Raw genomic sequence first — 230,686 nt, forward strand, 5'->3', positions numbered from 1 at the left:
CAGTTATGAATACCTCGACGTTCCGAAAACATTATATATAAAGCTGATCAACTCTGATACGCCGGGCAGGTTCTGCCGCAGGCATATTTACCACGAATTTGTATACCGTAAAGTGAGCAAGGCGGTTGAAGCATAGCATACCTGTTAGTATGCTTTGTTTTAAAGAATAAACTATATTTGCGCCATGCGTTCATGGATCACAAAGATATCGTTGATGCTGGCAGTAATGGTTATTACTGCGCACAACGTTATGTTTCATGACCATCAGCATATCATTTCATCGTCCGGACACTTCGTCCACGATGATGATGATGATGACCACGATCATGATATGCAGCATTCGCTGGCGCTGAACCTGATTGATCACAGCTTCACTTCTCCCTCTTCCAGCCACCTGCAACACGAAGTGCCCGTTTTAACGCTGGCGCCTGCACCTGACCTGGTTTCTCTTCCGGAGGTTATCTGCTTTCTGATATCGAAAACCAGCTATCAGCAAAAGCAGGAATTTCCACCTCCGCTGCAAAGCCTTTCATTTTCGGCATTAAGAGCACCCCCTATTTTCCTTGCATAACTTCACCGGAATTTTGTTTATAAGACGGTTGTATTAATGCTATTGCGTTTAATGCATTCAATCTGATAAATCTGTCTACTGGGAATACCGGCACCGGTGGCTGCTTTCCAACCTTCCCTGCATTTTATTTTTAGTACTTATGCCCGCTCAACGGGGCGGAATGAGTATGCCAATTATTCGATATGCTGAATAAGATCATTGAATTTTCAATCCGGAACAAATTGATTGTAGGCTTATTTATACTCGGTCTTATCGGCTATGGTATTTATGAAGTCACCAGGCTGCCTATAGATGCGGTACCTGATATTACAGACAACCAGGTACAGGTAATAACCGTAACACCTTCATTAGGTGCGCCGGACGTTGAGCGGCTGATATCGTTTCCTATAGAACAGGCAAACCGCAGTATACCCGGACTGGCAAAGATCAGGAGCTTTTCCAGGTTTGGGTTATCTGTAGTGACCCTTGTTTTTAATGAGGGCGTGGATGTTTACTGGGCAAGACAACAGGTTACCGAGCGGCTCCAGGAAGTGCAAAGCCAGATACCCGGCGGAATAGGTGTTCCCAAGCTGGCGCCGGTTACAACTGGTTTAGGAGAGATTTACCAGTATACGATACGGCCTAAAAAGGGCTATGAAGACCGGTATACGGCAATGGAGCTCCGCACTATCCAGGACTGGATTGTTCGCCGGCAACTGTTGGGCGTTACCGGCGTTGCGGATGTGAGCAGCTTTGGCGGCTACCTGAAACAATACGAAATAGCGGTAGAACCGGCCAAACTGAAGTCTTACGGACTTTCCATCAATGATGTATTCAAAGCACTCGAAACAAATAACCAGAACACCGGTGGAGCCTACATTGAAAAAGAGCCAACGGTACTTTTTATTCGCAGTGAGGGCCTGGTCGGCTCAGAAGACGATATCAGGAAAATTGTCGTTAAAAATACCGGTAACGGCACGCCGTTGCTGGTAAGGGATATTGGTGAAGTGCGGTTAGGCTATGCCACCCGGTACGGCGCTTTGACCTATAATGGCGAACGTGAGGTATCAGGTGCGGTAGTAATGATGCTGAAAGGAGCCAACAGTAATGAGGTGATCAAAAAGATCAAAGCGCGTGTAGACCAGATCCAGAAAACACTTCCGGAAGGAGTGATGATCGACCCCTTCCTGGATAGAACAAAAATGGTCAATAACGCCATTGGCACTGTTGAGAAAAATCTCATGGAAGGCGCATTGATCGTGGTATTTGTACTGGTGTTGTTCCTGGGTAACTTCAGGGCCGGCTTACTTGTAGCTTCTGTTATTCCGCTGGCGATGCTGATAGCGGTAATTATGATGAACACCTTTGGCGTAAGCGGTAACCTGATGAGCCTCGGTGCGCTGGATTTCGGGTTGATTGTAGATGGCACCCTGATTATAGTAGAAGCCTGTATGTTCAGACTGCATCATTACAACAAACCCTTTATCACGCAAACGGAAATGGACGACCTGGTGTTGGAAACATCAGGCAGGATGCGAAATGCAGCGGTTTTCGGAGAGCTGATTATCCTGATCGTATATCTTCCCATATTTGCCCTCGCCGGTGTGGAGGGTAAAATGTTTAAGCCCATGGCGCAGACAGTAGCCTTCGCGCTATTTGGCGCTTTCCTGCTTTCCCTGACCTATGTACCCATGATGAGCGCACTGGTTTTAAGTAAAAAAATTCCCGCTAAACTTTCCTGGTCCGACAGGATGATGGAAAAACTGGAAGTCCGCTACCAGCGCCTGTTAAACAAGGTACTGAACATACCCAAAACAGTAATTGGAACGGCGGCAGGTTTATTAGCTATTGCTTTATTTGTTCTTTCGCAGCTGGGAGGCGAATTTATACCCCGGTTGGAAGAGGGGGATTTTGCGGTAGAAACCCGCGTACTTACCGGCAGTAGCCTGAAAACCTCTACTACTGCGGTGTCGCAGGGTGCGAAAATTTTGCTGGCGAAGTTTCCAGAAGTGGAGAAGGTGGTGGGGAAAACCGGTAGCAGCGAGATTCCTACTGACCCTATGCCGATTGATGCCAGCGACCTGATGGTAATTTTGAAAGATAAAAAGGAATGGACTTCTGCAAAAACCTTTGATGAATTAACAGAGAAAATGTCAAAGGAACTGGAAGCCATACCCGGCGTTACTTTCGGATTCCAATACCCTGTACAGATGCGCTTTAATGAATTAATGACAGGCGCCCGTCAGGATGTTGTCTGTAAAATTTATGGCGAGGACCTGGACAGCCTGGCTCAATATGCCACCCGCCTCGGGGCAGTGGTCAATACCGTGAAAGGTGCTACCGATCTGTATGTGGAAGCCATCACCGGGATGCCGCAGATTGTTATTAAATATAACAGGGACGCTATTGCGCAATATGGCCTTAACATCAATGATATAAACAGAATAGTAAATACCGCCTTCGCGGGGCAAAGCAGCGGGCTTGTTTATGAAGGAGAAAAACGTTTCGACCTGGTAGTAAGGCTGAGTGGTCAGCAGCGGCAAAACCTTACTGATGTGCAGCATTTACTAATTCCTACCCAACAGGGTTCACAGATACCCTTATACCTGGTAGCAAAAGTAGCTATAGAGGAAGGGCCCAATCAGATACAGCGCGAAGATGCCCAGCGCCGGATCATTGTAGGATTCAATGTGCGTGGCCGTGATGTGCAGACTGTAGTAGAAGAACTGCAGCAAAAGGTATCCGGTAAAATAAAATTACCACCGGGTTACTACGTTACCTATGGTGGCGCATTTGAAAACCTGGAAGCTGCGAAAAAGCGTTTAGGCATTGCCGTACCCGTTTCCCTGCTGCTTATCCTGCTGATGTTATATTTTGCTTTCAACAGTATCAGGCAAGGGTTGCTGATTTATTCTGCTATTCCTTTATCTGCAATAGGAGGCATTTTTGCCCTTGCATTGCGGGGAATGCCGTTCAGTATTTCAGCCGGCATTGGTTTCATTGCATTATTTGGTGTGGCCGTATTGAATGGTATTGTGCTCATTGCAGAATTTAACCGGTTACATAAAGAAGGACTGAACGATGTCCGGGAAATTGTGTTAAAAGGAACGAGGGTACGTTTACGGCCGGTATTGATGACGGCATCCGTGGCATCTTTGGGCTTCCTGCCGATGGCACTGAGCAATGGCGCCGGCGCCGAGGTGCAACGGCCATTGGCTACTGTGGTTATCGGGGGACTGATCCTGGCAACGTTCCTGACCCTGTTTGTACTTCCAATTCTTTACATCATTTTTGAAAAGAAGCATCTGATGAAGCAACCCAAGCATTTACCGGGCGCTGCACTCTTATTATTACCATTCCTTTTGCTGGCAGCACCTAACGCACGGGCACAACAACCGATCTCCCTTAATGCAGCGCTGGATACCGCTATGAAGAATAACCTGTCTGTCCGGAACCAACAGCTGAATGCAGACTATCTGAAAAAATTAAAAGGAGCGGGATGGGATGCCAACCAGGCGGTTGTTACCGGTGAATATGGTAAAATCAACAGCGCTTACAATGATAACCGGTTTACCATTTCACAGACCATCAAATTCCCAACCATATACAGCAGGCAAAAACTGTTGCTGAATGAAGAATGGAAAGAAGGACTGCTGAATGTTTCCGTTAAACAATCTGAATTAAAAAAGCAGGTCACTTCGGTGTACTACCAGCTCCTGTTCCTGCGCAATAAAAAAGAACTGCTTCAGTATACGGATAGTATCTATGCGCTTTTCCTGGAAAAGGCGGCAATACGTTTTAAAACGGGAGAAAGTAACATACTCGAAAAAACGACCGCCGAAACCCAGCGTGGACAAATCGCTTTGCAGGCGGGCCAGTTACAGCAGGACTATGCCATCCTGCAAGCGCGGCTGAAAGTGCTGCTCAACACGACTACTGATGTAGAACCTGATGATACACCGCTTAAAATGCCGCTTCCCGGTGGTATTGATAGCACGGAGCTTAAAAAGCATCCCTACCTCCAACTGCTGGAGCAACAGGAGCAAACAAGTTTTTCCAGGTACAAACTGGAAAAATCCAGGCTGTTACCCGACTTACTGCTGGGATACAATAACATGACCATGCGTGGTATGGGAGCGGATGATAAAGAATATTCGGGAGACACCCGGTTCCAGTCCGCCCAGATAGGCGTTGGTATTCCGCTATTCTTTGGTGCGCAGAAAGCAAAAATCGGCGCTCAGAAAATAAACCAGGAACTGGCAAAAAGCACTTACCAGGCAGGATTACAGGAATTGCAATTAAGATATACCGAAGCTGAAAAGCAATATAGTAAAATGATGCAGGCGGTTTCCTACTATGAACAAAGTGGGCTAAAGAATGCGGATACCATCATTGCTACCGCAAATCTGCAATTCGTAAACGGGGAAATCAATTACCTGGAATGGGTGATGCTGAACAACCAGGCTTTCAGTCTCCGGAATGAATACCTCGATGCTGTAAATAACCTTAACCAGTCTATCATTGAATCCAATTCTTTATTGAACAGGTAAATATAAAATTCATGAAACAATACATCATCATATTAGCTACATCCTGTTTACTGGCAGCCTGTAACAACAAACCGAAAGAGGAGGAAAAAGCACCGGCCGGCGATAAAGGAAATCTCATTGAACTGACGGATGCCCAGCAAAAAAATGCGGGCATCGAAACCGGGCACCTGGAGAAAAGGCGTATTGCTGCTGCAATCCGGGTAAACGGGCAGATTGACGTACCTCCGCAGAATATGGTTAGCATCAGTTTCCCGTTAGGAGGCTTTTTAAAATCCACCACCTTGCTTCCCGGTATGCATGTTACCAAAGGAGAAGTAATCGGCGTTATGGAGGATCAACAATTTATTCAGCTGCAGCAGGATTATCTCACTTCAAAAGCGAAATTGGCGTACCTGGAAAAAGAGTATGCCCGTCAGCGTGAACTTAACCAGAGCAAAGCTACCAGCGATAAATTATTTGAGCAAACCGAAGCGGAGTATAAAAGCCAGCGTGTACTGAACAGATCTGTTGCAGAAAAATTGCAACTGATTGGTATTAATGCCTCCAGGCTTGATGAGAACGGCATTTCCAGAAGTGTTAATCTTCATTCTCCCATCAATGGTTTTGTGTCAAAGGTAAATGTGAACATAGGCAAGTATGTAAATCCTTCAGATGTTTTATTTGAAATAGTAAATCCGGCGGATATTCACCTTGCGTTGACCGTTTTTGAGAAAGACATCAATAAACTGGCTATCGGTCAAACGGTGGTGGCTTTTACCAACAGCAATCCCGAAAAAAAGTACGATTGTAAGATCATACTGATAGGCCAGGATCTTACGGCAGACAGGAGTGTGCAGGTACATTGCCACTTTGAGCAATACGACAAATCACTGATCCCGGGAACTTTTATGAATGCTGATATAGAGTCAGCCAATGATAGTACCTGGTCGCTGCCGGCGGATGCAGTGGTACGTTTTGAAAACAAAGAGTATGTTTTTTGCCGGAAGGATAAAAATGTATTTGAGATGATACCTGTAAAAACAGGCAACAGCGAGAATGGATATGTGGAAATAATATTGAATGGCAATACACCCGCAGTCAACAGTGAATATGTGATAAAAGGCGCTTATTCTCTTTTAATGAAAATGAAGAATACGGCAGATGAATAAGTTGCTGAAGATTGATGGTGTTTACTTCTTCAATAAATTTTTTTTATAGACAGAAGGGCTTTTGCCTGTATGTACTTTAAAAACCCGCGTGAAATGGCTCTGGTCTGAAAACCCGGTAAGATATGCTATTTCGGTAAGTGAATGCGACGTGGTGGAAAGCAGCTGTATCGCTTTGTCTATCCGGAGTTTTCTGATATAATCACCAAAGGAAAGGTCATCAAAATATTTTGAAAATTCCCGTGATAAATAGGCGGGATGTACCTGTAAAGTTTCTGAAATTCCCTTCAGACTCAGATTCAGGTTGGTATCTATCTGGTCCTGGATGATCTCTTTCAGCTCCTTTGCCCAGTGAGGTACCTTTTTACTGTCTTTTTCATGTTGCAGGAAATTTTTAAAGATGTCCAGCAGCTGACTTTCAAATGGTTGCTGCGTGTGCTTTACATGTTGCAGGTATTTTGCCCAGCTGTATAGCGAATCGTATAACAACATTCCTTTTTCCAGCAGTTGATAGTCGTCTGGTTCATCATGCGCCATACCAGCGGAGATAGCCCATAAACCGGCAGCTTGCGGCGCCAGGTTATGGCGGTCGGTATCAGCACCGCGAACAATTGGCGCCAGCGCGTGAATGGCCGGATCTTCAAGGTGGTGTTTTTTTATGATGTAGTCAAATGTGCATAAGTCGTCATAGTGTGTGTATTCCACACCGGCTATATCAAAAGGAATGGCGTTCAGCTCAGCGGCCTTTGACAATACTTCATTGAACGGCACGTATATAAATTCAGCCGCCTGGTCTACAAATCTTTTTATAAGCCAGGGACAAGCCAGTCTGTCTATTTTCGGGCGCTCGCGGGTGATCCATTTCATACCTGATAATTAATTATGATAGTTACGTGTAGAACAATTTAGTTCCCCGTAGGCCGGAAGCTGGGGGTGCTTACATTACTTTCTATAAATGCCTTACGGTATTCCCTGGGAGATTTTCCCTGGTAAATTTTAAACTGCCTGTTAAAGTAAGAGATATTATCAAACCCACAGGCATAGCATATTTCAGATATGCCATTTCCGGTGCCTATCAGCAGTTTTGTAGCATGACTGATCCTTATCTCGTTTACAAACTGTGAGAATGTTTTCGTGGTTCTTTTTTTAAAGTAGCGGCAAAATGCAGCTTCATTCATACAGGCAAGAGAGGCAGCAGATTTGCTATCTACATGATCAGCATAATTTTCCAGTACATACTTAAATATTGGTTCCAGTTTTTTCGAATCTGCATCCTTATAACGTGTCTTTCCCTGATCATCTGTCAGTAGTTGAACACTTTCCCTGCCTTGCAGTGATAATTCATCCAGGATCTGTAAAAGGATGATCAGGTTTTTCATCTGCTGATTTGCCTGAAACTGGAAAAACAGGGTATTCACAACAGGCGATATCTTATTAAATTTTATACCGTATTCAGATAACTGCATCAGTTCCTTTATCTTTCTCAATTCCAGTTTTTCAAAAAAATCCTTTCCTATAAAATCTTCTGTAAACTGCACTATAATAGCGTGCGCTATTTCGTCGGCACCAACAGGTGAGCTATTATTGCAAAAGCAATGGACCAAACCCGGACCGAACATATAAATTTCTCCTTCATTGTAATTCATCACCTTGTTTCCCGCATACATTCTGCCTGCACTTTTTACAATCAGGATCAGCTCGTGCCCATGATGAAAATGAAATGTATTGGTGAACCGGGGCTGACAGAATTCTTTTATTACAAAACTGGCATCTTCCGGGGTAGATATGTGTCGGTAAGAAACTTTCATAATGTCTTTATCTTTAGTACACTATTTATTTTCTAAAGCAAAAAAATCAGAAATATGGTAAATATAGTATTGATATCTTGCAAATGAAGTACTTTTATTTCAATGGAAGTCTGAATAAGTTTGTGAAACAATGAATTCTTAAAAAACGTTCCGGTTATGAAACCAACAGGCTTATGCCTTACAGATGCCACATGATTCGACGTAGCTATTATCTGCAGCATACATTAATCCACTTTTATATATCAATGCGTTATGGAACTAGGGATACACAACTGGATGCGGTCTGAAACGATAGAAACTACCATCAGGAGAGTTTCTGCGCTGCGATATACCAGGCTTGAAATTGCCGGCACCCCCGAACATTATGATACGAAAAGTTTAAGAGAACTGATGAAGACGCATGGTTTGTCTTGCTGGGGAGCTGTAACGCTGATGCTGGGTGACCGCAACCTGCTTGCCAGGGATGAGGCGCAACGTGCAAAATCAGTACAGTATGTAAAGGATGTAATCACCATGGTAAAGGAACTGGATGGTCACATGGTGGCTGTTGTACCTTGCACCGTTGGAAAAATTGTACCGGACGGAAGGCCCGATGAAGAGTGGAATTGGGCTGTTGGTGCGTTGAAGGAAATTTACGCCTATAGCGAGGCTGCAGGCATCCGGATAGGCATTGAGCCTATCAACAGGTTTGAAACCTATTTCATCAACAGGGCTGATCAGGCATTGGCTTTAGCAGCCGCCGTAGGGCCTAATTGCGGTGTTTGCCTGGATACCTTCCACATGAATATCGAAGAATCGGATTTGTTTGAGGCCATCAGAAGGGCTAAGGGGAAACTGGTTGGTTTTCATGTGGCAGACAACAACAGGATGGCGCCGGGAATGGGGCATCTCAATTGGCAAAAGATTGTAGATACGTTGAGGGAAATAAATTATGATGAGGTGCTTTCCGTGGAATTTTGCGCTTCGCTGGATCGCACGCCAGCCAATCCTTACCCGGATTCGATTGACGAAAACCCTGAAAACTTATCTGCTGAGCAGGCGAAGTTCCTGGTGGACCACGGCAGTGCTTCTGTTACAGAAGCGTTTTATACCATGCTGACTACCCAATCATTTAATACTTTATCAAAACTTATTTAAAGAAGTCAACTGCTAACAGATGAAAATAGCTAATGTAGAGGCATTTTGGTTGCGCTGTCCTGTTCCTAAAGAAAAACAACATACTTCAGACTATGGATTACTGGCCAATTTTGACATGACGCTTGTTGTGATAACTACAGAGGACGGTCTTCAGGGATTTGGAGAAGCCAAAGCAGCGGTTGGATCTTCAGGCGTGTGTGCTTCCATCGTGAATTGCATTGAAAATGAGTTGAAGCCAGCTTTACTGGGTAAGGATGTTAAAGACATTTCCAGGTTATGGGAGGAGATGTATAATGGCACACGGGATCATTATGCCTTGCTGAGAGGCCGGAAATTCCCTATCCTGGGGAGAAGGGGCCTTACTATATCTGCCATGAGCGGCATTGATACCGCCTTGTGGGATTTGAAAGGCAAAATGCTCAATGTTCCGGTGATGGATTTGCTCGGTGGCGCCTGCAGGGATCAGATGCCGGCATATGCAAGTGGTGGCTGGGCAGATGCAGACAATATTGGCACACAATTGAAAGGATACATAGATAAAGGCTTTAAGAGTGTTAAGATGCGTGTTGGCGTGATGGATCAGACCGTACAAAACAGCATTGAAAGGGTAAAAGCTGCGAGAGCCGCTATCGGTCCTGATATTAAACTGATGGCCGACGCACACGGCACCTTCAGTGTTCCGGAGGCGAAACAGTTTTGCCGGGGAGTAGCAGATTGTAACTTGTACTGGTTTGAAGAACCTATCAGTCCTGATAACAAAAGGGGGACTGCAGAAGTAAGGGCTTCCACGCATATTCCTATCGCAGCAGGTGAAAGTGAATATACCAGTTTTGACATACAGGCACTTTTGGAAATAAGGGCCATTGATGTAATACAGCCGGATGCGGCCATCATTGGCGGCATTTCGGAAGCGGTGCGGGTTTCGCACCTCGCCAGTGTGCATCAACTGGAGCTGGCGCCGCATTGCTGGGGTTCTGCCTTTTCTTTTATGGCAGGGCTGAATGTAGCATTTGCATCGCCTTCCGCAACCATCATTGAGTTCTCCGTTGGAGGAAACCCGATGATGTATGACCTGGTGAAGGAACAGATTACCGTTACAAATGGCTCCATCCAGGCGCCCACCGCACCTGGATTAGGGGTAACGCCGGACTGGGATTTTGTACGGCAGTATAAACAAAAAGTTTAGAAGTGGTATTTGTAAATATTTATTTATGGCCAAAGCACTTAAAATTAATCACGTAACACTGATTGTGGACAACCTGGAAAAAGCAGGTCAATTCTATCAGCATGAATTGGGCCTGGAGCCGCTTGCCGCCTTCCGGTTTGATTACCCTGTTATGTTTTTCAAGTTCAATGATGAGCAGCAATTGCATATCTCCGAATGGGAAGACAAAACCTCTTTTCGCGGACATGTATGTGTGCAGGTAGATGATTTCAGCAGTCTTTTTTTCCGCATGAAAGCACTGAATATAATTGATATTCATCCGTGGGGAAAGGTAAGAAAGCTGCCTGACGGGGCTATGCAGATGTTTGTGCGCGATCCTGCCGGCAACCTGGTGGAAATATCTTCCATACCAGGAGTTGAAGTGGACTCGCGAATATTCACTGATGAACTTTATGAAGAAGGGTTGTATGTTTCAAACAGAAATGACTTCAGAGGATACCGGTCTGATGATGCCACCTTATATCACAACAAATGAGAAAAAACGTACTGTTGCTTGAAACCATTGCAGAGGAAGCGTTAGCCGTTCTTCAGAAAAATGTGAATGTATTCACAGGATACGACGAACCTAGCTTACAGGAGGTTTTGAACAAAGAGGACATTCATGCCATCATTACAAGAGGGAAAGGCCTGATCACTCAACCACTCATGGATGCCTTCCCGCATTTACAGGTAGTGGCCAGGTGTGGCGTTGGGTTGGATAATGTAGATGTAGCTGCAGCAACAGTAAAAAAGATCAAGGTAATTAATGCACCGGGCAGTAATGCCGCCACTATTGCGGAACATACCCTGAGCCTGATGCTGATGCTGATGCGTAATATGTATGAATCGGTTTCCCAGGTGAAACAAAACAACTGGAGCTGGCGCAATTCATATGCAGGAGATGAGTTGAACGGCAAAACCCTGGGTGTGCTGGGAATGGGGAACATAGGAAAACGTGTTGCCCGGCTTGGAGAAGCTTTCGGGATGGAGGTCGTGTACTGGAGTAAATCTGTTCAGGATCTGCCTTATAAATACCTGGTCATGGAAGATGTATTACGGCAGTCAGATGTTGTTAGCCTTCATCTTCCACTCAATAACGAAACAGGTAAGATCATAGGAGAAGAACAACTGCGTTTAATGAAACGGGGTTCTTTACTGATCAACACTGCAAGAGGCGCGCTTATCGACCATCCGGCGTTATTGCAGGCATTAAATTCCGGGGTGATTTCGGGTTTTGCTGCGGATGTATTACCGGATGAGCCACCAGTTGAGAGCGTTGATATAGTGCGTCACCCGCGGGCCATCATCACGCCGCATACCGGCAGTCTTACCTCGGCCACCTACCGGCAGATATGCCTGCTTACCATCAATAATGTAGTAGCCGTGCTTACCGGTGGGGAGCCGGAGCCAGACAGCATATATAACCGCAAGGCGTTGTTTTGAAATATATCGTATTCAAACGGTCATCATAATCTCTGTTCAAATGAAAAAATTTTGCGTTTGTTTATTGTTCATGGTAAGCACCGGTATAACATCTGCCGGCTTGCTCTTTGCACAATCTTCCAAAGAGATAAAAAAGCCGCTGGTTGTTTTCGTGACCGGTGATCATGAGTACAGCAGCGAAGAAACCATGCCTTTAGTCGCCGCCGCGCTGGAGAAAGATTACGGCATGAAAACGATCGTTCTCAAAGCATCTCCCGATTATAACAGTGAAGAAAATATTCCGGGCCTCGAGGCATTGAAACATGCAGACCTGGCCGTTTTCTTTTTGCGCTGGCGCAGGCTTCCGCCTGAGCAACTTGCCTATATCGACGCTTACCTGAAATCCGGCAAGCCTGTTATGGGTTTCCGTACCACCACGCATGCATTCCATTTTCCGGAGGGACATGCCAGTGAGAAATGGAACGCCTTTGGAGAATTTGCATTAAATGCACCTCCCGGATGGGGCGGCGCCGCCAAACATACCCATTATGGACATGAGAGCAGCACGGATGTACGCATCATTCCTGAGCAGGCCGGCAATCCTATCCTGACAGGCGTTGCAAAGAATTTTCATGTGCGTTCATGGCTGTACCGTGTTTTACCCGATTATCCTGTGAAAGGGTCTACCTGGTTACTGATGGGAAAGGCCGTAAATCCTGATAAAGAAGCGATTCAAAACCCGGTTGCCTGGACCGGCACCAACGCTTTTGGCGGACGTGTTTTTATGACAACCTTAGGTCACCCTGAAGATTTCAGCCAGGAACCCTTTCAGCGCCTGGTGATCAACGCCATTCACTATGAGCTGGGCCTTAAAATTCCACGAAAATGGAAAGGTAAAATGAATATCCAGGTGCCCTACCGTGAGGCGAAATAGTATTTCACGTTTCCTGATGCTGCTAAACTTTTTAAAGATGTCCAAACTATTAAAAATTGGCATTTACGCGCCTTTTATTCCCATAGTATTGGCGATAATGATACTGCATGCCTGTAAATCGCAGGCGCCTGCTCCGCTCACTATTTCCGATACCTCCCATATATCCCTGATTGGTAACAACCTGGGATCCAGGATGATTAATTATGATAATTTTGAAACGGAACTGTATCTCCGTTACCCGGAATATAAACTGCACGTCCGCAACATGTGCGATGGTGGGGAAACACCCGGATTCCGGCCACATGCCGGCAGAAATTCTCCATGGGCATTTCCCGGTGCAGAGAAATTCCATCCGGAGCTCGCCGGCCAGGTTCAAACAATAGAAGGCCCGAGCGAAGGACGCTTTGAAACACCCGATCAATGGCTCACCAGGCACAAAACAGATGTGATCATTGCCTTCTTCGGTTACAATGAATCATTTGAGGGGAAAGAAGGGCTGGACAGTAATAAAGCAGAGCTGGATGCATTTATAAAGTGGACGTTGAAGCAGAAATACAATGGCGCCTCAGCGCCGCAACTGGCCATTGTTTCACCCATTGCTTTCGAAAATCTTTCCGGCAAATATGACTTACCGGATGGCCGGAAGGAAAATGAAAACCTTGCCTTGTATACCCAGGCCATGAAGGAAGTGGCTGCCCGCAATAACGTATTATTTGTTGACGCATTCACACCTTCCCAAAAATGGTATAAGGATGCGAAAGAGCCTTTGACCATCGACGGTTCTCAACTGAATGAAGAAGGTTATAAAAAGCTGGGACTTTTGCTGGCAGACCAGATTTTTGGAAAGGTAGCCCCAGCCGCAACAGCTAACAGGCAGCTGGTGCACGATGCCGTGATGGAAAAAAACTGGATGTGGCTAAATGATTACAAAATCCCCAACGGCGTACATGTGTATGGTCGCCGGTATGATCCTTACGGGCCGGATAATTACCCTGCAGAAATAGAAAAGATCCGCGAGATGACAGCGATCAGGGACACCGCGGTTTGGCTGGCTGCTGCTAAAGGAACGAAAATGGATATTGCAGCTGCAGATAAAAACACCAAAGTATTGCCCGCCGTTAAAACCAACTATAACCCCGCTAAAAATGGCAGTCTCCGGTATCTCAGCGGAGAGGAAGCGGTAGCAAAGCTGAAAGTGCCGCCAGGATATAAGATTGAGCTATTTGCCTCAGAAGAGCAGTTTAAAGACCTTGCCAAGCCAATGCAGATGTCATTTGACAATAAGGGCAGGCTGTGGGTAGCCGTGATGCCGAGCTATCCCCACTATAAGCCGGGCGATGCCAAACCCAATGATAAAATTATTATCCTTGAAGATACCAACAACGACGGCAAAGCCGATAAAGAAACGGTATTTGCAGACAGCCTGCACCTGCCCATCGGTTTTGAGATAGCAGCAGAAGGCGTGTATGTTGCCCAGGGAACTAACCTTAAATTGCTGACAGATACAGACGGCGACGATAAAGCGGATAAAACAGAAATCCTGCTCAGTGGTTTTGATGATCACGATACACATCACAGCAGTCATGCGTTTACTGCCGATCCTTCAGGAGCGATCTATTCGGGAGAAGGCGTGTTTCTTCATACACATATAGAAACTTCCTACGGAACTATTCGTGCGTCTAACGGCGGCTTTTACAGGTATGACCCGCGTCGCAGGAAACTGGAACGTACTGCACAACTTTCCATTCCAAACCCCTGGGGTATTGCGTTCGACGACTGGGGACAGCCCTTCTTTGCAGAAACCTCCAGTCCGGATGTACGCTGGATGCTGCCAGGCACCGTACTGCCCAGGTACGGCCAGGCTACACATAAATCGATCCAGCTGATAGAAGATAAACATAAAGTACGGCCCACATCAGGACTTGAATTTGTGTCCAGCCGCCACTTTCCCGATGAAGTGCAGGGCGACTTCCTGATCAATAATACCATAGGATTTCTCGGAACAAAAGAACATACGCTGCAGGATGATGGAACAGGCTACAAAAGCCGTCATCGCACCGACCTGCTCGTGAGCGGGGATCCCAATTTCCGGCCGGTAGACCTGGAGTTTGCGCCCGACGGATCATTGTACGTGATCGACTGGCATAACATCCTGATCGGGCACATGCAGCATAATGCACGGGATCCTTTGAGGGATCATTCCCATGGGAGAGTGTACCGCATTACTTATCCCTCGAGGCCCCTGGTGAAACCGGCAAATATAGCGGGAGCCTCCATAGAAGAATTGCTGGACAACCTTAAACTACCGGAATACAGGACCCGCTACAGAACCCGCCGCGAACTGAGAGGACGGGATGTTTCCGCCGTACTGTCCAAACTGCAAACCTGGGTTTCCCAGCTGAATAAAAACGATCCGCGATATGAGCATCATTTGCTCGAAGGACTTTGGGTGAGCTGGGGTATGGATAAAGTAGACCAGCCGCTTTTAAAACAGGTACTAAAAGCCCGCGATTATCATGCAAGAGCCGCAGCCGTGCAGGTACTGCGTTATACAGGACACCAGGTTCCTGACCAGGCAGATTTGCTGATGCAGGCCGCCAGCGACGAAAATAGCCGTGTACGCCTGATGGCAATTGTGGCCGCCTCATGGATCGGTAAAGAAAAGGGGCTTCCCATTTTGGCAGCAGCCAAGAAAATGCCACTGGATGAATGGATGATCCATGCGTATGAAACCGCCGTAGCCCACTTAAACGGGGAGAATGTGAAAAAGGGAAAAGAGAAAGATGATAATACCAACCTGAAAGGCGCTGAGCTGGCCCTGTTTAACCAGGGAAAGAAAATTTATTCCATAGAAGGATATTGTAAAACATGTCACCAGGCGGACGGCAAAGGCCTTCCTGATTCTGGCTTCCCTCCTCTTGCCGGTTCCAGGTGGGTAACGGGAAGTGATGAACGGCTCATCAAGCTGGTGATGAAAGGACTCTTAGGTCCGATAGAAGTAAATAATAAAACGTATTCCGGCCAGGTTCCTATGACGCCTTTCGGCGGGTTACTGAAAGATGATGAGGTTGCTGCCGTGCTAACCTACGTCAGGAATTCGTTCGGTAACAAAGGATCAGCTGTTTCTCCCGAAAAAGTAAAACAGGTAAGGAAGCGCATAGAAAGTAAAAAGGATTTTTATTCTTCAGAACAACTGCTCAAAGAACATCCAATGGAAAAGAGATAATAAAACACCCGTCCGTTTACCCTGTTTCAGCGTTTAGGCACTGTTGTTAATTTACTATGTCACTTAGTGAAAATATCACAAGGAAGTATCATTTCGTATACTTAATATTGTTAGGATTACTATCAATCTAATTTGTCAACCGATTTAAAAAACCAGTTACTCTATTTTCTTTTTAACAGTGAAAGATACCTGATATGAGCTGTAGCTCCCACTGGTATTAACTGTTAGCTTTTTCACGGATATGAAAAACCATTCAGCATAGAACGATCATCGACAAGCCATACTCATTTGCCTGAAAAAAACTTATAAGATCATTCAACCAAAACACAACGCATTTTCTGCGAAAGCTTTACGCTGCCCTTAAATTCTGCTACTTAAAAAAATGTATCCGGAACAACGGATACGATCAAATTAACCTGATAACTTTTTAATTATGAAACAGTTTTCCACGGTGACTTTCAACATGCCGGCGTTACGCCAGAAAATCATTTATGCCGCCTTTGTTTTATTCATGGGAGTAGTCACGCAGCTCCATGCGAAAGATCCGGTAACAGGTAATTATTCACCTGCATTCCTCATGGATGTGCGTGGTAAGGTTTTGGAAGAGAATGGCGTTGGCGTGCCGGGAGTAAGTATTAAAGTAAAGAATGTTAATAAGGCCACGACTACCGACGGCGACGGGAACTTCAGCATTAAAGGCGTTAATGAAGATGCAGTGCTGATTGTTTCTTATATCGGCTATGTTACCCAGGAAGTGAAGGTTACTGCGGACATGGTGATTAAGCTTGTTCCGCAGGTTAAAAAGATAGATGAGGTAGTGGTGGTAGGTTATGGAACGACCAAAAAATCAGATCTGACCGGGGCGGTTGGTACTGTTAAAGCCGAAACGTTACAGGAACGTCCGGCCTCCTCGTTAAACCAAAGCCTATCCGGCCGTGTATCGGGGGTGAATGTTTCTTCCAACTCCGGTAGACCTGGTGGGAGAACCAACGTTCGCATCCGCGGATCAAGCTCTCTGAGCGTTTCCAATAACCCATTGTATGTAATAGATGGTGTGATACTGAACCCGGTGGGTTTGAGGAATGGCAGTACGCCGATTGACTATATCAATCCTAACGATATTGCTTCTATTGAAGTACTGAAGGATGCTTCTTCCACCGCGATCTATGGGGCCAGGGGAGCCAATGGCGTTATCCTTGTTACCACGAAAAGAGGCACTTCCGCCGGTGGAAGAATCACGTATGATCCGGATTTCAGTATTGGTGTGCTGCCTAAAAAACTGGAACTGCTCAATGCAAAAGAGTTCCTGGCGGTGGAGGATCTGGCTTATGCCAACGCGCAAAAATATGATCCCGTTGGATGGGCAACGGGAACAAAATACACCGATCCCAAAACCAAACGCACGAATCCCAAATTATTTGATTCACAGGGAAACCCGCTGTACGACACCGACTGGCAGGACGAAGCATTTCAAAAAGCTTTTACGCAGAACCATCAACTTGGATTTACCGATGGTGATGAAAAAAGAAGCATAGGCGCTTTCCTGAACTATCGCAGCCAGGATGGATTGGCGCGGGGTTCCTGGCAGGATCGGTATGCCGGCCGTGTGGTATACGACAGCCAGATAAAAGACTGGTTAAAGATCGGTGGTACCATGAGCTATACGGATCAGCGGGAAAAACAGGTGGATCAACTCGATGGAGGCGGTATTACCATGATGCGCCAGGTATTGGAAGCGCTGCCTATTATCCCGGTAAAATATGCAGACGGGTCGTGGGCGAGCAACAGGGACTATCCGGGCATGGAGGGCGGCGATAATCCTTTAAGGGTATCCGCCGACAGGATCTCCATACTGCATACCCAAACGCTTCTTGGCAATATGTATACAAACATTCACCTGGCGGAAGGGCTGGAATTGAAATCGACGATTGGTGTCAACATCATTAACCAACGGGAAGATTATTTCGCCGCCAAGGGAATGCAATACATTTCAGACAACGGAAATGCTTTTATTAATAACAACAGGTACAACTCCTGGCAGTTTGAGAACTACCTTACCTACAACAGGCAGTTTGCAAAAGTACATGCTTTAAATGCGATGGCAGGGGTGTCCTGGCAGCATATCGACCGTTTCGAAAACCAGGCAAGTACAGAGGGCTTCACCGATTCGTACTACAAATATTACAATCTTGGTGCAGGATCCAGCCCCCAGCCTCCTTCTTCCGTGGGAACTGCCAATGGCTTGAATTCTTATTTTGGCCGTGTAAATTATGGTTTCCGCAATAAGTATTTAGTCACTTTCACCGGCCGTTTGGATGGATCTTCCAAATTCGGAAGTGATAACCAGTTTGCATTCTTTCCTTCTGCCGCTCTCGCCTGGAGGGTAACAGAAGAAGATTTCATGAAGAGTATTGCTGCTATATCCAATTTAAAAGTGCGTGCCAGTTACGGAGCTACCGGCAACTCTGAAATCCCTGCCTACAGGGCGCTCGCGGGCATGGGAAATTACAGTGTGATTTTCAACGGGGCACGTAATTCCGGCGTTGGTATTGACCGTATCGCCAATCCTGGTTTGCAGTGGGAAAAAACAAAGCAGGTCGACTTCGGTCTTGAACTCGGTTTATTTTCCAACAGGCTGAATCTCGAACTGGACTTATACCGCAGAAAAGTAGATGGTATGTTGCTGGATGCGCCGTTACCATATACCAGCGGGCGTGATAAAATTTTCTCCAATGTTGGCAGTATGGAAAACAAGGGTGTTGAGTTTGCCATCAATTCTATTAATATTCAAAACGATAATTTTTCCTGGAATACCACCTTCAACATTTCTGTCAATAAAAACAGGGTACTTGCTTTGGCCAATGGTGATATATCTTCCGGCAACGGGATCATCAGGGTGGGTGAACCGGTTGGTTCTTTCTTTGGAAGAATGCATCTCGGCACCTGGGGCAGCAAGGAAGCTGACGAAGCAAAGAAATATAATATGCTGCCCGGCGACGTAAAATATAAGGATATCAATAATGATGGTATCATCAATGATTTAGACAGGACCATCATCGGTAAAGGCATACCCGACGGATATGGTACCTTCCTGAACACCTTTCAGTATAAATCATGGTCGCTGACTGTAGACCTGCAGTTTATGTATGGCAACGATGTATTAGACAGGAGCATACATTCTGCTGAAGATAGACAAGGCATTGCCAATAGTTATAAAACCGTGCTTAATGCATGGACGGAAACCAATCAAAATACGCCTATTGCACAGATACGCCCTATTAACGCCTATTACACCACCAATAACGACAGCCATAAGGTTACCGACGGATCGTTTATCCGTGGCCGTAATTTGTTACTGGCTTATGTATTTCCGGCAAACACCGTTTCTGCTTTAAAGCTTAGCCGCCTGAGAGTATATGCATCCGTACAGAATTTTTTCCTGGTCACAAAATATAAAGGATACGATCCTGAAGTTTCCAACTCCAGCTCTCCTTTCGATCAGGGTTTGAACTTGTACGATTATCCGAAGCCACGGGTATTTATGCTGGGTCTTAATGTGGGATTATAATACAGAATAAACTTTAAACGAAAAATTATGAAAGCAACAATAATAAGATACGGACTGCTGGTATTAACAACCGGTACACTATGGATAAGCGGTTGCCGGAAATTTTTAGATGAAACGGATCCCAGCAACTATACAGAAGATACTTATTTTACAAAGCCCGAACACGCAAGAAGTTCTGTAAACGCCATTTACGCCAGTTTACGGGAACCGATGTCCGGTGAGTTTGGCGGCGGCCCCTGGACCATGACAGAATTTGCCACCGGGCAGGCCGGTACTGATCTTGGGCAGGCTGTTAACAGCTACTTTGTAAAAGACCTCCACAATACCGCCGATAATGCTTATGGAGAGAATTACTGGAGAAACTATTACAAAGGCATCAGCAATGCTAATTTATCTATCGCCAAAATACCAGGTATTTCTATGGATGCAGCAGAAGCCAAAAGCCTGCTGGGCGAAGCTCACTTTTTACGGGCCTGGTATTATTTCAACCTGGTGCAAATGTTTGGCAATATTCCTTTAATTACGGAGCCCGTTGATTTGAAATCCGATCAGTTAAGACCCATGCAGGCCGCTCCGGAAGATGTTTATAAATTAATTGTAGATGATTTGACAACAGCGGAAAATGCCGGGTTACCCTGGAAGGACGCCAGCGGAAAAGTATCGCTGGGAGCTGTAAAATCATTGCTGGCAAAGGTGTATCTGACAATGGCCGGCTACCCTTTACAAAAAGGAGCTACCTACTTTGACCTGGCAGCAAAAAAAGCAGCAGAAGTATTGGATTCAAAACAATTTAAACTATTTGACACCTATGGTGATTTGCATAATCCTGCAAAGAAAAACATAGAGGAAAATATTTTTATGATCCAGTATAAAACACAGGTCATTCCCGGGTCCTGGCAACCGCTCATTATTCCTTACAACAAAAATATTTCTGCCTATTCTGCTGAAACAGGCGGTATTTATGCAACGGCCGACTTTGTAAGATCCTATGATGCCGCTGATCTGCGCGCCAAGGAAGGTCAGTTCTTTTTTACCGAATTCACCAACCAGGACAACCGGAACCTGAAGGTAGACCTTGGCGGATATTTTATCTACAAGCTTTTTGACGTGACGGCGCAAACAACTACCGCCAACAGCGATCTTAACTGGTCGTTGATCCGCTATGCCGATATCCTGCTCGTGTATGCTGAAGCTGCTAACGAAGTAAGCGGTCCGGGTGCAAAAGTGTACGATGCGGTTAACCAGGTAAGGGCGAGGGCTACATTACAGGCGTTGGCGGGATTGTCTAAGGACCAATTACGGGAAGCCATCTGGCGGGAACGCTGGTACGAGTTGTGCTTTGAAAACATTACCTGGTTTGATATGGTACGCCTCCGCAAAGCATTCAACCTCACTACTAAAGGCTTTGATAATTATGTAGGACATAAATTCTCTTATGGACCGGTTTTAACGGAAAGAGAATTGTTATTCCCAATACCAAGTACGGAGTTAAGAAATAACCCCAACCTGGTACCTACCAAAGGATATTAATATCGGATAGTTGATTACACCGGTAAGGCACTGAAGAGGTATGCCCTCTCTAGTGCCTTACCGGTTTTAGTATCAATCCTCTTTGTTATCTTTATTAAAAATTCATGAGACATGATACTGCAATATTTAACACAGGAATTCGAACATGAAGTAAATAACACACGTAAATTATTACAAGCCATTCCAGAAGATGACCTCGGTTACAAACCCTCTGAAACTTCCTGGACGATGGGTGAGCTGGCACAGCACATTGCCACCATTTACCACTGGTACTCCGGCACATTCACGCAGGACGTGTATGATTTGGCTAAGGATCGCCCGGAACGGGGCGACACGAACGATATCAAAGCTACCCTGGCGTTTTTTGAAAGTAATGTTGAGAAAGCCAGGACTGCAATAAAATCGCTTACCGAAGAAAAATTGCAGGACAACTGGACCATGAAAGCAGGAGAACGGGTAATTCTGGGTCCGGTGCCGAGGGGAATCGTAGCACGGGGATTTCTTTTTAATCATATCTATCATCATCGTGGAGAAATGATTGTTTACCTGCGTGCCACAGGAAACAAGGTACCGGGTTTATACGGCCCTACTTATGAAGAAAGCAAAAAAAGCTGAACCATATCAAAGGAGGCTTGAAAATCATGGATGTTCAAGCCTCCTTTGATGTAGTGTTAATTTGTTTACTCCTTTTCTATTGCTGATCTCCAGCGTATAAACGCCCTTAGTCAGGTGACTGTTACTTAGCTACATTATCATCCCTTGATTTAACAATAAAATCTTACAAAATCCAGCAATAAAATTCTAACTTAAATACTCATTTGAAAACCTAATATTAAATTTTAACCCATGAGAAAAGCCATCTTTCTTAGCTTTCTGTCCGCACTTTTTTTATTACAGAGCAATGCAACTCCCACGTCCGGCAGAAATGATGACATCAGCAGCGCCCATTGTATTGTTCCCGGAAAATCCAGCAAAATCCTGACGGAATTTAGTGTCCGAATAACACTGGTAGACATTTATGGCGCGCCGGTTACAGGCGGCACCGGGTTACGCGGTTACTGGGCAAAAAATGTAGCCACTGGTGTGTACTATTATCCCGGCGGCCAGGAAGACGAGGATAAATTTGAAAACCTGCCGGCCGGCACGTATACCTTTGGTGCGTACCCGGGCAACTGGGAAGGGGCTGTATCCTCTACTGTTACACTCAGCAGCGATGCTGTTGGACCCGATGGCTATATTGTTGTACCGTTAACCTACTGGGTGGAATAATTTAACCAGCTCATTATAAAGAAGGGTTGTAAATCTTTCGATCTGCAACCCTTTTTTATAAGCGCCTGTTTCAGGCTATCGTATATTTCCATAACCTGACAATTTAATCAGTTGCTTCACATCTTTAATACAGATATTTTTCCCCTGCGTCGTTAAAATACCGGTGGCTTTAAATTCGGATAAAAACCTGGTGATGTTTTCGTTGCCGGTACCTACCATGTTGGCCAGGTCACTACGGGAAAGATTGATCAGGATATCGTTTCCGGAAGGAGTTTCTTCTTTGAATTTCTCCCGTAAAATGATTAATACTATAGCCAGTCGTTCTTTAACAGACCGCTGTGCAAATACGGAAACGCTGTTTGCCAGTACAGTATATTCATGACTGAGCGTTTTCAGTAACCTGCGTGGCAATACATCCGACCGGTTTAAGGTAGCCATAAAATCTTCTTTGGGAATAAAAGAAAGGAGGCATTCTTCCAGGGCAGCCGCAGCATCAGGGTAACGCTCTCCTGCTAAAATTGCATGGTATCCGATTAATTCTCCTTTATTGGCGACGTATATTATCTGTTCTTTTCCTTTATGGTCTACGTGATACTTTTTAATCTTTCCCTTTTTTATAAAGAAAATACCTGACGCCACTGTTCCTTCCCTGAATATTACATCCCCTTTACGGTATCGCTGTTCCTCCATGTGGGAACAGAGTTCCGCGTACTCATCTTCCGGGAGATCAGTTAAAATGGATTGAGATTTGAAATTCCATTTATCAATAGGAAACAGGCCAGCTAGACTCATAAAAACGACCTTTGATTTATCCGTGATAAGCAAATATCATCAAAGGTACCCTTACGGTATGAAAATGTCAACTAATTCCCGTCCACGGGGCATTGTTCTTATGCGACGCACCCATTTAAACAAGCGGATCCGGAAAACGTCGTAAAATACAGCAATAGCGAGGATGGCAGCCGGTAAATAAAAGGTGAAATACTGGTATCTGAGGAACACGTATCCTCCTGCTATTCCACCAGCCAGGAAAAAGGCGATGATGACAAGCCGCAGTGTGACCTTCTTTTTTACATGATCCACATTTTTACCATGAGCAGCTGCCAGCGTATACAGGTCGATTCCCAGGTCGGTGAACATGCCTGTAAGATGTGTAGTTCTGACAACATAACCGGAGATGGTGGATACCAAAGCATTCTGCATTCCCATTGCGAAAAGCAAACTGCCGGCGAAGAGTTCTGTTTTGATAATAGACTGATCAAATGAGCTTCCGAAGCTTCCCACCTGCAGGAGAATAATGATCTCAATCACGATACACGCCACGTTACCCCATCGTTTGTTTTTACCGGCTTTCCCGGTTAAGAAGCTTGAGAAAAAAGCCCCGGCAAGAAAAAGGATCAGCCATAAGCCTACCATCCTTGCGGCGCGCAGATCGCCGGTTGCCAGTTTGTGAGCCAGCAATGCGGCATGCCCGGTAACATTAGTGGTTAGCACAGCGAAGGCAAAAAAACCGGCCGCATTTACGATACCTGCTGTAAAACATAGCAACACTGCCAATTGCAGGTTGTGCTTATAATTTCTCTTTCTTCCAATATGGCGTAGCATTTATTATCTCCGTAATTTTTCAGGAAGACACCATGGTTCTTCCCCTGCAACCAACAAAGTTACTGGCAGGTGGATTCCGTTTAACTGATATTTTTCAAGATAATGATTGCAAAAAGTCACTTTTACCCGGAACATTACCCCCACCCCATTTGTTAATCCGGGTACTGAATTGCTCATCTTCAATCATTCACCCATGCAAAATGCCAATTCCAAACAGGATCAATGGCCTGTGCTGACCTATAACGACTGGAAAGATACCTTAGCGACAGTACACCTGTGGACGCAGATCGTGGGAAAAATCCGCCTCCGGAAAATGCCGTGGTTAAACCACTCGTGGCATGTGACCTTGTATGTAAGTCCGGATGGACTCAGCACCGGAAGCGTGCCGTACCAACATGGCATATTCCAGATCGACTTTAACTTCATGCAGCACCAGCTGGTCATCATCACCAGTACCGGCAAAAAAGAAATAGTGGAACTGCGGCCCAGAACGGTGGCCGACTTTTACCATGCGTTATTTGAAAAACTGAAGGAGCTGGATATTGATGTGACTATTTACACAGTTCCCAGTGAAATAGCGGAGGCGATTCCGTTTGAGAAAGATGAGGTTCACCAGTCGTACGACCGCCAAAAAATGGAGGACTTCTGGCAGGCCCTGGTGAAAATCCACAACATCTTCACCCGATTCAGGACACGTTTCACCGGCAAATGCAGCCCCGTCCACTTCTTCTGGGGCGCATTCGACCTGGCGGTAACCCGGTTCTCGGGAAGGGATGCGCCGCCTCACCAGGGTGAAGCCCCCAATATGCCGGCAGCGGTAATGCGGGAGGCTTACTCCAAAGAGGTAAGCTCCTGTGGATTCTGGCCTGGCAGTGAACAGTATCCGCATGCTGTTTTTTACGCTTACTGTTACCCGGTTCCCCCTGCTTTCAGCGAACAACCTGTTCAACCTGCCGGCGCTTTTTACAGCCAGGAGATGGGGGAATTTATGTTGCCTTATGAAGTAGTACAACAGGCAACAGATCCGGAGGAAACGTTGCTCGCGTTCATGCAGTCGACCTATGAGGCAGCGGCTAACACAGGGCATTGGGACCGCGCAGCACTGGAATGCGATCTTTCCCGTTTGGAGGTTGCCTATGGGTGTTACAAATAGACTCCACTATTTTTTTGCAAAAATATTTGGTAAAAAGTTTTAGCTGCTTATCTTTGCAACCCCTGACACAATATCAGTTGCCCAGATGGCGAAATTGGTAGACGCACTGTGTTCAGGTCGCAGCGCCTGCAAGGGTGTGCTGGTTCGAATCCAGTTCTGGGCACGAAAGTGGACAAATCAAGATTACTCCTGGTTTGTCCATTTTTATTTTTAGGAAGACCCGTGTCCAGCGCGTATATTAGCTTTACTGCTTCATTCAGTCGGGCGGTTCGATAATGGCTTCCATCAAAAACGAGTTTTTAGAGGGAAATCGAACCACACTTCCTTTTACAATTGAATTATTCTCCTGTCGCATTAACTTCCAATTAACGCTTATAATTCTTTCGTTATCTAGTTTTCAGGTTATTCATCTAACGTGAGAATCTGGCATTCCTCAATACTGGATTGCTAATAAATTAAGCACAATGGCAAAAGGAAGAAGCGTAACGTCAATCGAAGAGTCCTTATTCAAAGAGCTTTCGCAGCTTATTGAGCAAAGTCAACGACAAGTATTTTCACATGCTAACAGTACTCTTACAATACTTTTCTGGCAGATTGGCCAGCGCATCAACAATGAAATCCTTAAAAATAAACGGGCGGCGTATGCCAAACAGATTGTGTCGACGCTGTCGACACAATTGAGGAGTCAATACGGGAGAAACTTTGAGACTTACAACCCTATTTTATTTGTATCAATGTCGAATTTCCTCAAGCGAAAAAATAAGAAGGGACATAAACTTATCCCACTGCTTTATTCAGTGCAATGATCGCCGCTTTGAAATGTTCCCGGGTAATCACGAACTGGAAATTAACCTTTCTCAATGCTACTCCAACGCTTAATATATTGATATCTGCGTTGGCCAGTGCAGCAGTAGCTTTGGCTAACAATCCCGGCTGATCCATATTAGAACCCAGCAAACATACCATTGCTATAGGTTCCAAAGTCACATGTTCATATTTTTCCTTCAGTTCCTTCAGCAGCTGCTGTTTCAAATCACTTTCCCAAATAACGATACTAATGCTGTTGGCGCTGGTAGCCTTAAAAGTATAGCTGACACCGTAACGGGCAAATACCTGCATGATGTCGAGATCGCTTCCTACGGCGCCTACCATTAGCGGATCATAGATGTCGATGAGCAATTGCTGGTCTGAGCCGGTGATGACCTCTACCCTCTTATGTTCAGAAATATAATTTTTAGTGATCAGCGTGCCCGGATGTTCAGGTTCAAAGGTGTTTTTGATGCGCAGGTTAATACGCGATATTTCCAGTGGCTTTGCAGCTTTAGGATGAATAGCCTCCATCCCTACATCGGCCAGTTGATCTGCAATATCGTAATTGGTATAGCCAACCGGTTTCACGTTTTCTATGCCTACCAATCCGGGATCTGCGGTTGACAGGTGGTATTCTTTGTGGATAATAGCTTCCTCAGGCCGGAGTAGTTCTGCTATTCTGCTGAAAGTTACTTCGGAATAACCGCGGTCAAATTCTCTCATGATCCCTTCTGTCCCTTTCACGTACCCTGTTGCAATACACAGGCAGCTTTTAAGATCGAGACGCTCAAATTCTTCCCTGATACGTTCATCAATGGTTAGTGAACGTCCATCCCCCAGGCCGCTCAGGTCTGCCAGCGCTACGTTAAGCCCTTTGTTCCGCAGGATATTTGTCAGCATAAAAGCCGAGTGACTTTCTCCTACGGAAGCCAGGATCTCACGAACAGCCAGCAGGATGCCTTCATTAAGGTACCCCGAGGCCAACATAGTGTTTGCGCTGTCCAGATATGTCAGCACCCGGTTAATAATGCCGTCCGTCACTTCGTTGGCTTGTGCTATGTTCAGCCCAAGCGGTTGGTAATAGGCATTCAACTCTTTAAGGTGAAGCCTTACAGATTCAAGTGCCTGATGGTAATCATTTCCAGTGGCGAATTGATGATAGGCTCCAGGGGCTTTTGTTTTTTTATTCTCCAGCAGCAGGTTTGTCACGCCGGAAAAAGCAGAAACAATAAAGACACGATTGTATAACCTATCGCCGGTACGGCCATAATAAATGATATTGTCGATTACATCTTTCAGGGCACTCATTGACGTGCCACCGATTTTTTCCACAGTTAACATGCTGCGAAGCTATATAATTTATTAATGGAATAAAAGCTATCAAAAACTTCATAAGGGTAAGCTACCCGGAGGAAACGGGTATTATTCCGGCAAAGGCGTATTTGAAAATTCATCGTTGAAATGTTTAGGTACTCCCTACGTTCCTCACAACCAGAAATTTAGTACCTTAACAGATGTCAACGGTAATGCCACTGTAAACCGGCACGTTATGAAGCGATTGTCTCTGGTCTGTTTCCTGCTGATCTGTATATTCACCTGTGCACCAGCTGTTTTTGCGGGTGACACAGCGTCTTACTATACCCAACAACTCGATAACCGCAACGGTCTTTCCAACAGCGCAGTTAATTCCCTGTTCCTGGATTCCGATAAGCTGCTGTGGGCCGCCACCTGGGACGGGCTGAATATGTATGATGGCACCGCTTTCCATGTATTTAATTACAGCAAAGACAACCCGCTGCACAGCATCGGCAATAACGTGGTGCTGCAGGTAACGGAAGACGGCCAGCGGCGCATCTGGCTCAGCACCATCGAAGGGGTATCGCGATACGATAAACAAACCGGGAAATTTTATAATTACTTTTACGGCCGCCAACAACGCAGCCGCATCAGCGAGCAGGAATACCGGCTGATCGCCGATACCGCCGGACAGCTTTACTGCCTGAGCCGGCAGGAAGGACTTACCCGCTACAATGCCGCCACCGATTCTTTTGTGGTATGCCCCCTCCCGGCTGGCAATAACCGTATCAGCAAAGCCGTATTCGACAGCGCTAACCACCTGTGGGTACTCCGCGGCGATGGCAGCCTGGAGATATATGCCGACTGGCAGGCACAATGGCCCTTATTACAGCGCTATACCAATGTGCAGGCCTTGTTCTCCGTTAACGGCAGGATCTTTTTCACCACCGCCGCGCACGAGCTGATGGCAGTATCGGGCGGTACCCACCAGGCACAACTGCAGGCGCTGCTTCCGCATGCCGTAAACGCCATGACTATCTACAACCAGCATTACCTGCTGGCATGGGTAACACAAGGCTTTGGAGAGTATGATGCCCAGTTCCGGCCCACGCATCTTTTGCCCGAAGCCACGCGGCAGCTGCAGGACATGAAAATCATATCCTGGGCCAGCGGCAATAACGAACAGGTGTTATGGTGCGGAACAGATGGCAATGGCATCATCAAAATATACCCGCAAACAAAATACTTCGGCACCGTAAACAAAATTACCGGCGGCGCCGCTTTTAATAAACCGATACGCGCCTTCTGTGCCAATGGCAACGATCTTTGGGTGGGCACCAAAGGCAGTGGCATCATCTGTTTGTCCAACTTCACCCGGCAACCCGCCGCTACGCACCAACAGCTATTTTCGGCAGAACTGGAAGATAATTCCGTTTTTGCGCTTTGCCGTGGCATGGATAGTATCATCTTTATTGGCACCGATGGCAAAGGTCTTGCTATTTATGACCAGTTGCATAAACGCTTCATCAACTGGCAACAGGTACGCGGCAGCAATAAATTGCCGTTGTTTGGCTCTGTATATGCCATACTGCCGGATGCCGATAGCTCCCTATGGCTGGGCACCAGCGGGTACGGGCTGGTACATCTGCGTATTCAGCGGCAGGGTGGCGATATCGCCGTAACGGCATTTCAACAATATACTTTTAATGGCAGCAACAGCGGCCCTGCCAATGATATCATTTATTCACTGGCTCCCGGCCCTGCTAACTCGCTATGGATAGGCTGCCGCTACGGCGGACTTAACCTGTTCAATAAAAAGCTTCAACAATTCCAGGTATTTAAGGCCTTTAGTTACGAAGGCAGCTTATCACATAACGATGTGCTGGCGCTTTACCGCGATACCAAACAGCGGTTATGGATAGGTACCAGCTATGGGTTGAACTGTATTGCAGAAGCAGATATCAGTAAACCGCGACCGGCATTTACCCGCTATAATACCGGCAACGGCCTGCCTAATAATACCATTCATGCTATTACACAGGACAACGACGGCCTGATCTGGGTAAGTACCAATAAAGGGCTGGCGCGCATCAATCCCGCTACTGCGGAAATATCTCATTTCCAGGAGGCCGATGGATTACAAAGCAACGAGTTTAGTGATGGGGCCGTTTGGAAAGATCCAGCGGGACGGCTGTACTTCGGTGGCGTATATGGCTTCAATTATTTTATACCGGCTAATATACAGGAACGCCGTGTATATCCTAACCTGCTGGTATCAGGATTGCAACTGGCCGGCAAAACAAATGAAACCGGCCTGGAGGTATTGCAACCCGGGGAATATAATACCGCCGCCTATACGCTGGCAAGGCGGGATAACTTTTTTGAATTGCAGGGAAAAGCCGTCAGTTTTCTTCATGCAGAAAAATGTGAATACGCCTGGCTGTTGGAAGGCTACGATAAAACCTGGCAGTACACCGGTGGCAATGGCAGGATCGCTTACAGCAATGTACCTCCCGGCCGGTATGTGCTGAAAGTAAAATGGAGTAACGGGGAAGGCGTATGGACGCCGCCCAGCGTACTGTTCACCCTTACCATTCAACAATATTTCTGGCTTACGTGGCCTGCGTTCCTATTGTACCTGGTACTGCTGGGCAGCGCGGGTACTGCTTTCTGGCTGTACCGGAAAAATAAACTGGCCATGAAGCATCAGCTGGAAATGGAACACCTGCTGCGTAAAAAAGAAGAAGAAGTACACGAAGAACAACTCCGCTTTTTTACCAACATTGCCCACGAACTGCAAACACCGCTCACGCTGATCGTTGGTGCGGCAGAACGCAGCCGGGAACAACCCGGCGACACGTATCACCAGGCGCTTGTACATCAGCATGCCTCCAGGCTTACCTACCTGGTGCAACAGTTGCTCGAATTCCGCAGGGCCGAAGCCGGTTTTCTGAAAAACTATTATTCCGCGCTTAATATTTCCGCGCTGCTGGAAAATATTGCGGCCTTGTTTAAACCTATGTGCCAGCAAAAAGCCCTGCGTTTTGACACTCATATTGCACCGGCTATGATTGCTGCGATGGATAAAGACAAATTGGAAAAAATCCTGTTTAACCTGCTGAGCAATGCCTGTAAATATACCAACCGGGAAGAATCCATCCTGCTTCGCGCCCAACAAACGAACGACTGCCTGCACCTCTATGTGTATAATTCCGGTAGTCACATCTCCAACGAACAACTGGATAACTTGTTTACCCGTTTTTTCAGTACCGCTACTGCCACACATGGCACATTCGGAACGGGCATCGGGCTGGCTTTTACCCAGCAAATGGTACACCTGCTCAATGGCAGCATCCGTGCGGCAAATGAAAATAACGGCGTGGCCTTTTATGTACAGCTCCCGCTTTCAGAAACGGGCAACACTTACCTGCAGCAACAGGAGGCGCCTGCCAATCCTGTTCCCTCCTACCTGTTGCAATCCATTACTGCCGACCTGTTACCCCAGGCGGCGCCGGTGATTGATCCCAACAAACTGTCCCGCATCCGAAGCGTACAGGAGGCGGGTAAAAAAAGTATTTTGTTAGTGGAAGATGAATACGCCATCCGGCAGCTATTAAAAGACCTGCTTGCCGGTCAGTATATTATATATGAAGCCGGTAATGGGAATGAAGCACTGGAGCTGATCCGGCAAACCCTGCCCGACCTGATCATCAGCGATATCATGATGCCCGATATGAACGGCCTGGAACTCTGCGACAAAGTAAAGAATACCGCCAGTACCTGTCATATTCCTTTTATTATCCTGTCGGCCCGCAGCGCCATCGACCAGCAAACAGAAGGCTACGAAGCAGGTGCAGATGCCTATCTTCCCAAACCCTTCTATGCTGATCACTTACAGGTGAGGGTACGTAAGCTGCTGGAATACCGCCAACGCCTGCACGAAATCTTCCGGAGGGATCATCCGTTCGGCCAACTGGAAGAAACCGATATGCCGGATACCGACAAACAGTTCCTGCAGGAACTGGTACAGGTAATAGAAAACCGGATGGATGAAGAAGGATTAAATGCCGAAGCATTGGAAAAGCATTTGCTCCTCAGCAAAATGCAATTATACCGGAAGCTGAAAACACTTACCAATATGACACCGGCAGAATTCATCCGTTACATCCGGTTAAAACAAGCTGCCCAACTCCTGGTAAAAACCCGTTTTACCGTGGCCGAAATATTCTATAAAACAGGTTTTAATAACCAGTCTTATTTCTTCCGTGAGTTTAAAAAGATGTACCACTGTTCCCCTAATGAATACCGCGAACAACAAACCATGGTATAGTTTGGCCCACAAGACAAGTAAGCAACCAACCACTTGATTATCAATATATACCAATTATAAATTCTCCCAATTGTACAGTTATTTGTAACTATAGTACAGTCGCTTCCCGCTCCTTACACCTATCTTTAGCTCATCCAAATCAATCAAAAATATTCCGGCGTATGAAAAAACAGGTGATGCACGGCCTGTAAATTCCATTCAAATCCAACGTTAAATACATTTCTCAAACCGGTTCTTCCAGGGGGACGGAACCATTAAATTCTTACGAATGAAAAACTGGACACAATTAATGTCAGCTATGATACTGCTGCTGCTTGGCGGGGCAACTTATGCCCAGGTGAAAGTAAGCGGCCGTGTTAGCGACGAGCAGGGTGGCGCCCTCCCCGGCGTCACCGTAGTACAGCCCAATACCAAAAACGGCGCTGTTTCAGGGGTGGATGGCAGCTATACCATTACCATCAGCGGCGGCGGTCCTGCTACGCTGCAGTTTTCCTTTATGGGATTTCTGACCAAAACAATCCCGTACTCCGGCAGCGGCGCCCTCGATGTAACCCTGCAAAAAGACGAAGTGGCCTTGAAAGATGTGGTGGTAATCGGTTATGGTACGCAACGGCGAAGCCAGGTGACCGGCGCCATCTCCTCCATAGATGGAAAAAGCCTTGCTAAAACGCAGGCGGTCGACCTCAGCACAGCGTTGCAGGGACAGGCCTCCGGTGTTTCCGTTACCTCGCCTACCGGCGCACCCGGCACCGAAGCCGTCGTACGCATCAGGGGTATTGGCTCCCTCAGCCAGAGCAGCAACCCGCTTTATATTATTGACGGAGTGCCTATGAACAGCGGGCTGAACACCATTTCACCCAACGACATTGCCTCCATTGAAGTGCTGAAAGATGCGGCAGCGGCAGCCATTTATGGTTCGCGCGCAGCCAATGGTGTGATACTCGTGACCACTAAAACAGGACAAGCCGGTAAAAACGAAATCAATATCGACATCGCCTATGGCATTGCCAATGCCAGCGGGTTACCCGATATGCTGAGTACCAGCCAGTTTATAGAATTACAAAACGAGGCTTTTGCCAACGATGGCTCTTCCACCCGCAACCAGGACGATGCCGCCAAATTGCCCAATACCAACTGGCTGAACGCCATTTTCCGGCAGGCGCTCACCCAGCGTTATAACCTGGCTTTCTCCGGCGGCTCGGATAAAACCCGCTATTACCTGGCCGGCAACGTAGTAAACCAGGATGGTACTATCGTAAACTCCAATTTCAAACGGTACGGGCTCCGCTCCAATGTAAGCAGCGAAGTAAAAAGCTGGCTGCGGGTAGGTGAAAACCTGAACCTTACCTACGACCGTACCCAGGAAATAGGCGCTTCCGGCGATGGCGCCCGCCCAGGCAGCTTACCAGGCGTAGTACGCTATGCGCTTATCAGGCCCAATGCGCTTCCACTCTATGATGATAAGACCGGTTTTTATACCGACCTGCCGCCGGCGGATCTCTATAAAAATCCTTTGCTCTATGGTGATGGAAAAAATCCACTGGCCATTGCTGATTACCGTACCCGCACCATGAGCAAATACCGCCTGTTGGGTAACGTGTTTGCAGAAGCCCGCTTTCTGAATGATTTTAAACTCCGCAGTGATCTGGGTACCGATTTTTATGTGGCGGAACAACAGCAGTACAGCGGGCAAATACCCGGCGATCGTACGCTGATGCAGGATAAAGACAAAGGGCTCGATAAATTCCGTAACCGCTATACTACGTATAACTGGACCAATGTACTCAGCTACAATCACCTGTTCAATGAAAAACACAATGTGGGCGTAACACTGGGTTCCGAATATATTTCTTCCAAGGTAGACTACCTCGCAGCATCCCGTAATGGCTACGACAATCGCGCCGATGCTTCCGCCAGCCTGCGTTACCTCGACTACGGTTCCGGGCAGCAATTTAACAGCGGCAACCTGGAAGAATGGGCGCTGATGTCTTACTTCGGCAGGGTTACCTACGCATATGATAACAAATACATGCTGAATGTGAACATGCGGACGGATGCTTCCTCCCGGTTTGGCGCCGACAACCGCTGGGGTTACTTTCCCTCTTTCTCTGCCGGCTGGAACATTGCCCATGAAAGTTTCATGAAAGATGTGACCTGGCTGAATGACCTTAAAATCCGCGGAGGATGGGGACAGCTGGGCAACCAGGATATCGGCCTTTATCCATTTGCCACCATTTACTCCACCAGCAATAATATTTTACAGGTAATCAGCCGTGGTAACCCCGATGTGAAATGGGAAACCACTACCCAATCCAACATCGGTGTGGACGCAGGTTTCCTGAAAGGCGCACTGACCCTCAGCGTGGATTATTTCAACAAACAATCTTCAGACATTCTCATACAGCTGCCCTCTTCCTACACCAATGGCGATGCTACGCCACCCTATGTAAACGGCGCTAAAATGAGCAACAAAGGACTGGAAATTACCGCCGTCTATAAACAGTCGTTGCAGAAAGATCTCTCTCTTAATATAGCCGCCAACGTTACCACCCTGCGCAACAAGGTAGTGTCGTTGTACAAAGGCCGTGAACAGATCTTTTCCGCCGGCTCCGGTCGCGTAATCCTGCGGGAAGGCCAGCCTATCAGCTCTTTCTATGGTTACAAAACAAATGGTTTATTCCAGAACGATCAGGACGTAGCGCAGTATACAAACAGCAAAGGCGAACTGTATCAGCCCAATGCCAAACCCGGTGATATCCGTTTTGTTGATTACAATAACGACGGAAAAATTGATGATGCAGACCGCACTATTATCGGCAATCCTAATCCCAAGCTGCTGTACAGCCTGAATGCCGGTATCAATTACAAACAGTTTGACCTCACCCTGTTCTTTAACGGGGTACAGGGCAACCAGATCTATAATGAAGTAGATAACATCATCAACAGTTTCGACGGACGGGGATTTAATAACAAGGAAGATTTCTACAATGATCGCTGGCATGGAGAAGGCACCAGCAACAAAACACCCAGGGCCACCTTCCTTGACCCAAATAACAACCGCCGCACCTCCGACCGCTATGTGGAAAATGGCAGCTACCTGCGGCTTAAAAACGCGATGCTGGGTTATACCTTGTCGCCTTCCCTGTTGCAACGCATCGGTTTTACCAATGCACGCATCTATGTAAGCGCTCAAAACCTGTTTACCATTACCAAGTATGGCGGCATGGATCCGGAGTTGTATACCAACGAGAACCTCGCCAACTATGCTGATATGGCGGTGGGTATTGACATGGGTACTTATCCGCCTTCCCGCACCTACACTTTTGGTTTGCAATTCGGTTTCTAGGAATGCCATTTTATTAAAATCAACACACCATGAAAAAATTAGTTGTTATTATATCAATTGCCGTTAGTATAGTAAGCTGCACCAAGCAGCTGGAAAAATTCCCGCAGGGAAAGCTCACAGGCGGCAATGTTTTTACAGAGGCCAATGATTTTGTAATGGCTACTGATGCTGCATATCTGCCCATTACCAACCGTTTCCGCGGCGACTGGGGCTGGGATGATGGTAGCAGCATACCGCGCGATTGGGTAATAGGCGATCTGATGAGTGATGATGCGGTGAAAGGCGGCGGTAGTTTGGGCGACCAGGAAGACATGCGGCGGATGCAGACCTTTGGCATCTTCCCGGAAAATAATAATGTGCTGGGCATCTGGCGTTTTAACTATAAAGGGGTGGACGCCTGTAACACGCTGCTGGCGCAGGACGGCGCCGGCGTTCCCGGCCTGGATCCGGCGTTGCTGAAACGGATGAAAGGCGAAGCCTATTTTCTGCGCGCTTTTTATTACTTCCGGCTGGTGGTCAACTTTGGCGATATCCCTTTGCTGGTGCCTGAAAAAAATATGACCGATAATACCGTGCGCACACCCGTGGCACAGGTGTATGAACAGATAGAAAGTGATCTGGCACAAGCCTTCGGTATGTTACCCGCCACCTATGATGCTGATAACTACCAACGGGCTACTACCGGCGCCGCGCACGCCCTGCTGGCCAAAACTTACCTGTACCGGCAGCGCTGGCAGGATTGCTTAAACCAGATTGCGGAAGTGGAAAAAGGTAATTACCAGTTGCTGGATCATTATGAAGATAATTTTAACGGTGTTGGAGAAAAGGCAGGTGAGATCATCTTTGCTGCCCGTCATGATGCCGGCAAAACACCTTCCCAGGGATCTGTACTAAATGCTGTATTCGCACCACAGGGCAAAGGCTGGGGCTTTGAAATTCCTACCAAAGACCTTGTAAATGCTTTTGAAACCGGTGATCCCCGCAGGGCCGCCACCCTTTTCCAGGCAGGCGATAAATACCTCGATGGCAGCAACTACGATCCGGCCTGGTCGCCGGTAACGGGTTTCAATGTGCGCAAGTTTATGAGCAATGTAAACCCCATCGATGATGGCGGAGTAGACTTTGCGTATATCCGTTTGGGTGATGTAATACTGTGGAAAGCCGAATGTCATGCTAACCTCGGTGCATTCCCCGATGCACGCGCCGACCTGGAAAGAATAAGGGCCCGGGCACGCAAGTATGCAGCCAACCCGGCTACTGCCCTGCCGCCTGTTACCGCCAATGATAAAACAGCGCTCCTTTCCGCCATCCAACATGAAAGACGCGTGGAACTTGCCATGGAAGGCCATCGTTATTATGACCTGGTAAGATGGAACCTGGCGCAGACCATACTGGCCAAAGCCCCGGATGCCGATCCCCTGAAAGGATACAAGGACTATGGCAATGGCTGGCAATCTTTTAATAAGCTGTTGCCTATCCCGCAAAGAGAAGCAGACCTGCTGAAACTTAATCAAAACACCGGCTACTAATATGAACCAGGTTACCGCTAACCGCTTTATCGAAAATCCATTGCTGAAACCGTCGGATGTACGGCCCAGCAGGCCAGGCCTGGAAGTAGCCTGTTTGCTGAACCCGGGCGTTTTTGAGTACGACAATAAAATATGGCTGATCATCCGCGTAGCAGAAAGGCCGCAACAACAGCATGATATCATTTCATTTCCTGTACTGCTCAATGGCGGAATAGAAATCAGGGAAATCTTTAAAAATGATCCGCACCTGGATGCTACCGACCCGCGGATACTCCGTTATAAAGGCGACGACTACCTCACCACGCTTTCCCATTTGCGGCTGTTTTGCAGCGAAGACGGCATTCACTTCCACGAGCCTGAAGGTTATCCTCAGCTGCATGGAGAAGGACCGCTGGAAGCATTTGGTGTGGAAGACTGCAGGGTAACAAAAATAGAAGACACCTATTATCTCACCTTCACCGCAGTATCATCAAATGGTGTGGGAGTAGGCATGCGCACTACCCGCGATTGGAAAACATTTTCAGATCAATGCATGATCATACCTCCGCATAATAAGGACTGTGCATTATTTGATGAAAAAATAAACGGCAGGTACTATGCCCTGCACCGGCCCAGCAGCGTGGATCTTGGCGGCAACTACATCTGGCTGGCACAATCGCCGGATGGGGTGCATTGGGGAAAGCACCAATGCTTAATAAGGACCCGCCCGGGTTACTGGGACAGTGCAAGGGTAGGCGCCGGTGCGTCTCCCATTAAAACAACAGACGGATGGCTGGAAATTTATCACGGCGCCAATGAAAAGCACCAGTACGGGCTGGGCGCCGTTTTGCTGGACCTTAACGATCCATCCAAAGTGCTGGCACGCAGCGATGATCCTATTATGATACCCGAAGCCCCTTACGAGCTTACCGGCTTTTTCGGGCAGGTGGTTTTTACAAACGGGCATATTGTGAAAGGCAATGAAGTCACCATCTATTACGGCGCTGCCGACGAAGTAGTATGCGCTGCAAGGTTTTCTATCGGGGAAATACTTTCATCCTTAAAAAGATAACAACTTATGCTCAAAAACCTTTCTGCAGAAATAAAACATTTCAACCAGCAGCCGCAAAACTTCCGTATACTGGTGCTCACCAATATGATTTATGCACTCGTACTGCCGGTGATCGACATATTTGTGGCGGCTTATGTGATGCGTAACTCTAACGACCCTACGAAAGTGGTGATCTATCAGCTCACCATTTACACCGGTATCCCACTTACTTTCTTATTAAATGGTTTTTTGCTGAGCCGTTTCAACATTAAAACATTGTATTCGGCCGGTATGCTGCTGAGCGGCGTATCCATGATCGTGATGATGTCGCTCAAAACGCTGGACCTCACCGGTATTGGAATTGCGGGTATTATTATGGGCATGTCGTTTGGCTTCTATTGGGCCAATCGCGACTACCTGGCGTTATCCATCACCAATGATCAAAACCGCAATTATTACTATGGTCTTGAAACGTTCTTTTATACTATCATCGCCGTAGTAGTGCCTATCTGTATCGGCTGGTTTATAGAGTCCGGCGGTGAAATCAATGTCAACAATGCCTACCGCATTATTACCGGGCTGGTATTTATCATCACCATCCTTGCTTCGGTAGTATGCTTCAGGGGGCAGTTCCACAACCCGGACGAAAAAACGTTCCTGTACCTGCGCTTCCACCCCTACTGGCGCAAACTGCTGATGCTGGCATCTTTGAAGGGGTTAGCACAGGGTTACCTGGTAACGGCGCCGGCTATGCTGATCATGTTGCTGTTGGGAAAAGAAGGGGCATTAGGCACCGCCCAATCGGTGGGCGCCATCATTGCCGCGGTGCTGATGTATATTATTGGCAGGGCGGCGAAACCGGAACACCGGATCACCATTTTTGCAGGAGGACTCATATGTTTTGCGCTGGCGGCTATTTTCAACGGCGCCTTTTATAACGCCACGGGCGTGGTAATCTTCATGCTATTCCTTTTGCTGGCAAAACCGCTGCTCGACATGGCCTATTTCCCTATTCAATTCAACGTGATTGATATTCTTTCCAAAAAAGAAAAACGTAACGTATACGCCTATATCCTTAATCATGAAGTAGGCCTGTATGCCGGTCGCTTCCTGGGCGCCGGTACCTTTATTTTCCTGGCTTACTACTTCTCCACCGAAGTGGCGCTGCGGTATGCCATCATTATCATTGCCATACTGCAACTACTTTCCATTGCGGTAGGCAAAAGTATTATCAAAGAAGGAAAAGCGCTGATCAAAGAAACTACTGAAAAAACCACTGTAGTCGTATAAATTTTATAAGCATGGTAAAATTAACAACAACGGGGTTCGTACTCTGCCTGCTATGGATGGCCTGTAAAACAACTACGCCGTCGCCGGTAGTGCAGCAACACCTGCCCCGCCTGGACTCCATGGCCGATATGCCGCAGCCCCTACAGATCATAGACTGGTATGCCCTGGCCCGGCAGTTCGACAGCACCGCTTACAACTTTAACACCACGGGTCCACATTGGCCACTGGTGTGGTGGGATAGCAGCCGGCACAATTTTGATCAGCCGGTAGTAGGGCTTTATACTGCGATGGACGATCAGCGCCAGGGTCCCCTGCATCACAAGGGAATCTTCCATGAAGCGCTGGCTACCATGGGCGCCACGCTGGGTGCTACATTGGTGGGTGTTGACAAAAGCCGGCAACAGGGTATTAACTATGTGGCGATGCTAAAAAATTATTTCAACCGTGAAACAGGCTGGGATATTATGATGAATAATACCTGCCCGGAAGTAGCCTTACTCGGCGGTGGTTATGGGCGCGATTGGTGGTATGATGTATATCCCAACGTTCTTTTTTATGGCATCTATGATCATTATCCCAACATGCCGGGATTTGATACGCTGGCGCATCGCATTGCGGAAAAGTTCTGCGCGGCAGATTCGGTACTGAACGGCAACTATGATCATTCCTTTTTCGACTATGCACAAATGCAGCCAAAAGATAACCAGATCTGTAAACAACAGGACGCCGCTGCCGGTCATGCTTACGTATTATATGCCGCCTACAAAAAGTTTGGCGACCCACGCTACCTGCAGCACGCCATAAAGGCCCTGCAAACGCTGGAACAGCAGCCACACAATACCAACTATGAAGTGCTGATGCCTTTTGGCGCTTATATGGCAGCAAGACTAAATGCAGAACAGGGCCAACACTTCAATGTGCAAAAATTTATGGAATGGACATTTAACGGCGACCCTCAATGCCGCCAGGGATGGGGCGTGCTGACAGGCAACTGGAATGGCATTGACATATCAGGTATTGTGGGCAGCACAACAGACAGGGGCGGTTACGGCTTTCTCATGAATACTTTTGATGCCGCGTGGCCACTCGTAGCCATGGTACGCTATGATCCTTCCTATGCCGCCGCCGTAGGCAAATGGATGCTGAATGCCAGCAATGCCGCCCGCTTCTTCTATACCCAGTACATGCCCGATGAGCATGAAACTATCCCGGAAAAAGCTGCTATCACAAAAGGTGTGATTGGCTATGAAGGCATTATCCATACTTCCTCTTACCCTGAATATGCACACCTCAAAGCGCCGGTAGCACAGGGCGATGGCCCGCAATGGGCCAAAGGAAATCCCGATGTATCGCAATTCAGCGTATACGGCAGCGGGCATGCAGGAATCTTCGGCAGTATTATCCGTACCACCACGGTACCAGGTATATTACAACTGAATTTGCTGGCCACAGATTTTTTCAGGGAGAAAGCTTACCCGTCCTATCTTTACTATAATCCCTACGCGGAAGAAAAAACAGTCACCATAAATGTGGGTGATCAGCCGGTGGATATTTATAATACGATTACCCGGCAGTTTATTGCCCGCAAAGTGAAACAGGCTTACAACCTGGTGTTACCGGGGCGCAGCCCGGCAGTACTGGTATTTACGCCGCCCGGCGGGAAAGTAAGTAAAGTGGGAAACCGGTTGCTGGTAAACGAAGTAACGGTCAGCTTTTAATTAAAATACACTGGCCAAACAGTTTAAACACTGTCTGGCCGGTTTTCTTCCAATAACCTGCTATTTTCCGCTATAGCTTTGCGCCCAGCTGTTCATATAATCTTCGAGCACATTCAACGGCATATCTCCGTATCCGAGCAGGGCATCATGGAATTCTTTCAGGCTGAATTTACCGCCCAGCTTTGCTGCAAATTTATCTCTCAGCGCTTTGATCTTTAGTTCCCCGGTCTTGTAAGACAGTGCCTGTCCCGGCATAGCCATATAGCGTTCCACTTCGGCGGTGGCAACCGGTTCACTGATAGATTCATGCTGCATCATATAGACGATAGCTTCCTCGCGGGTCATTTTACCGGTATGAATAGCCACATCTGTTACCAGTCTCACCGCCCGGTGAATTTCCATATTCAATGCGCCCATCTTCTGGTAAAGATCTGTGTAGCAACCCAATTGTTCTCCGAGTGATTCACAGTATAATGCCCATCCCTCAAAGTAGGCATAGAAAGCCGGTTGCCTGCGGAATGCCGGTATATCACTATTTTCCTGCTGGGATGATATCTGAAAATGATGACCGGGTACTGCCTCATGGATAAAGGTGGCTTCCATGCCCTGGAAGGTAACGTTGATTTTTGTTGCATCGGGAACCGGCACATAAAAGACAGCTGGTATATTTTCCTGCAGGTTCCCCTTGATATAAAAGGGGCCGCCCTGTGAGGCTTCGCGGTAAGCTTCCACCCTTTTGATCACAAAAGGAGTTTTAGGCTGGTGACCAAATAATGCAGTCAACCCTGGCTGCACTTTTTCATCGATATGACGGTATGCTTCCAGCACCTGTTCCGGCGTTTTGAAAGGCATGAAGCGCGCATCCGTTCTCAGGTAATGAAAAAAATCAGCTAAAGAACCTTTAAATCCCACCTTTGTTTTTATGACTTCCATTTCCCCGGTAATACGCGCTACTTCTGTTAATCCGGTCTGGTACACCTTTTCCGGGGTAAGACCTGGAGAGGTGGTATACATGCGCAGATAATACCGGTATATCCTGTTTCCACCTGGAAGAAAAGACAAGCCTGCATGATCCTGTGCGGCGGGTAGATAGGTATCTTTCAGGTAGGTGGCCAGTTTCCGGTAAGCGGGGATCATGCTGGCGGTAATCACCTGGTGATATAATGTAGTGATCCGTTGTTGTTCCGCCGCTGTAAATGAGGCCGGAAACTGCGACAGGGGTTTATAAAAGATATTTTTAGCGGTGTCCCTTTCCGCCAGTTCTTCCATCTGCGGGATCATTTTTACTACCAGCGCTTTAGGGAGTACGATACCTGCACGGATACCTTTATTAAAGTTTGCGATGGCGGTGTCTGTCCAGGCCATGAACGCCGTCATGCGTTTTGACCAGTTCTCATAATCCTTTACCGTGTTAAAAGGTTGTGCGCCACCTCCCGATCCGAATTGTGCCAGTTCCAGTGGTGTAGATATAAACTGGTTCATCGGCATATATTCCAGGTGCAGTTGCAATGATTCCTGGCCGGTGTTGAGGATATATTTCAGGATGTCATAGGAGATCCTGTCCGGCGTATTTAATGCGGTGCGGTTAACCTGTTTCAATGCCTCGAGGTATTTCCCGTAGAACTTTCCGGCAACAGCCACCTTGGGACCGGCGCCATATTCCGGCAGGAGGTCGTCGTAACGGTGATCACCTGCTGATGTAGCTTCTGTGGGGAACAGTTGCTGGCGTTCATTATAGTAGTTATCAAATAGCTGGTGCAGCTTTTCATTGCGCTGTTGGGCTCCGGCGACGGTAACATTTAATATGCTCACTATTACCAGGATGAACCACCTTACTTTTCTTTTTTCAGACATGACTGCTTTGTTTACCGGGCAAAGCTAGTAGGCATGGGGAGTAAAAAATTGTATAAAATTAGCCTGTTGTCAGATGCTCCTGTATTGCTTAGGAAGCAAACCCGTTACATGCCGGAACGTTTTGGTAAAATGCGCCTGGTCTGTAAAACCACACTCATAGGCAATTTCCGTAAGCGAATAGTTGCCCTTTTTTATTAAAGGAAATGCCCGTTCTATTTTAATGCGCCGCAGGTATTCACCTGCTGAGCAGCCGAAATACCTGGGGAAATATTTTGAAATGGTCACAGGATGAAGTTCCAGGTGGGTTGCCAGCAGGGAAAGCGACAGTGGCTGATTCCAATAATCATTCATGACTGTTTTTATCTTCTTCGTCCATTCGGGGAAATATGCCTCTCCTTCTTTACCGGGATGCACCAGGTTAATGCATAGCTGGTCTATCGCCATCGGCGAGTCTGCATCATCCAGGTAATGTTCTTTCATAATCCTGATAAGCCCGGTGGTATTAAGCTGGTTGCTATCTTCAAACATCAGGGATGCCGATGGAAGTGATAATCCGAAGGTGTTGAAAAATGCGGCATCCAGTTCAAGATTAAATATGCGTGTGCCGGGGCGGTAGTCAACATTCTGGTGTACGATGCCAGGATAATAATACAGTCCCTTACCGGCGTATTGTATATCGGAATTACCGTTCCGGATCTCTTTGCTTCCACCTGCCAGTATATGAGAAAAATGCGGATTAGCGTGATAGTGATAGGCGGAACTCATATCAGGCACAAAAGCGGTTTCACTGGTAATAATAGCACCGAATGTCCGTTCCTTTATTTTTGCGCCAACGTACATCCCTTTTTCATACTGAACTGGCTTATGCATAATTACATTATTTTAAATTTACGCAGTATCAACCTGAAATCTTGGCTGATATTGTCCTTCCGTCAAAGCTACGGTTTCCATCCATAGCGCTTTTAACAGATCGGTGCTTGCCATTAACTCCTGTGCCCCTGTACCAGCATGCCCCAATATTTTACTGAGTGTTTCTTCTACATTAAAAGGCGACCGGTTAAAAGCTGTTATTAGCCGCATGGCTCTTTTGTCGCCCAGCGGATACGTTTCATTTATTGCGAACAAGGCGTGGGTAAGATAATTGGCAATTCTTGTAAAACAACCAACGGTATTATAAGTATCCGCTGCAGCCGCAAAAGCATAACATTGTATTAATGTAAACTCCGCCAGCCAGAGACAGTCGGATAGAATGGTTTGTTTCAGCTTAGCGGGATAAGTAGTAACCTGATCTTTAAGCTTCCTGATAATGTTTTCTGGATCAAATAAAGGCTTACAAACCTGTGTTTCACCTAAGTAAATCACTGATCTGAATCCGTAAGGCGGTTGCTGATCAAAGTTATGATGCCAGATACCATTGGCGGCATCCGTAATGGTTTGTTGTACCTGGTCGATATTGCGATAGAGCAGATCTACCTTTCCGGCAGCTGTTGTGATCCATGCCCCGCCATTCACCCAGGGCCCCCATTCATAAAAACCGGTAACCAGTGGCAAACCCTGTATGGAAAAACTATTGGCGATTCTTCTGATACTTTCTGTATCAAAAGGATGTTTCTCAAAGTAGTACAGCCCGATATCCAGGTCTGATTTTTCATGGGCTTGTCCTGCCGCCTGTGAGCCTCCCAGCACAATAGCCACTATGCCCGGAACATCTTTAAATGCTGAAGTTATTGCATCCAGTATTATCCTTTTTTCATCCGGATCAGATTTCATCTCCTTTACATTTTTCTTCGATAAAATATATCCTCTGCAGCAGTTCGGATCTTCTGATAGCCGAATGTAAATAAAACTATTATAAGTTATAGCCGTAACTGACATTTAACTGATCTCTTCCTTTTTCAGTGGCCTCAATATTAACCGGAGCGACTGATCTTTTGTAAAGTAAGCGATCAGCCAGTTATAAAGTGTTTTGACACGGTTGCCGTAACTGATCAGAAAGGTGAGGTGAATGAAAAGCCAGATAAACCAGGCAATAAAACCTTTGAAGTGGAGTTTGGGTTTGGGGATGTCTGCCACGGCCTTATTCCGGCCGATGATAGCCATATTACCTTTATCGTAATAACGGAACGGCTTACGGTTCTCCTGCTTTGCGAGCGCCAGGAAATTCTCTGCGAGGTGGCTACCCTGCTGTATAGCCACCTGCGCCAGCTGCGGATGCCCGTTGGGAAAAGCAGGGTCGGTGGTTTGTATACACATATCGCCTATTGCAAAAATATCCTTCATGCCCTTTATCTCATTGAACTCGTCTACGATCAGTCTTTTTCCGCGACCATAACATTCCGCCGGGATGCCTTCCGTTACAGTTGCCGTTACTCCTGCCGCCCATACTACCGTTTTGGTGGCAATGGTTTCTCCGTTGGAAAAGATCACGGTATCATCCACATAATCTTTTACCTGCATACCCAGTTTTATTTCCACACCCATTTTAACGAGGGCATCGTAGGCGTCCCGCTGCGACTGGTCACTCATGGCGGCCAGTACTTTGGAGATGCCGTCTACCAGGTAAATATGCGATTCAAATCCTTTCCCCGCTATTTCGGGATAGTCTTTCGGCACCACTTCCTTTTTCAATTCCGCCAGCAGGCCGGATACTTCCACTCCGGTAGGGCCGCCCCCTACTACAACGATGGTGAGCAGCCTGGTTCTTTCTTCCGGATCGGTGGTAAGCGCTGCCTTTTCCATTACCTGCAGGAAATGGTTGCGCAGTTCGAGGGCATCGTTCACTGTTTTCACCGGCTTCGCATGCCGCTGTACGCTTTCCATGCCAAAATAATTGGTAGACGTGCCAAAAGCCAGTACCAGGTAATCGTATTTCAATTCAGTGGTAGAGAGTATTACTTTTTTTTCTTCCGGTATTACTTTCTGAAATTCACCGATCACAAAACGTGCGTTTTTGTTTTTGCGCAACAGTTTCCTGAACGGATAACTAATATCAGTAGGATCTAAAAAGCCCATTGACACCTGGTAAACCAGCGGGGGAAAATAGTTATAGTTGTTACGGTCTACCAGTGTAACGGTATATTCCTCTTTGCGGGCCAGTTTCCTGACCAGGTTAACGCCTGCAAATCCACCACCAATGATAACGATATGTTTCATAATATGACCTTTTATCTGTGTTGTTAAAACAGCCAAAAGGCCATTTTGTTGCTGTATGGTCCGCAACAACAACCAGGCCACCGGAAGAAATGCCATAAAAATCGTCCGTTCATTTACCGGAGCAGACACACCTGTCGACACAACTCCCCATCCTTTGGATAAATTTCACGTTATAATAAGCTGCGAGATGGACAAGAATAGGAACTGAGCCATGAACCGTTTCCCTTCTCCACAAAATATATTTTTTATTTTATACCAAATGGTATATTTTTGCTTTGTCAAAAGAAAGAGGGATATGAACAAGGCAGAGAAAACAAAACAGTTTATTGTGGAGATGACGGCCCCTGTTTTTAATGAGAAGGGCTACACCGGCACTTCTTTGAATGATATGACGAATGCTACAGGGCTGACAAAAGGAAGTATTTACGGCAATTTCGCTAACAAAGATGAAGTGGCCCTGGCATGCTTCGACTACAACCTGAAGAAAGTAAACACCATTATCCGGCAGGAAATGGACAAAAAAACAACCAGCAGGGATAAGCTGATGGTGTATGTGCATATATATGAGAACTTCCTGAAACACCCGTTCCCTGCCGGCGGATGCCCTATTCTCAATACAGCAGTGGAAGCAGACGACACGCATCCTTTATTGAAACAAAAAGCCGCAGATGCCATCCTTTCCTGGAAGGGCGTTATTACAGGGCTGATCGAAAAAGGAAAAGCCGAAGGGGAGTTCAGTGAAGACGTAAATGCCGAACAAACTGCACTCACCATGATCGCTACCATTGAGGGTTGCATTATGATTGCCAAATTAACCGGTAAGATAAACTACCGTAATACTATTATGCAGTCGGTTGGAAAAATGATAGACACACTATAACACTTTTTTTTCTTTATAAATATACCGATTGGTATAAAAAACAAACACATGAAAACAACAGGAAATACTGTACTTATTACCGGCGGCAGCGCAGGTATCGGACTGGAAATAGCCAGGCAATTATCACAACAGGGCAACCAGGTAATCATCACCGGCAGGGACGCCGCCCGCCTGGAAAAGGCCACGCAACAACTGCCGGGCGTGAAAGGCATCGTGAGCGATGTAACCAGCGATGAAGCAGTGACCCAGCTGGCAGCCACCCTGCACAAGGAATATCCGTCTTTAAATATCCTGGTCAACAATGCAGGCCGTGCATTTGCCTATGAGTTGTCGGACAACGCGGATGCCGCCGGAAAAGCAGCGGAAGAAATGGATACTAATTTCTTTTCGGTGATCCGCCTCACCGAAAAATTGCTGCCATTACTCAGTCGGCAGCCGGAAGCCGCCATTGTAAATGTAACCTCCATTGTTGCCTTTGCACCGGGCGTACGGGTACCCACTTATTCCGCTACCAAAGCTGCGCTCCGGTCCTACACCCAATCCATGCGGGTCACCTTTCCTAAGCTGCACATCTTTGAACTGATGCCTCCCCTGGTAAATACCGATTTTTCACAGGAGATAGGCGGCATTAACGGGATCCCTCCTTCACAGGTGGCTGCTGATCTTGTAACTGCACTCGGAAAAAATGAATATGAAATCCGTGTGGGCAATACCGAATTGATCTACCAGTTATCACTCAGCAATCCTGCAGCCGCACTAGCCGCTGTAAACGGCGGTGGCGAATAAAAAAATTTATATAATAATATACCAACCGGTATATTAAATAGCAGCAATGAAACGGACAGTACTGATCCTGGTGGTGATTACAGCGGCCATCATGGAGTTGATAGACACCTCTATCGTAAACGTAGCCTTATCGCATATGAGTGGCAACCTCGGCGCCACGCTGGAAGACACTTCCTGGGTCATTACTGCCTACGCCATTGCCAACGTGATCATCATTCCCATCACGGGCTTTCTCGCCGCGAAACTGGGCCGGCGTAATTATTATATCGGCTCCATCGTCGCCTTCACCTTCTTTTCACTGATGTGCGGGCAGGCCACCAACATCTGGATGCTGGTAGTATTCCGTTTCCTGCAGGGCATCGGCGGCGGCGCGCTGCTATCCGTATCGCAGGTGATCATCTTTGAACTGTTTCCCAAAGAAAAACAAAATGTAGCCAGCGCACTTTTTGGCGTAGGCGTGTTTATTGGTCCCACGATAGGCCCCACCCTCGGCGGTTATATCACCGAATTTTATTCCTGGCCCTGGATCTTTTATATCAACGTACCCATAGGTATTACAGTGGCAACACTCTGCTATATACTCCTCAAAGAACCCGCTAATGTGCCTGCGGCCAAGCGGATCGACTGGACCGGTATCCTCCTGCTGGCCGTTGGCGTGAGCGCATTGCAAACCGTACTGGAAAGAGGGGAAACCGACGACTGGTTTGAAGCGCCCTATATCACCTGGCTTTCCGTGATCGCCACTTTCGCCATCCTGGTATTTGTGTGGTGGGAACTGCGGATCAAAGACCCGGTGGTAAACCTGCGGGTGCTGAAAAGCAGGAACCTGAGCATTGCCGCGATATTGACATTTGTTTCCGGCATGGGCATTTTCAGCTCTGTTTTTCTTACGCCGGTATTTGCACAGCGACTGCTTAATTTCACACCGCTGCAAACAGGTATGCTCCTGCTGCCCGGCGCCTGCTTAGCCATAGGTGGGCTCATTATTTCTGCGAGGCTGCTACAGCGCGGTGTTTCGCCGGTGTTTCTTATTGTAGCGGGAATGGGATTATTTATTCTATTCAGCTGGCAGATGTCGGCATTGAACCAGGACGCCGGCGCCGCCACTATTACTACTTCTCTCATCTGGCGGGGCGTAGGACTGGCACTGGTAACGGTTCCCCTTACCACCCTGGCCGTATCCTCACTGACGCCGGCAGATATTCCGCAGGGCGCCGCTTTAAATAATATGATGCGGCAACTGGGCGGCTCCTTCGGCATCGCCATGGTGAACACCTACCTCGCCAACCGGAACGCCCAGCACCGGTCGGATCTAGTGAGCAACCTCACTACCGATAACCCTGAGGTGACCAACCGGTTAAGCAGCTACGCGCACTTCTTTCTCAGCAAAGGCGCTACCGCAACAGATGCCCATCATAAAGCATTGAAACTCCTGGATAGCTCCGTGATAAAACAAAGCACCCTGCTAAGTTTCAGCGACGCCTTTTTACTGGTAGGCATTATATTCCTGGCAGCGCTTCCTTTGCTGTTAATGGCTTCCACTAAAAAGAAAACAGCCCATGTAATTGTGATGGATCATTAACACAGGCCAATTAATTTGATAAAACTGACCGAAAAATCCAAAAAAAATAAAATCAGAAAAATAAGCTTAATCAACCTAATCCTGCTCCAGACAATTTCCGCGCCGAAGGCGCGCCCGGCAGGGTACCACGATTTTTTTGTACTTTGCGATATCGGTCACACCACTTGATTCGTCTGTTTAACGGCGATAGGGTGATATTTACTTTTAAGGGGAACTGGATCTAACGGATGAATAATGACACTGTACATGAAACTGCACTTTTCCACCAAATTGCCGGGGGGGATGAATCTGCATTTGAAGCATTATTCCACCTCTATGTGCCGAAGATCAGGCCGGTAATTGCCCGTATTATACAGGTAGAAGGGCCGGAGAAAGACATCATACAGGAAATATTCCTGGGCATATGGCTGAGCCGGGAGAAGCTGACAGAGGTAGTGGTTCCCCATAACTGGATCTTCAAAATGGTGTATCACCGCTGCTACAGCTGGTTGCAGAAGCAGGGCGTACGGAATAAGGCCAGCCAGATCATTACCCGCGAAAGCACTGACCACTCCAATCTTACCGAAGAAAATATTGCTTTTTCTGAAACCGCGCTGCTGGTAAAGCAGGCTATCCTGCAATTGCCGCCGCAGGCGCAAAAGATCTACCTACTCAGCCGGGAGAAGGATCTTAAAGTCGCCGAAATTGCCAGTGAATTACAGCTCTCCCCCCAAACCATTAAAAATTCCCTGGTCCGTTCCCTCAAATCTATCCGGGAATACCTGACCAGCCAGGGCATCACCCTCCCGCTATTCCTGCTTGGGTGGGGTGTTTTATATTTTTCTTAACTTTTTTTTGAAAGACATAGGTACTCTTTGGCTGCTGACGGTACGTATATGCAGGGGGCTTTCTGTAATTGGGTAGTCCCCGTATATGTCAACTGAATTCCGAATGCTTTAAAACGAGGCCGTTGTCCACATCAGAAAGACTAACATACTTATTGGAACAGGTACGGCTGCGTCGTGCCACCACCGGGGAGTACAGGGAACTGTTACAACTGATCAGTGAAGATGAGTCGGGGGAAATAATCCGCCAGCTGGATGCGTTTCATGCGAACTGGCCAATGGAAGCTGCTGCCCATGCGGATCACGACCGCGACTACTGGCAGCAGGCCGTCAAAGAAATACTGGCCGCCGATAAGCTTGCGCAGCAGCCGGAAATGCTGCCCTCAACCCCGAACCGGGTCTATTTCCTGCAACGCTACTGGTGGGCTGCTGCCTGTATCGTTGTGCTGGCAACGGGCGCTTATTATCTTTCAAAGCAAGCCCCTCCCACGGCTGTAGTGGCTACTTCCCCCGTAAAGGATATTGCACCGGGCGGCAACAGGGCGGTACTTACGCTTTCAGATGGTACCCAAATCCCCCTCGACAGTGCAGGCAATGGCGTATTGGCGCAACAGGGCAATACCCGGATCACCAAGCTGAATAACGGGCAACTGGCTTACAATGGCTCCGGCAGTTCGGAGGATAAAGTATTATATAATACCATGAGTACCCCTTTGGGTGGACAATACCAGCTTATTTTGCCCGATGGTACCGGCGTATGGCTGAATGCCGCCTCTTCCATCAGTTATCCCACTGCCTTTACCGGCAACGAAAGAAGTGTAACCGTTACCGGTGAAGTGTACTTTGAAGTGGTGAAAAATGAAAAGATGCCTTTCCGCGTAAAGGCAGGCAATACGACCATCGACGTACTGGGTACGCATTTTAATATTAACGCATATAAAGACGAAGCCAGCATCAATACTACCTTAGTACAGGGATCTGTGCGGGTAAGTGTACAACAGCAACAGCAAATGCTGAAACCCGGGCAGCAGGCCAGGGTGGCGGCAAAGGGGGAGTCTATCCAGGTGCTGGACCATGCGGATCTATCCGAGGTGCTGGCCTGGAAAGCCGGATTTTTCTCCTTTAATGATGCGGATCTTCCGGCTGTAATGCGGCAGCTGTCGCGCTGGTACAATGTAGAAGTAACATATGAAGGCAAGATTCCTCAGCGTGTATTCACCGGGGAAATAGGCCGGAACCTCACCTTATCGCAGGTGTTAAAAGGACTTACAAAAACAAGAATTAAATATAGAATTGAGAATGGTAACCGGATCGTTATCCAACCATAGTTATGAACAATGAACAATGAAAATTGGGAACAATGAAAAACACCAGGCTATCGCCATTGGCATTCCATGCGCATTGAATAAAAACCGGGGCTGAGATTGGCGTCCTACCCCGGCCGTCGTTCAATTTAATCAACAAACAAGTCGGTAAACATTATTTATTAATTCAACCAAACATTGCAAAAGTATGCAACTTAAGGCTATTTGTAATTCCGGTACCCGCAGATATTGGAAATTTGCGGGGCTCTCAACCAAAACACTGTTAGTTATGAAGCTAACTTCTTTTATGCTGCTCCTTGCTGCCTTGCAGGTAAGCGCTAAGGGCAGCGCCCAAACGGTGACTTATTCCGCCAAGGCGGTGAGTCTCCAGAAAGTGCTGAACGTTATTAAAGCACAAACGGGGTATGTTTTCTTTTACGATAAAGAGGATCTGAAAAACAGTAATCCTGTTTCGGTAGACATAAAAAACGCATCGCCGCAAGCCGCGATGGAAGCAGTATTGCGCCAGCAGCCGTTGAGCTTTGAAATCCAGGGCAATACCATCTTCATTACAAAAAATGAAAAACCGGCAGCAACACCGGTAACGGCCCCACCTGCCGCCAACATCACAGGAAAGGTGACAGATGAAACCGGGGCAGGGCTTCCGGGTGTATCCATCGTTATCAAGGGCACCCAGAAAGGCGTTGTTTCCGGACCGGATGGCACCTTCCAGCTGGCCAACGTACCGGACAACGCGGTACTGGTGGTAACCAGCATCGGGTACATCACCCAGGAAATCAAGGTAGCCGGAAAAACACAGATCAATATTTCAATGGCGCCGGATGTAAGTGCGCTGAAACAATTTGTGGTAGTAGGTTATGGCACGCAGAAAAAGGCGAACCTCACCGGGGCCGTTACTTCTATCACCACAGAGCAACTGACTAACAGGCCGGTAACAAGCCTGGGTAACGCATTGCAGGGTACGATGCCAGGTATCACCGTCACAGCCGCCAAGAGCGGACAACCGGGCAGTGATGCAGGACAAATCCGTATCCGGGGTATTGGTACGCTAAACAATGCCGACCCGGTAATTGTGGTAGACGGAGTAGTTACCAACCTGAGTAGTCTTAATAATATTAACCCCGACGATATTGCCACCTTATCGGTACTGAAAGATGCGGCATCTGCCGCTATCTATGGTTCCCGTGCAGCCAACGGCGTTATTCTCATTACCACCAAACAAGGCAGGAAAGGTCCCCCACAGGTTACCTATACCGGGTATGTGGGTAAACAACAAGCCACCGGCTTACCGGACTTTTTACCTTCCTGGCAAGCTGCCACTTTATATAACCAGGCACTGAGCAATGAAGGAAAAGCAGCACGCTGGACCGATGCAGAAATCCAGAAATTCAAAGATGGCTCTGATCCTTTTAACTATCCTAACACCGACTGGCTCGACCTGTTTTACCAGGGCAGCGGTTTACAACAGAACCACTATGTAGGTGTTTCCGGCGGCAGCGACCATACACAATATGCTTTCTCTTTAGGTGTATTTGATCAGAATGGCCTCATGGAAAAAACAAATGCCAAACGTTACACCAGCAGATTGAATATTACATCTGAGATCAACGATAAAATAAAAGTAATCGGCAATATCGCCTTTACTTCTTCCGGCAGAAATGAGCCCAGCAATCCTTACACCGGCGATTTTACGCAGCTGGTAAGACAGATCAACCGCATCTCCCCTACCATTCCTTATAAATATGAAAATGGCCACTACGGCTATATTTCAGATGGCAGCCCGATGGCGTGGCTGGAAGGGAACAGCCTGAATAAATACAATAATTATGACCTGATAGGTAATGTAGGCGTAGACTGGGAAATTGTGAAAGGACTGCATTTTAAACCCTCCCTTGCTTATGTGATGAAGATCGCTCATAACAAGAAGTTCATTGCTGACCAGCAATATTATGATGCTGCCGGTAATGAAACTTTTTACCAGGGGCCCAGCTACGTAACCGACGAAAACACCTTCGGCAATACGGTTACACAGCAGGCATTGCTGGACTACACCAAATCTTTCAGTAAACATAACTTCAAAATACTGGGTGGCTATTCCCAGGAGCTCACCAAGTTCAGCTTTGATGACGGCTACCGGAAAGGCTTCCTGAATAACCAGTTAACCGATATTAATCTTGGTTCTACCGACGGACAGAAAGCCACCGGTTACTCTTATGAACTGGCGCTTCAGTCTTATTTTGGCAGGTTAAACTACGACTACGACGGTAAGTACCTGTTTGAAGCGAATCTGCGGTATGATGGTTCTTCCCGCTTTTCTCCCGCCAACAGGTGGGGTTTATTTCCCTCCTTTTCCGCTGGCTGGAATTTAGACAGGGAAGACTTCTTCACACCACTGAAGAAATATGTTTCCAATCTTAAAATAAGAGGTTCATGGGGACAGCTGGGTAACCAGTACATTACCGGTAAAGATGATGTCAATTACCCAAGCTATCCGTACTACCCGTATATTGCCACTATCAACGGAAGCCAGAACTATACTTTTGGTGGTACCGCGGCTGCTATTGCCGCTGGTGTAGCGCCGGTTAATGGTGCCAACGAAAACATCAAATGGGAAAGCACCACCGCCACAGGCGTGGGTATTGATGCGGGATTCCTGGACGGGAAACTGAATTTCACTGCCGACTATTTTCATAAACGCACTTCCGACATCCTGTTATCAGTACCGGTTGGCGCCGTATACGGCCTGAATGCGCCGGTTCAAAACGCAGGTTCTGTCATCAACAAAGGTTGGGAGTTTGCACTGAGCTATGCCAGCAACGCAGGTGATTTCAAGTACAATGCTGCCGTAAACGCGGCCTTTATCAACAACGAAGTAACCGATCTTCACGGAACAGGGCCGATTATCGACGGCTATACCTTTAAACAGGTGGGTTATCCGATCAACTCCCTGTATGGATATGAAGCAGATGGCATTTTCCAATCGGCCGATGAAGTGACCAAAGCGCCTTATCAATCCAACAGAACGGCTGCCGGTGATCTGAGATACAAAGACAAGGACGGCAATGATACTATTAACAGCGCCGATAAAGTATACCTCGGCAACTACTTCCCGAAAGTAACCTTTGGCCTGAACCTGGGCGGTACCTGGAAAAATATAGACCTGAATATCTTCCTGCAGGGCGCTGCTGGCGTAAAAACATACATCGACGCCGGTAAACTGGGCAGTGTAAGTTCTTCTGCTGGTAAACCTACTTCCGCTTTACTGGATACCTGGACACCGGAAAACACTTCAGCCGCGCTACCACGCATCTGGAATGGCTATACGCAGAATGATCCCGGCGGCACGCCGTCTTCCTTCTGGGTGAAAGACGGATCTTACCTGCGCCTTAAAAACCTGCAGGTAGGTTATACACTGCCGGAAAGAATAGTAAAACGGATAGGCATCAACAAAGTACGTTTCTACTACAGCGGGCAAAACATCCTCACCTTCGACGGCCTGTATAACTGGATAGATCCGGAAGCATCTATTACGAGCAGTATCTATTACTACCCGCAGGTGAAAGTGCACACGTTTGGCGTAAATGTTAGTTTTTAACGAAAAGCAATCAACATCATGAAAAGGAACATTCTCTATATAATATTTTTCTCTGCTGCACTGCTATCTGCGTGCAATAAAGATTTCCTCGACAGGCAGCCACTGGATGCCTATAACAACGACGTTCTCTGGAAAACGCAGAACGATGCAACCGCTGCACTCAATGGCTGTTATAAAGAATGGGAAATTGACTATACCATCCTTTATATGGACGCTGTGAGCGATAATATGTACAGCCAGTATTACTGGGAAGGCTATACGGATTATGGCAATGGCAACATTACGCCTGCCAATACCAGTGCCTCCAAGCGCTGGAGTTATACCACCATTCAGAAATGCAACTGGTTCCTGGAAAACATCGACAAAACACCGATCGACGAAACCTTAAAAACGCAGTTTAAAAGTGAAGCCCGTTTTCTGAGAGCTTATCAGTACTTCACGCTGTCACAGCTTTATGGTGATGTACCGCTGGTCAAAAACACTATTACCAGTGAAGAAGCTAATACCATTTCCCGCACAGCCGCTACCGAAGTACGCAAATTTGTACTGGACGAATTGGAAGCGATTGCGCCTACCCTCCCGGCAAGCTACAGTGGTAGCGACGTTGGACGTATTACTCAGGGCGCGGCTATTTCCCTGAAGGCCAGGCTGGAATTGTATGATAAAAACTACGCCGCCTGTATCGTTGATTGTAAAAAGATCATGGCCCTGGGTTATGAACTCTTTCCAAACTATCAGAACCTGTTTCGTATACAGAACGAAAACAATAAAGAAGTGATCCTCGATGTGCAGTATAAAGAGAATGACTATTCCAATGCCGACATCGGCGTAATGCCTTCTTCCTCCTTTGGTGGCTGGGGCTCGCTGGATCCCACTCAGGCGCTGGTAGACGCTTACGAAATGAAAAACGGCAAACTTATTACTGATCCAACATCCGGCTATTCCGAAAATGATCCGTACAATAACAGGGATCCACGCTTAACAGCTACAATCGTATGTCCCGGCCAGTTGTATGAAGGTAAATACTACAACTCTATTCAAAATACCTCCGGTGATTATTATAATGGGGATAACAATTCTAAAACAGCTTACATCCCGAAAAAATTCACGTCTAACCTGTCCGACTATACGGATATGTGGAACACCGGGCTGAATATGATCGTAATCCGCTACGCAGAAATACTGCTCACTTATGCCGAAGCACAAATTGAATCAGGCATTATTGACAATACCGTGTATGATGCAATAGATGCCATCAGAAAGCGCGCTGGCATGCCAGTGGTAGACAGAACCGTGTATAACACCGTTGATAAAATGCGTACGCTCGTAAGACGCGAACGCAGGGTGGAACTGGCACTGGAAGGCTTACGCTGGTACGATATTCAACGCTGGAAGATAGGCACTGCCGTTAGATCCGGCACCGTATACGGCGCACGACTGGGTACTGTAGATCCTGCCAACGGCAAGCTTACCCTCAGCGGAGATCACGTCACCGTTGAGCAGCGCACCTTTGTGGAAAACAGGGATTACCTCTGGCCGGTACCGCAAACAGAAAGAGATATCAACAAAAACCTGACACAAAACCCAGGCTACTAATACAACTGTAACAATCAAAAAAAATCCCGCGAGTTGAAAGATGAGCGGGATTTTTTTATGCTTAAAAAGTATTCACATGTATCGTTTCATTACCGGCCTGCTGGTTTATTTTATTTGTCCTTTTACCTTATGCGCCCAGCAAAGCAGAACCGTTCTTAACTTCAATACCCACTGGGCCTTTCAAAGAGGCGATATCACCGGGGCGGAGCAGGCAACATTTAATGACAAGAATTGGGCGGGCATCAGCATTCCGCACGTAATGCGTATTGAAAAAAAGCACAACGGCGGCAATGCCGTGTACCAGGGCATCGGCTGGTACAGGAGATATTTTAAAGTACCTCCCTCTTTCCGCAATAAAAGGATCACTGTTTGTTTTGAAGGCGTGCAAACCACTGCGGATGTGTATCTCAATGGTAAAAAAATAGCGACCCATACAGGTGGTTACATGGGCTTTGTAGTGGACATCAGCGCGTATGTGGATTTTGAAAAAAACAATGTGCTGGCAGTGAGGGTATCCAATAAAGATAACCCGCAGATCCCCCCCGGAAAGCCGCAGTCGAAGCTCGACTTCAATTACTTTGGCGGCATCTATAGAAATGTGTCACTGACGGTTACCGGCAAAGTATTTATCTCCCATCCACTGGAAGCTAACAAGGTAGCCGGTGGCGGCATATTTATCACCTATCCTTCCGTTGGCAAAAACGCTGCAGCTGTTGCGGTAAAAACCAATATCGTGAATGCTTCCGGTAAACCGGTACATACCACGCTGAAAACGACATTGATTGATACCAGTGGCATGCCGGTAGCAACAGCAGCCATTGAACAGCCCATTCCTGCACAGGCAGATACAGATATCCGGCAATCGCTGACGGTGACCGCTCCTCATTTATGGCATCCGGATCATCCTTACCTGTATCGCCTGGTATCTGTTGTTTATGAAGACAATGCACCAGTGGATAGCCTGATCACCTATACGGGTATACGAAACATCGCTTTCGCTGCCGACGGTTTTTATATCAATGGAACGAAATTATACCTGCGCGGCGCCAACAGGCACCAGGCGTACGAATACACCGGTGATGCCGCCACAGACAACCTGCAATACCGGGATGCCCTTCAACTGAAAAAGGGCGGGTTCAATGCCGTGCGGGCCGCCCATTATCCCGCATCGCCCGCATTCCTGGATGCATGCGACAAAACAGGTTTACTGGTGATTGAGTGTGAGCCAGGATGGCAATTTTTTTCCAAAGATTCCCTCTTCGTTGAAAACACTTACCACGACATCCGGGAGATGATCCGCCGCGACCGCAACCACCCATCTGTTTTCCTGTGGGAAACTTCCCTGAATGAATCACCCACCAGCGAAGCATGGATGGAAAAAGCCGTACAAACCGCACGGGCTGAAATGCCTGGCAACCAACTGTTTGTAGCCGATGATTTTAACGCACGCAGCAAAGACCATTACAACGTTTCCTACAAAGTGGTAAATGAAGATGGCACCGACCCTATGCCATCACGCCCGTTTATTACCCGTGAGTGGGGAGATAGCTGGATGGCCGATGCTGAAAAAGAAAACAGCCTGCGCGCCAGCAGGATGTACACAGAGAAAGGATTGATCAACCAATGTATTTTACGGCAAAATGCGTTGAATGGTGAAACATCCGAAGCGTTGGGCGGCTATTGGGATCATGGCGGACTGGATGCCAATCCAAGAATTGGTGGCTACTTTGTATGGAGCTACAATGATTACACCCGTGGCTCCGATCCCATCACCGCTTTCAGCGGCGTTACCGATCTTGACCGCTATGAAAAGTTCAGTTACTACCAGCTACAGGCAATGCAGGATGCCCGCAATCCTGCATATGGCCCAATGGTATACATTGGCAGCTATAATAACCAGCCAGCACTGGATAGTTCCATCATGATATTCTCTAACTGTGATGCCGTACAACTTTACCGGAACAACAAATTCTGCGGCGAAATAACAAGGACGCAAAATGCCCGTACCGCTCCTTTTGTAGCGGCCAAAGGCGGTAGCCCTTACTTTGTTTTCCACACCGGGAAATACGAGCATGGAGAGTTGAAAGCCATCGGTATCCTGAATGAAAAAGCCATCTGCACGCATATTGTAAAAACACCCGGCGCGCCTCATCACCTGGAAATTGAAATTCCTGCCGGCGCTGCCACTTCCACCGCCGACGGCTTTTCTATGACGCCGTTTTATGTGAAGGTATGCGACCGGAACGGCACACTTGTATCTAATCAAACCGCCGGGCAATCCTATACTGTTCAGATCAGTGTATCAGGACAAGGCACCCTCATAGGCGGAAATATTCCGGCTGCGGGTATTGCCTTGCAGAAAACGGAAGGCGGCATTGCCTATGGCGTTATCCGCCACACTGCTACAGCAGGAAACATATATATCAACGTAAAGAGCGCCGGCATGGCTTCAGGCAGTAAGGTGATTAAAACCACCGCAACACCCTATGAATATGTAAAAGACGGTATCCACCGGCCATGGATACACGAAGATAAAAAAACAATGACTGCCTATTATACGGATACTATTGCCGCCAAACAGCTCCGGGAAATTAAACTCGCCGGCAAGGCCAGTTTTGTTCAGCCTGCGGATGAAAGTCTTAACGCGGTTATTGACGGCAACACCGCCACAGGATGGATATCCGGCGCAGGAAGTGTTCCTGTCAGCATTACCCTGGATCTGAAAAATGAATACCAGCTGAGCGGCAGCCGCGTAGTATGGGGGAAAGACAGCGACTGGTACACTTACAGTATCGCGGTATCTGCCAATGGCAGCGACTGGATAAGTGTAAAGAGCACGGAACGGGTATCCGGGCAAAATTATCAGCCGGTGCTTTTCCATCGCACAGCGGTAAGATATGTCCGTTATCTTATTACCGGTATCCAGCCAGAAAGCAGCAGGATAGCGGTAAAAGAAATACAGCTGTACGGGACGATGTAACCGCTCATCCGCCTTCCGCTACCCGTTTGCGTCTTGCCAGCTCCGCTTCGCTGGGGTTATCCCCTACAAACGAGCCCGGTTTGATTTCTCCTCCCGGTTCATAGCTGGCAATGATCACTCCTTTCGGGGAGCTTTTTACGTCCATTAATTTCCAGTCCACCGGTTGGGTCCCTTCCCGGAATAACCGTTTGCCTTCACCGATGGTTAACGGGAGGGTCCATACGGTGAGTGTGTCCACCAAACCATTCGCCAGTAAAGTTTGTACCAGTTTGCTGCTGCCGTGCACCAGCAGGTCGGGACCTTCCTGTTGTTTGAGCTGCCTGAGCCCGGCCACTACATCGCCGGTGATCAGCGTGGAGTTTTCCCAGCTCAGATCCATTGGTTTGCCGGACACTGCATACTTATGGATACTATTAAACTTGTCGGCGATACTATGATCCTGTATAAAAGGCCAGTAAGCCGCAAATATCTCATATGTTCGTCTTCCTAACAACAGATCAAAAGACTGAGACATGAGTGCGTTCATGATCCCATTTGTGAAGTCGTCGGAATAAGGCGTCATCCAGCCGCCCCATCTGAAGCCATTACTGCGGTCCTCTTCGGGGGCTCCGGGCGCCTGCATAACGCCGTCCATAGACATAAAAGTGATGACGATAATCTTTCTCATAGTAATCTTTGTTATTTGATTCAAAGATACTTTCAGTAAGAATGGCCGGGGCTGTGTAAATACGACTTTATGAAGGGTGAATTGCGACAATCTGCCGGAATCATCACTATTTACAACATCAATAAATGTTTAAGATAAAGCCTCAGGTGTTGCAGCGCGTGGGTGATCTGGTTTTCCACGCTTCTTTTGGAGATATTTAACCGTTCTGCGATTTCCTGGTTGCTGAGCTGTTCTTCCCTGCTTAACAGGAATATTTCTTTACTGCGTTTTGGTAAATTGCTGAGGGACGCGTGCAGTTGCTGGCGGAAAGACTGTTCCTGGATTTTTTCTTCTGCGGTATTCCCGATAGCCGCCATATGTTCTTCTGCTTCCACTACCTGGAACGCTTTCCGTGTTTTCAGCACCCGGTATACATGATAGCGGGTGGCGGAAATAATATAGTTACGGAAATGAACGATATGCAGTTCTTCTCTTTTAAGCCATAAGGTGAGAAATATATCATGCACAATTGTTTCGCTCGCTTCCGGATCGTTTAACAGGTTATTGGCGGTTTGATACATCTTTCCCCAATAGCGGTTAAATAACAGGTTATAGGCTGTTTTTTCACCGTCTCTGACTGCAAGCCATAAATCAGCATCTGCTGTGTTAGCATCCCACCTAATCATGTCACAAAAATTGACAAAATAAAATTACCTGCATGTTAAATTAAGATGAACTATATAGGAATTGATCCTGGTTGATTGTCTGTGTAACACCCGTTGGCGCTTCCTTCCCCGACAAAATACTCTTTTTTTTAAAAAGTAGGTGTGTAAGGGAAAATAATTGTCTCTATAGAATAAATGAATCGCCTGTGCTGACAAAAGAAGAATACCTTGATCTGTACGAAAGGTCCCTGAACGGGGATTGCAGCCCTGAAGAGCTGATCCGGCTGCAGCAGTATGAGGATGACTTTTGTTTTTCCGATGACGCTGATTCCGACGAAGTATTAAAAGAAAAGATATACAACAGGCTCTCTGCAAGTATTTCGCGGGAAGAGAACGTAAAGCGGCTATTCCCCTGGAAAGCAGTAGCAGCGGCAGCAGCAGTATTGCTGATGGTAGCGTCGGGCTTCCTGTATTTTAACGGCCGCCTGCAGCAGCGGAATAAGCCATTGGCAGTGATAGCTGAAAAAACACCTGTAATAAAACGAGATATTACACCTGCTACCAATAAGGCTGTGCTTATTCTAAGCGATGGCACGGAGGTAGAGCTGAACAAGGCCACAGAAGGGCAAATAGCAGCGCAAGGCAATACCACGGTGAATAAATCCGGTAACGGGCAACTGGTTTACCAGCTGACCGATAAACCGCCAACAACTTCCCTGGCGGTATTTAATACCCTGGCCATCCCACGTGGCGGGCAATACAACCTGACATTGCCGGATGGCAGCAAAATATGGCTGAATGCCGCCAGTAAACTGCGCTTCCCTACCCAGTTTACAGGAAAGGAAAGAATGGTGGAGCTGGAGGGAGAAGCCTATTTTGAAGTAGCGCATAACCAGCAGCAACCCTTTGTGGTGAAAGTTAAAGGCATGCAGGTAGAAGTATTGGGTACTCATTTTAACGTAATGGCATATGCAGATGAAGCCAGTATAAACACTACGTTACTGGAAGGAAAAGTAAGGTTACGCAACGAAGGAACAGCGGCGGTCATACTGAATCCCGGCCAGGAAGGGGTATTTACCGGGAGCAAAGGTTTTAAGGTGAACAAAGCAGATATAGAACAGGTAATGTCGTGGAAGAATGGCTATTTTATTTTTAATGATGAAGACCTGACATCCATCATGCGTAAAATTTCACGTTGGTACAACGTGGATATTGAATATAGCAGTGGCACAAAAAAATTATCTTTTGCGGGTAGTATCTCGCGCTTTAAAAATGTTACAGAAGTATTAAATATGCTGGCATTAACAGGAACAGTACAATTTAAAATAGAAGCAGGAAAAATCACTGTCATTAATTAACCTATCGTCCACAACTATCGGCCAGGTCAATAATTCGTAAACTAAACTTTATTTATGAAGCGTAATGCTCATGCCTTGAAAAAGGCAGGTCTACTGTCATGGGAGACACTCAGGTTAGTCAAGCTCTCCTTCTCTCTTGTCATTTTCCTTTCGCTGCAGGTAAGCGCTGTTACCTATGCACAAAGGGTGAATCTTTCTGAGAAACAAACCCCGTTAAGGGAAGTGTTTAAAGAAATAAAAAAACAAACCGGTTATAATTTCCTGCTCAATACGGAAATGCTGGCAGACGCCCGGCCGGTAACCCTTACCCTGGTGAATGCTACGCTGGAAGAAGCATTGAACAAGTGCTTCGAAGGGCAGCCTTTCACCTACACCATTAACAACAACACCATTGTGGTAAAAAGAAAGGCCATGCCGGTTGTGGCGGCCCAGGAAATAACCGGTACTGTTACCGATGAAAAAGGTGTTCCGGTTCCCGGCGCCAGGATACTGAATCAATCCACCAATAAAGGCGCTATCACCAACGATAAGGGGGAGTTCAGGATCGCGGTGAATCCTGGTGAAAAGCTATCCATAAAAATGCTGGGATATGAAGAAATTATTATTACGGCAGATAGTAAACAAGACTACCACATCCGCCTGAAGCCATCTACGGTGGGCCTGGATGCGGTAGTGGTGGTAGGCTATGGCACACAGAAAAAAGCCAACCTTACCGGTGCGGTGAGTATGGTGAGCAGCGACGACTTCAAAGGCCGGCCGGCTACCTCCGCTGTTTCAGCGCTGCAAGGTCAAATGACGGGTGTTACCGTGATCAATGCCACGGCTATTCCCGGCGGCTCCGATGAAAATACGATCCGTATCCGTGGTATAGGCACGCTCAATGATGCCGGCCCGCTGGTGGTGGTAGACGGTATTCCCGGCGGCAACCTTAATATCCTGAACCCCGACGATATAGAAACGGTGTCTGTGCTTAAAGATGCAGCCTCCTCTTCTATTTACGGGGTACGTGGCGCCAACGGCGTTATTCTTGTGACCACAAAAAAAGGTAAAAGCGGCAAGCCGTCTTTAACGTATGCCAATTACTTTGGCGTACAAACGCCTACTGCGTTACCTACTTTCCTGGGTTCTGCGGATTATATGACGCTGCTAAATGAAGCCAAGGTAAACGCCGGCAACAATCCTACTTATACACAGGAACAGATTGACATCGCCAAAAACGGCAGCGACCTGAATTATTACGCCAATACCAACTGGCTGAAAGAAATGTACAAGTCCGGCGCACCACAGCAAAATCATATGCTGAACCTTTCCGGCGGCGCTAATAATATTAACTACTACCTGTCTTACGGCTTCCTGAAACAGGGCGGCCTTATCACCGGCGATAACTACAACGCCAAAAGACATAATGTGCGTTTAAGACTTAATACCACGTTGTTCGACATTCTTCAACTGGATGCCAACATTGGGTATATCGACCGGAACCAGACCGGTTCCAGTGCTGATGTAAGCGGTTCAGGCGGGCCTATTCAATCTGCCCACCAGATCTCTCCGCTGGTACCGGTAAGATTTACCACCGGCGGATGGGGATATCTCGGCGGATCCGTGAATCCCGTTGCACTTGTAACCGATGGCGGTACCAATGACTTCTCCTCACAGGAAATTACCGGTAACATCCAGGCGACGCTGAATATTACAAAAGACTTTCGTTTAAGGGGACAGTATGGCCTGGTGAAAAGTAATTCTTTCAGACAGATCTTTACAAAAACCATTAACTACTACAGTCCGGAAGATAATTCACTGATTTACCAGACCAATAATCCCAACAAGATTGACAACCGCGATTATACTTCTTTGTACCAGACCGTGATCGGGATGGCAGAATATGAAAAGACCTTTGCAGGAAAGCATTACGTGAAAGCGCTTGCTGCGGCTTCTTCTGAAGAAACGGTGAGCCGTAATTTCACAGCCAGCAGAACCAACCTGCCTACGCAGGATCTCGGCAGCATCAACCTCGGCACACTCAATCCGCTTAACGGTTCAGATGGCAGCCAGAATGCATTGCAATCTATCTTTGGCCGCGTGAACTACGCTTACAGCGACAAATACCTGCTGGAAGGTAACTTCCGTTACGATGGGTCTACCCGGTTTGCCGCAGACCTCCGCTGGAACTGGTTCTTCTCCGGATCTGCAGGATGGGTGTTTTCAAAAGAGTCCTTCTTCAAATCACTGGAAGGCATTATCAATTTTGGTAAGATCAGGGCCTCCTATGGTACGCAGGGTAATGACAAAGTGCAGGATGATTTCGGATATCTTTCTTCCATCAGTTCTGTCGCGACGATGCCAATCGGCAATGTGCTGACCCTTGGTTACAGGCAAACCGGTATTCCCAACCCGTTGCTCACCTGGGAGTCCATGACCAAACAGGATATCGGCCTGGATCTCACCTTCCTGAACAACCGGTTAAGCCTCACGGCGGACTACTACATCAACAACACCAACGATATTTTGCTGAGAGTACCGTTGCCGGATGTACTTGGCATGAATGGAAGCTATCCGTACCAGAATGCCGGTAAAGTGCGCAATAAAGGATGGGAGCTGATGGTAGGCTGGCAGGACAGGATCGGTGATGTGAGCTATGGTGTGAGCGGCAACTTGTCTGATGTAAAAAATGAAGTAATGAGTTTAGGTAATGCGCCGGCCACTATCGCCGACCAGATCAGAACAGTAGGTCAGCCGATTGATGCCTTCTATGGTTTTGTGGCCGACCGTATTTCGCAGATCTCCGATTACTCTTATGATGCCGCTACCAACAAATACACGCCGCTGTTCCCTTATGATGCCAGTTATCCTATGATGCCCGGCGATATCATCTACAAAGATTTAAACAACGATAAAAAGATCACCGCCGCAGACGACCGCCAGGTGATAGGCAGCGCTATCCCCAGGTATACGTATGGCTTTAAAGGAAATGTTGCTTATAAAGGTGTTGATTTCAGCTTCTTTTTACAGGGAGTAGGTAAAGCAGATGGATGGATTACCAGTGCTGCCCGTCATGCTTTTATTAACGATGGTTCCAATCCGCAACCGATTCACCTGGACCGGTGGACGCCTCAGAATCCCGGCGCCAGCTACCCACGGCTTGCCTATGGTTACTCGTATAACCAGCGCTTATCAACTTTCTGGCTCGAAAATGCTTCCTATCTCCGGTTAAAAAATATCCAGGTAGGATATACGCTTCCGGCGCACATTACCGAGAAGCTGCGGATAGACCGCTTCCGGCTTTATTTCTCTGCCGACAACCTGTTTACTGCTTCCGACTTCTTTTATGGATATGATCCGGAAACACCAGTGAGCAGTGGTGGTTTTTATCCCCAGGTGAAAACATTTGTATTTGGTTTAAACATCAACTTTAAATAATTATGAAAAAGATATTGCTATATACCTGCGTGTTATTAGCGGTAACATCTACGGGTTGCCGGAAAGGATTCCTTGACCGGACTCCGTTGGATGCCATATCTGATGAAACGTACTGGACAACAGAAGAGCAGCTGACATTAGCGTTGAACGGGCTTTATGCCAATGTGAAAAATAATAACACGGTGGCGATGGACCAGATGGGAGACAACAGTATTAATTCTTCCACCGGAGATACCTACCGTATTTTTGGCAGCGGCAACTTCGGTCCTGACCTGTCGGCGGTAGATGCAGAATGGCGCAGTCAGTACACCGGTATCCGCCAGTGTAATGTATTCCTTGCCAATTATGAGCGCGCCACCAGCGTATCACAGGAAATAAAAAACCAGATGGCCGGCGAAGCCAAAACTATCCGGGCATACATGTACATGAACCTGGTATCTTACTTCGGCGATCTTCCGCTGGTGACCAAACCGCTGAATATTGATGAACTGTATGGTCCGCGTAATAAACGTAAAGAGATCATCGACTTTATATTATCTGAACTTGAAGAAGCTGCCGGCCTGATGAAAAAAGAGCGGCAGGTTGGTCCCACACTGGGACGCTTCAGCAAAGGTACCGCGCTGGCCTTCAAAGCCCGCATGGCCCTGTACGACAGCCGCTGGGATGTAGCAGAAAAAGCCGCCAAAGATGTAATGGATCTCAACGTATATTCCCTTTACAGCACGGGTAAGCCTGCACAGGACTATTACGACCTGTTCACCTACAAAGGTAAGCTCAGCGCCGGCGTGAATAAAGAAACCATTGCCGCCCGCCTCAATCTCACGGATGTAAGCATGCATAACATCAGCCGTGAATCGCAGGTGCCTGACCAGGCCTCCCGGTACAATCCCACCAAAGCATTGGTGGATGCGTATCTTTGCAGTGATGGCTTAACCATCGATAAATCGCCGCTGTACAAGGAAGATACTTATGCTAACATTTTTGAGAATCGCGATCCGCGCATGAAGCAAACCATTCTTGCACCGGGTGCTACCTGGGGTGGTAGAAAAGATGGCAACCCCGCCAATACCAATCCCGCTATTTTTACGGCGCCGAAATTTGTGTCTGATAAACTGGGATGCGTTACCATCACTGGTTATTATTATACCAAATACGTGGAAGTAAGCACCGTATCGCAGGTAAGCAAAGACCAGAACGATATACACGTGATGCGCCTGGCGGAGGTGCTGTTAACCTATGCAGAGGCGAAGATGGAACAGGGTACCCTTACACAGGGCGATATAGATCTGACCATTAATAAACTCCGCGACCGGGTGGGCATGAAAAGGATGCTCCTCACAGAGCTGGCCGCCAACGGGCAGGACCTGCGCACGGAAATCCGGAGGGAACGCAGGATTGAACTGGCGCGCGAAGGACAACGCTGGTATGATATTATCCGCTGGAAACAGGGCAGCCTGCTGGGTGCTGATGTGAAGGGTATGAAGAAATCACTGGCAGCAGTGCCATCACAGGTAAGCAACATCGCAGCAGATGCCAACGGTTATATTATTGTAATGACCGGCAGGCAGTTTGTAGATCCGAAACACTACCTCTTCCCTGTTCCGCTGACGCAGATACAACGTAACCCTGCACTCGGTCCACAAAATCCCGGTTGGGAATAATGCTAAATAAGATAAACATGATGAAAATATCTCTGAAAATATTATCTGCGCTCCTGCTATGCGCCTGTTTCTATAAAGCATCAGCAAGCGATACCCTGCGTGTGATGACTTACAATATTCATCACTGCAATCCTCCGACAAAAAGTAAAACAGGGGAAATTGAAGTAGATGCCATTGCCCATGTTATCAACAGCCGGCACCCCGACCTGGTGGCGCTACAGGAAGTGGATGTAAACACAAAACGTTCCGGCGGTATTGACCAGGCTGCACAACTGGCTGCCAAAACCGGTATGCAGGTGTACTTTGCCAAAGCCATTGATCATGATGGCGGCGAATATGGCGTGGCTATTTTATCTAAACTTCCTTTAACCGGTACACAAACCATTCACCTGCCGGAAACCGCGAATCCTGCCAGTGAAGACCGTGTAGTGGCATTGGCCGGTATTACTTTACGCAGCGGCAAAAAGTTTATTTTCGCCTGCACGCATATGGATGTGAGCAATGCAGCGGTAAGAGATGAACAGGCAGGTGAGATCAATAAAATTGCTACCGCCAAAGCCATTCCTTTCCTGCTTGCCGGCGATCTTAACTGCGTACCGGAAAGTGCATCTTACCAGCTACTGCTGAAAAAATTTACCCCTTCCTGTACCGGTTGCGGGTTCACCATCCCGGTGAACAACCCCAACAGGGTGATTGACCACATTATGTGGACAAACGCCCCGGGCTTTACGGTAAAAAGCAGCAGTGTAGTAAATGAGCCGTATCCCTCGGATCATTTACCGGTGATAGCGGAGATTGTTATCAAATAGTATATTCAGGCCGCACAAGTCGCAGGATTTGTGCGGCCCTATTATTCGCGGTTAACATGCAGCATCCCGTTTAACGTCACCAGGTTTTTAATGGCATCCCCGATAGTGTTGTTAAAATAAACATACACCTCCTTCCCTTCTTTGATCCACGCGCGGATCTCCTTTGCCCGTTGCGCCAGGTAATCATCTGTATACCCACCCTTATAATCGCCGGCGGGTCCATGAAACCGCAGGTATACGAAATCAGCCCTTGCATTAAGTCGTTCATTCCTTGATTTTGGAATATCATGCAGCACGATGCTGCATTCATATTCATCTGCCAGCTCATACACTTCCCCGATGTACCAGGAGCTGTGCCTGAACTCCAGCGCTACTTTCCAGCCATCCGGGGGATTAATGCCTTGTACTATATCCAGCAGTTGTTCTACCTGGCCATATTGCTCCACCGTTACACCGGGTGGAAACTGTATTAACAGGCATCCTTTCTTCGCTCCGGCCTCATTGATCACTTCCATAAAACGAATCACATCCGCTTCCTGGAATGCCAGCTGCTTCACATGGGTGATGTCGCGCCATAACTTGAAGGTGAAAACAAAATCATCCGGTACTGAGTCCGCCCACTTTTTTACCGTTGCGGCCTGGGGTACTTTGTAGAAGGAGCTGTTGATTTCAATGCTGTTAAACAGGGAGCCATAGTAAGTGAGCCGGCTTTTATCCCGGAAAGCGGGAGGATAGGCCAGCTTGTTAGGCACGGGTAGTACGAGTCCGCTTGTGCCCGATTTATAGATACCTTTGGTTTTTTTTGCCATGCAAGGGGTAAAGCAAAAATCTAACCAGTGGGATGGTAATAGCCAGGAATACTTTTTGTATAGAAACCGTAAATCCGCTCCCCCTAAAAACTATCCGTTATGACATCATTCACCGACTTCTTCACCACTTATGGCCGGGCCTCCTTAGGCAACGATACAAGTATCATCGCCAGTTGTTATGCAGAAAACTTCATGGCCGCCGGGCCATCGGGGAGCATGACTTTTAAAAATGATGAAAAGTTCACCCAATGGCTGGAAGAGATGTTTAAATTTAACCACAAGGTCGGCATGCAGGAAATGAAAGTCATTAAAGTAGAAACGTCGCCGATGGGGAAATACTATACCAGGGCGCTGGTCAGATGGGGCGCTGTTTTCTCAAAAAATCCGGAGGAAGTCATTGAATTTGAGATTACTTACATTTTACACCATCTTAATGATGCACTCAAAATAATCATGTATATCAGTCATGAAAACGAGGAAGATGTTTTAAAAGAGAAAGGCATCATCAGCTAGGCGCCGGTACAAATACAAAATCAGTATATTGTAAGAAAAAAAATGCGCCGTATTATACTCAGCTTCGTACTTATCATCATGGGTACCTCTCTCTACGCCCAGGCACCGGAGGAAGCAGTGAAAGCTGCTATTAACCAGCTGTTTACTGCCATGAATAATTCAGACAGTGTAGCGGTGGCCGCCTGTTTCGCGCCGGGAGCGATATTGCAGTCGGTGATGGAAGACAAAGCAGGCAAGCAAACTATCCACACCACGCCGGTCAATGAATTTTCCTCTTTTATAGGCAGACTCCCGGCCCAGGCGGCTGACGAGCGTATTGTATTTGGCTCCGTCCTGATAGATGGCCGGCTGGCTGCTGTATGGACACCCTACCGCTTCTTCTTCAAAGGACAGTTTTCCCACTGTGGGGTAGACTCCTTCCAACTAGTGAAGCTCCCGGATGGGTGGAAAATCCAATATCTCATCGACACCAGGCGCAAAGACAATTGTGAAGAATCAGCCATGGCCAAATAATACCTGCACCCGCCCTGACCCGGTATTACCTCGCGCATGCTTCACAGATGCGTGAAACCAGCGTATCCGTTGCGTAACCCATGCACTATGCATACAGTCCACATGCACTCCTCATGCACTCATGATGCACTCCCCATGCACTATCAATGCACTATCAATGTACTATCCCTGTCAAAAACCAGGGTTTCGGTCAGCTTTCAGGGTGGATATGCCCACATGGATACCGCTCCCGTTTTGAATCGATCAAATAATAACCTACTTTTGCCCCGCTATGGTTCAGGTATGTCCACTCCGGATATACCTGATTAAAAGGGAACTCGGGTGAAAATCCCGGACAGTCCCGCTGCTGTAAGTCTCATACAATGCTAAGGCATCGCCAATCAGACCACTGTTGAACATTCAATGGGAAGGTCGCCTGAAGCAGAGATAAGTCAGAATACCTGCCATACAACTACTTTTTTAAGCTTTCGTGGAATGAAGCTTGGGAATAAATTCAATCTGCGGGTATCCCCCGTATCTTGTCTCTTTCCTGATTATTTTTCTTATTGCGAAAGCTGTTGATGGAACATTAACAGGCTTGGGAATGATGCGTTTTAAAACACCGGCGAAAACCGCCGGGATGTTGCTGGTATTGCTCTGTGGGGCAGTGAGTGCCTTTGCACAACAGGCCGACAGTGTAAAATCCAAGGACCTCCGGGAGGTGTCCGTTACAGCCCCGCGTACGGCCAGGGAAGTAAGCCCCGGGCAGAAAATGCAGGCGAAAGAACTGGAGCGGCTGGGCAGCCACTCCGTGGCGGATGCTATCCGTTTTTTTGCAGGGTTGCAGGTAAAGGACTATGGCGGTATTGGCGGTCTCAAAACCGTTGATATACGCAGCATGGGCACCAACCAGGTGGGCGTATTTTATGATGGCATTCAACTGGGCAATGCCCAGAACGGACAGGTGGACCTTGGCCGGTTTTCGCTGGATAATATGGAGGAAATCGCCCTGTACAACGGGCAGAAAAGCAACATCTTTCAGCCGGCGAAAGACTTTGGATCAGCCGGGGCCATCTATCTTACTTCTCTCAAACCTAAATTTGCACCGGGAGAAAAAACACATCTCAGGGGTACCATCAAAACCGGCTCCTTTGGCCTGTTCAATCCCTCTTTGCTATGGCAGCAGAAAATCAGCAGCAAAGTATCCGCCTCCTTCAGCACCGAATGGATCAATGCTACCGGCAGGTATAAATTCTCCTACCAGAAACGTGATGAAAACGGGCACCTGGTATATGATACCAGCGCTTACCGGAAAAACGGCGACATCAATGCCGTTCGCGTGGAAGGCGGTTTCAATGGCCTGCTCAATGGCGGCGAGTGGAGCACCAAAGTGTATTATTACCAATCGCAGCGCGGCCTGCCCGGGTTCATTGTAAACGGTGTGTTCGGGCATGTGGACCGTCAATGGGATCAGAACATCTTTGTACAATCCAGCTTCCGCAAAGATATTACCAAACGTTACAGCATCCTGCTGAACGGGAAATATGCCTACGACTATACGCGGTTCCTGGCGCCGGATACCGCCCGGCTTTATATAGATAACCACTACCGCCAATATGAAATGTATTTCTCGATGGCGCATCAGTATGCCCTTACCAACTGGTGGACCATTGCGGCTTCGGGCGACTTTCAATGGAACCGCCTGGATGCGGACCTGACCAACTTCAGCTACCCTACCCGTTATACCACACTGGCTGCCGCCGCCACAAACATCAGCTTCAACCGCTTCAGCGCACAGGCCAGCCTGCTGGGCACCTTCGTGAATGAAACCGTAAAGAAAAATGCTTCGGCGCCCTACCAGCAGAAATTTACACCGGCAGTATTTGTTTCCTGGCAGCCCATGCGCTCACCGGATTTCCGGCTTCGTGGCTTTTACAAACAGATCTTCCGCATGCCTACATTTAATGACCTCTATTATACCGAGATCGGCAACCGCTTCCTGGAACCCGAATTCGCCACACAATATGATGCAGGATTCACCTGGAATAAAACCTTTGCCAGCAGCTGGCTCACTCAGGCAGGTATTGAGGCAGACGCCTATTACAATGAAGTAAAGGATAAGATCGTAGCCGTTCCCGGCGCCAGCATGCTCAGCTGGCAAATGGAGAACCTGGGATTTGTAAAAATAAAAGGCGTGGATGTAAAAGCAAAAGCGCTGTGGCTTATAAAAAAACAGGTGCAGTTCAGCACACGGCTCACGTATACGTACCAACGCGCACAGGATTTCACCGATCCCTCCGACAGTTTTTACGGCGACCAGATCGTTTATATCCCCCGCCACAGCGGCTCGCTGATACTGGGCGCCGACTATAAACAATGGGAAGCCAACTACAGCTTCATTTATACGGGAGAACGGTACAACAGCAAAGAAAATAAGTTAAAGAACTACGTGGAGCCCTGGTATACCAGCGATATTTCACTGGGCAAACAATTCAGTTATAAACATACCCTGTTCCATGTAACGGCACAGGTAAATAATCTCGCCAACCAGTTCTATGAAGTGGTGATCAGCTACCCCATGCCGGGGAGAAATTACCGCTTCATTTTAACCGTGAATATTTAATCGTCATGATGAAACAGCTAAGAAATATAGTATTGGTGGCCGCCCTGGCAGGACTGGCCATCACCGGTTGCCGGAAAGGAGAGAAAATTGTTCCGCCGGAAGTAACACCCGTGGATACCGCCACACCAGGATCCCTGCTCAATGGATTTTACCTGCTGAATGAAGGCAATATGGGCAGTAATAAAGCCTCCCTGGATTATTACGACTATACCACAGGCATCTACAAAAGTAATATCTATGCTACTGCCAATCCCACTGCTGTAAAGGAACTGGGTGATGTAGGCAACGACATTGAAGTATATGGTACGAAGTTGTATGCCGTGATCAACATTTCCAACAAGGTGGAAGTGATGAATGCAGCCAGCACCAAACGTATCAAGCAAATTGATATCCTCAACTGCCGCTATATAACTTTTGCCAACGGCAAGGCATACGTAAGCTCCTATGCAGGCCCCGTACTGATAGAACCCAATGCACCCATTGGCTTTGTAGCAGAGATAGACACCACTACCCTGGAAATTACACGCAAAGTGATTGTAGGTTATCAACCGGAAGAAATGGCTGTTGTGGGCAACAAACTTTATGTAGCCAATTCCGGCGGCTACCGCGCACCAAATTATGACCGCACTGTGTCGGTAATAGATTTGAATACTTTTAAAGAGATAAAAAAGATTGATGTGGCGATTAACCTCGACCGCCTCAAGGCAGACAATGATGGCGATGTCTACGTGACTTCCCGCGGCGATTATTATAATATACCCTCCCGCCTTTTTGTGATAGATACCAAAACGGATGCTGTAAAAAAACAATTTGATATCCCGGTGAGCAACCTGTGTATTTCCGGCGACACCGCTTATGTGTATGGTTCTGTCTTCAGCTATAACACCGGCAAATGGACGATCACCTATAACATGGTAAATGTAAAAACGGAGACGGTGTTAAACAGCAATTTTATCACTGATGGCACCGATAAATCCATCCGTATGCCTTACGGCGTTGCGGTAAACCCGGCCACCAAAGAAATCTTTGTGACGGATGCAAAGGACTACGTTTCTTCCGGAACCCTTTACTGCTTTGATAAAACGGGTAAAAAGAAATGGTCGGTTACTACCGGTGAAATACCCGCGCACATTGCATTTGTTTCCGCAACTAAATAATCATAACCAACTAAATGTATACAAATGAAAAGTAAACTTCTACTTGCTGCCACATTCATCGCTGTTATGGTAAGCAGCTGTTCAAAGGATAAAGACGTAACCCCGCCCATTGAGGACCCTGAGCCTACCGGTCCTTTCCTGAATAAGGTGACCAAAGTTTTTGAGTACTTCCCCGCACCCGGACAGTTCACCAATGAACTTCCCATGTGGAAGCAGGGCGATTCAGCAAAACAAATGGCGGATTACGCACTGGCGGCTTTAGGAAAAGAAGATATGATTTCCCTCGGCGGATTCGGCGGATATGTAGTAATGGGCTTTGATCATACCATCAAAAATGTACCCGGCGAATACTCCTTCGTAGTATTGGGCAATGCTTTCAACCAGTTTGCAGAACCCGGCGTGATCTCCGTATCCGTGGATGCCAATAAAAATGGCCTCCCCGATGATGAATGGTATGAAATTGCCGGCTCAGAATACAACAGTTCCAAAACCGTAAAGAACTACCAGGTCACATACTACAAGCCCAACGAAACAAAAGAAAGGGTGACCAATCCGGATGATCCCTATACCAGCGACACGGAGTATATCCGCTGGAAAGACAACCAGGGCAACACCGGTTACCTTGCTAAAAATGTATTTCATGATCAGTCGTATTACCCGCAGTGGAAAGGCGACAGCATCACTTTCACCGGTACTAAGTTAACAGACATCAACATTAAAAATACTTCCAGCGATCCTTTCTCTCCCTTCTATGTTTCACCTGCTTTCTCGTGGGGTTATGCAGATAACCATGCGAATGAAGATACCGATGCGAAAATAAAACTGGATTGGGCAGTAGATAAAACCGGCAAGCCGGTGAAGCTGACAGGGATCAACTTTATTAAAGTGCATACGGCTATCCGTGCAGAAGCTGGATGGTTAGGGGAAATTTCTACAGAAGTGCTGGGCGTAAAAGATCTGAACCTCGAATAATATCCATGAATAATCTAAAAGAAGGGGGCGTTTGTAAACAAACGCCCCTCTTTCTTTTTCGACTATTTCACGCTTACCGGGTGCTTATCGTCGCCAATGGCCACCAGGCTAAAAGTGCCGGTGATGGCTTTTTCCCGCGAATAGGAATACATTTCTTCAATGTATATTTCCACCAATACTTTAACACTGGTATTTCCTACTTCGGTTATTTTCCCGATCAGTTCCACGATAGTGCCTGCCGGAATGGGCCGGTTAAAATCTATTTTCCCGGAAGATACCGTTACCATTTTTTTACGCGCAAAACGCGTAGCGGTAATAAACGCTACTTCATCCATCAGCGACATGGCCGTGCCGCCGAACAAGGTATCATAGTGGTTGGTAGTGCTGGGAAATACGGCTTTAAAGATCCGGGTTTCCGAATGAAGAATTTTTTCTTCTATAGTCATGATTGTACTGTTTTTCTTTTTTACAAAGATGCTTTTTCCCGCATCACTTCCGCTGCGCGGACCATATTCGACAATGCCACTTTTGTTTCCGGCCATTTACGGGTTTTCAACCCACAATCCGGGTTTACCCACAGGTTCCTGGCAGGGAGTGTGATGGCGGCTTTCTCCAGCAGCGAAATCATTTCTTCCGCAGATGGCTGGCGGGGAGAATGGATATCGTATACGCCGGGGCCTATCTCGTTGGGATATTTAAAATCCGCAAATGCATCCAGTAACTCCATCTGCGAACGCGAGGTTTCGATGGTGATTACATCTGCATCCATCGCCGCAATATGCTCAATGATATCATTGAATTCACTGTAGCACATGTGTGTATGGATCTGCGTTTCATCCTTTACGCCGCTGGCGGAAATGCGGAACGCCTGTACCGCCCATTCCAGGTAAGCTGCGCGGTTTTCTTTACGCAAAGGTAAGCCTTCCCGGATAGCAGGTTCGTCTATCTGGATCACCTTAATGCCTGCCTGCTCCAATGCCACTACTTCATCGCGGATAGCCCACGCGATCTGGTTGGCCGTGGTGGAACGGGGCTGGTCGTCCCGTACAAAGGACCATTGCAAAATGGTAACCGGACCGGTGAGCATGCCTTTCATCAGTTTATCGGTATGTGCCTGCGCAAAACTGCTCCAACGCACGGTCATGTTTGCCGGACGGCTTACATCTCCAAAAATAACCGGTGGTTTTACACAACGGCTGCCATAGCTCTGTACCCAGCCATTTTTTGTAAACAGGAATCCCTGCAGTTGCTCACCAAAATATTCTACCATATCATTCCGTTCAAACTCACCATGTACCAGTACATCCAGGCCAATCTCCTCCTGCCAGCGGATCACCTCTATGGTCGCTTTTTCAATGGCGGCTTCATATTGTCCGGTGGTCAGCTCTCCTTTTTTCAGGCGCGCCCTTAACTGACGGATATCATCTGTTTGCGGGAAAGAGCCGATCGTAGTTGTAGGAAACAGTGGCAGTCCAAACTGCTGTTGCTGGATGTTTTGACGCACCGGGAACGTACTGTTCCTGCGTGCATCTGCGGCGGTAAATGCCGCTATCCTCTCTTTCACTTCTTTCCTATGAATCAGCGGCGAGGTGGCCCTGTTATGGATAGCTGCTTTATTGGCTTCCAGCAGCGCCGTATTGCCGTTCACAATATCACGCAGCTCATTCAGTTCCTGCAATTTCTGTTTGGCAAAGGCCATCCAGTTTTTAATTTCGGGAGACAGGGCTGTTTCGTTATCCAGGTCGCACGGCACATGCAGCAATGAGCAGGAAGGAGCAATGGCGATACGGTCTTTTCCTAACACGTTTACTGCCTTTTGTATCTGCTGTAAAGATTTTTCATAATCATTTTTCCAGATATTCCTGCCATCCACTACACCCAGCGAGAGGTGCAAAGAAGTATGGGCAATAGCTGTATCGAGGATATCTTCCAATTGCAACGGGCAACGCACGAGATCGAGGTGCAATGTTTGCACCGGCAATGCCAAAGCCACCGGCAGATTCTTTCCATAGCATTCAAAATAAGAAGCCAGGAGAATATGCAGTTGGGGGAAGGCTGCATGAATTTTCGTGTAGGTATTCGTAAACACCTGCAGGGCTGCTTCATCCAGGTCGAGCGACAGGCAGGGCTCATCGAGCTGCACAACTTCTGCACCGGCTTGTGTGAGCTGCGATAGCACCTCCAGGTATACCGGCAGCAGTTTATCTATCAGCGATAAACGGTTGAAGCCGGCCGTTTTCTCTTTTCCGAGTAACAGGAAAGATACCGGGCCAAGGATCACGGGCTTAGCAGCATAGTTTTCTTTCTTTGCTTCGAGAAACTGCGCTGTTACTTTGCGGGAGAAGAAATGAAATGTTTGGTCTGCCGTAAATTCCGGAACGATATAATGATAATTGGTATCAAACCACTTTGTCATTTCCATGGCGGTGATATCGTCGCCATCGCGCTGGTAGCCGCGCGCCATGGCGAAGAGCAGGTCTGTTTCAGGAAGTTTCTTCTCCTGCAAGGTGCGGTAGCGTTGTGGCACAGCGCCCACCATCAGGGAAGTGTCGAGCACCTGGTCGTAAAAGGAAAAATCATTGCAGGGAATCCAGTCGATCCCTTTCTGTTGCTGCAGCTCCCAGTTGTGTAAACGGATATTACGGGCGGTTGCCTGTAATTCATCAAGAGTAATTTTGCCTGCCCAGTAGCTTTCGCAGGCTTTCTTCAATTCACGCTGGCTACCTATCCTCGGATAGCCTAAGTTGTGGATAATCATTGCTGATTGTTTAAAAGGTGATACATGACGTTCACGCTCTTTTATATAGTACAGCAATGTTTTTGAGAAAATAATACGGAAGGAGAAGGTATGGCAGATACAAGAACAAGCATATAGTATACATGATTCCATCATGCATACGCCTGTTCTGATAATTACCGATACCGAAACCTGACACGCTTCAATCCCCGAAAGCATTGTCAAAGTGAAATAAAGGCAGGTCTCCTGGCTTGTTCCGCTGGTAAACACCTTCCCATTCCTGGCCGGAACAGTGGCATATTATTTACCAGTTGCAGTGCATGTGCGCTGCCGGAAGCTTACAGTTGCGGGACAGCCTGTGATTTGCACACAGTTCCCTTTTAATCCCGCTTTTCAGCGGGAACCATTATTTGCTTCGATTAGTAATACATAAAGAACCGGCGCGAAGATAGTAAATCCCCGCAACTATCAAATCCGTTTCGTTTTCTTACAATTTCGGGCCGGGCGAAAAGCGGAGTTTTACATCATAAAAACAAACAGCTATGAAACAGGCAAATATACTGATCACCGGCGCCACCGGACACATTGGTACTACATTGGCTAAACAGTTATCGGCACAAGGCATTCCCTTCCGCGCCATGGTGCGCACAACAGACAATAACGTAAATGCCCTTGCCGCCTTACCCGGCGCTGAAATAGTAACCGGCGATTTCAACGATGCCAACAGCTTAGTCCTTGCACTTAAAGGAATAGAGCGGGCTTTCCTGCTTACCAACTCTTCTGAAGCAGCGGAAAAACTGCAAAGCAATTTTGTAACGGCCGCCGTTAAAAGCGGATTACCGCATATCGTAAAGCTCTCGCAACTCCATGCGGACGCACAATCGCCCGTACGTTTTTTACGGTATCATGCCGCTGTAGAAGAAAAGATCCGTGCATCCGGTATGGCATATACTTTCCTGCGGCCCAATTTATTTATGCAGGGGTTACTGGGTTTCCGTGAAACAATTGCCAGCCAGAACAAATTCTTTGCTACCGCCGGCGACGCTCCCATCAGCGTAGTGGACACCCGCGACATTGCCGCCATAGCTGCGGCTGCCCTCACCGGCAATGGGCATGAAGGCAACACCTACGATATCACCGGCCCGCAATCACTCACCCATGCCGCACTCGCAGAAACGCTATCCAATGCACTGGGGCGCACTATCCGCTACATCAACGTTACCGCAGCGGAGTTACTGCCCGCCCTTCTCCACGCCGGATTCCCCGCCTGGCAGGCAGAGGGCCTCATCGAAGACTATGCCCACTACGCACGCGGCGAAGCGGCGGCCGTTTCCTCCGCTGTAATGGACATAACCGGCAGGCCGGCGCGCGACTTCGCCGCCTTCGCCGGCGAGTATGCACCGGCGTTCACCTGAGCGGATTTTGTCTTTCTCAGGATTACGCTGATTATACTGATTAATTGGATTTTGTTCTTTGGGATTTTTAAAGGATTTGGGGAGATAGAAGCGGATTTTGTCTTTCTCAGGATTACGCTGATTATACTGATTAATTGGATTTTGTCCTTTGGGATTTTTAAGGATTGGGGGAGATAGAAGCGGAGACTTTTGTTTTTATCTCCTTAATTATTATTAATCTAAAAATCCAAAAAAATCCAAAAGCAAAATCAGTATAATCAGCGTAATCAGCGAGAAAGACAAAATCCGCTTCTATCTCCCCAAATCCTTTAAAAATCCCAAAGAACAAAATCCAATTAATCAGTATAATCAGCGTAATCCTGAGAAAGACAAAATCCGCTGCAAAATTTTACGCGGATTTCCCGCCAATTGCTTACTTTAGTTATCAAATCGAGCAACCAGTGAGCAATGAAGAAGCGGTTTTGCTGCAACGGCTACAGCAAGGGGATACTGAAGCGTATATCACCTTATATGATCAGTATTACCCCTCACTTTACACTTATATTCTCCACTTCATCAATATCCCGGAACTGGCCGAAGATGCACTGCAGGAAGTGTTTATAAAGATCTGGGAGATTAGGGAGCGGATCAACCCTGAATTGTCATTCAGTGGTTATCTGTACCGTATTACCCGGAATCATGTATTTAAGTTAATTAAGAAGATCAGCGCCGACGCAGCGCTCCGTTTACAGGTAATGCAGGAACTGCAGCATCAGACGGAAGATGCGGATACCCGGTTATTGTGGAAACAATACGAATCTTTACTACATAAAGCCATTGCGCAATTGCCCCCTCAGCGGCAAAAAGTGTTCAGGTTATGCCGGGAAGAAAGCAAAAGCTACGAAGAAGTAGCCGTAGAACTGGGCATCTCCCGCAACACCGTAAAAGAACATATGGTGCTGGCCATGAAAAGCATTAAATTTTTCTTCTATACTAATACCGACGGTATTCTTCCCCTGTTACTGGTTTCCGGGGTTCTCCTCAACTCCTCCAAATAATTTTTTTTCTCCCGGACCACCCTACCTGCTTTTTTTGGGATAGTATATATATGCCCACGGAAAGGAACAATGAATATTACCAATTATTGCTGCAACGCTGGCAACAACGGACTTGTAGTCCGCAGGAAGCCCTTGAACTGATGGATTACCTGCGGGACAAGGATTCCGACAGGACGCTCCTGAACGAAATGCAGGCCGCATTCCGGCAGGTGAAGCCGGATAACGGCTCCCACTCCGGCGAACCCGGCGAAAGGGTCCGGAAAGGGCTGTTACAGCATATCCAGGGCGCCCCGGTAATATCCATGTCCCGCTCCCGGAGGAATTATGGTCCGTTTAAACTCGCCGCCGCGGCAGCCGTGATAATCGGGCTCGCTCTTCCGGCCATTTATTTTTTCAGGCAGCCAGTGGTTAGCCCGATGGCCACTACAGCGAAAAAGGCGCCGGCAGATGTGGCGCCCGGTCAGCATAAAGCGGTACTCACCCTGGCCAACGGGGAAAAGATAGTGCTGGACAGCGCCGGTATCCAACAACTGGCACAACAGGGCAATAGCGCCATCCGCAACCAGGGCGGACAACTGGTATATGTAAAAACAAAGGGAGCCAGCAGCGCTCCTATCTATAATACACTTACCACGGCGGCAGGTGAAACCTATCCGCTGGTATTGGCCGATGGCAGCAGGATTTGGCTGAATGCAGCCTCCTCGATCCGCTTCCCGGCTACTTTTTCAGGCGATGAACGCCGGATTGAGCTTACCGGCGAAGCTTACTTTGAAATTGCACATGATGCGCACCGGCCCTTCCGTATCCAGGTAAACCAGATGACCGTGGATGTACTGGGCACAAATTTCAATATCAATTCCTACGCCGACGAAGCCACGATCAACACTACCCTCCTGGAGGGGGCAGTAAAAATAAACAGTAAAAAGGGCAGCATACAACTGGCGCCGGGCGAACAATCGCAGGTAAGTCCTAATGGGAATGTAAAAAGAGTAACCGGCGTAAATACCGCTGAAATAATAGCCTGGAAAGAGGGATACTTCCAGTTCGAGAGCACAGATCTGACCACTGTATTACGGCAATTCTCCCACTGGTATGACGTGGAGATTGTATACGAAGGCAATATCAAACCCAGGAAATTTTTTGGGATGATCAGCCGTCGCAGCAGCCTGGTGAATGTGCTGAAAATGTTGAATGCCAATGATGTGAATTATCGGTTAGAAGGAAAAAAACTGATTGTACAGGGCGATTAACGCCCGCAGGTGAACAATTATATCAACCAGCATGACGGAGATGTCATGGTAACAAGGATTTATTAAAGCAGATAGCACAACCAAACCATTCTCTCAATCAAAACTCAGCACAAGTATGCAATTACGTACTATTGCCAGTTCCCGGTGTAAAAACAACCGGCGTCCAACCAAACATCTAAAGGTCAGTCAGTTCCTGGCCCTGCTATGTTTCGCCACCACGGCACAGGTGAGCGCAGCCAGAAGCCAGAACCAGGTAGTAAGTTTATCACTGAAAAACGCTACCGCCAAAGAGGTTTTCCGGGAAATCAATAAACAAACCGGCCTCAATATCCTGGCCGATGAAGCCTTGCTGGAAAAAAGCGGCAGGGCCAATATCACGGTGAACAATATGCCTGTAAGTGATGCACTGAATATTTTCATGCGTAATCAGCCGCTCACCTACAGCATCGAAGGAGGTGCTATCATTGTAAAAACAAAACCGGTGATACAGCCGGCCACTACGCCTCCGCCACCTATTGAAGTACATGGCGTGGTAACCACCGATAAAGGACAGCCTTTACCCGGTGCCACCGTTACCGTAAAAGGTACCAAACTGGGAACTGTTACCAACACCGACGGCAGCTTTAAGATCAATGCCAACCCAGGAGAAACACTGGAAATTTCTATGGTGGGTTTTAAAACCTGGTCTGTGAAGTTTGATGGCAAAAACACCAGCTTTAAAGTAACGCTTTCTGAAGAAGTATCTAACCTCACCGACGTAGTGGTAGTGGGTTATGGTACCACCAAAAAGAAAGACCTCACCGGTTCTATCAGCTCCATATCCAGCGACCAGATGAACCTCGGCGGTGTAACCAGCAACGCTGCGCAGGCCATCCAGGGCCGGGCCGCAGGGGTGCAGGTGAGCCAGTCGAACGCGGCGCCAGGCGGACAAACCATTGTGCGTATCCGCGGCGGCAATTCCATCAAATCCACCAACGAACCATTGTACGTGGTAGATGGCTTCCCTTCTGAAACCGGGAAAGACATCAACCCGAATGATATCGATGATATACAGATCCTCAAGGATGCCTCTTCCACCGCTATTTATGGTGCCCGCGGCGCCAACGGCGTGGTAATGATCACCACCAAAAGAGGTAAAAGCGGCAGGGCATCTATTCAATATGATGGCTACTACGGTACGCAAAGGATCATTAAGGAATACGATAAAATGAATGGCCTGGAAAATATGCAGGTCACCAATGCAAAAGCTATTGAAAAAGGGCAACCTGCCTTTTATACCGCTGCCGACCTGGCCAGTGGCCGGGACAACGACTGGTTTAAATTAACCACACGCCCCGGAATGGTGCAAAGCCATAACCTGAGCGTAAGCGGCGGTACCGCGGAAGACAGGGTTGCCTTATCCGGCAGTTACTTCAAACAGGATGGTGCATTAAAAAATACTTCTTTTGAAAGGTATTCGGTAAGACTCAACTACGATAAGCAGTTCGCAGCACGATTTAAAACAGGAGCCAGCGTATACGCCTCGCATGCTTATACCAATTTTAAAACCTACGATGGAAACATTGTACCCTCCAACGTGATGTATGGCGTACTCACCGCTTCTCCGGCTATTCCCGTATACAATGAAGATGGCACTTATGCCCGCTTCAAAGGAAGGGACAACCCGCTGGCGTGGTTAATGGCGCCTACCAACGACCGGTTTGAAAACAAGGTAAATATTAACGTCTATGCTGATTACCAGATCCTGGACGGACTTAATTTCCGTGTGAACGGCGGTAGCGAGTATATGACTACCAAGGAAGGCACCTATCTTCCACGCGACCTGGTAGACGGTGAAAAAGTACAGGGTAAAGCCAGCTTAAATGACATCGCTGTTACGCGAAACCTGGTGGAGGCCTACTTCACTTACAGGAAAGTGTTTAATGCCATCCACTCCTTCAACGTTGTAGCAGGGGTATCTTATCAGTCTGACAAAACCGAAAAACATTATTCGCTGGTGCAGAAATTCAGTACAGATGCATTTCTGTACAAGAACCTGGAAGCAGGTACAGAGCGGTTATCCAGTACCAGCAACCTGATTCCATCCAAGATGGCTTCTGCCTATGGAAGGATCAACTATTCCCTGAAAGATAAATATCTCGCTACCTTCACAGTGCGCCGGGATGGATCTTCCCGGTTTGGTGGCAACACCCGTTTTGGTATCTTCCCTTCCGGTTCCCTCGCCTGGAGAGCAGGTGAAGAAGAATTCATTAAAGACCTGAACATCTTTTCCAACCTGAAAGTAAGAGGTGGTTATGGCGTTACCGGTAACGACAGGATCGGTGATTATATTTACATGCCCACATTCGGGCCTACCAACGTGTCGCTCGGACAAGGCAGCGACAGTTATGGAGGAATTGTTGCCACCCGTTTAGCGAATGCAGACCTGCAATGGGAAAGCACAGCTCAGCTGGATCTTGGAATAGACATGGGCTTTTTCAACAACCGCGTTTCTGCTACTATTGATTACTATCGCAAAAAAACCAACAGGCTGATCTTCGATATGCCTATAGGCGACTGGAATGGTTTTGCGGTGCAAACCGTGAATGCCGGCAGTATTGAAAATAAGGGCGTTGAATTATCCGTTACTACAGAGAATATTATCAATCATGCATTCACCTGGAATACTACCGTGAACATTGCCTACAACAAACAAAACTGCCTGGACCTGGGCGGCCGTCCTTATATCATTACACAAACAGCTAACCTGTATGGCGGTCGTGGTATGGACTTCACCAAACTGGAACCAGGAAGGGAACTGAGTACTTTTTATGGTTATGTTTATGATGGCGTGATAAAAACCGGTGAAGCACATCCCGCACAACCGAATTCAAAAGCAGGTGATCCTAAATTCAAGGATATCAGTGGTCCCGGCGGAAAACCGGACGGTGTTATTGATGCCAACGACCGCACGTATCTTGGTCATGCGAACCCGCACTATATCTATGGCATCAATAACAACTTTGCCTATAAAGGTTTTGAACTGAACATTTTCCTGCAGGGCGCACTGGATTACAGCCTGTATAACGGAACCGGTCTTGTACTGGAATCCGGGCCGGGTAAAGCGGCACTGAACAGGTGGACTACCAACAACGAAAACACCGATATTCCGAGAGATGGATACGCGATTGCTTACGGCGGTATGATGAACTCCCGCTTTGTGGAAAACGCCTCTTACCTGCGCTGTAAAATGCTGATGCTCGGTTATAATATCCCGGTGGCCAAAACTTTTCTGAAAAGCCTGAGAGGCATTAAAGTATATGGCTCCGTACAAAACTTATTCACCATTACTAAATATACAGGATCGGACCCTGAGGTAAACAGCAATCTCAATAGCAGCGGCAGCAACGCCAACCTTTCATCAGGATTGGATTATACAGCTTTCCCTGCGTACCGCACCTTTACCGCGGGTCTTAAATTGAATTTTTAACCTGTAAATTCCGGAACAAATGAAATACGCATATATCGCATTAGCCACCTTGCTGCTCGGCGCCAGTTCGTGCAAAAAAGAGGTGGAACCTAAAGTATACAGTTATCTCACTGATATGAATGCCTTCCTCTCCCTGAGTGATGCCAAAGCTGCAGTGAACGGCGTTTATTCAAGGCTCAAACAACCCAGCGGCAGATCGGATGCATGGATGTATTATGCAGGCTTCCAGGTTACCATTTCAGATCTGACCACTGATGTAGGGCACGCCAGCTCCGGCGGAGACGTAGGACTGATGTCTGATTGCCAGTGGGCCCCTGTCAATACCTATCTTGCCTTTGCCTGGCAGCATCAATACAAGCTGGTAGCAGATGCCAACATCTCTTTATACTATATTCCTAAAATGACCAGCATCACAGATGCACAGAAAGACCAGTTCACCGCGGAACTCCGTTTCCTGCGCGCATTGGGATATGTAGATCTGACAGATGCTTTCGGGCCGGTGCCAGTGGTCACAGAAGAAACCGTAGCCAAAAATATTGAAGCACCGGATTATGAGGCAGCACTGCCAACCACACCGGTAGCAGAGATCAATCAATTGATCATCAGCGACCTGGAATTTGCGGCCACCCATCTTCCTGTCAACTATTTAAGCAACCCTATCTACAGCTCCAACGATATAGGCCGTGCTACTAAGGGCGCCGCCATGTCTTTACTCTGCAAACTGTACATGCGTGAACATGAATGGCAGAAGGCACTGGACCTCACTACCGAAATCATGAAGCTGGGTTACGGACTGTATCCAACCTATGCAGGACTATTTGCAGAGAAAAACAAGTGGTGCCAGGAAAGTATTTTCAGCGCCCTCGCCGATCCATTGGTAGATGCCGTGGAAATCATGAACCACTTCGGCCCTATCAACAATCCGCAGGTAACAGACCGGTGGCAGTATTTCGCTTTAACCTGGTACTTCTGGAATACATTTGCGGCTAACGACGACCGTAAAAAGATGTTCTATTCCGATTATATCGGCACCGATGGCTTACATTACATGCAGGCGCCTCCGGGACAAACCAATCCACCGGATGGTTACTACTACATGCCAGACGTAGCCACTACCAAATTTGCCGATCCTAACGGCTCTACCACTTATTACGATGGTCACGTATTCCCGATACTCCGCTATGCAGACATCCTGCTGTGCAGGGCAGAGGCGCTGAACGAACTGAATGGTCCAAACAGTGAATCCATCACGTTGATCAACCAGGTAAAAGACCGCTCCCATGCTACCAACCTGGGCGCTGCCGGTACCTTCACCAAAGAAACCCTGCGTAATGCTATCCTGCAGGAACGCGGATGGGAATTCTTCTTTGAATGTAAACGCAGGCAGGATCTGATCCGTATGGGTAAATACGAAAGCGTGGTAAACACCTACCTGACCGCGGTAGGAAAAACACCGACCATTAACCTGGCAAGAGATAAATATTTCTCTTATCCACAGGCGCAAACAGATCTTAACAAAAATCTCAGCAACAGTGGCCGCCGTCAATAACGGCTTGCTATCTTTCTGAATTATTCAATATTGCAAATGATTAAATTGAATAAAATACAACGCCTGCTGCCATTGTTATCAATGGCAGCAGCGTTGTTGTTGTTTGCACCCGGTTGTATGAATAGTGGCGGCAACGATATTGTTTCCATTACGCTCAACCCGCAGGGACAAAATGCCATCAAGGTAAAAACAGATATCCTGTGTACCGACACAGTAGACGCAGCAGTAGAATACTGGCCAAAAGGACAGGAACAACAACGCACTACCACGCCATTGTCCGCGCACCGGATCAGTCATACTATTGTGCTCACCAACCTGCTGCCGGAAAAAGCCTACGAGTACCGTATCTTAACCGGTCATGGCAAAGATCTTTATCCCAGCAAAACTTATACTTTCAACACTTCCGGTTTCCCGGTATGGATGAAAGATATGTTCAGCGTGGTATGCCCGGACAGCTCCGTATTACCAGCCACCTTCAGGAAAGGCTATGTAATGCTTACCCGCCGGGAAGATCCCGGTGTTCTTTTCCTCCTTAATGCAAAAGGAAATGTTACCTGGTACCACCAGGTAAGCGGCACCGGTTTTAAAGTAGCCAGGTTTACAGACAACAACACCTTCCTCACCCTGCTGGGCGGTCCTGGATACGAAACCAGCTACGGCGACCAGATCCTGGAACTTTCTGTTTCCGGCGATACGCTGGCCAATCTCAAAAAAGGACAACAGGATTTCAAACAAACCATTCACCATGAAATACTGTTGAACCCCAATAATGAGTTTGTAACGCTTTGCGTGGAAGAAAGGATCTGTGACCTGAGCAGTAAAGGCGGCGGCAAACAGGATACCGTAAAAGGCGACGGCATCCTGGTGCTGGACCGGCAAGGCAAACAGGTGTGGAAATGGACCGTGTTTGATGCACTGAATCCACTGGACGATAAAAACATCTTAAAAGAAAAACAAGACTGGATGCACGCCAACTGCATCGCATTTGATAAAGATGGTAACTACCTCATCTCTTTTTATAATAACGGGCAGATATGGAAGATAGATGCCCGCACTGGTAAGCGTCTCTGGACATTTGGAAAAAACGGCGACTTTGACCTGCCAGCCACGGCCCTGTTTGACCAGGCGCATGGACTGCATATCAACGAGCATGGTGAGCTGATGTTCTTCGACAATGGAGTGAGCAAAAAAACATCAAGAACGCTTTCCTTTAAACTGGATGAAAACGGAAAAAAGGCGCAGCTTCGTATCAATACCCAACTGCCACGGGAAAATTATAACGAGAGAATGGGAAGCAGCTATTTAGTAGGCGACACTACCCTGCTGCAATGCGCTACGAAAAGAAATACCGTTATACTAACCAACTTCGACGGAAGATTTCTCTGGCTGCTGAGAACAGGCATGTCGTCTTACCGGGCCTCTTTTATCCCGGCGGAAAGACTGGCGCCTTATATTGTTCAGCCAGGCTATTAACAATCATTGTGCACTACAAAAAAAATATCATGAGAAGCTTAATTGTGATTGGCGTGATCGGTTGCTGGGGGATAATAGCCATCATATCTTCCTGTGGATCACAGGTAACAGGAGAAACAAAAGCAACCGCAGCTACCCTACCTGAAAAAGAAACATACATCAATATCGACACCACCCTGATACCAAATGACCAATTCGGCGAGTCCGTGAAATACGGCCGGGAGCTGATGCTCAATACGGCCCGCTACATTGGGCCTGATGGCAGTGCCGGCAAGTATCTTGGTAATAAAATGAATTGTACCAATTGTCACCAGGATGCGGGCACCAAAGCTTTTTCCTTCAACCTGATGTCATCGCACGATAACTACCCGCAATACCGGGGCCGGGAGGGCAAAGTACTTACGCTGGCGGAAAGGGTGAACAACTGCGTCATGCGTCCGCACAACGGCAAACCACTGCCGCTGGACAGCAAAGAGATGGTGGCATTTCTTTCTTATTTTAAATGGATCAGCACTTTTGTCCCAAAAAACAAACCTTTCAAAGGCGCTAAAAATCTGCATGTCACCTTTCTGGATATCGCCGCCAATCCTGAAAACGGACAGGTACTTTATCAAACCAACTGCGCGCGCTGTCATGGTCAAAACGGGGAAGGACAATGGACTGCAGACAAAAGCACTTACGTATATCCGCCGCTGTGGGGCAACACCGCCTATCAACCCGGCTCCAGTATGCATCGTGTAATCAAACAGGCAGAATGGCTGAAAAACAATATGCCTTACGATAAGGTAACACCCGGCAAGCCATTCCTCTCCGACAAAGAAGCAATGGACATCGCCGCATTTGTAAACAACGACAAGATCCATAGCAGGCCCAATCCCAAAAGCTTTGACTACCCGCATATTGCGGAAAAAGCAATTGACTACGATCACGGTCCCTTTGCGGACACCTTCTCCGTAGCACAACACAAATTCGGCCCCTACCAACCGATTATCGACTACTGGAAGGCGAAGGGGTTGAAGCCGATTTACTAATGCCGCGGATTTTGTCTTGGCTCAGGATTACGCTGATTATACTGATTTTGGGGATTGACCTTTTGGATTTTTTTATGATTTTGGGAGATATAAGCGGATGTAATAGTTTGTATAGATTTTTTTTATGATTCGGGGAGACATAGGCGAATATATCCGCTTATGTCTCCCCAAATCATTTTATAAAAACCCGCTTATATCTCCCAAAATCATAAAAAAATCCAAAAGGTCAATCCCCAAAATCAGTATAATCAGCGTAATCCTGAGCCAAGACAAAATTCGCGTATAATATTACCTTACTTTTGCCTTGAAAAAAGGAAGGAATGGCAGTTATAATGAACGAAAAGGGGTATAGCCGTAAACAGGAAATCGTGAACGGGCTGATACATGGAGTGGGCGTTATTTTTGGGGTAAGTGCATTGCCCATGCTGGCAGGTATTGCCGCCACGCATAATAATACGCCGGGCATTGTAGGCGCCTGTATTTACACCTTCTGTTTTATATTGTTGTTTACGAACTCCACTATTTATCATTTATCGCAGGAGCTGGCCGTAAAAAAGCTGTTCCTGATATTTGACCATATCAGTATTTACTTTTTAATAGCTGGTACCTATACGCCTTTCCTGCTGGTGTATATGAATAATGCCTTTGGGATCACGCTATTGTCGATTTTATGGGGACTTACGCTGGTAGGCGTCTTATTTAAAACCTGGTTTACGGGAAAATACGATATTGTGTCCACTATCATTTACCTGTTGATGGGCTGGATCATGGTATTTGGCGGCCGCCGGTTTTTCGATAACCTCCCCCTGCCGGTGATCATTATGCTGGCCATTGGCGGCGGTTTATACACGATAGGAGTTATTTTCTATATCTGGGATAAATATACTTATACACATGCCGTGTGGCACTTGCTGGTGCTGGCGGCGGCTATTTGTCATTATGTGGCGGTATTGATGGCCATGTAAAGCCACGGAAGTCATCAGCCGCTCAATCCCGGTTGATAATTTCGCTCTGCCCACATTTTTTTCCGGTAGTCGGTGGGGTTAATACCGGTGTATTTCTTGAACGTCCTGTTTAGATGGCTTTCGTCTGTAAAGCCCAGTTCATCCACAATTTCGCTCATCCGCATATCGCTGTATTGCAGGCGGGTTTCTACCAGCTTCAGCTTATAATTGGTTACGTACCGCTGGATGCTTTCTCCCGTTAACTTCTTCACATATTCACTGATATAATTTGGAGAGATATTAAACCGTGCCGCCAGTTTTTCTGTACGCAGGTTTTCCGGGTAGTAAATATTCTGGTGGATATAACCGATAATATCGTTGGAAGCTTCGCTGCTTATCGCTGCTATTTCCGGTGTAAGCAACGATACATTACGTGCCACGATGGTGATAATGGTATTTACCAGCTGCTGCACCACTTCGTTGCGCAGGGATTGCTCGCGTGGGTATTCCAGCATCAGTGCGTTAACAAGCGCCCGTACAATTGGTTTATCTTCCGTATTATGTAAAATACAGCCGGGGAAATGGTAATTATTATGGAAGATAAATTCCAGTTTCTTTGCCCAGTCGCCCAGGTTACTATGGGTATTGCCCGTACGCTGCGCTTCCAGGTAGATACCGTTAAAACGGATGAACAGGAAGCCGGTCCGGCTTTTTATGCGGGTATACTGTACATCCTGCGGCATAAGCAGGAACAGGTTCTCCTCCTCATAGGGAAAAGCATGCTGGTTGTTGTGGAAGGTGCCGGTACCCTTCAGGATATATACCAGTTCAAAGAAATTATTGCGATGCTGGCCCATCGGGCATACATCTTCCTCAATGTATATGATGTCAAACGGCTTAAAAAGATTAATTACTTCCATAACCTATGATTGTACAAAATGTACCCTGATTCGTACAAGGGTATACCTGCAAATTTATTGGAATTTTGATTCATCAAATCACAAAAAAAACAAAATAAGGATATGAAAGCAATCGTATTAAAGCAGGTAGGCGGTACAGAAAACCTGGAAATCAGGGATATTCCTGTTCCCGTTATTAACGATAATGAAGTACTGGTGCGCAACCATGCAGCAGGCGTCAACCCGGTAGATGTTTTTGTAAGAGCTAACGAGGGCGCGCTGAAAGGATACCTGCAACCGCAGGAAGGCGAGGATATTATCATTGGGTGGGATATTGCGGGAGAAGTGACCGCAGTAGGCAAAAATGTGAAGCAGTTTAAACCAGGTGATGCTGTATTTGGCATGGTGAATTTTACCGGTCATGGTAAAGCCTATGCGGAATACGTGGCCGCCCCGGAAAGCCACCTGGCGCTGAAACCGGCCAACACCTCCTACGAAGCTGCTGCTGCCGCTTCCCTGGCCGCCCTCACTGCATGGCAGGCGCTGGTAACTTATGGCAAAATAAAAAAGGGCGATAAAGTACTGATCCATGCAGCCGCAGGCGGTGTGGGACACTACGCGGTGCAAATTGCCAAACATTTTGGGGCTTATGTGATCGGTACGTCTTCCGCCGCAAAAAAAGAGGCCATGCTCCGTTTTGGTGCAGATGAGCACATCGATTATAACAGCCGGCAATTTGAGGAAGTAGTAACCGATGCTGATATCGTACTGGATTCCCTCGGCACCCCAGGTCACCTCGACCGCTCCCTGGCAGCTGTAAAAGATGGTGGCCGCCTGATCAGCATACTCGCATTTTTCAGTGATGAGCAAAAACAAAAAGCAGCGGCTAAAAACGTGTATATACACCGCGTGTCCGTAGTTTCCAGCGGTGATGATATCAAATCCATTGCAGCCTTGCTGGAACAGGGCGCCGTGCACTCTGAAATAGCACATGTGTATGCTTTTGAGGAAATAGCCAAAGCGCATGAGCAGGTGGCAACGGGGAAGACATTGGGAAAAGTGGTGGTGAAGGTATAGTCTTCGATTTGACTACAACAATAGCAGATCCGGCTACAGCTGTTTCTTTGATGCTACGGAACTTCGTAGCATCAAAAAAACAGCAAAATGAAAATCATTGTTACAGGTTCTCTAGGGAATATCAGTCAACCGCTGGCAACGGAGTTAGTACAAAAAGGCCATACCGTGGTGGTAATCAGCAGCAGCCCGGAAAGACAGAAAGACATTGAAGCACTCGGTGCTGCCGCCGCCATCGGCACATTGGAAGACGTGGATTTCCTGTCCGCCACATTTACCGGTGCAGACGCGGTGTATTGTATGATACCTCCCGGTCTCTCTGAACCCGACCGGTTAACATATTACAGCCGGATTGCCGGCAACTACGCAAAGGCGATTCAACGATCGGGGGTAAAGCGGGTCATCTTACTCAGCAGTTATGGCGCTCACCTGGATAAGGGCACCGGCATTATTCTTGGCGCCCATAAGGCAGAGGTGACGCTGAACGGATTGCCTGGTATCGCTGTTACGCATATGCGGCCTACCTATTTCTACTACAATTTATTTAGCTTTATAGCAATGATAAAAAGCGCGGGCGTGATGACGGCCAGTTATGGCGGTGACGATATGATTCAATTGGTATCGCCAATGGATATTGCTGCTGCCATTGCCGATGAATTGGAAACACCCGCTGCTGCCGGCCATAAAGTGCGCTATGTGGCAAGTGACGAACGAACTGCCAGCGAAATTGCCGGCGTTCTGGGGGCTGCCATCGGGAAGCCGGATTTGAAGTGGACGGTTATCACCAATGAACAAATGCGAAGCAGCATGGAATCACATGGCGTACCCGCAGTGCTGGCAACAGGGCTCCTGGAAATGTATGCGGGCATTCATAACGGTGCATTAGCAGAGGATTACTATCTGCATAAACCTGCGGTGATGGGAAAAGTAAAACTGGAAGATTTTGCAAAAGAATTTGTGGCTGCTTTCAAAAAATAACAATGGCGAACATGCAACCTCGTAAGATAAAAACGATCAGCGAATTTCACCAGCTCCGGAATTTGCCCAGGCCTCAGCATCCGCTAATCAGCGTGATCAATTTTGAAACGATTAAACGCATACCGGACGATGAGCCCAAAAGCCAGGTACAGGATTTCTATTCTATTGCGCTGAAAAGGGCCGTGAATACGAGGATGAAATACGGCCAGCAGGAATACGACTTCGACGGGGGAATACTTTTCTTTGTTGCTCCCGGACAAGTGTATTCCATTGAAACGCAGAAAGATTTTCAACATTCGGGATGGATTATACTCATCCATCCCGATTTTCTCTGGAATACGCCGCTGGCGAAAAAGATAAAGCAATATGAATACTTCGACTATTCAGTGAATGAGGCCCTGCACATGTCAGAAAAAGAAGAAGTAACGATTACCGGCATTGTGCAGAATATGGAACAGGAATATCATAACAGCATTGACAAATTCAGCCAGGATGTAATGATAGCGCAACTCGAGCTATTGCTAACCTATGCTGAAAGATTCTATCATCGCCAGTTTATAACCAGGAAAATAACCAACCACACGATCCTCGATCGTATGGAAAACATCCTCACCGAGTGGTTTAACAGCGATTCCCTGGCATCAAAAGGCTTGCCCACCGTTCAACACATTGCCGGCGCACTTAATATATCGCCTGGCTATTTAAGTGCGTTGCTTAAAATACTGACAGGGCAAAGCACTCAACAACACATCCAGGACAAATTAATGGAGAAGGCCAAAGAGAAACTATCTACCACCGGCTTATCGGTCAGTGAAATTGCATACGAGCTGGGCTTTGAACACCCGCAGTCGTTCAGCAAGCTGTTTAAAAATAAGATGAAAGTGACGCCATTGGAGTACAGGCAGTCGTTTAACTGAAAATAACAAGCAAACAGCAAATATTACCAGAACCTCACATAAATAACCGACAGCAACAATAATATCGTTACAATTAAAATCACGGAAGAAGGCTTCAGCTTAAACATCTCATAATCCAGTTCAAAAGCTTTGGCACTCACCTTTGGTCCCGCCAGGCTGATAGCCACCATTACCAGCACCGTGGTAAGGAAAGACCATCCCAGGCTGATAAAGAAAGGTATTTCGTATTCGCCCTTGGCATTGTGGAAAGCGGAATATAATACCGTTTCAGGACCAAAGATTTTTACGGCTACCTGGTTAAAGAACAGGGAGGCCGCAAAACCGGTGATAATACCCGCTATGGCAGCTGCGCCGCTGGTTCTTTTCCAGAACATGCCGAGGATAAAAGTAGCAAATACACCTGGGCTGATAAAGCTGGAATACTTTTGTACAAAAGTATAACCGCCGGCGCCGCCGATATCCAGCACATCGTTCCAGGTGAATAATACGCCTATCACGATAGCAGCTACAATAGTGAGCCGGCCGGTCCATACCAGCTGTTTTTCATCTGCTTTCGTATTGATATATTTCTTGTAAACATCTAAAGTAAAAATGGTGGAAATACTGTTGGATTTACCCGCCAGCGAAGCTACGATAGCAGCGGTAAGCGCGGCAATAGCGAGACCTTTCAACCCGGCCGGCAGCAGGGTTAAAATGGCAGCATAGGCGCCATCTTTTTGTCCTCCTTCCAGCTGAGGCAGGTGCCCGTGCTGGTACAACACATACGCTACAATACCCGGCAGCATCACAATTACCGGCATCAGTATTTTAAGCAGTCCGGCAAATAAAATACCGGTGCGGGCTGTTTGCAGATCTGCGCCCAGCGCCCGTTGGGTGATGTACTGGTTACAACCCCAGTAGTTAAGGTTACTGATCCACTGTCCGGCAATGTACATACCAAAGCCCGGCAGGATCAGGTATTTGTTTACGTAATCCTGTGGCGCGCCAACAGCGGGCTTCTTCAGCATCATATGGAAATGATCGGGCGCCTCCTGTACCAGGATATTAAAGCCGGCCAGCACATCTTTTCCCATGCCGAATTTTTCACTCACCACGGTTAATGCCATCCAGGTAGTGGCCAGTCCGCCGATAATCAGCACCCCTACCTGTATTACATCCGTGTAGCCAATTACTTTCATACCACCAAGGGTAATCACCACGGAGAAGATAGCCAAAGCCACCATCACTTCATGAAAATAGGCGCCCCCTAGTAGTCCGTTGATAGCGAGAGCGCCCAGATACAAAATAGAAGTGAGGTTAACAAATACATATAAAAACAACCAGAATACAGACATAATCAACGCTACCGTTTCATTGTAGCGCGTTTTCAGAAACTGTGGCATGGTGTAGATCTTATTCTTGATATACACCGGCATCAGGAATACCGCCACAATGATCAGCGCAGCCGCGCCCACCCATTCATACACGGATACTGCAATGCCCACAAAAAAGCCATCCCCGCTCATCCCGATAAACTGTTCCGCTGAAATATTGGAGGCGATAATAGAGGCCCCGATGGCCCACCAGGTGAGAGATCCTTCTGCAAGGAAAAAATTCTTGGAAGCGCTTACAGCTCCTTTCTTCTTTCTTTTATAAATCCAATATCCGTAGGTAGCAACAATCACAAAATACAACGCAAATACCAGGTAGTCTTTGAAGACAAGTTGATTACTCATAAGTGGAGCGGTTGATCAGCAGTTTTTTAACGTGGGTGGAAATACCTGGATATAATTTAACACTTTCCGGCATGCAAAAAAAAGGATTACCGGCGACACATCAGAAAGTTGCATCTGCACCGGTAATCCATAATATCACTGTTCAAAACTTTAAGGTGGATGGTAAGTACTTGGCTACCAGATCTTCGTAATATGGTCTTAATACTTTCCAATCTGGTGGAGTTGGACTCTTGGAGTACAGGTCGTATGGATTAAACAGATCCACCCATTTAAACATTTCCACATCATGGGCATTCATCAGGTGACCGTAAGCATGTTCCCTGTGCTGCGGATAAAAGGAGTGATAACGCAGCATGTACAGGGCCGGTTCCGGCAAATGATTTTTCATGATCTGGTAAATATATTCGTCGTGTCCCCAGCTCAGGTGTACATTTTCCAAACCGCAGTTAGGTTCATATACACCATACTTGGTGTTATAATCCGGGTTATTGATATCCGGATTATTTTTGAAGAACTCCGGGAAAACGATTTTATCAGAGAAGGCGCAGCCAACAGGGAAAGTGTCCCCTACCACTGCCCATTGCGGTTCGCCGAACAGGCACAATACTTTGCCCATGTCGTGAAACAAGCCGGTGAGCACCATCCAGTCCGGGTGACCATCAGCACGGATGGCTTCCGATGTTTGCAGCAGGTGCTGGAACTGATCCAGGTCTGTATCCGGATCGGAATCATCTACCAGCTGGTTAAGAAAATCGAAGGCATCCCATACCGACATTTCCCTTTTATTGAAAGAAAGAAATTCCTTTTCTTTTTCTCTTACAAATGCATAAGACTGGTAAGTATGATTTAACCGGTAAAACTCCCGCACCGTATCGCGTGGAGGCGCTTCATAATTCCGGAATTCAGCGGTGCTTTTTTCTTTGTTGATATTGGCGGGATCTGGATATCGCTCAAGTAAATCATCTTCCCATTGATCCAGTGAAGTAAGTGGTGCAGGATTTGGCTGCCCGTTAACGTTATCCATAATATCAGATTTTAAAAGTTCGTGGAAATGCAGAAAAATATCCTGCTCTAAATATGCGATCTTTTTAAAAATCTTCCGCATAATAGAATAACTTTATTTACTTAACCGATTAAGTAACACGGCCATTATATGGAAAACGTCACCATCAGGATGCTTGCAGAAAGGTTGCAGTTATCTACTGCCACCATTTCAAAAGCGCTGAGTAACAGTCATGAAATAAGCGAAGAAACAAAGCAGCGGGTGCTGGCGCTCGCCGCAGAGCTGAATTATGTACCCAATCCATATGCCAGCAGTTTACGGAAAAAGTCGAGTCATACCATTGCGGTAGTAATTCCCGAGGTGGCCGACAGCTTCTTTGCAGAAGCCATTAATGGTATCGAATCTGTGGCACAGGAGAAAGGCTACCACGTACTCATTTATCTTACGCATGAAAGTTTTGGGAAAGAAGAGGCTATTTTGAAAGATTTCCAGAGCGGACGGGTAGATGGGGTACTTATTTCTGTTACTACGGAAACATCCTCGAAAGCGCATGGATTGGCGCAGCTGGTGAAAGAAATACCCGTCGTATTTTTCGACAGGGTTTGTGAAGAAGTAACAGCCGCCAGGATCACCACCGATGACGCCAATGCCGCTTATAACGCCACCGCGCACCTGATCGCCGGAGGATGCCGTAATATGGGCCTTTTATCAGCTTCACGGCAGCTTTCTATCAGCAACAGGCGGGCAGATGGTTTCCGGCAGGCACTGGCCGATCATCAGCTTCCGCTTACTGACAACAGTATTCTCTATTGCTCCAATGATCCTGCCGCTACCCAGCAACTGCTGCAAACAGCATTACAGCAAAATCATTACGATGGCCTGATTGCCACCACGGAAAAACTCGCCACAGCAGTATACCAGGCCTGTGAGGAGCTATCTCTCACTATTCCCGGCGATGTACAGGTGATCGGCTTCTCCAACCTGAGCACTGCACGCTTCCTGCAGCCATCGCTCACCACTGTTTCGCAACCCGCCTTCGACATGGGACACGCCGCCGCCACCGTACTGTTCAAAGCGCTCAAAAGCAGCAGCTTCCCATTGCAGGAGCAGCAACAGGTGATTCCTTCTTCACTGATTATAAGAAACTCTACCAAGTCAGGGCTATAAACAACTATCCCGCAGCATTTTCATATACGCAGTGCCTTTTTCACGGGCAAAGCTGATATTGCGTTCGGGGATATTTTCCGGGTGGGGATATTGCTGCAATGCCTTCTCTATTTCCGCTTCCCGCAACAAATGCAGCATGGGATAGATGGACCTGTTGGTATAATTGGCCGCATCCTGCAGATCCGTGCCGGCAAACTGGTACAGCGGATGAAAACTCGCCAGCTGGTAGATACCGGTGTACTTCTTTTTATAGATCATTTTCTCCACCACCGATACCAGGTCGAGATAGTCACGAAACACGGGAAAGCCGGCAGGGAAAATTAACAACGTAGTAGATACCGCCGGTTCACTGTCCAGCAACAAACACTCCTGCAACAGCTCATCACTGGCTGCCTGCAGCGATACGGCGCCGCTCACCTGGTACCGGATGCTGTTCCTCTTCACTTCCCTGTTGGCAAAAGGGCAGAAGTTACAACCGATCACAAGTTCCCTGACCCAGTTCTGAGTTTGTGTAATGACCGCTGCTGCCTGTTCCGGACTGTATACCATAGCGGTGAAGGTACGGATAACTATCTTCTGGTGATCACCGTGCTACTGAAGTGATCGCCTACTTTATCATGACTGATCACATACTGTTCCATAGGTAAATAAGATTCGATCATAGGTAAGGCGGGCGCATAATGGTAACTACCACCGGTTTGCAGCGATGCCAGTATTTCCATGTACTTTTTTGCATAGCTCATATAAGCACTATTGCTGCGCTGATGGTGATGCAGAAAATGATTGGAGAAAGAAAGATTGGAGATGATGGTGCCCCAGCTATTGGGCTCCAGGCGGTATTCCAGCCAATCGGCAGATCCGAGATAACTTTCCGGTTGTTCAATAAAGCGGTCTATTCCATATGCTTTGATGCCCTGTTTACGCAGGTATCTTACCAGGTAAGCATGTTGCCCGCAACCGATATCCAGTACGGGACCTTTGATGGCAGCGGGGTTTAACCGCAGCACAGACAGTTGCGTGGCGGGTGTATATTCTGCACACACTACCTGTTTAACATGAGGTTCCTGCTCACTGTTCAATTCTTTTACAAATGGATTGGTGTGTAGTAACCATTTTGTTAAGCGTTGTCCATGCAACTGTTCCAGGTCATCGAAATTGGTTTGTTTTCTTTTAAGGCGGGTAATAATATCTTCCATTAAAGTAACATATACGGCCTTTAAGGACTCCCCGGCAACGCCGGAAACATTCATATACTGGTTGGCGGCACAAAAAGTAAGCTGGGCCTGGGTGGTGAGGTAATTAACCAGCCCTGCTGTCAACCCATCCGCGTTCAATTGTAAAATTTCACGCGGATAGGTGGCCAGCAGGAACCTGGTATAAGGCGTCCACGCCAGTGCGGCGCTTTTCCCGCCATAAAAAAGATTCAGTTCTTTATGATGATCATATTGTGATGAAATACTTCTTATAATCTCCGGTAAAACATACATGCCTCAAAGGTACGCTGCTTTCAGGTGATCACGGGTAAGTAATCCGTACAAACCTGTTGGCATCACGGTAATCAAACTTCGTAAAGGTGCCTACTACCAGCAGCGACTTCTCTCCCACCTGCGGCAGGATCTGTGTAATACCTCCACTGTTGGCGTTCTGGTCGAGTGTTACGCCACCAATAGTGTTATAAGAAGGGTGAACCGCGCCTTTGTCGGTGAGCACAATCATATTATTGCGCACTAATCCGCTGAACTCTGTGAAGATACCGCTCACAATTACTTCTCCTCCGGGCATTACATGCGCATTGAACAGGTAACCATTGGACCCCACACCCACGTTAAACGTGGGATCTATCACCCCGTTTTCATTGATACGGGCTACATTAGCCAGTTTTAGTCCGCCGAAAGTATTGAAGCGGCCTACAATGATCAGCTTTCCATCTGGTTGACGGGTCATGTTCAGGATATTCTGATCCGGGCCGGCGCCTGCTGAAAAGGAGGGATCAATAGAACCATCGGGGTTTAACCTGGCAATGCGGTTCACGGATTGTCCGTTGTATTTGGTGAAAGTACCTGCAATCAGCATTTTTCCATCGGGCAGGAGGATAGAGCGGTTGATATAACCATTGGGCCCCTCTTTACCCATGTGCTTCGCCAGGTCGTAGTTGTAGGTGCTATCCAGGCTTCCGTCGGGCATTAAGCGAACCAATCCATTGATCTGCACCGAATCGAGATGTACGGAATCCTGACCGGCAGCACCCACGAGGTTGTAGTTAGGTTGTACATAAAACCGGAAGAAGCCGGTGAGCAGGATCTTACCATCCGCCTGCACATGCATATTGGCCACCTGTCCGGAAATACCGCCTTTCAGGGAAGACACAGTGATTTCCTTCCCGGTAGGACTGAAAATCTTATCTGCTGCCAGCGAGCCGTTGTTGTTCAGCAGGGCAATACTGTTGACGAAGTTCACCCCTTCATAGTTATTAAAAGCCCCTGCCACCAGGTATTTACGATCGGCGCCTGGAAGTGCAGCGGCTGTAGCCACAAAGGTATTGGTACCATTTTTCTTGTCCGGGCCAAAAGAGCCGTCTACTTTACCATCATGATTAATCCTCGCCACGCGGTTAAGCTTTCCTTCCTTACCGGAGTTATCGAAGTCTGTGAAATCACCGACGATTAGATATTTCCCGTCTTCCACAGGTATAATATCCGAGATACCGCCATTAGCGGCTACTTTACTGGGGAAAAGGGTATCCATCTGGAAAACACCTATTACCCGGAAGAAAGGTCCGAAGAAATACTCCTGGTCCACCTGTGCAGCCACATTACCGGTAGCTGCCTGTGCAGGCACCTTTACGCGCACGGTGGTATCTGTAAGCGCCAGGATGGGCGCACTTATACCATTAAAAAGAATGGCCAGTTTATCTTTGTTCTTCAGGAATCCTTTCCCGCTGATCAGCACCTCCTCTCCTATGTGTGCACTGGTGGGAGTGATACCGTCTTTATTGATATAGATCGCCGGCTGCACCTGTTCTTTATAAGGATCATCCCCCTTGGAGCTGATCTTATCTTTTGTACAGGCGCCTAACACTGCCAGGAGCACTATTAAATACGTATATTTTTTCATACTGAATGCATTAATGAGTTATTGATTCTGCAGTTCCTGTTCTGCTATCCTGACAAATTCTCCCGGCCGGAAACCGAAGTTGTGCCGGAAATTCAGCACATGCAGTACGCCGTTTGTCGGCTGAATGTCGGAGGTCATCACCTGCACTTTCTGGTTATTGGCAAAAGTCACCGGATCATAGGTAATATCTGTGAGCAACAGCACACGCGCGCCTACCGCTTCCACGCCATTATAGTTCTGGTAAATTAACCCGATGTTGAGAATATAGCCGCTGTTCATTACGTAGTTAATGCCCGGGTAAGCGTATACATTCACCGGATCAATACGTGCAAACTTATTAGCCGTATACTTCCCTTTGAGCATGTACATACCCAGGAATTTCTTCCATACCTTAGCGGGAATATCAGCCAGTTTCACGCTGTCTTCTACCATCCGGTAACGGTACTCGTTCAGGTCATCAATAGCATCCACAATACTTTGATCTGTTGGTGTAAAGAAGGTAACAGAATCGTTCTGCAACATTTCTTTCAATCCGGCTTTTTCCACCACATATGCCACGGTGTCAAAGAGGTCCGGGTTCTGAACCAGGTACTCATAAATAGTTCCTTTATAATGCGGATCCGCAGTACCGCTGTCGATATAATAATCTTTTTTACAGGAAGATAACAACAGGCTTGTCATCAACAGGATGCCGGCTATGGGCAATAGCTTTCGCATAGTGAATATTTTTTACAGTTATTGTATCCAGTATTGATTTCTGGTGACCAGCGGATTGTTGTTTACTGCCGATGATGATATCGGCCAGGTCCATGCGCCTTTCTCCATGAGATCCGGTGTGAGGGGATTCTCCGTCAGTATTCTGTCGCCGATCCTTCCGGTGCGGATGAGGTCATACCACAGGTGTCCTTCTCCCATCAGTTCCTTTTCCCTTTCATAGAAAATAGCCGTTTTCAGCGGTTCTCCACCGCCGCCGGCATACAGCTTGGCGCCTGCCCTGTCGCGTACCAGGTTCAGCATCTCTATCGCTTCGGCATTTCTGTTTCCCAGGTTGGCCAATGCTTCCGCCCTCAGCAGGATTACATCTGCATAGCGGAACAGGATAAAGTTGGCGTCATAATCCCTGGTAATTGGATTGGTGATCGCAGAAAATTTCAGGAACATCGGTTTCTTTTCTCCCTTGGAAGCATACGGATCATCGAACCACAGGTCTATCCGTTTGTCGGATTCACCGCGGGGATAAACCCTGTCGAGGTGCCTTACCATGGGAGTGATTTCACTGTTCCCGTTCAGTCCATCCCTGATAATGGGATCGTGCAGGGTCCACTGGCAGATAAGGAAATGGAAAGCGCCACCATAGTTAGCATCCAGCGACAGTTCAAAGATGCCTTCTTCTGAGCGGCCTTTGAAAATGGTCTGAAATGTTTCTTTGGTGTAAGGCAACAGTTTGTATTCGTTCAGCGCCATCAGTTCTTTGATCAGATCGGCGGTTTGTGTCCAGTATTTCTGCTGATTGGCGGGGTCAAAACCGGCGCTCCACATATTGATATGCGCCATCAGTGCCAGCGCAGCGCCTTTGGTGCCGCGTACCGCCCTGTTGGTAGGATCGTCGTAGGAAATTACCATATCGTCTTTACATCCTTCGAGGTCTTTCAGACAGAAGTCCAATACCGTCAGCATTTTCTCGCGCGGCCTCAGCGTAATATCATACGGGTCTGTTTGCAGGGGCACATCTCCGTATAGCCGTGACATATAGAAGTAGATGAACGCGCGTACAAAGCGGGCTTCTGCCACCAGGGCTTTTTTCTCCCTTGAGCTGAAAGCCGGATCTTCAATACCTGGTATCCTGTCGATACAAAGATTGGCGGTAGCAATCGCCTGGTAAAACAATCCCCAGTCCGGGATATCTTCTATGCCGTCGCCACCGGCCTGCAGCAGGCGGTTGGCAGCGAGGTTGCGGAAACCGTTCTTATCAAACCAGTTCCAGTTGCCGGCCCTGAAATCGCCTACATTATATATAACGCCGTTGGTAAATTTTTGCAGCAGCTTTGAATATATACCACTAACCGCCTTCTGTGCATCGCCTCTTGTTTTCCAGAAATCCTTTCCTGAAAGGGTATCCAGTGGCTTTACTTCCAGAAATTTCTTACAGGAGCCCACACCCAGCAAAAGGCAGAAAAGCATTCCTATTTTAAACCAATGTTTCATCTGAAAATAATTTAAGTGTCATTAAAATTGAGCGCCAATACCAAATGTCAAACTGGTGGCATTTGGATACCCGTTGATATCGTCCCTTCCGAGTGAGGTAACGGTTTCAGGATTAGGCCCGGTATACTTTGAGAAGATGCCTACGTTGTATGCAGTGAGATAAGCACGCAATACCCGCAGCTTTAGCCGCTTCATAAAATCAAAGTCACGGAACTGGTAAGCCAGTGTGATCTGGTTGATTTTGAAGTAGGAACCATCTTCCATATACAAGCTCTGATCCAGCCTGTTGGGCGCTACCTGTGCATCGTGATCAAAAGAACCTACGATGGCAGGATGCGATGCTTTGTCGCCCGGATTTTTCCAGTAGTCAATCTGATTGATATCATACAGGTTGATAGGACCGGCGGCGGTACCGTCGTTCTTACTCAACAGGTTGGGATACTGCAGGCGGTAGATCCTCGCAGCGATAGCGTTATTCAGGATGCTGCGGTCTGCCAGGAAAGTACAGTTGATATTGAGCGACAGGTTCCGGTAGCTCAACGTATTGTTCAAACCACCGGTGAACATTGGTTCCGGGTTACCCATGATCATGTAGTCGGCACCATCCAATGCGTAGTCGCCGTTCAGATCCCTCCAGATGGGATCTCCTGCCTGGAAGTACTGGGTACCGGGACCTTTAAACGCTTTGTAACGTACGCCCCTGATGGGATCTACCGGTACATCTGAAGTATTGCTGTATACACCGTCTGTCTGGTACATATAATTGCTCTGCGGATTTCTTCCTACTTTCAATGCAATGCTCTGGTAAGTGTTCTGATCCACTGCTATAAAGAGCTGCGAACCTCCGGGTAATTCCGTGAGCACGCCTTTGTTGTACGCACCGTTTATGGAGAAGATCCACTGGAAACCTTTGGGATCGCGGTTCATAATAGGCCGCGTGGTGATGGACAGCTCATGGCCGTAGTTCACAATAGCGCCGCCGTTGACCTGCATTTTACCGTACCCCGTGGAATTAGGCAACGGGATATCGCGCACCAGGTTGTAATTGTTCTTGTAATAAGTATCGTAGATAACTTCTACACGACCTTTAAACAGGCCCAGGTCAACCCCGAAGTTAAATTGGGAAGACTTCTCCGGTTCCATGTAAGGGTTGGCGAGCACGCCGTAGTTAGGATTGATGGAAACCGCGTTGTTGTAGTTTTTCACACTTTCATATGCACCCAGTGAATTGAGGATAGTAGCGGTAGGGCGGCTGTTAACGCCATAGGTTACACGCACCGATCCATAATCCAGCCAGTTCCAGCGCCGCATCAGGTTTTCTTTATTAAAGTTCCAGCGTACACCCACAGATGGATTTTTCGTATAGGGGTTATTGATACCTGCAGAAGAGTTTCCATCCAACCGGTAGGCCAGGTCCAATACATACTTCGTACGGTAGTTATAGGAGAAGAACCCTGCCCACGATGCAGCATGATATACATAAGATACCGGCGTACCGTTTACATTTATTTCGTTGGCATTATTCCAGGGGTTACCGGGATAGAACCGCGGAGAATAACCACGGGGTCCCCAGTAGTAATCGTTCGGACCATTGCGTATATCTTTCACATGCTGGTCATCTGATTTGATGTTCACTTCGCTGAATACGCTGGCATATATGTTATGGCTTTTTTCCAGGTCGGCAGGCCTGCTGCTGTAGCTGTAGTTCACGCCATTCCTGGTATTAAGCTCATCGTGCCGGCCTACGAAACCATATAAACCGGTTTGGTTGTTATTGGAAAACGATTGATTAAACCGGTCCCTGGTATCGGTGTAGTAGTCATAAGAAGTAGTGGAGTTGATACGCAGCCCGTTGATAATTTCATAGTCCACATCCACGAAACCACGGATATTGAGGGTGTTGTTATCATCTATATTATTTTCATATCCACTCAGCTGGGGGTTGCCAACAAAGGTAGAAGGGCCGGGCATCAGGGAAGAGGTAAAGGAATTTCCTGCACCATTGTTAGTCAATCCGCCGCCATTACCACGTTGCTTTTGACCCAGCGCACTGAACAACTGTGCACCGATACGCAGCTTCTTGCTTGGTTGCATATTCAGTTGCATGTTCAGGCTATACTTATTAAAACCGGTATTTTTCAATACGCCCTGGTTCATCTGGTAAGCAAAGTTGGCCTTGTAGTTCATTTTCAGGTTACCTCCGCTGATCTGTACATTATTATTGGTATTTAAAGTGGTTTGGTAAAATAACCCCTGCCAGTCGGTTGAATTATTATAGAAAGCATTCAGGCTGTCTGTCAGGAACTGGGAATTGGGATCGCTCAGTATGCTGCGTGCGTCCTGCAAATCCCTCGCATTTTTCATGATGGAGTTGATACGATACCGGCGCTCGGCATTACCACCAATAGTAGGGCGCAAATTCGGCGGCAGGTTCACAAACAAACTGCTGTTGATGTCGATGATCGGTGTAGGTGAATTACCACGTTTGGTGGTTACCACAATTACGCCGTTGGCGCCACGCGAACCATACAAAGCAGTAGCCTGCGCATCTTTCATTACCACGATGGACTCTACGTCTTCCGGCGGAATTAAGGCGAGCGGACCTGTTGCGGCGCCTGGTTGCAACATCGACTGGGAAATACCGCCGTCGAAATCTACCGGAACGTTATCAATTACCAGCAATGGGTTGTTACTGGTAAGATAGGCATTATCACCGCTGCCACTTACATCCAGCTGGGAAACCCCTCTAACGGACATGGTACCACGAAAACCCGGCGCACCGGAATTGTTCTGGATATTGAGGCCCGCAATCTTTCCCTGCAGGAGTTCCTGGATATTGGATACCGGCACATCCTGCAGCGCCTTTCCGTCGATCACGCCTGCCGACCCGGATGATGTTTCCTTGGTACGCTTCTGGTAACCTATGATCACCGTTTCTTTCAGCGACTTATTCTCCGGGCTCAGGGTAATGTTAAGCGTCGTTACACTTCCCGTTTTAACCGTTTCCAGCCGATAGCCGATGTACCGGAACTGGATGGTTTTATCGGGTTCCACTGAAATGGTAAAACGACCGGTGGGGTCTGTAACACCAAGACCTTTATTATTTTTTACATCAATGATGGTTACGCCCGGGATTCCCTCTTTGGAACCGGCATCCGTCACCCTACCCTTAATGGTAACAGCCTGTTGGGCATATACCCTGTTGCCTGCTCCTGTAAGTAACAGGAGAAGAACAACCAACGTATGTATGTACCGTTTTTTCATGGCACTAATATTTTAATGATTCAGAATACAGTTACCGGTTTAATCGTTGGTAAACTTGGGATTTACTTTAAACTTAAAGATCACGTCCCAGCTGCCTGGTTCAAATACGGCAAAGCCGTAGCCGATACCTGCCTGCCGGCGCACACCATAGGAAATGCGCTCATAGATGAACATGACGCTGGCTTTTTCATTAATCCCCACGTCCGCCAGTACCGGGTAAGGGCTGGTTACATCCCAGGTAACAGTGGCACTGTCTGATGAAAACTTGCGGTTAAAGCCAAAATTCACGGTCGTACCAACGGTGTTGCTGTAATATCTCAGGCTGTCCCATTTGGTAACATTAAACTTCGACATTTTAATTGGTAAGGAATCCTGATCATAAAATTTAAATGTCAGTGTATTCTTAGCAGTACCTGTTTTAACGAAATACACATTTACCTGCTCGCTGTTAATCTCATTGTTCTGCATATCTTGCACGCCTATTACGGTAGGATGATTGTAAAGAAGATTATCGGTATTAGGCACTTTCTTTTGCAGGCCGGTGATGTCATCAAACTCGTAAGGCTCATATGGTCGCGGGCGGCGGAGGTCCAGCTTTCTTTTCTGGAAAGTTTTCTGCCCACCTTTGTTCTTCACCAGGATATCAAAAGTATAAATGCCCTGTTTTATTTTGGAGGTATCGGTGGACCAGAAAACAAGATCGCCTGAAGTAGAGCGCATGTCAAGGACCGGCCTTTTCACCTGGATACGTTTGGCTTCAATTTCCGCTACGGTTTTTTCCGTACCGCTATAATACTCTTTCCACTGCCAGGTATTCACCTGCTCCAGCAATTCCGGCGCAGGCGTGCCATCGGGCCGTGCGATGTTCTGCATTTCAAAAGTGAGTGGCTGCGTTGAATTGTCTGCATTAAATTTTCCGTAGAACACATTGGTACGTCCAAAATTGGCCTGGTACGTATCGCCGTCAAAGTTGGCGTTATTACTGAAATGCTCTTTCTCATCCGGCAACAACTGCTTGTAGCAGCCTGTTACCGTAATCGCCAGTGTGCCGGCTATTAATAAAGTATATACTTGCCTTTTCATTGCTATGGGTTTATTTTGGTGAAGATGAGACGGTGCAGGTTCAGGTTGGCTTTCTTGATCATCACTTTCATCAGGTGTTTTCCTGCGGGCAGATCTGCCGTTCCGAATGCGCCCTGCCAGGTTTGCCAGCCGCCGGTACCCTGTATCGGGATGTCTTCACATACCCTTACTTCATCTATCAAAAGATAAATAAGACCACCGCCATTCCCGGCTATCCTCAGTTCTACTTTATATTTTCCTGCTTCTTTAATATCAACGGTATATCGTACCCAGTCGCCGTCGCTGGTCCAGCCGATATTATAGTTACCACCGGGACTTGTAGCGCCATCGCCCTGCGAGCAGTTTTCTGTGCCCGGATCATCGGGACGATAAGTATGCCCGCCATTGGGATTACGATAATTGTAAGCCACTCCCTTGGGGCCTTCGTCATAATCCGCTGCATTCACAATACCCGGTATTTCAATCGGGTAGCCGAGGTATGGCCCCTGCGCCGGCTCCAGTGACCTGGGATAGGCTTTTCCAACAAAGGATGTAAATCCGAATACATGCCGGGTTTCTAAAATGTGCATCAATCCGTTGGTAGATTTGATGTCCACGTTTTGCGTAAGCGCAACGGACCAGTCTTTTGTAAACCTGGAATCATTTTTATCGCTGTACTGCAACACCGCGGTGCCTGCGCCCACTGCGCCGGAAGCATTGGTGCTGGCGGTTTTACCATTCATTTCATGACCGTACAAAGATTCGAGGTCACTGCCATCCGCATATCTCAGCGAATCGGCGGTTACCAGTCCACGCACGATATAGCGTCGCAAAAGACTATCCCATACCGTCAGCGGAATACTATCCAGTGTCCAGTTGCCTTTATCACCGAGGCGTTCCCGGGAAAAATTCACGTTCCTGATGGCTGTGGAAATACTGTTGTCCTGCGGAACAAAAAAAGTGACCTGTTGATTTTTAAGTGTATCCGTAAGCTTTACGCGGTCTATCAGTAATAGCAGGGTGTCATATAATCCTCCCTGTTGCTTGAGAAAATCATAAGTACTTACCTTCACTTCCGATACGGGCTTTGCATTCCGGTAGTCCTGCATTCCTTTTTCGCATGCAAAACAAGCCGTTACAGCCAGTAGTATTAAATATTTTTTCATGGCAGTGATTTATTATTTCCAGAAAGAATTTTGAACCAGCGCGCCATTGTTGGCCAGCGCTTCCTGCGATAGTGGCCACAAAGCGGCGCCCCTGTCTACGTCAGCCTGTGTAAGCCTGGTATACTGCGGGATCTTTTTGAAATGTATGAGGTCGTACCAGTACCATCCTTCTCCTATCAACTCTCTTCTGCGTTCCAGCAAAATAGCATCCAGCAGCTCCTGGCCGGCAGTAGCTACGTTTACATTTTTGAGTGCGCGGGAGTTACGGATCTGGTTCAGGTCTTTTTGTGCTTCCGCGGTTTGTCCTAACCGGGCTTTAGCTTCTGCGCGCAGCAGGTACAATTCCTCATAACGGAATACGATTATACAAGACGAATACATTTTCAGTACGGGATCTTTCACCGCGCCGTTGATTTGTTTCATCTTGTAAAAGATGGGATAAGCTTCTTCCATTTTTGTAAAGAAATAGGTAGGGCGTTGTTCCCTCGATTCGCTATAGATCTTTAGCACACTGTCTTTCGGCACATAAATCTCAGATTCTCTTTTTGGAATATAGGGTTCACGGAGGGTCCAGTCTTCCAACTGACCGGTAGACGATATTTCCGCGTGGTCAAAGTTCATATCTATCTGGAAAATGTTGGCCCCGATACGTCCGCGGAATGCGCCATCCAGCCTGGTAAGATCGTTCAGGCTCACAAAACCGTAACCGGTGTTCGACTGGTTGTTGATGACGGTGTTGGCATACTCGAGCGACTTATCGTATTCGCCTTTCCAGTTATAGATATGTGCGAGCAATGTATAGGCCATTCCTTTGGTGATAGTGATGGAAATGTGATGTGATTCACCCTGACCACGGTAATCGCCTTGTTGTTCCGGCGACTTGCCATTGTACTTCCAGGGTAAACCATCAATACAGGATTTTGCTTCCGCGGCTGCATAATCCAGTACTTTATCCCATTTTTCACGGGAGATCGTTTTTGCGACCCCATCTGACGGAGCAATTACCAGTGGTACATCTCCCCAGATCCTTACAATATAATAGTAGAGAAATGCGCGGATGTAAATCGCCTGTGCGCGGTCCAGCTTCATATCGTTTTGCGAGTAACGATAATCGGTAGCGGTTACCTGTGGTAATTTTTCTATCGTAAGATTGCATTGTGCTATAGCCGTATAAAATCTTCGCCAGTCGCGCCATTCCTCCATAGTAGAATAACTGGCGTTCAGGTTACTTTCCACTACTGCGCGCAGATCGCCGCGCTTGGTCGACTGAAAGTCGCCACCACGCAAATCTCCGTACACCCAGTGTGCATTTTCGTTTGACATGGCAGCGCGCATTAAAGCATAGCAGGCAGATAATCCTGCGCGTGCATCATTTTTAGTCTGCCACATATTTTCTTCTGTCAGGGCGCGATGTGAAGGCACATCCAGCATTTTCTTGCAGGACTGCATCCCGCCAGCCAGTAATAGTATCACCCCAACAACAGCGATATTTCTCATGATCTTGTTTTTTAACATCAGAATTGAAAATTAAAGCCCAGTGTAAACGTGCGCGGAGCCGCCCAGTTATAATATCCTTCGTCATATCCGAAATAGCTTACGGCTTCCGGATCGCCGCCCTTGTACTTTGTCCAGGTAAGCAGGTTGTTACCGGTGGCATAAATACGCAGGTGCTCAACACCCGAACGTTTCATCCAGTCTGTTTGCATATTGTAGGCCACCGTTAATGCGCGGAGCTTTACAAAAGAGGCGTCTTCGAGGAACAGGGTCTGGTTGGGCTGGTAGGCATATACTGCGCTCCAGGGATTGTATTGCGGTATTTTGCTGTAGTCGCCTTCTACTTTCGACCACCAGCTGATTTCCTTTATCGCCTTTGGATCATCAATGGCTTCCCTGTTGGCAAAGTCAAAACGATCGGCCAATGCCTGGTTAATCACTTTACGGCCAAAAGAATAGTTCAGCAGGATGTTCACGTCCCACGCGCCATAATGGAAGGTGTTGGTAAAACCTCCGGTAGCAGCGGGTGACAGGCGGCCTTTCATTACACGGTCCGCATCATTGATATTAAAATCGCCGGTTAAATCTGTCCATTTAGGATCTCCTTTTTTCAAGGTTACACCCTGGTAAGTCATCTTCCTGCCTGTTTTTGGATTCACAGGCACCTCATCATCGGAGTTGTAAATACCTTCGTTGAGCAGCAGCCAGTAACGGTCCACCGGTTTTCCTACGAGGAAACGGCGGTTATTGATCACCAGGTCGGTAATCCCGTCGGGCAAAGCCATCAGCTTATTCTGGTTTGTATAGATATTGATACCGGTGGTCCACTGGAATTTCTTTCCTTTCACTAAGTCTGCATCGATAGACAACTCATAGCCGTAGTTCCGGATGTCCATGCCATTTTTTACGATACCGGTATATCCTTCTTCTTCCAATGTAGGCACCTTCAGTACCAGGTTACGATCTGTTTTGGCGTATACATCCAGCGAGGCGCGTAACCGGTCGTGAAAAAGACCGATATCAATGCCGCCATTCAGTTGCTCTACTACCGGCCACGAAGTACCCGGCACTACATAGCCGGTGGTGTAGCCGGCGTTAATAACAGGGAAACCGTTGTAGGTAGACATGTTAGGCACCCCATTCCAACCTGCGTCTACGTTATATACCGGTCCGCCGGTATACATTTCATCCATCAGCAAACGGCCTACACGGCCCCAGCTGGCGCGGACATTCAGGTTGCTCAGCCAGGAAGATTCTTTCAGGAAATCTTCCTTATGCACTTTCCAGGAAGCAGATAAAGTAGGCGATATCAGCCAGCGGTTATCTGCATCGAGGTAGGAGCTGCCATCTCTTCTCACATACAGGGAAACAAAATATTTTTCATTGAAGTTATATCCGACATTGGTGTAGAAAGATGCCAGCCGCGACTGCGTAAAATCTTTAGTGTTAAACATCAGGCGGAAGTTGCCGAAGCGGCCTTCTTTCTGCTGATCTGTACCCGGCTGATAGATCTTCACATAATCGCTGGAACCTTTGTAGGCGCGGCCGTAATCATAGCGCCATTTGTCCCATTGGCCATACTGACCAAGTGTTATTTCAAGATGATGTTTTCCCGGGAAAGTTTTTTCAAACTGAAGGGAATTGTCCAGGATCATCCGCCTGTTCAGTCCATCATAATTGGATACATAACTGTTGCCTTCGCCGAGTGCCGTAGGTACAAAGAAGTCGCGGAAATTTTGCCCGTAGTCAATAGCAAAACGGGTGTTCCAGGTGAAGTGCGATAAGAAGCTATACTTCGCATTGGCAATGATACGGGCAGAATTATTCTTGTTCCGGTTAATGGTATTTTCCAGCGCCGTATAATACTGTTGGAGATAGGCTTTGTTGGGAGATAAAGGTGCATCGTAGTTAAAGAGATAGTCTTCGTCCCCGGCGCGGTCGCGGATAAACTCATTCCGTTTCCGGTTTTGGTTAGCTACAGAAATATCTGTTGTAAAAATCAGGTTCCTTACGGGCTGGATGTTGATCCCGAAGTTTACATCGTAGCGTTTGATGCCTGTTTTGTCATATACGCCCTGCTGCGAGGATTGCCCGATGCTGAAACGGAAGTTGGCATATGGCGTTCCGCCGCTTACGGCAGCCTGGATACCTTCCGTGAATGCGTTTCTCAAAAAAAGATCATCCCAGTTGGCCGGGCCATAGTAGCGGGCCTGGGAAGAATCTGCCAGGTAGCGGGGAAAGTTACGCCACTGTGTTTCATCAGCATATTTCTGGTAGAAGGGCAGGCGAAAATCACTTTCGTATCTGCCATTCACTGCATCTACCGCAGGTTTTAATGATACACCGGCGTAAGCATTTACCGACACCCGCATCTGTCCCACGCGGGGCGCTTTGGTAGTGATGTTGATAATCCCGTTGGCAGCATTGGGACCGTATTTTGCGCTGGCAGCAAAATCTTTCAGCACTTCGATACTCTCAATATCATTGATATCGAGGAAGCCAAGCAGGTTGGTTTCCGTTCCCATCCTGTTAAAATCGAACCGCTGAATGTCATAGGCGAAAGCATGCTCCATGATCAAGGGCACACCGTCGACCACATAAGTGGGTTGCGCATAAAACAAATCGCGGTTGCCCAGGAGCAGGGAAGAGGTCCCTCTTACAAATACGCTGTTGCGTTTTCCGGGTTCTGCTGAAGGAATTCGTACATCCACTCCCGTTACCCTTCCTATCAGCATCTGGTCGATACTGGTGTAGGGAAGTTTTTTAACCTCGCCAATGTCTACTGAAGAAATAGCCCCACTGGCACTACGTTTCAGGAAGAGTTCATTGTTGGGAAAATATCCCAGTGTGTCCCGCCTGGTAGATGTCACTTTGGAAAAGGCAAGTGAATCTGCATTCACACCGGAGGTATCTTTGTTATTTTTGAACAACACATTCTGTGCTTCCGATGATGTACTCACCAGGCACATTGCTGCAAAAAAATAAATACCTCTGTGCAGGAAAAAGTAAAAGTATTTCATACATGCAATATTTAGGAATGAGAATCCCAGGGCGTAAAAGAAGCTTTACACCAGATTAACTATTTTTTGACATGAACGGGCATAGGTTGCCCTGTTCCCTTTAGGGGAATGTCTGTGATTTAGAGATCAGCGTTCGCCATGGCTACTACAGCACAATATCTGCCATGCAAAATGCCTCGTCAGCATAAGCAGGATGCGAAAATAATGTCGACTGTGGAAACATAACGCCCGTGGGTAGTTAGGGACAGCGGGTGACCCTATCAGGATGTAATGAACGTTGAGTCATGGAAACAAGATTAATTAACGTGAAATTTTCAATCGGTCTGTAATTCTGGTTTTCAGTAATGGCAGTACTAATGCACAGTGGGGAAACTACAGCAAACACAGGGTCTTACTGGTCATCAGTACTATCAATGCTCTTTAAATTCTGGTTGTTTTTTTAACGCTACTGTACCAAATGTAATTAGCTAAAAGGATTTTTCATAGTTTTTTGTGAATTATTTTTTAAAATTTAATCCGGGAGGTAACACCGCCTTCATCTTCGTGAGCCTTTTTTCAAATTCTTCATTCACAATGACCGGGGTAGTCTTCACAGGTGTTAATAATGCAGGACTTTATCGTTATCATACATCCCCATGCGGGTCCAGATCAATATGCCCTGTCGGTGGTATAGCGCACCAATTCCTCCAATGCGGCCCGCGTGGGTGAGGGCGGAAAAGTAAAGAGTATCCGGAATGCTTCATCGCGGTATTCCATCATTTTTTGGGTGGCGTAATCAAGTCCACCCGACTGGTTCACCGTTTCCACTACAAAGTTTACTTTATCCTTGTCGGTATGCTGGTGCTTTACTATATGAAGGATCTTTTTCCGCAACGCAGGGCCGGCATGCTGAACGGCATAAATAAGGGGAAGGGTTACTTTCTTTTCTTTGATATCATTACCGGTAGGTTTGCCGATGTCGGTATTTCCATAATCAAACAGGTCGTCTTTCAGTTGAAAGGCCATGCCTACTTTTTGTCCGAAGTTGTGCAACAGCTGGATAGTTTCCGGGTTATCGCAGGCGGATGTGGCGCCGGCAGCGCAGGCAGCGGCCAGGAAGGAGGCAGTTTTAGCATTGATGAGATCATAATAGTCCTTTTCCTCAAAGCTGAGTTTATTGGCTTTCGTCATCTGGAGCAATTCTCCTTCTATCATTTGCTGAATAGCGGCGGCGTAGATTTTAAGCAGGCCGGGGTCGTTGTTATCGAGGGCCAGCAGTACACCTTTGGTAAAGAGCTGGTCGCCCACCATTACGGATACACGATTTTTCCAGAGGGCGTTTACAGAAAATGCGCTGCGGCGTTTCATAGCGTCATCCACCATGTCGTCGTGCACAAGGGAAGCGGTGTGCAGCATCTCCACCAGGAGCGCGGCGCGGTAGCTGGCATCATTGATGGCGCCACACAACCGGGCGCACAGCAACACAAACATCGGACGCATCTGCTTCCCCTTGTGGGCAGCAATATCCGCCATGATTCTGTTCAGCAACAGTACATCACTTCGCATGGCATCATGAAAAATTTCCTCAAACCGCTGTAGTTCGCTACCAATCGTTTCCCGGGCTAATTGCATATGATCATCACTATGAACGGGGCCGAAATTACGACTTCTGTGGGAAAGTATGACCTGGGACCTGACCTTTCTTTATTGCCGGAAGCCCAGCACAAAATGTAATTGCTGCATGTGTTTTAAAAAAGCCAGCGTATCCTGCTCCAGTGTACCCGTGTCCGTTATATTCAGCTGCGGCGCGTATTCCAGTATATCCTTTACCGTGATGCCGAGTGTTAACTGCTCAGTAAGGAAGGCCAGCCAGGGCGACAGGTCCGTGAACTCTACATGCCCTGTTTCCGGGTGACGGAACAGCAGCACAAAATAAACGCCTTTATTTTTCAGCAGTTCTTTCGGCTTCGCTACCAGGTGAACGGGGTAGTTAAAAGATAACAGCCGGTGCTCAGGATTGAGTACCAGCGGGGCATCCAGCCAGTTGCCGGAAAGGGAATACGCAGGTGCAGGTATATCTTCCATGTTATACACCTCCATTTCGGCCCACTCAAAAGCGAGGAGGTCGTTGAGGAAGGGAATACCATAAGCATCTTCCCAGTTATGCTCTACCGCGTAAGTATAAAACTCCAGGGGGAGTTTCCATACCTGGTACGACTGACATGCATGCCTTGAAAAAAATTCCTTCACCATTTTATTCCACCTGGTGGTGGGAATATGTTTAAATGCAATGGGGAATGCATGCTCCATAGTATCCTGGATCATGTTAAATACCAGCTGGCGATAGTGTTTCAGCCGGTGCGGCGCTACGCCGGGCAGCTTCACTTTTTCACCGGTTCTGCAATAGGTGGAAAAAGTTTGCTGGATATGATAAGTGTCAGGCAACAAGCTCATCTTTCCGTTTCCATTGTTTGTGACAAATATTTTTCAACCTGGTTAACTCCCCCTGCAGTTCCGCCATTTCCGGGATATTAAAATCCCTTTCCAGTAAAACCGGTACGGGTTGCAGGTGCTGAATGGTCCATTCAAAAAGGTCGTACACCGGGTCTATAATTGGTTCCCCGTGCGTGTCAATGATCAGATCAGGAGCTACCTGTTCATGACCTGCCATATGTATGTAAGCAACTTTACTAAGGGGCAATTGTCGTATAAATGCTTTGGCATCATACTGGTGGTTGAAAGCATTTACATAAATGTTGTTCACATCCAGGAGCAGCTGGCAGCCGGATTGTTTTACCACTTCATTAATAAAATCCACTTCACTCATTTCTGCGGCTACCGGTGTGTAATAAGATACAATTTCCATTACCAGCGGGCGTTGCAAATAATCCTGCACCTGCTGTATACGGCTGGCAATATGCTTTACCGCATCCATCCGGAAGGGAATGGGCAACAGGTCGTACATATGCGCGTTATCACACTTGGAATAGCTGAGATGCTCTGAGTAGATCTGTACGTTGTATTCCCGGAGAAATGCTTTTATGTACCGGAGAAACGATTTATCCAGCGCTTCGGGGCTGCCGATAGAAAGGGAAAGCCCATGACAAAGCACAGGGTATTTTTCTACCACGCGGTGCAATACCTTCTTCCAGTATCCGCCAATGTTCATCCAGTTTTCAGGGGCAAACTCAATAAAGTCGGGGCGGATATGTTCACCGCTGATCATCTCTTCCGCAAATTCCCTGCGAAAACCTATACCTACCATGGTCGTACATTTTAGGAGGTTAAAATACGAGTAAAGACCGGCCTGCATATGATACCGGTCTTTACCTTATCCGGGAAATCAGCTGCCGGATTTTGTACTGTCTTTTTTATGCTTATCTCCTTTCTTACCTTTTTTATCGCCGCATTTTCCTTCACCACATTTACCCTGACCGCATTTACCCTCTTTTGTTTTACCTGCAGCAGCGCTGTCTTTTTTTGCGCCGCATGACAGTTCAATCGCATTGGCTGTATTGCCGGATGCGCCGGTTAATGTACTTCTTACGGCCGCGCCGGAACCCAGGTTAGTATAACTGCCGGGGGTTGCAGTTACCTGCAATGCAGCCATACCGAGGATAGCACCGGCAACAAGAGAGCCGGAAAACAGTACTTTTTTGCTGATAGGATTGTTGTTTTTCATCTTCTTGAAAATTTAAGAAACTGGTGAGAAAATATATGTTTCTGACAGACAGACGTGATGATCGTTGTTTATGTTTCGTAGTGGAAAGCTTACGGAAAATTACCTGTTTTAGTTTTCCCGGCAACCAAAAAAAATGTTAAAGGCGGATAACCGGTAAAGAGAGTATGGCAAATGGTGTGATAACCGGCATCACTATTCAGCATTTTATCCTATTTTTGGCCTGTACCCAATGAAATATGAATTAAACTCGGCCCATGAAAAATGAAATGTCGCCTGTAACGTCCGTTTACTTTGTAACATTATTGAAGGCATATTTACGTGGTACTAAAACAAGACAGGAAGTAATAGATGAATTGCGCAGCGTATCCCCGCTGCAACAGAAGGCCGGAGAAGAATCAGACACTGAAGTGAGCAGGTTACTGTTCCAGACTGCCAGTGAAATCAATGAGGATTATTACCAGGATATAGTCACTGCTATTTCGCATGCTTCCGATACCACTCCCACCCGCGAAGGGGTTATTCACCAGCTGGAAGCGATGCTGACCGGCTATATCACCAAGGAACAGCTGATCCAGTGGGCCACCTGGCACAACGAGCCCGGTACCGACGATGGAGCGGGTTTCTTTGATGATATCGCGGTAGATTATTTTTGTACCCAGCTATTGCCTGCTTCTGCCGGTGAATTAACGTTGGTGCACTACAAACAGGCACTGAGGATTTTCCGGTCGGGCCAGCATAACAGCCTGAAAGACAAGGTGGCGCTGGTGTTGTTATCTGAAAAAGAAAGACAGCGGTTTCTCTTTTATCTCAGTGATTACATACAGGGACATACTTCGCCGGAGCAACTGGATGTATACCTGCTTCATAAATTTGGTATGGACCATCATTCTTTTCCCTATATGTCGTCCCTTTCCGCCATTATGCACGATCCCGCCAAATTACCGGCGCTTCTACACCTCGCCGCCATGGACGAATAAACACATCATATAAATTTAACATACTAACTAACCATCAGGCTGCAGCCTCTTAACGCAGAGTTGTCCAGCCGGCCCAGTACTTCAAACCGGCCATCAGCATGGATACGGCCAATGTCTTCCGTGGCAATGAATGCACAGGAGTAAATATTAGCCAGGTCAATTATGTTCATTACGCCCGCGCCTTTGCCGGCAGTAAGCTGGAAAGGATCGTTTTCATCACGCAGGAGTACTTTCATCCAGGGGGGCGTTTCAAACAAGCCATCACATTTGGAATAAGCCTGTGATAACAGCTCCGTCATGCCATATTCCGCATGGATACAGGCCGTTCCCAGCCGCTCTTTGAGGAAAGCATGTACTTCCTCCCGGGTCCACTCCTCTCTTCTTCCCTTCATGCCGCCGGTTTCCATGACGATGGTATTTTTCAGGGAAAGGGTATACTGCTCTGCAAAATCCAGTAATCCGAAGGTCACGCCTATCAGTAATACCTTTTGTCCGCGTGCTTCCAGCGCCTGCAGCTGTTGAAACAACTTATCATGTTCATACAGGTAAAAGCCGCTTTCCGCGTGTCCGCTGCGGAGGGTCATTTCCTGCACCATGCGCACCAGTGAAGAATGCTGGCGTTCCAGGTAGGAAGGCAACAATCCCACTACCACGTAGTCGCTCACCGGGCCATAAAACTGTTCAAACGCTGTCATGAAGCTCCGGGTGTAGATCGCAGACTCCTTCACCAGGTGCCGGCTGTTCACCGTTTGGGTGGTGCCGCTGCTTTCAAAGATCAGCTCAGGCACAAACTGACCGCATACGACGGTATGTGATTTGAAAAATTGTATGGGGAGATAGGGAATTTCAAGAATGCTTTTCACCGAAGCAGGCGGGATGCGCAGGGCATCTGTATAGGCCCTGTACAGGTCATTTTCCCGGTACTGGTACTGAAACAGCTCCAGTGCAGCGGCTTCCAGCCCGTTTTGGGTTAATGAAAATATATATTCCGGTGATACGGCGGTCATGTAAAGCTGAATTTAAAATCGCACAAAGTTAGGGAGAAGAATAAATCTATCCGCAGTAAGTAACAATTGTCACAAAAAAACGTTTTGGTATAGATGGATAGCGATAACTGAATATTTGTATATTTCCTAAATTAATGTAGGTTTGTTTTATGAAGAAAATTCTGTTTTTGTTCCTGCTGGCCGGGTTATTTTACGCCTGTAAAAAGGATAAAATAGGCACCAAACCCATTCTCAGCTTCAAAGGATATTCGCTCGACAGCGTGGTAACCAGTACCCAGGTAATGTTTGTAACGCTCGATGTCCAGGATGGCGACGGGGACATAGAAGACACTTTGCAGATAGCCCCCATCTATGATACCAAACTACAGGACACCTTCTATATTGTGAGACGGATGCCTGAAATTGGCGCCAACCGGGGAAACAGCGTAAAAGCAGAAGTAGCTATCCGGCTCGATCCCGTGGATTTCAGAACCTACCAAAGCCCGAGCGACAGCATTCATTTCCTCGTATTTATCCGTGATAATGCCGGGAATATCAGCGACACCATCGCTACCCCGAAAATACCTTACAACATTCCCTGACAAACGTTACATTCTAAAATATCATACATTTAAGGATTCCTTTTATCAAAGGAATCCTTTTATTTTTAGCTTTACTTTTGATTTTTAGCATATGGATAAAATAGAAGAACTACAGGCAAAGATCGCCGAAGCAATGCTTGGCGGAGGAGATGTACGTATTGCTTCCCAGCATAAAAAAGGTAAGCTGACCGCCAGAGAAAGGATACAGTTACTGATGGATGAAGGTTCTTTCGAAGAGCTGGATATGCTGGTCACTAACCGCAACCGCGGACTCACCGCCGACCAGGAACAGTTTCTCGGCGACGGCGTGGTAACCGGCTACGGGACCATCCACGGCCGCTTGACTTATGTTTTTTCACAAGACTTCACCGTATATGGCGGTAGCTTGTCCGAACCGCATGCCCGCAAGATCTGCAAGATCATGGACCTCGCCATGCAGAACGGCGCTCCTCTCATCGGTTTAAACGACAGCGGCGGCGCACGCATCCAGGAAGGTGTGGTGAGCCTTGGTGGCTATGCCGATATCTTTTACCGCAATACCAGGGCTTCCGGCGTGATCCCGCAGATCTCTGCCATCATGGGACCCTGCGCCGGCGGCGCCGTATACTCCCCCGCTATCACCGACTTCATCATGATGGTGGAACAAACGTCTTATATGTTTGTGACAGGCCCCAACGTGGTAAAAACCGTTACCCACGAGGAAGTAACTTCAGAAGAACTGGGTGGCGCGCAAACGCACGCCGCTAAAAGCGGTGTAACCCATTTCGCCTGCGCTAATGAAATAGAATGTATTCAGTATATCAAACAGCTCCTGAGCTATGTGCCGCAGAACTGTGAAGAAACCGCACCGGTATACCCTTACGAACCAGGGAACGAAATACGCGATGCCCTCAACACGCTGATCCCGGAGCATCCGAACCAGCCGTATGACATGAAAGAAGCCATCGAGCAGATTACGGATGCCGGCAGCTTCTTTGAGGTGCATAAAAACTTTGCAGAGAACATGATCGTTGGCTTCGCCCGCATTGCCGGCAGGAGCATCGGTATAGTGGCCAATCAGCCGGCCCACCTCGCAGGAGTACTCGACATTCATGCCTCCGTAAAAGGCGCCCGGTTTACCCGCTTCTGCGATGCATTTAACGTCCCATTGCTGGTGCTGGTAGACGTGCCCGGCTTCCTGCCCGGCACCGACCAGGAATGGAACGGCATTATCACCAACGGCGCTAAACTGCTGTACGCACTCAGTGAAGCAACGGTACCCAAACTTACCGTTACCACCCGCAAAGCCTATGGCGGCGCCTACTGTGTAATGAATTCCAAACACATCGGCGCCGACCTCAACTTCGCTTTTCCACAGGCCGAAATTGCTGTAATGGGCGCCAAAGGAGCGGTGGAAATCATCTTCAAAAGAGAAATCGATGCGGCGCCGGATCCGGAAGCACGCATGAACGAACTCGTGGCCGATTACACGGAAAGGTTCGCAAACCCTTACCTGGCAGCAGAAAAAGGGTACATCGACGAAGTGATCAAACCTGAAATGACCCGTATCAAACTGATCAAGGCTTTCAAAATGCTCGAAAATAAAGTGGTAAACATGCCGCGAAAAAAACATGGCAATATACCTTTGTAGCAAATGGCGCCCCGCTTTTTCATACTAAAAAGCGGGGTGCTAAAAGCTAAACATATGCTCCGCAGTCTTTTCAACCTTATTCTCTTCACCTCCGTTTATATTTCAGGGTGTGCCATCCTGATGGTATGGCAAACCAATCAGTTGCTGGCACTCGATTACCCGCATAATACCTTTTACCTTTTTGTTTTCTTTTCCACCATCTGCAGTTACAATTTTCACTGGTACCTTACACCCGGCGCCTACTCGGCCTCAGAAAGAATCCTTTGGGGTAACCGTCACCGTACCCTTATGCTCACTTTATGCGGCATAGGCCTGGCAGGCTCTCTATGGTTTTTCTGGCAGCTGCGCGAGCACTGGCTGGTACTCAGTGGCAGCGCAGTACTCACTTTTTTGTATTCTGCACCCAAAGTACCGCACAAGGCATTCAGGTGGCTCAGCAAAATAGCCATCGGGAAAACACTATTCCTCACCTTTGTATGGACCTATGTAACCACTGTGCTTCCTGCGCTGATAGCGGACAACGTGATCACCCAGCCATTGGTATATCTCACCATACACCGTTTTGGTCTTATCTATGCGATCTGTATCTTATTTGATTACCGCGACCTGGAATCAGATAAGAAAGAAGGCATCCGCAGCCTGATCACTACCCTGGATGAGAAAAACCTGATGCGACTTTATTACGCTTCCCTGCTGATAGCCGCCGTAAGCGCCGGTTTAATGTGGCCCTATACCACGCTGCCCGCTGTGGTTACCCTCCTGGTACCGGTCATCGCCACGGCCATCATCACCCGGAAAGCGCAGCACACCGATTCCGATTACCTGTTCTACTTCGTACTGGATGGATTCATGGCCTTGTCGGCCGTATTATATCTCATGATCGTTTAACCCGGATGAGCACAATCCGGCGTTTTCCTTACATTTGTCGCGTCACAATCTGCAAATATTATGTCTAAAAAACAGAAATCAATATTCAACAAGGAATCACTGACATTCCTGGAAACGTACCTGAATAACCCGTCTCCTACCGGTTTTGAGAAAGAAGGACAAAAGCTCTGGCTGAAATACCTGACGCCTTATATCGATGAATATTTTGTAGACTCCTACGGATCTGCAGTAGGTATTATCAATCCTAAAGCGGAATTCAAAGTGGTGATTGAAGCCCATGCGGACGAAATCTCCTGGTTTGTAAACTACATCTCCCCGGAAGGACTGATCTATGTCATCCGCAATGGCGGCTCCGACCAGCAGATTGCTCCTTCCAAGCGTGTGAATATCCATACTGAGAAAGGTACCGTAAAAGCCGTTTTCGGCTGGCCGGCGATCCATACCCGTATCCGCAGCGGCGATGGCAAAGAACCGCAACCAAAAGTGGAAAACATTTTCCTCGATTGCGGCGCACGCTCCCGCAAAGAAGTAGAAGAACTGGGTATACACGTAGGTTGTGTATGCACATTTGAAGATGGTTTCGAGGAACTGAACTACGACTACTACATCTGCCGCGCTATCGACAACCGTATTGGTGGTTTCATGATTGCAGAAGTTGCCCGTTTGCTGAAAGAAAAGAAGCAGCAGCTTCCTTTTGGTCTTTATATCGTGAATGCTGTACAGGAAGAAGTAGGTTTGCGCGGCGCAGAAATGATCGCCAAACGTATTAAGCCAAATGTGGCCATCATCACCGATGTAACGCATGATACCACTACTCCCATGATCAACAAAAATATTGAGGGAGAAATAAAATGCGGCAGTGGTCCCAGCATTACTTATGGTCCGGCAGTACATAACATCCTCCGTGACCTCATCATCAAAACCGCCAAAAAGAACGACATTCCTCACCAGCTACATGCGGTAAGCCGCAGTACCGGTACTGATACAGATGCATTTGCCTACAGCAATGATGGCACACCTTCTGCGCTGATCAGCTTACCACTACGCTATATGCATACTACGGTAGAAATGGTGAAGAAAGATGACATTGAAAATACGATCCAGCTGATTTACCAAACATTACTGAATATTACGCCGAAAACGAACTTCCAATATATCTAGCGGATTTTGTCTTTCCCAGGATTACGCTGATTATACTGATTTACTGGATTTTTACTTTTGGATTTTATAAAGGATTTGGGGAGATAGAAGCGGATTTTGTCTTTCTCAGGATTACGCTGATTTTACTGATTTTACTTTTGGATTCTTTTTAGATTTTTGGATTCCATAATAATTAAGGAAGACAAGGGCGAAAATATCCGCTTCTATCTCCCCAAATCCTTTATAAAATCCAAAAGTAAAAATCCAGTAAATCAGTATAATCAGCGTAATCCTGAGCCAAGACAAAATCCGCCGCGATACTAATTCTTAAAGAAGTCCGCTGCCCGGTTCACCTTCTCCACCCATGCGCCGGAACCAGCCTGCATTACATATTCGCTCATTCCTACCCTGCTGGCGCCCGGGGCCCAGTCGTAGGTGTAGCCGAGCCTTGTCCACGGATAGTGCATATCTGTGGCTGATGTCAGCGGGCGGTAGTAAGCGAAGATGATGTAGTTGTTAAACCAGGTGGTGAAGTCCGACGATACGCCGCTGATGGGGACTGCACCGGTGGTTTTGGTAGTAATGGCAGGATTGCCGGCGGGACGGTACAACCTGGAGGCACTTACCCACATGGTAGCGATATGGGTATTTGTTTTTGAGTTAACGGGCGGTAGTCCCAGTAACTGGCAGATACGCTGAATGGTATCTGAAGTAGGCGTAAGGGATGGTCCTATCCTGGTCTTCATCTGTTTTGGGATGAACAGCCAGGATTCGCCCCATACGGTGTTGATGGAATCGCCGGCCGGGTAACTTCCGGGGAAACGCATGAAGGTAGCCATCAACACATACTGCTGACCATTAATGGTTTTCCATTGCAGGTCAGGGTTGTCTGGTGTGATGGGCCACAGTGCATCGGTAATTTCGCTGCTGTCGGCAATCATGGCATCATCTACGGCCTGGCTGTAGAGCTGATCCAGGGTGTACACCGGCGGCGGAGGCAAAATTGGGTCATCATCATTTTTACTGCAACTGGAAAATGCCATAGCGGCAAATAGAGCGAGTACGGACAGCTTACTGCCCTTAGGGAAATGTTTCATAGAAGTGGTTTTCTGGATGCTGGTTATTTAAATTGAGTCCCGCAATTAAGTGTATTTCAACAGAATAATCAAATTTCCTTCATTTTCACTCCTACTAATTGGTAATTTGTATTTCGTAATAATTTGCTACGTTTGCTATTCAAACAAAATCAGATCTATGATCCGTCATGACTGGACGTTAGAAGAAATCAAAGCTATTTACAATACTCCTTTACTGGAACTGGTATACCGTGCTGCCACTATTCACCGTGAATACCAGGATACAGCAGAGGTGCAGGTTTGCACCCTCTTGTCCATTAAAACAGGCGGATGCCCTGAAGATTGCGCTTACTGCCCGCAGGCTGCCAGATACAACACTGACATCAATGTGCATGGCCTTCTGAAAAAAGAGGACGTGATGAGTTACGCCCAGAAAGCAAAAGAGGCGGGGTCCACCCGTTTCTGTATGGGCGCAGCATGGCGTGAAGTGCGCGACAACCGCGATTTCGACCGTGTACTGGATATGGTAAAAGGCGTAAATGAACTTGGTATGGAAGTATGCTGCACATTGGGCATGCTGAACGAAGACCAGGCAAAGAAATTAGCCGATGCCGGCCTGTTCGCCTACAACCACAACCTGGATACTTCCCGTGACCACTACGAAGAAATTATCACCACCCGCACTTACGACGATCGTTTACAAACGCTGGATAATGTCAGAAAAGCAGGTGTAAGCGTATGCTGTGGCGGTATTATAGGCTTGGGAGAATCGCATGAAGACCGTATCGCCATGCTGTGGACACTTAGCAGCTTACCGTCGCATCCGGATTCCGTGCCCATCAATGCGCTCACCCGCGTAAAAGGTACACCGCTGGAGCATTTACCTAAGGTAGAGTTCTGGGATATGGTACGCATGATTGCCACCACCCGCATCCTGATGCCAAAGGCAATGGTGCGTTTGAGTGCAGGCCGTGCGGAAATGAGTATGTCCGACCAGGCCTTATGTTTTATGGCAGGCGCCAACTCTATCTTTACAGGCGAAAAATTATTAACTACAGGTAATCCTTCCTTTGAAGAAGACCATATGATGTTTGAGCTGCTGGGACTAAAGCCCAGAGAGGCTTTCAAAGCACAGGAAGCGGTGGCGCCTTCGACGCCGGAAATTGTCTTGGAGCGCTGATTACGCTGATTATACTGATTTTTTGGATTTGATCAGTTTTGATTTTATAAGATTAAGGGAGATATAAGCGGATAAGTCCGCATATATCTCCCTTAATCAATTATAAAAAATCCAAAAAAATCAGCATAATCAGCATAATCAGCGTAATCAGCGTAATCAGCGTAATCAGCGCTCAAGACAACCTCCGCGGCGCCGAAGGCGCCTACAAGTCGTTCATCCCGAAATACTCTACTCCCAATTGATATCCTTTGAGTCCGAGTCCGCAGATGCAGCCGATGCATTTGGGCGCTATCAGGGAGGTATGCCTGAATTCTTCCCTTGCATACACGTTGCTGATATGAATTTCCATCACCGGTGTTTTGATGCCCGCAATAGCGTCCCGGATGGCAATGGAGGTATGTGTATAAGCGCCTGCGTTGAGCAGCACGCCATCATATGAAAATCCTACTTCATGCAGATAGTTCACGATTTCCCCTTCTATGTTACTTTGGTGGTAGCTGAAAGTTACCGCCGGAAATTGTTTTTGCAGATGTTTGAAATACTGTTCAAAAGATTCGCTGCCATAGATCCCCGTTTCACGCTTACCGAGCAGGTTCAGGTTAGGTCCGTTTATAATAGCTATTTGCATGATAATGGTTATAGAATGAAGAATGAGGGACTAAGATAATTAATCCTGTTTATTATTACTATCGCTTCCCCAGCGGTAAGTTTGCTGTTCCAGGCCTGCGAGGTCTATGATCCGGTCCACCACTGTGGCGGCCATTTCTTCGAGATTGGCGGGAACGCTGTAAAAGGAAGGAGTGGCTGGGCAGATAATGCCGCCGGCCAGGGTAACTGCTTCCATATTTTTGATGTGAATGAGATTGTAAGGGGTTTCCCGTACCACGCAGATGAGCTTTCTTCTTTCTTTCAGTACTACATCTGCCGCACGGGTAATAAGATCGTTGGAAATGCCGGTGGCAATGCGTCCCAGCGTACCCATAGAACAAGGGCAGATAATCATGGTGTTAAACCGTCCGGATCCCGAAGCGAAAGGCGCGTGGAAATCCTGTTGGGAATAAAAACGGAAAGGCAGTTGTTTATAATCTTCGTCTCTGAGCTCTGTTTCCCATACCGTTTTGGCGTTTTCTGTCATCACTACAGCTACCTGGTCCAGCTGTTCATGTGCTGCCTGCAGCTTCTGTAACAACTGACGGGCATAGATGGAACCACTTGCCCCGGTAACTGCTACTACTATACGATGTTTCATTGGCTATGCTGTTGAATTTACAAAGCTAGCCTATTTGGGTGGTTATACGCCAGCCTGTGCAACTATTTCATCCATGGCAATGCCGCCATGACTTTCATTGTAAACACATTGGCCGTTGCGGATGACCAGTACCTGGGGAGACTCATGCTGAACATTATAGACTTCCGCAATTTTATTGGATACCGGACGATGGGCGATCAGATCCAGGTAATAAAACGTTAACCCTTCTGGTACAGCCGACCGTTCCAACCTGGCCTTGGCCATCGAGCTGATAGAGCATCGCGTGCTGTGTTTGTAAATAACTACCGGCTGATGCGCTGATACTGCATTGATTTCAGCCAATTGTTCCTCGCTGGTTAACGTTTTCCAATTCATTTAACATGCTTTGTTATGTTCTATCGCAGGCGACTTGGCCATGCCCTTCATGGGACAGCCTAATTTCTGATGGCTTGCGCAGGACGTTAAGAAAGCGGCAAAGATACAAACCATAGCGGTGTAGCCCAAAATTCTTACATAAGATTGCATACTGGCAGTTTTAAATAATTTATGACTAAAACGAATTTTCACAGGAAATATGATACGACCACTTTTTTAATCGTCTTTTGTAACGTTATTTTGCAAATATAGAAAATACATTAAAAAAAACAACAATGTAATTTTCGGCCAGCCGAAAATATCCAGCGTTATGACAAAAGTACATTTTATTGCCATAGGCGGCAGCGTAATGCATCAGTTGGCCATTGCGCTCAAAAATAAAGGTTACCAGGTAACCGGCAGTGACGATGAGATTTTCGAACCGGCATTGTCAAACCTCCAACAGGCGGGCATTTTACCAGCCAGTACCGGTTGGGACCCTGCCCGGATAACGCCGGATCTCGACGCAGTCATCCTCGGCATGCATGCCCGGGACGACAACCCCGAGCTGATAAAAGCCCGGGAACTGCAGCTGAAAATTTATTCTTTCCCGGAATATATCTACCAGGAAAGTAAAAATAAAACGCGGGTAGCCATCGGGGGAAGTCATGGTAAAACTACCACTACCGCCATGGTAATGCACGCCTTGCAGCTTAATCATCAGTCGTTCGACTACCTGGTGGGCGCCCGGCTGGAAGGTTTTGCCCAGTCTGTAAATATCACAGACGCACCCGTAATTGTGTGCGAAGCCGACGAGTACCCGGCCTCGGCCATTGAAAAACGGCCCAAGTTCCACTTTCTGCATCCGCAGATCGCGGTATTAACCGGCATCGCCTGGGATCATATCAACGTATTTCCTACCTACGAAATATATAAAGAACAGTTTGCCATTTTTATCAGGCAGATGGAAGCCGGTCAGATATTGATCTACAACAATACAGATCCTGAACTCGTTAGCCTGGTAACCGCTACCGGCGACCACCTTAAACTGGTGCCATACGGCCTGCCCGAACATACCATTACCAACGGCGTTACCCGGGTTGTTTTTGGCGACCAGCAGGCCAGCCTGGAAATTTTTGGCGATCATAACCTGCTGAACCTCCACGCTGCTAAGCTCGTTTGTAACGAACTGGGCCTCTCTGATGCGGAATTCCTGGCAGCAATTGCTACCTTTAAGGGCGCCGCAAAAAGACTGGAACTCGTAGCTAAAAACGATCATTGCGTTATTTACCGTGATTTTGCACACGCGCCTTCTAAAGTGAAAGCCACTATGGAAGCCACTAAACACCAGTTTCCCGACAGGAAGCTGATAGCCGTGCTGGAATTACACACCTATAGCAGTTTAAATGCAGATTTCCTGGAACAATACCACGGCGCCCTCGATACAGCAGATACCGCCGTTGTGTTTTACAGCAAACATGCACTGGAAATAAAAAGAATGCCGGATCTGGCGCCGGAACTCATTGCACAGCGGTTTGGCCGGGATGACCTCCACGTTTTCCATAACAGGGAAAAACTGGAAGCTTTCCTCGCCGCACAACAATACCAGGACACCAACCTGCTGCTGATGAGCTCCGGAACATATGATGGTCTCGATTTTAGCAAACTGAAAGCATTATTGCCGTCAGACAAATAAATACATTAAACAAATTATAAATTATTCATAATGCCTTCTTTGCTCCTCAAAAGGCCGCTGGCCGTAATCGATCTGGAAACCACCGGTACCAACGTGGCTTCCGATCGTATCATTGAAATTGCTATCATCAAAGTGTTTCCGGACAAAACCACCCAGTCCAAAGTGAAACGCATTAACCCCGGAATGCCGATCCCAGCAGGATCTACAGCAATTCATGGTATTAAAGACGAGGATGTAAAAGACGCACCTACCTTTAAACAGGCCGCTCATGAACTCAAACAGTTCATGGATAACTGCGACCTGGCCGGGTATAACTCCAATCGCTTCGATATTCCCCTGCTGGTAGAGGAATTCCTGCGGGCCGACATCGAATTTGACGTATCGAAACGCAAATTTGTAGATGTACAGCGGATCTTCCACCTGATGGAAAAACGTACCCTGGGCGCCGCCTACAAATTCTATTGCGATAAATTGCTGGAAAACGCTCACAGCGCTGAAGCAGACGCATTGGCCACCTATGAGATCCTGGAAGCCCAGCTCGGCCGCTACGAACAATTGCAACAGGATATCGACTCACTCGCCGATTTCACAAAAGAGGAAGATTATATCGACTTTGCCCGCCGCCTCGTGATGCAGGGTGGACAGGAAGTGTTTAACTTTGGTAAATACAAAGGCCGTCCTGTCAGGGATGTGCTAAAGGCAGAACCTCAGTACTACGATTGGATGATGAAAGCGGATTTTCCGCTTAATACCAAACAGAAACTGACTGAAATCTTCCATAATATGATGTTAAAAAAAATGTAATGTTATTCGGGAACGTCATATCTTGCGCCGGAATTGAATTATTTTCGCAGTCCAAAAATATCATCTGCTGAATTGGAAAAGCTTGTCATCATTCCTACGTACAATGAAAAGGATAATATCCGTAACATCATTGACGCTGTATTTTCCTTACAGCAGAATTTTCATGTCCTCATTGTGGATGACGGATCGCCCGACGGCACCGGCGCTATTGTAAAATCATTACAACAGCAACATCCCAACGAATTATTCCTGGAAGAAAGGTCCGGCAAACAAGGTTTGGGTACAGCTTATATCCACGGTTTCAAATGGGCGCTGGCCCGGGGCTATCAGTACATCATAGAAATGGACGCGGATTTTTCACACAATCCCAAAGATCTGCCGCGCCTGTATGACGCCTGCGCTAAAGATGGAGCAGATGTATCCGTAGGTTCCCGCTACGTAAAAGGCGGCAAAACCGAAAACTGGCCGTGGGACCGCGCCGTACTATCTTATGGCGCTTCCATTTATGTAGGCATGATCACCTGGATGCCGGTAAAAGATCCCACCGCAGGATTTGTATGTTACCGCAATACCGTATTGGAATCCATTAACCTGGACCAGATACAGTTTGTAGGCTACGCTTTCCAGATTGAAATGAAATTCACCGCATGGAAGCTGGGCTTTAAAATAAAGGAAGTGGCTATTACCTTTAAAGACCGGAAAGAAGGCTATTCCAAGATGAGCAAAGGCATCGTAAAAGAAGGCATCCTCGGCGTACTCAAAATACAGTGGCAAAGCCTTTTCCGCAATTATAAAAGACGGGTTCAGAATTAATAAATTACATCAATCGCATAGCATTTAGGGATCTGTTCATTTAAAAAAATGACCAGGTCCCTAAATACATTTTAACGGACCATGAAGAAAGCATTTCTCCAGCTACACCTCTCCGTATTTCTGGCTGGATTTACCGGGATATTGGGCAAACTCATTTCCCTCAACGAAGGACTACTGGTATGGTACCGGTTACTGATCACGTCCGTTACTTTGTATGTTCTATTCCGCTTCCAGGGTACCTTTAAAAAACTCCCCTGGAAAGACATCCTGCCCATTGGCAGCACCGGCGTAGTGGTAGCCCTGCACTGGCTCTTCTTTTATGGTAGTATCAAATATTCCAACGTATCTATCGGGGTAATCTGCTTTTCACTCACCAGCCTGTTCACCGCTATATTTGATCCACTCATCAACAGGCGCCGCTTCGACGTGGCCGAAATGCTGCTAAGCATGCTCACCCTCCTCGGCATCCTGCTTATCTTCCATTTTGATACGCAATACCGTACCGGCATTATCCTCGGAATTATTTCTGCCATGTTCGCCGCGCTGTTTACCGTATTTAATAAAAGACTGATCAAACGGTTCGATACCTATACCATTACTTTTTATGAGCTGTCGACAGGCTTCATTGTGCTCACCCTCGCCATGCCTCTATATCTCTACCTGTTTCCGGCCCCTACCCTGCTGCCCTCGTCTATGGATACACTCTACCTCCTTGTACTGGCCTGGTTCTGCACGGTGCTGATGTACCTGCTGAGCATGAGCGCATTAAAAAAAATCTCCCCGTTTACCGTCAACCTTTGTTTCAACCTGGAACCGGTTTACAGCATCGTGATGGCGTTTGTATTGTTTCATGAAAACAAATTCCTGAATAACGCCTTTTACGCCGGACTGGGTTGCATCATCCTTTCCGTAGGACTGCAAATGCTGCGGGTAGTAAAGGGTAAAACGGCGTCGTAATCCCCTCCGTTCATCCTCATTTATTTGTAACTTGAGCGCCGTAATTATTACTTTGCGCTTATGAGAAAAGTTTTATTAGGGGCATCCCTCCTGGGCTCCTCCCTTTTTACCTATGCACAGCAACCTGCAAAAAAGCCGCTGGACCACAGTGTTTACGACAGTTGGCAAAGCATTGGCACTAAACTGATCAGTAATAACGGACAGTGGGTAGTGTATACTGTAGTACCGCAGGAAGGCGATGCCAGCCTCGTGATTTATGACCGCAAAACAGGTCAGTCCACCACCATTGACCGTGGCGGCAGCCCGGTGATCACAGAAGATTCCCGCTACGTGATCTGCAGCATCAAACCGTTTTTTAAAGATACCCGCGAGGCAAAGATCAAAAAGAAAAAAGCGTCAGAAATGCCCAAAGACTCCCTGGCTATCATTGCATTGGGACAACCGGGTATCCTGAAATTTCCCGGTGTAAAATCTTTTAAAACACCGGAAAAAGGCAGTGGTCTGCTCGCCTATCTTTTGGAAAAACCAGCAGCAGATAGCACCAAAGCCAAAAGAGGCAAAGCCCCTAAATCGCTGGATGATACCGATCGTGCAGACGACGACAAAATGCCCGCTGCCGGCACTGAAAGCGGCACGCTGGTGATCCGTCAGCTGCAGAGTGGTACACAGGATACCATTAAGAATGTAACGGAATTTACATTCAGCAAACCTGGTAACCAGCTGCTCATAGAAACAAAGGCAGATAAAAAAGATTCGCTGTCGCGCAACGGTGTACTGCTGTGGCGTGCCGCCAACAGGAAAGCGGTGGCATTGAGCAACGGTAACAGCGATTATAAACAATTTGCTTTCGATGAAAAAGGAGAACAGGCGGCGTATTTCGGCACGCGCGATTCTGCCAAAGCATTACAACAATTTTATAAATTATATTATTTCAAACCCGGGCAGGACAGCGCCTACGAAGTAGCCGATAAAAACAGCAGCGGCCTGCCGGCCAACTGGAGCATCAGTCCCAACAGCCTCATTTATTTCAGTAAGGATGGTCAGCGCCTGTTTTTTGGCACCGCTCCCGTGCTGCCCGTGAAAGATACCACCATCGTGGACTTCGAAGTAGCTAAAGTGGATATCTGGAATTATAAAGATGATTACCTGCAACCCATGCAGTTAAAAAATGTGGATAAAGAACTGAAAAGAAGTTATGCCGCCGTATATTATCCAGGCAGCAAACGGGTGATCCAGTTAAGCGATAAAGACCTGGAAACCGTTGTCACCGCTGCGGAAGGCAACAGTGCTAACGCCCTCGGCTATACGGATAAAGGCGCGCGCATCCCTATGCAATGGGTGGGCCGCACACTGAAAACAGCTTACCTCGTAAACATAAATGACGGTACGAGAAAAAAGATCAAAGAAAAGCTGGACGGTAACTTTTTCATCTCCCCTAACGGAAAATATATTATCTGGTACGACCTGGCAAACCGGGAGTGGTTCAGTTATGATAATGCTACCGGCGCCGCGGTAAATATAAGCAAAGGCATTCCCACCAAAGTATATGATGAGGAAGATGACCATCCCGATGTACCGGATGCATACGGCATCGCTGGCTGGATGACCGGTGACAACTACGTATACATTTACGACCGCTACGATATATGGCAGGTGGATCCTTCCGGTAAGGCAGCGCCGCTGAATATCACCAAAGGCCTGGGCCGTACCAACAAAATACGTTTCCGGTACCTGCGCCTGGATCCGGATAAGAAATTTTTCCTTCCCGGCGACCGCCTGACCTTATCTGCTTTCCAGGACAGCACCAAATACAATGGTTTCTATTCGCTGGAACTGCCGCGTAAAAGCGGTAAGGCTGCTAACCTTCAACCCGTGGTACTCGGGCCTTATTCATACACCGATCTGCTGAAAGCAAAAGATGCCAACGTGTTTTCGTATACCCGTAGCCGGTATGAGCTTTCCCCGGATGTTTTTACCGGAGATGATATCGCAAAAGCGACACAGATCAGTCATACCAATCCCCAGCAACAAGGATATAACTGGGGCACCGCATCGTTGTATAAATGGACAACTTTCAGCGGCAAACCGGCAGAAGGTATTCTTTACAAACCTGAAAATTTTGACAGCACCAAGCAGTACCCGGTCATCTTTTATTTCTACGAGAAATTAACAGATGGATTATACAGTTACCAGGCGCCGGCGCCAACGCCGTCCCGGCTGAACATTTCGTTTTTTGTGAGCCGCGGTTACCTGGTGGTAGCGCCGGATATCAGCTATGAAAATGGTTATCCCGGAAAAAGCGCTTACGATTATATTGTGAGTGCCGCAGAAGACCTGGCTAAAAAAGCCTGGGTCGACGGAAAAAATATGGGTATCCAGGGGCAGAGCTGGGGTGGTTACCAGGTAGCTTATCTCGTTACACAAACCAATCTCTTTAAAGCAGCGTGGGCGGGCGCTCCCGTAGCCAATATGACCAGCGCTTATGGCGGTATCCGTTGGGAAAGTGGTATGAACAGGCAGTTCCAGTATGAACATTCGCAAAGCCGTATCGGCGCTACCTTATGGGAAAAACCCGAGCTGTATATTGAAAACTCACCCTTGTTCAACCTGCCGCGCGTAAACACGCCGGTGGCAATCATGGCCAATGATGCCGATGGCGCCGTTCCCTGGTACCAGGGCATTGAGCTGTTTACCGGCCTGCGTCGTTTAGGCAAACCCGTATGGTTGCTGAACTATAACAACGAAGCGCATAACCTCATACAACGCCAGAACCGGAAAGACATCCAGCGCAGGGAACAACAGTTCTTTGATCACTTCCTGAAAGGCGCACCGGCGCCGCAATGGCTGGAAAGCGGTGTGCCCGCAACAGAGAAAGGGATCAACTGGGGCTGGGATCTGCAACAGTAAACTAACGGCAATAATAAAAACGCTGCAGGCGCCTGTTAAGGAACCTGCAGCGTTTTTTGTTAATACGGGACCGGAGATAATGCTATTAACAGCTAATGCTGACAGATGACCGATTTTTGAGAAATGCCGAATCTATATATCATAGCCGGTTGCAACGGCGCCGGAAAAACGACCGCCAGTTTCACACTATTACCTGAAATACTGGACTGCAAAGAGTTTGTGAATGCAGACATCATTGCTGCAGACATGTGTCCTTTCCACCCGGAAAGCGTTGCTTTACCTGCAGGCAGGCAAATGTTGCACCGGATCAGGGAACTGGTGCTGGCAAAAACAGACTTTGCTTTTGAAACAACCCTGGCCACCAGGAGTTGTGTATCGCTGATTGAAAAAGCAAAAGAAACCGGTTACACCGTTACCCTGCTTTTCTTTTGGCTGAATTCCCCCGAAATGGCCGAGAGACGGGTACAGAAAAGGGTGAAAGAAGGCGGCCATCATATTCCCCCCGAAATCATCAGAAGAAGATATCACAGAGGTCTTAGTAACCTCATGAACTTATATATCCCTGTCTGCGACAACTGGCTGATGATAGACAACACCAGTACAACACCATTAGAAATCAGTTCAGGCACTAACATCCCTTCGGAATCTTTTTGTATATGGGATGTATTCCCCCTCCACTGTGGCAGGGAGGAACCGGAAGCAGCCGGCCAATATGAATTTAAAATACTCTCCGGAAGAATAATGCAGGGCCTTGAAACAGCTATGTGTAAACTGGTAGAAACGAATGCTGGTCTTGACCGGGAGCTCATTATCGGCGATAAACAAGGTAATATCCTAAGCATTCCTGCCAGAGATATCCCGCTCACTATCAGGTGATTTCATCTTCCACCAAATATATTTTTCTTAATATAAATCATTTAACATATATTTACAATAACATCGCCACTTCAGCGTATGGTGTGATCTGCAGCGATAGCGATATCCTTAACACCACATTATTGTACCTATGAACTTCCATATCCATCATCCCGCGGATGCATTACGTCCGTTTGTAAAGCAATATTATTATTGGGAAGACGATACCCGTGGTATTATTCAACTACCACAAAACCTGTTTGCCCTGGGCGATCAGTACATGGTATTCATTCTCGAAGGGAAGGCTGAAGTTAAACCAGTGAATCACAAGGCATTCACCTTGCCTGCGGGCTCTGTGCTGGGGCATCTTACCTGCGCCTGCCAGTTACAGGTGCAGGGGCCGGTAAAGGCAGCAGTAATACAGCTGAACGCTTATGGATGCTACCGGCTTTTAGGTATGGATGCCGCTAATTTCACCAACTACTACCGCAACCTGTTGGCCGCCGGACAACCGGTGTGGCAGGAACTGATCACGGCCCTCCAACAGGAAAAGGAGCCGCAACGCATAGAGTCATTGCTGGATGGCGCTTGTCTGCAGGCGCTTTCACAGCAACCGGGCAATCTCCGTGAAGTAGACGACATGGCAGATTACCTGGTGATCATGCAGGGAAATGTAAGCATGGAAGAACTTACCACCCGCTACGGACTTTCCCGTCCCACGCTTGAAAGACTCTTCAGCAAAATAGTAGGTATTCCACCGCAATTATATGCGCGGATGATCCGCTATAAAACCGCGCTGAGTGCACTCCGCCAGTTAAACTTACCAGAATGGCAAACACAGGTGGCAGCAACATCCTGGTACAACCAGGCCATGTTTATAAAAGATTACCTGCTGTTTAATCATGAAACGCCTTCTTACTTTACTCCGTCAACAGGAACTATTGCACATATGCAGGTAGATAACCTGCAGCAGGTGGCAGTAGCCAGCTAAGAAAAAGCTGCTTTTTGCAGCAATATAAAAAAACAAACTTCCGGGAGCAGGCAAGCCTGTTCCCGGAAAAACCATGCTCGATATAACCCTCACCAATACACGAAAAAGTACAATACCATACTTTTTATTTAACTTACTTTTTCTAACAGGCATTACTATGCAATATTCTGCAGCCCATTGGCGTGAACAACTAAAACTGCAATCTCATGTTGAAGGCGGCGCATTCCGCGAAACTTACCGGTCGGAGTGGGTACTCGACATGAAAACCCTGCCTGCCGGCATGAGTGGTAACCGCAATGCATCTACCTGCATTTATTTCTTACTGGAAGAAGGAGAGTTTTCTGCATTCCATCGTATCGCAGCCGATGAAATCTGGCATTTTTATGATGGCAGCACATTGACTATCTACGAGATCGTTCCCGGTGGAGAACTGCTGATACATAAGCTTGGACGCGATATTCAAAACAATGAAAGCTTGCAGGTGATCATCACCGCGGGCAACTGGTTTGCTTCCCGCGTGGAAGTGCCCGGCGGATACGCCCTTGCCGGCTGCACCGTAGCGCCCGGCTTTGATTTTGCAGATTTTGAACTGGCTGAAAAAGCGCCGTTGCAGGCGGCTTACCCCGAACATGCAGCGCTGATCGACAGTCTTACCAGGTAACGGTAACGGCTATCCGCTGCAGGCTCCTTACTTTTCACTAAATTTAGGTATGAAAAAAGCCCTTTATCTCGTTGTATTTATATTATTCGCGCTCCTGATCTTTTGGCTGGGCAAGCGTTTTGGCAGTACCAATGTGAGCCAGCAGGTAATTTCCAACAGCACTATTGTAAAAGAAATTGCAGAACTGGCCAGCCTGGATGTACAGGGAAGCGCCAGTATCAAAAGGAGTAATATTGAAAACAGCGGCGACTGGACTGATAACCTGAAGAAAGCATTTCTTGAAAATACAGTATGGGTAACTATTCCGTACCAGGCCAAATACGGCGTAAACATCGACGATAAGTTGTTTAAAGTGCAAATGACTGATAAGAAGATCATTATCAGTTTACCGGCGCCCCGTTTGCTCAGCTATGAACTGAAAATGGACCGGATGGAAACCTCGAACCGTAAAGGCTGGCTCCAGTTCCAGGATGACGAAACCTATACCGATGTTCAGAAAAGTCTCTATCGTACCTCCCGTGCCCAGCTGGAAAATAACCCCACTTACATCCAGCAATCCAAAGAGAAAATACAGAAGGTAATGGAGCAGTACTATGCTCCATTCCTGAAGGACCACACCCTGGAAATCCGGTACGACGGCGAAACCAGTGCACCGGCTTTAAACTAACCGCTACGCCGCTTCCTGAGCAATATATTTTACCAGGCTTCTTTTGGCGATGGGCAGCAAAGTTTCATCTACCGGCACCACCAATGGCGTTTCCACGCAATACACCGCAGGGTTGGGTAAATTATTCCGTTCCCGTATCAGCATGCCTTTAATATGATTGATGGTATGCACCAGGTCTTTTTTATAGGCCTGAAGGTATTGAGTATGAATACCCCGGTATTTCTCGTCATGTCTTTCAAAAATAGTAAGCCGGTAAGTGTATACCAGCGTTTGCCGGCCACGACCGTCGCACAACAGCAGGTACCCTTCGGCTGTTTCCAGCGGCACAAGCCCCACCGGGAAAATACTGAGATGTTCCGCCACGTATTCGTAAATCTCCGTTCCTTCCTTAATAGTGCTGTTTAACTGTGGCAGGGAATAATGGATGATGGACTCCAGTTCTTCCATCAGTTCATCATCGGCAATCAATTGCTCGTACAATAGCTCCAGCTTCTGGATGTTCACTGCGGTAAGCCTTTTTGGAAACTGCTGCTGTAAAAACTGTTTGTTGTCCCGGAACGCTATCAGGTTGTTGTAATGAAAGATGATGTCTGACAACTGCGGGTACAGCCTGCTCTGGGTAAAGTGTTGATTAATGTCCTGTAAATAAGCCAATAGCGTGTACTTTTTGAGCTCAAAGTCTATGTAACCATCGGCAAACCATGTTTCACTTAACGCTCCCATATGAATTTAATTTAATGGATCATGTACTGAATTTACGAAAAAAAAACCGTAAAAAGGAGCGTTTATAGGGGTCAGAGCACTATTTTAAATAATATTTCCATGCCAGTCAAACAAAGTACTGCAAAGGATCTGGCTATGTCAAGTGGTAGTAAAAAAGAAGGTAATTACAAAAATATTTTAACGCTAACTTTTTTATTAGCGTAATTTTCATAACTTCAGTATATTATTTTTCATTTTTTTAATTTCAGTTATCATGAACATTTACGTAGCCAACCTGCACTATAGGTTGAACGATGAGGATCTCCATCAGATTTTCAGCGATTTTGGAGAGGTTACCTCCGCTAAGGTTATCAAAGACCACGAAACAGGCCGCTCACGTGGTTTTGGCTTTGTGGAAATGCCTAATCAAGAAGAAGGAGCAAAGGCTATGGATAGTTTGAACGGCAGCGAAATCGAAGGTAAGCAATTGATGGTAAACGAAGCAAGACCTAAACAACCGAATAATAATTTCAAAGGTGGCGGTGGTAATAACCGTGGCGGCGGAGGATATGGTTCCCGCGACCGTCGTTATTAATAATCCCCTTTATTCGGCACTAAGGAACTAAAAAGAGACGCTTTTTCGGGCGTCTCTTTTTTTGTGGCTGTTAAAAGACAAAAAATGCAGCAGAAAAAGATTCCTGCTGCATTCCTGCTAATACAATAGCTATCTTAAATTCCTCTCTTCGGATCAAAATTCTCCAGTTCCTTCGCTACTGCGCTCAGGAAAGTAGAACCCAGGGAGCCGTCTACAATGCGATGGTCGTAAGACATCGACAGGTACATCATGTGCCTGATGCCAATGGTATCACCGTCTTCCGTTTCAATAACCACCGGGCGTTTCTTGATGGCGCCCACTGCCAGGATGGCCACCTGCGGCTGATTAATAATGGGCGTACCCATCAGGCTGCCAAAGGTACCTACATTGGTAAGCGTGAAAGTACCGCTCTGGGTATCTTCCGGCTTCAGCTTATTCTGGCGGGCAGAATTGGCCATATAGTTTACCTGTTTGGTTAACCCGGTGAGGTTCAGCATATCTGCATTCTTGATCACCGGAACAATCAGGTTACCACTTGGCAATGCGGTAGCCATACCTATGTTGATGTCTTTCTTGATAATAATCTTATCGCCGTCGAGCGAGCAGTTGATCAGCGGGAAACGCTTGATACACTTCACAATGGCTTCTATAAACAGCGGCGTGAAAGTCAGTTTTTCACCTTCACGTTTTTCGAAATCCCCTTTTACACGATCGCGCCACTTCACCATGTTGGTCACATCGGCCTCTGCAAAGCTGGTCACATGCGGACTGGTTTGTTTGCTCATTACCATGTGGTTGGCAATCAGTTTACGCATACGATCCATTTCAATAATTTCCACATTACCGCTATAGGTTGGGGAAGCCACGGTAGTGGTCACCACCGGCTGACGGGTACTGGCCGCTGCTGTTGAGGTTGCCGGTTCCGGCGTTACATCCGGAATCACCTTTCCTTCGCGGCGGTCGGCTACGTATTGAAGGATATCTCTTTTGGTTACGCGGCCATCGTTGCCGGAACCGGGGATTTTTTCCAGGTCGGAAAAGCTGATGCCTTCCTGTTGTGCAATGGTAAGTACCAGCGGGGAGTAGAATTTGGCTCCGCCACCGGAAACAGGCGCTTCGGCAGCAGGTGTATATGCCGGCGCTGTAGTGAATTTTGGTTCTGTGGCTGCAGGTGCAGCAGGCGTAACAGGTGTGGAAACCGCTGCTGCATCGGCATTGGTATTAATGCGGGCAATGACTGTACCTACCGGCACCACATCATTTTCATTGAAGAGCAGTTCTGTGATTTCGCCTTCCGCGGTGGAAGGAACTTCGCTGTCCACTTTGTCGGTGGCAATTTCAAGTACGGTTTCATCTACTGTTACGTGATCGCCCGCCTTTTTATGCCAACGCAAAATGGTGGCTTCCATGATGCTCTCCCCCATTTTTGGCATTACCAATTCTACAATGGCCATAAGATTGATTTTTGCTTTAGTGCGCAACAAAAATAAGGGAATTGTACCAATTCAAAATACGTGAATATCCCTATTCCAGAATGAGTTTGCGCAACTCATTCATGGCGTAGACAGCTGTCATTTGCGTATTCCGTTCCCGGTCGTAACGCAGCTGGTGTTTTATGGTGACTTTTCTCTTTTCATTTCCTACCGCTATCCAAACGGTGCCCACCGGTTTTTCCGGCGTACCGCCATCAGGTCCCATGATCCCGGATACGGCAATGGCATAATCAGTTTGCAGCAGTGCCAAAGCGCCGGTCAGCATTTCAAGCACAGTGACCTCACTCACGGCGCCATGCGCCTGCAGGGTTGCCGGATTCACGCCTAACATCTTTACTTTCATTTCATTGGCATACGTTACCGCACTGCCTTTGAAATAAGCAGAACTACCCGGAACAGCAGTAATCCAGCTGGCAATCAGTCCGCCGGTACAGCTTTCCGCGGTACCCATGGTTTTCCCTTTCTCCTTTAACAGGTTACCGAGTACTTCGCCTATAGAAATATCCTGGTCTGTTACCGTGATATCTGCCAGCAGGTCTTTCAGCTGGTGAAACAGGATGCTCACTTCTGCCGCCACTGATAATTTATCTTTCCCAAAACCGGTTAACCGGAGTTTCAGCAGGCTGTAACTGGGCAGGTAAGCCAGTTTGATGTGGGCAGGCAGCTTTGCTTCAAAAGCAACCAGCCGTTCGGCGATAAAAGATTCGCCCATACCGGAGGTAACCAGCGTTTGATGTACTACTGCCGGGGTTTTGAAATGGCTGGTCAGCCGGGGCAGCACGTAATCTTCCATGATCCCCTTCATTTCATGCGGCACTCCGGGCATGGATACATAGATCTTGCCTTCTTTCTCAAACCACATTCCCGGCGCGGTGCCTCTCTTATTTTCAATAACCGTGGCCGTTTCCGGTACCAGGCTCTGGTCCAGGTTCCTTTGCAGGATGGGCAGCCCCCTGCTTTCAAAAATATGCAGTACGTTATCCAGCGTTTCCTGGTGCTGTACCAGCCTGGTATTGAAGTATTCACACAAGGTGGGCTTGGTGATATCATCGGCTGTGGGTCCCAGCCCGCCGGTGATCAGCACAATATCCGACACCGCCGATTCTTTTGCCAGGGCGTCCAGGATATCATCCCTGATATCGCCAATGGCTACACGCCGGTGTACCCATATGCCCATTGCATTCAGTTGCTGCGCCATCCAGGCAGAATTGGTATCAATCGTTTGGCCTATCAACAGTTCATCTCCGATGGTGATGATGCTGGTGGTGATTTTATCCATAATGCGTTGTTTATACTGCTATTCAAAAAACGGTGCCAGTATTTTCTGCAGCTCTTCCGGCAGGCCGGCTTTCTGCTTCGTTTTCACGTCAATGAATACCAGTGTGGTCACTCCAACATTCAGCAATTCATTCTTTTCGTTATACAACTCACTGTGAAACTGTATCTTAGAACCCTTCGGCATCTCCTTCAGTATAGTCTTCACCGTTATCAGGTCGTCGTAATAGGCGGGCCGCAGGTATTTCACATTCAGTTCGGCTACCGGCATAATCACGCCCCGTTCTTCCAGCTGCCTATAGCTGAAACCCAGTTCACGTATGGCTTCTGCCCTGCCTACTTCGTAATACAGCCCGTAATTGCCATAATACAGGTATCCCATCTGGTCTGTTTCCCCATAACGCACCCTGATTGTTGTTGTACTGATAAACATGGTTCCCCGCTATTTTTATCCTAAACGTTTACTTGAAAATTTTATTTGCCTAATGCGCCATCCAGTGAAAACCTGCCCGGTCCCGTGAAAAGCAGCGTTACAAATGCTGCCAGGAAAAGAATCGGCATTTCTTTTTCTGATACCGGGTCGTGGCCGTGAATCATAAAAATGATCACTCCCATACAAATGACCAATGGCACAGAAGCCAGTCTGGTTAACAGTCCCATGATCAGCAACACCGCGCAGAACACTTCTGCAAAAACCACCATTCCCAAAGAAATTTTATGTCCTACTCCCAATGGATCAGGAAAAGAATTCATTTTGGCAGTAAAATTGATCAGCTTGGGCCAGCCATGCAGGAGTATCAGACCACCGGATATCACCCGGAGCACCAGCATGGAGAAACTTACAGCGCCATTCGAGTAGCCGGCAGAGAACAGTTTTCTCATAGTAGGTAAGGTTTTTGTTCTTAAAATTATTTTCCGCAAGATAAATGAATAGCTTTTGCCTTGCTACCGGAGTTATCCACATTGTTAGAAACACAATCGGAAAGGAAAAGATATAACTTTTATATTTGCTGATACCACCTGGTTCGTTTCTCATCATGAACGCCGGCGGCACTCAGGCATCAAAGAAACGGACTACCAGGGTCAGGCCACGACAGAGTACTTCCCCGGCTGGAAAATATTTCCTCCCGGGATTCGTTTTAAACGCATATTCAAGAAATAACAGCTATAGCATGCAATTTATAAGAAGAGTTTTTGTTCCCGGACATCTGTACATATCACTCCTGGCCTTTACGGGTACAGGTTTGATAGGGCTGCCTGCCGCACAGGCACAGCAAACACGCATTTATACAGATCCGGAAAAAGTGTTCAAGGACGCCCAGCAATATTTCCAGCAGGAAAAATATGCCGTGTCCATGCAGCTTTTCAAGCAAACCCTTGATAACATCGACTATTTCCACGAAACCAACCGAGACCTGGTTAAAACAGATGCGTACTACTATTATACCATCTGCGCACTGAAACTGCAACAGGACAATGCGGAAAAACAGGCGCAGGAATTCCTGAAACTGGCCAATAACAATGCCCGGGAAGAACTGGTGAGCTATCAACTGGCAAAATATTATTTCCGTCAGAATAAACTCAAAGAGGCCATTCCCCTCTACGAGAAAGCCAATATCGAAAACCTCTCCAACGCAGAAATTGCAGAAGCAAAATTTGAACTGGCCTATTGCTATTTTAATTTAAAAGATTTTAAAAAGGCACAGCCCCTGTTTGCCTCCATCAAAGAAGTACCGGGCAAATACAGCATTCCTGCTAATTATTACTATGGTTTCATCAGCTACTATAACCACCAGTATGCAGAAGCACTCAATAGTTTCCAGAAAGTAGTGAACGAACCGAAATACAGCAACGTAGTGCCTTATTACATCGCTGAAATTTATTACTTCCAGGGAAAAACAGATCAGCTGATCGCCTACACCGAGCCACTGCTGAGGCAAGGCGGACAATACTACGAAGCAGAGCTGAAACAGTTACTCGGTAAAGCCTACTTCGAAAAAAAGAACTATCCGAAAGCATTGCCCTACCTGCAGGATTTCCAGGATAATGCAGATGACGTGAGAAACGAAGATATCTACCAGTTATCATACGCTTATTACCAGACGAATAACCTCTCAAAAGCGATCGCCGGATTTAAACAACTGAGCAGCTCCAAAGATTCACTTGGACAAAATTCCATGTACCTCCTGGGCGACTGCTACCTCCGCACCGGTCAGAAAGCCAATGCACGCAATGCTTTTGCCTTTTGCGCCAACAACAGCTCCAACGCACAGCAACAGGAAATTTCCAGGTTCAACTACGGTAAATTATCGTACGAACTGGGCTACCCCGATGCGGCGCTCAGCGAACTCACACAGTTTGTAAAAACATACCCGCAATCTGCTTATAACAAAGAAGCCCGGGAAATACTCGTTAATCTTTTCATGAACAGCAATAACTACAAAGACGGTTTAGCGACCATTGAATCGATTCGCGATAAAAACCCCACGGTGCTGAAAGCTTACCAGAAAGTAGCCTACGGCCGCGCCACTCAGCTGATCAACGACCAGCAACTGGCAGAAGCCGACCGCCTGCTGGATGTGGCCATCAGCAACCCCTACGATCCACAGATCAAACAACTCGCCCATTTCTGGAAAGCAGAAATTGCCCTTCGTCAGAATAAAACAGACCAGGCGGTTACTAACCTGAACGCCTATCTGAATAATACGGCCCCGGTGTCCGGTGAAGCTAACGCACAAACCGCCAGCTACAACCTGGGATACAGCCTCCTGAAACAGGACAAATTCACGGAAGCACTGCCTTACTTTGAATCCGCCCAGCGCACCAGCGGCCCTAACGCAGAACGCATTGCCACCGACGCCGCCCTACGCAGCGCCGATTGTTATTATATGCTTCGCCAGTTCCCGAAGGCACTGGCGCTGTACGACCGCATCATCAGCAACAACGCTCCCGGCGCTGATTACGCCACCTACCAAAAAGCCGTGATCCTCGGCCTACAGGGCAAGCAAGGCGAGAAACTTGCACTGCTCAAACAACTGGGTAACAAGTTTCCATCGTCCGGCTTTAATAACGAAACAGATATTGAGATAGCCAATACCTATCTCTCGGAAGAAAAATATACAGAAGCCATTCCTTTCCTGGAAAATGTTTTACAGAAACAACCCAACGGACCGAATGCACCACGCGCACTCCTGAAACTGGGTTTGAGCTACTACAATAAAGATAACGACAGTAAAGCGCTGGCCTATTACCGCCAGGTAGTGGAGAAATTCCCTAACTCGCCGGAATCCAATGAAGCCCTGCAAAGTATGAAGTCGATTTATGTTAGCCAGGGCAAAACCGACGACTACCTCGCCTTCCTGAAAGCCAGCGGCAGAACCGTTACCGCTTCTGCTGAAGACTCCCTGGCCTATGCTGCTGCTGAAGCCCGCTTCACCAGCAACGATTGTACAGGCGCCACCAGCGGCTTCAACAACTATATCCAGAAATATCCGAACGGACAATTTATCCTGCCGGCCTACTTCTATAAAGCAGAATGCGCTTATAACAGCAAAGACTATACGAGCGCATTGCCTGCCTACGAATTTGTATTATCCCGCAACAACAGTTTATATGCAGAAAGATCTGCGCTACAGGCGGCTAACATCAATTTCTACCAGGTAAAAAATTACGATAAGGCAAGAGGCTACTACCTGCAACTGCAGGACCTCGCTACCAGCAAAGAAAACAGTCTTACTGCCACCAGGGGACTACTTCGCAGCAACTACCAGCTGAAACGTTGGGACGAAGTAACCAACTATTCAGAAATGTTACTGGCTGCCGCCAATATCAGCACGGATGATCAGATCATCGCTCACTTCTATCATGGTAAAGCATTGCAGCAGGCAAAAGATTATGCCGCCGCCCTGTCGGAGTTCAAAACAGTTGCCGGCATGACCAAATCTGAAACAGGCGCCGAAGCCCGCTACAACATTGCGGATTGCTACCTGCAACAGAATGAACTGGATGCTGCTGAAAAAGCCGGTTTTGATGTGATTAAAAATACGCCGTCCTATGAATACTGGGTGGCTAAATCATATATCCTGCTGGGAGATGTATACGCCCGCCAACAGGATTATTTCAATGCAAAAGCTACTTACCAGAGCATCGTTACCAACAGCTCTATTCCTGAGCTGAAACAGGAAGCGAAAGATAAACTGGCCAAAGCGGAAGCAGAAGAAAAAGCAGCCGGTAAAAAACCGAAGAAATAATCACCCGGATTCTGGAATCTGACATTAAGCGCAACAAAGCATGAACATTCAAGCAATATATAACAAACGAACTTTTATCATATCAGCACTGGGGCTGACGGGAATGCTGTTTTCACAGAAAGCAGCCGCGCAGGAGGTATTGAAACAGGAAACGATTGATATCATTTCCACCAACCAACCCAAACTGCGCGACGCCTACAAACTCAATCTCACAGCTTCTTTGCCGGGTATCGATACCACTCGTCCTTCCATGAAGTACGAGATACCGGCGCTGAACCTGAACTTTATGTACCAGGCCATGCCGCTCAAACCGTTGGCACTGGGTAAAGATTCATTGTCGTACCTGCAGAACAACTTCGTGAAACTCGGATATGGCAATTATAAAACACCCTATGTGCAGGCTGGCTTCGGCAGCGGCCGGCAGGATATGTACAACTACGGTTTGTACGTAAACTACACCGGCTCCAAAGGCAAGGAAATTCCTGACCAGGATTATAGTAACCTCAATGTACTGGCTGCGGGCACCTACCTGTTGTCAAAGTTCCGGTTCGACGGAAGCATCGGGTACGACCGTAATACCGTTCACTACTATGGCTATGGTCACGATACGGCCAGCTATAAAAAGAAGGATATCGAGCAAACGTTTAACCAGATCACCGCTTCGGTAGGCATGCAGAACAGGCCGCAAAACGACTGGGCATTTACCTTCCAGCCAAAAGTGAAGTTTATTCTTTTCAACGACTCCTACAAGCGTACAGAAAATACCTTCCAGCTGAATGTACCCGTACGTAAGCAGGTGTTTGAAGATATCTACATAAAAGTAGAAGGTGTATTTGATCTTTCTACCTATAAAGAAGATAACAACCGCGCCATCAACAACAACATCGCTTCTATCCACCCTGCGGTGGATATCATGAAACCGGGGTTTGTGCTGCATGCCGGCGTAAATCCAACGTGGAGCAACGGCGAGTTTTACCTGCTGCCCGACATCGTGAATGAGTCGCACCTGATCCGTAAAAAACTGATCCTGAGCAGTGGATGGATTTCCTATTTTGAAAAGAATTCCTATCGCAACCTCGCCAATAAAAATCCGTTCCTCGCCGGCTTACCGGGAGAAATGATGAATACCCGTGTAGAAGAAAAATATACCGGTATCAAAGGTACGCTGGGCAGCCATTTCAACTATAACACTAAATTCGCTTCTGTTACCTGGTACAATATGCCGCTGTTTGTAAACGACAGCGCCGATACCAAGAAATTCACCACCCGTAACGAAGCCCAGCTGCGCGCTTTCCAGCTGCATGGTGAAGTAGGCTATATTGAAGAAGAAAAATTCCAGGCCCGCGTAAGCTTCGACTGGTATAATTATAACAAACAGGAAACGGAAGTGCAACCATGGCACCTGCCCGCTTTCCAGGGCGATTTGTTTGCACAATACACCATCGCCAAAAAATTACACCTGAATGCCGACCTCTTTGCATTGAGCGGCAGCTATTACCTGCTCCCCAACAAAGACTTTGGCAAAACCAAAGGCGCATGGGACCTGAATGCAGGCGCATCCTATGATATCAGCAAAAATTTCGGACTGTGGGTGAATGCAAATAACCTGTTCAATACGCACTACCAGCGGTATTATCTTTACCCTACTTATGGGTTCAATATTGTGGGTGGTGTGATGATTAAGTTTTAACTTTATACGCGGATTTTGTCTTGCTCAGGATTACGTTGATTATATTGATTACCAGGATTTGAACTTTTTTGATTTTATAAAGGATTTTCGAAGATATAAGTGGATATACTCGCATATATCCCCAAAAATCAAAAAAAATCAAAAAAGTTCAAATCCTGGTAATCAGTATAATCAGCGTAATCAGCGAGAAAGACAAAATCCGCAGCATTATTCACTAAAAATTGCTCCACTTGATACTTCAGCAATATATCCAGGAAGTGCTGTTTAAACAGCGGATTTGTGTAGTACCACAGCTGGGAACATTTTCTGTACAACATTTTCCGGCGCATTATAACGACCACGCCCAAACGCTTACGGCGCCACGTGAGCAGGTGATGTTTACCCAACAATGGCAGGACGACGGTTCCTGTGTGGAATGGATAGCCCTTAAGGAAAACCTGGTGCCGGCAGTAGCACAGCGGAAGCTGGAAAAATACCTGGAAGAGCTGAAAGCAGAACTTCAATCCGGGAAGCCACTGGTATTACCGGGTATTGGTCAGTTGCAGGGCGACTTTACCGGCAACATTCACTTCCATGCAGAGGAGCTGCCGGTAGAAAAAGAAACACTGGATATTAAGCCGATAGAACGCACAACAGATAGCCGCTCTGCGCCGGCATTTGTTCCACCGCCACCTATAGAGGCGCTGGAGCCTGTTATGACAGAAGAGGTAGAAGACACGTTAGAAGCCGTAACAGAAGAAAGTGGTTTTAAATGGTGGTGGGCAGCTATTCCCATTGCCGCTATTGTAATTGGATTAGCCGCCTGGTGGTATTTATCGGGTGTTTCAAAACCAGTAGCTGAATCCGAAACTCCCGCTGATACGGAAGTCAACGCGCAACAGCTCGCCGCCGCTGCTGCGGATTCCATACAAAAGGTCCTGGCCGACTCCACAGCAAAAGCTGCGATTACGCCCATTACCTATTATGCAGTGGTGGAAAGATACAAAGACAGCAGCATCGCTGTAAAAAAACAAAAGCAACAACTCGCGTGGGGAAAAACGCTGGTTCTTTATAAAAGGGACAGCATGTACAGAACTGCGGTGGAATTGCGCTCACTGGCAGCAGATACCACCGTGCAAAGGGATAGCATCCGCAAAATATTTGGCAATAAAGTATTTCTTGAATTTTAGCTGTTACGCTTTTATTTCAGCGGCTACAATTTCCAGCCCCTCCGCAAAAGTACGGGGCTGATAACCCAGTTCTTTGGCTGCCTTATCTATTATCAGCCCGGTTTTGGCAGGACGGGCCGCCGGTTGTGCCAGTGTTTTGGCACTGATTTTTTCTACGAGGGAAGTATCCAGTTTAAAGTATTCAGCCGTTTGAATGGCCATATCATAGGGAGTGAGAATTTCATTTCCGGAGATGTTGAAGAAACCGTTTGCTTTCTTATCTGCAATCAGCAAACAACCCTTCGCCAGGTCGTGGCATAAGGTAGGTGTACGCCATTGGTCATCCACCACTTTCACTTTTTTACCCTGCTGCAAATTATTTTTTACCCAGGTAATCATATTATTGCGATGCGGGTCTGCTACCACGCCATACACCAGTACAGTGCGGACAATGGCCCACTTCAGTTTGCTATTGATCACCAGTCGCTCTGCAGCTACTTTACTGGTACCATAATAATTAATAGGATTTACGGTAGCGTCTTCACTGTAAGGTCCCTGTAAGCCATCGAATACAAAATCGGTAGACAGGAAAATGAAGAAGGCGTTGCAACTTTCTGCCGCGTGTACCAGGTAACGGGTGGCTCCTACATTGGTATCCCAGCAGGCATCTTTATTTTTTTCGCAGTCATCTACCTGCGACATGGCGCCGCCATGAATAATGATATCCGGCTGATGTTTTTCCACCAGCTGCTTTACGCTGCCGGCATCGCGGAGGTTCACCGCCTCATAAGTGTATTTATCCCGCAGGGGGAAACGATTAGGGCCTCTGCCTGTGGCTATCACATCATATTTTCCATCTTGCAGAAAAAGCGGGATCAGATGTTGTCCCAATAATCCGTTACTACCAGTTATAAGTACCTTCATAAAGCCATGTTCAATACGCTATTTCTAAAGATAAGAAAAAAAAGCTTTTAGCTGTTCACCAAAATGAGGCATTTCGATAACAGCTAAAAGCTAATCACCCGCAACTTTACTTGTGCATGCCCAGGTTATACATGGTGAACGCCCAGATATCAGCGGCTTCATCAATCATCTTGGAAGTGGGTTTGCCGGCTCCGTGACCTGCCTGTGTTTCAATACGGATCAGGGTCGGGTTTGGCCCGGCGTTGTCTGCCTGCAGTGTAGCTGCAAACTTAAACGAATGCGCCGGTACCACACGGTCGTCGTGATCCGCAGTGGTGATCAGTGTAGCCGGGTAAGCGGTACCTGGCTTCAGGTTATGCAACGGTGAATATTTCAGCAGGTATTTAAACTGTTCTGCATGATCGCTGCTACCGTATTCCACTGCCCAGGCCCAACCTATGGTAAATTTCTGAAAGCGCAGCATGTCCATTACGCCTACAGCGGGCAGTGCCACCTTAAACAGTTCCGGACGCTGCGTCATACAGGCGCCTACCAGTAAACCACCGTTGGAACCGCCGCGGATCGCTATCTTGCCGGGATTGGTGTATTTCGCTTTCACCAGGTATTCAGCTGCACCGATAAAATCGTTGAATACATTTTGTTTCTTTTCCATCATACCTGCTTTGTGCCAGGCTTCACCGTATTCGCTGCCACCTCTCAGTGATACTACGGCGTATATGCCTCCCTGTTCCATGAAGTATAGGTTGGAAACGCTGAAAGAGGGCGTCATGGCAATATTAAATCCGCCGTAGCCATAGAGCAACACGGGGTTATTACCATTCAGCCGGATCCCTTTCTTGTAGGAAAGGAATATGGGAACACTTTCTCCATCGGCACTTTTAAAGAATACCTGTTTGGTTTCGTATTCCGCAGGGTTGAATTTTACTTCTGCCTTATTATATAAGGTAGAAACGCCGGTAGCCACATCATATTTATATACAGCAGGCGGCGTAACAAAGGAAGTATAAGTATAAAAGAATTCCTTGTCTTCTTTCTTGCTGCCAAATCCACCAGCGGTTCCGAGGCCAGGCAGTTTCACTTCATGTTCCAGCTTACCTTTATAATCATACTGGTAAACCCTGGTAGAAGCGTCTTTCAGATAGGAAAGGAATAATTTGCCGCCGGCAAGGCCCACTCCCTGGAGGGCTTCTTTCTTTTCCGGAACAATTACTTTCCAGTTGGCTTCCCCTGGATTGGCGGGGTCTATCAGCACAATTTTATAGTTGGGTGCGTTATGATTGGTGCGCACCAGCAATTTATCCCCATCGTTATCTATTACGTCTGGTTCGTTAGCGAAGCCTTTTACCAGCAGGGTGAATTCTTTTTGTGCGGGGTTTTGCAGGTCGCGGTACCAGAGTTCCCGGCCGGAAGTACCTTCCGAGGTAGAGAGGATCAGGAAACGCTCATCTTCTGTTACGTCTACGCCGGCGTTGCGCAGCGGGTGTTCTTTATCCACATGGATCAATTCATCCTTCTCCTGCGGATCGCCCAGGCGGTGGTAGTATACTTTCTGGAATTCATTCTTTTGGGATAGTTTGTTTTGTTCATCGGGTTTGTCGTAGCGGCTGTAATAGAAGCCATCACCTTTCCACGACAGGCCACTGAACTTTACCCATTCCAGTTTATCCGGCAGGAGCTGCCGTGTTTCCACGTTTATCACATAACCTTCCTGCCAGTCGGATCCTGCTTTGGAAAGCAGGTAGGCAAAATATTTCCCGTCTTTTGAAAACGACATGCTGCCCAGTGCGGTAGTACCGGCTGCTGACAGTTTGTTGGGATCCAGGAAAACTTCCGGGGTACCGCCTAAAGTGGCAGAACGGTAAAGAACGGACTGGTTCTGCAGACCATCATTTTTAAAGAAGTAATAATAGTTACCGTGTTTAGCGGGGGCGCCGTTTTTGGGGTAATTCCACAATTCTTCCAGTCTTTTGCGGATTTCTGCGCGGAAAGGGATGTTGGAGAGATAGTTTTCTGTTACCTTATTCTGGGCGTCCACCCATGCTTTTGTTTCGGGGCTGTGATCGTCTTCCAGCCACCGGTAAGGATCTGCGATCGGGGTACCGTGATAGTTATCTATGGTATCCACTTTTTTGGATTCGGGATAAGTAATCGTTTGCTGCTGCTGCGCTATTGCCTGCCCGGCGATTAAACTTACGCTCATAAAGATCCACCTCCTATTATTTTTTTTCGACATGCGTAATATTTTTTAAAAAATTTATCTACTTTGTTTGATGGAAATTAAAAATTTAGGTTATTTCATCAGATAACAGTTAGAAAACAATTGCAAAATGTTATTTTTGTGCGCCTTTAAGATATTTTTTTAGCAATTTATATGAAAAAACTGAACAACATTGCAGTCCTTACATCGGGGGGAGATGCTCCCGGGATGAACGCCGCCGTTCGTGCCGTTGTAAGAACGGGCATTTATCATCAGCTGAATGTGTATGGCATTATGTACGGCTATAGGGGAATGTTGAAGAACGAGATCTTCCCAATGGAGTCAAAATCCGTTGCCAACATTATTCAGCGCGGAGGCACCATATTGAAGACCGCCCGGTGCAAAGAGTTCTATGAATATGAAGGGCGAAAAATGGCTTATGAAAATCTGAAAAAACACAACATTGACGGGCTGGTAGTAATTGGTGGAGACGGCTCGTTTAATGGTGCGCAAAAGTTCAGCCAGGAATTTGATATTCCGTGTATAGGCTTGCCTGGTACTATTGACAAGGACATTGCAGGAACTGATTCTACGATTGGATTTGATACAGCTGTGAATACAGCGGTGGAAGCTATCGACAAAATCAGGGACACTGCCGATGCGCATGACCGTTTGTTTGTAATCGAGGTAATGGGCCGTGATGCCGGTTATATTGCGTTACACAGCGGCATTTCCACTGGTGCGGAGCACATATTGCTGCCTGAGCGCAAAACCGAAGTAAATGACATTATTGAAGAACTGCAGGCGAACGAACGCCGCAGAAAACTGGTTAACCTGATCGTTGTAGCCGAAGGCGATGAAACCGGCGGCGCTACTGAAGTTGGTCGTATCATTAAAGAAAGGTGCCCACAACTGGATACCCGGGTTAGTATCCTCGGACACATCCAGCGTGGCGGCGCTCCCACCTGCACAGATCGTATTCTGGCCAGCCGTCTGGGCTATGCAGCCGTAGATGCCCTTCTCGAAGGCATCCACAATGTAATGGTCGGTGTTGTCAACGACAAGATCCATTACACTCCTCTTGATAAAGCTGTAAAAGCCAAACAGGAAATTGACCCCGAATGGTTTAAGATTGTTAAAATTCTTGCGAGTTAAAAAATTAGACTTATGAGTACAAAGGATCTTTCGAAATACTATCACAAGCAGATGGATAACGCTGCGGGTAGAGAACACTCTTCGCACAAAACAAAAATCGTGGCTACTGTAGGCCCGGCATGCGATACCTATGAAGGCCTGCTGACACTGGTAAAGGCCGGCGTTAACGTTTTCCGCCTCAACTTTTCACACGGCTCGCACGAAGATAAACTGCGGATTATTGAATACATCCGCCAGATCAATAAAACAGAACCTTACACCGTAGCCATACTGGCCGATTTACAGGGACCAAAACTTCGTGTGGGTGAAATCGAAAACAATGCACTCCCGCTGAAGAAAGGTGATATCCTCACTTTCGTAAACGAAAAGCTGGTGGGCAACATGGAAAAAATTTACGTTTCCTACCCTGACCTGTACAAAGATCTTAGAGTTGGCCAGAAAATTCTGCTGGACGACGGCAAAATCGAGACAATTGTAAAAGAAATTACTGCCAGCGGTGAAATCAAAGCGGAAGTATCCCTGCCAGGTGTACTGTCTTCCAAAAAAGGCTTTAACCTCCCGGATACCAAAATCTCCCTCCCTGCGCTGACAGATAAAGATATTATTGACCTGGAATTCATCATCGACCACGAATGCGACTGGGTAGCGCTCTCCTTTGTAAGAAGCGTAAAAGACCTGGCCGTATTACGCAAACGCCTGGAGGCACGTAATTCTAAAATGAAGGTGATCTCTAAAATTGAGAAGCCTGAAGCGATACAGAACCTGAAAGAAATTATCTGGGAAAGTGATGGCGTGATGATTGCCCGTGGTGATCTCGGTGTGGAACTGCCGGTAGAGCAGATCCCGATGATCCAGAAAGATATCATCCGCAAGTGTATTCACCGTGCAAAACCCGTAATTGTGGCTACACAAATGATGGAAAGCATGATGGATCGCACCCGTCCGAACCGTAGTGAAATCACCGACGTAGCCAACGCAGTACTGGAAGGTGCTGATGCGGTAATGCTGAGCGGCGAAACTGCTACCGGTATGTTCCCGGAACTGGTTATCCAAACCATGAATAAAATTATCCAGGAAGTGGAAAAAGAAGCGATCATTTACAACCGTAACCTGATCCCTCATCGCCACTCTCCTACCTTCCTCAGCGATGCACTGTGCTATAACGCCTGTAAAATTGCGGAAGACCTGGACGCTGATGCCCTCATTGGTATGACCCAGAGCGGTTACACCGGCTTTATGCTGAGTAGCTACCGCCCACGCAGCCCGCTCTACATCTTCACCAAAGAAAGGTCGCTGGTAAACCAGCTGAGCCTGAGCTGGGGTGTACGCGCCTTCTACTACGAAGAAGAAGAAAGCCTGGATGATATCGTATTCGATCAGATCAATATCCTGAAAGAAAGAGGATTCATCAAATCAGGAGATGTAGCCGTTAACACCGGTAGCACCCCTGTCAAAGAACACCTGCCCACAAACATGCTGAAGATCACGAAAGTGGACTAATTGCTATAAGGATTTAGTAAGCGGCGGAGAGGAAGTTCCTTTTCGCCGCTTTTTTGTCAATAATATATACAGACTTGTCTGTTTAATAAATTTAGCCTAATATTGCCTTATGAAAGAACAAGGCGCAAAAGAAAGAATCTTAAATACAGCCAGCGAATTGTTTTACAAGCAAGGCTACCAGGCAACCGGTATTAACCAGATCATAGAAGAAGCGGGGATTGCCAAAGCAAGCCTGTACCAGCACTTTCCATCCAAGGAAGCTTTGCTGACGGAATATCTACTGCGAACCCGGACCTACAACCACGCCGAGCGGATGGCTTATATTGACCAGCTTGCGCCTGGCAGGGAAAAGCTCATGGGCCTGTTCGAATACCGCCGCCGCCACATGGAAAAAAACAATTTCAGGGGTTGCGCCTTTGTCCGCATCGCCTATGAACTGCCAGGATTGAATGAGGACGCACTTTTACAGGTACGGACGCATACCCAAACGCTGAAAACATTTATCGCCGAACAATTACAAATCATAAAACACCCTTACCCCGCAGCGGAACTTGAAGAAATGACCGGCATGCTGTTGAATCTGTATGAAGGCGCGGGGCTTCAGGGCTATATCCAACGGTCCGCAAAACCGGTAGAAGACACGAAGAAAGTGGTTGCCAGGTTGCTGGATACACTTTGAAGCTGATAGATTGAGGAATTGCGACCAAAGGGAAACACATCTTTATAAATACCGGCGAATGCCGGATAAACAAAACTAAATACCAGCAACACTGCCGGAATATCACCAGCAAGGCTGGTAAAAAGTGCCGTAAAACATTAAAGTTTTCGCGGCGTATTTCCATCAATTATTTAGTGCATCCAATAACGTTATCTATTATAAAAAATTTACTCTCATGAAAACAGACCAGTCTGTATATATTAAACCAACCACTGTCAATCCATGGATATCGCTGGCAATTATCCTGCTGGCGCCACTTATCACTGTGATCGATGTATTTATTGTAAACATCAGCACACCGGCCATTAAAGCGTATTTCCATAGTTCCGACGCAGCACTGGAACTGGTGATTGCCAGCTATCTCCTGGGTTACGCCGTGTTTCTCATCACCGGCAGCCGCACAGGTGATTACCTGGGCAAAAAGAAAGTGTTTATATCCGGGCTCGCCGCATTCACCCTCACCTCGGCCATGTGCGGCTTTGCCACTTCCATGGAAATGTTGATTGTGTCCAGGCTGTTACAAGGCGTGGCAGCAGCCTTCACCGTACCGCAAACCATCACGCTGATACAACTGAACTTCCAGTCGCCCGCAGACCGTGATAAAGCCTATGGCCTCTATGGCATGGCCCTCGGCACCGGCGCTACCCTGGGGCAGTTCCTCGGCGGCTACTTCATTACCTCGCACCTGATCACCGACAGCTGGCGGCTGATCTTCCTCGTCAATCTCCCGTTTGGTATTGTAGCGATGCTGCTGGCCTGGTTCTTTGTGCAGGAATCCGGTCAAAACAAAAGCACCCGGTTTGATATACCAGGCATCATCCTGCTCACCTTAGCCTTATCTCTCCTGATATATCCTGTTATACAGGGTGCAGAACTTGGCTGGCCTGCCTGGACTATCACCATGCTGGCAGGTGCATTCATATTATTAGGCGTATTCGTGTGGTATCAACACTGGCTGGGAAAACGGCAACGCGATCCGTTAGTACCGCTGGAACTCTTTCGTATCCGGAGTTTTAACACCGGTGTCATCAGCGTATTATTCTTCTTTGGTGTAAACACCGCTTATATTTTTATTGTAGCCATCTACTTTCAGAATGGATTTCATATGTCGCCTTTTACAGCGGGGAATTATTTCGTCATGCAAACCATTCCTTTCCTGCTGGCTTCTTTGTGGTCAATTAAAAATGCAGCACGATACGGTATCCGCCTGCTACAGTTTGCGTGTATACTAATGATCCTCTCTTTTATCTTACAATTAGTTTTATTTCAGGGAGATGTAGTAACACCTTACGATATCATGCCGTGTTTAATTATTTATGGCAGCGGATCTGGTTTGCTGATGCCATCATTATTAAAAGTGGCGATGTGGGATATGCCGCCGGCTAAAGCAGGAGCCGCCAGCGGCGTGTATTCTACGGTACAGCAGTTCGCCTCTGCACTGGGTGTAAGCATGCTTGGAGGTATTTTTCTCTACCTCGCACGGCACTCCGGCAATTTTTATCTCGCTTATAAAATTGCGTTGTTCTGCATGATGGGTTATTTAGTAATAGTGATGATCGTGCTAAACCGGGTTAAGCGGTAACTGCTCTTTTTGTTTTCTTATAAGTACCCAGGTAAATAACCAGGGCAGCGGTAATCAGCGCAGTACCGGCCACGCATATACCATTCCATTGTGCAAAAGACCATACCCATAGCCCGATGCCGGAGCCAAGTGAAGTGCCAATAAAACTGGTAGTCATAAACACCGTATTCAAACGGTTCCTTGCTTCCGGCAATAATGTGTAGATGCGGGTTTGGTTGGATACATGGATACCCTGTAAACCAAGATCAATAGCGATGATCCCAACGATGATACCTATAATATTGGCTTTAAAAACATAAAAGAGAAAATAACCGAGGAACAAAAAGATGATACCATAACCAATGGCAATGCGCGGATTCTTTTTATCTGCAATGCGTCCCACCAGTGGGGCGCCTAAAGCGCCGGCAGCCGCAGCAAGTCCCATCAACCCGATTTGTTCACTGGTATATTTAAAAGGCGCATCAGACAATAAAAATACCACGGTTGTCCAGAACATGCCAAACATAGCGAAACAACAGGCATTGATAGCCGAAGCTTCTCTTAATAAAGGCTGTTCTTTGATCAGCGTAAGCAATGATTTCATCAGGTCGCCGTAGCTTCCTTTGAAATTTGGTTTACTGGATGGAAAAGATGTAATCATGATCACCGCCAGCAAAGCGCTGATACACGCGGCTATCCAGAACATGGCACGCCATCCGAAATGATGTCCTACTACACCGCTGAGGGTGCGGGATAATAAGATGCCGACGAGTAAGCCACTCATAATAGTACCAATCACTTTCCCCCGGCTTGCAGGATCAGAAAGGCCTGCTGCCAGTGGCAATATCAGCTGCGGCACTACCGAAGTAAAACCAATCAGCAAACCGGTAATTTTCAGCATAGTGATATTTACCGACTCTGCAGCCGCCACCAGGGCCACTACCGCAGCCAGTGTCATCACCACTATCTGCCGCTTGCGCTCTAGTTTGTCACCCAACGGCACACAAAATAACAGGCCCAGCGCGTAGCCCACCTGCGTAAAAAATGTGACCTGTCCGGCATTACTTTCCGATACGCCAAATTCGTTGCTCATCAACACCAGCAAAGGCTGGCTGTAATAAATATTGGCAACGATCAACCCCGTGCAAAGGGCCATTATCATGATATTCCACCTGCTAAGCGCCATAAAATTGTACTGTTTTTTCCGGGAGATGCAAAGATAGCCTTTTCGTGTTTAGTAGTTGCCCTTTAGCTTTTAAGACGGGCTTTTAACGGAAAAAGGTAAATTTGTCGGACTATTCACTAACAGCTAAATGCTAACCGCTAAAAGCTACCCGTATGTTTACAAGCATTAATCCGTTTACGCAGGAAACCATTGCTGAATATGCAGCACATACACCGGAACAAATAGAGCAGAAATTACAGCTGGGCCATAAAGCATACCGGGAATTATTACAAGTTTCCCTGGAACAACGCCGGCAGTGGATGATGCAGGTTGCACAATCCATGAAAGACAATGCAGATGAACATGCCGCGCTGATCACGCGGGAAATGGGAAAAACGCTGAAAGAAGCACGGGCCGAAGTGCTGAAATGCGCTACCTCCGCAGAATATTATGCAGAAAACATCGTGGAAATGCTGGCACATAAACCGATCGGTTCCGATGCGTATAAAAGTTACGTATCGTACGAACCAAAAGGAATTATACTGGCAATCATGCCCTGGAACTTCCCCTACTGGCAGGTATTCCGCTTTGCTATTCCCAATATACTCGCCGGCAACACCGGCATCCTGAAACATGCCAGCAATGTAAGCGGTTGTGCACTGGCCATCGAAAAAATATTCACTGAAAGTAGTTTTCCCGCCGGTACTTTCCAGTCGTTACTCATCTCTTCCAAAGATATAGAACCTGTTATCGCAGATCACCGCGTACAGGGCGTTACACTCACCGGCAGTACCCCCGCAGGTAAAAGTGTAGCGGCGCTTGCCGGGAAATATATCAAGAAAACCGTGCTGGAACTGGGTGGCAGTGATCCTTTTATTGTATTGAAAGATGCCGACCTGGAAGCCGCCGCTAAAACAGCAGTACAAGGTCGTATGCAAAACGCCGGTCAGTCGTGCATTGCCGCAAAACGCTGGATCGTAGAAAAAGATATTGTTCCCGCGTTTACCGCAGCTGTAAAACGGATCCTGCACGATCTCAAACAGGGAGATCCCACGCAGGAAAGCACACAAATGGGCCCAATGGCCCGCCCCGACCTGGCAGAGGAGCTGGCCAAACAATTACAGGACTCTATTCGCCAGGGGGCTAAGCTGGAGTTGGGTGGCACGCATGAAGGCTGTAACTTTGCACCTACCCTGCTTACCGGGGTAACCAATAAAATGACGGCTTTCAAAGAAGAAACTTTTGGTCCGCTCGCCGTGATCATAGAAGCAGCCGACGAAACGGATGCTATCGCACTGGCCAATGAAACAGAATTTGGCCTGGGCGCAGCCCTGTGGACCAGCGATCTCGACAAAGCCGCCAAACTGGCCACACAGATAGAAAGTGGCAATGTATTTATTAATGCGATGGTTCGCTCTGATGCACGCTTACCTTTCGGCGGCGTAAAGCAATCCGGCTATGGAAGGGAACTATCACTGGAAGGCACACACGAATTTCTGAATGTAAAGACTGTCTATATACAACAATAAAGCACTGGAATGACCACCTCTCTGAAACGCGACCGCTATACTCCCTATATCAGTTTCTCCCGTAAAGAATGGGCAGAAAGAAGCAATGATGCCATGCTGCAATTACAGGATTACGACCTGGAAGCGCTGCACGGCATGAATGAACCACTCACACAGGAAGAAATAACACAGGTATATCTTCCGCTGGCACATCTGCTCAACTTATATGTAACCGCGTCGCAACAACTGCATACTGCTACCAGCAATTTCCTCAGCAGCCAGGTACATAAAGTGCCTTATATTATTGGCATCGCCGGAAGCGTAGCCGTTGGGAAAAGTACGACCGCCAGGGTGTTACAAAAATTATTACAGGCATGGCCCAATCATCCGCGGGTAGACCTGGTAACAACGGATGGTTTCCTCTATCCCAATAAAGTGCTGGAGGCCAATAATATCATGAACAGAAAAGGCTTCCCGGAAAGCTATGATATTAAAAGACTGATCCACTTCCTGGCGGATGTAAAATCCGGTAAGGAAAAGGTGGCGGCGCCACTTTATTCCCACCTGGAATACGATATCTTACCCGGCCAGCTGCAGTGGATAGAGCAACCGGACATTGTGATTGTAGAAGGCGTGAATGTGTTGCAGGTTCGTCACCGGCAGCAACAAAAAGATCCAGCCGTATTCGTATCCGATTTCTTCGACTTCAGTATTTATGTAGACGCTGCGGAAAAAGATATCCGCAAATGGTACATCGCTCGCTTTGAAACCCTGCGCAGAACTGCCTTTCAGAGCCCCGAGTCTTTTTTCCACCGTTATGCACATCTTTCTGATGCGGCCACTATCGAGTTAGCCACACAGATCTGGGATGATATCAACAAACCTAACCTGGAACAAAATATTGCACCTACCCGCTACCGCGCCAGCCTGATCCTGGAAAAAGGTCATCATCATTTCGTTCAATCCATTCAACTGAGAAAGACCTGAATGCAAGGCACACAAATTATCCGTCAACAGCTGCAGGCACTGCTGAAAGAACCCATGGTTCACTGGGAACTGTTTGAAGCCATCCTGCAGCCGGTAACTTTCCCCGCAGGCGACCACCTGTCGGAAGCGGGTAAAACCGCCAATGCTATTTATTATATTGAAGAAGGAATTGTGCGGGTATATACCATCCACGATGGTAAAGACATCAGCATGGACTTTGCCTTTCCGCATAACTTTACTACTTCCTACGCCTCTTTCATTACACAAAAACCCGCGGTAGTAAGTTTGCAGGCAGTAACGCCTGTACGTGGGTACGCCTGTTATTATACCGATCTGCAACAATTATATCGCACCTCGCACCAGTCGGAGAAGATAGGCCGGCTGGTAGCTGAACAGCAATACCTGCGGAAATACAACCGGGAACTCTCCTTCCTGCAATACTCCGCACAGGAGCGGTATACGCAGTTGCTACAGGAATATCCCGAAGTGGTGCAGCATATCCCTGTCAAACAAATTGCTTCTTACCTGGGAATTGAACCGGAAAGTTTAAGCCGGATCAGGAAGAAAAGAAGTACATAACTTGTTCTTCTTACCCATTAACTAACATTTGTCAATTTTATTCCTCCGGAAGATGTGGATCTTTGAGTCCTAAAAAATATACAAATGGCTTTCTTTTCCGGCTTATGCAGTATTGCCCTCTTACTACTGGCGATTGGCTATATCTTCCAGATCCCTCTTTTACAACAACTCCCTGCAGATGCCCGTATATCCGCTGCCGTTATGTTTCTCCTAATAGGGGTTACACATTTGATGAAGCCGCGCAAACTTACCTATATGATTGAAGGAATGATCCCATATCCTTTATTCATGGTGTTGTTTACCGGGGCGCTGGAAGTATTACTGGGAGCGGGTTTGCTGTTTTCTGCCACACAGTATTATGCGGGATGGGGATTAATGATACTCCTGGTGGCTATGTTTCCTGCCAATATCCGCGTAGCGGTGCTGAACCTGCCGGCGCCTGGCGGATTACCCTCCAAACCCTGGTACATCTGGAGCCGATTATTATTTCAACCTGTTTATATTTTATGGATATGGTGGGCCATCAATTAATTGATAACTTTATGCCATGCTATAAAAAATTTAACCATGCGCATACATTATTTACGCAATGCCACATTGCTCATAGAATGGAATAATAAGAACATACTGGTTGATCCCATGCTCGGCGTTAAAGACAGCCTGGACCCCGTTCCCAACGCAGCCAACAGCATCCGGAATCCCATGACCGATCTTCCGCTTAACGACGACGATTTAAAGCAGTTGCTGTCGTCCCTGGATGCCATTCTCGTCACCCACCTGCACCGCGACCACTGGGATGTAACTGCACAGGCCATACTGCCTAAAAGCATTCCTTTATTTTGTCAGCCGGAAGATGAAGCCACTATCAGGGAACAGGCATTTACACAGGTGATTCCTGTTGTTACGTCGGTTACCTGGGAAAATATAGTCATTACACGTACTGGTGGACAACATGGCACCGGCGAAATAGGCAAAATGATGGCGCCTGTTTCCGGCTTTGTGCTGAAAGAAGGGAACACTACATTATACATCGCCGGCGATACTATCTGGTGTGAAGAAGTAACAGCTGCGCTGGATACTTTCCGCCCGGATTATGTGGTGGTGAATGCAGGCGCTGCACAATTCCTGCAGGGAGATCCCATCACCATGACCGCAGCAGACGTGATTAAGACCATCCGGCACGCTTCGCAGCCCAAGGTAGTAGCAGTGCACATGGGCGCTATAAATCACTGTTTTCTCAGCAGGGAAGCGTTGAGAGCGGCTGTTGCTGCCGAACAGCTGTCCGCCATTATTCCTGAACAAGGCGAATGGATTAATCTTTCATAAAAAGATCTTTTGTACACACAAAAAAAGGGGCTGTTACCTTCCGGTAACAGCCCTTTCTGCATAATGTAAGGAGTTTTTTATACCCACTCATTAACATGTTTTGCATTACCCATGCTAACTTCACGGGCCGAAATGGTAAAGGAAATTACCATTGGATTTTTGTTTTCGTAGTCAAAAGACTCTTCAAACTTTACTAAATACCCTTCTTTAAATTCCAGGGTTTTCAGTTTGGAATCAGTGTCTCTTTTGTAAAAAGTAATGGTACCATCTTTTCTTTCAAAGTTGTTTACCATCCACTCAAAGAGATCTGTTTTTCCGGTAGATTCAACGGTCAGCTTAATGCGTCCGCCACGGGTGATGGCTGAAGGGCGACCGGTTGCATCTACTTCTTGTGTGAGGTCATAAGCGACATGCTGTACATTGTACTCGTTGCCGCCTGCTTCAAATTTGGCTTTGAATGACATGTTGGGTTAATTTTTAAGGTTACAATAAAGAAAAAATAATTAGTATTTATTTATGAATTATAAGTACCAAATATAGGATGAAAATTTTAATAGTCAAGAGTCCTAACAAATAATTATTATTCCAATATTTACCGGATTAATACCCTTCTGAAAGTTAGTGAGCGCGGCTGTTTAGCAACATCATTTGCCGGCAGTTATCAAGGTCCCTGCTCTTGCTTTCCAGTTTCGCATTCAGGTCGGCGACCTGTTCTTTCAGACCTGCAATATTTTGTTGTGCATTTTGCAGTTCGCGGAGCTGCTGTTTGGTTTGTTGCAACGACAAACAGTTCTGCACAATATTATCATACAGCCCGTAATGCGTCACTGCATTTTTGGGAATTGAGTTGCGCATATCCGCCAGGGATGCGGCAATCACCTGATCCATGTAATTGGCGTTCTGGTTAGGAAGGTTAATAGAATCGAGGTTATGTTTTACCTTATCCAGCTTTTGCAGGAACTCTGATTGGAACGCCTGCTCTTCCCTGAATGAAGTCAATTCTTTCCGCAGGGATGCGTTTTCCCTGGCAGGTACCTGGTAATTAAAGAATACAGCCAATACAAATAAGGCGACCGTTATAATGAAAAATAACAGGAACCAAATAAAGGATACATTTCTTTCCTGCCTGTTTAATACTTGCATATTGCGGATCGTTTTTTTTAGGGAAATTATCTTGTTGAATGATCAGTTAAGCGGAATAAATTCCTGTTGAAACATTTAGTGTTATTGCACCTGGTTTGTACGCATCACAAACGTCAGAAGCGTTGGGTAATGGCTGTTATATTGCTGCCATAACAGCATGATACTAGTCGGTAAAGAACCAGCGCTTGGTTTTATGCTTTCGCAGGTATTCCGCGTCTTCCTGTGATTCTTCTTTTACGAAAATATTGCTGTCCTGCTTGCGTCCGATATAATCCAATCTGCTCAGGCTTTCAAACAGTTTATTCACGGCCCTTACAAAAGGAATCATGGGCTGCAGGCACTCTCTTACATCCAGGTGTTTATATTTGATGTTGGCGCAGTTGATCATGAGCGTTTCAAGTTCTCCCTGTCGCAGTTCGCACCACTCAGATAAGTAGTTCAGCAGCTCCTCTTTACCTGCGCCGGCACGCTGATCAATAGCGTTTTTCATGGTGCGGGCAAGGCCTGCAATAATTTCCAGCATCTGGGCCGGTGGTTGCTGTAATCCTAACCACCGGAATTGCGTGATCCTGGTGCCGAGATACTGCACCATTCTCTCCGTGATATACAATACGACAAGTGCCAGGTCATTTTGCTGGTTCCTGCCGTAGATCTTTTGCACGATGTGTACGCCGTATAATTCCATTTGCCCCAGGAACTGGTCCAGTTCATGAAAGAGATCTATCAATGCAGGATGTGCGCTGACGATGCTGCAGGGAGGGATATAGTCATCATCCATCTCCGGACGGCCATCGGACACACTGATGCGGCCCAGCACCATCTGGTAGCTGCCTAGCTGGCCGGAAGGCAGCTGCGACGCCGGCGCCACGTATAAACTATATTCCGGTGTGGCATAAGGCAATCTTGGTGGATCTTCATCCAGCAAAGGCTCTCCGCTGGGCTGCCGGTCAAAGGGATTTACCTGTATGATGACGTAATAAGTAGTTTCTGTATGTTGCGGGTCCCAGGTATAAGTTGCTTCGGGGAAGGTAGTAGCATACTTCAGCGAATGCACGGTATGTTCAGGGATCTCAATACGGCCACCACCGGGAGTTACCGCGCGGCATTCGGTTAATTTGATCCGCCACAACTGCTGATTATCGGTCACAAACCAGCAACGCAGCGATTCCTTATTTTCTGCTTTGGGGGGCAACAGTCCATAGTTAAGCGCATGGATACCGCATGCCAATGCATCCCTGATCTGGTCCAGCAAAGCATTTTCCGTATCTATAAAATGCTGCTTTTTTATCTTCATACCATCAACCCAGTTAACGGGAAAATGCTTTAGCGGTTCTGCCATAGTTCTGCTCTTTTACGATAACATAATTCTGTTGCAAATAATCACACTGTTTTCTTTAATGCCATTCATAAACACGGCCTTGTCGGGGTCCAGTGTTTTAGCGCTGCCAAACCAACGTGGTTTCAGGTGGAATACCCACCCATATGGCTGCCCGGTGTGATCCACAAAATCAATCGGGGTATTGGGATAGCGATCATTATAATCATTGATAAAATGATAGAACAGGTCGCCCAGATCCATCTTGATAGGTGTACGTGCCCGGAAATAAGTACGGCTGTTGTCAAGCGGACCTTTTTCCATTTCCAGTCCAATGACAATCAGGTCTTTCATTTCATCCTCATTCACTTCCGGTACCTCTTTATAGATAGGATACTGCCACCACTTGTGCACCTTCACAGGAATGGCCATCATCTTTTCAAAAGTTTTATAAACAAAGGTGGGCAGTACAAAGGAAAACATGCTGGTGAGCATCGGGTAATAAAGAAACGTGTCCTTGTCCAGGAACCGGTTTACCAGTACAAATCCGGCGCCGCCAAATAACCAGATGGCCAGTATGAAAGCCAGTTCAGATACCAGGGTGGTTTCATTGGCCCAAAAGCGGGTATACATAAAGTGGCAATGCACTACGCCTAATCCCAGGAACCACACTTCGTAAAAAAGATATTGGTTCATCAGGTTCTGATGGGTAAACAGGAAGGGAATGGAACTGATTACAGCAAATACCAGCGTCATACACACTAAATACAGCAGTGCTTTCTTTTTATAAAGACTGAAATTTTTGATGTACCTGCTGAGCAGAGCCACTATAAAGGACCCTATTGCCAGGGCGCCGGCCAGCATGATATAAAACTTAGCGGTGTATCTCATAGTTCTGTTGGTATGTCAAGGTTTTTCGGGTTTGGGTACTAACATTTCAGTTTTTCAGATGGTCGTTAATAGCAAAAATGATTCCATGTAAGCTTCTGCCAGCTGTTTTTCAGAGAAAAAAATTATACCCCATCAGCCCCTGCTCAGGTTGCTTGTCAGACAGGATTACTTTTTTCTCTCCTGAAGACGGCACCAGCAAGGTATTAATTTCCACATCTGCAGGAAACAGGTATCCATAGCAGGTTTCCAGCAGCTTGCCATAAGGTTGCCAGGGCAGGTAATCGTATATCCGTTGGCGTTTTACCGGGCCAATGCTCACCGTTACCACCGGCATGTCCGTATAACACGATGTGCCTACCATGGCGTCTACCCCAAGCATGCATTCGCCCAGGGGAACACTGCTTCCGGTATTAACCATTTGCGGCTGACGTTGCCAGGTGATCGTTACCGTTTCTTCCAGTACCTGTTCCAGGCAAAGCTTCACCAGGGTCATATTGCCTGCTATCCGATGAACATATGGTAACAGTTTTACTAACCTGTTCACGGCAGCATCAGGAAGCCCGGGAGGCAACTCCCAGAATTCATGAAATAACTGGTCTGTGTCCTTTCCGAATACGTCAAACAACAGGTGCTTTTCCCGTTGTTCCAAGTATACACGTTGCAGGAAAAACTCATTTTCCAGGGGTTGAAAAAAGCGGCGTGCCTGCTGTTGCTGTTGCTGCTGCCTTTTATACCGCACCACCATTTCGGCAACGGCATTCTGCCTGGAAGAGGGCTCCTGCTTGAATTCATGAAACATGCCCTGCGGCAGCCGGTCGTAAATACCATCGCGCGAAAGGGAAAAACTAATAAACGGCTGATACGGCTGACTGTCGTCCAGCTTCACCCCGGTAATATCTGTTGCAAAAGAACGGGTAAATACATTTTGCAACTGCACCACTATTTCTTCTTCCCGCACATGATTATCGAGTAATTCCCCCACCACTACTTCGGCTCTGATGTCGTATGGTAAAGCATTGACGTGGTCAATCACTTCTTCCAGCACGGCAGCCTTCTGCGCATTATTTACCATGAGGTTATATTTAGGTTTCTCTGATTCTGCTATTAGCGGCAAACTGTTAGCATAACTATCTTTCGTCTATGGTTCCGGGCTAACAACTCAGTAACAAAAATAGCGGTTTGATTTTATTATTATGAATATTACGGCTTAAATTTTGAACCGGGAAAAAATTTTTTCTACGGCCATTATCTTTGGCAATTTATCTAAAAAAAACACTAAAATTGTAAAAACCTGAAAAACCGATGGCCCCCCGTAAACCCGAAAATGAACGCAAGGTAAATTCATTCAGACCCTTTGGAAAAATTGCCAGTCATGTTGACCCCATGGTGCTGTGGACCTTCCTGGGCCTGTTCCTCATAAGCATAATACTGCTGGCTTTCCAACTCGATGGCCGGGAAGATTGCAGTAATACAGATATAAAACTCAGTCATATTCAGAATAGTAACAGTAAAGCATACGCCGTTGGAGAAGTGATTACTTTTAATGCCGAAAACGCTGATAAAAAAAACGCAGACTATTCCTGGGAGTTCGGCGACTCCAGCGCCAGGGCCACTGGCAGGCAGGTATATCACTCTTTCAACAAGGCCGGCAGCTATATGATCACACTCACTTCCGGCAAATGCACCTGGCGGAAAGAAGTACTGGTGATCATGAACACACCGGCAGCAGCCAACAGTCAGCCCGATATCTTCCCCGTTATTGATGGCCCCGCTGAAGCATTTGCAGGCAGGCCGGTGACCTTCACCAACTCCACGCCAACCGCCAAAAACTGGACCTGGCGGCTGTTGCAGGATAATGCGGAACCACATGGCGGTTCATCTGTTACATATACCTTCTCTTCCCCCGGTGAAAGAACCCTGTCGCTGATCATCAACGGCGACAGCAGCCATATGGTGCTAAAACATATCACGGTATTCCCTGCAAGGGCCCCCGAACACCAGGAGCAGCCGGAACCGGCCTTTAACCCGGCGCCACTGCCTGCACCAACACCGGAGGTACCGGTAAAGAAAGAAGAGCCACGACCCACCATCTCCGATGATGAATTTAAATACATGCTCACCCAGGTGACCCTGAAACAAAAAACGGCGTCCGATTTTGCGCAATACCTCTGCAATAATCTTAATGCAAGGGTGGTGCTCAATACCAGCGATGTGGATAACTTCACGCATTTCTGTCAGCGGATCTATGGCAAGAAGAAATTCAAGATCGAAAGAGTAAACCTGGCAAAAGACGAGAAAGGATGCGTAAAGGAAATTCTCATCATGTACGACCGCAAAAAAGTGCTGGGCATATTTTAAGCTGATATCATGAAAGGAAAATATTATCAATTACCCATCGACTTTTCACTGCTGCTGCAGAAAAAAGACATGCCGGCCATTTCGCTGGAAGACTCTATCGCGCAGCATATTCACCTGCTCATCACTACCGTATTGGGCGAAAACAAGGATGATGCCCAATATGGCTGCCAGTGGTGGGACAGCGACTTTGACATCAAAGCTTCCAATAACGAAGTAAAGGAGCAGATAGAAAATGCGGTTAAAGCATCCATTACCCGGTATGAAAAAAGGATTTCCCAAATAAGGGTAGTGGCCGCTGTAAACCAGGAAGAATTGTTGCTGCCATCTACCCGTAAAATGAAAAAGAAAATCCGGGTGACGGTTTCAGGAAACGTTACCAAAAACAATCATCCGTTTCAGTACAGCAGCTTCTTTTATATCAGCCCGTTGTCGTACGATTGATTACTTGTTTATTAACCGCTCTCATGAAAGAAAAAAAAGAAAGAATAAAAGACCGCATGCTGAAAACAGCTGCACGGCTCTGGGGATACCCGGATGCTGAAGTGGAAACTTCGTTTGACCCGGTAGTGCAGCTGCTGCTGGAAGCATGCGCCAGTGAGCTGGAGAAAATTTCAGGAGAAGTGGATGTTTCACACGCCCGGCTGGTGGAACGCCTGGCGCAGATCATGATGCCGGAACCCATTACCAGCAGCCAGCCGGCCTATGGCATTCTCCATGCCATTGCCACAGAACCGGTAGCCGATATTCATGCCGATCACCAGTTTTATCATCATACCAAATCAGGCATGCATAACCGCGACCTGTTCTTTGCGCCGGTGACCAGTCACCGCCTGTTCCGCGGACAGGTGCAATACATGGTTATTGGCAACAAGCTGTATGAAACCCGCGATCACTGGTTCAAGGAGCAGATATTACAGGGGCAAACATTCCCTGATATGGCCCCGAATCATTTATGGATAGGCATTTCACTCGAAGATGTACCGCACTCCTGGGAAGGTATGTCCTTCTTCTTTGACCTGCGTAATATCCATCAGCAGGAAATGTTTTATCATTATCTCCCGCTGGCAAAAGTATTTAGCGGCAACCGGGAGCTGATGATAAAAGGAGGCTATCACCATAGCAGGACTGTAGCTGAAGAAGAAAGAGATAATATGATCCAGGTAGCAGTAAATAACAACTCCCGTTATAGCCAGCATATCCTGCAACGTTTCCGCCGCCACTTCCTTACCATCACGGATACGCAGCCACCCCTCGCTTCCCGCACACCGGAAGCCCTCACCAGGATTTTCGGGCAAGATACCGCCCGCTTAAATAAAGAAGTACACTGGTTGCGCATCGAGTTTCCCGAAGCGCTGCATCACACACTGCTGGAAGACCTGTATTGCAGCATTAACTGCTTCCCGGTTATCAACAAAAAAAATAACGAGCAGTCTATGAAACTGAATCGTTATCTGAATATCATTCCCCTGCAAACACCGGATATCTTTTTTGATATCAAACGTGTTTACGACCTCGAAGGAACCGATTACTATGTACGTAACTTCTCTACAGCCGGACAAATGCAGGAAGGCGAACTGGTGATCCGCAGCAGTGGCATCGGGCGTTTTGATACCCGCGAAGCCAAAGAAGTGATCGCTTATCTCGTGGAAGTAATCCGCGACGAAAGCTCTTTATTCGAAGAAGTAAAAAATGATTTTGTTACCAACCGCATGAGGGAACTGCATCAGTTGATTGCCTCACTGGAAGAACAGCTGCAACCCGGCAACAACAAAGGAAATATTCCTTATGTGATGGTAAAGCCCAAAGAAAATGCAGAATATATTTTCCTGGAATTTTACTCAACGAACGGCACCGCTGCTAATAATATCCGCATGGGTACGCGAATGCTGGAATATGGTAGTATCAACACCCGCCCCAACAGCATCACACTGCTGAGTAATACCCAGGGAGGAAAAGACAGGCTGAATATCGATGAGAAAATTAACCTGTACCGGTCCCATTTATTGTCGCATAACCGTGTGGTTACCCCCGAAGATATCAAAGCGCTTTGCCGTACTATTTTTGGAAAGGAAATGAAATCGGCCGCTGTTGTTAAGGGGATGGCCCTGCAACCCGGTATGAATGCGGGTTACAGCCGTACGCTGGATATCCGTATTTCATTGCTCCATCAAACCGAACGTTATCCCGCCGCCAATTTGCAATACATGAAAGAGGAATTGCTTTTGCAACTGGAAGAAAAATCCAGCAATACGTTCCCGTTCCGCGTGTTTATTAATGAAGTGTTGATGTAAGTGCATCAACCGGTGCGGGTAATGCAGAAATAGCGCTCCGGTTATCGGTTCTTCCACGCAACTGCACATCTCCGCCGGTTTTCAGCAAATCGGCAGGCACTCCTTTTTTACCATCTGCGGCGTATAATACCACTGCATTCTCAAAACCAAGGTCCACATAAATCCGGCTACCCACCACCCAGCCTTTGCCGGAGAGGCTTGCATTTTTACGGATATACACGCCATTTGCCTGCAGGTCGTCCAGCAACTGAATGCTCACCAACTGGCCGTCTTCAAAGGCGTTGCTGATTTTCAGCCGCGCAGCATATATCATCATTGCCGGCCGGCTAACCGGCTGTTTACCTACAGAGATACGGATGGAATTAAAATCTTTGTCGCCCGCTTTGCTTACCGGTGCAGGAGTAGAGAAAACGGAACCATTGGCGGAGTTTTTACTGAACACATTGTATCCAAAACCTGGCAGGTATAATTCGGGGCTTTCAAAAAGCTGTTTTATAGCGATGATCTTGTAGATATACTGGGCGGTTTCGTTATTCAGCAGTAGCTGGTAGTAATCACTGCTCCCCTGGCGTTTTATGTTCCGGGAGATGTTACCCGAACCGGCGTTATAGGCTGCTGCGGCCAATGTCCAGGAGTTCAGCTGCTGGTGCAACAGCCGTATCAGTTTACAGGCCGCATGGGTAGCCTTGATAAGATGATTCCTTTCATCGTAGCCCCCGCTCACAGTTAGTCCAAGTTCAGCAGCAGTGCCGGGCATTATCTGCCACACGCCTTGTGCGCCCACCGGTGAGGTAGCATTGCTTAAACCGCTTTCCACAATAGGCAGGTATTTGAAATCCAGCGGCACCTGGTATTGTTGCAGGATGGGTTCTATTATCGGGAAATATTGCTCCGCCTTCAACCGGAGTGCCGGCAGATAGCCCTGATAGCGTAGGTTGCGTTTAATAACATCCATGAGGCGGTACGAAACAAAATCCCTTTCCATTGGCACCACCTCCCCGCAGAAATCCACCTGCTGCGCCGTGGTATAACCCGGCAACAGCATCAGCAGTATTCCTATCAGAACAACCTGTTTCTTCATTTGGTTTCTCTATTGCTTCGCCAGCATGTACCGGGGGAATACAGTTACCGGCACATACAATACCAGTTGTTGTTTTCCTTCGGTTGTTTGCAGCACAATGATCACTTCATCCTCTTTCCGGAATTGCTTGGAGGGAACCACAAATACTTCGTTGGCCTCTTCTTTTGGCGCGATGGTTTCCGGTCCTTTTTTATAAAGGATGGGCATCGCATGCAGCAGGGCGGTATCTTTCTTTTCCTTGTGCAACAGGCTTGCCTTCACTATTTCGAAAGGTACCTTTCCTTTATTGCGGATACGGAAACAAAAGTAGTTCATGTTGTTCAGTGTCATGGCCTGCGCATATCCTACGCTCACGTCTTCCACCTTCACTTCATACTGGCGGTTTACTTTACGGTCTTTCCCGAAGTCCTCCGCTATTTTACCTACTGTTACCGTATCAACACTGATCAGGTGTCCGGTTTCTTCCGGAACTTCTGCCAGGGAAATTTGCCCGTCCCTTTCGCCATAGCCGGCGCGGGGCGCCTGCGGTGTTGCTTCCGGAGTAGTAAATGCGCCTGTTGTTTTGGCTTTACCGGATAGTGTGTATTTCAGGCGGGCCAGATCCACTTTATCGCGGAAGGCAATAATCATGTAATGAATGTTTTCTCCTTCCCTCACTATCAGGTTGGTAGGCCGGGGAGTGGGAGTTATCGGGCGCAGAAAAACCATGTTACCATCCACAATGCGGTAATCGTAGTCGGTGTTTTTTCCGTCGCCGATCTGAAAGGTACTGATAGGCGCACCGGATGTGATCAGCGTCACTGCCCCTTTGGTGGTCAGAATACTATCTGTGACCGTTTGGGCACTTACCGTTGACAAGGCGCCTGTGATTAACAAACAAAGCAGCAAACTGCACAGCACATGTTTCATCTTTTCAATTGGCTTTAATGCTTATGATATTTTATATACGGGGTTAAAGCAATCAGCTCCGGGATGGAAGGTTACTCCCACATACGCATTTAAGCCCCAAAGCTGACCGCTGACGGCTATTTACCATCCTGTTCGTAAGTAGTATCCCAATCTGCCGCATCATCGCCCCTTTGCCCCTCCATTTTGATCAGGAAGTTTTTGGCAGGGAAATATGGCTTCAGATGAATATCCAGGTGGATACGGTCTTTCTGTACCGGATCCTGCTCGAAACGGCGGATATTAAAATCTTCGATCAGCTTGTCCGGCCCGGTGATCCCATCAAGGAAGCGGATGATCTGTTTCATCAGGTCCTTGCGGGTGTTGGCGTTAAAGTTCTCGAAGGCCCTGCGGTTCAGGAAGTCCATCAGCACTTTGGTAACAAAGTCGAACACACGCACTACGGAATAAGTTTGCAGGCCCAGGTTATCCCCGTTGAACAGTGTTTTCGCACTGAATGCCATTACTTTTCCGTATTCTTTCACCATCGGTACCAGTCCCATTTTTTCCAGGCTGGCGATTTCACTTTTCTTCAGTTCAAATTTCACCCCGTCTACTTCGTTCATACCACCGAATTTCTTACCGGCGGTAACCTGCGACATCAGGGTTTTATAGATCTTACCTGCCAGTGCGCCGGAAGGTGGTACATACAAGTGATCCTGTTCTCCTACTTCATCAAATTTTCCACGGCCAACCAGCCAGTTGCAGGACATGATTACATTGGAACGATGAATTTCCCCACCGGTCAGATTCGCCAGTTCAAACATCTCCATTACATCATCCGGTGCATCGAGATGCGCGAAATCGGTTACCAGCATGGCTTTGTTTTCATGCGCGATCTTTGCCCATTTTTCTATCACCTTATTGGAGCCCAGGTAACCGGGAATCACCAGCAGGCTGTAGTTGGTACGAAGATCCAGTCGATCGTAGTTATTCACCAGTTCTGTGCTGATGGCGTCAATGAACCGGGTGTTATCCAGGTCTTTGAGCTGCTCCAGTTCCACATTGATGAACGACACATTCTTTACTTTATCAGACTCTGTGTTCTTGAAGAAGAGTGCCACATTGCGGTACGACTGTTCCAGTTCACGGGTAGACTCTACTGCTTCCCCGAGATTAGTGGACAGCACCTTTTCCGCTTGCTCTGCATGGGAAGTACAGTAGTCCACCATTTCAGGCAGTTCGTTTGTTTCGGACAATACTTTTTCCCAGAGCGACAGTATCTTCTTTAATTTATCTCTTTCTGTTTTTTTGCCGGCTTCTGTCAAAAAGATATTGCGGCGCGCCTTACGATCGGGGTTCAGGTTTTGCGCACCTTCCACCGCTGCTTCCAGCAGGTCGAAGCCACCATATTTTGCCAGATCTTCAATACTTCCGGCGAGGTTTACTTCAGATTGCTGTGAAGACAGGTTCTCATTCTGCAGTTCCTGGTTTTTCTGTAATTCTGCCATAATCATTGAGGTTATGTTCCCGTATAGGCAACGGTTAATTATTTGGTATTAAGGTCTTTCATCATTCCACGAATGGCGTTCAGCATGGCTTTACGGGCGTCCGGATCCGCCAGGGCTGACTTCAGGATCTTATTCGTTTTCAGCTGCTTCATAATTTTCAGGTACTGCTCCTTTTCGGTAGCCAGGTCGTTGAGAAAGGCGCTTTGTGCCGTGATACCTTTTACGCCGAAATCGCCCAGGTGGTGGAATTGTAATTTTTCCGGTACAGGGCGGCCTTCTGCATCATGGAAACTTACATTCACTGCCGGCTTGAAGTGTTCAAACACACTTTCTACGGAAGTAAGCCCTTCCACTATTTCGGGTTTAACAGGCGCCTGCTGGGTTAACTTTTCAGCAAACAAGGTACGGTTATGCGAGATTTCCGCGATGGCTTCGTTGGCGTCCAGCTTCACTTCTGTGCCGCCAATTCCGTAGTTGTCATTCATTTGAGATAAATTTAGAATTTTGGGAATCTGACAATCATCAAATTATTGTCCAGTCTAACTGATCATTTTTTATATCCAGTGTTACCGTCATATCTTTCCGGAGGCTGCCGTCGATAATCATTCTCGACAAGGGCTTCCGTAGTTGTCCCCGTATCACCTCCCGCAGCGGCCGTGCGCCATACTGGGGAGAATATCCCATCAGCGCCAGGTGCCTGCGGGCAGCTGTTGTTACGGTAAAACTGATGTGCTGCTGCTCCAGCAGTTGCAGTAAATGTTGCAAATGAATATCGAAGATCTTTTCTACGTTGGCTGATTGAATAGGCCCGAAGGGAACGATCTCGGTAAGTCTTCCCAGGAACTCAGGCCGGAAGTGACGGGCCATTAGCTCCATCAATTGTTGGGAAGCGGGAATCACGCCTTCCTGGAAGGACCGCGATATGGCTTCGCTGCCTATGTTGGAAGTAAACAACACCAGTGCATTGGAAAAGTCGCCTGTTTTCCCCAGCCTGTCGTGCAGTTTCCCTTCATCCATGATCTGCAGAAAAATATCAAATACAGAGGGATGTGCTTTTTCTATTTCATCGAATAATACTACGGCGTAGGGTTGTTGCCGTATTTTATTCACCAGCAGTCCACCTTCCTCGTATCCCACGTATCCGGGAGGGGCGCCGTATAAAAGTGCGGCAGCATGTTCCTCTTTGAATTCCGACATATCGAAGCGGATCATGGAGCGTTCGTCCTGGAAGAGAAAATCCGCCAGTGATTTTGCCAGTTCTGTTTTACCTGTTCCCGTTGGTCCCAGGAAAAAGAAGGAACCAATTGGTTGTCCCGGGCGGCTCAGGCCTGAACGGGATTCCAGTATCGCATCTGCTACGGCTTTGAGGGCATGGTCCTGCCCTACCACCCGCTTGCGCAGTTGCGCCTCCATGTTGATCAGCCGTTCCCTTTCCTGCGATTGCACCTTTCCCAGGGGAATACCTGTAATGGCCGCAATCATGGTAGCCAGATCCACCGGTGTTACCGCTTCCTGCCGGGAAGAAGCGATTGTTTCCAGTTGCTCCAGCAATTGCTGCAAGGAGGATTGCAGTTCCGGCACAGACGTAATCTTATCAGGATCGGTTTCCGTATGTAAACGGGATGATAGTAATACGCCCAGCCTTTCTTTCATTTGCCGGTAAAACCAATGAAGATCCGCTATCTGTAAGGATTCCTTACTATTAAGATCAGCAAATTCCTGTTGTAAAGTTTGTAACAGCGGCTGGCTGGTGTCTTCCGTTGCCCTTACCGCGGCCATGGTGCGGTCCAGCAGGTTCACGGCGCTATCCGGGAGGCTTCTTTCCTTCAGGTAACGTTTCGACAAACGGATGGCTTCGTTTATCCCTTCGGGTGAGACGGTGAGCTGGTAAAAGTTTTCATACACCGGCACCACAGCACTTACCATTTTTCCGGCCAGTGCTTCGTCGGGCGCTGCCAGGTTGATCGTTTCAAAACGGTGCCGAAGGATAGCATCCGGCTCAATGAGTTTACGGAAACCTTCCGGTGTGGTAGTTCCGATAAGGATGATCTCCCCTTTACCCAATGCGGCTTTCAGCACATTGGCCATGCCTGTACCGGTTTGTTTATCGAGCAGGCTATGAAGATTATCTATAAAAAGGATGTGCCTCCCTGTTTGTTTAAGTTGCTGAATGATCTGGAGCAGACGGTCTTCCAGTTCACTTTTATAGGCGGCGCCTGCTATAAATGCACCGTAGTCCAGCGCATAAATATCGGATGCCTGCAATTGCAGTGGTACCTGCTTCTGCACAATGGCGCGGGCCAATCCTTCTGCCAGCGCTGTTTTCCCTACACCTCCCTCACCAATAATCAGTACGCTGGCGCGGTCTTTACGTGTAAGCACTTCCGTTACTGCCCTGATTTCCCCGTCGCGGCCAATCACCGGGTGAAAGGTTTTCAGCAGTTGCGGATCGGTAATACGGTATACATATTTCAATGCGCCGGGCTTAATACCGCCGGGCACTGTGGTATTGGTACTGGTTTCTTTTCCTTTTTTGCCGGCGCCCAGGAGCTGGTCGCGGGTGAATGGAAATGTTTTGAGTTGTTCATAGGAAAAACCTACACCCGGCGTGCATAAAGCAATAAGCAGGCTCCATGCATCCGGTTCACTGTCGCTATCCTGTGCTATACTGATGGCTTCATTCAATACTGCTGCCGCAGCTTCATCCGGTTCCGGTTCATCGGGAATACGCGATGCCCTGGGCATCTCATCCAGCCGGACTTCTGCCCATTCTTCCAGGTAGTATACATCGATATCCATTTGATGCAATGCAGGGGCGAGACCTGTTTCCTTATGCAAACAGGCGCGCAGTAAGTGCGCAGGTGTAAACTGCGGATGATGATACTCCTTTGCAATGGCCGTTGCAATTCTGATAGCAGATTGCAATGCAGGGCCGAATATGGTCAAGGTTGACAGGGTCATTTGGATGATTCCAGGTTTTTCAGAATTCAGTTAACAATTACAATTTTCCGGGTTGCCTCTTTTGGAAGCAAAGTAAAGATACAGCGAAAACATATACGTAGAATTCATTCCGGAAAAAAATGCAGTCTTTTTTTAAGCCCACCACCACCGGATATATATCTTATCCCCCGCGATTCATAAAAGCCATAAAACGCGCTACAGCAAAGGGTTCCAAAGGGTGTCAAAAATCAAACAATATTATTTATCTTTTTTATAATATAAGTAATCATTAAAAAATAACAGCGGATATAGGGAGGATGTCTACCAATTAAATAGGAACGTGCGGTCTTTAAATCTCCGGAAAAAAAATTACCTGGCATACTCATCCGGTTTTTTTATGACGGAGAAAATGCGCGGGAAGTCCAGATAGGCAGATTGCTTTTCAGGTCTTCCGCCAATTGTAACATTGACATGAAATCCAGGAAAAAGTTATTCAGCAGCTGCCGGTTATGTAACGACTTGTTCAAAGTGGTTTCAAAATAATCGGTTCCATGATCGATGCCGATGTAAACCCGGTTATTATAAAAAGAAATAAACAATCTCGCCCCGGTGCGTTCGTGCAATGCCACCATCCTCTCCATCAGCGCCGGAGTAAGCAGCTGCTGCGCTGCCACCTCATCAGGAGCGTACACCATAAATAATTTATTAAAAGCGGCATCAGCCGGCAATACCTTCTTTCCAAGATGCCAGGTTTGAATGTATCCCTCGCCGGCCGCGCTGTTATTGCGTGACAGCACATACACAGGCGTACTGAAGTACCGGGGAAACTGGCCGATAAAATAGCTGCCACAGAAAACGGTGTCGGGTCCCTGTCCGCGTACGGTTACCAATGGCATATGCATCACCGTGAGGTCGCAGAACTGAAAATTCATCTCCCCAAGTTTACCATACACCTGGTCATTACCCGTCATCTGGTATGCTTTCTTTTCAAACAGCCCGCTTTCTGTAAATTCTTCATAGCTGGCATGATTAAGGGGCTGGTATTGATAATCCGGATGGATGAAGCTGATTAATGGTTTTACAATCCGTTGCTTAAAATCGTGCCGGTAATCTGTTGCTTCGTTTACGCCTCCCTGTTTCATCATAAAACGGCGCATTGCATAGCCTGTCAGCGTTACAAGCAGTACCAGGCCGGCAATAACGACGGTCCTGTTCCCTTCATTTCCCGAAGCGGGCTGCAGGGAAAAACGCACGATAAAGAAAACAAAGGCAGCAAACGGTACCAGGGACACCACCCACATCCGGCGTACCCAGTTACGGCCGGCAATACGTTGTTTTTCCAGCGACTCCAGTTCATCATTGAGTTGCCGATCCAGGAAGGCATTAAATTCTTCCAGTGTTTTCATCACAAAATTGTTATCAGTTAGAAGACCAATGTGCAGCAGTGCCACCGATGCTGCTTACCACCCCGCCTGAAAATGGCTGGCTGATAAGCGCTTTAAATGGTTGCACATTTTCAGCAGATAAAGGCAGCTTGAAAAAAGACCGGCTTTGTCCGAGTTGTACATACGCATATTCCATAGGAAACAGGCGTACCCTGATGATCCGCAGCGGCAAAATGAGTTTATAGTCCGTATAGGTGTCCACGTTATTTACTGATTCACCTCTTTCCAGACGGCTCACAAAGTCATTAATTTTTTCCGGCCGTTTTCTGATCTGTGCAAACATAAAAAGATATGGGATCAGCACTCCCACGGGCATGAACAGCAGTATAAAAAGAACAGCAGCAGGTGTTTCAGTACTTCTGCCCGCAAAGATGCTGTAGCCGATAAGTCCAAACACCAGTACAGCCAATACTTCTGCGGTGATCAGGGCGGTGATGGTCTGCTTTTTATCTTTTTCATGGATTTCCAGCAGCTTGGTTTTCAGCTCAGAAAAATTCTTCATCGGATATGGTTTTGTAAATTTATTTTGCCCGCAGTTTGCTGTAATTGCTGATAGCGAGATAGAATCCTGCCAACGCCACGAGCCCATAGGCTGCCATCAGTGCCCAGATGCTTTCACCGGTTACCTTATAGATCAGCATTTCAATTTTGGTAATACTGATACTGACATCGCTGACGGCGTGAAATTGTTTGTAACGGTAGAAGATCAGCGCGATACCCGCTATGCCAAGTAATACGCCAACAATAACACCACCCCAGGAAGGCGGATCATCGTCTTCTTCTTCAGGATTACGCGGACGCACGTCTTTACCAGGTTCATTTGCATTACTCATCCGGATGATGGTTAAGGGTTACTAAATATAAGGCTGCTATCAATATTTCCGTTCACAGGGCTTCTCCGAGGTTAACCGAATTGAAACCGAATCATTCACTGTACGAAAATAAATGAAAAAGACATCACTCACAAACACATTATGGTGCGGTGATCACTTCCGGTGGATACGCATAGTCCTGCCAGGCTGCCTCTGCTTCTTCTGCAGTGATATCGCCGCTATACACCATTACCCGGTATTTCAGCTGGTAGCGGGCATCCGGATACAGCTGCCACGGTTTCATACGGGTGGGAGTATAATTGAACATCAGTTCACCACCTTCCGCATTTTCGGGCCATACACGCAGGGGTTCAGGAGAATCAAAATTATCAGGATAGTTCATGATCAGCAATCCTGCCTTTCCCTGTGGCGTAGCGCCGGATATTTTCACCCAGCGGGCACGGGTACTGTCGGCATCCCGGCGTGTTTTGCTCTCAGACGTAAGCACCTGGCTGGTTTTATCTGTAAAGTCGGCGGTGGTTCGTAAACCAAACCCGCCACCATAGCGGTATTGCAACAGGGTAATGCCAGTGGGGGTAGCTGGTGTAAAGGTGGAAGTAAAATCCCACAGGCGGCGGTCGCCGTTGTTGGTGGCGGGATACGCCTGTACCAGCCATGTTTCATGAATGGCGGTTTTTTCTGTACCATCTTTCAGAAATGCTATATGATCCTGGCTGGCACTGAATCCGCACCATACGTTTCCGGAAAATATTTCCATTTTACCCGCAAAGCGTACCTTGCCTTCTTTCTTCTGCACATTCCAGAAATCAGTTTCACGTCCTTCAAACAGCGTATGGGTCCAGGGATTCCAGATGCCCATATGATGCCGGTGACCGGCATTTGGGAAGATATTCGTGAGCACTACACCATTAGGCGCCCAGAGCGGATGGATAAATGCACTGCGGTTATACACGGTATCTGTGCCGGCGGGTGCGGGCACCGTTTTAAAATTATACTGCAAAATAGGTTGCGCGGATTGTTCCAGCAGCACATGGCCATCCTGGCGGAGCGCCTTCATGAGGGTGTCAGTTGCGCCCTTGCCTTTGCGCAGTTCATATTTTCTTTCTGTACCTGCTGCAGTAGTTCCCGTAAGGATCCAGCAAAGCTGACCTGCCTGCCGGCTAACGGATACGGGTACACGCTTATTACCGGTTACTTCTTCCAGTATCACCGGATCACCGGCGGATGACAGAACGCCGGTATATACAATGCTGTTGTAGCGGTTCAGCTTTCCTGCCTTCACAGTAAAGTGTGCAATTACCTGCGCATGGGTGTCCATATAAAAGAAAACAAATAGTAACGGTAACAGGTGGAATTTTTTCATATTCATCTCCGGTAGATTCCCTGAAAAATACGGTTTACTTTTTCAGTATGCAAATACCTTGCGCAGGGAAATATTAATATTGTTTGAAGACCGGCACCATATTATCCTTTAATTCAATATTTTTGAACGCTTAAAGGTTAATTATGGCAGCCCCTCTCAGTAACATGCTGACAACAAAACTCATTATAACCAATAAATCCGCCCTTCAACAGAAATACGGCGATGCTCACCAGCAGATTCTGGATGATATAAACGCATTGCAGGCATTTGATAACAACAGGCACCTGGATGCCCACATTATTTTCCTGGATGATGCTGCCCAGATGCTGGGCTGCCAGTCAACCGCAGTAACAGCAGCCACGGACGATGCCCAGAACAAAAAAGCGATTGATGAACTGTACCGCTTCTTTTCGCCCGGATATATACTCTTGCTGGGGTCGCAGGATATTATTCCGTTCCAGCGGCTGAAGAATTTGTTACCGGGAGATAACGACCCCGATACCTTTATACCCAGTGACCTGCCCTATGCGTGCGACACGCCGTATGATACAGACCCAGGTAAATTTATTTCACCCACGCGGGTGGTAGGGCGTTTGCCGGATATTCCAGGCGTGGGGGACCCTTCTTACCTGCACACGCTGATTACGAACATACTGGCAGCAGTGCCTTCCAAACAGGGCGACTACCTCCCCTATTTTTCCATGAGTACTTTCGACTGGCAGAACTCTACACAAAATACCCTTCAGAACATTTTTGGCAGTACCAGCAACCTGCTCATATTCCCCGGCAGCGATGAAACGCTGAACGGTACCAACTGGACCGCTGCACAACTGCAGGCTAAAACGCATTTCATCAACTGCCACGGAGCCATCTATAATCCAGGGTTTTACGGGCAGAAGTCCACCGAGTTTCCGCTGGCGATGAGATCAGATATCCTGAAAGATAAGATTACCCACGGCACCATTGTGGCAGCCGAATGCTGCTATGGCGGCCAGCTGTTTGACCCGAAGAAAAACAGCGGTAAGCGCATCAGCATGGCCAACAGCTACCTGCTGAATCATGCGCTGGCTTTTGTAGGCAGCTCCAATATTGCCTATGGCCCGCCTACCGGGCAGGGACTGGCTGACCTGCTCACACAGTATTTTGTGATCAATGTGCTGAACGGCGCTTCTACCGGGAGAGCCTTGCTGGAAGCCAGGCAACGGTTCCTCAATGAAATGGGCCCCATGCTGGATCCCTATGAACTGAAAACGGCCGCACAGTTTTATCTCCTGGGCGACCCATCATGGCAGCCGGTGATCAACGACAAAGATCCCAGCAGCACCGGCGATACGCAGCTTTTTGTAAATACCCTGCAAAACCGCCGCGATAACCTCGAAGCAAGGGGTAAAATGCTGGACGACTTCATCGCAGTGCCCCATCCGTCTGATGGCTCGCACGCCACAGATCCCGCACTGCACCAGGCGATGCACAAGTTGCTGGATGAAAAGAACTTTGCCGAAAAAAGAGATCCGAAGGTATTTGTCAACAAGAAAAATACCCCCGCAGTCAAAGAAGATGTGAGCGGCTCCATGCCATCTGTAAAATTTCACGTATTTTCGGAATCTGCCACCACTGGGGACTCCCCTTCAACAAAGGTGATAGTGGTGAAAGAAAAGAATAATCAAATACTGGGGTATCGTGAATATGTCAGCAGATAACAGCAACAGGGACAAAAACAGTCCCTTTATTACACTTACCGGGCGTTTGGTGCTCCGCACATTTGGTAAACACAGCAAAAGTGAACACCTCGGCGTATTCCTGGTAACAGACCAGGGAGATTACCTGATTCGCCCTTCAGGAGCAAATCCTTTTATGCCCAACCCGCTGATGCCACTGGCTGGCAAAACTATAGTGGCCACGGGTTGCATTGAAGACTATGTTTTCCTTGCTCAAACCTGGAAAGAAGAAGAGTGAGCTGCCTTCAATAACTCCGCACCAGTTCCCCACCTGTCGGCGTAAATAATACGGCCGTTTTCCATTTTAATACCGTCTGCGCTATCTTCCGCCAGCAACAGCGGACCATCCATATCCACATAATCCAGCATCGGCAGCAGATGCGCCACTGCAGAAGTGCCTACCGTGCTTTCGTTCATACTGCCGGTCATTACTTTCATGCCTAAACGCTTTGCCTCCGTAATCATCCGCAGCGCTGGTGTAACGCCGCCACATTTGGTGAGCTTGATGTTGATGCCATGAAAATAGCCGTGGCATTGGGCTACATCCTGTTCCACAATACAACTTTCATCGGCTATAACCGGTAACACCACTTTTTCATATACCTGTTTCATTCCTTCCTTGTCTGCTGCTGCCATCGGCTGTTCAATAAATTCCACGCCCAGCTCCTTTAACGCAATGGCATTACGCAGGGTTTCCACTACTCCCCAGGCACAATTGGCATCTACCCGGAAAATAGCCGTGGTATGCTTTCTCAGCTCTTTAATAATCGCAATATCTTCCTTTGTACCAAGTTTGATTTTATAAATGGGCCACGGAAATTCCTGTAGTTTCCGCACCATATTTTCAATGGTGTCAATACCGATGGTATAGTCTGTAAGCGGATTATGCGAAATATCGAGTCCCCATACCTCGTAGAGTTTCTTTTGCTGCTGTTTTGCGTACAGGTCCCACGCAGCAATGTCCAGGGCGCATAGGGCAAACATATTATCCTTCAGCAGCGGGTACATGTCTTGCCAGAAAAGCTCTGGTGTATGCAGGGTATAGTTTTCAATAAAAGAACGGTGCTGCTCAAGATCTGCCATCAGCCGTGGCACGGTCATCTGGTAATAGGCATTGTCGGCGGTTTCACCCAACCCGCTTTCCCCCTCCTGTTCCAGCTTTACCACCAGTAAGGGTTGCAGATCTTTGGACTTACGGGAAATCGTAAACGTGTGCCTGAATTTCAGTTCAAAAGGGAAAAGGGTGAGCTTCATTTTACTAACGGGTTCTTTCTGTGAAAATACAATGCATTTGTGATATTGTTAACCGCAGCTGATCATCGAACGGACATCATCTCCGGAAGGTTCCGCGGAATGCGGTAACGCCAGTAATGCGATGCCACTGCGGGGATATTGATCCTTTCCGTATCAGGATTCCGGGTACTTTCGGGGGCTTCCGCGGCCAACAGGTCCTGCACCTGGAAGATGCGCCACATAGCAGGAGACGCCATATGCCGGCTGATAATTTCGCGGATCAGTTCCGGCGTAGCAGTGGCAGGTGCTGGTCCGGTATGTTGCAGCTGTTGCTGATAATATTTCCGGGAGATGGATGTATTTTCCTTCCACCACCCTCTCAAGGTGCTCATATCATGCGTGGAAGGCGTTAAAACAGACAGGTAGGGCGCCTTTGATATGTCTGCAAAGAGTGCGTTCCCGGATTTTGGCATGCGTTCAATTTCCAGGCTTAAAATGCCTTGTGCCTGCATTACACCAGGCACGCATGCGGGCACCATACCCAGATCTTCCCCGCAGATAAGCATACGGGTGGCCCTTTTTATCAGGGGGAGTTTATCAAGCGCTTCCCGGCGCCAGCAGCTTTCCTGCCGCAGGTAGAAGTAGTCGTGGTACAATGCCTGCAAAGCTTCCCTGCTCCCGGCATCCAATGCCGCAAACGATCTGGTGGCCGCCATATCATAACGGGGATGGTACAACGTTTTACTGTCTCCACTTACTTTTATAAATAATACATCAGCTATCAGGTTATAGAGGATCGTTTTTATGGTTTCCGGCAACGCTGATGCCGCCACCTTTTGTTGCGTACTGTATGCCGGCAACAGCTGGTAACGTCCGTCCGGCAAGGGATGCATCAGTTGCTCTTTCATCATACCCGCATAGTTGCCAAACAGTTCTTCCAGGATGGCGTCGGTTATATAAGGCAGGCAGTACCTGCTTTCTTCAAACTGAATGCCACGGCGGCCCATTTCCTCCGGTGTAACGGGAACGGCAGGATGAAAATATCCCAGTATGCCTTGTATAGCATCGCGGGGTATCTGCCAGATGCGGAAGAAGCCAAGGATATGATCAATCCGGAATGCGTCAAAATAAACAGACAGGTGACGAAGGCGCTGCTGCCACCACTCCAATCCGTTTTCCCTCATGTGTTTCCAGTTATAGGTAGGAAATCCCCAGTTTTGTCCTTCGCTGGTAAAGCTGTCTGGTGGCGCTCCTGCCTGCATATCCAGGTAATAATGACCGGGATTCATCCAGGTGTCTGCGCTGTGGCGGGCCACACCAATGGCGATGTCGCCTTTCAGGGCTACGTTACAATCGTGTACTGCGGCGCTGGCAGCGGCCAGCTGCCGATGCAGGTGGTATTGCACGAAGAAATGATACTGTACTGCCGCAGCAGCATCTTCATCTGCTACTGCCAGTTGTTTCACTGCCGTAGCGTCATATACATTATAGCCGGGCCATTGAGCGAAATCACCGGTCCCGTAACGATCGCGCAGAAAGCAGTATACGGCGTAAGGCAGCAGCCAATGCTCATTGGCCGCCAGCCATTGCCGGTATTCCGGTGTTTGTAACCGGTGCCCTTCCGCTTTAAACAGCGCTCGCAGATAAGCCAGTTTGAACGACATTACTTCTTCATAGTCCACCGTTTCTTTTTCGTTGAGCCATTGCCGTAGCCGGTCAAACTGCCGTTGCAACGGATGGGATGCAGGCAAACTGCCTACGTCCTGCAAGCGGATATATTGTGGGTGCAGCGCGAAAGAAGAAATAGCGGCATATGGATAGGAATCTTTCCAGGTACCGGTTTGTATGGTATCATTCACCGGGAGCAGCTGTATCAGCTGCAGCCCTTTCTGCTGCGCCCATTGGGCAAATGCCGGCAGGTCTGCAAATTCGCCGGTACCAAATCCTTCGGGACTGCGCAAACTGAACACGGGTACGGCCACGCCGGCGCCTTTCCAGGGAGCAGGTGCAATACGCAAAAATCCGTCGTGTAAAATTACCTGCCGCCCTGTTGTTGCGGTGGTATGCAATTCACGGTTGCTGCCGGTTTCATACTGAACAAATTGTTGCCTGTCCTGGTCGTAAATGCCGTATTTATAATACATGGGCGCCGCTTCACCGGAAAGGTTCAGCGCTATGGAAAACCAGCCTTGTTCATCGTATTGCAGCAACAGTGGGTTACTGGTATCCCAGTTGCCTGTTGACAGACTGCCGCCCAGCAAACAAACGGTTTTACTGCTATCCAGCAGTGGCGCCTGCACACGGAATATATGCGTTGCCGTTAGGGGTGCTGTAATTGCAGCAGGGGATCTTTTATAAAAAACGCGGGAGAAAGGAGCCGTTAGCCAGGCATTTTCCGGGCGATGCGCATCATTCCAGGTATCCAGGAAAACGATATCAGGATGTTCTCCCGGTATAAAAACAAATTCACGTACTGCGCCTTCGTATATCACCTCTTCCCCTTCTCTTAACAAGTACTGGTATCGCAGGGTAAAAGGTTTCCCGGGAGCCAGCCGGATATCGGTGTACCACCATTCTTCGTTTCCCCATTGCATAAGGCGGGCATGTTGGGGCATATCATTACCCAACGCAGGTAAATTACCAAGCAGGTATAAATCCTGCCCGTAATGAGTATGGTAACGGATATAAAAACGTACACTGTAATTCATCGGATCCCGGCTAAGCCGGAACAAAGTAGGAAAAAACGCGCGGATTTTCGCGGATGTTGTCTTTCTCAGGATTACACTGATTTTACTGATTAGTTTGATTTTTACTTTTTGGATTTTATAAGGATTTGGGGAGATGTAAGCGGTGATTAGTGCGGATGTTGTCTTTCTCAGGATTCCAGGGATTTTAAGGATTCAGGGGATTTGATCACTTTGGATTTTAAAGGATTGGGGGAGATGAAAGAGAATTTGATCATTTTTGATTAAAAAAAAGGGAGATATAAGCAGGTTTATCCGCTTATATCTCCCAAAATCCTTTAAAATCCAAAGTGGTCAAATCCCCTGAATCAGTCTAATCAGGTTAATCCTGAGAAAGACAACATCCGCGGCATTATTTTACTTCTTCGAATTCTGCGTCGGTAACGCCATCGTTAGCACCACCCTGAGGCTGGCCCTGTTGCTGACCGCCGTTTGGCTGGCCGCCTTCGGGTTGACCCTGAGATGCTTTGTACAGCTCTTCTGAAGCAGCAGTCCAGGCAGCTTCCAGTTCTGCAGTAGCAGTATCCAGTTGCGCGCTATCCTGTGATTTGTGTGCTTCTCTCAGCTTTTCAAGTGCTGCTTCGATAGTTGCTTTCTTATCAGCAGGCAGTTTGTCGCCGTATTCTTTCACCTGTTTTTCGGTTTGGAATATCAGGCTGTCTGCTTTATTGAGCTTTTCGATCTTTTCGCGTTGTTCTTTATCTGAAGATTCGTTGGCTTTTGCTTCGGCTTTCATCTTTTCGATTTCTTCCTTGCTCAAACCACTACCTGCTTCAATCTTAATGTTCTGTGTTTTTCCGGTGCCTTTATCCTTTGCAGTTACGTGCAGGATACCGTTGGCATCAATATCGAAAGTTACTTCGATCTGAGGAACGCCACGCGGAGCAGGAGGAATATCACCCAAGATAAAGCGGCCCAGTGTTCTGTTCTGGTTAGCCATTGGCCTTTCACCCTGCAGTACATTGATTTCCACGCTAGGCTGGCTATCTGCTGCAGTTGAGAAGGTTTCAGATTTCTTGGTAGGGATAGTGGTATTGGATTCGATCAGTTTGGTCATTACACCACCCATTGTTTCGATACCCAGTGACAGCGGTGTAACGTCCAGTAACAGTACGTCTTTCACTTCACCTGTCAGTACACCACCCTGGATTGCAGCACCTACGGCTACTACTTCATCCGGGTTTACACCTTTATTAGGTTTTTTACCGAAGAATTTTTCTACTACTTCCTGTATTTTTGGAATACGGGTAGAACCACCTACCAGTATGATTTCGTCAATTTCGGAAGTGTTCATACCGGCATCTTTCAATGCTTTGCGGCAAGGTTCCAGTGTTCTTTCCACCAGGCTGTCGCTCAGCTGTTCGAATTTAGCGCGGGTTAATTTTTTCACCAGGTGTTTGGGAACGCCATCCACTGCGGTGATATAAGGAAGATTGATTTCAGTTTCCTGAGAAGAAGATAATTCGATCTTTGCTTTTTCAGCAGCTTCTTTTAAACGCTGCCATGACATTGGATCTTTGTGTAAATCTACTGCTTCATCTTTTTTGAATTCATCTGCCAGCCAATCCATGATCACTTTATCGAAGTCATCACCACCGAGGTGTGTATCACCATTGGTTGATTTTACTTCAAATACGCCATCACCTAATTCCAGGATAGAGATATCGAAGGTACCACCACCGAGGTCAAATACAGCTATTTTGCTGTCCTGGTGTTTTTTATCCATACCATAAGCCAGTGCCGCAGCAGTAGGCTCGTTGATAATACGGCGAACATTTAAACCGGCAATTTCACCGGCTTCTTTGGTAGCCTGACGTTGTGCGTCATTAAAGTACGCAGGTACAGTGATTACCGCTTCTGTTACTTCCTGACCCAGGTAGTCTTCGGCTGTTTTCTTCATTTTCTGCAGGATCATTGCTGAAATTTCCTGCGGAGTATATAATCTGCCGTCTATATCAACTCTTGTGGTATTGTTGTCTCCTTTTACCACTTTATATGTAACGTGGCTCACTTCACTGGCAACTTCGTCAAAATGACGGCCCATGAAACGCTTCACTGACATAATAGTGTTTACGGGGTTGGTAATAGCCTGACGCTTTGCGGGGTCGCCTACTTTCCTTTCTCCGTTCTTTAAAAAAGCCACTACAGATGGGGTTGTTCTCCTGCCCTCATCATTGGCAATCACTACCGGTTCGTTACCTTCCATTACGGCAACGCATGAATTGGTAGTTCCTAAGTCAATGCCTATTATTTTTCCCATAGTATTAAAGATTATCCTTTAGTTGTAAGTATTTCCGTGTTTGTCGTTGGTTTGTCAATGATTATGCCAAGCAAAAAAATATGAAATTATGTCAGTCAGGTACCCTATATTTGATCACAGATCACAGTTATTCCGTTGGCAAACACCTTTTTACTAAATAACTGAGTCGTTTAATTTGTTCATAACCTCGCCTTTCTTCAGCTATTTTATTCCTGACCTCCTGTTTTTATAATGATACAAATTGTGTAACCTAACCGTTATTTCTTATGAATACATCCATTTTATGGAGGGCTGCGTGCTTGTTGTTAGCAACCACCCCAATGATGAGCCAGGCTCAGGATCAACCTACCACTACTTCTGCCGTACCCACAGCAAAATTATTCAGTGGCCCCAGTGACTATAAAACATGGTCAATTGGCGTAAATGGCGGCGTTTTGGCGCCAGTGGCTGCCACCGGTGGCAGTAACGACTTTACCAAATGGAAAGGATCCTTCGGTTATGGCGCCTATGTTAAGTACCAGGTACTGCATTTCTTTGCCCTGCGGGCAGATTATGTAGGCGGTAAACTCCAGGCAGATAACAGTAAAGAACTCGGTAACGGCTCCCTTCCTGTCAGACCGTATAAGTCGTACGAAACCAAATTAAACTGGTCAGGAACTTTAAATGCCGTATTCAATATCACCACCGTCAATTGGTTATTCCGGGAAAACTTTGTTCAGCTGTATGCCTCTGTAGGCGGAGGATTGGCCGGATATAAACCTACTGTAACCAGAAACGACAACACCAGTTTCCCCTATAAAGCGGAAGACAAAGCCATCAAGGAACTGATTATCCCGGTGGGCGCCGGCCTCAAATTCAGGCTGTCTGAGTTCATTAACCTGGACCTGGGCTATACCATGTATTACACCGACGGGGATAACCTGGACGGCTACAACTACGGCCCCAACAAGGATAAGTACTCCTATGGCTATGCGGGACTGGAATTTGCCCTTGGCAAGAAAGGCAAAAAACAACTGCAGTGGTCTAACCCGGCCAAAGTGATGTATGATGAGCTGGAAGCCCAGAAAACCACCCTGGCAGCTTCGCTGGATGCTGCCAATCAGAACAATGCCAGGTTGACCGCTGATGTGGATAAACTGACAAAAGACAGTGACGCGGATGGCGTTTCCGACTTCTTCGATAAATGCCCGGGCACCCCTGCCAATACCAAAGTAGATGGCTCCGGTTGTCCGCTGCCGGTACCGGAAGTAGTGAAAAAAGAAGAAAAAGTAGTGATTACAGAAGAAGATAACCGTATCGTAAGGGAAGCCATTCAGAACCTGGAATTTGAATTTGCGAAGGCAAGCATCAAGCCCAGCTCCTATCCTGCGCTCGACCGGGTGGCAGAACTGCTGAAACGCAAAAACCTCAACCTGAAGCTGAGCGGCCATACCGACAATGTAGGCAGCAAGTCGCGGAATCTCGCCCTGTCAAAGGAAAGAGCGGAATCCGTTAAAGCATACTTTGTTGATAAAGGTGTGAATGCTTCTAAAATTGAAGCAGTGGGTTATGGCATGTCGCAACCTATCGCCTCCAATAAAACCGCGGCAGGCCGGCAGAAAAACAGAAGAGTAGAGTTTACAATATTCTAACTGACTGACAATAAGATCATAGGGATTTTTTGATGTGAAATCAAAAAATCCCTATTTTCATTTTATGGAACCATACATCATCAGAACAATAGCTCCTGCAGACGATCCGGCAATTGCCCATATAGTAAAAACCACGTTGACAGAATTCGGCATGAACAAAGCCGGTACCGCGTTTTCAGATCCTACCACCGAGCACCTCTCCCGGTTGTTTGATATTCCCCGTGCAGTGTATTATGTAGCGCTGGCAGATGACAGAATAATTGGCGGGGCCGGCATTCATCCGCTGGATGGCGGCGAAGCGCATGTGTGCGAACTCCAGAAAATGTACCTGCTGCCCGAAGCCCGGGGGAAAGGACTGGCAGGCAAGCTGATCACCCTGTGCCTGGATTTCGCTAAACAAAACGGCTACACGCAATGCTACCTGGAAACAGCGCCAGAACTTGCCAGGGCCAGGAAAGTATATGAACAGTTCGGATTCAGGTACCTGACAGGCCCGATGGGTGATACCGGTCATTTTGGCTGTGACAGCTGGATGCTGAAGGATTTGTAGTTTCCGCAACAGGTGGATTTTTATTCCTCATTGTAAACCGGCACACTTCTTGTCAACTGGGGCTTACAAAATAACATATCATGAAAAAACTTATTCTGTCTGGTGTATTAGCCATTGGAACTATGCTGGCAGTACAAGCACAAAATGTAAAATTCGGCGTTAAAGGTGGTTTGAACATCTCCAAACTAACAGATACCGACGGCTCCAAAACACTCGCAGGCTTCCACGCCGGCGGTCTTGTTAACATCGGGCTGAATGAAAGCTGGGCAATCCAACCGGAAGTATTGTATTCTGCCCAGGGCACCAAAGCAGAAAAGAGTGTATTATGGTTAACCACTTCCAACACGGTGAAGGTTAATTATATTAATGTACCGGTAATGGTACAGTATTCTATTGTACCTGAATTTTATTTGGAAGCAGGTCCGCAGGTAGGCTTTCTCACAGCCGCCAAAGTTAAATCCGGCGATGTAACAGTAGATATCAAGGATGATATGCAATCCGTTGACTTCGGACTGGGCTTTGGTTTTGGTTATAAGTTCGATATGGGTCTTGGTATCAGCGGCAGGTATAATTTTGGCCTGACCAACGTATATGATTCCGACAAAGTAGACAGCAAAAACTCTGTAGCACAGATCGGCGTGTTCTACACTTTTTAATGCAGGCATAAAATATTGCAGATAAGCGAAGGTTGTCTTTATCAGACAACCTTCGCTGCTTTCGGCTAATTAACTATCTTTGCCCCTCGCATTAATCATTTTCAGCATGAGTGTTGTACAATCCATCAGAACGGCCGCCGTGGCCGCCATTAATTCACTTTACGATCAGCAGTTAACAGCAGCAGATATTGCTATTAATACCACCAAGCCTGAATTCGAAGGTGAGTATACCATTGTCGTTTTCTCTTTTACAAAATTCAGCCGGCAGAAACCCGAAGAAACAGCACAACGTATCGGGGAATACCTGACTGCCCACTACCCGGAACTGATTGCGCGATTCAATGTAGTAAAAGGGTTCCTGAACCTGAGCATCAACGATGCCTACTGGACAAAATTCCTCCAGCAACATTACAGCGACGTAAACATCGGATTACAGCCTGCCAATGGTAAAAAGATCATGGTGGAGTATTCATCTCCCAATACCAACAAACCTTTACACCTCGGTCACCTGCGTAATAATTTCCTGGGATATGCTATCGCCGAAATTATGAAAGCCAATGGCTACGAGGTGATCAAAGCCAACCTGGTAAATGACCGCGGTATCCATATCTGCAAATCCATGCTGGCATGGCAAATGTTTGCACATGGCGACACCCCGCAATCGACCGGTATAAAAGGCGATCACCTGGTGGGCGACTACTACGTGAAGTTTGAATCGGTGGTAAAAGAACAGGCAGAAATTATCATCGACCGCGTACTGGAAAATGACTTCCGTGACTTCGACAGCGCCGAAACCGAAAAGCTGGAAAAGCTGGTAACAGCTCTCCATAAGCCCGAAGTGAAAGACGATAAAGAAAAAACTGCCAAGATCATGGACGACATCAAAGAGATGTCGCGTAATAAAACAGAGATCATGCAGCAGGCGAAGATCATGCTGCAGCAGTGGGAAGCCGGCAACCCCGAAGTAAGGGAACTGTGGGCCACCATGAACAGCTGGGTGTATGAAGGCTTTGATCAAACCTATAAACGTCTTGGCATTGACTTCGACCAGATGTACTACGAAAGTGAAACCTACCTGTTAGGTAAAAACCTTGTAGCAGAAGGATTGGAGAAAGGCGTGCTGTTTAAAAAAGAAGATAACTCCGTATGGATAGATCTGACCGCCGACGGACTGGATCAAAAACTGCTGCTCCGCGGAGACGGCACCTCTGTATACATGACCCAGGACATGGGTACGGCGCGGTTGAAATATGAGCAGTACCAGATGGATCAAAGCGTATATGTGGTGGCAGATGAACAAAACTATCACTTCAAAGTACTCCAGCTGATTATGGAGAAACTGGGAGAACCATCTGCCAAAGGTATTCACCACCTCAGCTATGGTATGGTGGAGCTGCCGCATGGCCGGATGAAAAGCCGGGAAGGTACGGTAGTGGATGCAGATGATATGATCACTGAAATGGTAAAAACAGCCGCAGAGAAAACACAGCAATCCGGTAAAAACCTGGATGCGTTTTCCGGTGAGCAACTCAACGAACTGTATGACACAGTGGGTATGGGCGCCATGAAATTTTTCCTGCTCCGCGTAGATCCTAAAAAGAAAATGATCTTCAATCCGGAAGAATCAATCGATTTGCATGGGTTCACCGCTCCGTTCATCCAGTATGCGTATGCGCGTATCAAATCCATCCTGCGGGACGCCGGCACAACAGCAGGACTTGAATCATATACCTACGAAGGAGAATTGCTGCCGCTGGAAAAGGAACTGATTATTCTGAACGAACAGTTTCCGGGTATACTGGCAGACGCATACCGCGAGCTGAGTCCTTCTGTGATCGCCAACTACGCGTTCCAGCTGGCCCAGTTATTCAATTCCTTTTATGCCGAGAAAGTGGAAGGCGTACCTACCTATTCCATTATCCGCGCTACCAGTGAAGAAAAGAAGAAACTGCGTTTACAGATTATCATGCTCACTGCGCATACCATTGCTCAGAGTATGAAATTACTTGGCATCCGTGTACCGGAAAGAATGTAATAACGAGGAGGTTGTCTTTCTCACTGATTACGCTGATTTTACTGATTACCTTGATTTTACTTTTTGGATTTTTTGATGATTTTTTAAAGGATTAGGGGAGATATAAGCGAATATATCCGCTTATATCTCCCCTAATCCTTTAAAAATCACATATGATCAAATCCTTGTAATCAGTAAAATCAGCGTAATCAGCGAGAAAGACAAAATTCGCTTATATTATCATTAAAACGCTGCAGCCCTTACGGGTTGCAGCGTTAGCAACTTGCAGCCGCCGTGGCCGAAGTTGCCGAAGAAAATACCACAGTAAGCAGCGCAGCGAAAAAGGAGCTTGCCTATCCTTTATGCGCTGTTTAAAATCCCTCTACACTGTGGCAAATATTTTTACCGGGTTGTTCTCCGAGTATGAGAGCTTCATCGCATAAGCGTTCTCCCTTCTCCTGCTCACCCGCACCCATATACGATTTTCCGAGCATAAACATAGCAAAAGCATTGGTAGGTTGCAAGTGTAAAACTTTTTTCCATTGCACTATTGCCCGTTTAAAAAGTTTCCTTTCGTACAAGTCGTGTGCCAGATGCTGATACCGGTTCACGCTTTTCAGGGTATCCTTAACAACGTATAGCCCAGGGCGGTAGTCCGCTTCTTTTTTATCAAAGTAACAGGCTGCCGGTTCACTATACACTGCAGTAAGTAATACAATACAACAGATACTAACGGATAGCTGACAGGGTTTCATAGGTCGCGGCACTTATGGGGCGCCGGACAAATATATACATAATAAATCGTAAATGAAAACTTATCTATATGTAATAATCACACTCCCAGCTCCTCACCGCTAAAGGAAAGGGGCAGTAAATCGTTGGCACGACTGATCACATATATTTTACCGCTTAACCCCGCCATGATCACCCGGATAGGGCTTTCCTGTTTCCGTTCGTACTCCGACAATGTTTGCCGGCATATGCCACAGGGAGAAATGGGATGGGTACTGTCGCCGTTGAGGTTATTATAACTGATGGCAATGGTATCAATATCAATATTGGGATATACAGAAGCAGCGGAAGCCAGGGCCACTCTCTCTGCACATAACCCGATCGGATAAGAAGCGTTTTCCTGGTTAGAGCCCGCAATGATTTCCCCATTGGCCAGCCGGATCACCGCTCCCACCTGGAAACGGGAATAAGGTGCATAAGCATATGCCGTTACTTCCCTGGCTTCTTTCAGCAGCCACGCGTCAGCATCGGAAAGACCGGTAAGATCATCATATACCTCGTATTCAATATGCAGCAATTGTTTCTCCATAACAACAGTTGAAAAGGGTTCTTCGTATAGTCGTTGTCGGGGTAAGACAACAACGGACCGGCAGTATGCCAGTCCGTAATTTACTTCAAATTATATTTCGGGCGGTTGCTTACTTAATATTTCTGAAGATACGGCTCCAGCGGATACCGCCTTCTCCATAGCTCATCCAGATCAGCCAGGCTTTACCCACTACGTGATCTTCCGGCACAAAGCCCCAGAAACGGGAGTCGAGGGAGTTGTTACGGTTATCCCCCATCATCCAGTAATAGTTCATTTTAAACGTATAGCTATCAGCGGGTTGACCGTTGATGATGAACTTACCATCTTTCCGCTCCAGCGTATTGCCTTCATAAACACGGATCACGCGGTCGTATAAAGCGATGTTGCTTTCGTCCAGCTTAACGGTAGCGCCTTTTTTAGGAATATACAGCGGACCAAAGTTTTCTTCTGTCCATTTGAAATGCGCGGTATCGTGCGGGAAAACGTTATTGTAATTGAAATCCGTAAAATCAGACTCCTGATATATTTTAATGTCTTTCACGATTGGCTTAAACTGCTCGAGCGCTGCTACGTTGGCCGGTGTGAGGTTGTAAATGAACTTGCTGGCATCAAGCTGGTAAAAGTCCGGGCCGGAAGTAGCAATGCCCAGGTCTTCCAGGCGGCTGCTGTTCAGCTGGTCGCCGGTAGTTTCCACTACATATTTATGCTGGCTGCCGGGAGGAACCGGTGCTGCCTGCCCGTTGACATATACCGCACCTTTGATGATCCGGATGGTATCGCCGGCCTGGGCCATGCAACGTTTGATATAATTCTCCCTTTTATCTACCGGGCGCTGGATGATCTTATAAGAGTTCTGCACCGACTGCCAGCCAAACTGCCGCACCATGCCATAATAGCTGGGATCGGGCGAGTCAATGGCTACGGTATCTCCTTCCGGGAAGTTAAAAACCACTACATCGTACCGTTTGATATCTGAGAAACCGGGTAAACGTCTGTATTTCCACTTCACCGCCTCTGAATAGGCTTTGGCGGATTTGGTAAAGGGCAGGGTATGATGTACAAAGGGTACTGCCAGCGGCGTCATTGGGATACGTGGTCCGTAACTGATCTTGCTCACAAACAGGAAGTCGTTCACAAGTAAGGTTTTTTCCATTGAAGGTGTCGGGATCGTATAGGCCTCAAAAATAAAGGTGCGGATAAGCGTGGCTGCTATAATAGCGAAGATCGCAGCGTCTAACCATTCTCTAACCGCAGATTTCTTTTTCTTAGGCTGACTGTCTTTGTTTTTTTTCCAAAATGCCAGGTTCATTCAGTTACGCTTATTAGATGCTTAAAAAGGCAAATATAATATTCTGTTGCTAGCCTGTCGCTATTACTTTACAAAAGTTTTCTTAAAAATAGATTAAAATATTGTTTATTATAGTTTTTAAGTATATGGTGTAGCCACCGCTGAATTACCTAAATTTGGCATTTACCATACCTCCGTTGAATACATTTACGATCAGGGATATCGAAAACTTTACCGGTATAAAGGCGCATACCATCAGGATCTGGGAGCAACGGTTCCAGCTGTTCTCCGCCAGGCGGAAGGATACCAATCACAGGATCTATGACGGGGAGGATCTGAAAGCCTTATTGCGTATTGCCTATTTATATCATCACGGGATCAAGATCTCGCGCATAGCTGCGTTGTCGGAGGAAGAACAGAATAAACTGTCGTTGCAGCTGGCCGCCGAAGGATCGGCTGCAGGTCTCCAGGTAAATGAGCTGATTGCCGCCACGCTCGATTATGATTACTTCCGCTTTGAGCGCATTTTTTACAGCCAGGTATTACACCTGGGATTTGAGCACTGTATTACAAAGATCATTTACCCTTTCCTTGAAAAGATAGGCGTGCTATGGCTTACCGGCAATGTGATCCCGGCACAGGAGCACTTCTGCGCCAATATTATCCGCACCAAAATAATGACGGCGATCGACGGCCAGCAGATGAACCAACAGGCTACTGCCCATTACCTGTTATTTCTCCCGGAGGGAGAATTTCATGAAATACCATTGTTGTATGTGCAATACCTGCTGAAAAAAAACGGGAAACTGGTTACCAGCTTTGGCGCCAACGTTCCATTTGATGATCTGAAAACATTTACCCCGGTGCGGCCGGTAACCCATATGTATACCCACCTGCTTACCAATGTAACAAAACAGGCAGTAACCCAGTTTGTCGCCGCACTGGCGCAGCAGTTCCCGGGTATTAAGATCCTGATGTCAGGACCGCAGGTATGGCAGCTGACCGGCCCATTGCCGGAAAATGTATTCGTATTGAAAAGCCTGGATGAGCTATTGGCGTTTAACTGATCTGTATCAAAGCACTTCCTCCAGGATACGATTGATGGCTGCTGAGCGGTTCAGCACCATAAAATGCCCGCCATCGGGAATGAGGTGTGTAGGCTGAAGATATTTAACCGGGAAAGGCAGGTCCCGCGCGCCGTGGATATGCACCAGTCCTTCCGGCACCTGCTCATTTTCCCAGTGCAGGATAGCATTTACCGCCCAACGTGTAAAGGTATAGTCGCGCTTTGCAAGGTATTCATTCACCAGTTTGCGTTCTTCCGGTGTTTCGATATTGAGGAACTTCCTGACAACCACGCTTCTCCGTTGATACAACAGGCTGTCGGGTAATTTGTGCAGTCCGAGTTTCTTTACCCAGTTATAATAGGGAGGCTTTTCCGAGCTACGTTTAATGCTCGACAGGAGGATGTTCTTTTCTACGGGAATATGCCGGGCTATTTCCAGGCTCATGATGCCGCCGAAAGACACGCCTATTAGGGTTACCCTCCCATCAGCCGCAATGTTTTGGGCCATACGGGCCGCATAGCGGCTGATGGGTTCCTCCTGCAATGGAGGGATCCATTGCAGGTGATGCACCTGGTAGCCGGTGGGAAAACGCAGGTTGTTGAAAATGCGTTCATCCGCACCCAGTCCACTGATCAGATACAGGTGTTTTTGCATGTTGTTGCTGGTTAAGAGCTTACCTTTCTTTTATCGCGGCTTGGCACCACGAAATCTTCCACGTCTTCCGCAGTGATGGTTTTACCCGAAAGGATAACGAGCCTTTCCACTACGTTCCTGAGCTCACGGATATTACCGGTCCAGTTGTGATTTTGTAAAGCTTTCATGGCATCTTTATCCGCTACTTTGCGGGAGATACCATATTCGCTGCAAACGCTGTCGAGGAAGCTGTCTACCAGTAACGGCACATCATCCCGGCGGTCGTTCAGGGAAGGAACGTGGATCAGGATCACGCTTAAACGGTGATAAAGATCCAGGCGGAAGTTTTTGTTTTCCACTTCCTGCAGCAGGTCCTTGTTGGTAGCGGCTACTACCCTCACGTCCACGCTGATTTCCTTATCTCCGCCTACGCGGGTAATTTTTCCTTCCTGCAGGGCGCGCAATACCTTTGCCTGTGCGCTGAGGCTCATATCGCCAATTTCGTCCAGGAAGAGGGTACCGCCACTTGCCTGTTCAAACTTCCCGATCCGTTGTTTTACAGCGGATGTAAAGGAGCCTTTTTCGTGGCCAAACAGTTCACTTTCAATGAGCTCTCCGGGGATGGCTGCGCAGTTTACTTCCACCATAGGGCCACCGGCGCGGTTACTGCGTTCATGCAGCCACCTGGCCACCAGTTCCTTACCCACCCCGTTATCGCCGGTAATCAATACCCTGGCATCCGTGGGCGCTACTTTTTCTATCGTTTCTTTAATTTTCAGTATCGGGGTGGATTGACCAATCATATCCGGCACCTTATTCACCTTGCGGCGCAGGGTTTTGGTTTCGGTAACCAGGTTGGTTCTATCCATTGCATTACGCAGGGTAATGAGTAAGCGGTTCAGATCCGGCGGCTTTGAAATATAATCATAGGCGCCTTTTTTCACCGCATCTACTGCCGTATCAATATTACCGTGGCCAGACACCATGATAATAGGAATATCCCCGTTCACCTCACGTGCTTTCTCGAGAAACTCCAGTCCGTCCATTTTAGGCATTTTGATATCGCAAAGAACGGCATCATATGACTTTGCCTGGAACATTTTAAATCCTTCCATACCATCCGCGGCCTCATCTACCTTATAACCTTCATAGGTTAAAATTTCCGTGAGTGTTTTACGAATACTTTTTTCGTCGTCTATTATTAAAATGTTAGCCATAATCAGTTTTATTTTGTACGACCGGCAATACCTGCCTTTTATACAACGGGCAAAAATAAAGATTAATCCCTTAAAATTGCATTATATCAGGGATCATTTAACATGTCAGAAACAATTGAGAGATTACCATATCCTCCCGGCAGCCAGGAACGCTTGAATATTAGCAGACAGTCTACTACCTTTACAGGATTAATGCGTAATTTCAGTAACGATTAAAGTGCCAATACCTGTAATTCGATCCGCATATGAATGATTTTCTGGAAGAGTTGAAGCGGCGGCACCAGCTGGCAGCGGCGAACGCCTATCCTGCCACGGGTGCAGTAGATGAATTTGTGAGCCACCTGTTGAATTGGTTATTTCCTGAACATACCGGCCAGGTAATCCCCGATCCGGTGGCGCTGGAACGTTTTGGCCATGAACTGGAAGCCCAGTTGCAGCAATTGCTGCAATCAATGGAAAATCAGCTGCCTGCGGATGCCGCGGGGCTGAGCCGCGACTTTATGAACAAAGTACCGGTGATATATGATGAACTGACAAAAGATGCCACGGCCATTTACCAGGGCGACCCGGCAGCATCCTGTTTATACGAAGTAATCCGTGCCTATCCGGGGTTTTATGCCATTGCCTTTTACCGCATTGCGCATGCCCTGTACCAGCTGAAAATACCGGTATTACCCCGGATGATCACTGAACTGGCGCATTCCCGTACAGGAGTGGATATTCATCCGGGTGCGGTGATAGCGCCCTGGTGTTGCATAGATCATGGTACCGGCATTGTGATCGGGGAAACCACTGTAATAGGACCGCATGTAAAGCTGTACCAGGGCGTAACGCTGGGTGCACTGAGCATTGAAAAAAGTATGGCGCGCAGCAAGCGTCATCCTACCATTGAGGAACATGTAGTGATTTACGCCGGCGCCACCATTCTTGGCGGTGATACGGTGATAGGCCATCATAGCGTAATAGGCGGGAATGTGTGGCTGATTAAAAGTGTGGAACCTTTCTCCCGGATCTATTATAAAGCAGAACATAAATTTTCAGATACAAACCAGGACTAGTACAATGGCTTCCATCATAGATCTGATCGGCAACACGCCGATGGTAGAATTAAAGAAGATATCCGTTAACCCGGCCGTTAAAATTTTCGCCAAGCTGGAAGGAAACAATCCTGCCGGCAGCGTGAAAGACAGGGCCGCCTATGGCATGATCAAAGGCGCGCTCGACAGGGGCGATATTAAGCCGGGCATGAAACTGATAGAAGCTACCAGCGGCAATACGGGTATTGCACTGGCCATGATTGCCAGTCTTTTCGGCATTGAAATAGAGCTGGTAATGCCTGCAGATGCTACCCGCGAGCGGGTGCTCACTATGGAAGTATATGGCGCCAAAGTAACGCTCACGCCAAAGGAATTGTCGATGGAAGGCTCTATCGACTATGCCAACGCCCAGGTGGAGAAAGGCGGTTACTATATGCTGAACCAGTTTGCCAATCCCGATAACTACGGCATGCACTATAAAACTACCGGACCTGAAATCTGGAAAGATACCAACGGGGAAGTGACGCACTTTGTAAGTGCGATGGGGACTACTGGTACTATTATGGGTGTATCCCGCTATTTAAAGGAGCAGAACCCGGCAGTACAGATTGTAGGATGCCAGCCTACCGAAGGGTCAAAAATCCCGGGCATCCGCAAATGGCCGGAAGCTTATCTCCCTAAAATATTTGAAAAACCGAGGGTAGACCGTATCATGGATATTTCAGAAGAAGAAGCGAGGATCATGACCAAAAGACTGGCAAAGGAAGAAGCGGTATTTTGTGGTATGAGCAGCGGCGGCGCTGTGGCAGCAGCTGTACGGGTATCAAAGGAATTACGTAGTGGCGTGATCGTTAGTATCATCTGTGATCGCGGCGACCGTTACCTTTCCAGCGATCTGTTTTCCTGAAAATATTTTTAAAGATAAAAAGAAACGGAGCGAAGAAAATCTTCGCTCCGTTTCTTTTATATTGATAGCAGGTGCTATTTCTTCATGTACATTACTTCTTTCACCAGTTTCACGGTACGTTCCACATCCGGCAGGTATTGCTTAACCAGGTTGGGAGCATAGTGCATAGGAGCATCCTGTGCGGTGATACGGCGGATCGGTGCATCCAGGTAGTCGAAACCTTCTTTCTGGATACGGTAAGTAATTTCGGAAGAAATACTTGCGAATGGCCATTGTTCTTCAACAATTACCAGGCGGTTTGTTTTCTTCACTGATTCCAGGATGGTGAACCAGTCCAGCGGACGAATGGTACGGAGATCGATTACTTCTGCTTCGATACCTTCTTTTGCCAGTTCTTCAGCTGCACCCAGCGCTACTTTCATCATTTTGTTGAAAGATACGATGGTTACATCTTTACCGGCACGTTTGATATCTGCTTTACCAATCGGGATGATATATTCTTCTTCAGGAACTTCCCCCATATCGCCATACATCACTTCACTTTCCATGAAAACAACCGGATCATCATCGCGGATAGCCGCTTTGAGCAAACCTTTTGCATCATATGGATTGGAAACGGAGATTACTTTCAGGCCCGGGATATTGGCGTAGTAACTTTCGAATGCAGTGGAGTGCTGCGCACCCAATTGACCGGCAGAACCGTTTGGTCCGCGGAAAACGATCGGGCAACCCACCTGGCCGCCACTCATTGCCAGCATTTTAGAAGCGGTATTGAGGATCTGATCCAGCGCCAGTACAGCGAAGTTCCAGGTCATGAATTCAACTACCGGACGCAGGCCGTTCTGTGCAGCACCTACTCCGATTGCAGCAAATCCAAGTTCAGCAATCGGCGTGTCAATAACACGTTTTGGACCAAACTCATCCAGCATTCCCTGGCTCACTTTATAAGCACCATTGTATTCGGCTACTTCCTCCCCCATAAGGAATACCCGTTCATCACGGCGAAATTCCTCCTGCAGGGCTTCTCTTAAGGCTTGTCTGAAAGCTATCTGACGCATGCTATTCTTAATTGAAAGTTTAAATGCCTTATTGAAAGGCAGGGCAAAAATATTGTTTGTTAGCGAAAAAGCAAAGCAAACGCCCGATTAATAATTATTATACCCCCCACATGCAGTCTGTATACTATTAATTAAAATAAATACATATATTTATATTTTAAACTATAGTACACCCGGCCAACAACTTTACCCGCTGTCATGATTACCATTATTATCCTAACCTTATGCTTTTTAGCTGCCCTGTCCTGTAAAATAAAAAAGGTGAAAGCACCGGAAATACAGGCGCTCCTGTGGTACCTTCACCTGGCTTTTGGCTGCTTTGCGCTCCTGTGCGTGTTATTGATGCTGAACGACTACGGCTTCAAGGGCACACAAACCGAACGGGTGTTCTTTACCCTCTACGCAGGTACCGGTATGCTGATTTACGGCCTTACCAAACCGGATAACGACGCCAGGTACGCCTACCTGACAGTTTTTTTTGGCTTCCCGTTTGTATTGCTGATTGGGCTGCTGCTGCCGCCGCTGCGTACCCTTACCCTGGTAGCCGCTATCACCTTATTGTCGGACAGCGAGTTTCAGCGCTATACTATTGACGACGACTACGCCCTGCAAACGAAAACTACCGGTATATTATCCAACTACCCGGTTTACAGCCTGGTGGAAGATAAATACCTGTTTTTTGAGAAAATAGTGCCTGACGTGGTAAAACCAAAGGCTGCATTGCATTCGCTGAAGATGGTCAAAAAAGGGGGAGACAGCGTGAGAATACAGGTAAATAACATAGATACCGTGATTGCTATTTATTGATGAAGTGTAAACCTGTTTCAGGATTATTTCTCCAGGTGTAAAGTTTTTTCAGGACAAACCCGGGGTGGAAGTGTATGGGGAGTGTATGAGGAGTGTATCATGAGTGTATGGGGAGTGTATGGGGAGTGTATGGAGAGTGTATCATGAATGTAAGGGGACTATATGGGGAGTATAGGGGGACTATATGGGGAGTATATAGGGAGTACGACACATACACGACTCCTAAGTAACTGAGAAGTATCGGAGAAGTATCCGAGAAGTATCCAAAGAGTATTAACCCGCTTACCGGCAATGCCATAACGGCCCCGACTGCTGTAAGATCAAAATAAATCAGCCGTCAGCTGCTGGTTTCGAAAAAAACAGCAGCTGACGGCCTGTAATTAAACTCTTTCTATAATGATCGCGCTGGCGCCGCCACCACCATTGCAGATTCCTGCAACGCCGTAACGCGCCTGCTGCTGATGCAGAATAGCATTCAATGTTACCACAATCCGCGCACCACTGCAACCAATAGGATGTCCCATGGCTACGGCCCCACCCCATACATTCACTTTATCGAGCGACAGTCCCAGGTCTTTCGCATTGGCAATAGGCACGCAGGAAAATGCTTCATTCACTTCCGCCACATCCATGTCGCTGATTTTCAGGCCAGCTTTATTCAGTGCGTTGTTGATAGCTTTTACCGGCGTAGTGGTAAACCATTCCGGCGCCTGCGAAGCATCGGCAAAGCTGATGATCTTTGCCAGTGGCTTTAATCCCAGCGCTTTCAGTTTTTCACCGCTCACCAGCACTACTGCTGCCGCACCATCGTTGATGTTGGAGGCATTGGCAGCGGTGATGGTGCCGTCTTTCTGAAAACTTGGTTTCAGGGAAGGCACTTTTTCAAAAATCACTTTCTTATAGTCTTCATCTTCAGACACCGTTACCACCTGTTTTCCGGGTACCTGTACCGGCACTACTTCATCTTTAAAATATCCTTTCTCCCAGGCTGCGGCTGCGCGTTTATAGCTTTCAATAGCGTAAGCGTCCTGGTCTTCCCGGGTAATTTTGTATTCGGTGGCGCACAGCTCTGCTGCGTTGCCCATATGAAAATCCTTGTAAGGGTCCCAGAGGCCATCGCGGATGATGCCGTCGGTAATGGCGCCATGTCCGAGTTTATAACCGGTACGGGCTTTATCCAGGTAGTAAGGGGTTGCGCTCATGTTTTCCATGCCGCCGGCCACTACTACGTCGTTGTCGCCCAGCATAATACTTTGGGCGCCCAGCATAATGGCTTTCATACCGGAAGCGCATACTTTGTTTACCGTAGTACAGGGAACATTGTTAGGCACGCCTGCAGCGAGACTGGCCTGATTAGCGGGCGCCTGGCCGAGATTGGCGCTCAGCACATTGCCCATATATACTTCATTTACTTCTGCCGGGGCGATACCCGCCCTTTCCAGTGCCGCTTTAATAACGTGAGCGCCAAGCTGTGTGGCCGGAATGCCTGCCAGTGCGCCATTGAACGAACCGATAGGCGTACGGGCCACGGCTACTATAAATACTTCTTTCATCTGATAAATAAGATTGATTTGGCTAGTTTATAATCTACCAAATATAAGGAAAAGTTGCCGGGAACAGCAACCACGCCTATATGCTGATCCCCTTCTCTCCAAATCCTAATTTTCCCGTATGTTTGCAGTTGCATTTACGAAACCGTGATATCTCAGAACTCCATACAACAGATCCTCAGCCGCATTGATATTGTGGAAATTGTGGGTTCCTTCGTTAAACTGAAAAAAAGAGGCGCCAACTACTTAGGCTTGTGTCCATTTCATAACGAAAAGTCCCCTTCTTTCACCGTATCTCCCGGAAAAGAAATCTATAAATGCTTTGGTTGCGGCGCCAGCGGCAATTCCATCAGCTTTATCATGGAGCATGAAAAGTACTCCTATGTAGAAGCGCTCCGGTGGCTGGCACAACGGTACCAGGTAGAGCTGGAGGAAACGGAAGTAAGCCCCGAACTGAAGCAGCACCAGCTGATGGCGGATAGTTTGTTTATCATCAACAACTACGCCCGGGAGTACTTCACCGATACCCTTTTTAATAAAGATGAAGGCCAGAATGTGGGTCTGAGTTATTTTGAAGAAAGAGGATTTACGGAAGAAACCATCAAAAAGTTCCAGCTGGGCTACTGTCTGAATACCTTTGACTCTTTTGCCAAATCGGCACTGGACAAAGGCTACAACCTGGAATACCTGCAAAAAACAGGATTGGTTACCATCCGGAACGATCAACCTGCCGATAACTATCGCGGCAGGGTCATATTCCCGATCCATAACCAGTCCGGAAAAATACTGGGCTTCGGGGCGCGTATCCTGGTAAAATCAGACCGGGCGCCCAAATACATCAATTCTCCCGAAAACGAAATTTATGTAAAAAGCCGGGTACTGTATGGTACCTACTTTGCACGGCACGCCATCGATAAACTCAATGAGTGCCTGCTCGTAGAAGGTTATACCGACGTAATTTCCCTGCACCAGGCAGGTGTGGAAAACGTGGTGGCCTCCAGCGGTACCTCCCTTACGCAGGATCAGCTGCGGCTGATTAAGAAATATACCAATAACCTCACCATCCTTTACGATGGCGACAGCGCCGGTGTGAAAGCAGCGCTCCGCGGGCTGGACATGGCCATTGAAGAAGGATTGAACGTGAAGCTGGTATTGCTGCCGGACAAAGAAGACCCGGACAGCTATGTGCAAAAGATCGGTGCGGAAGCCTTCCGTGAATTCATTAAAGATAACAAGCAGGACTTTGTACTGTTCAAGCTGCAGCTGAGCATGCAGGAAGCCGGCGCCGACAGTAATAAAAAATCGCAGCTGGTAAATGAAATCGCTGAAACCATTTCAAAAATTGATAAGGCGGAAGATTTTACCCGGCAGCAGGATTATATCCGTCAGTGCAGCCAGCTACTCCATATCGATGAACAGGGATTGATCCAGCTGGTCAATAAATTTATCCGCGACCGCCTCGTTAAACGGGAGCAGGCCTATGCGCGTAACAATCCCGCTCCCAGCGATGATGGCCTCAGCGAAGAAGCTATTGCCGCCATGGAGGCTGCTGAAACAGGCATTTCAGTAGACTCGCTCATCAACGGGCATGAAAAGCAGGAAAAAGAACTGGTAAAAATCCTGCTGCGTTTTGGCGATAAACCCTTCAGCGAAGAAGAAAACAACACCGTAGCCGACTATGTGTTCCACCTCCCCTACGATTTCGAGGCATTGGCAGAAAGTGAGCTGGTGAAAAGGATTTTAAGGGAATATAAAGCATTGTACGATGCAGGGAACCTGCAGGACAAACGGTGGTTCCTGTATCATGAAGATCAGCAGCTGTCAAAACAGATTGCCAATATACTGGAAGATAAAGAAGCCGATTTGAGTATTAACTGGAAAGACCGTTTCGAGATTGATACCGTATACGGTGATAATGCCTATCTGAGAGATACCATCTCCACTACCAACTATCTTATTCTGCGTAAGATCAAGAAGCTGATCCACGAAAACCAGGAAGAGGCTAAAAAGGCGACAGACATGGACCAGATCCTGAACTGCCTTGAAATGCAGAAGCACCTCAACTCCCTGGAAAAGGAGCTCACGAACGGTATGGGCACTGTTATTTTCAAGTAACCGTTAACGTTAGTATCTCAAATCCGCTCCCATACCTGGAAGGAGAACGGGTACTGATTTTTTTCATCCGCCTCATGGCGCTCATCACTTACCAGTTCAAACTCTGCGCCATCCAGTTGGGGGAAAAAGGCATCCCCATGAACAACCGCATATACGCGGGTGAGATAGATCCGGTCTACTAACGCCCACGCCTGTTCGAAAATTTGCGAGCCGCCGGTGATAAACAATTCATCACCGCCGAATGACCTGGCTTTCTCAACACCTTCCTCTATAGAACGCACTACATATGCACCTTCCGGCTGAAAATCCGTTTGACGGGTGATCACGATATTGGGTCTGCCGGGCAATGGTTTGCCCAGGGAGTCAAATGTTTTACGTCCCATTACAATGGGTTTTCCCAATGTGGTGGATTTAAAATATTTAAGATCCAGCGGTAAACGCCAGGGTAACATATTGTTGATACCGATTACGTTATTTTCCGAAGCGGCTACGATAATGGATATACGCATATGGAAAGTTATATGGCTACCGGTGCTTTAATGGCCGGGTGAAACTGGTAATTCACCAGTTCAAAATCTTCATACTTAAAGGAGAAAATATCTTTTACGTCCGGGTTGATCTTCATCACCGGAAGCGGGAATGGTTGCCTGCCTAATTGCAGGTTGGCCTGTTCCATATGATTGCTGTACAAATGCACGTCTCCGAAAGTATGGATAAAGTCGCCGGCTTCCAGGTCGCACACCTGCGCCATCATCATGGTTAACAAGGCGTAGGAGGCGATATTGAAAGGTACACCCAGGAATACATCTGCGCTGCGCTGGTACAGCTGGCAGCTCAATTTACCACGGGGTTGCCCTTTTGCGGGATCTGCAGGGGTTACATAAAACTGGAACAGGCAATGACAGGGACTGAGTGCCATTTCCGGCAGTTCGCCCACATTCCACGCGTTCACAATAATACGGCGGGAATCAGGATTATTTTTGATGGTATTTACCGCTTCGGTGATCTGGTCTATTACCTTGCCGCTGCGGGTTTCCCAGCTGCGCCATTGCTTTCCGTACACGGGTCCGAGGTCGCCATTTTCATCGGCCCACTCATCCCAGATGCTTACGCCATGTTCTTTCAGCCAGGCGGTGTTGGTATCTCCTCTTAAAAACCAGAGCAGTTCATATATAATCGATTTGAGATGCAGCTTTTTGGTGGTCACCACGGGGAAACCATCCTGCAGGTTGAATCTCATCTGGTAGCCAAAACAGCTGGTAGTGCCGGTGCCGGTGCGGTCTGTTTTTACCGCGCCTTCCCGGATAATATGTTGTAATAAAGATAAATACTGCTCCATAAGGTCGCAATTTACGAAGTTTTCCAGTTGAAAAAATATAACATATTTAAGTCAAAGAAAAAAAGCGGAAGTACCCTTAAAATTTCGTAATCTGCTATATCATTTTACGTTACAATAAGATCGGCTTAATGAGAAGTCCTTGCCATCAGAGATGATGATGAAAAACCTGTAGTACCCCTTGTGCAAGGATCGCAACAAATTAACGCTATTAAACAACCAAAATCAAATCAGGATCTGTACTATCTATAAACCAGAAAAATAATCAGCAACATGATATTGTAACCTCGTTTTAATCATCATTCATTATCTAAACCATTTCAAGCTATGCTTCTACCAAAATCCAGCTTGCTGGTACTGCTATGCCTATGCAGTACCCTGGCACTATTTGCGCAGCAAAACATTACCGGAAAAATCCGGGATGCCGTCAGCGGCAAACCCATTCCGGGCGTCACCGTACGCATTCCCAACACCAATAAAGGGACCATTACTGATGCCGATGGCAACTATACGCTGGCCATCACGGCCGGCACTACCAGTTTAATGGTGAGCTATACCGGTTATAAAACCAAAACAATCAATCTTACACCGGGTAACAACGTAATAAACCTGAGCCTGGAAGAAGATTTCGCCCGGCTGGATGAAATTGTGGTAACCGGGTTGGCCACCAATGTAAAGCGAAGTAATCTTGCCAATGCGGTAGCTACTATTTCCGGCACGGAATTAAACGGGGTGGCGCCTGCGCAAACATTTGACGCAGCCATCAGCGGTAAGGTGCCCGGCGCACTGATAACCGCCAATTCCGGCGCCCCCGGCGGCGGCATCTCTGTAAAAATGCGCGGTATCACTTCTGTATTTGGCAACTCGCAGCCACTGTATGTTGTAGATGGTATTTTCTTCAATAACAGCAGTATTCCCGCCGGATTGAACGATGTAACCGGCGCCGCTACCTCGGGCAGTCCCAACAACCAGGACAACCCTTCCAGCCGCATTGCAGACCTCAACCCGGAAGACATTGAAAATATTGAAATCCTGAAAGGCGCTTCCGCCGCCGCTATGTATGGCGCCAAAGCTGCTGCCGGCGTAATCATCATCACCACCAAAAAAGGTAAATCAGGCAAAACGAAAGTGTCCCTCAACCAGGAAACCGGTTTTACCAAAGTACGGCACCTGATGGGCGTCCGCACCTTTACCCCGGAAACAGCTGCTGATCTTGCAGGTACTGCCGATAACCCTGATCCTGCCGTACAGGCGAAGCGTGCTGCTTACAAGGCGCAGTTCACCGAGGCAAAGAATGCCGGGAAGATCTTTGACTATGAAAAAGAGCTCTTCGGGCAAACCGGACTGGTGCTGAACACCGGTGTGTCTCTCAGTGGCGGCGGTGAAAAAACTACCTTCTATCTTTCCGGTAACCGGCGGCAGGAAAACGGTATTGTGAAAGGCACCGGCTATTTCAACAACTCCATCCGGCTGAATGTGGATCATAAGGTGAGCGATCGTATATCCATAGGCGTTACTACCAACTATATCAACTCTTCCGCCGACAGGGGGCTCACCAATAACGATAACAACGGCGTTTCCCTCGGTGTGGCGTTGTCGTCCACACCCGATTTTGTGAACCTGTTTCCCAACGCGCTCGGTGAGTATCCGCGCAATAGCTTCGCCAGTTCCAACCCGCTGGAAACACGCGACAATATGATCAACAACGAACAAACCAACCGCTTTGTTGGTGGTGGTAATATTGAGATACGGCTGCAGCAAAGCGACCGCTCCACCACCAGGCTGGTAGGGCGCGGTGGTATCGATTACTTCAATTTCAAAACCACCGCCTTGTTTCCACGCAACCTCCAGTTTGAAGAGAACGGACAGCAAGGACATTCCATCCAGGGCAATACCAACAACACCAATACCAACATCGGCGGATTTATAGTGAATACGTTTACGCCAAGCGAGAAGCTCAGTTTAACCAGTACTGCCGGCGCTACCCTGGAAACCGGCTATCTCGACAATATTGTTACCGTAGCTACCAACCTGGTATCCGGCCAGAGTAACCTGGATGCCAGCGCCAACACCACTACCCGGCAATTCCGCCAGAAATACCGCGATAACGGTATTTTTATCCAGGAAGACCTTTCCCTGATAGACGCCATTACTTTCAGTGCCGGCGTACGTTTCGACAGGTCCACCAATAACGGCGAATACCAGAAATATTACGTTTTCCCCAAAGGATCTGTTTCCTGGAATATTGCCAAAATGGATTTCTGGAAGGTAGCCGGTGTGGATAATCTCAAGCTGCGCGCAGCTTATGGCCAATCCGGCAACGTACCTCCTTATGGCAGTAAATTTACCCAGATGCTCGGCAGCAATATCGGCGGCTTCCCCGGCGTGCTGGTAGAAAACCAGCAGGGCAACCCCGATATTAAACCGGAACGGCAAACAGAATTTGAAACCGGGCTGGATGTAAGCGTACTGAATGGCCGCATCAGCCTGGAAGCAACTTACTATAACAAAAAGATTTATGACGTATTACTGCGTCATGCGCTTCCCGGTTCTTCCGGTTATGCTACTGAATGGAAAAACAGTGGTGACCTGAGAAATAAAGGAATAGAGCTGGGATTAAACCTGATACCCGTGAACCAGCCCAATGTGCGGTGGAACAGCAGCATTAACTGGTGGCAAAACCGTTCCAAAGTCACCAAGCTGATCATTCCTCCCTATGCCATTGGCGCCTTTGGTAACTCCCTCGGCACTTTTTACCTGGAAGAAGGACAACCCGCCACACAGCTCAAAGGCATTGTAAACGGCGACCTGAAGCTGATCGGAAATGCTGAACCGGATTTCCAGATGAGTTTCTTCAATGAATTAACCGTGTTCAAAAACTTCTCCCTGCGTTTCCTCATCCACTGGAAAAAAGGCGGCGACAACATTAATCTTACACAGCTGCTCACCGATGCAGGAGCCACCTCTTTTGATTATGACGATGAGATGAAAGGCACCAAGGCAGGACTTTACCGCCCCGGCGCAGGCGATGCTTCCATTTATGTGCAGGATGCTTCGTATGTGCGTATCCGTGAGATCGGCCTTTATTACAATATTCCCATGAAAAATACATCCGTGCTGAAAGCAATCCGTGTGGGCGTATCTGCCAATAATTTCTTTACATGGACAAAGTACGTGGGTTATGATCCGGAAGTATCCAACTTCGGAAGTAACACCATTACTACCGCTCAAACCCGCGGCAGTAACGGGTTATCAACCGGAGTGGATGTTATGCCGTTCCCTGCATCTAAAAGGGCCAGCTTTCATGTTGGCGTCGATTTCTGATCATTTTCCATCTGCTTAAAAACATTACATATGAAAAAGTATCTTTCAATAACAGCGATCGCTTTTTTACTGCTGGTGATGAACGCCTGCCAGAAAGGAGAGATCAACAGTTTGAATACACCCGTGGTAAGCGGCATCACTACCGATCCTTCCAGGAGCGACCTGTTTAACCTGGTAACCGGCGCCGAATCCGGCATGCGTAACAGCCTCTCTGCTTACCTCGATGGCACCGGTATTATTGGCCGGGAAATTTACCGTTTCTCCGGTGCAGAACCCCGGTACACCACCGATTTGCTGGGCGGCGGTTCCAAACAGCTGGACAATAACACCTTTTACCTTACCAACCCCTGGTCGGGCCGCTACCAGGTAGCCAGGCAGTGTTTCATTTTACTCGATGCCATCAGCAATACCCGCACGGAAGTAGCGTCTGATGTGCAAAAGAAAGCCTTTACAGGATTTGCCAAAACGCTGATCGGCTACCAGTTGCTGCTGAATCTCAACATGACAAATACCAATGGCGTACGTATCCCCGTTCCCACTGGCGCTACCCTGGGACCTGTGATTACCAACCCTTCGGTAGTGATGGATTCTATATTGAAATTCCTGGATGAAGGAAAAGCCGATCTTACCGGATCGGAGGTTATTTTTCCTTTGTCGGATGGGTTCCTGGGATTTAAAGATGCCGCGGGGCTGATTAGATTTAACCGCGCCATTGCCGCCAGGGTGTATACCTATCAACAGAAATGGAGTAACGCACTAACCGCACTCAATGAATCCTTCTTCGACCTGAACGGCGCTTTAAACAGGGGCGTTTATCATGCCTTTTCCACCAATGGCGGCGATCTTGCCAATACCATGTATCTCCCGCCCAATGGCAACGGGGAAATAAGAGTAGCGCATCCTTCTTTTGCTACCAATATTCTGCCGGGTGATGACCGCATCTCCAAAACATCGTTGCGGACTTCTTCCGCCAGCCAGAGTGGTTTAACCGGCAACCGCGATGTGATTGTATGGACCTCCCTGAACGCACCCATCAGCATTATCCGGAACGAGGAGCTGATATTGATATACGCGGAAGCCAAGATTCAGACAAATGCATTCCCCGACGCCATTGTGGCGCTCAACCGTATACGCACAGCGCATAACCTTGCGCCATATGCCGGTGGCGCTGCTTTAAATGCATTAATTACTGAACTGTTGTATAACAGGCGCTATTCCCTGTTTATGGAAGGACACCGGTGGATAGATGTAAGGAGATATAACCTGTTGGGAACATTGCCTAAAGACAGGCCTGATGATGATGTGTGGCCGAGGTATCCGTTGCCGCAGAGTGAAAGCAATACTTAAAACTGATAGTATTATCCATAAAGAAGCGAAGCGCATCCAGGATGCGCTTCGCTTCTTTATGACTTATGCCATGGCCCTTCTCTTCATTTCCTTCCTGATAAGTGCCAGTTCGCGGCCCATTTGCCCGGCAATGGAGGTGTTCTCCTGCGCCCTGCGGATCAGGTAAGGCATTACTTCTTTTACGGGACCATAGGGCAGGTATTTGCTAACATTATAACCGGCATGCGCCAGGTTAAAAGTGATGTTATCGCTCATGCCCAGCAGTTGTGAAAAACTTACATGCGGATGGTTATGCGGCAATCCTTTTTCGTGGAGCAGCCTGGCGGCAAACATGCAGCTGTTTTCGTTGTGCGTGCCAATGAAAACCGCGAGTTTATCGAGGTTATCGATGCAGAATTTTACGGCAGCATCATAGTCCTTATCCGTAGCCTCTTTGCTTGGCTGGATAGGCGTTGGATAATTATTCTCTGCAGCGCGTTTGTTTTCTTTTTCCATGTAGGCGCCGCGCACCAGTTTGGCGCCCAGCAGGTAGCCGTTTTTTACTGCTTTTTCCAGGGATACCTGCAGGAAAGGGTAACGGTCGTGGCAATACATCTGGAAGGTATTGTACACGATTACCTTTCCTTTGTTGAATAACGACATCATTTCATCCGTGAGCGCGTCTACCGGGTCCTGGATCCAGGATTCTTCTGCATCCACGAGGATGGCTACGTTATGACGGGCGCCTGCTTCAGCGATGGCGTGCACACGGTTGCGTACACGGGTATATTCCTCTTGTTCGGCGGGCGTTAAAGTTTCCTTGCGGTGTACTTTTTCCAGCAGATCGAACCGGGCAAAACCCGTGACTTTTATAGCGATGAAAGGAATATCGGGTCTGGAGGCAGCATATTGAATGGCACGGATGAATTCAGGAACAGCGGCATCATAGCTTTCTTCTCCTTCCATGGCTTCCACGCCATAGTCGAGTGCCACCCCTACATGATAGTTACCCAGTTGCAGTGCAGTGGTAGCTGCTTCTTCCAGGGTTTCGCCGCCGCAGAACTGTGAGAAAATAGTGCTTTTAATAATTCCTTTTATGGGTAATCCCAGTTTAAAGGCGATGGGAGTCATCACGGCGCCTAATTTTACCAGCCAGGGCTTCCCGATATTACTAAAAAGAAAGTTGGCTTTTTTCAGTGCCTTGTCGGTCTTTGCCTCAAATGCGATAGCGGTATTATCAAATGATAAAGGTAGCTGCTTTTCCATGGGCCGCAAAGTTAGGGTGCGTCCGGCTTCTAAACAAAAATCATTATAATATCAGTATATCTTTTTAACAGCGTTAACAGATATTGTCTATTGCTTCTCAGAAATTGTTTAAGCATACCCTTATGCCGCTGTTTATTTTATTACTTTTAGGTCTTTTAAGATACATACAAAATTCCCGGAATATGCTATTTAAACCTGATACTATTTCCCGTAGTTTTTTCAGCCGCTGTTCGCTGGCATGGTTACTAACGGGCGGAATAGTGATCACCGGCTGCCAGACAAAAGCACCGGAAAACGCACCTGTGAACCTGAAAACGCCGGGCATTGAATACCAGACCTATAAAGGCGCCACCGGCCGGCGTACTGCTATTACGCTGCCCGACAGCTCCCGGGTAATACTCAACTCCGCTTCTGTACTGGAGGTGCCCGCCAATTATTTACAGGGCAACCGTGCCGTGATCCTCGACGGCGACGCATTCTTTGCCGTAGTTCCATCTACCGATACTTTTACGGTTACCAGCGATAAATTAAGGGCTACTGTACTGGGCACCGAATTCAAAATGCGTTCCTTTGCCAGTCAGCATGGCGCTACCGTATACCTTCTCAACGGGAAAATCCGCGTGGGAAAATCCTATCACTCTGCCACCGATAACCAGCCGGAAATACTGGAACGGGGACAAATGATCCTGGCCAATAATGACATCGACCTGATGGAAAAAGAAACCTATCATCCCGAAGAACTGGAAACCTGGTTATCTGATACACTGCGGATCAATAATGCCAATCCTATGGCACTTTCCCGCACACTGGAAGAATGGTTTGGCGTGGAAGTGGAAATGAAGGGGGATGCTTCCAAAGCACCGGCGATTACAGATGCCGCGTTTTTTCATGCTTCATTGGAGGAGGTGCTGAATAACCTTGGTGAACAACAGCATTTCAAATATAAGATCCGCGATAATAAAGTGGTGATTACTTTTTAGTATAGGCTTTAACGTTAGATGCTTTTCGCGGAGGTTGTCTTGAGCGGAGGTTGTCTTGAGCGGAGGTTGTCTTGAGCACTGATTACACTGATTATGCTGATTATCTTGATTATCTTGATTTTACTTTTTTGATTTTATAAGGATTTGGGGAGATGGAAGCGGAGCAGGATTTGGTTTTATAAGGATTTGGGGAGATGGAAGCGGAGCAGGATTTGGTTTTATAGTGATTTGGGGAGATGGGAGCGGGTTTGGGGCTGGTTTAGAAATGGATTTTCCTGTTGAAGGAAAAGATGGTGGCATCGGGATTTTTCTTTCCCTGTATGAGGTCAGTGATGATATTGGCGGCCATCTGGCTGAAAGTGATCCCGTTGCCGCCGAAGCCCAGTGCAAAAAAGGTATGCGGCATAGGTGCGAAAGGGCCGATAAACGGGAGTCCGTCTTCTGTAGCGCCAAAGGTGCCGGTCCATTTAAACTCGGTGTGGAAGCGCAGCTCCGGGAACTTCCTCCGCAGGTCTTTTTCGAGGGCCTTTGCTTTTTGGTGGATTAGCTTATCCCGGCGGCCGGGGTTATAAAAGGGCTCATCACGCCCCCCTACCATTATACGGTGATCGCTGGTAGTACGCATGTAGAGGTAAGGGGATTTTGTTTCCCATATCAGGCAATCCTGATACCACTGTTCTTCTGCGTGATTGGGTTCACTTGCGATGGCATAAGTGGAGTTTAATTTCAGCAGCGGCGTTTTGATATATTGCAGCACCTCATATCCTGTGGCAATCACGAGGTAACGCGCCGTAACCTGGTACCCCAGTGAAGTTTTTAACACTACGCTGCGAGGACGGAAATCAATATCCACCACGGCGGTACGGTCAAATACCTGCGCACCATGTTTGATATTGTGCTGATGCAAGGCATGGGTAAGCATATATGCATCTGTTTGCGCGGCGGTATGGGAATAGATGGCAGCCGGCGCATCAAAGCCCATCTTTGCTTTTACTTTCGCCGCATCCCACCACTCCATTTTCAGCCCCAGCTCCCGGCGGGCTTCCAGTTCTTCCGATAATTTTTTTATGTCTTTGAGGTATGAAGCCAGGTACAGACTATGCTTTCTTTCAAAATGCGGGAAATGCAGGGCTTTGCAAATCTGCTCCAGCTCGTGGATAGCAGCCACAGACAGTTCATATGCCCTGTTGGCATGGTAAGTACCCACTTTATCCCGTAGTACCGATAAAGGCGTATCAATTTCATACTGCAACAGCGAGGAACTGGCTGCTGTGCTGCCAAGGCCAATGGTGCGGGCATCGGCTACCACACAGGGAATACCTGCGTTTGTGAGGGCATGGGCCGTTAAGGCGCCGGAGATGCCTCCGCCTATCACGGCCACGTGCGTACGAATATCCCGTTCCAGCCAGGGATAATTGTATGGGAGGCCGTTACGGATCAATGAATAAGGGTAACCTGACTGAAGATCCATATTTATTGATTTTACAAAAGCTGCACCAGAAATTCGTATCTTCTGTCAGCAAAATTAACTGTCATGAAAACACTAACTTTCTCAACCGGTTGTTTACTGATGGCTGTGAGTGCTTTTTCCCAAACGGCGCCCTGCTGCCATACAGATGCCATCACTGAATTTGCTGCACTGGCCAGCCAGGAAGAATTCCGCATGGCGCACAAAGATCCGCTGCCATTTACCTACCAGGGAACTACGGGCGCTGCCATCACCTTTCCTGCTACAGATGGAACACCTGCGCACGGCTTTCTGTTCAAAGCCAAAGAAACCTCCGGTAAATACCTGTTGGTGTACCAGGAATGGTATGGCGTTAACGACTACATCAAAAAGCAATCGGAACAGCTGTACAACGACCTCGGAGGCAAAGTAAATGTGCTGGCAGTGGATATGTATGATCAGAAAATAGCTACCAACCGCGAAGATGCTGCTAAATTAATGCAGGGAGCTTCCAGGGAAAGATTACAGGCCATTATGCAGGGCGCCATTAACTACGCCGGGAAAACGGCTAAAATAGCTTCTATTGGCTGGTGCTTCGGCGGCGGACTCTCTTTGCAATCGGGTTTACTGGCTGGGCCTCAAAACGCAGGCGTAGTGATGTATTATGGCATGCCTGAAAAAGATGTGAATAAACTAAAAACCCTGCAGGGACCCGTGCTGGGATTTTTCGGTAATAAAGACAAAGGCATTAACCCCCAGGTGGTGGATGAATTTGAGAAAAACATGCAGGAAGCAGGTAAAACGCTCACGGTTAAACGTTATGATGCGGCGCATGGCTTTGCCAATCCGAGCAATCCCATTTTCGACAGCGCCGCTACTGCGGATGCATATAGTCATGTGGTGCCATTCCTGAAGAAAATATTTTCATTGTAAGTGTTAAGCGGAGGGAATGTTCCCTCCGCTCAACTATTTTTATTTGCCGCCGAGCCTCAGCAGCAATTCTTTTGTTTTCCTGATACCTTCTTCTTCGGATAATTTTTCGCCTTCGTACTCAATACCCATGAAACCATTAAAGCCGGCGTCCTTCACTGTTTTGAGGATACGGGTATAGTCGATGGTTACTTCATTGCCGTTGGCATCGAAGTCGTATGTTTTTGCGCTCACGCCCTTTGCAAAGGGCATGAGCTCTGCCACTCCTTTATACCGGTCGTATTCTTCGAGGCAGGTGGTTTTAGCCCAGGCTTCCGGTGTATTGCTTTCCGGTTTGCTGCGTTTAATGCAGAAGTTACCAAGATCCGGCAGGGTACCGCAATTAGGCATGTTCACGGTTTTCATTACGCCGCTCAGCCATTCGCCGTTGGATGACATGCCGCCGTGGTTTTCCACGATCACGTTGATGTCGTGTTCCTTTCCAAAGGTGGCCAGTTTAGTGAGGCCATCCGCCGCCGCTTTGGCCACTTCTTCCGGAGTGCCTTCTCCCGCTGCGTTTACACGGATAGCATGACAACCCAGGAACTTCGCTGCTTCTACCCACTTGTAATGATTTTCAACTGCCTTCATTCTCTTCTTCACATCCAGGTCGCCCATTTCACCTTCCCCGTCGCACATAATGAGTACGCTGCGAACGCCCAGGTCGTCGGCGCGTTTCTTCATTTCTGTGAGGTAGGCCTGATCCTTTGCTTTGTCTTTGAAGAACTGGTTCACGTATTCAATGCCTTCAATGCCAAATTCATTCTTTGCGCGGGAAGCAAAATCGAGGTGATTCATTTTACCGGCAAACAACGCTTTATGGAAGGACCATTCCGCCAATGAGATCTTAAAGAAAAGTTCGCGGGCAGTGGCTTCACCGGGTTTGGCAGCTGCGGCGCTGTCGCCTTCACTTTTAGTGGATTTCCCCTCATTACAGGCGGCCAGTATAGCGGGCAACATTCCCATTCCCATGGTGTACACGCCCATTTGACGCAGGAACTGCCTGCGGTTGTTAACATTACTCATATACGTGGGTTTTAAAGTTCATTCTCCTAAAATATTCATTTACACGGGGGAAAGCAAGTTAAAACGTATAAATTTTAAGAGAAGAAAAAAAAGAGCAGTTGAAAAGGGAAGATGATCGCAGGCCGCTGCTATAGGCAGACTGCCTTAGCGGGAGATATAAATACAGATAGCTCGCCACGCTGATAAAAATCAGCGTATAACCGTGACAGTTACTCCTGCCTATTTTTAATTCCGGTTTCTTGTTGAATACCTTTTTATTTTATGTCATCCGCCAATACAGCCAGGACTCCCTGCAACACCGCTTCGTGCCGCATGATGCGGAAATGGCCATCACCGGTGATGCGGAGCGATTGTATGGCCGGGTATTGCTGCAGGTAGTCATCTATTTCCGTGGCTTTTGCAAGGGTATCGGTTGTATCATAAGCCATCCATATTTTATCGGCTTTGATATGATTGATATAGCGGTGCAGGTCCATTTCAGCAAGATCTTCTTTCAGTCTTTGCCGGATCAGTTGCTGCAGCACGGGCATTACCACCGGGTGGATACGGAACAGGCGGAGTGCTTCATTAAAAAACACGGGAGCGCTCAATGCCGTGCTGAGCATCAGCAGGCGGGGCACGTGTACATTTTTGCGGGAGAGTGTGAGTGCGGCATTGAGTCCGCCGAACGAATGGCCAACGATAGCGTGCAGGGGTCCTTCCTGTTGCATCACCTGTTCCAGTACATGCATCCATTGTACCAGGTTGGTGCGTTTGCCCCCGGAGAGGCCGTGTGCCGGCCCATCGTAGGATACCACCTGGTAGCCCTGTTGCACCAGTGAGCTGATGAGTTGTTTAAAATGGAGGGGGCTGCCACCCCAACCGTGGAGCAGTAATACTTTGGGGCCTGTGGTTCCCCATCGGTAGGTGGTTACTTTCAGGGGAGCGTTATCAAACGGATAGCTGGTTACCTGCAAATGTTGCAATACCGCCTGATCGCGGAACTGCTGATGTACCGGCCGGAGCTTCAATGCGGGCGGTGTGCAGTACAGCCGGTAAAACAGTTTGGCCGTGGTAACCGGGAACGGGCGGCTCATGGCGGATAATATCGCGCCGGTCATCCGCAGTGACAATGGTAAAACCTGGTGTTGCATTATAGACCGATTGGTTTATTTTTAGAACAAAAAAAAGTTAAAGAGAATGCTGCCTGATTTCTTCTCTTAACGCTTCCAATACCACGAGCATTTGTTTATTATGTCCGAGCACGCTGCTTACGAGTATAGCGCCTTCCAGCATGGTAAACATCCGGATAGCAAATTTCCGTTCGTCCCAGTCTTTTTCAAACTCGCCATGCTCCTTGCCATACTGCACCATTTTAGCGATGCGCGACTGGTAATAGAGCACCAGCTCACTCACCTTTCTTTTCAGCCCCGGATTAGTATCATCCGCCTCGACGCCGAAGTTGAGCATCGGGCAACCGCCGGCGATCTTTTGTTCCTCCGGGTAGCGGGCATAATACTGAAACAGCGCCTCAAATTTCCCGGCCGAAGTATTAGCCGTGGCCGTCACCTGCCGCAGGTTCAGCTTCTCCTCTTCAGCGATATAATCGAACACCTCCATCACTATTTCCTCTTTGGAGGAAAAGTTCCCGTACACGCCGCCCTTCGCCAACCTGGTGGCTTTGAGGATGTCACTGATAGAAGTACCGGCCACCCCCTTTTTATTGAAAATAGGAGCGGCTTTTTCTATGATGAACTGGCGCGTTTTTTCTGCTTTACCCATGTGAGGACCAAATTAGACCAATTGGTCCATTCCAACAAATATTTCTCCCGCGCGGATTTTGTCTTTCTCAGGATTACGCTGATTTTACTGATTACCTGGATTTTTACTTTTGGATTTTTTTTGATTTTTAGATTTTTATTAAACAATAGTTAAGGGAGATAAAAGCGAATATCCGCTTCTATCTCCCTTAATCCTTTATAAAATCCCAAAGTAAAAATCCAGGTAATCAGTAAAATCAGCGTAATCCTGAGAAAGACAACATCCGCGTTAGAAATTGAAGATGCGTTCAATCGCAGGCGCATAGGCCGCCCCAATGGGGATGGGAATGTTTTTGATGTAAAGGGAGTTGCGGTCGGCGCGTTCAATTTTTTTATTGGCTACAATGTAGGAGCGGTGCACACGGGTGAAGGAGCCGATGGGCAGCAGGTCTACCGCTTCCTGCATGGAAAGGCGGGAGATGAGCTTGCGGTCGGTGAGGATGAAGTTCACATAGTTGCCGGCGCTTTCAAGGTAAAGGATATCATCGAGTACAATACGGAATTGTTCGTAGCCGCTTTTCACGAAGATGTAGTCTGTTTGTTCCTTGCCTGGGGCGGGGCCATTTTGTTGCTTCAGTTGCAGCAGGTTATTGGCTTTGTTGCAGGCTTTCATGAAACGTATCAGGGAAAAGGGTTTGAGCAGGTAATCGATCGCGTCGAGCTCAAAGCTTTTCACCGCATGTTCTGAATAGGCGGTCGTAAAAACCGTCATGGGCGGATGAGGGAGACTGGATAAAAAATCCAATCCGGATATATCCGGCATTTTGATATCCAGGAAGAGCAGGTCTACTTTTTCTTTGCTGAGAAAGTCGATGGCTTCAAAAGCATTGGTAAAAAAACCCTTCATTTCCAGGAAGGGAACCTTGGCAGCGTGATTTTTGATAACAGCCAGCGCCACCGGTTCATCATCTATCGCAATAGCAGTCATCTTTGGCTATTTTACGGGTAAGCAATACAGGGATCTAACTAATTTTGCCGAGCAATAATCTCCGGGCTTGCTGCCAGAGATTCTGGTACTGGCCGTTTTCGCGGCTTTGCCACTCTTTTACGAGGGCGTCGGCCTGTTCGCGGCGCAGGTCGCGGGTAGATTCAAACAGGTGGTCCACCGTTTCCTTGTCGGCTGCCAGTGCGGCGGCCTGGTAGTGTTCCATTAATTCCTGGCTGGTATCTGTTTGCAGCCTTGCGGAGGCTACGCCCTGGGCGGTGGCGGCAGCCAGCTTTTCATCGTATTCTCCTTTGGGCATCAGTATTTTGCTGAGCAACGGCATTACTTCAATGAGGGTAATGATAAATACAATGAGGCGATAACGTTGTTTTACCGGCGGATGCGTTTCGGTGAGCTCATTCAGGGCTTCTATCTGTGCCAGGAATCCGTTGGTGAGGGTACCGACATATACGGATTCTTTCACGCTGTCGACGCTGTGCATACGGGCCATTTGTGCCTGCAGCTGTTGCTGCTGCGGCTCCCAGGCTCTTTGCATGGCCTGCAGCTCCTCTTCTGATTTGAGGTAAGCCGATTTTTTTACGCGGGCAATGTCCGACTCTCCTATTCTGCCGGAGCCACCGGTGCCATCGGTTTCTTTGATATAACCATCTTTATATACTTTCAGCTCCGCGGTTTTTTGCGCCAGCTGCTGTTTGCCCTGATCAAGGGATTGCTGCAGGGTGGCCATCTGGCCGGCATTGAGCTTTACCAGCTGCGCCCGGTAGGCATCGAGCTTTGCCTGCTTGCCAAGTTCCAGCTGGGTATCAATATCTTTCTTAAATAACATTAACACCACCGGCTGGGAAATAAACAAACCTATGGTAACGGCGAGGACTAAACGAAATATTACCGGCATCACTTTTATGTTGCCGTTGGTACGGGACATGGCAGCGATGAGGGTACGGTCGACCGATAAAATAGCGAAGCCAAAAAACAGCGCCAATCCGGCCACCACCATGTCATCGTTTACGATGGTGGAAAAGAAATAGCCCCACGACAGCGTAGCAAACATCCACGTAACCAATACTGATACACCAATGATCCGGTACCGCTCTTTCTCGGTTTTACACTCCTGCAAAACATCGGCATCAGCAGCGGCCAGCCACCACAAAAAGCGCGTCATGCCATCAGGCCCGGGTACCACTTCTTCTTCTTTTTTCATTTACTTATTTATTAACATCAATAGTCAGATGGATAAAAAACTCAGTAGCCGTGTGACGGATACTCAGCTCGTGCCGGTGCGGATACAATAAATTTAGTCTTTCTTTTACATTATTCAAACCAATGCCCATTCCCTCCCTTTCCGGATCATTTTCCGGGCGGGGATGCACACTGTTATACACATCAAAGAAGATCTGATCAGTCGTACAGCTCAGGGAAATCACGATGCGAGAGCGATGCCGCAGGCTGATCCCGTGCTTAAACGCATTTTCCACGAAAGGGATCAGCAACATCGGCGCAATTTCATGCTGGCATTGGCTTTCATCTATATTTACCTCTATCAGGATATCGGGCGATGACAATACGCGCAGGCGTTGCAGGGCGATATAATTTTGCAGGTAAGCCACTTCCTTATCCAGTGGAATTTTTTCCAGGTGGTTATCATGTAGCATAAACCGCATCATATCACCCAGTTTCTGGATGCCTTCGCTGGTGCGGGCAGCCTCTTCCTGGAGGGCGGTTCCATACAGCGTGTTAAGGGCATTGAATAAAAAGTGCGGATTGATCTGGGAACGGAGGAAGTCGAGGTTGGCAGTGGAATGCCCGAGCGCCTTTTTCAGCGTTACCACCGTGTTCACCTGCTTCCGGCGGCTTTTAAACAACAGCCAGCAAACAGGCAGTACAATGCCTGCCGATACCGCGATGCCGATAAAAGCCAGCGCCACAAACCAACCGCCGTCGCGGTGCACCAGTGCGCGGCATATCAGCGCCAGCAACACGTTGCTTCCCAGGATGGTGAAAACAATATCCCGGATCAGGAGGCTTTTATTCCGGTGAGTGTCCTCGAAAGCGGGAAATACCTGGTAACGGAGAATAAAGAACACGGCAATCTGCGAAGGACCAAAGAAAAAGATCATCAGCGCCATATCCCGGGAATCGGAGAACGACAAACAAAACAATACCACAAATACGCCGGCAGCCCAGCAAATTTCTGTGAGCATCTGCCTGAAAGCCATATCCGTTGCAATGCGCGGATACAGCATACTCACCAGCGCTTTCCGGAAATAATAATATGCCACATACAGCACGCCGGAAAAGACCGTAGTAATGAAAGCTGTCTTTGCAAAATACATATGCGCCCCCCGCACCGTGTCATATACGCCTAACAGGTAGCCGTTGTAATAGGAGTTGGCGACCATCATCATCGCGAAATAAAACAACCCTACCGGGATCAGCAGCAATATGCCACCCAGCCATTTTCCCTTCTCCAGGAACTCCGGTACAATGACAAAGTTCACCAGCAGGAAACTCACATATACCAGTGTAACCCGTCCCATTGAGGGCAGCAGGTAATGAATGTAATAATCGAATACCTGGTGGTAAGTGTCGAATTTTCTACCATAGATGTCCTGCAATTCAAATACGTTATACACAATGCTGGGATATAGGATCGAAAACATCAGCAACACAAAAATGGCGGTTACGATGCCAAATTCAATTTTCTTAAATTGATTCATAAGGTTGATGTATTTAGGGCAATAATAGCATTTGTTGCCATGCAGCAGGGGCAAAATGGGATGAAAGTAGTGTAATCCGGTATGAAATGGGCTTTGACAGTAAGAATTATAATAAATCGGTAATCTTTATTATTTTCATCGCCTCAACAAGCCCGATATGAGCACTTCCAACAGACGTAAATTTTTAGGAACCGCAGCAGCGCTTGCCGCTGGTACTGCCGCTGCCGCAGCAATCCCCTCAACAAATATGGAAAAGAAATACCCGATTGTGCATCATGTGTTCTTCTGGCTGAAGAACCCGGATTCCAAAGAAGACCGCGACAAACTGGTGGCCGGTGTAAAAACCCTGTCGAAAATTGAAACCGTTCGTGACCTGCGTGTAGGCGTGGTAGCGAGTACCGAAAAACGCGATGTTGTGGATAACAGCTGGGGCGTATCAGAGCTGATCTTTTTCAGTGATCTCGCCGGACAGGCCACCTATCAAACCCACCCCATACACCTGGAGTTTATTAAAAACTGTAGTCATTTATGGGAGAAAGTAATCGTTTATGATGCCGTAGAGGTATAAAAAAATATCATGGCAACGGAATACTGGATGAGCGGGCCGGTAGAAAACATACCGGCATTATTGCAACCCGTGGCGCATGCGTTATTGCAGGCCAACCAGGAAATAAATACCCTGATGCAGGATTTCCCGGAAACACTTTTATGGGAAAAACCGGCGGGACTGGCCTCGCCGGGATATCATCTTCAGCATGTGAGCGGTGTGCTCGACCGGCTGTTTACCTACGCCAGGGCGGAAGCGCTCAGTCAGCAGCAATTTGCCGCCCTGGCCGGTGAAGGTAATCCAGGCGCCACCCTCCACGATTTGCTGGATCATTTCAATGCACAGGTACATCAATCGCTGATGCAATTGTCGGCCACCCCGGAAAACACCCTCACCGATTTCCGGGGCGTGGGCAGAAAACAACTCCCCTCCACCGTATTGGGATTACTATTTCATGCTGCGGAACACACCATGCGGCATACCGGGCAACTACTGGTTACGGTAAAAGTACTGCTGGAAATGCATGCCCGTTGAAAGCAGAGAAGCATTACCCTTCATGTAAATCCGGATTGTTTTTATCCGTAAAACTATAAATTAGCCCTATGAAACGCTTATTCCTCCTTTCCCTCGTGTTGGGTTGTTATACCGGCATGCAGGCACAGCAAACGCAGAAACCACCTTTACACGGCAAAAACTGGATGGCCGTAACCGGCAAGCCACTGGCTGCAACAGCCGGCGCCATGATCTTCCAGCAACACGGCAACGCCGTGGATGCCGCCTGCGCTATGCTTGCCGCTACCTGTACCATGTGGGATGTGCTCAGCTGGGGCGGAGAAACACAGGCACTCATATACAATCCGAAAACAGGAAAAGTAATTGCCATCAATGCCCTGGGCGTGGCGCCTACAGGCGCTACTCCCGCCTTTTATAAAGGAAAAGGATACGACTTCCCACCTGAATACGGTCCCCTGGCAGCAGTAACACCGGGAACTGCAGGTGGGTTGTGCTACATGCTGGCAGAATATGGCACTCTCAGTTTAAAACAGGTATTAGCGCCCGCCATGGAAATGGCCGCCGGCTACCCGATAGAAGCACAAACCGCCAATAGTATTGAACGCGGGAAAAAATATATCAACGAATGGCCTTACAGCAAAGCTGTTTTCCTGACACATCCCGGCGAAAAAAGAGAAGCCCCGGAGGCAGGAGAAATTTTTGTGCAGAAAGACCTCCTCGCTACCCTCACCAAAATGGTTGAAGCCGAGCAGGAAGCACTGCGTAAGCATAAAAGCCGGAAAGAAGCCATTATGGCGGCATACGACCGCTTCTACAAAGGCGACATTGCGAAGGAATTTGTGCGTGGCTGCCAGGAGCAGGGCGGCCTGATCACCCTGGAAGACCTGGCCCGCTGGAAGCCGGTGGAAGAAGAACCGCTGCATATTAATTACAAAGGCATAGAGGTGTACAAACTGCAGGAATGGACGCAGGGACCTATGCTGCTGCAAAGCCTGAACATCCTGGAAAATTTTAACCTGAAATCGATGGGGTATAACTCCACTGAATATATTCATACGTTGTATCAAACCATGAACCTCACTTTTGCGGACCGTGATTTTTATTACGGCGATCCTGCGTTCAATACCAATCCTGCTATCAAAGGATTGCTGAGCAAAGAATACGGCAAGGCGAGAGCGAAACAGATGAATCTTGCGCAAAATGATGCCAATGCAGGACCGGGCGATCCCTATCCTTTCATGGGCAAAACCAATCCTTACCTGCATTTCCTGGAGGAGCGCAAGCAGCTGACAGATACCAGCAACGGCCGCAAGCCCGGCGGATTTGTTCCCAAACATGACGCCACTATGCTGCAGCATGGAAATGCGGACCAGCAATATGCTGCCAATGCCTTGTCAACAGAGGGAGATCTAAATCAGCTGTATGCCGGCAATACACCCGACAGCGCCTATATGGACCGGCTGTGGCGCGGCACCACCAGCGTAGAAGCAGCAGATAAAGACGGCTGGGTAGTATCTATCACGCCCAGCGGCGGTTGGCTGCCTGCCTGTATTGCCGGTAAAACGGGTATAGGAATGAGCCAGCGGGCGCAGAGTTTTGTATTGGATTCTGCCATTTGCCCTTTTAATGTAATTGCGCCCGGTAAACGTCCGCGGGTAACGCTTACGCCTTCGATGGCGTTGAAAGACGGCAAGCCTTTCCTGGCTTTTGGTGTGCAAGGTGGCGATACGCAGGACCAGAACCTGTTGCAGTTTTTCCTGAACGTGGTGGAATTTGGGATGACCGTGCAGCAGGCTACAGAAGCCGCGAATATCAATACCAACCAGTTGTGGTTGTCGTTAGGCGGTACTACCATCAAAGACAGGGAGCCGCGGCCGGGAAGCATTCTGCTCAATAATAATACCTCCGAAAAAACACGCAAAGCCCTGGAGCAAATGGGTTATCACCTCACTTTCGGAGAGCGTACCAGCGGCCCCATAAACGCCATTTACATGGATCGTGTACACGGCAGTTTATGGGGTGGCAGCAGTAATCATGGAGAAGATTATGGAATAGGGTGGTAAGTAAATTGCTCCCGGGTCCATACTTCATGAATAGGATCTCCTTTTGAGCTTTTGCCGCTGTGGTCCCAGTTGTTGCCGTTTACGCTGCCTTTAAAAGACAGTTCAGCGCCAATACGGGAGCTATCGCGGGAAAAGAACTCGATTTTTTCGGTGTAGGTACCGTTATCAAAAGTATAGGTACCTCCACCGGAACCAAAGAACTCGCCTGTTTCCTGGTTGATGGCGACCCATTGAAAGCGGGTGCCCGTCAGTATTTTCATGGTGCGCCTCGCACTGTTGGGAATGGGTGTCATCTTACCTTCTCTTTCCCGTGAAGTAATTTGCCAGCTGCCGGCCAACGGGCCGGTGCCATCGTCGATACGCGTCCACTCCTGTTTTCCACCACCGGGACTGCTGGTGATCAGCTGCCCGTTTTCCATGCCTACCGGCACGGTTGTTTTTTGCCCTACCTGCGAGGCATTGGCCGTGTTAAAAAGAATGGCTACATCTACCTGCGTGTCACCCGCCTGTTTCCAGGTTCCTCCATATGAAGCAATGAAACGCTGGTTATTGTAATCGGTGACTGTAAACCAGTTGGGCGTAATCAGCAACACGCTGGTTACATCGCCGGTCGCTGATTTCCAGGCGCCTAAGGGTGAGTCTTGTGCGCTGAGTATACCCAGGCAGGAACAGCATAACGTAAATAACAGGAGTAGTTTTTTCATAACATAGCATTTGTGTACTTAAGATAAGCAAACAAACGCAGTAATTAAGCGGTTTCTCCCTGTGGTATGAACACGTTTTATTTATACAGATGCTGGTCCTGTATATAATCAACACCCTGTTTTTTGAGATAAGCGATTCCCCATTCGCTGACAAATTCATACAGGGGAGCCAGTGATTTTCCTTCGGTGGATAAGTAGTATTCCACGCGGTATGGCTTTTGGGTAATCACATTCTTTTCAATCAGCTTATCGCGTTCCAGTTCTTTAAGCTGCTGGCTAAGCATCTTTTCTGAGATGCCCGGCAGGTTATCTCTTATTTCAGCGTAACTTTTTTTAGTAAAGTAATGCAGGTGGAAGAGGATTAACAGTTTCCATTTCCCTCCAATAAATCCGAGTGTTACATCTACCGGGCAGGTGTATGTTTTATTGTTCAGTGTGATCATCATCAACCGTGTAAAGTGGTTTCGCTATGCTTCTTCCAGTACGCGCTTCAGGATATTCAGGTACCCGATATGTTGTTCCGCATAGGAACTGCTTTCGGAGAGCTGTGCCCAGGCAATTTGCCGTTCAAGGGCGATATTGATCACCGGCTTATTGGCTTCTTCAATTACGCCTTCATCTGCCAGCTGGCCAAAGCCGGCGGCAATTACTGAAGCATCCAATGTGAAAATAAAGTGCTGGTCATCAAAAGCAGGATCTTCTTTCATACGTATGATCAGATCCCGGTCCAGCAGCGTTTCGTTATACTCTTCAAAGGCCATTTCCCCTACCGATTCGATGGTCCATTTTAAGCATTCAATGGTAGGCGTGGAAGGATATTCCCGGCGCCATTCCCGGAATGAGGCAAGCCCGGTGTCTCCTTCATCTGATCCGAAAGGGGCCAGTTCATCAGCGGGATCCCAGAAAAAGTCTTCAGGTATCAGGGCAATAGCTCGTGCATGTGCATGATCTTTATCTATGCCATAGATTTCGTCCTTCATAAGATATGTTGTTTTAAATTACGCTTTACCCCACCCATCGGCATTTGAGCAGGTTTCGATGCCATGCCTTGTATACCGCTCAAATTCTTCTCCAAATAATTCCTGGTATACCATATACCCGATAAATCCTACAATTTCTGCTTCTGCATCGCAGGTGGCTTTTGAAGGATTTTCGTCGATCATTTCATAGTACGTTTTCCCCATTCCTACAATAAAACACCTGCAATAAAGGAAACCGTCATCTGATCCATCGGTATATGCATGGATATCTTCCCGGTCGATCTGAAATAATTTTTCCTCCATGATGTGATTAAACCCTGTCAGCTCTTCCTTATCCAATTGGAGCAGGATATCCCGGATATTATTGGTAATAACGCCGTATACTTCCCCGGTCAGGTCTTCGATCAATACCGCATCATTGGTTTTCAATGCTGTATTGCGCATATCCCGTAATGCCGGGGATGCAGCCCACGCTTCTTCAATAATCTGCCAGAATTTAAATTCATTCATAAGAGTAGCAATTAATGATCATTAAGAATTAACTGTAAGATATACATAGGAAACGCAGTGTAAATGCGTAGTAAAAAAAGCGGTCAGTGATCCGGTATCCCTTGAAAATACACAATAATTTTCTTTCTTTTCTACCCATCTGCTAAAACTTTCCTCCTGTATAAATTATTTTATTATTAATTCCCTGTCCCCTAAATTTACCGGGTTATTGTTTTTGTGAGGGTACAAAACTTCCAGCTTTGCCAGACATTTCCCTGAATGACGAACATGATTTGCTGCAGAAAGTTGCCATGGGTGACGGGGATGCGTATACCATCCTGTTCAGGCATTACAGCGGACAGGTGTATGATGTGGCCATGCTTTACCTGAGAGACAGCAGCCTGGCCAGGGAAATTGTACAGGAAGTTTTTATGAAGGTATGGCTGAAAAAAGCCGATATGTCCCACATAAAACAGTTTAAAGATTACCTGTTTATCCTTACCCGCAACCATATTTACGACGGCTTCAAAAAGCAGCTGGTAAGGCTGAAAGCCTACGATTTCCATCTGAAAAACCAGCCGGAAGCACAGAATGATACCGATCACCTGTTGCTGCAACGGGAATACGACGCCATCCTGGACAAAGCCGTGTCCGGTCTGCCTCCGGAGCGAAAAAAGGTGTACCTCGCCCGTAAACAGGGCTGGAGCAACGAGGAAATTTCCCAACAGCTCAATATATCAGTACATACCGTTAAAAAGCAAATGAGCCTTGCTATGCACGCTGTACGGGCTTTTGTAAAGTCCAGGCTGCAAAATGATATCGTTCCCTTCCTCCTGTTTTTAATCCTCTTCCGCAAATAACATCTTCCCCGAAAAAAAAATTTCATCCCGGATACTCCTTTTTTACCGGTTGATCGTCTTTACCCCATATCACCCTTCCAAAATCGCTGATAATGTCCATAACGGAAGTACAGTTATTGCTTGAAAAATATAAGAATGGCCGGATCAGCCAGGAAGAACTGCTGCGCCTGAAAGCGATGGTAGCCGGAAACGACTACGAGCCGGAAATCAAAGCAGATATCCTGTCGGCACTGTACAACAGCGGGACGCCGCAAAGCGGTCTGTCTGCGGAAGATGGTGAAGCCATTTTACAAAACATCCTGCAAACAACGCCTCCCCGCGCTGCCGGCAATACCCGCAGAATAATCTGGTATGCAGCCGCAGCAACCTTGCTGGGAGCCACGCTGGTCACAGGCGCACTTTATATGAAACGGCAGCAACAGCCCGTTATAGTGGCTGCTCCGAAAGCCAATCCCCTGGCGCCCGGCACCAACACCGCCGTACTGGTACTGGCAGATGGTAAAACCATTCCGCTGGACAGCGCCAACACCGGCGCACTGGCCAAACAGGGCAACAGCAGCATCGTAAATTCAGTGCAGGGCCTTGCCTATAAAGCAGAAGGCGCCACCACGGAAGTGGTGTATAACACCGTAGTAACTCCCCGTGGCGGGCAATACCAGCTTACCCTGGCTGATGGCACTAAAGTATGGCTAAACGCCGCCAGCAGCATCCGCTTCCCTACTGCATTCAGCGGGAAAGAACGGCTGGTGGAGATTTCCGGGGAAGGTTATTTCCAGGTAGCCGCCAATGCGCAGCAACCATTCCGGGTGAAAGTAAAAGGCAATCCTGATATGGAAGTAAATGTGCTCGGCACCAGCTTCAATATCATGGCCTATACCGATGAGAAAAACATTACCACTACCCTGGAAAGCGGCGCTGTTCAACTGGTGCATGGCAACATCCGGAGCGTGCTGCAACCCGGCTACGGCGGCAGCCTGAACACCGGCGATGCCGCATTCACCATCGAAAAAGCAGACCTGGAACAGGCACTGGCCTGGAAAGAAGGCAAATTCAGGTTCCGTAATACCAGCATACAAACCATCATGCGCCAAATTGCCAGATGGTATAATATAGAGGTTACCTATGAGGGTGATCTGTCGGATATCCGCTTAACAGGGATCATTTCCCGGCGGGAAAATGCAGCTTCTTTATTAAAGATTCTGTCAACAACAAAACGGGTTCACTTTGATATTAATGACAACCGGGTCGTGGTAGCACCATACGATCCTGAGCAATAGACGCTATTTGTCCACTTATGAATTGATCATTTTTAAATTTATTTAGGTTATGAAGACGTAAATAATTCCACTGCCGGTTGTAAAAAAAAACCGGAAGCAGTGCAATGCTCCCGGCTATAGAAGGCAACCCAACTCCCTGAATCATTTAGAAAATTGAATTATTAAGCCAACAACACAAAAGTATGGAACTACTTGGTACCTGCAAAGTCCCCGGGAAAGGAGGACGTATGCAAAGAAAATTACTGTTGATTATGCGATTAACTGCAATACTGACACTGGTATTCACCCTTAATCTGAGCGCCAAAACCTTCTCTCAGTCTGTTACCATCAAAGGGAAACGTCTTCCCCTTTACGATGTTTTCAACAGCATCAGCCGCCAGACAGGTTATGAATTCATTTATGATGAGAAGCTGCTGGAGAAAGCGCCGCCGGTAAATCTGAATATGAACCAGGCCTCCCTCACAGAGGTGCTGAATGCCTGTTTGAATAACAAACTGTTTAACTACAACATTGTAGATAAAACAATTGTAATCAGCCCGAAGGCTAAAGCAATGGTGCCCGCCGCCGCGGTGATAGCTGCCATCGACATACAGGGCAAAGTGACCGACACCAAAGGTCTGCCACTTGTAGGCGCATCTATCCAGGTAAAAGGCACCAGCAAAGGCACTGTTACCAACACCCAGGGCACCTTTACCCTGGCCGCCAATCCCGGCGATGTGCTGATCATCAGCATCATAGGATATGAAAGCAAACAGGTAACCGTAGGGAATGATCCCAACATCCAGGTAACGCTGGCTGTACAGGACAGCCAGTTAGGCGCTGTAGTGGTAACGGCCCTCGGTATCAAAAGATCCGAGAAATCCATTACCTATTCCGCCCAGCAACTGGATGGACTGGAACTTACCAAAGCGAAAGATGCGAACCTTGTAAATACGCTGAACGGCAAAGTGGCAGGGTTAACTATTTCTTCCAGCGCTTCCGGTGTAGGCGGTTCTGCCAAAGTAATCCTGCGCGGCAGCAAATCAGGATTGGGCAGCAACCAGGCTTTGTATGTAATTGACGGTGTGCCGATGAACAACACCATCACAAACCAGCCGGGAAGTATTTATGGTGGCAGCTCCTCTTATGATGGCGGCGACCCTATCTCCAACCTCAACCCGGAAGACATTGAAAGTATCTCCGTACTGAAAGGCGCATCCGCAGCCGCTCTTTACGGCAGCCAGGGCGCCAACGGCGTAATCATTGTTACTACCAAAAG

Annotated in this window: 185 protein-coding genes, 1 tRNA gene and 2 riboswitches (2 of these 188 only partly in view); of the genes, 104 read left to right on the forward strand and 82 right to left on the reverse strand. The window is 47.5% G+C overall.

Going from position 1 to position 230,686, the window contains the following annotated elements; all coding sequences use genetic code 11:
* From ACLHR0_RS00195 to ACLHR0_RS00210, 4 genes are all read left to right on the forward strand, one after another.
* Positions 1-136 carry the final stretch of a KTSC domain-containing protein gene (locus ACLHR0_RS00195; protein ID WP_370912759.1) on the forward strand. 314 nt of this gene lie to the left of the window's left edge, so the window shows 136 of its 450 coding nt (coding positions 315-450); the start codon falls outside the window, past its left edge; the stop codon is at positions 134-136.
* Between the two features lie 48 nt (positions 137-184).
* The gene (locus tag ACLHR0_RS00200; RefSeq protein WP_436484178.1) at positions 185-571 is read left to right on the forward strand and encodes a hypothetical protein; all 387 of its coding nucleotides are present in this window, start codon (positions 185-187) and stop codon (positions 569-571) included.
* A gap of 182 nt (positions 572-753) precedes the next feature.
* Complete coding sequence (locus tag ACLHR0_RS00205; protein WP_436484179.1) at positions 754-5,100, forward strand: CusA/CzcA family heavy metal efflux RND transporter; 4,347 nt, start codon at positions 754-756, stop codon at positions 5,098-5,100.
* A gap of 11 nt (positions 5,101-5,111) precedes the next feature.
* Complete coding sequence (locus ACLHR0_RS00210) at positions 5,112-6,248, forward strand: efflux RND transporter periplasmic adaptor subunit (protein ID WP_436484180.1); 1,137 nt, start codon at positions 5,112-5,114, stop codon at positions 6,246-6,248.
* Between the two features lie 21 nt (positions 6,249-6,269).
* On the opposite strand, the gene ACLHR0_RS00215 is transcribed toward ACLHR0_RS00210, so the two are convergent.
* Positions 6,270-7,112, reverse strand: coding sequence for a chromate resistance protein ChrB domain-containing protein (locus tag ACLHR0_RS00215; RefSeq protein ID WP_429045947.1), 843 nt, complete (start codon positions 7,110-7,112; stop codon positions 6,270-6,272).
* A gap of 38 nt (positions 7,113-7,150) precedes the next feature.
* Positions 7,151-8,053, reverse strand: coding sequence for an AraC family transcriptional regulator (locus ACLHR0_RS00220; RefSeq protein ID WP_436484181.1), 903 nt, complete (start codon positions 8,051-8,053; stop codon positions 7,151-7,153).
* 252 nt (positions 8,054-8,305) lie between these two features.
* Between ACLHR0_RS00220 and ACLHR0_RS00225 the strand changes: the two genes are divergently transcribed.
* The 10 genes from ACLHR0_RS00225 (at position 8,306) to ACLHR0_RS00270 (ending at position 22,343) form a co-directional block, all read left to right on the forward strand.
* The gene (locus ACLHR0_RS00225; protein WP_436484182.1) at positions 8,306-9,190 is read left to right on the forward strand and encodes a sugar phosphate isomerase/epimerase family protein; all 885 of its coding nucleotides are present in this window, start codon (positions 8,306-8,308) and stop codon (positions 9,188-9,190) included.
* A gap of 19 nt (positions 9,191-9,209) precedes the next feature.
* A complete protein-coding gene (locus ACLHR0_RS00230; protein WP_436484183.1) occupies positions 9,210-10,376 on the forward strand; it encodes a mandelate racemase/muconate lactonizing enzyme family protein in 1,167 nt (388 codons plus the stop codon).
* Positions 10,377-10,401: 25 nt separating this feature from the next.
* The gene (locus ACLHR0_RS00235; protein ID WP_436484184.1) at positions 10,402-10,890 is read left to right on the forward strand and encodes a VOC family protein; all 489 of its coding nucleotides are present in this window, start codon (positions 10,402-10,404) and stop codon (positions 10,888-10,890) included.
* Complete coding sequence (locus tag ACLHR0_RS00240; RefSeq protein WP_436484185.1) at positions 10,887-11,837, forward strand: 2-hydroxyacid dehydrogenase; 951 nt, start codon at positions 10,887-10,889, stop codon at positions 11,835-11,837. The genes ACLHR0_RS00235 and ACLHR0_RS00240 overlap by 4 nt, the downstream gene beginning before the upstream one ends.
* Positions 11,838-11,877: 40 nt before the next feature.
* A complete protein-coding gene (locus ACLHR0_RS00245) occupies positions 11,878-12,750 on the forward strand; it encodes a ThuA domain-containing protein (protein WP_436484186.1) in 873 nt (290 codons plus the stop codon).
* A 37-nt stretch (positions 12,751-12,787) separates the two neighbouring features.
* A complete protein-coding gene (locus ACLHR0_RS00250; protein ID WP_436484187.1) occupies positions 12,788-15,976 on the forward strand; it encodes a PVC-type heme-binding CxxCH protein in 3,189 nt (1,062 codons plus the stop codon).
* 433 nt (positions 15,977-16,409) lie between these two features.
* A complete protein-coding gene (locus tag ACLHR0_RS00255; protein WP_436484188.1) occupies positions 16,410-19,544 on the forward strand; it encodes a SusC/RagA family TonB-linked outer membrane protein in 3,135 nt (1,044 codons plus the stop codon).
* Between the two features lie 27 nt (positions 19,545-19,571).
* Positions 19,572-21,074 carry a RagB/SusD family nutrient uptake outer membrane protein gene (locus ACLHR0_RS00260; RefSeq protein ID WP_436484189.1) on the forward strand — a complete coding sequence of 501 codons (1,503 nt, stop codon included), beginning with the start codon at positions 19,572-19,574 and terminating at the stop codon, positions 21,072-21,074.
* Positions 21,075-21,185: 111 nt separating this feature from the next.
* The gene (locus tag ACLHR0_RS00265) at positions 21,186-21,689 is read left to right on the forward strand and encodes a DinB family protein (protein ID WP_429045928.1); all 504 of its coding nucleotides are present in this window, start codon (positions 21,186-21,188) and stop codon (positions 21,687-21,689) included.
* Between the two features lie 231 nt (positions 21,690-21,920).
* A complete protein-coding gene (locus ACLHR0_RS00270) occupies positions 21,921-22,343 on the forward strand; it encodes a hypothetical protein (RefSeq protein ID WP_436484190.1) in 423 nt (140 codons plus the stop codon).
* 75 nt (positions 22,344-22,418) lie between these two features.
* On the opposite strand, the gene ACLHR0_RS00275 is transcribed toward ACLHR0_RS00270, so the two are convergent.
* Both ACLHR0_RS00275 and ACLHR0_RS00280 read right to left on the reverse strand, forming a co-directional pair.
* Positions 22,419-23,135 carry a Crp/Fnr family transcriptional regulator gene (locus ACLHR0_RS00275; protein WP_436484191.1) on the reverse strand — a complete coding sequence of 239 codons (717 nt, stop codon included), beginning with the start codon at positions 23,133-23,135 and terminating at the stop codon, positions 22,419-22,421.
* A 51-nt stretch (positions 23,136-23,186) separates the two neighbouring features.
* Positions 23,187-23,948, reverse strand: a complete 762-nt coding sequence (locus ACLHR0_RS00280; RefSeq protein WP_436484192.1) for a YoaK family protein — start codon at positions 23,946-23,948, stop codon at positions 23,187-23,189.
* 193 nt (positions 23,949-24,141) lie between these two features.
* Here ACLHR0_RS00280 and ACLHR0_RS00285 point away from each other — a divergent pair, with 193 nt between their 5' ends.
* The 3 genes from ACLHR0_RS00285 (at position 24,142) to ACLHR0_RS00295 (ending at position 25,907) form a co-directional block, all read left to right on the forward strand.
* Complete coding sequence (locus tag ACLHR0_RS00285; RefSeq protein ID WP_436484193.1) at positions 24,142-25,101, forward strand: DUF5996 family protein; 960 nt, start codon at positions 24,142-24,144, stop codon at positions 25,099-25,101.
* 79 nt (positions 25,102-25,180) lie between these two features.
* A tRNA-Leu gene (locus ACLHR0_RS00290) sits at positions 25,181-25,264 on the forward strand.
* Positions 25,265-25,565: 301 nt separating this feature from the next.
* Positions 25,566-25,907, forward strand: coding sequence for a DUF1016 N-terminal domain-containing protein (locus ACLHR0_RS00295; protein ID WP_436484194.1), 342 nt, complete (start codon positions 25,566-25,568; stop codon positions 25,905-25,907).
* Here ACLHR0_RS00295 and ACLHR0_RS00300 read toward each other — a convergent pair.
* Positions 25,879-27,252, reverse strand: coding sequence for an aspartate kinase (locus ACLHR0_RS00300; RefSeq protein ID WP_436484195.1), 1,374 nt, complete (start codon positions 27,250-27,252; stop codon positions 25,879-25,881). The two genes, ACLHR0_RS00295 and ACLHR0_RS00300, sit on opposite strands and share 29 nt — an antisense overlap.
* Before the next feature lie 208 nt (positions 27,253-27,460).
* Between ACLHR0_RS00300 and ACLHR0_RS00305 the strand changes: the two genes are divergently transcribed.
* The 6 genes from ACLHR0_RS00305 to ACLHR0_RS00330 all read left to right on the forward strand — a co-directional run bounded on the left by ACLHR0_RS00305 (position 27,461) and on the right by ACLHR0_RS00330 (position 40,450).
* Positions 27,461-31,537 carry a hybrid sensor histidine kinase/response regulator transcription factor gene (locus tag ACLHR0_RS00305; protein WP_436484196.1) on the forward strand — a complete coding sequence of 1,359 codons (4,077 nt, stop codon included), beginning with the start codon at positions 27,461-27,463 and terminating at the stop codon, positions 31,535-31,537.
* A gap of 268 nt (positions 31,538-31,805) precedes the next feature.
* Positions 31,806-34,883, forward strand: coding sequence for a SusC/RagA family TonB-linked outer membrane protein (locus tag ACLHR0_RS00310; protein WP_436484197.1), 3,078 nt, complete (start codon positions 31,806-31,808; stop codon positions 34,881-34,883).
* A 29-nt stretch (positions 34,884-34,912) separates the two neighbouring features.
* Positions 34,913-36,412 (forward strand): RagB/SusD family nutrient uptake outer membrane protein, encoded by a 1,500-nt coding sequence (locus ACLHR0_RS00315; RefSeq protein WP_436484198.1) that lies wholly within the window; start codon positions 34,913-34,915, stop codon positions 36,410-36,412.
* 1 nt (position 36,413) lies between these two features.
* A complete protein-coding gene (locus ACLHR0_RS00320; RefSeq protein ID WP_429045911.1) occupies positions 36,414-37,463 on the forward strand; it encodes a glycoside hydrolase family 130 protein in 1,050 nt (349 codons plus the stop codon).
* A gap of 6 nt (positions 37,464-37,469) precedes the next feature.
* Positions 37,470-38,732 carry an MFS transporter gene (locus ACLHR0_RS00325; RefSeq protein ID WP_436484199.1) on the forward strand — a complete coding sequence of 421 codons (1,263 nt, stop codon included), beginning with the start codon at positions 37,470-37,472 and terminating at the stop codon, positions 38,730-38,732.
* A gap of 11 nt (positions 38,733-38,743) precedes the next feature.
* Positions 38,744-40,450 carry a hypothetical protein gene (locus ACLHR0_RS00330; protein ID WP_436484200.1) on the forward strand — a complete coding sequence of 569 codons (1,707 nt, stop codon included), beginning with the start codon at positions 38,744-38,746 and terminating at the stop codon, positions 40,448-40,450.
* Positions 40,451-40,510: 60 nt separating this feature from the next.
* Here ACLHR0_RS00330 and ACLHR0_RS00335 read toward each other — a convergent pair whose 3' ends face one another.
* The 4 genes from ACLHR0_RS00335 to ACLHR0_RS00350 all read right to left on the reverse strand — a co-directional run bounded on the left by ACLHR0_RS00335 (position 40,511) and on the right by ACLHR0_RS00350 (position 45,457).
* Positions 40,511-42,304: a DUF885 domain-containing protein gene (locus ACLHR0_RS00335; protein ID WP_436484201.1), complete on the reverse strand. Its 1,794-nt coding sequence runs from the start codon at positions 42,302-42,304 to the stop codon at positions 40,511-40,513.
* 69 nt (positions 42,305-42,373) lie between these two features.
* A complete protein-coding gene (locus tag ACLHR0_RS00340; protein ID WP_436484202.1) occupies positions 42,374-43,174 on the reverse strand; it encodes a helix-turn-helix domain-containing protein in 801 nt (266 codons plus the stop codon).
* Between the two features lie 18 nt (positions 43,175-43,192).
* Positions 43,193-44,074: a nucleotidyltransferase domain-containing protein gene (locus tag ACLHR0_RS00345; RefSeq protein WP_436484203.1), complete on the reverse strand. Its 882-nt coding sequence runs from the start codon at positions 44,072-44,074 to the stop codon at positions 43,193-43,195.
* A gap of 105 nt (positions 44,075-44,179) precedes the next feature.
* Entirely contained in the window at positions 44,180-45,457 is a 1,278-nt protein-coding gene (locus tag ACLHR0_RS00350) for an NAD(P)/FAD-dependent oxidoreductase (protein ID WP_436484204.1), read from the reverse strand.
* A 295-nt stretch (positions 45,458-45,752) separates the two neighbouring features.
* On the opposite strand from ACLHR0_RS00350, the gene ACLHR0_RS00355 reads away from it, so the two are divergent.
* From ACLHR0_RS00355 to ACLHR0_RS00390, 8 genes are all read left to right on the forward strand, one after another.
* Positions 45,753-46,337 (forward strand): TetR/AcrR family transcriptional regulator, encoded by a 585-nt coding sequence (locus ACLHR0_RS00355; RefSeq protein ID WP_436484205.1) that lies wholly within the window; start codon positions 45,753-45,755, stop codon positions 46,335-46,337.
* Between the two features lie 48 nt (positions 46,338-46,385).
* Positions 46,386-47,123, forward strand: a complete 738-nt coding sequence (locus tag ACLHR0_RS00360; RefSeq protein WP_436484206.1) for an SDR family oxidoreductase — start codon at positions 46,386-46,388, stop codon at positions 47,121-47,123.
* A gap of 46 nt (positions 47,124-47,169) precedes the next feature.
* Positions 47,170-48,705, forward strand: coding sequence for a DHA2 family efflux MFS transporter permease subunit (locus tag ACLHR0_RS00365; protein WP_436484207.1), 1,536 nt, complete (start codon positions 47,170-47,172; stop codon positions 48,703-48,705).
* 227 nt (positions 48,706-48,932) lie between these two features.
* The gene (locus ACLHR0_RS00370) at positions 48,933-49,532 is read left to right on the forward strand and encodes an RNA polymerase sigma factor (protein WP_429045893.1); all 600 of its coding nucleotides are present in this window, start codon (positions 48,933-48,935) and stop codon (positions 49,530-49,532) included.
* A 122-nt stretch (positions 49,533-49,654) separates the two neighbouring features.
* A complete protein-coding gene (locus ACLHR0_RS00375; RefSeq protein WP_436484208.1) occupies positions 49,655-50,857 on the forward strand; it encodes a FecR family protein in 1,203 nt (400 codons plus the stop codon).
* A gap of 265 nt (positions 50,858-51,122) precedes the next feature.
* Positions 51,123-54,449: a TonB-dependent receptor gene (locus ACLHR0_RS00380; protein ID WP_436484209.1), complete on the forward strand. Its 3,327-nt coding sequence runs from the start codon at positions 51,123-51,125 to the stop codon at positions 54,447-54,449.
* A gap of 18 nt (positions 54,450-54,467) precedes the next feature.
* Positions 54,468-56,045 carry a RagB/SusD family nutrient uptake outer membrane protein gene (locus ACLHR0_RS00385; RefSeq protein WP_436484210.1) on the forward strand — a complete coding sequence of 526 codons (1,578 nt, stop codon included), beginning with the start codon at positions 54,468-54,470 and terminating at the stop codon, positions 56,043-56,045.
* Positions 56,046-56,121: 76 nt separating this feature from the next.
* Positions 56,122-59,025: a glycoside hydrolase family 2 TIM barrel-domain containing protein gene (locus ACLHR0_RS00390; protein ID WP_436484211.1), complete on the forward strand. Its 2,904-nt coding sequence runs from the start codon at positions 56,122-56,124 to the stop codon at positions 59,023-59,025.
* Between the two features lie 4 nt (positions 59,026-59,029).
* On the opposite strand, the gene ACLHR0_RS00395 is transcribed toward ACLHR0_RS00390, so the two are convergent.
* Positions 59,030-59,692: a dihydrofolate reductase family protein gene (locus tag ACLHR0_RS00395; RefSeq protein WP_436484212.1), complete on the reverse strand. Its 663-nt coding sequence runs from the start codon at positions 59,690-59,692 to the stop codon at positions 59,030-59,032.
* A gap of 110 nt (positions 59,693-59,802) precedes the next feature.
* The gene (locus ACLHR0_RS00400) at positions 59,803-60,357 is read right to left on the reverse strand and encodes an RNA polymerase sigma factor (protein ID WP_429045881.1); all 555 of its coding nucleotides are present in this window, start codon (positions 60,355-60,357) and stop codon (positions 59,803-59,805) included.
* 185 nt (positions 60,358-60,542) lie between these two features.
* Here ACLHR0_RS00400 and ACLHR0_RS00405 point away from each other — a divergent pair, with 185 nt between their 5' ends.
* The 4 genes from ACLHR0_RS00405 to ACLHR0_RS00420 are packed head-to-tail and all read left to right on the forward strand — an operon-like array spanning position 60,543 to position 67,581.
* Entirely contained in the window at positions 60,543-61,694 is a 1,152-nt protein-coding gene (locus ACLHR0_RS00405; protein WP_436484213.1) for a FecR family protein, read from the forward strand.
* Between the two features lie 54 nt (positions 61,695-61,748).
* Positions 61,749-65,111, forward strand: a complete 3,363-nt coding sequence (locus ACLHR0_RS00410) for a TonB-dependent receptor (protein ID WP_436484214.1) — start codon at positions 61,749-61,751, stop codon at positions 65,109-65,111.
* Between the two features lie 2 nt (positions 65,112-65,113).
* Positions 65,114-66,772 (forward strand): RagB/SusD family nutrient uptake outer membrane protein, encoded by a 1,659-nt coding sequence (locus tag ACLHR0_RS00415; RefSeq protein ID WP_436484215.1) that lies wholly within the window; start codon positions 65,114-65,116, stop codon positions 66,770-66,772.
* 17 nt (positions 66,773-66,789) lie between these two features.
* Complete coding sequence (locus ACLHR0_RS00420; RefSeq protein ID WP_436484216.1) at positions 66,790-67,581, forward strand: endonuclease/exonuclease/phosphatase family protein; 792 nt, start codon at positions 66,790-66,792, stop codon at positions 67,579-67,581.
* 41 nt (positions 67,582-67,622) lie between these two features.
* On the opposite strand, the gene ACLHR0_RS00425 is transcribed toward ACLHR0_RS00420, so the two are convergent.
* Positions 67,623-68,390 carry a DUF72 domain-containing protein gene (locus tag ACLHR0_RS00425; RefSeq protein WP_436484217.1) on the reverse strand — a complete coding sequence of 256 codons (768 nt, stop codon included), beginning with the start codon at positions 68,388-68,390 and terminating at the stop codon, positions 67,623-67,625.
* A gap of 99 nt (positions 68,391-68,489) precedes the next feature.
* Here ACLHR0_RS00425 and ACLHR0_RS00430 point away from each other — a divergent pair, with 99 nt between their 5' ends.
* From ACLHR0_RS00430 to ACLHR0_RS00450, 5 genes are all read left to right on the forward strand, one after another.
* The gene (locus ACLHR0_RS00430) at positions 68,490-68,903 is read left to right on the forward strand and encodes a hypothetical protein (protein ID WP_429045871.1); all 414 of its coding nucleotides are present in this window, start codon (positions 68,490-68,492) and stop codon (positions 68,901-68,903) included.
* Positions 68,904-68,945: 42 nt separating this feature from the next.
* On the forward strand, positions 68,946-69,416 hold the full coding sequence (locus ACLHR0_RS00435) for a nuclear transport factor 2 family protein (protein WP_436484218.1): 471 nt from the start codon (positions 68,946-68,948) through the stop codon (positions 69,414-69,416).
* Positions 69,417-69,671: 255 nt separating this feature from the next.
* A riboswitch (cobalamin riboswitch) is annotated at positions 69,672-69,878 on the forward strand.
* Between the two features lie 121 nt (positions 69,879-69,999).
* Entirely contained in the window at positions 70,000-72,018 is a 2,019-nt protein-coding gene (locus ACLHR0_RS00440; protein WP_436484219.1) for a TonB-dependent receptor, read from the forward strand.
* A 5-nt stretch (positions 72,019-72,023) separates the two neighbouring features.
* The gene (locus ACLHR0_RS00445; protein WP_436484220.1) at positions 72,024-73,175 is read left to right on the forward strand and encodes a YncE family protein; all 1,152 of its coding nucleotides are present in this window, start codon (positions 72,024-72,026) and stop codon (positions 73,173-73,175) included.
* 24 nt (positions 73,176-73,199) lie between these two features.
* Complete coding sequence (locus tag ACLHR0_RS00450) at positions 73,200-74,147, forward strand: hypothetical protein (RefSeq protein ID WP_436484221.1); 948 nt, start codon at positions 73,200-73,202, stop codon at positions 74,145-74,147.
* Positions 74,148-74,209: 62 nt separating this feature from the next.
* On the opposite strand, the gene ACLHR0_RS00455 is transcribed toward ACLHR0_RS00450, so the two are convergent.
* On the reverse strand, positions 74,210-74,593 hold the full coding sequence (locus ACLHR0_RS00455; protein WP_370912815.1) for an acyl-CoA thioesterase: 384 nt from the start codon (positions 74,591-74,593) through the stop codon (positions 74,210-74,212).
* A gap of 20 nt (positions 74,594-74,613) precedes the next feature.
* Positions 74,614-76,905 carry a 5-methyltetrahydropteroyltriglutamate--homocysteine S-methyltransferase gene (gene metE / locus ACLHR0_RS00460; RefSeq protein ID WP_436484222.1) on the reverse strand — a complete coding sequence of 764 codons (2,292 nt, stop codon included), beginning with the start codon at positions 76,903-76,905 and terminating at the stop codon, positions 74,614-74,616.
* Positions 76,906-77,103: 198 nt separating this feature from the next.
* Positions 77,104-77,307, reverse strand: a riboswitch (cobalamin riboswitch).
* 119 nt (positions 77,308-77,426) lie between these two features.
* On the opposite strand from metE, the gene ACLHR0_RS00465 reads away from it, so the two are divergent.
* The 8 genes from ACLHR0_RS00465 (at position 77,427) to trhA (ending at position 89,073) form a co-directional block, all read left to right on the forward strand.
* Positions 77,427-78,299, forward strand: coding sequence for an SDR family oxidoreductase (locus ACLHR0_RS00465; RefSeq protein WP_436484223.1), 873 nt, complete (start codon positions 77,427-77,429; stop codon positions 78,297-78,299).
* A 440-nt stretch (positions 78,300-78,739) separates the two neighbouring features.
* Positions 78,740-79,336 (forward strand): RNA polymerase sigma factor, encoded by a 597-nt coding sequence (locus ACLHR0_RS00470; RefSeq protein WP_436484224.1) that lies wholly within the window; start codon positions 78,740-78,742, stop codon positions 79,334-79,336.
* Between the two features lie 50 nt (positions 79,337-79,386).
* On the forward strand, positions 79,387-80,586 hold the full coding sequence (locus ACLHR0_RS00475) for a FecR family protein (RefSeq protein ID WP_436484225.1): 1,200 nt from the start codon (positions 79,387-79,389) through the stop codon (positions 80,584-80,586).
* A 115-nt stretch (positions 80,587-80,701) separates the two neighbouring features.
* A complete protein-coding gene (locus ACLHR0_RS00480) occupies positions 80,702-84,055 on the forward strand; it encodes a TonB-dependent receptor (RefSeq protein ID WP_436484226.1) in 3,354 nt (1,117 codons plus the stop codon).
* 19 nt (positions 84,056-84,074) lie between these two features.
* The gene (locus tag ACLHR0_RS00485; RefSeq protein ID WP_436484227.1) at positions 84,075-85,604 is read left to right on the forward strand and encodes a RagB/SusD family nutrient uptake outer membrane protein; all 1,530 of its coding nucleotides are present in this window, start codon (positions 84,075-84,077) and stop codon (positions 85,602-85,604) included.
* A gap of 36 nt (positions 85,605-85,640) precedes the next feature.
* Positions 85,641-87,077, forward strand: a complete 1,437-nt coding sequence (locus tag ACLHR0_RS00490; RefSeq protein WP_436484228.1) for an aryl-sulfate sulfotransferase — start codon at positions 85,641-85,643, stop codon at positions 87,075-87,077.
* 29 nt (positions 87,078-87,106) lie between these two features.
* A complete protein-coding gene (locus tag ACLHR0_RS00495; RefSeq protein ID WP_436484229.1) occupies positions 87,107-88,108 on the forward strand; it encodes a c-type cytochrome in 1,002 nt (333 codons plus the stop codon).
* A gap of 320 nt (positions 88,109-88,428) precedes the next feature.
* A complete protein-coding gene (gene trhA, locus ACLHR0_RS00500) occupies positions 88,429-89,073 on the forward strand; it encodes a PAQR family membrane homeostasis protein TrhA (RefSeq protein ID WP_370912824.1) in 645 nt (214 codons plus the stop codon).
* A gap of 14 nt (positions 89,074-89,087) precedes the next feature.
* On the opposite strand, the gene ACLHR0_RS00505 is transcribed toward trhA, so the two are convergent.
* Entirely contained in the window at positions 89,088-89,972 is an 885-nt protein-coding gene (locus ACLHR0_RS00505) for an AraC family transcriptional regulator (protein WP_436484230.1), read from the reverse strand.
* Positions 89,973-90,074: 102 nt separating this feature from the next.
* Here ACLHR0_RS00505 and ACLHR0_RS00510 point away from each other — a divergent pair, with 102 nt between their 5' ends.
* The 3 genes from ACLHR0_RS00510 to ACLHR0_RS00520 all read left to right on the forward strand — a co-directional run bounded on the left by ACLHR0_RS00510 (position 90,075) and on the right by ACLHR0_RS00520 (position 92,920).
* The gene (locus ACLHR0_RS00510) at positions 90,075-91,028 is read left to right on the forward strand and encodes an NADP-dependent oxidoreductase (RefSeq protein WP_436484231.1); all 954 of its coding nucleotides are present in this window, start codon (positions 90,075-90,077) and stop codon (positions 91,026-91,028) included.
* 87 nt (positions 91,029-91,115) lie between these two features.
* The gene (locus ACLHR0_RS00515; RefSeq protein WP_436484232.1) at positions 91,116-92,003 is read left to right on the forward strand and encodes an NmrA family NAD(P)-binding protein; all 888 of its coding nucleotides are present in this window, start codon (positions 91,116-91,118) and stop codon (positions 92,001-92,003) included.
* Positions 92,004-92,005: 2 nt separating this feature from the next.
* Positions 92,006-92,920, forward strand: a complete 915-nt coding sequence (locus ACLHR0_RS00520; protein ID WP_436484233.1) for a helix-turn-helix domain-containing protein — start codon at positions 92,006-92,008, stop codon at positions 92,918-92,920.
* A gap of 23 nt (positions 92,921-92,943) precedes the next feature.
* Here the strand turns inward: ACLHR0_RS00520 and ACLHR0_RS00525 are convergent, their stop codons facing one another.
* Together ACLHR0_RS00525 and ACLHR0_RS00530 are read right to left on the reverse strand one after the other, a co-directional pair.
* Positions 92,944-94,635 (reverse strand): sodium:solute symporter family transporter, encoded by a 1,692-nt coding sequence (locus ACLHR0_RS00525; RefSeq protein WP_429045840.1) that lies wholly within the window; start codon positions 94,633-94,635, stop codon positions 92,944-92,946.
* Positions 94,636-94,777: 142 nt separating this feature from the next.
* Positions 94,778-95,659, reverse strand: a complete 882-nt coding sequence (locus tag ACLHR0_RS00530; RefSeq protein WP_436484234.1) for an inositol oxygenase family protein — start codon at positions 95,657-95,659, stop codon at positions 94,778-94,780.
* 129 nt (positions 95,660-95,788) lie between these two features.
* Between ACLHR0_RS00530 and ACLHR0_RS00535 the strand changes: the two genes are divergently transcribed.
* The gene (locus tag ACLHR0_RS00535; RefSeq protein ID WP_370912831.1) at positions 95,789-96,805 is read left to right on the forward strand and encodes a LacI family DNA-binding transcriptional regulator; all 1,017 of its coding nucleotides are present in this window, start codon (positions 95,789-95,791) and stop codon (positions 96,803-96,805) included.
* Here ACLHR0_RS00535 and ACLHR0_RS00540 read toward each other — a convergent pair.
* From ACLHR0_RS00540 to ACLHR0_RS00605, 14 genes are all read right to left on the reverse strand, one after another.
* A complete protein-coding gene (locus ACLHR0_RS00540; RefSeq protein ID WP_436484235.1) occupies positions 96,800-97,354 on the reverse strand; it encodes a DUF1415 domain-containing protein in 555 nt (184 codons plus the stop codon). The genes ACLHR0_RS00535 and ACLHR0_RS00540 overlap by 6 nt on opposite strands.
* A 20-nt stretch (positions 97,355-97,374) precedes the next feature.
* The gene (locus ACLHR0_RS00545) at positions 97,375-98,292 is read right to left on the reverse strand and encodes a hypothetical protein (protein ID WP_436484236.1); all 918 of its coding nucleotides are present in this window, start codon (positions 98,290-98,292) and stop codon (positions 97,375-97,377) included.
* Between the two features lie 28 nt (positions 98,293-98,320).
* The gene (locus tag ACLHR0_RS00550) at positions 98,321-99,919 is read right to left on the reverse strand and encodes an IPT/TIG domain-containing protein (protein WP_436484237.1); all 1,599 of its coding nucleotides are present in this window, start codon (positions 99,917-99,919) and stop codon (positions 98,321-98,323) included.
* A gap of 18 nt (positions 99,920-99,937) precedes the next feature.
* Positions 99,938-100,636: a fasciclin domain-containing protein gene (locus ACLHR0_RS00555; RefSeq protein WP_370912835.1), complete on the reverse strand. Its 699-nt coding sequence runs from the start codon at positions 100,634-100,636 to the stop codon at positions 99,938-99,940.
* A gap of 18 nt (positions 100,637-100,654) precedes the next feature.
* On the reverse strand, positions 100,655-102,124 hold the full coding sequence (locus ACLHR0_RS00560) for a RagB/SusD family nutrient uptake outer membrane protein (protein ID WP_429045831.1): 1,470 nt from the start codon (positions 102,122-102,124) through the stop codon (positions 100,655-100,657).
* Between the two features lie 21 nt (positions 102,125-102,145).
* A complete protein-coding gene (locus ACLHR0_RS00565) occupies positions 102,146-105,388 on the reverse strand; it encodes a SusC/RagA family TonB-linked outer membrane protein (RefSeq protein ID WP_436484238.1) in 3,243 nt (1,080 codons plus the stop codon).
* Between the two features lie 39 nt (positions 105,389-105,427).
* Positions 105,428-106,471, reverse strand: coding sequence for a DUF5007 domain-containing protein (locus tag ACLHR0_RS00570; protein WP_436484239.1), 1,044 nt, complete (start codon positions 106,469-106,471; stop codon positions 105,428-105,430).
* Positions 106,472-106,473: 2 nt separating this feature from the next.
* Positions 106,474-107,616: a carbohydrate-binding protein gene (locus tag ACLHR0_RS00575; protein WP_436484240.1), complete on the reverse strand. Its 1,143-nt coding sequence runs from the start codon at positions 107,614-107,616 to the stop codon at positions 106,474-106,476.
* Positions 107,617-107,628: 12 nt separating this feature from the next.
* Entirely contained in the window at positions 107,629-109,113 is a 1,485-nt protein-coding gene (locus ACLHR0_RS00580; RefSeq protein WP_436484241.1) for a RagB/SusD family nutrient uptake outer membrane protein, read from the reverse strand.
* Positions 109,114-109,130: 17 nt separating this feature from the next.
* Positions 109,131-112,130, reverse strand: coding sequence for a SusC/RagA family TonB-linked outer membrane protein (locus tag ACLHR0_RS00585; RefSeq protein WP_436484242.1), 3,000 nt, complete (start codon positions 112,128-112,130; stop codon positions 109,131-109,133).
* A gap of 648 nt (positions 112,131-112,778) precedes the next feature.
* Positions 112,779-113,741, reverse strand: coding sequence for a polyprenyl synthetase family protein (locus tag ACLHR0_RS00590; protein WP_436484243.1), 963 nt, complete (start codon positions 113,739-113,741; stop codon positions 112,779-112,781).
* 72 nt (positions 113,742-113,813) lie between these two features.
* Positions 113,814-114,563 (reverse strand): HvfC/BufC N-terminal domain-containing protein, encoded by a 750-nt coding sequence (locus ACLHR0_RS00595; protein WP_436484244.1) that lies wholly within the window; start codon positions 114,561-114,563, stop codon positions 113,814-113,816.
* The gene (locus ACLHR0_RS00600; protein ID WP_436484245.1) at positions 114,547-115,374 is read right to left on the reverse strand and encodes an HvfB family MNIO-type RiPP peptide maturase; all 828 of its coding nucleotides are present in this window, start codon (positions 115,372-115,374) and stop codon (positions 114,547-114,549) included. The genes ACLHR0_RS00595 and ACLHR0_RS00600 overlap by 17 nt, the downstream gene beginning before the upstream one ends.
* Before the next feature lie 78 nt (positions 115,375-115,452).
* Positions 115,453-115,791, reverse strand: a complete 339-nt coding sequence (locus ACLHR0_RS00605; RefSeq protein WP_429045814.1) for a hypothetical protein — start codon at positions 115,789-115,791, stop codon at positions 115,453-115,455.
* A 254-nt stretch (positions 115,792-116,045) separates the two neighbouring features.
* Between ACLHR0_RS00605 and ACLHR0_RS00610 the strand changes: the two genes are divergently transcribed.
* A complete protein-coding gene (locus ACLHR0_RS00610) occupies positions 116,046-116,768 on the forward strand; it encodes a hypothetical protein (protein WP_436484246.1) in 723 nt (240 codons plus the stop codon).
* A gap of 23 nt (positions 116,769-116,791) precedes the next feature.
* Here the strand turns inward: ACLHR0_RS00610 and ACLHR0_RS00615 are convergent, their stop codons facing one another.
* Positions 116,792-117,775, reverse strand: coding sequence for an acyl transferase (locus ACLHR0_RS00615; RefSeq protein WP_429061107.1), 984 nt, complete (start codon positions 117,773-117,775; stop codon positions 116,792-116,794).
* A gap of 149 nt (positions 117,776-117,924) precedes the next feature.
* On the opposite strand from ACLHR0_RS00615, the gene ACLHR0_RS00620 reads away from it, so the two are divergent.
* From ACLHR0_RS00620 to ACLHR0_RS00635, 4 genes are all read left to right on the forward strand, one after another.
* Positions 117,925-118,356 (forward strand): hypothetical protein, encoded by a 432-nt coding sequence (locus ACLHR0_RS00620; protein ID WP_429045809.1) that lies wholly within the window; start codon positions 117,925-117,927, stop codon positions 118,354-118,356.
* 91 nt (positions 118,357-118,447) lie between these two features.
* A complete protein-coding gene (locus tag ACLHR0_RS00625) occupies positions 118,448-119,986 on the forward strand; it encodes an acyl-CoA carboxylase subunit beta (RefSeq protein WP_429045807.1) in 1,539 nt (512 codons plus the stop codon).
* Between the two features lie 54 nt (positions 119,987-120,040).
* The gene (locus ACLHR0_RS00630; protein ID WP_436484247.1) at positions 120,041-120,874 is read left to right on the forward strand and encodes a UbiA family prenyltransferase; all 834 of its coding nucleotides are present in this window, start codon (positions 120,041-120,043) and stop codon (positions 120,872-120,874) included.
* A gap of 60 nt (positions 120,875-120,934) precedes the next feature.
* Positions 120,935-122,035: a M42 family metallopeptidase gene (locus tag ACLHR0_RS00635; protein WP_370912851.1), complete on the forward strand. Its 1,101-nt coding sequence runs from the start codon at positions 120,935-120,937 to the stop codon at positions 122,033-122,035.
* Positions 122,036-122,334: 299 nt separating this feature from the next.
* Here ACLHR0_RS00635 and ACLHR0_RS00640 read toward each other — a convergent pair whose 3' ends face one another.
* Positions 122,335-123,111 carry a hypothetical protein gene (locus ACLHR0_RS00640; protein WP_436484248.1) on the reverse strand — a complete coding sequence of 259 codons (777 nt, stop codon included), beginning with the start codon at positions 123,109-123,111 and terminating at the stop codon, positions 122,335-122,337.
* Positions 123,112-123,268: 157 nt separating this feature from the next.
* Here ACLHR0_RS00640 and bioB point away from each other — a divergent pair, with 157 nt between their 5' ends.
* Positions 123,269-124,270: a biotin synthase BioB gene (gene bioB, locus ACLHR0_RS00645; RefSeq protein ID WP_370913470.1), complete on the forward strand. Its 1,002-nt coding sequence runs from the start codon at positions 123,269-123,271 to the stop codon at positions 124,268-124,270.
* A 202-nt stretch (positions 124,271-124,472) separates the two neighbouring features.
* On the opposite strand, the gene aroQ is transcribed toward bioB, so the two are convergent.
* Genes aroQ through ytxJ form a run of 3 tightly spaced genes read right to left on the reverse strand, consistent with a single transcriptional unit; the run spans position 124,473 to position 125,894 of the window.
* On the reverse strand, positions 124,473-124,898 hold the full coding sequence (gene aroQ, locus ACLHR0_RS00650) for a type II 3-dehydroquinate dehydratase (protein ID WP_079468741.1): 426 nt from the start codon (positions 124,896-124,898) through the stop codon (positions 124,473-124,475).
* Between the two features lie 39 nt (positions 124,899-124,937).
* Entirely contained in the window at positions 124,938-125,519 is a 582-nt protein-coding gene (locus ACLHR0_RS00655) for a UbiX family flavin prenyltransferase (protein ID WP_370913471.1), read from the reverse strand.
* A gap of 42 nt (positions 125,520-125,561) precedes the next feature.
* Positions 125,562-125,894 (reverse strand): bacillithiol system redox-active protein YtxJ, encoded by a 333-nt coding sequence (gene ytxJ / locus ACLHR0_RS00660; protein WP_370913472.1) that lies wholly within the window; start codon positions 125,892-125,894, stop codon positions 125,562-125,564.
* 310 nt (positions 125,895-126,204) lie between these two features.
* Between ytxJ and ACLHR0_RS00665 the strand changes: the two genes are divergently transcribed.
* From ACLHR0_RS00665 to ACLHR0_RS00705, 9 genes are all read left to right on the forward strand, one after another.
* Positions 126,205-127,569, forward strand: a complete 1,365-nt coding sequence (locus ACLHR0_RS00665) for a UDP-N-acetylmuramate--L-alanine ligase (RefSeq protein WP_436484249.1) — start codon at positions 126,205-126,207, stop codon at positions 127,567-127,569.
* A 30-nt stretch (positions 127,570-127,599) separates the two neighbouring features.
* Positions 127,600-128,373, forward strand: coding sequence for a 3'-5' exonuclease (locus ACLHR0_RS00670; RefSeq protein ID WP_079468745.1), 774 nt, complete (start codon positions 127,600-127,602; stop codon positions 128,371-128,373).
* Positions 128,374-128,445: 72 nt separating this feature from the next.
* Positions 128,446-129,186 (forward strand): polyprenol monophosphomannose synthase, encoded by a 741-nt coding sequence (locus tag ACLHR0_RS00675; protein WP_370913475.1) that lies wholly within the window; start codon positions 128,446-128,448, stop codon positions 129,184-129,186.
* 81 nt (positions 129,187-129,267) lie between these two features.
* Positions 129,268-130,143, forward strand: coding sequence for a DMT family transporter (locus ACLHR0_RS00680; RefSeq protein WP_429045796.1), 876 nt, complete (start codon positions 129,268-129,270; stop codon positions 130,141-130,143).
* Positions 130,144-130,203: 60 nt separating this feature from the next.
* Entirely contained in the window at positions 130,204-133,050 is a 2,847-nt protein-coding gene (locus ACLHR0_RS00685) for a prolyl oligopeptidase family serine peptidase (protein ID WP_436484250.1), read from the forward strand.
* A 123-nt stretch (positions 133,051-133,173) separates the two neighbouring features.
* Positions 133,174-133,926 (forward strand): zeta toxin family protein, encoded by a 753-nt coding sequence (locus tag ACLHR0_RS00690; protein ID WP_436484251.1) that lies wholly within the window; start codon positions 133,174-133,176, stop codon positions 133,924-133,926.
* Between the two features lie 130 nt (positions 133,927-134,056).
* The gene (locus ACLHR0_RS00695) at positions 134,057-134,896 is read left to right on the forward strand and encodes a DUF6597 domain-containing transcriptional factor (RefSeq protein WP_436484252.1); all 840 of its coding nucleotides are present in this window, start codon (positions 134,057-134,059) and stop codon (positions 134,894-134,896) included.
* A 157-nt stretch (positions 134,897-135,053) separates the two neighbouring features.
* Positions 135,054-135,557 carry a cupin domain-containing protein gene (locus ACLHR0_RS00700; protein WP_429045788.1) on the forward strand — a complete coding sequence of 168 codons (504 nt, stop codon included), beginning with the start codon at positions 135,054-135,056 and terminating at the stop codon, positions 135,555-135,557.
* A gap of 49 nt (positions 135,558-135,606) precedes the next feature.
* A complete protein-coding gene (locus ACLHR0_RS00705) occupies positions 135,607-136,224 on the forward strand; it encodes a DUF4230 domain-containing protein (RefSeq protein WP_429045786.1) in 618 nt (205 codons plus the stop codon).
* A 3-nt stretch (positions 136,225-136,227) separates the two neighbouring features.
* Here the strand turns inward: ACLHR0_RS00705 and ACLHR0_RS00710 are convergent, their stop codons facing one another.
* On the reverse strand, positions 136,228-136,947 hold the full coding sequence (locus tag ACLHR0_RS00710; RefSeq protein ID WP_370913482.1) for a hypothetical protein: 720 nt from the start codon (positions 136,945-136,947) through the stop codon (positions 136,228-136,230).
* A gap of 253 nt (positions 136,948-137,200) precedes the next feature.
* Here ACLHR0_RS00710 and ACLHR0_RS00715 point away from each other — a divergent pair, with 253 nt between their 5' ends.
* Positions 137,201-137,521 carry an RNA recognition motif domain-containing protein gene (locus tag ACLHR0_RS00715; RefSeq protein WP_079468754.1) on the forward strand — a complete coding sequence of 107 codons (321 nt, stop codon included), beginning with the start codon at positions 137,201-137,203 and terminating at the stop codon, positions 137,519-137,521.
* Positions 137,522-137,655: 134 nt separating this feature from the next.
* On the opposite strand, the gene ACLHR0_RS00720 is transcribed toward ACLHR0_RS00715, so the two are convergent.
* The 4 genes from ACLHR0_RS00720 to ACLHR0_RS00735 form a co-directional block, all read right to left on the reverse strand.
* Positions 137,656-138,975 (reverse strand): dihydrolipoamide acetyltransferase family protein, encoded by a 1,320-nt coding sequence (locus ACLHR0_RS00720; protein WP_436484253.1) that lies wholly within the window; start codon positions 138,973-138,975, stop codon positions 137,656-137,658.
* A 70-nt stretch (positions 138,976-139,045) separates the two neighbouring features.
* On the reverse strand, positions 139,046-140,293 hold the full coding sequence (locus ACLHR0_RS00725) for a CinA family nicotinamide mononucleotide deamidase-related protein (protein ID WP_436484254.1): 1,248 nt from the start codon (positions 140,291-140,293) through the stop codon (positions 139,046-139,048).
* An 18-nt stretch (positions 140,294-140,311) separates the two neighbouring features.
* Complete coding sequence (locus tag ACLHR0_RS00730; RefSeq protein ID WP_436484255.1) at positions 140,312-140,722, reverse strand: acyl-CoA thioesterase; 411 nt, start codon at positions 140,720-140,722, stop codon at positions 140,312-140,314.
* A gap of 41 nt (positions 140,723-140,763) precedes the next feature.
* The gene (locus ACLHR0_RS00735; protein ID WP_370913486.1) at positions 140,764-141,171 is read right to left on the reverse strand and encodes a DoxX family protein; all 408 of its coding nucleotides are present in this window, start codon (positions 141,169-141,171) and stop codon (positions 140,764-140,766) included.
* A gap of 290 nt (positions 141,172-141,461) precedes the next feature.
* Here ACLHR0_RS00735 and ACLHR0_RS00740 point away from each other — a divergent pair, with 290 nt between their 5' ends.
* The 3 genes from ACLHR0_RS00740 to ACLHR0_RS00750 all read left to right on the forward strand — a co-directional run bounded on the left by ACLHR0_RS00740 (position 141,462) and on the right by ACLHR0_RS00750 (position 147,398).
* Positions 141,462-144,539 (forward strand): tetratricopeptide repeat protein, encoded by a 3,078-nt coding sequence (locus ACLHR0_RS00740; RefSeq protein WP_429061114.1) that lies wholly within the window; start codon positions 141,462-141,464, stop codon positions 144,537-144,539.
* A gap of 40 nt (positions 144,540-144,579) precedes the next feature.
* Positions 144,580-146,229: a hypothetical protein gene (locus ACLHR0_RS00745; protein WP_436484256.1), complete on the forward strand. Its 1,650-nt coding sequence runs from the start codon at positions 144,580-144,582 to the stop codon at positions 146,227-146,229.
* 230 nt (positions 146,230-146,459) lie between these two features.
* Positions 146,460-147,398 (forward strand): hypothetical protein, encoded by a 939-nt coding sequence (locus tag ACLHR0_RS00750; protein WP_436484257.1) that lies wholly within the window; start codon positions 146,460-146,462, stop codon positions 147,396-147,398.
* A 3-nt stretch (positions 147,399-147,401) separates the two neighbouring features.
* Here ACLHR0_RS00750 and ACLHR0_RS00755 read toward each other — a convergent pair whose 3' ends face one another.
* On the reverse strand, positions 147,402-148,301 hold the full coding sequence (locus tag ACLHR0_RS00755; protein ID WP_370913490.1) for an SDR family oxidoreductase: 900 nt from the start codon (positions 148,299-148,301) through the stop codon (positions 147,402-147,404).
* 106 nt (positions 148,302-148,407) lie between these two features.
* Positions 148,408-150,501, reverse strand: a complete 2,094-nt coding sequence (locus ACLHR0_RS00760; protein ID WP_436484258.1) for a prolyl oligopeptidase family serine peptidase — start codon at positions 150,499-150,501, stop codon at positions 148,408-148,410.
* Positions 150,502-150,672: 171 nt separating this feature from the next.
* On the opposite strand from ACLHR0_RS00760, the gene pfkA reads away from it, so the two are divergent.
* From pfkA to ACLHR0_RS00780, 4 genes are all read left to right on the forward strand, one after another.
* Positions 150,673-151,653 (forward strand): 6-phosphofructokinase, encoded by a 981-nt coding sequence (gene pfkA / locus ACLHR0_RS00765; RefSeq protein WP_370913492.1) that lies wholly within the window; start codon positions 150,673-150,675, stop codon positions 151,651-151,653.
* A 12-nt stretch (positions 151,654-151,665) separates the two neighbouring features.
* Entirely contained in the window at positions 151,666-153,153 is a 1,488-nt protein-coding gene (pyk, locus tag ACLHR0_RS00770) for a pyruvate kinase (RefSeq protein ID WP_429045772.1), read from the forward strand.
* 109 nt (positions 153,154-153,262) lie between these two features.
* Positions 153,263-153,832, forward strand: a complete 570-nt coding sequence (locus tag ACLHR0_RS00775) for a TetR/AcrR family transcriptional regulator (protein ID WP_436484259.1) — start codon at positions 153,263-153,265, stop codon at positions 153,830-153,832.
* Between the two features lie 214 nt (positions 153,833-154,046).
* Positions 154,047-155,453, forward strand: coding sequence for an MFS transporter (locus ACLHR0_RS00780; RefSeq protein WP_436484260.1), 1,407 nt, complete (start codon positions 154,047-154,049; stop codon positions 155,451-155,453).
* On the opposite strand, the gene ACLHR0_RS00785 is transcribed toward ACLHR0_RS00780, so the two are convergent.
* On the reverse strand, positions 155,443-156,618 hold the full coding sequence (locus ACLHR0_RS00785) for an MFS transporter (RefSeq protein ID WP_370913496.1): 1,176 nt from the start codon (positions 156,616-156,618) through the stop codon (positions 155,443-155,445). The genes ACLHR0_RS00780 and ACLHR0_RS00785 overlap by 11 nt on opposite strands.
* 152 nt (positions 156,619-156,770) lie before the next feature.
* Here ACLHR0_RS00785 and ACLHR0_RS00790 point away from each other — a divergent pair, with 152 nt between their 5' ends.
* The 5 genes from ACLHR0_RS00790 (at position 156,771) to ACLHR0_RS00810 (ending at position 160,997) form a co-directional block, all read left to right on the forward strand.
* Positions 156,771-158,126: an NAD-dependent succinate-semialdehyde dehydrogenase gene (locus ACLHR0_RS00790; protein ID WP_436484261.1), complete on the forward strand. Its 1,356-nt coding sequence runs from the start codon at positions 156,771-156,773 to the stop codon at positions 158,124-158,126.
* Positions 158,127-158,135: 9 nt separating this feature from the next.
* Entirely contained in the window at positions 158,136-159,092 is a 957-nt protein-coding gene (gene coaA, locus ACLHR0_RS00795; RefSeq protein ID WP_370913498.1) for a type I pantothenate kinase, read from the forward strand.
* A complete protein-coding gene (locus tag ACLHR0_RS00800; RefSeq protein ID WP_436484262.1) occupies positions 159,093-159,671 on the forward strand; it encodes a Crp/Fnr family transcriptional regulator in 579 nt (192 codons plus the stop codon).
* Between the two features lie 84 nt (positions 159,672-159,755).
* On the forward strand, positions 159,756-160,202 hold the full coding sequence (locus ACLHR0_RS00805; RefSeq protein ID WP_436484263.1) for a DoxX family protein: 447 nt from the start codon (positions 159,756-159,758) through the stop codon (positions 160,200-160,202).
* A gap of 36 nt (positions 160,203-160,238) precedes the next feature.
* Positions 160,239-160,997, forward strand: coding sequence for an MBL fold metallo-hydrolase (locus tag ACLHR0_RS00810; RefSeq protein ID WP_436484264.1), 759 nt, complete (start codon positions 160,239-160,241; stop codon positions 160,995-160,997).
* Between the two features lie 77 nt (positions 160,998-161,074).
* On the opposite strand, the gene tssD is transcribed toward ACLHR0_RS00810, so the two are convergent.
* The 5 genes from tssD to ACLHR0_RS00835 form a co-directional block, all read right to left on the reverse strand.
* Positions 161,075-161,461, reverse strand: a complete 387-nt coding sequence (gene tssD, locus ACLHR0_RS00815) for a type VI secretion system tube protein TssD (RefSeq protein ID WP_079468771.1) — start codon at positions 161,459-161,461, stop codon at positions 161,075-161,077.
* A 154-nt stretch (positions 161,462-161,615) separates the two neighbouring features.
* Positions 161,616-162,140, reverse strand: coding sequence for a type VI secretion system TssO (gene tssO / locus ACLHR0_RS00820; RefSeq protein ID WP_079468772.1), 525 nt, complete (start codon positions 162,138-162,140; stop codon positions 161,616-161,618).
* A gap of 163 nt (positions 162,141-162,303) precedes the next feature.
* Positions 162,304-163,479, reverse strand: coding sequence for a hypothetical protein (locus ACLHR0_RS00825; RefSeq protein WP_370913502.1), 1,176 nt, complete (start codon positions 163,477-163,479; stop codon positions 162,304-162,306).
* A 12-nt stretch (positions 163,480-163,491) separates the two neighbouring features.
* Entirely contained in the window at positions 163,492-164,346 is an 855-nt protein-coding gene (locus tag ACLHR0_RS00830) for a TssN family type VI secretion system protein (RefSeq protein ID WP_370913503.1), read from the reverse strand.
* A 109-nt stretch (positions 164,347-164,455) separates the two neighbouring features.
* Positions 164,456-165,418, reverse strand: a complete 963-nt coding sequence (locus tag ACLHR0_RS00835) for a type VI secretion system baseplate subunit TssG (protein ID WP_436484265.1) — start codon at positions 165,416-165,418, stop codon at positions 164,456-164,458.
* 230 nt (positions 165,419-165,648) lie between these two features.
* Here ACLHR0_RS00835 and ACLHR0_RS00840 point away from each other — a divergent pair, with 230 nt between their 5' ends.
* The 3 genes from ACLHR0_RS00840 to ACLHR0_RS00850 are packed head-to-tail and all read left to right on the forward strand — an operon-like array spanning position 165,649 to position 168,995.
* The gene (locus tag ACLHR0_RS00840) at positions 165,649-166,704 is read left to right on the forward strand and encodes a PKD domain-containing protein (RefSeq protein ID WP_436484266.1); all 1,056 of its coding nucleotides are present in this window, start codon (positions 165,649-165,651) and stop codon (positions 166,702-166,704) included.
* A gap of 9 nt (positions 166,705-166,713) precedes the next feature.
* Complete coding sequence (locus tag ACLHR0_RS00845; RefSeq protein ID WP_370913506.1) at positions 166,714-167,145, forward strand: GPW/gp25 family protein; 432 nt, start codon at positions 166,714-166,716, stop codon at positions 167,143-167,145.
* 23 nt (positions 167,146-167,168) lie between these two features.
* Positions 167,169-168,995: a hypothetical protein gene (locus ACLHR0_RS00850; protein WP_436484267.1), complete on the forward strand. Its 1,827-nt coding sequence runs from the start codon at positions 167,169-167,171 to the stop codon at positions 168,993-168,995.
* On the opposite strand, the gene ACLHR0_RS00855 is transcribed toward ACLHR0_RS00850, so the two are convergent.
* From ACLHR0_RS00855 to ACLHR0_RS00895, 9 genes are all read right to left on the reverse strand, one after another.
* Positions 168,976-170,076 (reverse strand): transglycosylase SLT domain-containing protein, encoded by a 1,101-nt coding sequence (locus tag ACLHR0_RS00855; RefSeq protein WP_429045749.1) that lies wholly within the window; start codon positions 170,074-170,076, stop codon positions 168,976-168,978. The two genes, ACLHR0_RS00850 and ACLHR0_RS00855, sit on opposite strands and share 20 nt — an antisense overlap.
* Before the next feature lie 9 nt (positions 170,077-170,085).
* Positions 170,086-170,985: a hypothetical protein gene (locus tag ACLHR0_RS00860; RefSeq protein WP_429045747.1), complete on the reverse strand. Its 900-nt coding sequence runs from the start codon at positions 170,983-170,985 to the stop codon at positions 170,086-170,088.
* A 116-nt stretch (positions 170,986-171,101) separates the two neighbouring features.
* Positions 171,102-172,472: a DUF5458 family protein gene (locus ACLHR0_RS00865; protein ID WP_370913510.1), complete on the reverse strand. Its 1,371-nt coding sequence runs from the start codon at positions 172,470-172,472 to the stop codon at positions 171,102-171,104.
* Between the two features lie 38 nt (positions 172,473-172,510).
* Positions 172,511-172,957 carry a hypothetical protein gene (locus ACLHR0_RS00870; protein WP_079468781.1) on the reverse strand — a complete coding sequence of 149 codons (447 nt, stop codon included), beginning with the start codon at positions 172,955-172,957 and terminating at the stop codon, positions 172,511-172,513.
* A 37-nt stretch (positions 172,958-172,994) separates the two neighbouring features.
* Positions 172,995-175,433, reverse strand: coding sequence for an AAA family ATPase (locus ACLHR0_RS00875; RefSeq protein ID WP_436484268.1), 2,439 nt, complete (start codon positions 175,431-175,433; stop codon positions 172,995-172,997).
* A gap of 374 nt (positions 175,434-175,807) precedes the next feature.
* Positions 175,808-176,818, reverse strand: coding sequence for a DUF3137 domain-containing protein (locus tag ACLHR0_RS00880; protein WP_436484269.1), 1,011 nt, complete (start codon positions 176,816-176,818; stop codon positions 175,808-175,810).
* Positions 176,819-176,831: 13 nt separating this feature from the next.
* Positions 176,832-177,359 (reverse strand): hypothetical protein, encoded by a 528-nt coding sequence (locus ACLHR0_RS00885; RefSeq protein WP_436484270.1) that lies wholly within the window; start codon positions 177,357-177,359, stop codon positions 176,832-176,834.
* 19 nt (positions 177,360-177,378) lie between these two features.
* Positions 177,379-177,690: a hypothetical protein gene (locus ACLHR0_RS00890; RefSeq protein ID WP_429045738.1), complete on the reverse strand. Its 312-nt coding sequence runs from the start codon at positions 177,688-177,690 to the stop codon at positions 177,379-177,381.
* Positions 177,691-177,829: 139 nt separating this feature from the next.
* Positions 177,830-179,053, reverse strand: coding sequence for a PmoA family protein (locus ACLHR0_RS00895; protein ID WP_436484271.1), 1,224 nt, complete (start codon positions 179,051-179,053; stop codon positions 177,830-177,832).
* A gap of 143 nt (positions 179,054-179,196) precedes the next feature.
* Here ACLHR0_RS00895 and ACLHR0_RS00900 point away from each other — a divergent pair, with 143 nt between their 5' ends.
* Positions 179,197-180,753 carry a C25 family cysteine peptidase gene (locus ACLHR0_RS00900; protein WP_436484272.1) on the forward strand — a complete coding sequence of 519 codons (1,557 nt, stop codon included), beginning with the start codon at positions 179,197-179,199 and terminating at the stop codon, positions 180,751-180,753.
* Complete coding sequence (locus ACLHR0_RS00905) at positions 180,740-181,009, forward strand: hypothetical protein (protein WP_370913517.1); 270 nt, start codon at positions 180,740-180,742, stop codon at positions 181,007-181,009. The genes ACLHR0_RS00900 and ACLHR0_RS00905 overlap by 14 nt, the downstream gene beginning before the upstream one ends.
* Here the strand turns inward: ACLHR0_RS00905 and ACLHR0_RS00910 are convergent.
* The 3 genes from ACLHR0_RS00910 to dnaK form a co-directional block, all read right to left on the reverse strand.
* A complete protein-coding gene (locus ACLHR0_RS00910; RefSeq protein ID WP_436484273.1) occupies positions 180,985-182,025 on the reverse strand; it encodes a dipeptide epimerase in 1,041 nt (346 codons plus the stop codon). The two genes, ACLHR0_RS00905 and ACLHR0_RS00910, sit on opposite strands and share 25 nt — an antisense overlap.
* A 62-nt stretch (positions 182,026-182,087) precedes the next feature.
* On the reverse strand, positions 182,088-184,712 hold the full coding sequence (locus ACLHR0_RS00915; protein ID WP_436484274.1) for a 4-alpha-glucanotransferase: 2,625 nt from the start codon (positions 184,710-184,712) through the stop codon (positions 182,088-182,090).
* 388 nt (positions 184,713-185,100) lie between these two features.
* Positions 185,101-187,008: a molecular chaperone DnaK gene (gene dnaK / locus ACLHR0_RS00920; protein WP_429045729.1), complete on the reverse strand. Its 1,908-nt coding sequence runs from the start codon at positions 187,006-187,008 to the stop codon at positions 185,101-185,103.
* Between the two features lie 320 nt (positions 187,009-187,328).
* Between dnaK and ACLHR0_RS00925 the strand changes: the two genes are divergently transcribed.
* The 4 genes from ACLHR0_RS00925 to argS all read left to right on the forward strand — a co-directional run bounded on the left by ACLHR0_RS00925 (position 187,329) and on the right by argS (position 191,880).
* Positions 187,329-188,639: an OmpA family protein gene (locus ACLHR0_RS00925; protein WP_436484275.1), complete on the forward strand. Its 1,311-nt coding sequence runs from the start codon at positions 187,329-187,331 to the stop codon at positions 188,637-188,639.
* Between the two features lie 64 nt (positions 188,640-188,703).
* Positions 188,704-189,189: a GNAT family N-acetyltransferase gene (locus tag ACLHR0_RS00930; RefSeq protein ID WP_429045726.1), complete on the forward strand. Its 486-nt coding sequence runs from the start codon at positions 188,704-188,706 to the stop codon at positions 189,187-189,189.
* Between the two features lie 80 nt (positions 189,190-189,269).
* On the forward strand, positions 189,270-189,845 hold the full coding sequence (locus tag ACLHR0_RS00935) for a porin family protein (protein ID WP_370913523.1): 576 nt from the start codon (positions 189,270-189,272) through the stop codon (positions 189,843-189,845).
* A 106-nt stretch (positions 189,846-189,951) separates the two neighbouring features.
* A complete protein-coding gene (gene argS / locus ACLHR0_RS00940) occupies positions 189,952-191,880 on the forward strand; it encodes an arginine--tRNA ligase (protein ID WP_436484276.1) in 1,929 nt (642 codons plus the stop codon).
* Positions 191,881-192,230: 350 nt separating this feature from the next.
* On the opposite strand, the gene ACLHR0_RS00945 is transcribed toward argS, so the two are convergent.
* From ACLHR0_RS00945 to lepB, 3 genes are all read right to left on the reverse strand, one after another.
* A complete protein-coding gene (locus tag ACLHR0_RS00945; RefSeq protein WP_436484277.1) occupies positions 192,231-192,614 on the reverse strand; it encodes a hypothetical protein in 384 nt (127 codons plus the stop codon).
* A gap of 77 nt (positions 192,615-192,691) precedes the next feature.
* Entirely contained in the window at positions 192,692-193,180 is a 489-nt protein-coding gene (cdd, locus tag ACLHR0_RS00950; protein WP_436484278.1) for a cytidine deaminase, read from the reverse strand.
* A 109-nt stretch (positions 193,181-193,289) separates the two neighbouring features.
* Positions 193,290-194,489, reverse strand: coding sequence for a signal peptidase I (gene lepB, locus ACLHR0_RS00955; protein ID WP_370913527.1), 1,200 nt, complete (start codon positions 194,487-194,489; stop codon positions 193,290-193,292).
* Between the two features lie 155 nt (positions 194,490-194,644).
* Here lepB and ACLHR0_RS00960 point away from each other — a divergent pair, with 155 nt between their 5' ends.
* The gene (locus ACLHR0_RS00960; protein WP_436484279.1) at positions 194,645-195,535 is read left to right on the forward strand and encodes a MerR family transcriptional regulator; all 891 of its coding nucleotides are present in this window, start codon (positions 194,645-194,647) and stop codon (positions 195,533-195,535) included.
* A gap of 6 nt (positions 195,536-195,541) precedes the next feature.
* Here the strand turns inward: ACLHR0_RS00960 and ACLHR0_RS00965 are convergent, their stop codons facing one another.
* Positions 195,542-196,189 (reverse strand): alpha/beta fold hydrolase, encoded by a 648-nt coding sequence (locus ACLHR0_RS00965; RefSeq protein WP_429061147.1) that lies wholly within the window; start codon positions 196,187-196,189, stop codon positions 195,542-195,544.
* Between the two features lie 11 nt (positions 196,190-196,200).
* Positions 196,201-197,385 carry a sigma-54-dependent transcriptional regulator gene (locus ACLHR0_RS00970; protein ID WP_370913530.1) on the reverse strand — a complete coding sequence of 395 codons (1,185 nt, stop codon included), beginning with the start codon at positions 197,383-197,385 and terminating at the stop codon, positions 196,201-196,203.
* A gap of 245 nt (positions 197,386-197,630) precedes the next feature.
* Between ACLHR0_RS00970 and ACLHR0_RS00975 the strand changes: the two genes are divergently transcribed.
* Both ACLHR0_RS00975 and cysM read left to right on the forward strand, forming a co-directional pair.
* Positions 197,631-198,443, forward strand: a complete 813-nt coding sequence (locus tag ACLHR0_RS00975) for a serine O-acetyltransferase (RefSeq protein ID WP_370913531.1) — start codon at positions 197,631-197,633, stop codon at positions 198,441-198,443.
* Between the two features lie 4 nt (positions 198,444-198,447).
* On the forward strand, positions 198,448-199,329 hold the full coding sequence (cysM, locus tag ACLHR0_RS00980) for a cysteine synthase CysM (RefSeq protein ID WP_429045710.1): 882 nt from the start codon (positions 198,448-198,450) through the stop codon (positions 199,327-199,329).
* A 74-nt stretch (positions 199,330-199,403) separates the two neighbouring features.
* Here the strand turns inward: cysM and ACLHR0_RS00985 are convergent, their stop codons facing one another.
* Positions 199,404-200,438 (reverse strand): pyruvate dehydrogenase complex E1 component subunit beta, encoded by a 1,035-nt coding sequence (locus ACLHR0_RS00985; protein ID WP_429065455.1) that lies wholly within the window; start codon positions 200,436-200,438, stop codon positions 199,404-199,406.
* A 210-nt stretch (positions 200,439-200,648) separates the two neighbouring features.
* On the opposite strand from ACLHR0_RS00985, the gene ACLHR0_RS00990 reads away from it, so the two are divergent.
* Positions 200,649-201,194: a hypothetical protein gene (locus tag ACLHR0_RS00990; protein ID WP_436484280.1), complete on the forward strand. Its 546-nt coding sequence runs from the start codon at positions 200,649-200,651 to the stop codon at positions 201,192-201,194.
* 380 nt (positions 201,195-201,574) lie between these two features.
* Here the strand turns inward: ACLHR0_RS00990 and ACLHR0_RS00995 are convergent, their stop codons facing one another.
* A complete protein-coding gene (locus ACLHR0_RS00995) occupies positions 201,575-202,747 on the reverse strand; it encodes an acetyl-CoA C-acyltransferase (protein ID WP_436484281.1) in 1,173 nt (390 codons plus the stop codon).
* Positions 202,748-202,891: 144 nt separating this feature from the next.
* Here ACLHR0_RS00995 and dnaG point away from each other — a divergent pair, with 144 nt between their 5' ends.
* On the forward strand, positions 202,892-204,859 hold the full coding sequence (gene dnaG, locus ACLHR0_RS01000; RefSeq protein WP_429045705.1) for a DNA primase: 1,968 nt from the start codon (positions 202,892-202,894) through the stop codon (positions 204,857-204,859).
* A 17-nt stretch (positions 204,860-204,876) separates the two neighbouring features.
* On the opposite strand, the gene ACLHR0_RS01005 is transcribed toward dnaG, so the two are convergent.
* Together ACLHR0_RS01005 and ACLHR0_RS01010 are read right to left on the reverse strand one after the other, a co-directional pair.
* Complete coding sequence (locus tag ACLHR0_RS01005; RefSeq protein ID WP_429045703.1) at positions 204,877-205,368, reverse strand: dihydrofolate reductase; 492 nt, start codon at positions 205,366-205,368, stop codon at positions 204,877-204,879.
* A gap of 8 nt (positions 205,369-205,376) precedes the next feature.
* The gene (locus ACLHR0_RS01010; RefSeq protein WP_436484282.1) at positions 205,377-206,198 is read right to left on the reverse strand and encodes a thymidylate synthase; all 822 of its coding nucleotides are present in this window, start codon (positions 206,196-206,198) and stop codon (positions 205,377-205,379) included.
* Positions 206,199-206,522: 324 nt separating this feature from the next.
* On the opposite strand from ACLHR0_RS01010, the gene ACLHR0_RS01015 reads away from it, so the two are divergent.
* Both ACLHR0_RS01015 and ACLHR0_RS01020 read left to right on the forward strand, forming a co-directional pair.
* Positions 206,523-209,519, forward strand: a complete 2,997-nt coding sequence (locus ACLHR0_RS01015) for a SusC/RagA family TonB-linked outer membrane protein (RefSeq protein ID WP_436484283.1) — start codon at positions 206,523-206,525, stop codon at positions 209,517-209,519.
* 30 nt (positions 209,520-209,549) lie between these two features.
* The gene (locus ACLHR0_RS01020; RefSeq protein ID WP_436484284.1) at positions 209,550-210,866 is read left to right on the forward strand and encodes a RagB/SusD family nutrient uptake outer membrane protein; all 1,317 of its coding nucleotides are present in this window, start codon (positions 209,550-209,552) and stop codon (positions 210,864-210,866) included.
* Between the two features lie 63 nt (positions 210,867-210,929).
* On the opposite strand, the gene ACLHR0_RS01025 is transcribed toward ACLHR0_RS01020, so the two are convergent.
* The gene (locus ACLHR0_RS01025) at positions 210,930-212,111 is read right to left on the reverse strand and encodes a proline dehydrogenase family protein (RefSeq protein WP_370909880.1); all 1,182 of its coding nucleotides are present in this window, start codon (positions 212,109-212,111) and stop codon (positions 210,930-210,932) included.
* A 182-nt stretch (positions 212,112-212,293) separates the two neighbouring features.
* Between ACLHR0_RS01025 and ACLHR0_RS01030 the strand changes: the two genes are divergently transcribed.
* Positions 212,294-213,091 carry a FecR family protein gene (locus ACLHR0_RS01030; RefSeq protein WP_436484285.1) on the forward strand — a complete coding sequence of 266 codons (798 nt, stop codon included), beginning with the start codon at positions 212,294-212,296 and terminating at the stop codon, positions 213,089-213,091.
* Between the two features lie 259 nt (positions 213,092-213,350).
* On the opposite strand, the gene ACLHR0_RS01035 is transcribed toward ACLHR0_RS01030, so the two are convergent.
* Complete coding sequence (locus ACLHR0_RS01035; RefSeq protein ID WP_436484286.1) at positions 213,351-214,562, reverse strand: NAD(P)/FAD-dependent oxidoreductase; 1,212 nt, start codon at positions 214,560-214,562, stop codon at positions 213,351-213,353.
* Positions 214,563-214,625: 63 nt separating this feature from the next.
* On the opposite strand from ACLHR0_RS01035, the gene ACLHR0_RS01040 reads away from it, so the two are divergent.
* Positions 214,626-215,471, forward strand: a complete 846-nt coding sequence (locus tag ACLHR0_RS01040) for a dienelactone hydrolase family protein (RefSeq protein ID WP_436484287.1) — start codon at positions 214,626-214,628, stop codon at positions 215,469-215,471.
* 39 nt (positions 215,472-215,510) lie between these two features.
* Here the strand turns inward: ACLHR0_RS01040 and ACLHR0_RS01045 are convergent, their stop codons facing one another.
* The 6 genes from ACLHR0_RS01045 to ACLHR0_RS01070 all read right to left on the reverse strand — a co-directional run bounded on the left by ACLHR0_RS01045 (position 215,511) and on the right by ACLHR0_RS01070 (position 221,995).
* Positions 215,511-216,533 carry a sugar phosphate isomerase/epimerase family protein gene (locus ACLHR0_RS01045; RefSeq protein ID WP_370909876.1) on the reverse strand — a complete coding sequence of 341 codons (1,023 nt, stop codon included), beginning with the start codon at positions 216,531-216,533 and terminating at the stop codon, positions 215,511-215,513.
* 254 nt (positions 216,534-216,787) lie between these two features.
* Positions 216,788-217,666: an alpha/beta hydrolase gene (locus tag ACLHR0_RS01050; protein WP_370909875.1), complete on the reverse strand. Its 879-nt coding sequence runs from the start codon at positions 217,664-217,666 to the stop codon at positions 216,788-216,790.
* Positions 217,667-217,703: 37 nt separating this feature from the next.
* Positions 217,704-218,294: a TetR/AcrR family transcriptional regulator gene (locus ACLHR0_RS01055; RefSeq protein WP_370909874.1), complete on the reverse strand. Its 591-nt coding sequence runs from the start codon at positions 218,292-218,294 to the stop codon at positions 217,704-217,706.
* A gap of 267 nt (positions 218,295-218,561) precedes the next feature.
* Positions 218,562-219,260, reverse strand: a complete 699-nt coding sequence (locus ACLHR0_RS01060) for a LytR/AlgR family response regulator transcription factor (RefSeq protein WP_429045682.1) — start codon at positions 219,258-219,260, stop codon at positions 218,562-218,564.
* Positions 219,261-219,294: 34 nt separating this feature from the next.
* A complete protein-coding gene (locus tag ACLHR0_RS01065) occupies positions 219,295-220,479 on the reverse strand; it encodes a DUF4407 domain-containing protein (RefSeq protein ID WP_436484288.1) in 1,185 nt (394 codons plus the stop codon).
* A gap of 4 nt (positions 220,480-220,483) precedes the next feature.
* Positions 220,484-221,995 (reverse strand): sensor histidine kinase, encoded by a 1,512-nt coding sequence (locus ACLHR0_RS01070; protein ID WP_370909871.1) that lies wholly within the window; start codon positions 221,993-221,995, stop codon positions 220,484-220,486.
* 157 nt (positions 221,996-222,152) lie between these two features.
* Between ACLHR0_RS01070 and ACLHR0_RS01075 the strand changes: the two genes are divergently transcribed.
* The 3 genes from ACLHR0_RS01075 to ACLHR0_RS01085 all read left to right on the forward strand — a co-directional run bounded on the left by ACLHR0_RS01075 (position 222,153) and on the right by ACLHR0_RS01085 (position 225,118).
* A complete protein-coding gene (locus ACLHR0_RS01075) occupies positions 222,153-222,563 on the forward strand; it encodes a Dabb family protein (RefSeq protein WP_370909870.1) in 411 nt (136 codons plus the stop codon).
* Positions 222,564-222,572: 9 nt separating this feature from the next.
* Entirely contained in the window at positions 222,573-223,076 is a 504-nt protein-coding gene (locus ACLHR0_RS01080; RefSeq protein WP_429045678.1) for a DinB family protein, read from the forward strand.
* Positions 223,077-223,144: 68 nt separating this feature from the next.
* Complete coding sequence (locus ACLHR0_RS01085) at positions 223,145-225,118, forward strand: gamma-glutamyltransferase family protein (protein WP_436484289.1); 1,974 nt, start codon at positions 223,145-223,147, stop codon at positions 225,116-225,118.
* Here the strand turns inward: ACLHR0_RS01085 and ACLHR0_RS01090 are convergent.
* From ACLHR0_RS01090 to ACLHR0_RS01105, 4 genes are all read right to left on the reverse strand, one after another.
* Positions 225,100-225,822, reverse strand: coding sequence for a hypothetical protein (locus tag ACLHR0_RS01090; RefSeq protein ID WP_436484290.1), 723 nt, complete (start codon positions 225,820-225,822; stop codon positions 225,100-225,102). The two genes, ACLHR0_RS01085 and ACLHR0_RS01090, sit on opposite strands and share 19 nt — an antisense overlap.
* Positions 225,823-225,899: 77 nt before the next feature.
* A complete protein-coding gene (locus ACLHR0_RS01095; protein ID WP_429045673.1) occupies positions 225,900-226,268 on the reverse strand; it encodes a winged helix-turn-helix transcriptional regulator in 369 nt (122 codons plus the stop codon).
* 21 nt (positions 226,269-226,289) lie between these two features.
* Positions 226,290-226,802 (reverse strand): hypothetical protein, encoded by a 513-nt coding sequence (locus ACLHR0_RS01100; protein ID WP_429045671.1) that lies wholly within the window; start codon positions 226,800-226,802, stop codon positions 226,290-226,292.
* An 18-nt stretch (positions 226,803-226,820) separates the two neighbouring features.
* Positions 226,821-227,312 carry a DUF4240 domain-containing protein gene (locus ACLHR0_RS01105; protein ID WP_370909864.1) on the reverse strand — a complete coding sequence of 164 codons (492 nt, stop codon included), beginning with the start codon at positions 227,310-227,312 and terminating at the stop codon, positions 226,821-226,823.
* A 239-nt stretch (positions 227,313-227,551) separates the two neighbouring features.
* Here ACLHR0_RS01105 and ACLHR0_RS01110 point away from each other — a divergent pair, with 239 nt between their 5' ends.
* From ACLHR0_RS01110 to ACLHR0_RS01120, 3 genes are all read left to right on the forward strand, one after another.
* On the forward strand, positions 227,552-228,151 hold the full coding sequence (locus tag ACLHR0_RS01110) for an RNA polymerase sigma factor (RefSeq protein WP_429061172.1): 600 nt from the start codon (positions 227,552-227,554) through the stop codon (positions 228,149-228,151).
* A 92-nt stretch (positions 228,152-228,243) separates the two neighbouring features.
* Positions 228,244-229,428 carry a FecR family protein gene (locus ACLHR0_RS01115; RefSeq protein ID WP_429045667.1) on the forward strand — a complete coding sequence of 395 codons (1,185 nt, stop codon included), beginning with the start codon at positions 228,244-228,246 and terminating at the stop codon, positions 229,426-229,428.
* 251 nt (positions 229,429-229,679) lie between these two features.
* Positions 229,680-230,686: the start of a SusC/RagA family TonB-linked outer membrane protein gene (locus ACLHR0_RS01120; RefSeq protein WP_429045665.1), read on the forward strand. It continues 2,281 nt past the right edge of the window; only the first 1,007 of its 3,288 coding nucleotides appear in the window; its start codon is at positions 229,680-229,682; its stop codon lies beyond the right edge, outside the window.

Origin of the sequence: Chitinophaga sp. ARDCPP14 (genome assembly GCF_051362515.1) — a bacterium.
Taxonomy (GTDB): Bacteria; Bacteroidota; Bacteroidia; order Chitinophagales; family Chitinophagaceae; genus Chitinophaga.

Bases quoted from the DNA above. Each gene is read 5' to 3' on its own strand.
- ACLHR0_RS00200 (WP_436484178.1), top strand. From the start codon at position 185: ATGCGTTCATGGATCACAAAGATATCGTTGATGCTGGCAGTAATGGTT.
- ACLHR0_RS00205 (WP_436484179.1), top strand. From the start codon at position 754: ATGCTGAATAAGATCATTGAATTTTCAATCCGGAACAAATTGATTGTA.
- ACLHR0_RS00210 (WP_436484180.1), top strand. From the start codon at position 5,112: ATGAAACAATACATCATCATATTAGCTACATCCTGTTTACTGGCAGCC.
- ACLHR0_RS00215 (WP_429045947.1), bottom strand. From the start codon at position 7,112: ATGAAATGGATCACCCGCGAGCGCCCGAAAATAGACAGACTGGCTTGT.
- ACLHR0_RS00220 (WP_436484181.1), bottom strand. From the start codon at position 8,053: ATGAAAGTTTCTTACCGACACATATCTACCCCGGAAGATGCCAGTTTT.
- ACLHR0_RS00225 (WP_436484182.1), top strand. From the start codon at position 8,306: ATGGAACTAGGGATACACAACTGGATGCGGTCTGAAACGATAGAAACT.
- ACLHR0_RS00230 (WP_436484183.1), top strand. From the start codon at position 9,210: ATGAAAATAGCTAATGTAGAGGCATTTTGGTTGCGCTGTCCTGTTCCT.
- ACLHR0_RS00235 (WP_436484184.1), top strand. From the start codon at position 10,402: ATGGCCAAAGCACTTAAAATTAATCACGTAACACTGATTGTGGACAAC.
- ACLHR0_RS00240 (WP_436484185.1), top strand. From the start codon at position 10,887: ATGAGAAAAAACGTACTGTTGCTTGAAACCATTGCAGAGGAAGCGTTA.
- ACLHR0_RS00245 (WP_436484186.1), top strand. From the start codon at position 11,878: ATGAAAAAATTTTGCGTTTGTTTATTGTTCATGGTAAGCACCGGTATA.
- ACLHR0_RS00250 (WP_436484187.1), top strand. From the start codon at position 12,788: ATGTCCAAACTATTAAAAATTGGCATTTACGCGCCTTTTATTCCCATA.
- ACLHR0_RS00255 (WP_436484188.1), top strand. From the start codon at position 16,410: ATGAAACAGTTTTCCACGGTGACTTTCAACATGCCGGCGTTACGCCAG.
- ACLHR0_RS00260 (WP_436484189.1), top strand. From the start codon at position 19,572: ATGAAAGCAACAATAATAAGATACGGACTGCTGGTATTAACAACCGGT.
- ACLHR0_RS00265 (WP_429045928.1), top strand. From the start codon at position 21,186: ATGATACTGCAATATTTAACACAGGAATTCGAACATGAAGTAAATAAC.
- ACLHR0_RS00270 (WP_436484190.1), top strand. From the start codon at position 21,921: ATGAGAAAAGCCATCTTTCTTAGCTTTCTGTCCGCACTTTTTTTATTA.
- ACLHR0_RS00275 (WP_436484191.1), bottom strand. From the start codon at position 23,135: ATGAGTCTAGCTGGCCTGTTTCCTATTGATAAATGGAATTTCAAATCT.
- ACLHR0_RS00280 (WP_436484192.1), bottom strand. From the start codon at position 23,948: ATGCTACGCCATATTGGAAGAAAGAGAAATTATAAGCACAACCTGCAA.
- ACLHR0_RS00285 (WP_436484193.1), top strand. From the start codon at position 24,142: ATGCAAAATGCCAATTCCAAACAGGATCAATGGCCTGTGCTGACCTAT.
- ACLHR0_RS00295 (WP_436484194.1), top strand. From the start codon at position 25,566: ATGGCAAAAGGAAGAAGCGTAACGTCAATCGAAGAGTCCTTATTCAAA.
- ACLHR0_RS00300 (WP_436484195.1), bottom strand. From the start codon at position 27,252: ATGTTAACTGTGGAAAAAATCGGTGGCACGTCAATGAGTGCCCTGAAA.
- ACLHR0_RS00305 (WP_436484196.1), top strand. From the start codon at position 27,461: ATGAAGCGATTGTCTCTGGTCTGTTTCCTGCTGATCTGTATATTCACC.
- ACLHR0_RS00310 (WP_436484197.1), top strand. From the start codon at position 31,806: ATGAAAAACTGGACACAATTAATGTCAGCTATGATACTGCTGCTGCTT.
- ACLHR0_RS00315 (WP_436484198.1), top strand. From the start codon at position 34,913: ATGAAAAAATTAGTTGTTATTATATCAATTGCCGTTAGTATAGTAAGC.
- ACLHR0_RS00320 (WP_429045911.1), top strand. From the start codon at position 36,414: ATGAACCAGGTTACCGCTAACCGCTTTATCGAAAATCCATTGCTGAAA.
- ACLHR0_RS00325 (WP_436484199.1), top strand. From the start codon at position 37,470: ATGCTCAAAAACCTTTCTGCAGAAATAAAACATTTCAACCAGCAGCCG.
- ACLHR0_RS00330 (WP_436484200.1), top strand. From the start codon at position 38,744: ATGGTAAAATTAACAACAACGGGGTTCGTACTCTGCCTGCTATGGATG.
- ACLHR0_RS00335 (WP_436484201.1), bottom strand. From the start codon at position 42,304: ATGTCTGAAAAAAGAAAAGTAAGGTGGTTCATCCTGGTAATAGTGAGC.
- ACLHR0_RS00340 (WP_436484202.1), bottom strand. From the start codon at position 43,174: ATGCATAAGCCAGTTCAGTATGAAAAAGGGATGTACGTTGGCGCAAAA.
- ACLHR0_RS00345 (WP_436484203.1), bottom strand. From the start codon at position 44,074: ATGAAATCTGATCCGGATGAAAAAAGGATAATACTGGATGCAATAACT.
- ACLHR0_RS00350 (WP_436484204.1), bottom strand. From the start codon at position 45,457: ATGAAACATATCGTTATCATTGGTGGTGGATTTGCAGGCGTTAACCTG.
- ACLHR0_RS00355 (WP_436484205.1), top strand. From the start codon at position 45,753: ATGAACAAGGCAGAGAAAACAAAACAGTTTATTGTGGAGATGACGGCC.
- ACLHR0_RS00360 (WP_436484206.1), top strand. From the start codon at position 46,386: ATGAAAACAACAGGAAATACTGTACTTATTACCGGCGGCAGCGCAGGT.
- ACLHR0_RS00365 (WP_436484207.1), top strand. From the start codon at position 47,170: ATGAAACGGACAGTACTGATCCTGGTGGTGATTACAGCGGCCATCATG.
- ACLHR0_RS00370 (WP_429045893.1), top strand. From the start codon at position 48,933: ATGAATAATGACACTGTACATGAAACTGCACTTTTCCACCAAATTGCC.
- ACLHR0_RS00380 (WP_436484209.1), top strand. From the start codon at position 51,123: ATGAAGCTAACTTCTTTTATGCTGCTCCTTGCTGCCTTGCAGGTAAGC.
- ACLHR0_RS00385 (WP_436484210.1), top strand. From the start codon at position 54,468: ATGAAAAGGAACATTCTCTATATAATATTTTTCTCTGCTGCACTGCTA.
- ACLHR0_RS00390 (WP_436484211.1), top strand. From the start codon at position 56,122: ATGTATCGTTTCATTACCGGCCTGCTGGTTTATTTTATTTGTCCTTTT.
- ACLHR0_RS00395 (WP_436484212.1), bottom strand. From the start codon at position 59,692: ATGAGAAAGATTATCGTCATCACTTTTATGTCTATGGACGGCGTTATG.
- ACLHR0_RS00400 (WP_429045881.1), bottom strand. From the start codon at position 60,357: ATGATTAGGTGGGATGCTAACACAGCAGATGCTGATTTATGGCTTGCA.
- ACLHR0_RS00410 (WP_436484214.1), top strand. From the start codon at position 61,749: ATGAAGCGTAATGCTCATGCCTTGAAAAAGGCAGGTCTACTGTCATGG.
- ACLHR0_RS00415 (WP_436484215.1), top strand. From the start codon at position 65,114: ATGAAAAAGATATTGCTATATACCTGCGTGTTATTAGCGGTAACATCT.
- ACLHR0_RS00420 (WP_436484216.1), top strand. From the start codon at position 66,790: ATGATGAAAATATCTCTGAAAATATTATCTGCGCTCCTGCTATGCGCC.
- ACLHR0_RS00425 (WP_436484217.1), bottom strand. From the start codon at position 68,390: ATGGCAAAAAAAACCAAAGGTATCTATAAATCGGGCACAAGCGGACTC.
- ACLHR0_RS00430 (WP_429045871.1), top strand. From the start codon at position 68,490: ATGACATCATTCACCGACTTCTTCACCACTTATGGCCGGGCCTCCTTA.
- ACLHR0_RS00435 (WP_436484218.1), top strand. From the start codon at position 68,946: ATGCGCCGTATTATACTCAGCTTCGTACTTATCATCATGGGTACCTCT.
- ACLHR0_RS00440 (WP_436484219.1), top strand. From the start codon at position 70,000: ATGATGCGTTTTAAAACACCGGCGAAAACCGCCGGGATGTTGCTGGTA.
- ACLHR0_RS00445 (WP_436484220.1), top strand. From the start codon at position 72,024: ATGATGAAACAGCTAAGAAATATAGTATTGGTGGCCGCCCTGGCAGGA.
- ACLHR0_RS00450 (WP_436484221.1), top strand. From the start codon at position 73,200: ATGAAAAGTAAACTTCTACTTGCTGCCACATTCATCGCTGTTATGGTA.
- ACLHR0_RS00455 (WP_370912815.1), bottom strand. From the start codon at position 74,593: ATGACTATAGAAGAAAAAATTCTTCATTCGGAAACCCGGATCTTTAAA.
- metE (WP_436484222.1), bottom strand. From the start codon at position 76,905: ATGATTATCCACAACTTAGGCTATCCGAGGATAGGTAGCCAGCGTGAA.
- ACLHR0_RS00465 (WP_436484223.1), top strand. From the start codon at position 77,427: ATGAAACAGGCAAATATACTGATCACCGGCGCCACCGGACACATTGGT.
- ACLHR0_RS00475 (WP_436484225.1), top strand. From the start codon at position 79,387: ATGCCCACGGAAAGGAACAATGAATATTACCAATTATTGCTGCAACGC.
- ACLHR0_RS00480 (WP_436484226.1), top strand. From the start codon at position 80,702: ATGCAATTACGTACTATTGCCAGTTCCCGGTGTAAAAACAACCGGCGT.
- ACLHR0_RS00485 (WP_436484227.1), top strand. From the start codon at position 84,075: ATGAAATACGCATATATCGCATTAGCCACCTTGCTGCTCGGCGCCAGT.
- ACLHR0_RS00490 (WP_436484228.1), top strand. From the start codon at position 85,641: ATGATTAAATTGAATAAAATACAACGCCTGCTGCCATTGTTATCAATG.
- ACLHR0_RS00495 (WP_436484229.1), top strand. From the start codon at position 87,107: ATGAGAAGCTTAATTGTGATTGGCGTGATCGGTTGCTGGGGGATAATA.
- trhA (WP_370912824.1), top strand. From the start codon at position 88,429: ATGGCAGTTATAATGAACGAAAAGGGGTATAGCCGTAAACAGGAAATC.
- ACLHR0_RS00505 (WP_436484230.1), bottom strand. From the start codon at position 89,972: ATGGAAGTAATTAATCTTTTTAAGCCGTTTGACATCATATACATTGAG.
- ACLHR0_RS00510 (WP_436484231.1), top strand. From the start codon at position 90,075: ATGAAAGCAATCGTATTAAAGCAGGTAGGCGGTACAGAAAACCTGGAA.
- ACLHR0_RS00515 (WP_436484232.1), top strand. From the start codon at position 91,116: ATGAAAATCATTGTTACAGGTTCTCTAGGGAATATCAGTCAACCGCTG.
- ACLHR0_RS00520 (WP_436484233.1), top strand. From the start codon at position 92,006: ATGGCGAACATGCAACCTCGTAAGATAAAAACGATCAGCGAATTTCAC.
- ACLHR0_RS00525 (WP_429045840.1), bottom strand. From the start codon at position 94,635: ATGAGTAATCAACTTGTCTTCAAAGACTACCTGGTATTTGCGTTGTAT.
- ACLHR0_RS00530 (WP_436484234.1), bottom strand. From the start codon at position 95,659: ATGGATAACGTTAACGGGCAGCCAAATCCTGCACCACTTACTTCACTG.
- ACLHR0_RS00535 (WP_370912831.1), top strand. From the start codon at position 95,789: ATGGAAAACGTCACCATCAGGATGCTTGCAGAAAGGTTGCAGTTATCT.
- ACLHR0_RS00540 (WP_436484235.1), bottom strand. From the start codon at position 97,354: ATGGTATACAGTCCGGAACAGGCAGCAGCGGTCATTACACAAACTCAG.
- ACLHR0_RS00545 (WP_436484236.1), bottom strand. From the start codon at position 98,292: ATGTATGTTTTACCGGAGATTATAAGAAGTATTTCATCACAATATGAT.
- ACLHR0_RS00550 (WP_436484237.1), bottom strand. From the start codon at position 99,919: ATGAAAAAATATACGTATTTAATAGTGCTCCTGGCAGTGTTAGGCGCC.
- ACLHR0_RS00555 (WP_370912835.1), bottom strand. From the start codon at position 100,636: ATGCGAAAGCTATTGCCCATAGCCGGCATCCTGTTGATGACAAGCCTG.
- ACLHR0_RS00560 (WP_429045831.1), bottom strand. From the start codon at position 102,124: ATGAAACATTGGTTTAAAATAGGAATGCTTTTCTGCCTTTTGCTGGGT.
- ACLHR0_RS00565 (WP_436484238.1), bottom strand. From the start codon at position 105,388: ATGAAAAAACGGTACATACATACGTTGGTTGTTCTTCTCCTGTTACTT.
- ACLHR0_RS00570 (WP_436484239.1), bottom strand. From the start codon at position 106,471: ATGAAAAGGCAAGTATATACTTTATTAATAGCCGGCACACTGGCGATT.
- ACLHR0_RS00575 (WP_436484240.1), bottom strand. From the start codon at position 107,616: ATGAAAAAATATTTAATACTACTGGCTGTAACGGCTTGTTTTGCATGC.
- ACLHR0_RS00580 (WP_436484241.1), bottom strand. From the start codon at position 109,113: ATGAGAAATATCGCTGTTGTTGGGGTGATACTATTACTGGCTGGCGGG.
- ACLHR0_RS00585 (WP_436484242.1), bottom strand. From the start codon at position 112,130: ATGAAATACTTTTACTTTTTCCTGCACAGAGGTATTTATTTTTTTGCA.
- ACLHR0_RS00590 (WP_436484243.1), bottom strand. From the start codon at position 113,741: ATGCAATTAGCCCGGGAAACGATTGGTAGCGAACTACAGCGGTTTGAG.
- ACLHR0_RS00595 (WP_436484244.1), bottom strand. From the start codon at position 114,563: ATGAGCTTGTTGCCTGACACTTATCATATCCAGCAAACTTTTTCCACC.
- ACLHR0_RS00600 (WP_436484245.1), bottom strand. From the start codon at position 115,374: ATGGTAGGTATAGGTTTTCGCAGGGAATTTGCGGAAGAGATGATCAGC.
- ACLHR0_RS00605 (WP_429045814.1), bottom strand. From the start codon at position 115,791: ATGAAAAACAACAATCCTATCAGCAAAAAAGTACTGTTTTCCGGCTCT.
- ACLHR0_RS00610 (WP_436484246.1), top strand. From the start codon at position 116,046: ATGAAAAATGAAATGTCGCCTGTAACGTCCGTTTACTTTGTAACATTA.
- ACLHR0_RS00615 (WP_429061107.1), bottom strand. From the start codon at position 117,775: ATGACCGCCGTATCACCGGAATATATATTTTCATTAACCCAAAACGGG.
- ACLHR0_RS00620 (WP_429045809.1), top strand. From the start codon at position 117,925: ATGAAGAAAATTCTGTTTTTGTTCCTGCTGGCCGGGTTATTTTACGCC.
- ACLHR0_RS00625 (WP_429045807.1), top strand. From the start codon at position 118,448: ATGGATAAAATAGAAGAACTACAGGCAAAGATCGCCGAAGCAATGCTT.
- ACLHR0_RS00630 (WP_436484247.1), top strand. From the start codon at position 120,041: ATGCTCCGCAGTCTTTTCAACCTTATTCTCTTCACCTCCGTTTATATT.
- ACLHR0_RS00635 (WP_370912851.1), top strand. From the start codon at position 120,935: ATGTCTAAAAAACAGAAATCAATATTCAACAAGGAATCACTGACATTC.
- ACLHR0_RS00640 (WP_436484248.1), bottom strand. From the start codon at position 123,111: ATGAAACATTTCCCTAAGGGCAGTAAGCTGTCCGTACTCGCTCTATTT.
- bioB (WP_370913470.1), top strand. From the start codon at position 123,269: ATGATCCGTCATGACTGGACGTTAGAAGAAATCAAAGCTATTTACAAT.
- aroQ (WP_079468741.1), bottom strand. From the start codon at position 124,898: ATGCAAATAGCTATTATAAACGGACCTAACCTGAACCTGCTCGGTAAG.
- ACLHR0_RS00655 (WP_370913471.1), bottom strand. From the start codon at position 125,519: ATGAAACATCGTATAGTAGTAGCAGTTACCGGGGCAAGTGGTTCCATC.
- ytxJ (WP_370913472.1), bottom strand. From the start codon at position 125,894: ATGAATTGGAAAACGTTAACCAGCGAGGAACAATTGGCTGAAATCAAT.
- ACLHR0_RS00665 (WP_436484249.1), top strand. From the start codon at position 126,205: ATGACAAAAGTACATTTTATTGCCATAGGCGGCAGCGTAATGCATCAG.
- ACLHR0_RS00670 (WP_079468745.1), top strand. From the start codon at position 127,600: ATGCCTTCTTTGCTCCTCAAAAGGCCGCTGGCCGTAATCGATCTGGAA.
- ACLHR0_RS00680 (WP_429045796.1), top strand. From the start codon at position 129,268: ATGAAGAAAGCATTTCTCCAGCTACACCTCTCCGTATTTCTGGCTGGA.
- ACLHR0_RS00685 (WP_436484250.1), top strand. From the start codon at position 130,204: ATGAGAAAAGTTTTATTAGGGGCATCCCTCCTGGGCTCCTCCCTTTTT.
- ACLHR0_RS00690 (WP_436484251.1), top strand. From the start codon at position 133,174: ATGCCGAATCTATATATCATAGCCGGTTGCAACGGCGCCGGAAAAACG.
- ACLHR0_RS00695 (WP_436484252.1), top strand. From the start codon at position 134,057: ATGAACTTCCATATCCATCATCCCGCGGATGCATTACGTCCGTTTGTA.
- ACLHR0_RS00700 (WP_429045788.1), top strand. From the start codon at position 135,054: ATGCAATATTCTGCAGCCCATTGGCGTGAACAACTAAAACTGCAATCT.
- ACLHR0_RS00705 (WP_429045786.1), top strand. From the start codon at position 135,607: ATGAAAAAAGCCCTTTATCTCGTTGTATTTATATTATTCGCGCTCCTG.
- ACLHR0_RS00710 (WP_370913482.1), bottom strand. From the start codon at position 136,947: ATGGGAGCGTTAAGTGAAACATGGTTTGCCGATGGTTACATAGACTTT.
- ACLHR0_RS00715 (WP_079468754.1), top strand. From the start codon at position 137,201: ATGAACATTTACGTAGCCAACCTGCACTATAGGTTGAACGATGAGGAT.
- ACLHR0_RS00720 (WP_436484253.1), bottom strand. From the start codon at position 138,975: ATGGCCATTGTAGAATTGGTAATGCCAAAAATGGGGGAGAGCATCATG.
- ACLHR0_RS00725 (WP_436484254.1), bottom strand. From the start codon at position 140,293: ATGGATAAAATCACCACCAGCATCATCACCATCGGAGATGAACTGTTG.
- ACLHR0_RS00730 (WP_436484255.1), bottom strand. From the start codon at position 140,722: ATGTTTATCAGTACAACAACAATCAGGGTGCGTTATGGGGAAACAGAC.
- ACLHR0_RS00735 (WP_370913486.1), bottom strand. From the start codon at position 141,171: ATGAGAAAACTGTTCTCTGCCGGCTACTCGAATGGCGCTGTAAGTTTC.
- ACLHR0_RS00740 (WP_429061114.1), top strand. From the start codon at position 141,462: ATGCAATTTATAAGAAGAGTTTTTGTTCCCGGACATCTGTACATATCA.
- ACLHR0_RS00745 (WP_436484256.1), top strand. From the start codon at position 144,580: ATGAACATTCAAGCAATATATAACAAACGAACTTTTATCATATCAGCA.
- ACLHR0_RS00755 (WP_370913490.1), bottom strand. From the start codon at position 148,301: ATGAAGGTACTTATAACTGGTAGTAACGGATTATTGGGACAACATCTG.
- ACLHR0_RS00760 (WP_436484258.1), bottom strand. From the start codon at position 150,501: ATGAGCGTAAGTTTAATCGCCGGGCAGGCAATAGCGCAGCAGCAGCAA.
- pfkA (WP_370913492.1), top strand. From the start codon at position 150,673: ATGAAAAAACTGAACAACATTGCAGTCCTTACATCGGGGGGAGATGCT.
- pyk (WP_429045772.1), top strand. From the start codon at position 151,666: ATGAGTACAAAGGATCTTTCGAAATACTATCACAAGCAGATGGATAAC.
- ACLHR0_RS00775 (WP_436484259.1), top strand. From the start codon at position 153,263: ATGAAAGAACAAGGCGCAAAAGAAAGAATCTTAAATACAGCCAGCGAA.
- ACLHR0_RS00780 (WP_436484260.1), top strand. From the start codon at position 154,047: ATGAAAACAGACCAGTCTGTATATATTAAACCAACCACTGTCAATCCA.
- ACLHR0_RS00785 (WP_370913496.1), bottom strand. From the start codon at position 156,618: ATGGCGCTTAGCAGGTGGAATATCATGATAATGGCCCTTTGCACGGGG.
- ACLHR0_RS00790 (WP_436484261.1), top strand. From the start codon at position 156,771: ATGTTTACAAGCATTAATCCGTTTACGCAGGAAACCATTGCTGAATAT.
- coaA (WP_370913498.1), top strand. From the start codon at position 158,136: ATGACCACCTCTCTGAAACGCGACCGCTATACTCCCTATATCAGTTTC.
- ACLHR0_RS00800 (WP_436484262.1), top strand. From the start codon at position 159,093: ATGCAAGGCACACAAATTATCCGTCAACAGCTGCAGGCACTGCTGAAA.
- ACLHR0_RS00805 (WP_436484263.1), top strand. From the start codon at position 159,756: ATGGCTTTCTTTTCCGGCTTATGCAGTATTGCCCTCTTACTACTGGCG.
- ACLHR0_RS00810 (WP_436484264.1), top strand. From the start codon at position 160,239: ATGCGCATACATTATTTACGCAATGCCACATTGCTCATAGAATGGAAT.
- tssD (WP_079468771.1), bottom strand. From the start codon at position 161,461: ATGTCATTCAAAGCCAAATTTGAAGCAGGCGGCAACGAGTACAATGTA.
- tssO (WP_079468772.1), bottom strand. From the start codon at position 162,140: ATGCAAGTATTAAACAGGCAGGAAAGAAATGTATCCTTTATTTGGTTC.
- ACLHR0_RS00825 (WP_370913502.1), bottom strand. From the start codon at position 163,479: ATGGCAGAACCGCTAAAGCATTTTCCCGTTAACTGGGTTGATGGTATG.
- ACLHR0_RS00830 (WP_370913503.1), bottom strand. From the start codon at position 164,346: ATGAGATACACCGCTAAGTTTTATATCATGCTGGCCGGCGCCCTGGCA.
- ACLHR0_RS00835 (WP_436484265.1), bottom strand. From the start codon at position 165,418: ATGGTAAATAATGCGCAGAAGGCTGCCGTGCTGGAAGAAGTGATTGAC.
- ACLHR0_RS00840 (WP_436484266.1), top strand. From the start codon at position 165,649: ATGGCCCCCCGTAAACCCGAAAATGAACGCAAGGTAAATTCATTCAGA.
- ACLHR0_RS00845 (WP_370913506.1), top strand. From the start codon at position 166,714: ATGAAAGGAAAATATTATCAATTACCCATCGACTTTTCACTGCTGCTG.
- ACLHR0_RS00850 (WP_436484267.1), top strand. From the start codon at position 167,169: ATGAAAGAAAAAAAAGAAAGAATAAAAGACCGCATGCTGAAAACAGCT.
- ACLHR0_RS00855 (WP_429045749.1), bottom strand. From the start codon at position 170,076: ATGAAGAAACAGGTTGTTCTGATAGGAATACTGCTGATGCTGTTGCCG.
- ACLHR0_RS00860 (WP_429045747.1), bottom strand. From the start codon at position 170,985: ATGAAACATGTGCTGTGCAGTTTGCTGCTTTGTTTGTTAATCACAGGC.
- ACLHR0_RS00865 (WP_370913510.1), bottom strand. From the start codon at position 172,472: ATGGCAGAATTACAGAAAAACCAGGAACTGCAGAATGAGAACCTGTCT.
- ACLHR0_RS00870 (WP_079468781.1), bottom strand. From the start codon at position 172,957: ATGAATGACAACTACGGAATTGGCGGCACAGAAGTGAAGCTGGACGCC.
- ACLHR0_RS00875 (WP_436484268.1), bottom strand. From the start codon at position 175,433: ATGACCCTGTCAACCTTGACCATATTCGGCCCTGCATTGCAATCTGCT.
- ACLHR0_RS00880 (WP_436484269.1), bottom strand. From the start codon at position 176,818: ATGAAAACACTGGAAGAATTTAATGCCTTCCTGGATCGGCAACTCAAT.
- ACLHR0_RS00885 (WP_436484270.1), bottom strand. From the start codon at position 177,359: ATGAAGAATTTTTCTGAGCTGAAAACCAAGCTGCTGGAAATCCATGAA.
- ACLHR0_RS00890 (WP_429045738.1), bottom strand. From the start codon at position 177,690: ATGAGTAATGCAAATGAACCTGGTAAAGACGTGCGTCCGCGTAATCCT.
- ACLHR0_RS00895 (WP_436484271.1), bottom strand. From the start codon at position 179,053: ATGAAAAAATTCCACCTGTTACCGTTACTATTTGTTTTCTTTTATATG.
- ACLHR0_RS00900 (WP_436484272.1), top strand. From the start codon at position 179,197: ATGGCAGCCCCTCTCAGTAACATGCTGACAACAAAACTCATTATAACC.
- ACLHR0_RS00905 (WP_370913517.1), top strand. From the start codon at position 180,740: ATGTCAGCAGATAACAGCAACAGGGACAAAAACAGTCCCTTTATTACA.
- ACLHR0_RS00910 (WP_436484273.1), bottom strand. From the start codon at position 182,025: ATGAAGCTCACCCTTTTCCCTTTTGAACTGAAATTCAGGCACACGTTT.
- ACLHR0_RS00915 (WP_436484274.1), bottom strand. From the start codon at position 184,712: ATGAATTACAGTGTACGTTTTTATATCCGTTACCATACTCATTACGGG.
- dnaK (WP_429045729.1), bottom strand. From the start codon at position 187,008: ATGGGAAAAATAATAGGCATTGACTTAGGAACTACCAATTCATGCGTT.
- ACLHR0_RS00925 (WP_436484275.1), top strand. From the start codon at position 187,329: ATGATGAGCCAGGCTCAGGATCAACCTACCACTACTTCTGCCGTACCC.
- ACLHR0_RS00930 (WP_429045726.1), top strand. From the start codon at position 188,704: ATGGAACCATACATCATCAGAACAATAGCTCCTGCAGACGATCCGGCA.
- ACLHR0_RS00935 (WP_370913523.1), top strand. From the start codon at position 189,270: ATGAAAAAACTTATTCTGTCTGGTGTATTAGCCATTGGAACTATGCTG.
- argS (WP_436484276.1), top strand. From the start codon at position 189,952: ATGAGTGTTGTACAATCCATCAGAACGGCCGCCGTGGCCGCCATTAAT.
- ACLHR0_RS00945 (WP_436484277.1), bottom strand. From the start codon at position 192,614: ATGAAACCCTGTCAGCTATCCGTTAGTATCTGTTGTATTGTATTACTT.
- cdd (WP_436484278.1), bottom strand. From the start codon at position 193,180: ATGGAGAAACAATTGCTGCATATTGAATACGAGGTATATGATGATCTT.
- lepB (WP_370913527.1), bottom strand. From the start codon at position 194,489: ATGAACCTGGCATTTTGGAAAAAAAACAAAGACAGTCAGCCTAAGAAA.
- ACLHR0_RS00965 (WP_429061147.1), bottom strand. From the start codon at position 196,189: ATGCAAAAACACCTGTATCTGATCAGTGGACTGGGTGCGGATGAACGC.
- ACLHR0_RS00970 (WP_370913530.1), bottom strand. From the start codon at position 197,385: ATGGCTAACATTTTAATAATAGACGACGAAAAAAGTATTCGTAAAACA.
- ACLHR0_RS00975 (WP_370913531.1), top strand. From the start codon at position 197,631: ATGAATGATTTTCTGGAAGAGTTGAAGCGGCGGCACCAGCTGGCAGCG.
- cysM (WP_429045710.1), top strand. From the start codon at position 198,448: ATGGCTTCCATCATAGATCTGATCGGCAACACGCCGATGGTAGAATTA.
- ACLHR0_RS00995 (WP_436484281.1), bottom strand. From the start codon at position 202,747: ATGAAAGAAGTATTTATAGTAGCCGTGGCCCGTACGCCTATCGGTTCG.
- ACLHR0_RS01005 (WP_429045703.1), bottom strand. From the start codon at position 205,368: ATGCGTATATCCATTATCGTAGCCGCTTCGGAAAATAACGTAATCGGT.
- ACLHR0_RS01010 (WP_436484282.1), bottom strand. From the start codon at position 206,198: ATGGAGCAGTATTTATCTTTATTACAACATATTATCCGGGAAGGCGCG.
- ACLHR0_RS01015 (WP_436484283.1), top strand. From the start codon at position 206,523: ATGCTTCTACCAAAATCCAGCTTGCTGGTACTGCTATGCCTATGCAGT.
- ACLHR0_RS01020 (WP_436484284.1), top strand. From the start codon at position 209,550: ATGAAAAAGTATCTTTCAATAACAGCGATCGCTTTTTTACTGCTGGTG.
- ACLHR0_RS01025 (WP_370909880.1), bottom strand. From the start codon at position 212,111: ATGGAAAAGCAGCTACCTTTATCATTTGATAATACCGCTATCGCATTT.
- ACLHR0_RS01030 (WP_436484285.1), top strand. From the start codon at position 212,294: ATGCTATTTAAACCTGATACTATTTCCCGTAGTTTTTTCAGCCGCTGT.
- ACLHR0_RS01035 (WP_436484286.1), bottom strand. From the start codon at position 214,562: ATGGATCTTCAGTCAGGTTACCCTTATTCATTGATCCGTAACGGCCTC.
- ACLHR0_RS01040 (WP_436484287.1), top strand. From the start codon at position 214,626: ATGAAAACACTAACTTTCTCAACCGGTTGTTTACTGATGGCTGTGAGT.
- ACLHR0_RS01045 (WP_370909876.1), bottom strand. From the start codon at position 216,533: ATGAGTAATGTTAACAACCGCAGGCAGTTCCTGCGTCAAATGGGCGTG.
- ACLHR0_RS01050 (WP_370909875.1), bottom strand. From the start codon at position 217,666: ATGCAACACCAGGTTTTACCATTGTCACTGCGGATGACCGGCGCGATA.
- ACLHR0_RS01055 (WP_370909874.1), bottom strand. From the start codon at position 218,294: ATGGGTAAAGCAGAAAAAACGCGCCAGTTCATCATAGAAAAAGCCGCT.
- ACLHR0_RS01060 (WP_429045682.1), bottom strand. From the start codon at position 219,260: ATGACTGCTATTGCGATAGATGATGAACCGGTGGCGCTGGCTGTTATC.
- ACLHR0_RS01065 (WP_436484288.1), bottom strand. From the start codon at position 220,479: ATGAAAAAAGAAGAAGAAGTGGTACCCGGGCCTGATGGCATGACGCGC.
- ACLHR0_RS01070 (WP_370909871.1), bottom strand. From the start codon at position 221,995: ATGAATCAATTTAAGAAAATTGAATTTGGCATCGTAACCGCCATTTTT.
- ACLHR0_RS01075 (WP_370909870.1), top strand. From the start codon at position 222,153: ATGAGCACTTCCAACAGACGTAAATTTTTAGGAACCGCAGCAGCGCTT.
- ACLHR0_RS01080 (WP_429045678.1), top strand. From the start codon at position 222,573: ATGGCAACGGAATACTGGATGAGCGGGCCGGTAGAAAACATACCGGCA.
- ACLHR0_RS01085 (WP_436484289.1), top strand. From the start codon at position 223,145: ATGAAACGCTTATTCCTCCTTTCCCTCGTGTTGGGTTGTTATACCGGC.
- ACLHR0_RS01090 (WP_436484290.1), bottom strand. From the start codon at position 225,822: ATGAAAAAACTACTCCTGTTATTTACGTTATGCTGTTCCTGCCTGGGT.
- ACLHR0_RS01095 (WP_429045673.1), bottom strand. From the start codon at position 226,268: ATGATGATCACACTGAACAATAAAACATACACCTGCCCGGTAGATGTA.
- ACLHR0_RS01100 (WP_429045671.1), bottom strand. From the start codon at position 226,802: ATGAAGGACGAAATCTATGGCATAGATAAAGATCATGCACATGCACGA.
- ACLHR0_RS01105 (WP_370909864.1), bottom strand. From the start codon at position 227,312: ATGAATGAATTTAAATTCTGGCAGATTATTGAAGAAGCGTGGGCTGCA.
- ACLHR0_RS01115 (WP_429045667.1), top strand. From the start codon at position 228,244: ATGTCCATAACGGAAGTACAGTTATTGCTTGAAAAATATAAGAATGGC.